The organism is Streptomyces sp. NBC_00996 (assembly GCF_045162675.1).
Classification (GTDB): Bacteria; Actinomycetota; Actinomycetes; order Streptomycetales; family Streptomycetaceae; genus Streptomyces.
Genome location: NZ_CP108723.1, coordinates 3,265,578 through 3,489,220, shown reverse-complemented (window position 1 = coordinate 3,489,220; position 223,643 = coordinate 3,265,578). Strand labels below are relative to the sequence as shown.

Here is a 223,643-nt window from a genome sequence, read left to right as displayed (position 1 = left end):
CCGGTCGACCCCGCCGAGGATCCGCTCGGTCCGTGGAAGACACTCAACGCGGTGCTGGCAGAGAACCCTCTGCCGAAGCACCACGATGTCCTGCTCCGGCAGTTCGCGGAGATCGGCATCGGCCCGGGGCTGGACGTCGAGGCACAGCCGGAGCCGGTGAAGGAGGGCCTGATCCGGGCCGCTGCCACCGCCGTGCCGATGCTCGAACAACAGCTGCTCAGCGGCCAGTGGGCCGAGCAGATCAACGGCTGGCGCTACCCTTCCCCGCAGATCGGGCACTACGGGGACGACTTCCTCAGGCGGGCCGCGGAGCAGTCCCTGGTGGACATCGCCATCAACGATCCCGAGGAAGCGGTCTACCTGGCGGCCTTCACCGACGGCGCCGGCGAGACGCTGACCACCGGCCGCTACGAGCTGCGCTTCGATGCGGGGACGCTGCCCCCGGTCGACGCGTTCTGGTCGCTGACCGCCTACGACGAGGACCGGAACCTGATCCCGAATCCGATCAACCGGTACTCCGTCGGAGACCGCACCCGGGGGCTGGTCAGAGACGATGACGGGGGTTTGACCCTCTACCTGCAGCCGGACTCGCCGGGGCCCGAGCGGGAGCCCAACTGGCTGCCCACGCCGCAGCAGGGCATCTGGTACGTCGCGCTGCGCATGTACCTCCCGCGCCCCGAGGTCATCGACGCGCGGTGGCACTGCCCGCCGATCAACCGCGTCGGTTGACGGAAGGCAGGCCACAGGGCCCGGAAGGCTGTGCCAGGTGCGCGCTCGCTGGGTCATACCGTTCCGCCCTCGTCCCCGAGGGTGCATCCTGGTCAGATGTGTACGGGGTGGCCGCTACGGAGGCGGCGGTGCCGTCAAGTGGCTTGATATGAAGCCTTGTTGACCTGCTGATTCGTTTCGCCGTGCGGGCGGCTGGGCAAGGATCGTGCAGCGTTTGCCCCGGTTCACCGGGCCGGGGGAGACCGGGGGAGGGGGAGCGCTGTGCGTGACCATGTACGGACGGCGGACGGGCGGTTGCTGCGCGTCGAAGTTTCGGGGGATCCGCGTGGTCGCCCGGTGTTCCTGCTGCACGGGATGCCCGGCAGCCGGGTGGGACCCCGGCCACGCTCCATGTTCCTGTACCAGCGCGGCACCCGGCTCATCAGCTACGACCGCCCGGGGTACGGCGGGTCCGACCGTATGCCCGGACGTCGCGTCGTCGATGTCGTCCACGATGTGGCGGCTGTGGCCGACGCCCTGGGCGTCGAGCGGTTCGCGGTGGCCGGGCGGTCCGGAGGCGCGCCGCACGCGCTGGCGTGTGCGGCGCTGATGCCGGAGCGGGTGACCCGGGCCGCCGCGCTGGTCGGGCTGGCGCCGCGGAACGCGGAGGGGCTCGACTGGTTCGCGGGGATGGCGCCGTCGAACGTCAACGAGTTCCGGACCGCGTTCACCGATCCCGAGCGGTTCGTCGCCCGGCTGATTCCGCGGTCGGCCGCGATTCGGCGCGACCCGGTGCGGCTCCTGCAGGAGTTGCGGCACGAACTCACCGACGACGACCGGCAGATCGTCTCGGACAACACCATTCGGTCGATGCTGCTCCGCAACTACCGGGAGGCGTTGCGGACTTCGCCGTACGGGTGGATCGACGACGCGTTGGCTCTGACCGGGCACTGGGGCTTCGAGCCGGCGCAGATCCAGGTGCCGGTGCTGTTGTGGCACGGCGTGAAGGACGTCTTCTCGCCGGCGTCGCACTCGTCCTGGCTCGCCGCCCGGATTCCGCGGGCCACGGCCGTCCTCGAACCGACCGCGGCGCACTTCGCCGCGTTGCGGGCCCTGCCGAAGGTACTGACGTGGCTGCTGGCGGACACACGGGTGCTCGCCCCCTCCGCCCCTGCCCGTCCCGTATCCGGGGGCTGCCGCCCCCAGGCCCCCGCTTAAGAGGTTGCGCAGTTCCCCGCTCCCCCTGAATGGGGCGCGGGGAACTGGGGGCGATCACACCGCCAGCGGCTCCAAGTCCCGGTAGATGCGGCGCTCGTCCGCCGCCACCCGGGTCATCCCGTTCTCGTCGCCCAGCAGCGTGCGCAGCTCGCCCAGGGCTTCGTCACGAAGGCGGCGGGCCTCGTCCTTGTGACCCAGCGCGGCGAGCGTCAGCGCGGAGTTGGTGACGATGGCGAGGGTTTCCGGGTGGTGGGCTCCGAGGACCGCGCGGAGTTTGACGACCGCGTTCTCCTCCAGCTTGCGGGCCTCGGCGAGGCGGCCCTGGTCGGCGAGGACGTTGGCGTAGTTGATGCCGGTGAAGAGGGTGTGGGGGTGTTGTTCGCCGAGCACCTCGCCCATGCGGCGCAGGACTTGGCGGAAGACGGTTTCGGCCTCCTCGGTGTCGCCGCAGCCCCAGTGGAAGATGCCGAGGTTGTTGAGGGCGGCCTGGGTGTAGGGGTGGGCCTCGCCCGGGACCTTCATGTACTCGGCCAGCGCCTCCCGGGCGACCTCGCGCGCGGCCTCCCGCTCATCCGCGGCGAACAGGTCGGCGGCCATGTTCAGATCGCAGGCGAGCGAGTCGGGGGTCGCCTTCGGATACTGCGCCCGGTACTGCGCACGCGTCGCCGTCGTCAGCCGACGGGCGTCCTCGAACTGGCCCGCCCTGCGCAGCGACACGGCGAGCGACTTGGCGCAGCTCAGGGTGCCCGGGAACTCCTTGCCGAGGATGCGCTTGTGTGCGTCGTAGGCGCGGGAGAGGAGGGAGACCGACTCCGTGTAGCGGCCGACCTCGCGCAGGTCGCGGCCCAGGCGCGCGGCCGACGCGAGGGTGTACGGGTGGTCGGGGCCGAGCACCTCGATCCGCCGGTCGTAGGTGTCCTGGTCGATGGCGCGTGCCTCGCCGTAGCGGCCGACCATACGCAGCGCGAGCGCGAGGTTGTTGGCGGCGCTGAGGGTGCGGCGGTGCGACTCGTGGAAGATCTGGCTGAAGCCCTCGTGCGCCTCGCGCGCGAACTCCACCGCCGACCCGTACACGCCCAGTGCCGCGAGGTCGCTGGCGAGGCCGGACATGGTCACGTATGTGTGGGGGTGTGACGGGCCGAGCACCCGCTTCTGGCGTGCGAGGAGTTCGGTGTTGATTTCCCGGGCCTCCACGTAACGCCCCTGGGAGCGCAGGATGTTGCCCAGCTGGCAGCGCAGATACAGATATTGCACGTCGTCCTCGCCGAGGATCGGCTTCCAGTGGTCGAGGAGGTTCTCGGCGAGCGCCTGGGCGCCGGGGAACTCACCGCGCTTCCACAGATAGCGGACGCGGTCGATGAGCAGCCTGCGGGTCTCCGCCTCGGTGCAGTTGCGGGCGTCGGAGGCGCTCAGGTGCGGCCAGATCACCGCGAACCGCGGCCAGGTCTCGGGGTCGTCGATCGGCTCGTCGCCGTCGGGCCGGCAGCCCGCGAGCACCGTGTGCACGACGTGCCGGGCCTGCCGCTGCTCCTCCTCGGTCAGCTGCGAGCGGATCACCGCCTGGACCAGGCGGTGCACCTGGATGCTGTTGCTGACCTGGTCGACCTTGGCCAGCGCGAACCGGCCGATCTCCCGGATGACCCGGCCGAGCAGCAGACTCTCCTGGAGGGCGGGGTCGTACGGCTTGAGGGCGTCGATCATCTCCTTGCTGTAGAGCAGATGGGAGGAGATCGGTTCGGCGGCCAGGAACGCACAGAGTTGCAACAGTCGTACGGAGGCCGGGGAGCGCTCGCGGAGCCTGGCGATGGAGATGTTCCAGGTCGCGGCCACCGTCTTGGGGTAGTCGGCGGGCTGGTTGAGGTCCAGCACTTCCGTCGTCTGCTCGGCCAGCTGCCGCAGGTACTCCTCGATGGGAGTGGCTGTCTCGGCGAGCCAGGCCGCCGCCTGCTCCACGGCCAGCGGAAGGTCGCCCACCGCGACCGCCACCTGGTCGGCCTCCTCGGCGGTGAGCCCCGAGGCGCGCCGGGTGAGGTGCTCGACGCTCTCCTCGCGCAGGAACACGTCGATGGGCAGGGAGGCGCCCTGCTGCGCCCAGGCCTGGTTGCGGGAGGTGACGAGGATGTGCCCGCCGCCTCCGGTCGGGAAGTAACGGGTGAGCTGGGTGGGGTCGTCGGCGTTGTCGAAGACCAGGATCCAGCGTTTGGTCGGTGCGCCGCGCCCGAGCATCTGCACGGCTTCCTGGCTGGCCAGGTTGATGTCCTCGCCGCCGGGCGCGCCGATGCGGGCGGCGAGTTCGGCGAGCGAGGAGACCACGTTGCCGGGGTCCTCGGCGGAGATCCACCACACGAGGTCGTAGTCCGCCATGAACCGGTGCACGTACTCCAGCGCCACCTGTGTCTTGCCGACGCCGCCGAGTCCGAACAGCGCCTGCGGCTGCGGCAGGACGACCGAGATGCCGCCGCCGAGCTGATCTCGGACCCGGTCCAGGATGACATTGCGGCCGGTGAAGGTGTTGTTGCGCTGGGGCGCGTTCCAGATCGCCGGGGTGCTGCCGGGGAAGCGGGGACCCGAGGGGCTGCCGTCGAGGGGCCGGCCCGGCAGCTCCAGCACGCCGAGCAGCGCGGCGATGCACTGGGACTCGTCGAGCCGGTGCAGATCGACCGGGTTGTGGTCGAGATACGACTCCGGCAGCCGGACCTCGTCGATCCGCAGCGGAATCAGCGCGGTGCCCGGGGCGTCCGTGCCGGACTCCGTGAGGGCACGCCACACGGCGTCGGAGTAGCGGGACTTGCGGAAGGCGTTCGACAGCAGGACGAGATTGTGTGTCGCCGTGTCCTGCTGCTCGAGGGGTCCGGTGGCGATGTCGTGCGGGATGACATTGCAGCCGGCGCGCTTGAGGAGCGCCTCGGCCCAGTCGGCCCACATGCGGTTCTCGGCCGCGTACGTGATGACGACGTCCGCCGCGGTGGTCATCGGCCGCCTTCGCAGGAACGCGTCGCGGCAGCGCAGCCGCACCGGCTCCGGCACCGGCGGCAGCGTGGTGACGTCGCCGTCCGAGATGACCGCGGTGAGCCGTTCGAAGGCGGACAGCAGCGAGTTGGCGATACCGCTCTCGTCGCCGACGGTGGCGAGCGTCTCCTCGTATGCGTAGTAGGGGCGGTAGGGGATCTCGACGGCGCCCCAGTACGCGGTCAGCTCCTCGCCGCCGAGTTCCTCGCCCCCGAGCCCCTTGGGCAGCCCGTCGAACTTGAGCCGCGCCAGCGCCCGTCCCGCGTCGACCTTCTCCTTCTCGCCCTCGTCGATCCTCATCGGCACGGGCAGCACCCGGATCTTGCGCTTGCGGTAACCGTCCTCCACGCTGCGGGCCACGGCCGCCGCGCCGTCGAGGGACTGGTCGCTGAGCGTGAAGCAGTCCACGAGCACATCGGGCATCTGCATGGTGCAGATGTCGGCGTTGTCGGACAGCCCGGTGCGCGAATCGATCAGGACGTAGTCGTACGAGGCCTTCATGTCGTCGCGCAGCGCGTCGAGGAACAGTCCGCCGCCGAGCCGCTCGTAGAAGTTGTCCCACTCGAAGGACGACACGGTCGCGGAGTACGAGCGGTCCTGACGCCCGGCGGAGAGGAAGTCGAGTGAACCGCCGTCCACGAAGCGCAGCCCGAGCCGCTCGGGGGTCAGCGAGATGGCGTGCTGCTCCACTCGCGCGTAGTCCAGGTGCCAGGCACCGGAGCGCTGGGTGCCGGTGGTCGCGGCCCAGGCGTACTCGTTGATGATGTCGATGACCCCCGTGGTGGCCGCGAGCGCGTTGGGGTCGAGAAAGGGGTGGAAGAAGCGGTGCAGACCAGGGGCCTCCAGGTCCCAGTCGACGGCCAGGACGCGTTTGCCGTTGGCGGCGAGGATCCACGCGGTGTTGGCCAGGGCCATCGTGCGGCCGGTGCCCCCTTTGTACGAGTAGAAGGTGATGATGCGTCCGTCCTGCGCGGCCGTCATGCTTCTTCTCCTCCGTGGTCGGATCCGCCTTCGGGCAGCGGCGGGTGGGTGGGGCCCGTGATGGGGCCCATCAGGCGGGGCCTGCGGATCGGCGGGCCGGCGGGCGGATGCGCCTCGGCGTGCTTGAGGTACTGCCGGGTCGCGTGCGCGACGACGGCCGGCAGGACGTCGGTGAAGGCCTTCAGGGTGGGCACGCCGTTGACGGCGACCCGGCAGTCGGTGCGTCGGCCACGGTCCAGGATCAGCGGCAGCGCCCGCTCCAGGTCCGCCGCGAGCTTGCGGCCCTCCTCGCCGTGGCACTGGATGTCGGCCCGGTTCCACGGGACGATCGCGCTGACCCAGGGGCGGGCGTTCGCGTCGAACGCCTTGAGTCTGCGGGTCCGTTCCTCGTCGGTCAGTGCCCACCGGTCGATGAGCAGAATGCCGGGGTGGCTCGGCGCCGCCTTGTCGGAGTCGTCCGTGACCAGGGTCTCGCCGGTGTCCTCGTCGTCGAAGGACGACACCGTGATCCGGTAGTCGAGCGAGCGGATCAACTCCTCGGCGATCGAGGGCAGCGGGCGGGTCGACTCCGAGTGGTACGGGTTCCAGTCCTGGGCGTCCTCGCCGTACGGGCGGGCGTCGCGGTGCTCGGGGATGCTGTGCCGACTGGGCGCCGCCACCGTCAGATGGATGCGCCGGGGACCCTCGCCGCGCGGCTTGAACGCGCTCGGCGTGCTCTCGTAGGGGCGGGGCCTGCTGGACGGCAGCGGCGACTCGTGGGCGACCCGCACGATCCGCTGGGCCAGCCCGAGGACGGTCTCCTCGTACTCGTCGTGCAGTCGGTTCAGCTTGATCAGACCGTATATCCCGTTGGCCGCGTACCGGTCGCCGAACGCCCCGTGGTCCACATGTATATGCCGGACGGAGTCGGGGAGTTGGGCGTAATCGATATGCGTCCACAGCGCGGGGACGATGGCCGGAACGGCACCGGAACCGGCCGCCCGCGCCCGCAGAATACGTTCATTGAACGCGAACCATTCCCGGCCGCAACTCTCACTCGTGAAGTACCGCGGCGAGAACAGCGGCACGAACACCCGGCATGTCGCCAGATTCTCACTGAGCTTTTCCGGCCATCCGTCTCCCGAGCGCATCTCCCGGTCCATGAAACCCGCCGGCGCGCCCGCCGGAAGATCTGTGAGCGCCATGATGTGGTCGCACAGATCCGTGAAGAGGACGTGCACCCAGTGATCCGGATCGCCGCCGCCGGGCCCCCAGGCCGGCGTGTGGGCGTAGCTCAGGAAGAAATAGGGCCGGTTGTCCGAAGCCGCCCGTTCAGGTATGTCCACGCGCCCCCCTGCCTGTGGATGTGCCCCTACGGGATGTTCGGTTCACCTGGCCGGAACCCACAATCTTCCCGATCGAGCGCCCGCACGGGTCGCCTCTTTCACGTCAAACCATGGCGATATCCAGACATCTGGACACCGGCCTGGTCGACGGCGTCCCGCATCCCGAGGAGCCGCACCGCTTTCCCCGCCATTTCCCGTTCCGTCACGAGATCACGCGGCAGCCGCGCCCCGATCGCCCCGAAGTCCCCCTCGTGGAGCACGATGTCCTCGTACGAGGTCCAGTGGCCCGTCTCGCCCCACACACAGTGGTATGCCCGTCGCGCGGGAGCGGGGTGCATCCGGTACCCGGCGCGAGGCAAGGCGCTGCACACCTCGAACCCCACCACCCGAACAGCAGGACCTGGGCGTCGGCGGCGTACAGCTTGGCCGGCGGGGAGCGCTCGCCGAGGTGACAGTGCGGATCGTGGTCGCCCAGCAGCTCCCCGGCCCGGGGGCCGAGCCCGGCCGGCGAGGTGTGCGGATGCCCGCTGCGGACGGCGCCGGGGGCGGTCCGTACGCACTCGGCGAGCACGCCCATCGTCGGGCAGGGCGTCGTATCCGGGTCCAACGGGGGCACCGTTGCCCGGAACCTCGCCTCCTCGTCCTCGGACATGCCGTCGGCGAGCGCCTTGTACGCCCGGGAGGTCAAGGAGTTCTCCGGCGAGAAGGCGGGAACGACGAGCGTGCCGTCGGGGCCGAGCGCGTCGAGCAGCGCGTCCCGCACGTCCGTGTCCCGCAGCCCCGCACCGCCGAGGGAGGCGTGGATCACGAGGATGCCGCCGGGCCGCACGCCCAGCTCGGTGAAAAAGTCGGCCAGTCGGGTGCGGTCAGGCACGGTGGCCCGCCCACTCGGTCCGCAGCTCCTCGGCCAACGCCGCACCGGTCTCGGTGAGTTCACCGTCCGGTCGGGCGGCCAGCTGCTTCAGGGCGCGGCCGGCCCGCCCCAGCGCGGCGGCGTGCGCGTCGTCGTGGCCCTTCCAGTACGTGGCGTCGCCGAGCTCCCGGCTCGCCTGGTCGAGCAGCCGCCCGGCCCCGTTGCCCGGCACGTTCAGATCCGCCGTCTCGCGCAGCGCCGTGAGCCGCGCCAGGCGTCCGGTGCGCGGCAGTTCACGCACGAACTCCTCCGGCTCGAAGTCGACGGCGACCCCCAGCGCGCCGAGTCCGTGCGCGCCGAGCCGCACTCCCGCGTCGGCGGCGAGCGGGGTGACCGTGGTGGCGAGCAGCGCGTTGACGTCGGCACGCCAGCCGGGCTCGCGCTCGTCCATCAACTCATAGGCCGCACCGAGCCGTTCGGTGAATGCCGCGAGCTCGCCGGGGTCGAGGGGCGGGGTGACACGGGCGGGGTAGCAGTCGCGCAGGGGGTCGGCGTCGTCGAGGAGCAACGCAGTGCCGTCCGCCAGGGTCATGCGGTGCAGGGGGCGCCACCTGGTGGTGTCGGCCTCGGTCGCGTACTCCGCGCCGTCCTCGGTGCGCACATGGAGGCGGCCCGCGGTCACCGCGACCTCGACGCGGCCGGGCTCGGGGAGGGTGAGGGTTCCCAGGGTGGGAAGGTGCAGGTCGGGCGTGGCGTGGTCCCAGCTGAGTTTTACGTCGACCTGAGCACGCAGGGCGGCAACGGCGACCGCCGCGGCGAGCGGATCAGGAGTGGTGACCCGGTCGTGCAGGCACTGCTTCAGTGCGGTGTGGAAGTAGGGGTGGGCGATGATCTCGTCGACGTGGCGTGTGGCACCCGCCGCACCGTCCAGGTACACGAAGGCCCGCCACATCTCGTCCCAGTCCGGCTCCCCGGCGTACCGGTAGGCCAGACGGGAGAGCAGTCTCCGATTCAACTCGCCCTGAGCGAACCAGAGTTCCTCTCTGTCGCCGACGGCCGGGCTGAGTGCGTGGTCGGTGATGCGTTCCGCCACACCGTCGACGAAGGCGCGCAGGTCGGAACAGAACACGGACGGATTGTCGAAGCCGCGGCCGCTGCTGTACCGGTGGGCGTAGAGCCCTCCGCCGCACGATTCGATCACGGGGCAGCGACGGCAGGTCGCGCTGACGCCCGCGAGGCCCAGCTGGCGCGCGCGAACCCCGGGATGCCGCGCGAACTCCGCGAAGCGGTGCTGAAAGACGTCGTAACCGGTAGCCGGGGCCCCGTCGTACGCCGTCTTCAGCGAGTCCGCCTGCTCGAAGCTGCCGTCGGTCTCCACCACCGCGAGATCGCTCGGCGCGAGCCCCATCGCCTCCGTCAGGCTCGGCCCGCCCCGCAGGGTGCTGAGAACCGACTCGAAGGTCCGTACGGAGACGGTGCGCCCCTGCTGGTCCCAGCGGTCGAAGATCTTGAGCAGCCAGTCGGCGTACGCGGTCGGCGAGTCGACCGGTCCGGGCGGTGGACTGTCCCAGGTGGAGTGCGGCAGCAGGTAGTCGATGCGGGGCGGATGCAGCGAGACGAGCGCGTCGTGCACGGCGACCGGATCATTGGCCACGTCCACGGTGCACAGCAGGCCGCTGTAGAGATGCCGGTACTCGGGTGTGCGCAGCAGACTGATCGCGCGCAGCACCCGGTCGTAGCTGCTCCTCCGCCGCCGGTCACGCCGGTGCCGGTCGTTGGCGGCGCGGTCGCCGTCGAGCGAGATACTGACCTTGACGCCGAATTCCTTGAACACATCGAGATGGCGTGTGTTGAGCTGCACGCCATTGGTGTGAATACGGAGATCGAGAGCGGTGACCGGGGCGATGGTACGCGTGAGTTCCGCACAGATGTTTCTCATGCGGACGGGACCCACAAGAAGAGGTTCGCCACCGTGAAGGATCACGGAAACGGACGGGAGTTTCTGTTCTTCCGTATAGTCCGCGAATCGCCGGGCCACTTTTCCGAGCGTTTCTTCGGAAATGAAGGTCGGGCGGCCTTTCCAGCTCTGATCGGCATGCTCGTACACATAACAATGATCACAGGCGAGGTCGCATCGACTGTGGATCTTGAGAACGAGCTGCTGCAGCTTCACGGGGTGAGGATAGTGCCGACGGGGGTCTGCTTGTACCGCCAACCCCTTGATCGGTCAAGGCGGTTGACGGCCCCGGCGCACGAGCGCGGGCGCACCGGGCGGTCGTCGTACCGCCGGATGCGCCCGCGCTGAAGTCTGCGTGATCTGCCGCGTCTACAGCGCCGAGTCGAACGTGATCGGCTTGGCCGGACGCCGTCCGGGGATGTCGGTCACTCGACCGGCGGACCTCACGGCAGCAGTCCCGAGCGGGTCGATGGCCGACAGGGGCGTGTGCGGTCGGCGCACGGGCCTGGGGGCGGCGGAGTGGTGCTTCGCCGGCGTCACCGAAAGGTTCATTTTTTGGGACTTTCGTTGGGTTGAGTGACTGTCGAGGCGGAGGCTATCAGTTGGATCTACGGTACGGGGTTGATTCTTGCTAGATTTCATGCTTAGCGCCGAGTCCGGGTTTTCGCAATTGGAGTGGGGCCGGCAGTGTGAATCCGATTTCCGGGTGACGCGAAGGCCCGGCCGGGGAGACGTCAGTTCGGCGGGTGCCGGTTGCGTGCAGCGGTGACGGCTCACGGTGGTGTGGGTTGCGTGCAGCGGTGGCGGCTCACGGTGGTGTGGGTTGCGTGCAGCGGTGGCGGCTCACGGTGGTGTGGGTTGCGTGCAGCGGTGGCGGCTCACGGTGGTGTGGGTTGCGTGCAGCGGTGGCGGCTCACGGTGGTGTGGGTTGCGTGCAGCGGTGGCGGCTCACGGTGGTGTGGGTTGCGTGCAGCGGTGGCGGCTCACGGTGGTGTGGGTTGCGTGCAGCGGTGGCGGCTCACGGTGGTGTGGGTTGCGTGCAGCGGTGGCGGCTCGCCGGGGTGACGGCTCACAGCGGTGACTGCCAGGTGAACGTGGTGCCCGCGCCGCCGTCACCCGTGGCGCCGTCGTCGTGGACCGTCAGGCGGACACCCGCGCGGCTGTCGGGCAGGGTCGCCGTCGCGTCGACCGTGACATCGATGCGGGATACCCCGGCGCGGCGGGACGCGACGGCCAGCGCGCGGCGCAGGCTCGCGAGCAGATGGCCGGCCGCGGACTCCGAGACCAGGCTCTCCACGGCGCCGGTGAATCGCGTGGACGGCCGGAAGCCGAGGACCGCCGCCGCGCCGGCCGTCTCGCGCAGCACCTTGCCGCGGAACGTCGTGGGGGCGTCCACCGGGGGCTGCTGCAGCGCGAAGATGGCCGTACGGACCTCCTGGACGGTGGACTGCAGCTCGTCGACAGCCTGGCCGATCGTTTCGTGCACGTCCTCGCCCGAGCCGCCGGTGTCCGTGTCACCGCCGGTGCCGACGCTCCTGCGCTGTGTGGATTCGAGCATCATGCCGGTCGCGAACAACCGCTGGACGACCAGATCGTGCAGATCGCGCGCGATACGGTCACGGTCCTCGTAGACCGCCAGGCGCTCGCGGCTGTGCTGGGCGTCGGCGAGGACCAGGGCCAGCGCGGCCTGCGAGGCGAACTGCGTGGCCAGCAGTCGTTCCACGGAGGTGTACGGCCGGTCGCCCCGCCGGCGCGGAAGCGCGAGTGTGCCGATGAGCCGGCCGCCCGACTGAAGGGGAAGCATCATGCTGGGCCCGAAGCGCGTCCGTACATGGGTCGTCATCCGGGGGTCGGTCGCGGAGTCGTCGATGAACACCGGCTCGCCGCCCAGGAGTTGTTCGAGAACCGGGCTGCCGGGCGCGATCGTGGTGCCCACGATGTCGCCGGCGTCCTCGAGCGTGGAGGCGGTCACGATCTCCATGCCGCCGTCCACCGTCGGCTGGAGGATGACGCCCGCCGAGGCGTCGGCGAGGATCCGGGCACGGTCGGCGACGGTCGTCAGCGCGTCGGCGGCGGCCTCACCGGAGAGCAGCGCGGTGGTGACGGCCGCGGCGCCCTCGATCCACCGCTCGCGCTGCCGGGCCGTCTCGTACAGCCGGGCGTTGGCGATCGCGATGCCCGCCTGAGCGGCGAGGACACGCAGCAGCTGTTCGTCCTGGTCGGTGAACGGGCCACCGGACTTCTCGGCGAGGCACAGGTTCCCGAACACCTCGTCATTGACGCGGATGGGGACGCCCAGGGAGTCGTCCGTGCGCCCCACGAAACTCCTTCGGCCGGACTCGGGCAGCCCCGCCGTACGGATCTCCCTCGGCCCGTCGTACCCCGGGTCGGCCATGCTCAGCGCCGCGTACCGGGCCCCCGTCAGCTCGGCGGCGCCGTCCACGATGCGCTGGAGCGTGGTCCGCAGTTCGAGGTCGGTACCGACGCTGAGGACGGCTTCCAGGAGGGCCGGGAGGCGGGGGACGGGGTCGGTCATACGGGGCCCCGGAACGCTGGGCTCTCAGCTCGCCAGCGGGTTGAGGATCAGCGGCTCGATCTTGCCCTCCAGCATGTAGCCGAGCCCCTGCACGGCACACACGTCGGGCCGCTCGGCAATGTGCACCGGCATGCCCGTCGCCTGCCGCAGCATCTGGTCAAGGCCCGGCAGCAGCGCGCTGCCGCCGACCATCATGATCCCGCGGTCCGCGAGGTCGGCCACCAGGTCCGGCGGGCAGGCGCGCAGCACCTTCCCGATCCCGTCGAGCACCGCGGTCAGCAGGGTCTGGATGGCATCGCGTACGGCGGCGGTGTCGACCTGCACGGAACGGGCCAGGCCGGTCGCCACGTCACGCCCGTGGATCTCCGTCGACGCAGGGCCGTGCGGGGTGAGCCCGTTGCCGGAGAGGGCGAGCTGCAGGGGCCGTACGGCCTGACTCGGCAGCATCAGCTCGTGCTGATGCCGCAGGTGCTGCACGATCGCGTGGTCGACGGCCTCACCGCCCACCGGGACGCGCCCGGCGGTGACGATCGAGCCCAGCGACAGCACGGCGAGCTGGGTCGCGGCGGCCCCGCACACCATCACCATGGTGGCCTCGGGCTGCTCGACGGGCAGACCGCACCCGACCGCGGCGGCGATCAGCGTGTCGACCAGCTCGACCCGGCGCGCCCCCAGCCCCACCAGCGTCTCGATCGCGGCGCGCTGCGCCAGCGGGTCGGCGTCGTGCGGGGTGCAGGCGGCGGCCCGCAGCCGCGGCTTGCGGCGCAGGGTTCGGCGCACCTTGTCGCCGAGCAGCTGACGCAGCATGCGCTGGGCCATCTCGATGTCGACGACCGTGCCACCGCTCACCGGCCGGACAACACGGATGTAGTCCGGTGTACGGCCCGTCATCTTCTCCGCGAACTCGCCGACCGCGATCAGCGCGCCCGTCTTCGTGTTGATCGCGGCGACGCTCGGCTGGTCGACGACCAGACCCGCGCCCTTCACGTACACACGGGTCCGCGCCGCGCCCAGGTCTACGGCGAAGTGACAGCGGCGCAGCTGCTCCAGACTGTCGGTCATGGCAGGTCCTCCCGAGAGCGCAGACCGTGGGGTCCCGCCGGGCGGCGGTCCTCTCTCGCATTGTGCGGTCCCCAAGGAGGTGTCGCCTTCTGTGGGGGGCCGGGCGGGGTGCGGCTGGATGGGTGGTCTTCGGACGGGATACGCGTCCAGGAGGTGCGCACCGCGTCGAGTATCGATTCCAGGGACGTGATGGTCTGCTCGCAGCCCGCCCGGGTCAGCCGCCGCTCGATCCCCGTCTGCCGGGTGAGTGTCCTGCCCGTCCCAGCCGCCGTGCGCGAGCACCTTCGCGTGGAGCGCGTCCTCGCCCTGCGCGAAGGAAACGTTCACCGCGTCCGTAGCGCTGCGCGCCACCACGTGCGCGCAGGTCAGCACGTGCCGCTCAGTGACGAGGAACCCCGCGCCCGTCTCCCGCCCGCAACTGATCCTGGCGTGGCAGGAGGCGCTCGTCATGGCCGCGTGGCGGTCCCGGGGGAGCCGGACCCGGACCCGTCGGACCGCGGCTCCGGCCGCTCGGGCGCCCAGGAGAGCTTGACCACCAGATGGCCCTCGACCGCGCTCTTGGCGATCAACGCGCCCGCCTCCGCAGTGAGTTTGACCCCGAAATCGATCTCCACGGAGTCGGGGCGCAGGCTGCCGTCGCGGAACACCCGCAACGCGGACTCCGCGGCGGCCCGTACACCCTCCAGGGAGCCCTCGAAGGTGCGGGTCGCCTGGACCGCGCCGTCGTCGCCCCGTGCGACGAGGCGAGAGCCGGACTCGTCCTCGATGCCCTCGACAACGATCACGGCGCCGTCGTCGGACTTGAACTCCACCAGGCCGTCCATGAAGCCGAGACCCCGTTGTGCGTGACGTCCACTCATCTTCATTGTCGGGGACGGTACTTCGCACTGTCCCGGTTTCCGCCGTTCGTACCCGCCCGTCCTGGCGGGAAGCCGCCAGGGCGCCTTCCCGCCAGGTTCCGTCAACTCCCCCGCAACACAAGCGCCCCGACACTCTTCGCAGCGCAGCAACACAGCAGAGCCCGGGCGCCGACGAAGAGAGGGCACACATGACCAGAGGAGCAGCGAGACACGGGACCGCGCTGTTGTCGGCCGGGCTCGTGCTCGCCCTGTTGCCGATGGGGCAGGCGGGCGCGCAAGAAGCCGGTTCTGTGTCGGCCCGGGCCGCCTCCGCAGCCCGCACCGTCACCCTCGTCACCGGCGACAAGGTGACCGTCACCGATCTCGGCGGCGGCAAGAAGACCGTCACCGTCGAGCGCCCCGAGGGGGCCACCGGCGCCGTGCGCACCCAGGTGGCGAACGGCGCCGTCAGCGTCGTACCGGACGAGGCGCTGCCGTATCTGCGGGCGGGCACCCTGGACCGGCGGCTGTTCGACGTGAGCGAGCTGATGCGTCAGGGGCTCACCGACCAGAAGACCGACGAGCTGCCGCTGATCGTGACGTACGGGAAGAAGAGCGGCACAGCCACGCCACGCGCGGCCGTAAGGACGCGCGCGCTGCCGAGCATCCGCGGTGCCGCCCTCGACGCGCACAAGGGGCGGACGTTCTGGAAGGCCATGACCCGCCAGGACGGGATCGGCAAGGTCTGGCTCGACGGGCGCGTCAAGGCCGACCTGGCCGAGAGCAACGCGCAGATCGGCACGCCGAAGGCCTGGGAGGCCGGGCTCACCGGGAAGGGGGTCACCGTCGCCGTCCTCGACACCGGTGTCGACACCGGCCACCCCGACCTGGCGGACAGGGTCTCGCAGACCAAGAGCTTCATCGACGGGCAGGAGGTCGCCGACCGCAACGGGCACGGCACCCACGTCACGTCGACCGTCGGCGGCAGCGGTGCCGCCTCCGGCGGTACGGAGAAGGGTGTCGCCCCCGGTGCCACGCTCGCCGTCGGCAAGGTGCTCAGCGACCAGGGCTCGGGCAGCGAGTCTCAGATCATCGCCGGTATGGAGTGGGCCGCGCGCGATGTGCACGCCAAGGTGATCTCCATGAGCCTCGGCTCGACCGAGGCCAGTGACGGCACCGATCCCATGGCCGAGGCGGTCGACACCCTGTCCGAGGAGACCGGCGCCCTCTTCGTCATAGCCGCCGGAAACACCGGCGCCCCCTCTTCCATAGGCTCGCCCGGCGCCGCCGACTCCGCGCTGACCGTCGGCGCGGTGGACTCCGAGGACCAGGCCGCCTACTTCACCAGCGCCGGACCGCGCTACGGGGACAACGCGCTCAAGCCCGACCTCTCCGCCCCCGGCGTCGACATCCTCGCCGCCCGCTCCCAACTGGTGAGCGGCAGCGGCTACTACACCTCCATGAGTGGTACGTCGATGGCGACGCCGCACGTCGCGGGCGTGGCCGCGCTGCTCGCCGAGAAGCACCCCGACTGGACCGGCGACCGGCTCAAGGACGCGCTGATGTCGACGTCGAAGCAACTCGACGCGTCCGCCTATGTGCTGGGCTCGGGGCGGGTGAGTGTTCCGGACGCGATCGACGCTGCCGTGACCGCCACCGGGAGCGCCGACCTCGGCTTCTACAGCTGGCCGTACGACGCGAACAAGCCCGTCACGAAGACGGTGACGTACAGCAACTCCTCCGACAGCGCGGTCGAGTTGAGCCTCGCCGTACGGGGTGCCACTGACGGCGTCGCGACCCTCGCCGACGCCACGCTCACCGTGCCCGCGCGCGGCACCGCGTCCACGACGGTGACGGGTGACGGCTCCAAGGCGCCCGTGGGCAACACCTCCGGGCAGATCGTCGCGTCCGTCGCCGGCACCCCCGTCGCGCACACCGCGTTCGGGCTGGTCAAGGAGGAGGAGCGGTACACGCTCACCGTCCATGTCAAGGACCGGGAGGGCGCCGCCACGGCAGCCGACGTCGTGGTCCAGCAGCTCGCCCAGGGTGTGGACCCGTACCCCGCGCCGGTCGGTGACTCCGGCACACTGAAGCTCCGGCTGAAGCCGGGCACGTACAGCCTCACGTCCTTCCTCGACGTGCACGGCAGCCACGGCGCGGACTCGCTCGGCCTCGGGTTCCTCGCGGCGCCCGAGATCACGCTGGACCGGGACCGCGAAGTCACGTTGGACGGGCGGCAGCTGAAGGAACTCAGGGCGAAGGCCGACCGGCGGACCGAGACCCGGCAACTGCTGATGGAGTACGACCGGAACGCGGGCGGTTCCGACCTGTTCGGAGCCGTACAGGTGCCCGTCAAGTACGACAGCGTCTTCGCCGCGCCGACCGCGAAGGTGACGCAGGGCAGCTTCGAGTACCGGACGGTGTGGCGGCTCGGAAAGCCGCTGCTGGAGGTCGACGGCATCGGCGAGGCGGTCGTCCAGTCGGGCGGCACGCTGATCGAGGGGCGGAGCAGGCTGCCGCTGGTCGATGCCGGTGACGGTGTCTTCTCGGGGAAGGACGTACGCGGCAAGGCCGTGCTCGCACGGCTCGCCGACGGCGTCGAACCGGCCGCGCTCGCCCAGGCCGCCCAGGACGCGGGCGCCAAGGCAATGTTCGTCACCGACGACACGGCCGGGCGGTTGAACGCCTGGTTCGGCACCGACGACAACACTGACCGGCCGCTGCAGATCGCCACGGTGAACGCGGCGGACGCGGCACGGCTGCGGGCGGCCGAGCAGGTCGAGATGACCGGAACGCGTAACACGCCGTACGTGTACGACCTCTCGCAGGGCCACCAGGGCGCCATCCCGCGCGGAGACCTCACCTATGAGCCCGGCAAGGGTGAACTTGCCGTGCTGGACGCCAGGTTCCACGCCGTGAAGCCCGTGTCGGGCGGCGAGTTCCGGTACTCGATCACCGGCGCCTTCCCCATCGGGATCGGCTTCCAGGAGCGGATCGACTACCCGGCCGAGCGGACCGACTACGTCTCCACGGGCGCCGGGCAGCTGTGGCACGAGTCCGTGAGCGTCGGGCCGGGCACGCTCGAGGAACGCGGCGGACTGATCGCCTACCGGGGTGGCACGCACCCGACGCTCAACTGGTTCAAGCCCGTCTGGCACCCCTGGCTCGGCACCGGACTCGGCTGGGGTCAGCAGCGCGCGGGCAACCGGATCCAGTTCAACACGCCAGGCTGGGGCGACTCCGGGCCCGACCACACCGGCTTCGGCGACGTGTGGAGCGACGACACCGGGATGACCCAGTTCACGGAGGTGTACCAGGACGGTTCCCTGGTCGACCGGCGGATGAGCTCGGGCGCGTACGTCTGGGACGCGCCCGCCGACGAGCACACGTACAAGGTCGTCACGGACACGGCTTTGGACGCGGACCGCTGGAAGCTGTGCACGAAGGGCCACACCGAGTGGACCGTCAGATCGGCGGCCACCCCCGAGGACCACTTCACGTTCCTGCCGCTCCTCAACCTCGGATACGACGTCGACACCGACCTCGCGGGCGATGTGCCCGGCGGCAGCCGGGTGCCGGTGGGCATCCACGCCGAGTATGTGAAGGGTGCGCCGGACACCGGGACCATCGGGGGCGGGAAGCTCGAGGTGTCGTACGACGACGGGAATACGTGGAAGGAGGTGCGGGCGGTCCAGCTCTCCGGTGGCAAGGCGTCCTGGACGGGGACGCTGAGCGTGCCGCGCGGTGCGGAGTTCCTCTCGCTGCGGGCCTCGGCCCGTGACGACCAGGGCGGCTCGGTGAGCCAGGAGATCATCCGGGCGGTGGGAGTGCGGTAGCCGGCCCGGGTGCCTTGTGCGGGTGGTGCCGGCTCCGCTTGGGAGGGGGGAGCCGGCACCACCGATCCGTTCATGTCCCGGGGATTTCCGTGATGCCCCGGATCACCCCCAGGTCCAGCAAGTCCTGGGGACGGATGCGGAGTTGGCCGGCCGTCGCTTCCACCTCCCCCGGGGTCCGCTTCAGGATCGCGGCCGCGAGCTCGGGTGCGATGACCGAGAAGTAACTGTCCGGCGCGGCCCACGTGTTGCCGGGTGCGGCCAGCGCGAGCGCGCCGCCCGAGCCGCCCTCGCCGATCACCAGCGTGGTGACCGGCGTACGGGCGGTGGCCACCGCGGCGAACAGGTCCGCGATCGCCGCGCCGGCGCCCTGGCGCTCCGCGTCGGCGTCGTTGGCGGCACCGGGCGTGTCGACCAACGTCAGTACGGGGATGCCGAGCCGGCCCGCGAGCCGGATCAGCCGGGCGGCGGTGCGGTATCCGGCGGGCCGGGTGGCGGTGCCGCACTGGGCGGCGTAGGCGAGGGGTCGTCCGTCCCGCGCGAGGCCGAAGCCGCACAGCATGCCGTCGTCGGTGCCGCCGCAGCGGTCGCCGCTGATGGCTGCCCGGTGGGTGAAGTACGCGTCCAAGTAGGTCTCGGCGCGTGGGCGTTCGGCGGAGCGGGCGCGCCGCACGGCGTCCCAGCCGGTGGCGGGGAGCTCGCGTGCGCCCAGGGCGGGCGGGACCCGCGCGGCCTCGGCCGACGGCTTGGTGAGCAGGCCCAGCCACCGCGCGAGCGCGCCCCGCAGCTCCTCGGTCCGTACGACGGCGTCCACCGCCCCCGCCGCCAGTTGGGCCTCCGCCGTGTACGCGGCCGGGTCCGCGTCGGGCGGGCGGACCCGGGAGCCCGCGAAGCCCACCTGGACGCCGGGCAACGCCAGGGTCACGTCGGCACCCGCGCCCAGCGTGGCCCAGCCGCCACCCGTCGTCGGGTCCCGCAGCACGGCGATCTGTGCGAGCCCGGCCTCGCGGGCGAGCGCCGACTGCCGGGCCACGCGCTGGAGCTGGGTGAGCGCGAGCATGCCCTCCTGCATCCGGCTGCCGCCCGTGGCGACGAGCGAGACGACGGGGAGGCGGTGCTCACGGGCGTGGGTGTACGCAGCTTCGAGGCGGTCGCCGGTGCGCTCGCCGAGCGAGCCGCCGAGGAAGCCGAACTCGAAGGCGATCAGCACGGCGGGGGTGTCGCCGATGACCGCGGTGCCGCAGACGACGGACTCGTCCTCACCGGTGCGAGCGGCGGCGCGGGCGCGCGAGTCGTCGTAACCCTGCCAGGAGAGTGGGCCGTTTGGTGGGAACTCCCTTATGGGAGAGGGGAGTTCCGTGAAGCGGTCGGTGACCAGGGCGATGGTCTCGCGCGCCGAGAACCGCTCAGTCACGCGGCAGCGCCCGCTTCAGGATCTTGCCCATGTCGTTGCGGGGCAGGGACTCCAGGAAGCGCACGGTACGTGGCCGTTTGTGCGGGGCGAGACGGCGGGCCACCTGATCGGACAACTCGTCGGCGGATGGCGGTGATTGGGGATCCGAGGGCACGATCCAGGCCACGATCCGCTCGCCCAGGTCGTCGTCGGGCTCACCGGTGACGGCGGCCTCGCGCACCGCCGGATGCTCGAGCAGCGCGTTCTCGATCTCCCCGGCGCCGATCTTGTAACCGCCGCTCTTGATCAGGTCGGTGGCCTTGCGGCCGACGATGCGTACCGAGCCGTCGGGGTCGAGGACCGCCATGTCGCCGGTGCGGAACCAGCCGTCCTCGGTGAACGCGGCGGCGGTGGCGTCGGGCCGGTTCAGGTACTCGGTGAAGAGGTTCGGCCCGCGCACCTGGATCTCGCCGACGCTCTCGCCGTCGTACGCGCCCGTGGGGGTGCCATCGGTGTCGTACCCGGCGATCGTCGTCCCGTCCTCCTCGACGAGCCGCAGGTCGACGCCGGGCAGCGGCACGCCCACGGTGCCGGGGCGCGCCGCACCGTCCACCCTCACGCTCGTGTTCATCAGCGTCTCGGTCATCCCGTACCGCTCGACGACCCGGCCCCCGGTCGCGGCCGTGATCCGCTCGTGGTCGTGCACCGGCAGCGCGGCGGAACCCGACACGAGGAGTCGCGCCCGGCCGAGCGCCTTGGCCAGCTCCACGTCCTCGCTGAGCGCCTCGGCGAGCCGGTGGTACATCGTCGGCACCCCGAACAGCATCGTCGCGCCGCCGTTCAGCTCGCGCGCCACACCCTCCGCGCTGAACCGCCCCAGATGCCGTACGGAGCCGCCGCGCCGCAGCGGCCCCAGCATGCCCAGGATCAGCCCGTGCACATGGAACAGCGGCAGCCCGTGCACCAGCACGTCGTCACCGGTCCACTGCCAGGCGTCGGCCAGCGCGTCCAGCGTCGAGGCGATCGAGCGACGCGGGATCACGGCGCCCTTGGGCGGGCCCGTGGTGCCGGAGGTGTAGACGATGAGGGCGGGGGCGGCGGGGTCCGCCTCGGCGGGCGGTACGGCCGTTCCGGCGCTGTGCGTCTGGATGTCGATCTGCTCCAACACCCGTACGGTTTCGGGAAGTTCGTCGCCGCGACCGGCGAGCAGCAGCGACGGCGCACTGTCGCCGAGAATGTGGCCCAACTCGCCCTCTCCCGACTTCGGGTTGAGCGGCACGGCGGGCACTCCGGCGAGCAGCGCGGCCACGACACCGACGGCCGTCTCCAGGGTCGGTGTCGCCCACACGGCGACCCTCCCGGCACCGACGAGCCGCCCGGCGAGTTCACCCGCCGAGGCGGCGAGCTGCGCGTACGTCAGGGACCGGTCACCGAACCGCAGCGCGGACCGCTCCGCGACCGAACCGCCCACCAGGGCCGGAAAGAGGGAGGACACGCGTACTCCTTGCCAGTAGGGAGCTTTCCATGGGGCACCGTCTCCACCGTTCCTACACCACCGCGAGGGAAACCGCCGGAGCACGAGAGGGCCGGCCCCGCGAGCTCCGCCCGGAGCCGATGGCACGCACTACCCGATGACGCTCCGGTAGTGGGTCGTCAGTCTCCCGTCCGCGTCCAGCACATGGAACGCGAGCGCGGGCGGGAGATCGAGGTGGACGTGGTCCTCCGCGTGGGCGCGGTGTTCCCACGGGAGGCGGAGGGACGAGACGACACCAGGGGCCACGAGGAGGGGACGGCCGGCGAAGGTGGAGGCGGCGGGAGTGTGGGCGTGGCCGGTGAGAAAGGCGGTGAGATGGGGGTGGCGGGCGGTCAGGTCGGCCAGGGGCTGCTCGTCCAGGAGGCGGATGCCGTCGACGTAGGGGGTGTTGAGGGTCACCGGGGGATGGTGGAACGCGACCAGGACCGGGGACGTGGCCCGCGTCAGGACCTCGTCCAGCCAGGCCAACGTCTCCTCGTCCAGGTGGCCGTGGTCCTTGCCCGGCACCGACGAGTCGCACAGGGCGAGGGTGAGGCCGGGCGCGTGGTGGACCTGATTCGGCACTCCATGGAGTACCGCGTTGGTGGCGAGTTCCGAGACGCACAGCCTTATGTCGTCATCGCGGTCAGTGATCCCCTATTCCGCAAGTGTGGAGAGAACGAACTCGCGTGCCACGCGGACAGAGCCGCGCGACCGGGGGAACCGCCGGTGCCGAAGAAGGGACACGATGAACCACCACCTTGATCCTGAGGGGTACGATCCCTGGCAAGTTACTGCTATTCGCGAAAAGCGGCAAGATTGCCCAAGGGTGGTTCTCGGTGCCAACTCGCTTACTGTGTAAAGCGGCAAGGCTGGTTGGGCGCGCAGAAGCGAGGGAGGAGGGGCCATGAGTGCCGGTGAATGGATCAGTACCTCCATGCCGTATCTGACGCCGCGTGAGCACGGGCAGTTGGACGCCTGGAGTGCGGAACTCGCGGCGCGAGGGCGGCGGGGAAGCCAGCGGGTGGTGTACGCGGGGGAGGTGCTGGCGCCTCCCGGAATCGCCGAGCTGCTGGGCGTGTCCGGAGGGGAGACCGTCGTCGTACGTCGGCGCATCATCCACCTTGGCGATGAACCGAGCGAGTTGACGGACACGTACTACCCCCTCGCCATCGCCAGAGGAACCCGGCTCGCATCGACGGCCAAGATCCGTGGCGGGGCGGTGACCCTCCTCGCCGAACTCGGCCATGCGGGGGCCCGGGTACAGGAGGATGTCGTGGCCCGAATGCCGACGGAGGACGAGCGGGGCGTGCTGCGGACCGCAGACGACGAACCGGTCTTGCAGTTGACCCGGCTCACCCTCGATCGCGACGACCGGCCGATCCAAGTCGACCGTATGGTGATGCCCGCCCATCGTCAGCGGCTTCGGTACGAGATCAGGATCGGTGACCGTGCCCAGAGCTGAGGACGACGATTTCGACCGCCGCTCGCTGCATGAGCGGATCGCCGCCGATCTGCGCGACGACATCATGAGCGGAGATCTGCCGCCCGGGGCCAAATTGCCGTCCACGGTGCAGCTCAAGGCCCGCTTCGACGCGTCGAACGCCACCGTGCAGAAGGCGCTGCAGCTCCTCAAGGATGAACGGCTCGTCATCGGGCGTGCGGGCGCCGCCGTGACCGTGCGGGAGCACCGGCAGCGGACGGTGCGACCCGCGGCGTACATGGCGCCCGCCGAACCCGGTGAGCCCTACCGGTGGCTCACCGAGTCGTCCAAGGGCGGGGCGAGGGCTCGGAGCGAGTTGCTTGAGGTGGCGGAGGTGGTCCCTCCGGCGGACATCGCCGAGGCGTTGCGTCTAACGCCGGGCGACTCCGCACTTCTGCGCAGCCAGCGCCTGCTGATCGACGACGAACCGGTGGAACTGGTCGAGTCTTACTACCCGTTGGAGATCAGTCGCGGCACCGCGATGACCAAACGCCACCGGATCAAGGGAGGGACCCCGGCGATCCTCGCGGACCTCGGACACCCGCCTCGGCTCAGTGTGGACCGGGTGTCCGCCCGCGTCCCCACGCAGGAGCAGTACCGAGCGCTGCAACTGCCGAGCGATCTCCCGGTGCTGCGTACCCTCCGCGTGGTGTACAGCGATGGCGATCGGCCCATCGAGGCATCGGTTCTGGTCAAGGCCGGGCACTTGTACGAACTGCGATACGAGTTCACAGCTGAGTGAAGGCGTCCAAGACTCCAGACCGAACGAGCCGTCCTCTGGGGTCCCAGCAGTCCGCTATCTCGATGCCCACTTCAGTCCCACAGCGCCCGCACAGCAGACTCGGACCGGCGGAGCTGTCGGGCCGACAGCAGCCGACCCGGCGTGCGGGGTTGGCATGCGGTCGAAGCAGCACACCGTCGAGGGGATTGATGACGGCGGTCAGGAACTCCCCCGAACCCGTCTCTCCACCCCCAATCCAAACGGCACGGGGTCGAACATGAACGCCCCACGAGGGGCGGTGGACGGCCCGTAGGTGTAGTGCTCCCTGCCGGAGACCCGCTGCAAGGGTTGCCACTCTGCCCGCCGAAGCACTGCCGACAGTGGCCCACCACAACTCCGACACCTGAAAGCCATGAGCATCCCCACCAGCGCGCCGATCGCTTCGCTTCCCGCACGCTACAGGCGCCCACGGAATCACGGCCCTGCCCACAGACAGCCGCCGCGATCGGAGACCGCTGACAGCCACGCCTGACCTGGTGGGGCCGGCGAGCCTGGAGACTGACCGGTGCAGAAAACTGTTGGCCGCCCAGATAGGCCCTGGCGATACTGCCGTCATGGATCCGGTGACTTTCGCGACCGCCCGCCTGCTGTTACGGCCCTTCACTCCCGCCGACGCAGAGGCGGTGTACGCAGCCTGCCAGGATTCCGACATCCAGTACTACACGCCGGCGCCCGCACCGTTCCGGCGCGAGGATGCCGAAAGATACGTCGAGGAGACCGCTCCCCAGGGCTGGGCCACGGACGGCGACCACATCCTCGGCGCCTTCCGCACGGACAACGGCGCGCTGGTTGGTTCCTTCTGTTTGACCAAACGTGACCAGGGAGTCTACGAACTCGGCTACTGGGCAGCCAAAGAGCAGCGCGGCCACGGATACTCCGCAGAGGCCGCGCGGGCGCTGTGCGACTGGGGCTTCAGCGTGCTCAATGCGCACCGAATCGAGTGGTGGGCGATGGTCGGGAACGTAGCCTCCCGCGCACTCGCGGAGAAGCTCGGCTTCACGCTTGAGGGAACCCTCCGCAATCGCGGCATGGTCAACGGCCAACCGCACGACTGGTGGGTGGGCGGACTCCTGAAGCCCTGACTCCACGACACCGGCAGCCGCCGAGCCCTCCCCTCCCCGTGAATCAATGCGAGCCGCCTTCATCCGTACGACGCCATGCGTTGTGCACGCGGCCACCCGGAGATTGCCGCAGGAGCCGCACACGAGGGACACGTCGGACTTGGCGAGGCTGCGGGTGCGCATCTGCTGTCAACGATCGTTCTTGAAGTGGGAACGATCGTTCGGAAAGTGTGGCGTGGGGCGAATCGGCCACGTAGTCTCGGCCATCGGTGCGACAACTTGACGAGTCAACTGCCGGGAGCCCCTTGGTGAGTGAGTCCCCGCCGCCTCTGACCGAGACGCTCGCACGCCTCGATGCGCAGATCGCCGAGAAGAGCCTGGACCGAGGCGAAGTCCTCGACGTGCGTGCCCTGTCGGGGCGGACCGCCGTCCCCGAGGAGGAGGTCCGTGCCCTGCTCGCGGGCGAGGCGCCGCGCGACGACAAGGTGGACGACCGGATCCGGGGGCGCGTGCGCGCGCTGTACGCGGCGTATCTCGCGGAGAGCGGGAAGCGGCCCGCCGACGTGTGCCGGGAGGTCGCCGCCCGGCTCGGCATCAGCGACAAGTGGGCTCGATCCCTGCTCAACGGCGACAAGATGCCGAACGTGCCGGACCTCACCCGGCTCGCCGAGTTCTTTCACCTTCACCAGGGCACGAAGTTCTTCACCGATCCGGCCGCCGTCGCCCTGAACGGCGCGCTTCAACGCACCCTTCAGGAACTTGAAGGCAGCGCGGAGGACGGGCCGCTGCTCAAGTTCACGATCAAGCACGGAGTGGTCACGCTGGCCCTGCGGGGCAAGAGGCTGACTCCCCGCAAGCAGGAGGCGCTCGCGCTCATGCTCGAATCCCTGCTGGGCGGCGAGGAGGCGGAACGATGAAGTTGGCCGCCACCGTCCGCAAGCTCGCCGCAGGCCTGCGCCCGCACCGAGCCGACTCCGGGATGCGGGCCCTCGCCGTCGAACTCAGCCGCGTCCTGCGGAAGCGGTTCGACACCCCGGTCGACGTACGGGAGTTGGCGGATGTCTTGTGCGCGGAGATGAGCAGGCGCCGCGACGGGCGCCCCGTCCAGCTCCGCTTCGAGCGCTTCCCCGACGAGATCGAGGTCACCGGTCTGTGGATGGAGTTCCACGACTTCGACCTCGTCATCATCGAGGAGCGTGCGGAGCCGGTGCAGAAACTCGTCATCCTGGGTCATGAGTTGTGGCACATGACACGGGGGCACCACGACCATCACCTCGAAAGACAGGGCGCGGCCGCCGCCGCCAGCGCCCTGACCGACAGTCCCGACTGGCAGGAGATCGCCCTCACCGTCGCCGCCCGCAACGGATCCCATGAAGCCGACGAGGCGGAGGCCGAGGACTTCGGTCTGCACCTCGCCAGCGTCTTCCGCTCCTGGGTGACCGGCCCCGGTACCCGGGGACCCGTCGACCCGGTGGGCCGCGCCATCCAGGCGTCGCTCGGCTACCGCGGACCCCAGGACTGAAGGACTGACGGGCGATGAATCCCTCCCGCTTCTTCGACGGCCTGTACATCTCCTTCTGGATACCGGCGGCGGTGCTGACCGTCGCTCTGGCGATCAAACTGCCCAGCATCATCAAGCTCTGGAAGGATCCGCTGCTCAGGGCGGTCGGCGGTCTGCTCGTCCTCGCTTGCGGCGTCTTCGTCTTCGCGGCGCCGCCGACCATCGGCTGGACCAACCGCGTCACCGGCGTACCGAACATCTCGGCACCGCTCGTCTACAGTCTCGTCACCGCGTTCGGCGGATCCTGCCTCCTGCTGATCACCGCCTGGCGCAACGGCATCTCCGACCGCTCGGAGACCACCCGGCGCGCCACGCGACGGGTGGTGAGCGTCTACTCGGGCGTGATCGTCGCACTGTGGGTGCTGTTCGCGCTCGCCGACGCCCATGTCGAGCGGGTGCGGGACCTCGACACCTACTACGCCACCACCCCCTTCATGCGCGAAGAGATCGTGCTCTACCTGCTCGCGCACACCGTCGCCTGCCTGATCACCTACCGGCTGATCCGGAACTGGATCCGCACCGACGGACTCGATGTATGGCTGCGCACCGGTCTGAAGCTCCTGGGCGTCGGCTACGCGATGAACCTGCTCTACGACGGCTCCAAGTTCACGGCCGTCTTCTCCCGCTGGACCGGCCACGACCTGGACTGGCTGAGCACCGACCTGTCGCCGCCCGTCGCCTGCGTCTCCGCCATCCTGATCGCGGTGGGGTTCATCCTGCCGAACGCCGGCCAGTACCTGCAGCGCCGTGCGCGCACCCGGCTCAGCCACTGGCGCCTGCGGCCCCTGTACCGGCTGACGCGCACGGCCACCGGCGGCCGCGTCCCCTTCAAACTGAGGGCCACCCCCGAACTGCGCCTGACCCGCCGCGAGACCTTCATCCGGGACGCGCTGCTCCACCTCGCCCGGTACATCGACGAGGACCTGGACCGACGCGCCTACGACGCGGCCCTCGTCCTGGACCGCGACGCCGGCCGGGCGAGGCCGCTCGCCCACGCCCTGACGATCCAGGACGCCATCGAGACCAAGCGCCGTTCCCGGGCGGACGACGCGACCGCCCCCCTGGGCAGCCCGGACATCGAGAACCTCCTGGCCGGCATCGAGGCCGTGTCCCAGGCCCTCCGCCACACCGACGACATCAAGACGGTCCGCGAGCGCGCGGCCGCGGCGGCTGAGAGCGTTCCCACGCCGTAGCCAATGGGACGTCAGCCGGTGGCGGGCTCCACCACATCCGCCACCACACAACTCACGTTGTCCGGCCCGCCGCAGTCGTTCGCCGCGCCGACGAGGGCCCGAACAGCCTCCTCCGGTACGGGACTCGAGGCCAGGATCCGTGAGATCTCCTCCTCCGGTACGACACCGGAGAGGCCGTCCGAGCAGAGCAGGTAACGGTCGCCCGGCCGGGCGTCGTGCAGCCGCAGGTCGGGTACGGGGGCGGGCGCCCCGCTCCCCAACGCCTTGAGGAGCAGGGCACGTTGGGGGTGGGCGGTGGCCTCCTCCGGTGTGAGCCGGCCCTCGTCGATCATCGACTGGACCACGGTGTGGTCGTGGGTGATCCGGGACAGCCCGCCGTCGCGCAGCAGATACGCGCGCGAGTCCCCTATGTGGACCAGCGCGAGCTGGGAGCCGGTCCACACCATCGCGGTGAGGGTGGTGCCGACGTCCTTCCGGTCGGGGGCGATGTCCTGAACGGCCCGGGTGGCGCCCTGAACGGCGTCCTCAAGGAGATTGAGCACACTCCCGGCCGGGAGCGGCTCGTCGTCCAGGAACTTGAGGGCCTCCACGGCCGCCGTACTGGCGGGCGCCCCGCCCGGCCCGCAGCCGTCGGCCACGGCGAGGACGCGGGCGCCCGCGTAGACCGTGTCCTGGTTGGCGCTGCGGACCAGACCGGTGTCGGAGAGGGCGGAGTAACGGAGCTCCAGCATGCTGGTGTCCTTTCTGGGGGACGGTGAGAGATGGTCCACGAGGAACGCCGCCAGATCCCGGCGCGCGGCCGTCTCGGCCTCGACCTGGGCCCAGTAAGCGCGGATCTCCCGCGCGGCCGGCCCCGGCGCCATGGCGCACACCCGCCGGATACGGGCGAGCGGCATCCCGAGCCGCCGCAGCCACGCCACCAGCCGCGCCTGCTCCAGCTGCTCGACCGCGTAGTACCGGTACCCGGTCCCCGGGTCGACCCGGGCGGGCCGCAGCAGCTCCAGCTCGTCGTAGAGCCGCAGCGCCTTGGGCGACAGCCGGCACGCCTTCGCGAAGGCCCCGATCGTCAGCATGTCCATGCGCCCACCCCGTGGTCCGGTCGTCGTTCCTCGTTCCGCCACCGATGCTGGGGCTTCACCAATGGTGAAGGTCAAATGGCTTGTCGTGGTCGCACGGATGGTTGTTAGCCTCCCCGGAGTCCAGTCGTACGAGGATGGAGTCCGCCGTGGCCCGCACAGCCGCCCGCGCCCGTATCGCGCTCGTCACCTACCGGCCGGGGGAGGAGGGGATCAGCGCGGACCGGGATCTGCCCGTGCTGAAGGGGGCTCTCGAGGACGCCGGGGCGGAGGCGGTCGTCGTGTACTGGGACGACGTCGAGGTCGACTGGGGGGCCTTCGACCTCGTCCTGATCCGGTCGACCTGGGACTACAGCTGGCGGGTGGCGGAGTTCGTGGCGTGGGCCGAGCGGTGCGGGGGGCTCACGCGGCTGGCGAATCCGGCGGGGGTCGTGCGGTGGAACACCGACAAGCGGTATGTCGGGGACCTGGCGGCGGCGGGGGTCCCGGTCGTGCCGACCCGGTATCTCGCGCCGGGGGACCCCGTCGAGCTGCCCGAGGACCAGGATTTCGTCGTGAAGCCCACCGCCGGTGCGGGGGCACGGTACGCCGCCCGGTACACACCCGGGGAGCGGGAGACGGCCGTACGGCAGCTCGCGCGGATGCACGACGAGGGGCTGACCGCGATGGTGCAGCCGTACGTGAAGAACATCGACGCCCGTGGTGAGCGGGCGTTGCAGTTCTTCGGCGGGCGGCTGCTGCACGCCAGCCGGAAGGGTGCCGTGCTGGAGCCGGGCACGCCGTTCGACGGGGACAAGGTTCCCCATCCGCGGCTGGAGGCCTGGGAGCCGACGCTCGCCGAACTGGCCGTGGCCGAGCGGGCGTTGGCCGCGGTGCCGGACGGTTCGGACGCCCTGCTCTACGCCCGAGTCGATCTCGTCGACGGCGACGACGGCCGGCCCCGGGTGATGGAGCTGGAGCTGGTCGAGCCGAATCTCTTCCTCTGGCTGCACCCGGAGTCGCTGCCCGCCGTCGTGGAGGGGATCCTCAAGGCTGCTGCCCTTTGACTCCCACTCGTTGCAGCAGCCCCCAGGTGAACTCCGCCGCGCATTCCCGTCGTACGCCCCACGCGTCCGGGGCCGTGAAGGCCAGACCCCAGCGCGTCGGGGCCGTGCCCTCCAGGGGGCGGGCGGGGGCGAAGGCGCGGGCGGCCTCGTCGACCGTGCAGGACCAGGGCGTGAGATCGTCCAGGGTTTCCAGCACCGGGCCGGGGGCGCCGGGGGCCCGCACCAGCCACTCGTTCCAGGCCACCCCGTTGGGTGCGACGAGGACCTCGAAGCGGAGGTCGGGCCAGAGGGGGACGGGCCACAGAAGCGCCTCGCAGGCGAGGTCGCCGATTTGGCGGGGAGTGACCGACTCCGGGGCACCGAGGATCGAGCGCACGCCCCGCGAGCGCGGGGCGTGCAGCATCGCCTGCCAGCGCCGGTTGGCCTCGCGCATGTCGGCGATGGAGACGCCCAGCTCGTGGCGGGCGTCCTCGACGAGGTCAGGGTTGTGGTCGGCCATGCGGCGCAGCAGGACCAGCTGGAAGTCGAGAGGGGTGAAGGGTGTGGTGGGGCGTTTGGCCGGCATGGGGTCCATGGTCGCGTACGCGGGCCTCGCCCGGTCGGCGCCCGTCGGGCAGGAACAGGACCGAGTTGACGTAACGGGGGCCGTGCGGCGGCAGCACCCGACGCAGCAGGCCCTGCGAGACGACGTGTGACGTCTGCGCCTGGTGGGCCTCCAGGGGGAAGGCGGCCAGAGGCAGCCAGGTCGCGCCGGGAAGCACCCAGCCGGCGTAGCCCTGCTCGGTGAGGTACTCGACGACCGGGGTGATCGGCTGGATACGGGACTCCAGTTCGATGAACAGGGCCGGGCGGTCGCGGGCGAGCAGGGTCCGCGCACCGCGCAGCACCGCCGGCTCGTTGCCGTCCACGTCGATCTTGATGAAGCCGACATCACGCAGGTCCAGGCTGTCGAGGGTCAGACACGGAACCTTCAGCGCGCGGGCGTGGATGTCCCTGCGGACGAGGGAGGACACACCTCGGTCGCCCGCGTCGTCCGGCGGCAGCCACAGGTGGGCCGTGCCCCGGTGGTCGGAGGCTGCCGCGCGGATGACACGGACGTTCCCGGGGCTGACGGCGGAGAGGAGTCCGGCCAGATGCGGGACCGGTTCGACGGTCACCACGCGGCGGGCTCGGCCGGCGAGGCGGCGGGTCCAGGGGCCGTACCAGCCGCCCACGTCCACCGCCGTGCCGCAGCCGGGCAGAGGTCGGCGAGCCGGGCCAGTTCGGGTTCGAAGCGCGGGTAGAGGAGCCGGGCGGTGGCGGCGACCAGACGGGTGGGGAGGAAGGGGGCTAGGCGGGCGGCCAGGGTCTTTTTCACACGAGCGGTCCTGGGGTCTGTCAAGGGGCCATCCGTTTGAGGAGCTCCTCGTGCTCGTCCTCCGTGACCTGCTCCCCGGAGGACGGCAGCAGCTGGGGGATGCCGTCGACGATCGGGTAACGGCGGTGCAGCCGTGGGTTGTAGAGGGCCTCCTCGGAGGTCAGGGCCTCATCCGGGACGAGCAGATGCAGCGGGCCCTTGTCGAGCGGGCAGGCCAGGATCTTCAGCAGCGGGTCGTCGGAGTTCATGGGGGCGTCAGCTCCTTGGCACCGATGGGGGGTCGGGGTGCTTCATCGTGCTTGGGCATGGCGAGCAGGACCGACACCGCGAGCGCGGTGCCTGCGAGGCGCAGGGCGAGCCGCACCGGTTCGTGCGGCAGCGCCTCGCCGAACGCGAGCGTGCCGAGCACCGCCGTGAACAGACAGGTCACCGTCGTGCAGACGGGCACGATCAGCGAGGCCCGGCAGCGCTGCAGCGCCGCCTGCGACATGACCAGGCCGAACGCGCCGGTGAAGACAAGGAGATAGGGGTACGGGGAGCGGAGTAGGTCGACCACCGCTCCGCCCAGGCCGCTCGTGGTCAAGTAGCTCGACACACCCTTGATGGCGAGCGAGCTCACGCCGTACAACAGACCCACCGCCACGCCGTACTCGACGCCCGTGGTCGGCATGCGGTGCCGGTGCCTGGAGCGGCGCTCGGCGGCTCCGTACAGCCACACGCCCAGCGAGAGCGACGGCAGACAGACGGTGAGGATCAGCGGCACCGGGGCGCTGCGGCTCACCGTGTCCGTGCCCTCGTGCAGGGACAGCACGACCATCAGCAGCGCGGCGAGGATCGCGCCGAGCGCGTACCGCTCGCGACCGGTCGTCTCCTCGCCGAGCAGCCGGGAGGAGAGCAGCACGAGCAGGACGAGCCCGGAGACGAAGATGCCCTGGGCCGCGGCGATCGGCAGGGTGCGGTAGACGGCGAGCTGGGCGCCGAAGCCCGCGGCGAGGGCCAGCGAGCCGCCGATCCACAGGGGGCTGCCGAGGACCAGTCGCAGCAGCCTGGCGGGACGGCGGATGTCCACCTCGGGCAGGGCCGCCAACGCCCGTTTCTCCAGGACGAATCCGGTGCTGTACAGGACGTTCGCCAGCAGGGCCGCGGCCACTCCCCACCACATGGGCTACGTCCTTCGCGCGTGCAGGAGCAGGATGGAGGACAGGGACGGCGCGGCGCAGGCCAGCCGGTCCAGGGGGCGCAGCGGGCGCGGTACGCCATGGAAGGGCGCACCCGCCAGGCGTACGACGTCGAAGCCCGACGCGGTCACGAACTCCCGCAGCGCCCGGGCCGTGTAGAGCCGCAGATGGCCCACGACCTCGCTTCCCGGGCGGCCATGGATGGCGCGCAGGCTCACCTCCGAGAAGACGGGCTGGACGCCGGCGAGCAGCAGGGCTCGGTTGTACCAGGCGGCCAGGTTCGGGGTGGAGAGCATCAAGTGGCCGCCGGGGCGTAGGACTCGGCGGATCTCGTCGAGTGCGCCGTCCGGGTCCACGAGGTGTTCGACGACCTCGCTGAAGAGCACCGCGTCGGCCGATGCCGTCCTGAATGGCAGCCCGCCGTCGGTGAGTTCGCCGCGGATCGCGTACGGCACATGGGCGTGGGCACGTCTGAGGGCGTCCTGCGACCAGTCGACGCCGATCAGGCGGTGGCCGGCGAGGAGGGGGGCGGCGGTCGCGGCCGCGGTGCCATCGCCGCAGCCGATGTCCAGGACGGTCTTCGCGCCCGCCGTGGCCGGGCCCAGCGCGGCGGCCAGCATGCGGGCCTGGCGCAGGCTGCGCGGGGTGCCGGAGGCGACGGGAACGGCGGGGTCCTCGTAGAACTCGCGAAGTCCGCGCCGCGCGGGCGCTGTCGTGGTCATGGGGTGTCCCCCTCCGTCGCGTGCAGATAGTGCTCGAAGAGGTCGCGCAGGTGGGCGCCGTCACCGTGGCTGAGCAGGGTCCGGGACCAGCGCAGGGCGAGGTGCAGGCGGCCCGCGGTGGACGCGGTCGTGACGGTCAGGCCGCGGGGCATGCGGGCGGGGGCCGAGAACCACACCGCGTGGGCGCGGCCCGCCGTCTCGCCGAAGTCCAGGGGGTACGGGATGCGGCCGATGTTGCTCAGCAGCGTGGTCGAGGTCCAGGGGCCGGCCGCTCTGCGCAGGCCTCTGGTGACGGCCGCGCGCCACGCCACGGGGACCACGGGGGCGGTCAACAGTGCGGCCCCGTAGCCGAGTTGGGGGCGGTCGAGGGACTTCAGTGCGCGCGTGCGGTGGGCCGTGCGGCGCAGCAGTTCGCTCATCCTGTGCGCGTCCACCTCCTCGGGGGTGAAGGTGACTTCCACGAGCCGCGTTCCGTTGCCGATCGGCATGTCCGCGTCGCGGGGGCGGTCGTCGACCGGCATCGTGATGCGCAGGGGGCGGGGGCGGGCGCCGTGTTCCCTGTTCCAGTGGGCGAGCATCAGGGCCGTGGTGGCCATGAGCTGGTCGTTCACCGTGTAGGGGGAGCCCTTGGGGCGGCGCGGGACGTTCAGCTCGGTGACGAGCAAGCCGTTGCCGGGGGAGGGTTCGGGGGCGCCGGGGGCGACCCTGGCGGGTGGGGTCCAGGTGGAGGGGGTGTCCACCTGGGGGGTGTCCGTCGCGTCGGGGGTACGCATCGGGGGCGCGGCGGGGGTGTTGTCCTTGCCTCCGTACAGCTCGGCTGCGGTGGCCAGGATGCGGAGGCAGGCGGGGCCGTCCAGGGCGGTGTGGTTGATGGTGAGGAAGAGGACTGTGCCCTTGGGGGCCGGGTGACCGGGGGTGGGGCCGGCGCCGGGGCGGGACGGCGAGCTCGCGCCTCGCGGGGTGTCGCTCTCTTCGGGACGGGCACTGCCCCCAGCGGCACGCAGGCCCACAGCTGGGTCGGTTGCGGCGGTGCCCGCTCCTGGCGCCGCCGAGCGTGGGGGGCCGCCCCTGGCGGCCTGCGGGCCCGTGGCTGAATCGGTGCGCCGGCCCACGGTGGCTTCGCCCACCGCGTCTGTCGCCTCGCTGCCCACCGCCCGGCCCGCCCCCTCGACCACCTCCAGGCGTATCGGTGGGGACAGGGACAGGGGCGGGGCCTCCAACAGGGCCCTGGTCCGGGCATTCCGGAGTGCGTCGGAGTCGGCGGAGGTGAACGACACCACCTCGACGTCCGGCCCCGACGTCAGCTCCCACTCGTAGCGGCGGCGGTACCAAGGGCCCGGGGCCTCGCGCATCAGGATGCGGGGGTGGCAGCGGAGCGCCTGTGTGAACGCCGTCCTCAGCCGGTCCGGGTCGAGGCGGCCAGGCAGATGGACCTCGATGTGGACCGTCTCCGGTTCCTCCTCCTGGAGGCAGTGCCGGGCGACCTCGTCCACCACCGGGAACGGGACGCGGACGGGGGGCCGGATCGGCCCGTCCGTGCCGTCCCGTGCCGGGTGCTCCACCGCTGTCATGTGGCCTCCCCCCTCCCCGTGTCCTCCTGGGTGCCGGGTTCCTCCGGTGGTGTCGCCCTGAACCTCGGCTTGTGGAACGTGAGGCGCGCGGTCGGGGGCTCGGGCTCGGGCTGGGCCGATCCGGGGCCGCGGGCGGAGACGGTCGGGCCGGAGGCGGCCCGTGCCCCGGACTCGGCCCCGGTTCCGCACGTGCCGGGCTTCTCCCCGGCCGGCTCGGCCCCCGGGCCGGTCCTTTCCCTGGTCGGCTCGGCCCCCGCGCCGGGCTTCTCCCCGGTCGGCTCGGCCCCCGGGCCGGTCCTTTCCCTGGTCGGCTCGGCCCCCGCGCCGGGCTTCTCCCCGGTCGGCTCGGCCCCCGGGCCGGTCCTTTCCCTGGTCGGCTCGGCCCCCGCGCCGGGCTTCTCCCCGGTCGGCTCGGCCCCCGGGCCGGTCCTTTCCCTGGTCGGCTCGGCCCCCGCGCCGGGCTTCTCCCCGGTCGGCTCGGCCCCCGGGCCGGTCCTTTCCCCGGCCGGCTGGGCCCCCGCGCCAGGCTTCTCCTCGAAGCCTCCGGGCAGCGCACCGGGCAGGACTCCCGGCCCCCCGCTCTCCCTCCGCACCCGTGGCGGCAGCGCTGCCGTGGGCGCCTCCGAGGAACCCGGTGACGCCTCCCACCGCGAGACCGCCGCCCCGGAGGCGTCCGGCTCCCGTACGCTCACCAGAGCGGCGAACAAGCCGATCAGCGCCAGCAGTTGGGCCGCGGGCCCGAACGCTCCCTCGTCCGCCGACACCGGCGACCCCGCGCCCGTCGCAGCGGCGATCCCCGCCCCGGCGAGCGCGAGGAACGCGATCGGTACGAGCAGGGCGTGCCGCCGCCGGGCGAGCAGGGCCAGCGCCGGGACCAGCAGGGCGAAGAAGCCCGCGATCACGACGCCGACCAGGGTCAGCGCGACCAGGCCCGGCCACAGCCCGGGCAGCGGCGGCACCGGCTGGGGCTCGTCGGGGTTGGGCGAGCGGCGGCGCCACAGGACGAGGCCCGCGAGGGCGGCCACGGCGACCCCGCCGCCGATCAACCCCGCCTCGTACGTCGTCGACGGCTCGTACGACAGCTTGACCGTGCCGCCCGCGCCGGACGGGATCCGCCAGCCCTGCTGCCAGCCGTCGAGCCGTACCGGCGTGAGTTCCTTGCCGCCCAGCGTGGCCTTCCAGCCGTCGTTGTAGTTCTCGTACGTCGTCAGGTACGAGGCCGCGCCCGAGCCGACCGACACCTCGCGGCGGTCGCCCAGCCAGTCACGTATCTTCAGATCGCGTCCGGCGGTGGCCGCGTCCGCCACGGTCCCGCGGGTCAGCGTCACGTCCGTGAGGGCCAGCGGGCCGGCGTCGCCCGCCTCGACGCGGTGCGAGCCGTCGGTGAGCTCCAGGGCTGTGTCCGTGCGCCCTTCCTGGCAGAGCGTCACATCAATGGCCCGGCGCTCCACCAGGTCCCGTACCGTCCCCTTCGCGCTCGTCCCGTACAGCTTCCCGTCGACCGCGACGACCGGACCCTTCCCGCAGGGGAGCGAGAACTTCCGGGTGCCGGACGGCTGCGGGGTGCGGTACTGGTCGAGGCCCGGGACGTAGGCCTCCGTCAGTCCGACCGGCAGCTGCAGGTCGTCGTCGGCGACCGGGTTGTGGACGGTCAGGGGTGTGGTCTCGGTGACGGTGATGTCGAGGTGGTCGGTGGTGATGGGGTCGAAGCGGGCCCAGCCGTTCTCGTCGACCCCGACGATCGCCGCCCCGTCCGGGGAACTGATGTTCACCTTCGTCGGGCGGGTCGACAGGCCGCCCGCCGGGGCCAGCACGATGGACGAGACCGGCTGTTTGTCGGGCCAGCTCAGATGGATCGTCGGGTTGTCGCCCGCGATCCACGCCGTCGTCAGGTCGCCGTCCGTGAGGTTGCGCGCGGACAGGCCGGCGCCCAGCTTCGCCGTCGATTCCGCCGTCGCGGTGATCCGGCTCTGCTGCTCGGGCGCGACCTCGTACAGCAGCTTGTCGAGGTCCTCGCCCGGGACCGGGACGGCGCTCGCTTTCATCGCGTACGTCCCCGCCGTCGAGGTCGAGAAGCTGCGGTGCAGGCCCGCCTCGGTGCCCGTCGGGGAGAGCCCGGTGGGGTCGGCGGTGCGGTGCAGGGAGACGACCTCGGCCGACGCTGAGGAGGCGTCCGAGCCGGAGGCGTCCGTCGGAAGCCGCAGCAGGCGCGTCACCTGGACATCCGGCAGGTCGATCTCGGAGAAGCCGGCACCGGTGAGACCGGCGTGCCGCTCTGTGGAGCCGACGATCGTGATCTTCAGCCAACTCGTCGACCCTGAGCGGACCTTGATCGACTGGGCCATGCCGTTGGGCTGCAGGTAGCTGGTGACGGAGCCCTTCTCCGTCTCCACCCGCACCCGCGTCGCCGCCGACCGCACCCCGTCCTGCGGCAGCGGAGTCACCTTGAACGACGACGGCACGTCCACGGACCCCTCGAAGCGGATCCGCAGCCACTGACCGTTCGCCGAGCCCGCCGCGCCCTCGGCCCACGCTGTGTCGGGGTTGCCGTCGAAGGCGTTCACGGGGTCGTACTGCGGGAGGTGGAAGAGCCAGTTGCCGGTCGACGACGCCGTCACCGAGCGGGCGCCGCGCAGCTCCGCCACCGTCTGGTGCCCGATGCCCTTCGTCGGCAGGATCTGGTGCGGCTTCCTGCCGGGGTCCTGCACACTGCCGCTGTCGTTGCGCTGGTCGCGCGTGTACGTGTACGAGGTGTTGGAGTCGACCAGGCCGAACCGGGTGTCGGCGCGGCGCAGGCCGTCGCCCACCACCTGTACGTCGGAGGTGCCCAGGCCCGGATGGTTGTCGCCGGTCAGCACGGCGGCACGGCCCCGCATCGACGGGTCGGCGGCCAGCGGGAGGAGCGACTCGGGGCCGCCGGACACGACGGCTGTGTCCGCGATCGGTTTCAGCCCGGCCTGTCCGGGCCTCGCCACGTCCTTGTCGGTCGGCTCGTAGATCTCGACGGCGCGCCGGCGCGGATACAGGCCCTCGACCTGCAAAGGGGTGTCGTTCGCGATCCGCCCGCCGGTCATGACCGGCCCGAAGCCGGTGACCCGCTGGTACCCGGACTGCTCCAGGGTTCGCTTCACGGTCGCCGTCGGGACGTAACCGAGCTGATCGGGGTCCAGGTCGTTGCGTACGACGACGTAGTAGAGGCCGGCCCGGCTCAGGTAGTCGGCCAGGCCCGGGACCGCGCCGCCGGTCATCAGCGACTGCTCGACCGCGTCCATGGCGCGCCGGTTGCCCGCGGTACCGAACGGGACGTAATCCCGTTCCGCCCAGCGGGAGTCGGCGAGCACGTCGAGAGGCTCGTCGATGGGGGAGCCCCAGGTGTAGATGCCGTGCGCGGTGGCGGGGACGACGAGGGCGCGGGAGTCGGGGGAGTACTTCTTCAGCCAGTCGGCGGTGGTCTGCCAGTACTTGGGGAGTTCCTGGAAGGAACCCGGTTGCAGAATCGACCCGTTGAGATACGGCCAGGCGAGCCCCGGCAGTATCAGCACGGCCGCCACGAGGGGCGCGAATCGACGGCCGCGTACCGGACGGGCGCCGCGCGTCTTGGAGGCGACACCGACCAGATGCGCGAGGCCGAGGACGAGGGCGAGCGCGAGCCCCGTCTGGAACTTGTAGATGTTGCGGAAGGGGACGAGCCCGCCGTTCAGCCAGTCCTGGACCACGCTGTGGAAGGGCGCGCCGAACGAACCACCGTACCCGGCCAGGGTGATGAGCGCGACCGACAGCACGGTCAGCGCGAGCCAGCGGCGCTCGGGCATGTCCCGTCTCGCCAGGCCCGCGAGACCCAGCCCGGCCGCCAGCGACGAACAGACGATCACGACGACCGAGGACGCGACGGTCCAGCCGGCGGGCAGCCAGGCCTCGCCGAAGTGCAGATACGCCACCCAGTTACCGGCGCCGCGCAGCGACTCGGTGGCCGACATCGTGGCGGTGGTGGTCTGCGAAGTCTCCACGTAGGGAAGAAAGTTCTCGCCGTAGATGCCGAGCATCAGCAGCGCGATCCACCACCAGGCCGTCGCCAGGATCACGCCCGGCACCCACCAGCCGATCAGTTTGCGCTGCCGGGGCCCGCGCGGGCGGGAGAGCAGATACAGCCCGACCGGGAGCAGGGATGCCAGGGTCGCGGCCGCGTTCACACCGCCCATGAAGGGGACGATCAGCGCCGAGCGCAGGGCCGCGATACGGGCGCTGTAGCGCTCGTCGGTGAGCGGCAGCAGGACCCAGGGGAGGAAAGCGCCGGGCAGCGCTGCGGCCGAGGTGGAGCCGACGACGACGGTGAAGACCGGCCACAACGCGTACGCGACGGCGGCGAGCAGTCTTGCGGAACCGCTCCCGACCCGCAGCCGCTCGGCCAGTCGCAGTGCGCCCCAGAAGGCGACGGAGACCACGATCGACAGCCACAGCCGCTCCGCCAGCCACACCGGCAGATGGATCAGCTTGCACAGGCCGTAGAACGGCAGCATCGGCCAGACGTAGCCGACGTACTGGTCCTGGATGCCGCCGAAGCCGCCCCGGTCGTGCCACAACTGGCCCAGATCGGAGAGGAACTGCCAGGGGTCGAGCGCGACACCGAGCTTGGTGTCGAAGGTCGTCCGCCCGGGGTGCACGGCCAGGAACAGCACGAACACCACGGCCCAGAAACCCAGCAGCCACCGCCGCGAGCGCGGCCCCTCGGGGGGTCCTGAGGCGGTCGCGGCGGGGCGGACGGCTGCTGGAGGAGGAGCCTGGACCGTGCTCGTCATGGTGGACACCGCCGGAGGATGAGGAGGAGGTTCCAAGTGGCGAACTCGCGCAGCACCGGTGTCTTGGTGACGGCGGAGGCGAGGAACGGCCAGTAGCGGGAGCGCGCCGCGACGACCGTGACGTCGTCGCGGGCGTGCACCTGCCGGAGGGTGGTGCCGATGTGCACGGCGAAGAGGTTCTCGCCGAGGGTGTGCTTGGCGGCCCTACCGGTACGGCGCCGGTAGCGGGCCCGTGCCCGCTCGGCGCCGAAGTAGTGCCAGGGCGCCCACTCGTGACCGCCCCACGGGGACAGCCAGTTGGTGAACGAGACGTAGATCAGCCCGTCCGGGCGGGTCACGCGCACCATTTCGCTCAGGAACGTCTGCGGATCGGCCACGTGCTCCAGGACGTTGGAGGAGAAGCAGACGTCGGCCACCCCGTCCGCCAGCGGCAGCAGATACCCGTCCGCGACGACCGCCGAGTCGGGTGGCTTCGGCCCCAACTCCCTTACGTCCGGCTCGAAGAGATACGCGTGGGCCCCGCGCCGCCGGAACTCCTGGGTGAAGTAGCCACTGCCGCCGCCGACGTCCACGACGGTACGGCCCTCGACGGCGCCGCCGTACGCCTCGACCTGGTCGGCGGCGTCCCGGGCGAGCAGCGAGTAGCAGGACCCGGGGTCGTCCTGCTCGTGCAGGAAGGCACGGAAGAGCGCCAGTGAGCGGCGTATGGAGGGGTCCTTGAGGCCGGTACCCGCACCCTCACCGGGGGCCCTCACGGCGTCCAGCCCCTCACCGCCTCCGCGGCCACCGCTCTGAACTGGCGGACCGTGTGGTTCCAGCGGTACCGGGCCGTGCGGTCGCGGGCGGCCTTGCCCATGAGGGTGCGGCGGTGGGTGGACAGGGCGAGCGTGCACCAGGCGGCCGCGAAGGAGGACTCGCCGCGGGCCAGCAGACCCGTCTCGCCGTCCACGACGGAGTCGCGCAGTCCGGGTACGTCGAAGGCGATCGCCGGGGTCTCGCGCGCGGCCGCCTCGGTGACGACCAGGCCCCAGCCCTCGACGGCGGACGGGTGCAGCAGCAGCCAGGCGGCGCACAGCAGACGGTGCTTCTCGGCTTCGGAGACATGGCCGGTGAACTCGACTCCGGGGCCCGCGAGTTGCTCCAGGCGCTCGCGCTCGGGGCCGTCTCCCACGATCACCAGCCGGCCGCCGGTGACCGGGCGGACCCGCTCCCACAGCCGCAGCAGCAGATCGATCCGCTTGTACTCGACGAGCCGCCCCATCGCCACGAACAGCGGCTCCGGCGAGCGAGAGGCCCGCGGCCCCGGCTCCTCGACTCCGTTGTGCACGACCCGGATGCGGTCCCGCTCGACCCCGATCGCGCGCAGGGCGTGTGCCGTCGACGGAGAGACGGCGACCAGCAGATTGCGGCGCTGCGCGCCGGCCAGCGCCCAGTGTTCGAGTCTTCGGCCGAGCCGGGCGGCAGGTGCCAGCGGTCCGCCGAACCGCATCTTCCAGAGGTCCGTGTGGACGTGGTTGACCAGACACAGGGTGGGGCCGTGGTGCCACAACGGCGCCAGGTACGGCAGTCCGTTGCACACCTCGACCAGGAGGTCGCAGTCACCGACCTGGCGGTGCAACGCGGGGCGGGCGCGCAGAAAGTGGCCGAGGTCGCCACCCGCCGAGACGACCCGGTAGTCGCGGTAGGCCGCGGGGCCGCCGCACAACAGGGTGACCTGGTGGCCGAGCTCGGTCAGCCCTTCGGCCAGACGGTCGACGAGCAGTTCGGAGCCGCCCGCCGCCGGGTTGCCGAGATCGCGGCGGGCGAGAAAAACGATACGGCGCGGCTGTGGGGGGAGCGCCGGGGGGTGCTGCGCGGGGCGGGGGAGCGCGGCGCGCAGCGAGGAAGGCACGTGCTGGGGCATGGGTGCTCCAACTCGTCTCAGGGTGCGGAACTCAGCGTGGGGGGTAGGGCGCGGTGCGGATCTCTGCACCGGTCGGTCGATGGGTGGCGTTTCGCGCGGGTCTCTTGCCCGTGGGGTGGCGCGTCTGCGGTCTTGCGGTGGGGTGGCGCGTCTGCGGTCTTGCGGTGGGGTGGCGCGTCTGCGGTCTTGCGGTGAGGCGGCGCCTCTCCGGTCTTTCGGTCGGGCTGCGCTTGTGCGGTCTTTCGTCGGACGGCGCTTCTCTGGTCTTTCGACGGGATGGGGCTGAGAATCTGCCCAGCTGTGGGGTTTTTGGGCATTCGCCGTGACGGGAATGTGGGCGGGCTGTGCTCGGGTGGGGTTGGACAGTTTTCGCCCAGCGGTTCGATGCGGCTACTCACCGAGGTGACAATTTCCGGGCTTTGTGGAGCTGACGGCACATCACATCGTGAGCGGAGGCTGGGACGACTCGGACGTATCGGGATCCGGTCGCCCGCGTACCACCAAAACGACCCCCACCGCGGCCAGGACGAAACCGAGCACACCGGCACCAATCGGCAACGTCTGTCCCACCATGCGCAGTTGCCCGCTCTCGGTCTTCGCCTGGTCCACCTGGTCCTGCTGCGTCGCGGCCGTGAAGGCCAGCTTCTGGCTGTCCAGGAGTACCGTCGCGTCCTTCTTGGCGCCCGGGGCGCGCAGCGTCCTGCGCGGCCCGACCTGCGCGTAGATCACCCGGCCCGTGCGCTGGTCGACGACGAGCTCGATCAGATGGTTGGCGTACCACTCCTCGGCGAGCACCTGGCTGCGCTTCGGTTCCCCGACGAGCGCGCCCGGTACCAGACGGGTCCCGGTCCTGGTGGCGGGGACGGACCCGGTGAACCGGTAGCCCTCGTACCCGCGGATCTTCTTGGTGCCCCGGTAGTTCAGGGTGACCGTCGCGCCGAGCGAGTTGTCCCACCAGCGGTACGCGCGTTTTTGCACGTCGAAGGGGAACTTGAGGTAGGCCTCGCCCTCGAAGTACGGCTTCTCCTGGCAGCAGTGCGCCGGAGTGTTGGTCTTCCGGTTGGTGACCCAGCGGCCCGGCACGAACTCCAGGGCGTCGTGCGGGTCGGCGGCCGGCAGCGACTTGTCCGTGTCGACCGTGGTCGTCACGTCCCAGACGGCCTTTCCGCTGCGCTCGCTGTCGGCGACGTCGCCGCGTACCTGCTGGGTGACGGTGATCTTCTGGTCGGACACGGTCGCGACCTTGTCGACGTCGAAGACGCTGCCGGTGCCGGTGTAGACGGCGGTCGTGTCGATGTCGATCGGGTTCACGGCGGCCCGCGGTTCCACGTACCACGCGAGCATCGGGGCCAGCACGAGCAGGAAGGTGCCGAGGCCGAGAAGGATCAGGGAGACGGGTGAGACTCTGCGACGCATCCGGGCACTCCAGGGGCGTGAGGAGGCTCGACGCACGGGTGATATCGGGTGGTACGAGGTGATACGGATGCGTCGACACCAGGAGGGAAAGTGCACGTGCGGTATGGGCCGGGAACCGTAGGCGCACCCTTGACGGGGTGTCAATGCATTGTCGAGACTGTGGACTTGCCGGACGGGACCGGTGAACCGTCATGGGTCGGGGCCGGTGGAGAGCCACCGGACACGACCGGTGAACGGGAACGGGCAGGGGCCGCGCAGCCGCATGACCACGGCCGCGCGGAGTGCCGGGGTGGGGACGACCTCCGACAGAGAGGCTGACCCTGCGATGCCCAGACTGCTCGCCGCCGTACTGACCGTCGCGGCCGCCGCCGCACTCGCCGTGGGCGCCGCGCTCGGTGTCGTCGCGCTGCTCGACGCGACGCCGGACCAGCCGAACACGCCGCTGATCACCTATGAGAATGCCGGTCAGGAGCGTTGACCGTGACCGCTCGTCCGGGAACCGTGGCACTGCACTCGGCCTGGCACGACGTTCCCCGCGTCCAGGTGCGGCAGTTCGCGGCGATCGCCATGGCCGAGGCGCCCGCGCTCGCCGAGGAGATCCTGCGCGAGATCCGCCGCGAGTACCCGCATCTGCCGGTCGTCCTCGACGACTCCGGAGAGCCGATGGCCCTGGTCGGCATACGCCGCGCGATCGAGGTCTTCGTGCAGCATCTGGAGACGGCGGAGGGTCGTCCGCGCGTCCACCCCGAGGTGTTCCAGGAGTTCGGCCGGGGCGAGGGGCTGCACGGCCGCAGTCTCGACTCGCTGCAGGCGATCTACCGGCTCGGGGTGCGGCTCGCCTGGCGGCGGTTCGCCGAGATCGGGCAGCGGGTCGACATCCCGCCCCCGGCGATGTACGAGCTTGTCGACGCCGGATACGAGTACCTGGACGGCCTGGTGGATCAGTCCGTACGGGGTTACGCCGAAGCCGCGGCGCGACAGGCCGGGGAGCGGCTGCGCCTCCAGCGGCGCCTGATGGAGTTACTGCTCTCCGAGCACCACCGGAGCGACCCCGCCGAGGCGCTCGTCGAACGCGCCGCCCGGATCGGCTGGCCGCTGCCCGACCGGGTCGCCGTCGGGGTGCTGCTGCGGCCGGCCCGGGAAGCCGTCGCGCCCGCCGTCGGACAGAGCGTCCTGCTCGACATGGAGTACGAGCAGCCCCGCATGGTCGTGCCCGAGCCGGACGCGGCCGGGCGCCCTGAGCTGCTGCACCGGGCGTTGACCGGGTGGGCCGGGGCGATCGGGCCGCCGGTGCCGCTGGCCGACGCGGCGAAGTCGCTGCGCTGGGCCGAGGCGGCGGTACGGCTCATGGAGCGGGGGCTGCTTCCCGCCGGTGAGGTTCTGCACTGCACGGAGCACACCGAGGCCCTGGTCCTGCTCCAGCCCGAGGAGCTGATCGACGATCTCGCGTTGCGCTGTCTGGCGCCGCTGGCCCACTGCGGGCCCACGCATGGGCGGCGGCTCGCGGAGACGTTGCTGGCGTGGCTGGAGACGCGGGGTGGCGCCCCCGAGGTAGCCGCACGTCTTGGGGTGCACCCCCAGACCGTCCGCTACCGCCTCCGGCAGATACGGGAGCTGTGGGGTGACGAGGTCGACGACCCCGACCGGCGGTTCGAGCTGGAGCTGGTGCTGCGGGCGCAGCGCCTCCGGGGCGAGCTGGGGGACCCGAGAGCCCGGCGCTGACCTCCCGTCGGGGCTTGTTCGAGTGCACCCGGTCCTTTGGGCGCTGGGAGCTGTCCTCGCGCCGGGCCCGGGGCGAGTGCACCCGGTCCCTCGGGCGCCGGGAGCTGTCCTCGCGCCGGGCTTGTTCGAGTGCACCCGGTCCTTTGGGTGCCGGGAGCTGTCCTCGCGCCGGGCCCGGGGCGAGTGCACCCGGTCCCTCGGGTGCCGGGAGCTGTCCTCGCGCCGGGCTTGTTCGAGTGCACCCGGTCCTTTGGGTGCCGGGAGCTGTCCTCGCGCCGGGCCCGGGGCGAGTGCACCCGGTCCCTCGGGCGCCGGGAGCTGCCCTCCCGCCGGCCCCGGGGCGAGTGCGCCCCCGCTCACCAGGCACCCGGCGCTCCCCTCCCGTCGGTTTTCCACCCGCCCACCCGTCTCGGCCCACCCACCGGTCCCCTCGATGAAAGGTGCCCCCGTCCCTGACCATTGCCCGCTCAAGACAGCCATGAGTAACCTGTGTTCGTCATGCCGATCGTCTGTTGAAATTTCGAACACAAGGGAGGGGGCCGGTTGTGGGACGCCTCGTACCTGCCGTGACCCGGGCTCTCGACATACTCGAGCTCTTCCTGGACGGGGACGGGACACTCTCCGCCCCCGACATCGTGCGCAAGCTGCAGCTGCCGCGCACGACAGTGCACGAGCTGGTCACCACGCTCGCCGCCCGGTCGTACATCGTCCAGGTGCCCGGCCAGCCGGGACGCTACCGGCTCGGCGTACGCCCGTACCAGCTCGGCAGCAGATACGCCGAGCAGCTGGACCTCGCTGCCGAGGGCCAGCAGGTCGCCCGCTCGGTGGCCGAGACCTGCGACGAGACCGTACACGTGGCCATCCTCGAAGGCACCGACGTCATCTACATCGCGAAGGTCGACTCCACGCACGCCGTGCGCATGGTGTCGGCGGCGGGCCGGCGCCTGCCCGCGCACTGCACCTCCGTCGGCAAGATGCTGCTCGCCTCGCTCCGCGATGTGGAGCTGACCTCGCGCATCCCCGACAACGCCGAGCTGGTCGCGATGACGCCCAACAGCATCACCGACCCGACCGCCCTGCGCGAGGCCCTCGCCGAGATCCGCCGCCGCGGGATCGCCGTGGAGAGCCGCGAGTCCAACCCGGACGTCAGCTGCGTCGCCGCCCCGGTGCGCGACCGTACGGGAGGGGTCGTCGCCGCGCTCTCCATCTCCGTGCCGATGATCCGCTGGAGTGACGAGCGCCGCGCCGAACTGGAGCAGCTGGCCGCGAAGGGCGCCGCCGAGCTGTCCGAACGGCTCGGCCACCGGAGCGTCGGATGACGGCCCCCGAGGTCGCCGTACGCGCGTACGCCACCCTCGGCGAGGGGCCGACCTGGGACCCGCACGGACAGCGGCTCATCTGGGTCGACATCCTCGGCTCCCGGGTGCACACCTACGACCCGGTCTCCGGACACCGCACGGTCATGGCCACCGAACAGCACGTGGGTGCCGCCAAGCCCCGCGCGGGGGGCGGCCTGGTCGTCAACCTCCGTGATGGCGTGGGCCTTTACGGGCCGAAGGGGCCGGAGGGATCCGGCGAGCCCTTCCGGTGGCTGCACCGCGAGCCCGTCCCGGGCTGCCGCGCGAACGACGCGGCGGTCGCCCCCGACGGTTCCCTCTGGTTCGGCACCATGCGCTACGACGAGGCACCGCGCGGCGGCACGCTGTCCCGGCTCGCCCCGGACGGAACCGTACGCACGGTCCTCGACGACGTCGCCGTCAGCAACGGCACGGGCTGGAGCCCGGACGGCCGGCAGATGTACTACATCGACTCCCCGACCCGACGGATCGACGTCTTCGACGTGGGAGACAATCAACTTCCAGTCAACAGAAGGCAGTTGGCGGCTGTGGAAGACGGTGCCGGCTTCCCCGACGGCCTCACCGTCGACGCTGACGGCTGCGTATGGGTGGCCCTGTGGGACGGCGGAGCGGTCCGTCGCTACACCCCGTCCGGCGATCTGGACCGGGTCGTGGAACTACCCGCGCAACGCCCCACGGCCTGCGCCTTCGGCGGCGCGGACCTGACCGACCTGTACATCACCACGGCCCGTACGGGCCTCGACGCACCGCACCCGATGTCGGGCTCGGTGCTGGTGCTTCCCGGCGCGGGGAAGGGGCTGCCGCAGCCCGCGTTCGCCGGTTAGCGACCCGCCGAAGTACCCGCCTGCTTCCGGGCGACGGGTACCGGCATGCGCTGGGCCGCAGACCTCACCGGCACCGCCAGGGCTTGTTCCTCGAGCCCTTGGGGCGGCCGGGGCCGACGGGGCGGGGTTTTGGCGGCCGGGTGATCGAGGGCAGTTTCGCGCGCAGGCGACGGCGGCGGCCGATGTACCGCTGGAGGGGCCGCCACTGCTTGTGCTCGGCGTTGGCGTGCTCCACGCAGATCCGCTCGGAGGACTGCTGCTTGCGTGCCTCCTCCCATGCCGCGGACTCCTCTGGCGACGCGTCCTTGCCGGGCTTCTTCGGCGGCGGCTGGACCTGGTCGGGAAACCGTTTGGCCAGGCCCGGGTATCCCGCATCGACCTTGGCCTTGACCTGCGGGTACTGCTCGAAGAGGTCCTCGATACCCTCGGCTTTGACCGCCGCCTGGTCGTGCATGCGGCCGGGCCGGACGGCGCCGGTCCACAGGGTCCGGCCCCGCTCGTCGGTGATGACGGTGGCCTTCTTGGTGTTCTGCCGCATCTTCCCGGAGACGAACGCGCGCCGTCCCGGCCTGCCCGCCCGCGGGCGCCGCACCCGCACCTCGGTGCCGTCCAGGCGCAGTTCAACGCCCTCCGCTCGGCGTAGGCGAAGACGTCGGCCAGCGTGTGAAGGCGTACCCCGGCTTCGCCGGGCACCGCGAAACCACGTGCCGCCAGCAGCGGACGGATCTCATGGACGGCGCGGGTGATAGTGGAACGGTCCACGCCGTAGAAGAGGGCCAGGGCGGCGTGCGGGAGCTGGAACCGCAGGATCACCAGCGTCGCGATCACTCGATCGGTGAAGACCAGCTGATGGTCCGGCCCGCCGCCCTCGGCTCGCAGACGCTCGTGACCTCGACGTTCCCGCAGCCGCGAGTCCTCCCGCGCCATCCACCCGGGCGCCAACTCCACGATGAGCGCACCGAGTCGACGACGCGAAATGCCTGTGCAGATACGATGCGAGAGAGCCGCACGGGCCAGGTATTGCGTCACAACAACACCAACCCGTGCGGATCACTCTGCGTTCCGGCTCAGACCGCGATCACTGCCGTACACCACGCCGTTACTGTCGTGCGCTTGTCGCCGCCCAGCTGCCCAGCAGCTTCAGTGCGGTCTCCGCGGTGCTGCAGGGAGCGGTGAAGATGACGAGTGACTGGCCCTCATCGCCGGGCAGGGCAAGGGTTTCGTAGGTGAGGTCGATGCGACCGACCACGGGGTGGTCGAAGCTCTTGGTGCCATGTGTCTTCTCCCGGACTTCCTGTGCCGCCCACAAGCCCCGGAACTCCGGGCTGAGGTCACTGAGTTCTGCGACGAGGTGTCCCAGACGTGAGTGGTGCGCATGACGTGCGGCTGAAAAGCGCAGGAACCCGACGGTCTGTCGGGCAACCTGTTCCCAATGCGGGTACAGGCTGCGAGCCGTGGTGTCCAGGAAAATGTGACGGGCGATGTTCAAAGTGCCCGCCGGGACACCGACAAAGCCGGGGACCAGGGCCAGGGCGAGGTCATTGGCGGCGAGTATGTCCATGCTGCTGTCGAGGACGTATGCAGGCACCGCGCCCACGGCATCCAGAAGCCGGCGGACATCCGGACGCACCAGCTGCGCCTCGGAGGACAAGGACTCAGCCGCCCGGTGCTGCGGCTGGCGAGCCAGAGCGTACAGATGAGCCCGCTCGGTCGCGTCCAGCCGCAGCACACGGGCCAGTGCCTCCAGCACGGAATCCGAGGGATTGGTGGCGCGGCCCTGCTCCAGACGCGTGTAGTAGACAGTGCTCACTCCGGCGAGTTCCGCCACCTCCTCGCGGCGGAGGCCGGGCACCCGCCGTCGGCCCAGAGCAGGAACGCCCGCGACCTGAGGCGACACGTGTGACCGCCGTGAATGAAGAAACCTGCCCAGCTCACGCGCCTGCTTCACGGCCACCCCCTGCATCGTCCTCCTCGGAGCGGGCCGCTCCCGCCCACGTCGCCCACGTCAGTATGCCCTCGGTGGAACGCGCCGTCCTGTCCCTGTCAGTACCACCCTCCACGCTGTGGACTGGTACTCACGGGGTAATGGCCGACAGGGCGTCGCCGGTCCACGGTTGAGCGCAGTGCGTACCGCACAGCCGTCGCCCCCTGCGGCCGACGGCTCGTTTCAGACTTCTTAGGAGCACCGGTCATGCGTGCAGTGGTCTTCTCCCGTTATGGCGACGAAAGCGTCCTGAAACTGACCGAGCAGCCGATACCGGCCCCCGGGGACGGGGAGATCCTGGTCAGGGTCCGGGCAGCCGGGGTGAACCCCGTCGACTGGAAGTTCCGTGAAGGCGCGGTCGGCACGGACCGCCCCTTCCCGCTGGGGATGGGCTGGGACGTGGCAGGGACGGTCGTCGCAACGACGACGGCCGACGGCCCGGCTGCTGGTGACGAGGTGTTCGGCATGCTGCCCCTGCCGTACGGCGGCGCCTACCAGGAGTTCGCCGTGCTGCCGACCTCAGCAGTGGCACTCAAGCCTGTCGGCCTGTCGTTTGCACAGGCCGCGGCCGTCCCACTGGCGGCCCTGACTGCCTGGCAGTCCCTCGACACCGCACAGGTGACCGCTGGGCAGCGGGTTCTGGTGCACGCCGGCGCGGGCGGTGTCGGCCACTTCGCCGTACAGCTCGCCAAGTACCGCGGGGCGCATGTCTCGGCCACCGCGTCACCGCGCAACCTCGACTTCCTGCGCCGGCTCGGCGTCGACGAACCCCTGGACCGCACCTCGGACAGCCTGCACACCATCGCACCGGTCGACGTCGTCATCGACACTGTCGGCGGACGGACCCAGCAGGAGTCGTGGCCGCTGCTGCGTCCGGGCGGGATGCTCGTCACACTGCCGGAACCGATCGACGCCGCCTACCGCGTACCGGGCATCACAGGGCGGCGCGTCATCGTCGCTCCTGACGGCCAGGCACTGCACCACATCGGGACGCTCATCGACACCGGAGTCGTCCACGTCGAAGTCCAGGACATTCTTCCCCTGGAGAAGGCGGCCGAGGCACAGCTGATCAGTAAGACCGGTCAGGTCCGCGGCAAGCTCGTGCTCGGCCTGTAACCGAACTCACAGGACGCCAACGAGTTGACCGGCCGGTCGTCGACGCGCCGCAAGCGGATCCCGACGGCGTACGAGACGGTGGCCGGGTGTGAATCGGCAGCGTGAAGACCAGTCTGCCGATGCCGGACTGGTGTCCCGGGCCCCTGTCATCGCCCTGTACTCGGCTACCGCGCAAGAGCACCACTCGCATCGCCGCCGAAGCCGGGGCCCCGGCGGGGGAGCCTCCTTGTGCGCGGGCCCAGGGTTCGGTGCAGCGGCTTGTGCAGCGCCTCCCTCCCTTACGCGTGGGCGGGCTCACGCCCTACTCTGGTCCGAAAACAAAGCTTGAGCCCAGGTCAGTGAGGCCGTGGTGACGGTGGTGTCATGCGGCTTCGATGGGGTCGAAGCGGACGGTGAAGCCGAGGGTGTTGGCCTGTCGGGCCAGGCGGCGCATGGCGCGTTCGGGGTCGCGCTTGGCGTAGTAGTCGCCGCCGAGGTCGGCGTACTCGGCGTCGTGGGTGAGCATGTGCCAGACCGCGGTCAGGATGGAGTGTTCGAGGGCGACCAGAGCCTTCTTCTTGCCGAGGCGGGGCACCAGGCGGCGGTAGCGGGCGCCGAGGTAGGTGGTGTCCTTGGTGCGGGAGGCGGCCACGGCGGCGGTGCCGAGTGCGGCACTCAGCCAGCGGTTGCCGTGGCGTCGGCGGCCGGATTTGTGTTTCCCGGCGGATTCGTGGTGGCCGGGGCAGACCCCGGCCCAGGAGGCCAGGTGGCCTGCGGTGCGGAAGCGAGTCATGTCACCTCCGGTCTCCGCGATGAGGGCCTCGGCGGTGGCCCGGCCGACCCCGGGGATGGTCTGCAGCAGCTCAATCTGCTGGGCGAAAGGGAGCATCTCGGCCTCGATTCGCACCGACAGTTCGCCGATGGCCGCGGTGAGGTGGTCGATGCGTTCCAGGTGCAGGCGGCAGAGGAAGGCGTGATGTTCGCCGAAGTTCCCGGTCAGTGCCTCCACCAGCGCGGGGATCTTGGGCCGCATCCGGGCCTTGGCCATCTGGGCCAGGGTGTGGACATCACGTTCGCCGTCGATGAGGGCGGCGAGCATGGCCCGGCCGGAGACGCCCATGATGTCGGTGGCCACGCTGGAGAGCTTGATGCCCGCGTCCTCCAACTCCTTCTCCAGGCGCTGGACTTCCCGGGACCGCTCCGCGGTCAGGCTGGTGCGGTAGCGAGTCAGATCCCGCAGGTGCCGGACCGGCTCGGGCGGCACGAACGACGCCTTGAGCAAGCCGCATTCGCCGAGCTGGCACAGCCAGGCGGCATCGGCGACGTCGGTCTTGCGGCCGGGCAGGCCCTTGGCATGCGCGGCGTCGACCAGGATCACGTTCAGGCAGTCCTCCAGTAGGTAGAACGCACTCCGCCAGTAGTCGCCCGTCGCTTCCAACACCACAAGGGTGACCTTCTCGGCGAGCAGCCAGTCCCGCAACTCGAGCAGGGAGTTGGTCACGGTGGCGAACGTACGGATCTCCTGCCGGCGCGAGCGCCTGCCAGAAGGATTCGGGGTGCGGACGCACACCTTGAGGTCCTTCTTGCCGATATCCAGCGCGGCACACCGCTCATGCAATACGTCCACGAACCCCTCCCAGGCAACGACGTGACAGGCCAACGGCACGCCGTCCGGAGGGACCACAGGGCTGAAGAGTCTGGTCCGCGTGCTGCCGCAACAATTGACGGTCCCTGTCAGCGATCCCCATCGCCATCCTGACGCGCGAGCTCACAGGCATCACAGTGAAACCGGCGTTCCGGACGGAGCCGACCCATTTTCCCGCCTCCACGGCAGCCCGCGCAGCGGCCTGGGTTCCTGAAGCGAAACTGACGGCCCGGACGGCCCTTCTCTTCATGCCGAACCCAAGCTTCGGCCGGAGCACGCTGGTGCCTGGAGCCACCGCACCGGCGGCCTCCGCCTCGTTGCCGTCCTGATCTCCCAGACGCTACGGCACCCGCTCGGCGATCACCGACTCGTCCCGCTCCGCCTCAACCACCTGAAACCGCTTGCCCGACTCCTCGGCGAGCATGCTCACCTGCCGATGCGAGCATGCCGCGGCGGAAGTCGGTTCCGAGGACCCCGTACATCATGGCGGCATACGGTACTGCCGTTTTGCGATTGTTCATGATGTTTTATCGCTCCGCCTACTAGCGTGCTGCTCTTCAGGAATCGACCGGACGGCCCACCTCTGGAAACGGCTGCGAGGTCTCACAGCGACTCTGTCCAGGGGGCGGCGTGAAGGCATCACGTCAGGTGTACGGCTCCGCGGCGGCGGACGTGGCGGACGCGGCGCGGGGAATGCTCGACCGGGCCGCCGACGTGGCACCGGAGCAGGTCACGGCGGAACGCCGGAGATGGTGTGCGCCGCGTTGCCGTCCTCCGAGCGGCTTTTCCGGCACTCGATCGGGCCTTGTCTTGCCCGAATTGACCCGGCGACCGCCTGGATCACCGAGCCGGGCCATCGTCTGAACACGCAGACCGCGATGGCCAACGCCTGCGAGCGGCCGTATCTCCTGCACGAACTCGGCTGGATCGCGACCGGGTTCACGGTCGAGCTTGCCGCCGCCCTCCTCATCTACGCGCTTCACCCCTGGTGGCCGCGGATCAGCCGACGGCCCGGCTCGTCCATCGGATCGGGCCAGTTGTGGTGGCCGACCGGGAGCGTGCGTCTGCCGCGGTGCTCCGGGAAGGTCCAGCTGGCCGGAGACGAGAACGCCGATGTCCTGAAGGCACTGGAAACGCTGTCCCGGGAGGCCGGCCTGTCCCGCTCCCCCGTCTGGCTGATCGACCCCTACGCCACCACGGCCGGCGGCCGCGCGTACGGCCTCCCGGGGCGCCCCCGGGTCTGTTTGGACATGGGACTGCTGATCGGGTACGACCTGGACCGGGAGGGCTTCCACACCGTCGTCAGACACGAACTGGCCCACCATCACCATCGAGACGTCGGACGCACCTATCTGACCGTCTCACTCTGGTGGGCGTTCGTCGCCACGGCACTTGTGCCCTGCGTACTGCTCTCCCTCTACCCCGGGTTTTGTCGAATGCCGGAACCGGACTGTGGGGTACCTCATTGCCGGAAGTCGACGGGAAGCCGGCGCAGCGGCTGGTCGCCCTGGCGGTGCTCAGCGTGATCACTTACCTCGCCAGGAACATGATCCTGCGCGCACGCGAACTGCACGCGGACACGGTCGCGCACACGTGGGACGCCACGGGAGTCGTCCTTCCCCGTGTGGTGCGCCGCCTCCCCTGGCCGCCCACGTATACGGCGGGGCAGTGGATTCCGGCCAGATGGCTGTGCTGGGCGGCTCGTGTCGGGACCCACCCCAGCCCTGAGCGGCGGGTGGCGGCGCTGAACGACTCCACGTGGCTGCTGCGTACCGGGGCCTGGGAGATGGCAGGCCTCGGTCTCCTGGCCGGCCTCGCCCTGCACAATCTCGCGCTGCTCGCGGGGAATGTCGCGGGACGCTACGTCACCGTCGGTCTGATGCTGCCGGCGCTGCCCTTCGGGATCGTCCTGGCCTTGACGCTCGCCTCAGCACTGGCCGCGGCGGGCGCTCACTGTCAAGACTCACCCACCCCGGGGAGAGCCCGGCCAGGGCGGGACGTCCTTGTCCTGCCGACCGCACTCACGGCAGGCCTGGTGGGGAGCCGGCAGTTCTCGCTGGTAGCGGCGGATATGGCGGCCGTCACCCCGAGCCGCGGGGAGTACGCCCTGATCGGTCTCGTCGAGATCCCCTCGCCGTTGTCCGGACCGGTCTCCACCAGTTCCACGATCCGCCGGTAGTCCACCGCGAGCGCCTGAACCGTCACCCCCGCATGCCAGCGCGACACGATGGAACCCGCGACCGGGGCCCTCGCCGTGTCCGCCACCGTCGCGGTCGTCGCCTCACTCACCGGGGCGGCCGGCTCCTTCAGCATCGCGTCCCGGCCGGCCAGGGTCTCGGCGAGCTCGGCCGTCGCGATCACCGGCCGCTCCAACAACGCCTCTGCCTCGGCGAGTTCAGCAAGAACTCGCTCAGCCTCGGCGCGAAGCTCCTCCGCCCGCCCCCGGGCAGCCGCTTCCCGCTCCTCCACCAGCGCCATCACTGACGTCACGCTCAACTCCGCATCGCCGAGACCGAACCAGACGCCCGAACTCTCCCGCAGCGGCGCCGACACCATGCCTGACCAGCGGAAGCTCAACGATCACATCCGGAAAGACAACGGCTTCTTACCGCAGCGGTGAGCATGGCTATGGCACCCGCCCGGGCAGTCCGGCGGACAGTGTTCTTCCTCAAGTTGTTTTCCCCTCCGCTTAGTTCAGCCGACCGTCATCCGGCGTTGGTCAGACGCCGACGGCTTCGGCCGTTCGGATGGCAATCAGGGTGACCGACGAGGCGCTGCCGTACGGCCAGGGCGGCGCATCCGGAGGCGCCCCGGCAGGCCGTATCCATGCCCGTTGCCTGAACAGGTCGCTCTGCCACTGACGCGCTGCCACCCCGCCCCGGTGGCAGGGGCCCTATGGCGGCCGTTTCGGGTCAGGGCCGCGCTCACAGATACCCGTCCCGTCGGCGGTACGGAAGACGTTGGAGGGCGGGGGTCCGTAAGCCCCGCCCCAGGTAGGCGTCGAGAAGCCTCACCGGTGCAGGGAAGACGCCCCGTCCGTACGGTGAGTAGTGGGGCCCCTGTCCGCCATCCCATACTCCGTCGAAAGTTCTGCGCAACCCATTGACGCGCAAGCGCTTCGATTTTACGGTCCCGTTCGAAGTGGCGAGCATCTGACGAAATCTCGAACGGCGAGGGCGGGGTATGGGGCGACCTGGCCTGAACCGCAGGCAAATTCTGGCTGGACTGGGTGGGGTGACAGTCGCAGGCAGCCTCGGCTTCGCCGCCCTCGGCACCGGCGCGGACGCGCTCGCGTCCCGGCCACGGACGTTATGCCTGCACCGGCGGCGAGTCGGTGTTCAAGGACCACGGCCATGACTGGCTCGCCTACCACTACTACGACGCCGAGAACAACGGCACGCCGAAGCTCGGCCTGAACAGGCTGAGTTGGACGTGTGACGGCTGGCCAACCGTCTTGAGAGGCACGGGGCTGTGTCAATATGCGGCTCAGCCGCGTGGGCGCGACCAGCCCAAAGTCAACCCGCACTCTCCGACGAACACAAGTCATCCCCAACCCACCGCGCCCCCGAAAGGAAACGATGCGCCCCGCCCGCTTCGCCCTCGACCCCGCCTTCGCCATCGGCGAGGTCAACCCCCGTCTCTTCGGATCCTTCGTCGAACACCTCGGCCGCTGCGTCTACACCGGCATCTACGAACCCGGCCACCCCTCGGCCGACGAGACGGGTCTGCGCACGGACGTGCTGGAACTGGTCCGCGAACTCGGCGTGACCACGATCCGCTACCCCGGCGGCAACTTCGTCTCCGGCTACAACTGGGAGGACTCGGTGGGCCCGGTGGAGAAGCGGCCCCGCCGACTCGACCTCGCCTGGCGCTCGACGGAGACCAACCGCTTCGGCCTCTGCGAGTACATCGCCTTTCTGAAGAAGATCGGTCCGCAGGCCGAGCCGATGATGGCGATCAACCTCGGCACGCGCGGCGTCGCCGAGGCCCTGGAGCTCCAGGAATACGCCAACCACCCTTCCGGGACCGCCCGTTCGGACCTGCGGGTGGCGCACGGCGACAAGGACCCGTTCGGCATCAAGCTGTGGTGTCTGGGCAACGAGATGGACGGGCCCTGGCAGACCGGCCACAAGACCGCCGAGGAGTACGGCCGACTCGCCGCCGAGACCGCCCGCGCGATGCGGCAGATCGAGCCGGACCTCGAACTCGTCGCGTGCGGCTCCTCCGGGCAGTCCATGCCCACCTTCGCGGAGTGGGAGGCGACGGTGCTGGCCGAGACGTACGACCTCGTCGACCATATCTCCCTGCACGCCTACTACGAGGAGACCGACGGCGACCGCGACTCCTTCCTCGCCTCCGCCGTCGACACGGAGTCGTTCATAGAGAACGTCGTGGCGACCTGTGACCACATCGGTGCCCGCCTCAAGTCCAAGAAGAAGATCAACCTCTCCTTCGACGAGTGGAACGTCTGGTACCAGAGCCGTCCGAACCCGCACCCCGTCGAGGACTGGCAGGAGGCCCCACGCATCCTGGAGGACGTCTACTCCGTCACGGACGCGGTCGTCTTCGGTTCCCTTCTCATCGCGCTGCTGCGGCACGCCGACCGCGTCACCGTCGCCTGCCTCGCCCAGCTCGTCAACGTCATCGCGCCGATCATGACGGAGCCGGGCGGCGCGGCCTGGCGGCAGACCACGTTCTTCCCCTTCGCGCAGGCCTCGAAGTACGGACGCGGTCAGGTCCTCGACGTACGCGTGGACTCGCCGACGTACGGGACGAAGAAGTACGGCGAGGCGGACCTGCTGCACGCCACCGCCGTGCGCGCCGAGGACGGCTCGGTCACCGTCTTCGCCGTCAACCGCAGCCAGAGCGAGCCGCTGCCGCTCGAAGTAGCCCTGAACCGCTTGGGGTTGACGACGATCGTCGAGCACAGCGCACTGGCCGACACCGACCCGGACGCCACCAACACCGCCGACGACCAGCAGCGGGTCACCCCGCACCCGGTCGAGGGCACCACCCTCCAGGACGGCACGCTGAGCGCCGTCCTGGAGCCGCTGTCGTGGAACGTGATCCGGTTGCGTTAGTGCTTGAGCGGGCCGCCGGGGGAGTCCACCGCCGTCACCGGTACTCCTCCGGCCGCGCTGCCCAACAGTGTCAGTGCTACCTTGCCCGGTCCTGCCGGTGTGGTCCCGTCGGACAGCACCGCGAGGGCCAGCGTGTTGAGCCCACGTGTGCGCAGCAGTCCGTTCGGCAGGACGAAGGTGTGTTGGGGGCCCACATCATTGATGTACTGGCCTGTGTTCCAGCCGTTCAGGAAGATCTGGACGCGGTAGGCGCGGGCCGGGTCGTCGGTGAGCGTCAGCCCGATCGAGGCGTCCACGCTCGCGTCGACGGCGAGCCGGAAGTCGGTGCGATACCAGGTGACGCCCTGGCGCCGCTCGTCGCGCGGGAAGTCGACGACCTTCCAGTCGGTGTCGTCGAACCCGGGCAGATGCCAGCCGTGCCGCTCCCCGAACAGACCCCCGTTGTTGACCGGCCCGCGGACCGGGTCCGGGGCCACCTCGCCCTGGATCCGCCAAGTGACGGCCGGAGAGGCACCTTTGAGGGTCACGCCCGTCAGTCCCCGGGCCACCTTGTGGGTGTCCTTCGCGGCCCCGTCCTCGTCGTGCTGCATACGACGCACGAGGACGGACAGCACACGCGGTCCCGTCTTCTCGGGGACGGGGAACGTCGCCGTCGCCGACCAAGTCCCCTGCCGGACCGTCTTCTTGTCCGGCACCGGCATCCGATGCGTCCCCAGCGGCTTTCCGTCCAGCCAGGCCATCAGCAGCCCCTGCGCGCCCGAGATGTAGGAGAGGGACACGGACTCCGCTTTGCCCGCGTCATTGAAGTGCCCCCGGTACCAGACATCGCCGTAGTGGTATCCGTAGTCGTCGGCGAACAGTACGGGCTGCCCGGCGGGTACAGGGGTGACGCTGTGCGAGGACTTCTTGTTCGCGACCTTCCAGCCGCTGTCGTCGAAGTCGGCGGCGGACTCCTGGTTCTCGGCGGCCCGGCGCCAGTTGGTCAGGGCCGGGAGCCGGACGCCGGGTGCGCCGGGCAGCCGCTGCTCGGCCCGCAGGCTGCCGGACTTGGTGGCCACTGCCTTCAACGTGCCTTGGTTCCAGACGACTTCACTCATCCCGCGCGGTCCCCAGACCTCCAGGTCCGCCGCCTTGATCGTGTCCCCGGTGAGATGGACGGTCGTGCCGCGCAGGACGGCGGTGCGCAGAAGTGCGGGGCCGCGTACCAGCACGGGGCCGGACGGGGTGTCGTAGCGCCACAGCCGTCCGGACATCTCGTCGGTGGCGAGCAACAGCAGGAGAGGCGTCGAGATGCCGTCGCCCTCCACCAGCACCCTGGTGAGCGAGTTCAGTTGAGCATCGATCCGCAGGACGCCGTCCGCGTACTCGTGTCCCGCGTTGCCCTCCAGCACGGTGACCGTCGGCTTGCTCGCGCACTCCAGCGCGGTCCGCGTCGACTCGCCCGCCCGGCCGGTGAACACGGCGATGTCCTGGCGCCCGGTGGCGAGCCACAGCATCGGCTGGGCGGTGGAGTAGCGCAACTTCCGGCGTCCCAGGGCGATTCCGGTGGCGAGCAGCCGGGCGTCGAGGCCGGGGACCGGTACGGAGGCGGTCGTTCCGGCGAGCGGGACGGAGGCGACGGACTCGGTGGCGGTGTCATTGCGCAGGACGTAGAAGTGCGCCTCCGTGTCCGGATTGACGAGGTGGTACGCCTTGATGCCGGTGTCGCCGACCGTGATGTCCCCGGCGCGGTCCAGTTTCGCCAGGTCGGGCACGCAGTGCAGGAGCTGCCCGATCTGGTGCATCGGGATCAGCTTCGCGGTGGGCTGCCGGGCCTCGTCGAGGGCGGCACCGTAGTCGTACGAGGTGTAGACGATCGGTGCCGGCAGCCATCCCCAGGAGGTACCGCCGAAGGTCATGTAGACGTTGTGGATCTTGATCCCGTTGGCGAGGTTGGTGAGGTAGAAGCGTCGCTCGTACGCCGCGTCCCGGGTCCGGCGCGACTCCGCGTATCCCTTGCCGTCGAACTCCGCCCCGCCCCACGGATCGAACCAGCCGCCCCCGAACTCGGCGATGAGCCCCGGTGTTTCGGGACTCGCGGTCGAGCCGCCCTTCGTCCCGCCGACGCCGAAGTAGCCCCAGTCGGGCGGGGTCGCGAACGGCGACGGATAGCCGTCGAAGCCGTACAGGTAACAGCCCTTCTCACCGCCCGTGTCGAAGGTTCCCGGGGCCCAGTGCCCGTTCCTGCCCTTGTCGTTGTGGAAGAGCGGCACGTCGATGCCGTCCGCGCGGACCTTCTTGTACAGGTGGGTCATGTAGTCGCGGCCCAGGGAGCTGCTGACGTTGTTCGCGTACTCGTTCTCCAGCTGGTAGAGGACGATCGTGCCGCCGCCCTTGGTGTAGAGGTGCTTCGCGGCGATCCGGTCGACAGCGGTCAGCCACTCGTCGACGTACTTCAGGTACGTCGGGTCGGAGGTGCGGGCCGTGCCCTTGGTGACGGTCAGCCAGCCGGGGAAGCCGCCTGCGTCGACCTCGGCGTTGATGTACGGGCCCGGCCGCAGGATGACGTACAGGCCGGTCTCGGCGGCCGTACGCAGGAACAGGTCGAGGTCGCGGACGCCGGTGAAGTCGTACTTCCCGGGCGCGGGGGAGTGGTAGTTCCACGACACGTAGATGCTGATCGTGTTGTAGCCGTGGGCGCGCAGCTTCTCCAGCACGTCCCGCCACAGCGAGGGGCTCGGCAGGCGGAAGGGGTGGACCTCGCCGGACCAGAGCACGAGGCGCTTGCCGTCGATCAGCATCGAGTAGCGGTCGAAGCCGACGGTGTGCTTCTTGCCGTCGGCCGCGGGCGGTCCGGGCGCGGGCCCGGTGGGAGCGACGGGCGCCCTTCCGGCGGCGCACGCCTCGTCGCTTCCGCTGCCGCTCAATGAGAGGCCGAGCGCGGCGGTGCCGGCGAGTGCGCTGAAGGTACGTCTGCTCAACACCATGCGGGGTCCTCCCGGGGACAGGCGCGGGTGCGGCCATTGTCCACAGCGAAACCTCCCACACCGGTCATATGAGGATCCCGGCGCGGGCGGATTACGCGGTACGGGCGGCACGGGAGCTCGCCTACGGGCAGTCCGGCGGTCCGGTGAAGGCGGAGGCCGACGCTGCAGCTCAGGGTATTCCGCACCAGCTGCCGGGGGGAATCCTCGGCGCCAGTTCCCGGGAGGGGGAATCCTCGGCGATCCCCGGCGTGGCGGACTCGTCGCCGACCGGCGTGGACTCCGGCGTGGCGGCGATCGCGCCTGGGCCGCGGGGTCCTATCCCGCCTGGCCGTACAGCATGGCGCCCACGGCCGGCCAGCCGGTGGGCTGCTGCGGCCGGGGCTGTGGTTCCGGCTGGGTGCGGCCCCGGACCTGGGCGGCGGTCAGGCCTCCGTGGGCTCCCTGCGAGGCGGCGTTCGTCATCCCGGGCATGGGAGCCTGGGCGACGGGCTGGAGACCTGGGGCCTGGGCCGCGGCGGGCATCCCCGGCGCGGGTGCCGAACCCGGGGCCAGGCCCGGCATCGCCCCGGGTGCCTGGGCCGCGGCCGGCGCCGGCCAGGCGGTGGGCTGCGGGGTGGCGGGCCCCGGAGCGGGGGACGGGTAGTTCGACACCGCCGCGGGCTGCTGCGGGGACGGGTAGTTCGACACGGCCGCCGGCTGTTGCGGGGCGGGGAAGTTCGACACCTGCGCGGGCTGCGCGGCGGGCAGGCTCGGCATCGGTCCGGGCTGTGCCGCCGCGGGCCCCGGCCACGCGTTCGCCTGCGCGGCCAGGCCCTGCATGCCCGCCCCGTTCGTGGCGCTGACCAGGCGGTCCACCGCCGCCGTACCCGAGCTGTAGCTGGTCCCTGTGCTCAGCTCGGGCACGGCGGCTCCCCTCCTGGTCCCGTAGAGCACCTGTTCCAGGCCGGACACCAGGCGACGCACGTCCACCTGGGGGCGCACCACGAGTCTCAGGAAGCGACTGGACGAACCGATCTTGTTGCCGCACTCGCGGACCAGGATCCGGTGCTCGGTCAGCAACCGGTCCCGGACCACGGTGCCTTCGGCACCCACGGGGAGGCGCACGAAGAGGAAGTTGCCTTGCGAGGGGTAGACCGTCAGACCGGGCAGCTGGGAGAGCTGTTGAGCCATGTCGAGCCGGTCGCGGCGGACCATGTGCAGGCTCTGCGTGTACTCCTGACCGTGTTCCTTGAGCATGAACACCACGGTCTCGGCGAAGGAGTTGAGGTTCCACTTGGGCAGCATGGAGCGGACCCTGCCGGCGAGGGCCGGGTTGGCGACGAGGTAGCCGAAGCGAATGCCGTGCAGGCCGAAGTTCTTGCCGAGGCTGCGCAGCACGATGACGTTGGGCCGCATCACCGCGTCCTCGACCACGCTCGGTTCGGACTCGGCGTCGGCGAACTCCATGAACGACTCGTCGATGACGATCAGGTCCAGGTCCGCCATCGCGTCCATGAACTGGATGACCGACTGGCGGGGGAGGAAGCCGCCGTCGGGGTTGTTCGGGTTGCAGATGACAGCGACACGTGTGCCGCGGGCGCGGATGAACTCGGCGTACTTGGCGAGGTCGAGCGCGAATCCGGTGGACTCCTGGAGCGGGAACATGTCGACCCGCTTGCCGGTCTCCATCGGCTGGTCGGTCCAGCGGCCGAAGGTGGGGACGGGTATCGCGAGGGACTCCCGGACCAGCAGGTGGTCGATCCAGGTGATGAGTTCGGTGGATCCGTTGCCCATCGCGAGGCACTGCGGCGGGAGCCGGAGCAGCGAGCACAGCTCGGCGGTGATGGTGTCGGCGCTGCTCGGGTAGTACGTGAGGATCTCGCGCAGGCGGCCCGCCAGCTCGTCGAACATCGCGGGCGTCGGAAAGTACGGATTGCACGGGATGCAGAAGTCCACCGGACCGGCCCCGTCACCCTCCCGCGTCAGTGCGGCCATGGATGGGCTGTGCGCCGCAGTGCCGCGAAAGAGCGAGGTGACATTGCCGGCCATGGAACCTCCGTATAGGGCGGGCCCGGTGGGGAGGACGGGCCCTCCGTCTGGGTGGCCCGTGCGGGGGAGCACGGGCCGCCCTCTCATACGGATACGGAGGTGGCGCTGTTCAACTCGTGTGAATTCAGTGTGGGTTCGCCACCCGGGGCAACCGGGGGCCCGGCAAGGCCGCCGAGGGCCTCAGGCGCTGAACGAGTGCACCGTCGTGCTGCGGTACGTCGTGCCGGGCCGCAGCACCGTCGAGGGGAACTTCGGCTGGTTCGGCGAGTCCGGGAAGTGCTGCGTCTCCAGGCACAGCGCGTCGCCCTGCCGGTAGATGTGGCCGCCGGTGCCGACGAGCGTGCCGTCGAGGAAGTTGCCGGAGTAGAACTGCAGGCCCGGCTGGTCGGTGGCGATCTTCAGGGTGCGGCCGGAGGACGGGTCGCGCAGGGTGGCGACGTGCTCGGGCTTCGCCGTGATGCCCTTGTCGAGCACCCAGTTGTGGTCGATGCCCTTGCCGTACAGCAGCTGCTGGTCGGCGACCCGGATGTCGGCGCCCACCGTCTTGGTGCGGCGGAAGTCGAAGGGCGTGCCCGCGACCTTGGCCAGCTCACCGGTGGGGATCAGTCCCGAGTCGACGGGCGTGTAGCGGGAGGCGGCGATCTTCAGCTCGTGGTCGTAGATCGAGCCGCTGCCCTCGCCCGCCAGGTTCCAGTAGACGTGGCTGGTGAGGTTGACGACGGTGGCCTTGTCGGTGGTGGCCGCGTAGTCGATGCGCCAGTCGCCGTGCCGGGTGAGGGTGTAGGTGACCTTCGCCTTGAGCGTGCCCGGGTAGCCCATCTCGCCGTCGACGCTGGTGTAGTGCAGCACGAGGCCGACGTCGGAGCCGGAGGTGAAGCCCTCCACGTCCCAGACGTGCTTGTCGAAGCCCTGGGTACCGCCGTGCAGGCTGTTCACGCCGTCGTTGACGGACAGCTGGTAGCTCTTGCCGTCGAGGGTGAACTGCCCCTTGGCGATGCGGTTGCCGTACCGGCCGATCAGCGCGCCGAAGTACGGGGTCTTCGCGACGTAGTCCTCGATGTTGTCGAAGCCCAGGGAGACGTTCTTGTGGCGACCGTGCCGGTCCGGGATCTCCAGGGACTGGACGACGCCGCCCCAGGACAGGACCTTCAGTCGCGTGCCGCCGTTCTCCAGCGACCAGCGGTAGACCTTCGTCCCGTCGGCGAGCTTGCCGAAGAGCTCCTTCACCGGCTTCCTGCCTCCCGTGGCGTGTGCCGTTCCCCCGAGCGTGGTCGCGGCGATGCCCGCGGCCGCGGCCCCTGCGATGACCGTGCGTCTGTTCAGTTCCATTTGCGGCTCCAGTAAATGGATGGGCCCCGTCGTTTCCGGCGGGGCCCGAGCTGACTTACGAACCGGACTTGCGCTTGTTCCACACGTCGAAGCCGACCGCCGCCAACAGGGCCAAGCCCTTGATGACCTGCTGCCAGTCGGTGCCGACGCTGAGGAGGTTCATGCCGTTGTTGAGCACACCGAGGACGAGACCACCGATGATCGCGCCGAGGACGGTACCGACACCGCCGCTCATGGACGCGCCACCGATGAACGACGAGGCGATCGCCTCGAGTTCGAAGTTGAGGCCCGCCTTCGGCGAGGCCGCGTTGAGGCGGGCGGCGACCACCAGACCCGCCAGGGCCGCGAGCACGCCCATGTTCAGGAAGACGTAGAAGGTGACCTTCTTGTCCTTGACGCCGGACAGCTTCGCCGCCGGCAGGTTGCCGCCGATCGCGTAGATGTGGCGGCCGAAGACGGCGTTGCGCATGACGTAGCCGTAACCGACCACCAGGACGCCGAGGATGATCAGCACGGTCGGCGCGCCCTTGTAGCTGGCGAGCAGCATCGTGACGACGAGGATCGCGGCGACGATGGCGACGAGCTTGAGCAGGAAGATGTTCCTCGGCAGCACGACCAGCGAGAACTCCTGCTGGCGCCCCCGGTCGCGGACCTCCTGCAGAACCGCGAAGACGATCAGCGCGAGGCCGAGGAGCAGCGTGATGTTGTGGTAGTTGGTGTTCGGGCCGACCGCCGGCAGGAAGCCGTTGCCCATCTTCTGCAGCCCGTCCGGGAACGGGCCGAGGGTCTGGCCCTTCAGCAGGATCTCCGTCAGGCCGCGGAAGAGCAGCATGCCGGCGAGGGTGACGATGAAGGACGGTATGCCGAGATACGCGATCAGGAATCCCTGCAAGGAGCCCGCCACCGCGCCCACCAGCAGGCACAGGACCAGTGCGACAGGCCACGCAATACTGTGCTGCACCATCAGCACGGCTGCGAACGCGCCCACGAACGCGGTCAGTGAACCGACCGACAGGTCGATGTGACCCGCGATGATCACCAGCATCATGCCGATCGCGAGGATCAGGATGTAGCTGTTCTGCAGCACCAGGTTGGAGACGTTGCGTGGCAGCAGCAGGTCGCCGTCGGTCCAGACCGCGAAGAGGGCGACGATCAGGCCGAGGGCGATCAGCATGCCGTACTGGCGCATGTTGCGGCGCAGGCCGTCCAGCATCAGCTGCAGCAGGCCGCCGCCGGTGGCCGAGCTCCCGCTCTTCCCGGGCGGCGCCGGGGCCGGGGTCTTGGCGGTTACGTCCGTGCTCATCGGGATACCTCTTTGTCCTTCGTCATCTGGCGCATCAGCACTTCCTGCGTGGCCTCGGCCCGCGGGACCTCGCCCGTGAGCCGCCCGGCGGCCATGGTGTAGATGCGGTCGCACATGCCGAGCAGTTCGGGCAGCTCGGAGGAGATGAAGACGACCGCCTTGCCCTCGGCGGCCAGCTGGTCGATGACCGTGTAGATCTCGTACTTGGCGCCGACGTCGATGCCGCGGGTGGGCTCGTCCAGGATCAGCACCTCCGGCCCCGCGAAGATCCACTTGCTGAGGACGACCTTCTGCTGGTTGCCGCCGGACAGCTTGCCCACCGGCTCGAAGACGGTCGGCGCCTTGATGTTCATGGACTTGCGGAAGCGCTCGGCGACCTGCCGCTCCTCGTGCTCGTCGACCACACCGCGCTTGGCCACCTTGTTCAGGGCGGTCAGCGAGATATTGCGGTTGATGGTGTCGATGAGGTTGAGGCCGTAGTGCTTGCGGTCCTCCGTGACGTACGCGATGCCGTGCCCGACCGTCTCGGCGACGGACTTCGTACGGATCTCCGTGCCGTCCTTGAGGACCGTGCCGCCCGCGTAGCGGCCGTAGGTGCGCCCGAAGACGCTCATCGCCAGCTCGGTGCGGCCGGCGCCCATGAGCCCCGCGATGCCGACGATCTCCCCGCGCCGCACGCTGATCGACACGTCGTCGACCACCTTGCGCTGCTGGTCGATCGGGTGGTGGACCGTCCAGTTGCGGATCTCCAGGGCCGGTGCCGCGCCCACCTCTCCCTCGTACGCGGTGCGTTCGGGGAAGCGGTGGTCGAGGTCACGGCCGACCATGCCGGAGATGATCCGGTCCTCGGTGGTCTCCGGCGCCTTCACGTCGAGGGTCTCGATGGACCGCCCGTCGCGCAGGATGGTCACCGAGTCGGCGACCCTGCGGATCTCGTTCAGCTTGTGGGAGATGATGATCGAGGTGATGCCCTGCTTCTTCAACTCCAGGATGAGATCGAGGAGTTTGCCGCTGTCCTCGTCGTTCAGGGCCGCGGTCGGCTCATCCAGGATGAGCAGCTTCACCTTCTTCGACAGCGCCTTCGCGATCTCCACGAGCTGCTGCTTGCCCACGCCGATGTCGGCGACACGGGTCTCGGGGTGATCGTCCAGACCGACCCGGCGCAGCAGCTCGGTGGCGTGCCGCAGGGTCTCGTTCCAGTTGATGAGCCCGCCCTTGGCGTGCTCGTTGCCGAGGAAGATGTTCTCCGCGAGGGAGAGGAACGGCACCAGCGCCAGCTCCTGGTGGATGATGACGATGCCGTGGTGCTCGCTCGCCCGGATGTCCTTGAAGCTGCAGACCTCCGACTCGAAGAGGATCTCACCCTCGTAACTGCCGTGCGGATGGACGCCGGAGAGCACCTTCATCAAGGTGGACTTTCCGGCGCCGTTCTCACCGCAGATGGCGTGGACCTCGCCCTGGCGGACGGTCAGTGTGACGTCCGACAGCGCCTTGACGCCGGGAAAGGTCTTGACGATCGAGCGCATTTCCAGGACGGGTCCCGCCATGGTCGTGCCTTCCAATCACTAGGAGCCGGCGGTTACTTGAGGTCGGACTCGGTGTAGTAGCCGCCGTCGACCAGCACCTGCTTGTAGTTGGTCTTGTCGACGCTCACCGGCTGCAGCAGGTAGGCGGGGACGACCTTGGCGCCGTTGTCGTACGTCTTGGTGTCGTTGGTCTGCGGCTTCTTGCCGTTGAGGACGTCGTCGACCATCGTCGAGGCGACCTTGGCCAGCTCACGGGTGTCCTTGTAGACGGTCTGCGTCTGCTCGCCCGCGATGATCGACTTCACCGAGGCCAGCTCGGCGTCCTGGCCGGTGACGACGGGCAGCGGCTTGTCCTTGGAGCCGTAGTCGTCCGACTTCAGCGCCGACAGGATGCCGATGGAGATGCCGTCGTACGGCGAGAGAACCGCGTTGACCTTCTTGCTCTGGTACGACTTGGTGAGGATGTCGTCCATGCGCTTCTGCGCGGTGGCGCCGTCCCAGCGCAGGGTGGTGACCTGGGTCAGACCGGTCTGGCCGGACTGGACGACCAGCTTCTTGCTGTCGATGTAGGGCTGCAGGACGCTCATGGCGCCGTTGAAGAAGTACTTGGTGTTGTTGTCGTCGTTGGAGCCGGCGAACAGCTCGATGTTGAACGGGCCCTTGCCGCTCTTCAGGCCGAGCTTGTCGACGATGTAGTTGGCCTGCAGCTCGCCGACCTTGGTGTTGTCGAAGGACGCGTAGTAGTCGACGTTCTTGGTGCCGAGGATCAGCCGGTCGTAGGCGATGACCGGGATGTCGGCGTCGGCGGCCTGCTGGAGGACGTTGTTCAGTGACTTGTTGTCGATCGCGGCGACGATGATGGCCTTCACGCCCTGCGTGATCAGGTTCTCGATCTGCGAGACCTGCTGGTCCGGGTCGTCCTCGCCGTAGACCAGCTTGGTCTTGTAGCCCTTGGACTCCAGGTTCTTGACCACGTTCTTGCCGTCGGCGATCCACCGCTCGGAGGACTTGGTCGGCATCGCGATGCCGATGGTGCCGCCCTTGCTGCTGCCCTTCTCCTCCTTGCTGCCGCCCTCGCTGTTCTGGCCGCAGGCGGTGAGGGTCAGGGCGAGGGAGGCGGCTCCGGCTATGGCGGCGAGGGCTGCTCTGCGGTTGCGCATGGTCATCAGTCCTTGTTCGTCTCGTCGTTGAGAGGGGTCACAGCGGTGGAAAAGCGGTGGAGCGGGCCGGGCAGCCGGGAGCCGAGCGGCGCCATGTCGCCGTCCGCGCCGTGCCGGGCGAGCAGGTCGAGAGCGAGCCGGCCGCGCCGCACCCGCTCCCGGGCGGTGTCCAGGGTCAGGTCCCGCATATGGGTGCCGTACGGGTAGATCCCGGGCGCCTTGGACAGACCGAACTTCAGATAGAGCGGTGCGCCGCGCCGGATCAGCTCGGCGACCTCGTACATCCGCACGTACCCGCCGAGGTCGTCGGGGGCCTCGATGTACATGTCCATGGGGGCGGCGGAGACCCGCCGTATCTCGGTGAGGTGGTCGAGCGTCAGATCGCTCGGTACGTTGACCGAGTCGGCGCCGAGGTTCTCGTACACGGCGTACGAGGCCGGGTTGACCGGGCCGATCAGCGCCGAGACCTTCAGGGTCGTGTCGGCCGGGATGATCCCGGCGACACGGGCCCGGTGCAGCGTCCACAGCACTCCCTCGTCGGCGACGAGCAGGCACTTGACGCCCAACTCCGTTGCCCGGACGGCGTCTTCGACGCAGCCGGCGACCGCGTCGTGGCCCCGGGCGCGGAGTCCGGCGCCGCGCGAGTCGGTGCGTACGGAGGCGCCGATGTCCCAGGTGCCGCGTGGTCCGGTGAAGAGGCAGAGCTCGATGTCGCGCTCACCGGTGGCCTCGACCATCTCGGTGATCTCGGCGTCGGTCAGCATCCAGACGCCGCTGCCCTGGCTGATCCGGTGGATCGGCACATCGAGCCGGGAGGACTCCTTGAGGACCACGGCAACGGCCTCGGGGCCCTCGACGGACGGAACCTCGGTGCGCCAGCGGCCGCCTCCCGGGAAGGTGTGCGGCGAGGCGTCGGCGGGGGAGAGGGCGGGCGCGCCCAGGCCGAGCGCGGCGAGCGCCTGCTCGCCGGGTCGACGGGCTGCCGTTGGGGAGGCGTCGGTCACAAGCAGTCCTTCGCGTTCGATATTTCGGACATGGTTCGTGTCGGTGGGTGTACGCCGGTACGGAGTGTCAGGTGTCTCCGTACCGGCGTACGGATCAGGGGCGCGGAAGAACCTGGCTCATGGACGGCTCATGGACGCAGAAGGACCTTTCCGACCTTGGGATCCCCGGATCCCACCAGCTCGATGGCCTGGGGGAACTCGGCGAGCGGCAGCTCGTGCGTGACCAGCGGCGACGGGTTCAGCAGCCCCGCGCCGAACACCCGCACCGTGTGCGCCCAGGCCTCCGGCGGCGCCCCGAACACGGTGTGCACCTCCAGCTGCCGTACGACGAGATCGGTGGGGTCGAGTCCCTCGGCGCCGGGCGCCGGGATTCCCGTCAGGACCAGGCGTCCGCCGCGCCTGAGCAGGGAGGCGGCGGTGCGCGCGGCGGACGCGGAGCCGGCGGTCTCGATGACGACGTCGAAGTCGTCGGGGAGTTTTTGGATGGGGGTCCCCCCGCTCGAGCGAAGCCGAGAGTGGGGGATGGTACGGAAGTCGGTGGCGCCGAAGTCCCTGGAGAGCATGTCGCGATCGAGCCTGGTGCCCACCACGAGCAGCTCGGCCGGGGAGCCCGCCTTCAGGAACTGCACGGCGAACATGCCGAGCGTCCCCGTCCCCACCACCGCGACCCGCTCACCGGGCCTGGCGTTCGCCTTGAGCGCGGCGGCCGCGATGCAGGCGGCAGGCTCCAGCAGGGCGGCGGCCGTCAGGTCGGCGTCGTCCGGCAGGACATGGAGCAGCCGGGCCGGGAGGGTGAGCGTGGTGGCCATCGCGCCCGGCTGGGTGAAGCCGGTCTCCTCGTACCCCGCCGTGCAGAGCGTGGTCTCGCCCGCGTGGCAGCGGTCGCAGACCTGGCAGTTGCGGAAGCCCTCACCGACGACCTTGCGGCCGACGAGGGACTCCGGCACTCCCGCGCCGACCCTCTCCACCGTCCCGGACCACTCGTGGCCGGGCGTGAGCGGGTAGCGCACGTATCCGTCGGGCCGGTTGCCTTGATAGACCTCGCGGTCGCTGCCGCAGATGCCGACGGCGTGGACGCGGACGAGTGCCTCGCCGGCCTCCGGCTCCCGGGGCTCGTGGGCGGTCAGCCGGTGCTCGCCCGGCGCATCGATGACGACCGCGGTGCTCACTGCGTCCCTTTCGGCTTGCGCTGCTCCCAGCCGTCCGCCCAGAGGTCGAACCGGGCCTGCTGTTGCGGGAATTCGGCCGCCGCGTCGACGTCCAGCTCGACGCCGAGACCGGGCTCGTGCGACAGCTGGAAGTAGCCGTCGACGACCTGCGGCGCGCCCTTCACGACCTTCTTGATCTCCGCGTCCGCGAAGTCGTTGAAGTGCTCCAGGATCTTGAAGTTCGGCGAGGTGAAGCCGACCTGGAGGGAGGCGGCGGTCAGGACGGGCCCGCCGACGTTGTGCGGGGCGACGAGCACGTAGTGCGTCTCGGCGGTGGCGGCCAGCTTCCGCGTCTCCCAGATACCGCCGATGTGACCGACGTCGGGCTGGATGATGTCGACGGTCTGGGCCTCGAACAGCTCGCGGAACTCGATGCGGTCGTGGATGCGCTCACCGGTGGCGACCGGGATGTCGACCTTGGCGGCGACCTTCTCCAGGGCCTTGAGGTTCTCCGGCGGAACCGGCTCCTCCAGCCAGGCGGGCTTGAAGGGCGCGAGCTCGCGGGCGAGCCGGATGGCGGTGGCCGGGGAGAAGCGGCCGTGCATCTCGAGCATCAGTTCGGCTTCGGGTCCGATGGCGTCGCGCACGGCCTCGATGAGCGAGACGGCGTACAGGCTCTGCTCGTGGTCGAGCTCGAAGTGACCGGTCCCGAAGGGGTCGATCTTGAGGGCCTTGTACCCGCGGGCGACGACCTCCTGGGCGGCCTTGTGGTAGGCCTCGGGAGTCCTCTCCGTGGTGTACCACCCATTGGCATACGCCTTGACCCTGTCGGTGACCTTGCCGCCGAGCAGCTGCCACACCGGTACTCCGAGGGCCTTGCCCTTGATGTCCCAGCAGGCCATCTCGATGACGGCGATGCCGGACATCACGACCTCACCGGCGCGCCCGTAGTCGCCGTACTTCATACGTCGTACGAGGTCCTCGACAGCGAACGGGTCGGAGCCGAGAATGTGATTGGCCTCCGCCTCCCGCAGATAGCCGATCAGTGCGTCGGTGTGGCCCAGCATGCGGGTCTCGCCGACTCCGGTGATGCCCTCGTCGGTGTGCACCTGGACGTATGTCAGGTTGCGCCAGGGCGTCCCGACCACGTGTGTGCTGATTCCCGTGATGCGCACGGCAGTTGCCCCCTGTGCTCTTCGGCTCTGTTCGAAATTTCGTCACACGTTCGAAATGCTGGCGTGACAGTAAGGACGTGGCCCCGAGGGTGTCAATGGGTCGAACGCATAACGGTTTAGACGCGATGGGATCGGGATGGCGGGGAATGTTCGGGGGTGTCTCGACTCGGCACGCCGGAACGGCCGGTTCCCCACACAATATTCACAGCTGCGCCTATGAACGTTACCCTTCAGGAACTTAGTCTTCCCGCGTCATGGACTACTGCCACCCGTGCCGACGGCACCTCAACGGCGCCCTTGCCTGCCCTGGGTGCGGCACCCCCGTCGAAGAGCTCCACGCGCATGCGGAGGAGCTCGACGCGCGCCCGGAGACGGGCGCGGACGCGGCCGACGCCGACGCGTACTACGACGAGGACGACGACGCGGACGCGCGGCCCGGGCGGGCCGCGCGGCGGCGGGGCCGGGGGCGTGGACGCGGGCGGGCCGCCGAGATCGCGGGTGGCCCGGAGGGTCCGGATGCCCCCGGTGGTGCGAGCCGGCGTGACCGCAAGGCTGCGGCGCACCGTCGACGGCGGCGCCGGACCTTGCTCATCGCGGCGGGGTTCGTGCTCGCCGCGGGTGGGCTCAGCCTCGCCGAACTCGGCATCGACGCGCCCGGGTTGAGCCCGAAGCCGGCGGCGGCCGGGGGTGAGTCGGCCGACGGCTCGACGTCCTCGGACGCCAAGGAGACGGCGCAGCCACTGGGTGAGACCTCGGGGGCGGGCGGCGCCTCGCCGACCGGCTCGCCCGACGCTTCCGCGTCGCCCTCCGACTCCGGGTCTCCGTCCGCGTCCGCCTCCGGCAAGGACAAGAAGACCCAGGACGAAGAGTCCGCGACCACCGGCACGACCCCGGGCCGCCCGACCTCGGCCCCCACCCACACCGCGGCCCCCGCGACGACCGCACCCGCCACATCCGCTCCGACGGCGTCCGCGCCGACCCCGGATCCCGCCCCGTCGGAGACGTGCAACCGGTTCTTGTGGTGGTGCACGTAGGGGTGCTTTTCGCCCCCGCCGCCCCCGCCCGTCCCGTGCGGGTTTGCTGCACAGTTCCCCGCGCCCCTATTCAGGGGCGCGGGGAACTGCGCGAACGGGGTCCGGGGCGGAGCCCCGGGTCGGGACGGGCAGGGGCGGAGGGGGCGAGAAAACTACGCCGTCAGCATCCGTCGCAGTAGATCCCGCAGCGCCAGCCGCTCCTCCTCGGACAGCCCCGCGAGCGGCTCCCGCGCGAAGTTGAGGGAGTCGCGCAGCCCTCGGGCGACCTTCCGGCCCTCGGCCGTCGCCGCGGCGAGCTTGACACGCCGGTCCGCCGGATCCGGGCGCCGCTCGACCAGGCCCCGCGCCTCCAGCCGGTCCACGATCCCGGTGACATTGGACGGCTCGCACTTCAGCTGCTGCGCCAGTCGCCGCATCGGCAGCGGCTCGAGCGACAGCAGGCCCAGCAGCCGCGCCTGCGCACCGGTCAGCGCGTGCTCGGCCGCCGCGTCCTCGTACTCCTCGTGGTAGCGGGCCACGACCGTGCCGATCAGTTCGACGACCTCCATGGTCAGGGGGTCGATTCGGGGTGTCTTCTGCGTGGCCATGGCCTCCAGGGTAGCCGGTTACTTGACATCATGAAATATTCAGGCGCATTGTTGTTTCAGGTACTGAAGTATTAGCCCTCGCGGAGCCGCACGCGGGAACCTCCGGGAACCCGCACGAAACCGCGGAAAACAGGAAAGGCGCACCCTCATGACCGACACCCCCCAGCTCCCCGCCGTCAGCCGCGAATGGCACCTGGCCGCCCGCCCGGTCGGCTGGCCCAAGCCGGAGGACTTCGCTCTGGTCGAGGCCGAGGTCCGGCAGCCGGGGGAGGGCGAGGTCCTGGTGCGGAACGAGTACGTGTCCGTGGACCCGTACATGCGCGGCCGCATGAGCGCCGCCAAGTCGTACGCCGCCCCCTATGAGCTGGGCAAGGCCATGCTGGGCGGCGCGGTCGGTGAGGTCGTCGCCTCGAACGCCGAGGGAATCGAGGTCGGTGACCACATCCTGCACTTCCTCGGCTGGCGCGAGTACGCCGTCGTCGACGCCAAGCAGGCCGTCAAGGTGGACCCGGAGGCCGCGCCGCTGTCGACGTACCTCGGCGTCCTCGGGATGACCGGGCTCACCGCGTACGCGGGCCTCCTGCGCACTGCCTCCTTCAAGGAGGGCGACTCCGTCTTCGTGTCCGGCGCCGCCGGTGCCGTCGGCAGCCAGGTCGGGCAGATCGCCAAGCTCAAGGGCGCCTCGCGCGTCATCGGCTCCGCCGGCTCGGACGAGAAGGTCAAGCTGCTCGTCGAGGAGTACGGCTTCGACGCCGCCTTCAACTACAAGAACGGCCCGGTCGGCGAGCAGCTGCAGGAGGCCGCCCCCGACGGCGTCGACGTCTACTTCGACAACGTGGGCGGCGACCACCTGGAGGCCGCCATCGGCTCGCTGAACCGGGACGGCCGCATCGCCGTCTGCGGCATGATCTCCGTCTACAACAGCACCGAGCCGGTCCCCGGCCCGAAGAACCTGGCCCGGCTGATCCAGACCCGCGGCCGCATCGAGGGCTTCCTGGTAGGCGACCACTACGACCTGCAGCAGCAGTTCGTCCAGGAGGTCGGTGGCTGGGTCCGCTCCGGCGAGCTCAAGTACAACGAGACGGTCGTCGAGGGCATCGAGAACAACCTGGAGGCGTTCTTCGGTGTCCTGCGCGGCGACAACGTCGGAAAGATGATCGTCAAGCTCTGAGCTCACGACGACTCCCAGAGGGCCTGTCGCTGGACTTCCGACATACGGTAACTTCTTTCCGAAGTCGTCGCGATCGTGGGCGCGAGTCGCGACGGACCAAGGAGGAACGCACCGTATGTCCATCCAGCAGACCGACGTTCTGTACACCGCCGTCGCCACCGCCGAGAACGGTCGCGACGGCCGGGTCGCCACCGACGACGGCGAGCTCGACGTCGTCGTGAACCCGCCCAAGGAGATGGGCGGCAGCGGCGCGGGCACCAACCCGGAGCAGCTGTTCGCCGCCGGGTACAGCGCCTGCTTCCAGGGCGCCCTCGGTGTCGTCGCCCGTCAGGAGAACGCCGACATCTCCGGCTCGACCGTCACCGCGAAGGTCGGCATCGGCAAGAACGAGGACGGTTTCGGGATCATCGTCGAGATCTCCGCCGACATCCCGAACGTCGATGCCGCCACCGCCCGCGCTCTCGTCGAGAAGGCCCACCAGGTGTGCCCGTACTCGAAGGCGACTCGCGGAAACATCACCGTGACGCTTGCCTGACGGCATTCGTTGCTCATGGCGGAGGCCGCACCCTAGGACGTGGGGTGCGGCCTCCGCTGTGTCACCGGGATCGGGACACCGTCAGCAGTGCCCTCCCCACCTGCGGGAATTCCCCCTTCGGATGGTCGCGGAAGAGCGGCTCGGTGCCGAACAGCACCGCGTGCGGTCCACTGACCACCGACGCCCGGCCTCCCGCCGCCGTGGGCCCGCCCTCCCCCATAGCCTTAAGGGCGTGGGAGGTGCCCCCATCGTCGCCCAGCGGCCGCCAGTGCCCGGAGACGAGCGGATCACCCGTCGCGTACGACTGCTCGACGCGGACCCCGGGCCCCAGATCGGTGAACCAGACAGGGGCGTACACGAAGCTGTGATCGGGCGCGCCCACCGTGACCGGGCCGCCCGAATTCACCACTCTCACCACGCCGTTGGCGTCCCCGTTGCCCTCGACCGGCTGCACGGCGAGCAGTCCGGCGGCGGCGTTGAGCGCGGCGCCCGTGGCTCCGCGGCCGACGAGGCCGTGCGTGCCCAGGAAGGCGTCCAGGGCCGTCCGCGCCGACGCGGTCAGGGCCGAGTGGTCCAGTCCCGACGATACGAACAGCACATCCGCCGAGGACCAGTCGAAGCCGGCGTTGAGGATCGCCGTCGACACCGGGACCACGTCGAAGTTCATCTCCCGGAGGGCGAAGAGCTCACCGGCGGTGACGGCGGCGGCGACGCGGGTGGGGTGCAGGAGGGTGCCGCCGGTCGTTCTCGTCGCATCGAAGACGACGTCGTACGCGCGGGCGAGGGCATCGGCCTTCGTACGGGCCGACGACGGCACGAGCGCACTGCCGTCGGCGCTCAGGCGTACGGAAACGCCCTGCCGGAGAAGGGAGTTGAGCGCCGCGATCTCCTGCGGGGTGTCGAGCCGCAGACGGAGGTCGCCGCGCGGAGCGACGTATCCGACGTGCGCGGCGGCGCCGACCGCGCGCAGCGGGACGGCGGACAGACTTCCGCTGTGCACGCGCTCGACCGTCGCGCCCCACAGGCGGCCCAGGCTCCAGCCCGAGATGTCGTACATCGTCGACACCTTGTCGCTGATGTCCCGGCCGTCCGCGAGCATCACATTGGCGAGACCGCGTTTGGGCTGGTGCAGGTCGACGACGTACGAGCCCTTGACGTACGACCGTCCCGCGAGCCGGAAGTCACGGGTCGCGCGCGAGACCCGTACGTCATTGGCGAGGAGGTGGTCGACGAGGCGGGCGGCGGCCGTGGCCGAGCGCTGTGCGGGGCCGGCCGGAAGGACGTACGCGCGCGGGAAGTCGGTCGTGTAGACGTCCTCGGGGCCGATGCCCGGGACGCCCGGGACCGTTTCGGCGGAGACCGGCACCTGGGCGGCGCCCGTCGCACCGCGCCGGAATTCCTCGATCTGGTCGGCGATCAGCGAAGTCCGGTGGGACTGGGCGAAGTCGAGGGTCGCGCGCATGGCCGCACCCGCGACGTCGACGTTGATGGCCGAGCGACGCCTGAGCTCGTTCACCGGCAGGGTGTCGTACGCCGAGTTGTTCACCGTCAGCGGGATCTCGACGGTGTGCGCGGCGACCGTGCCGTGGAACGCCGCGTACTGGGGTGTGAAGATCGGCGGCCAGTCGTCCCAGCCCTCCCGCTGATCGCGGAAGGGGATCTGAGCCGGTTCCACGCCGTCCTTGGCGGGGGTGTAGCCGAGGCCGTTGACGGCGGCCTCCATGCCGAAGGCGTTGGCGTAGGTGTTCTTGAGGAAGAGGTCGTACTCGTAGTTCTCGCCGTGCGGCGGGGTGGTCGGTTCGATGAGGGTGCCGTTGACGTAGCCGTGCAGGTCGAGCATGACGGCCGGCTGCTTGTCGATCTCGATCTGCCGCATCGCGCGCGCCTCGGGCTGCGAGGCGGTGATGAAGTCGCGGTTCAGGTCGAAGCCGTTGGCGTTGGCGCGGGTGCCCGCGATACGGCCGTCCGGGTTCGCGGTGATGTTGAAGTAGAGGCGGCTGTGAGCGAGGAGATCGGTGGTCTTCGCGTCGTGCGCGGTCGCGAGCCGCTGGATCAGCTCGAGGGCGGCGTCCGTGCCCTCCCACTCGTTGCCGTGGATGTTGTTGTTGAAGAAGACGGGAGTTTTGTAGGTCTTCTTGACGGCCGGGTCCTTGGCGGCCGGCTGGGGCGCGTTCTCGATGAGCTCGCGCATACGTTCCTGGGCGCGGGTCTCGCGGGCGCTCTCCGGGGCGGTGACGGTGACGAGGTAGAGCCGGTGGCCGCCGGCCGAGCGGCCCGCGACCTCGACGCTGACACGGTCGCCGAGCCGCTGCAGGGCGTTGAGCTTCGGGGCGATGCCGTGGTACGGGGTCAGGCCCAGTTTGATGGACTTGTCGGCGGGGTTCTCCGGGTCCGGGGTGAGGACCTGCTCGCGGGGGTAGCCACCGGTGCCGGCGCTTGCGGACAGGTCGGTGACGGGGGCGGTGAGGGCGTTGCGGGCGGCGCTCGCGGGGGCCCCGGCGGCGCCGTTCGCCGGAGCGGATCCCTCGCGGACCGGCGGTTTGCGGTCCGCCGTGGCGCTGGGCGGGACGAACAGCAGCGAGCCGGCGGCGGTGGCGGTGACGGTGGCGATCAGGACGGGTCTGCGAAGACGCGTCGGAAGGGGCTTCGGCAGGCGCACGCGTCGTACCTCCTGAGGGGGGTCCTGTGAGCGGTACGGCGAGGTGTACCTGTTCGACTCTTGCGCAACAAGGGGGCGTTGCCGTCACGGCGGTGGTCACGGATGCCCCGGATGGCGCATCCCCACAGGGCCGGAAGGGGCATGCTGGGTGCGGGCGCCGGCGCGAGGCAGGGCCGGGCCGCAGGTTCGGCCGAGCGGTTGCAGCGCGTGGCGAGGAGGGCCCATGTCCCCGGTTCCGTCGATCCCGTTGATCCCCAGCAGGGAGGACGTGGTGCGCATGGCGCGCAACACGACCGACATCACCGGCCAACTGCTCGACACGGCGGGGAACATCACCAGAATCGCCGTCAACACGTTCGATCCCCGGGACGGGTCGGGGGCGGAGGTGCTGCGCGTCCTGCGCGAGACGACGGCCGAGCTGGCCGAGGCGAGCGCGTCCCCGCAGGCGCAGGAGGCGTTCTACCGGATCGTGGACACGCTGACGCGGCTGGGCACGAGTGGGGCGCCGCTGGCGGTGCATCCCGTGAGCGAACCGGCGCAGGCGTTGCTCGCCGCGCTGGGCGACAGTCTGCTGCCCATCCTCGACGCGGTGGAACCCGCCGTGGAGGAGGCGGCCGTCGCGCTGGGGGAGCTGGTGGAGGCGACCTCGCCGCTGCTGCCCGCGGCGGCGGGGGTCGCGGCGGGGGCGGTGCTCGCGCTGACTCCGGTGGTACGGGCCGCCGCGGACGTCCTGCGGAGTTCGTCGCCCGAACTCCGGCGCATCGCTGACGCGTTGACCGCCGCGCTGGCTCCATTGCTGCCGTTGCAGGTGGCGCTGGCGGAGCGGGCGGCCGCGGCCGGGGCGGGGGTCGTGCGGGCCGGGCTGCCTCCCCTCGCCGATCTCACGGAGGCGGCGGCCGCCGCGATGACAGCGGCTCGCCCGCTCCTCATCGCGAGCGAGGAGCTCCTGGTCTCCGGTCTCGAACAACTCCAGCCGGTCCTCCTCGCCGGAGCCTCCCGCGCGGGGCGAGTCGCCCGGGCGGCGGCCGTCCGTGTCTCGGCAGCGGTGTCGCCCGCGGCGGAACGGGGCGTGGTGGTCGCGGTCACACCCGTGTAGTCCGCCCCCTCCGCCCCTGCACATTCCCGTCCCTGGGGGATGCGCCCCTGAAGGGGCGCGGGGAACTGCGCGACAAGCCCCCACCCACCCACCCGCAGCCGAAGGCCGGTACGGTACGGGCAGGGGCGGAGGGGGCGAAAAACCCACCCACCCGCACCCCCACCGACCGCCCGCTAAAGTTCCCCCATGCGCGATCTTGGGGTGGGCTTCAGCTACTTGGTGCAGGGCCAGCGATGGGTGGCCCGGCACGGGAAGCAGTACGGGTTCGGACTGGTCCCGGGGCTCATCACCCTCGTGCTGTACGGCGAGGACTTCGTCACCTGGGCCACCCCCTTCGCGGACGACTGGACCAGCCCCTGGGCGGGTCTCTTCCGCGGCTTCCTCACCGCCGTACTCTTCGCCCTCGCCCTCCTCCTCGCCGTCCTCACCTTCACCGCGGTCACCCTCCTCATAGGGCAGCCCTTCTACGAGAACCTCTCCGAGAAGGTCGACCGCGACGTCTCCCCGGACGGCACGGCCCCCGAGTCGGGCCTCCCGCTCTGGCGGGAGCTGTGGATCTCGGCGCGGGACAGCCTGCGTATCGTCGCAAGGGCGGCCCTGTGGGGCGTGCTCCTCTTCGGCCTCGGCTTCGTCCCGTTCGTCGGCCAGACGGTCGTCCCGGTGATCGGCTTCTTCGTCACCGGCTTCTTCCTCACCGAGGAGCTCACCGCCGTGGCCCTCCAGCGCCGCGGTGTCGACCTCCGTGCCCGCCTCTCACTGCTCCGCTCCCGCAAGATGCTCGTCTGGGGCTTCGGCACCCCCCTGGGCCTTGCTTTCCTGGTTCCGTTCGTCGCGGTGTTCCTGATGCCCGGTGCCGTCGCGGGCGCCACCCTCATGGCCCGCGATCTGCGGGGCGAGGAGACGGGGACGACCGAGGACGACATCAGGTCCCCGCCCGCCGGACCCCGGCCCTGCGCCCGGTCGACGGCCCGCCGCCACAGTCGCGCGCCCTGCTGTACGACGACATGCCGGGCCTGCTCGTAGGAGTCCGCCCTGCCCAGCGCCCGCGCGAACGCCGGTGCCACGGTGTCGAATCCGGAGCGCCGCAGGATCTCCTGGGGTGCCGTCCCGTCGAGCCGCTGCTCCTCGACGGTGGAGGTATCGGCGGCCGACGCGCTGGGCGTGGCCGTCAGACCCGCGAGCAGGGCCAGTCCGAGTACGCCGATCCGAACGCGTAGGTGAGTCAAGGGAGTTCGGGCCTTCCGTCGCAGTGGGGTGCTTCCGGACGGCGGAAGTATCCCGTGATGGCTGGGCGTACGCCATGGTGCGTGACGGGTGCGGCACCGGGGCGGCCTGATGAAGTCCCCCTGGTCCCGGTGCCCTTGGTGTCCGGATCAAGTCGCCCTGGTGCCGGGAATCCTGGCGGCCGAGTCCCGCAGCGCGGCCAGGAACGCCTCGGCCGCCGGTGCCAGGGACCGCCCGCGCACCGTCGCCGCGTACACCGCCCGGGCCGGCGCGTCCTCGTCGAGCACCGGGAGCAGCGCGATGTCGGGCCGTACGGACTCCGCGGCGAGCGCCGGGATCAGCGTCACCCCGAGACCGGCGGCGACGTACCCCTGCTTGGCGGTCCACTCGGCCACGACATGTGTGACGCGTGGGCGGAACCCGTGCCGCAGCGCCGCGTCGAGCAGGGTGCCCTCGGGGCGGGACCCGCCGGATATCCAGTCGGCGTCGGCGAGTTGGGGAAGCCGTACGGAGGGCTCGGCGGAGAGCGGATGGCCGGCGGGGACGGCGACGTACAGGGACTCGTCGAGCAGGTGGTGCAGGGTATAGGCGTCCAGCGGGGCGCGGCCCGTCGTCGAGACGACCGCCAGGTCGAGGTGGTCGGCCGTCAGCCGGTCCAGGAGTGCGCGGGTGAAGCCCTCCTCGCGGGTGAGCCGGACCCCGGGGTGGCGGGCCTGGAACGCCGCCATGGCCCGCGGTACGAGGGCCGCGTCCGCCGTGGCGAAGGCGCCCACCCTCAGCCGCCCGCCTGCCACCTTCCGCAGCGCGGCGAGCTCCCGCCCCGCGCCGTGCAGCCGCTCGACCACCGACTCGGCGTGCGGTACGAGGACCCGCCCGGCCTCCGTCAGCCGTACACCCCGGGCCAGCCGGTCGAAGAGCGGGGCCCCACCGAGCGACGCCTCCAGCGAGGAGATCTGCCGCGACACCGCGGACTGCGTCCACCCGAGCGTCCGCGCGGCCACGGTGAACGAACCGTGCCGGGCGACTTCGAGGAAGACCCGCAGCCAGACGGTCGAGAGATCGGGTACGTCGTGCTGCCGACCCCTGGCCTCGACGCCTCCGACCACCCGAGTGTCATGCGAGCTCTGCATGACACACATGCTAGACATTCGCTTGTCGCATCACCTGTGGGTGCCTAGCGTCGAAGACATGGAAAAGATCGCTTTTCTCGGACTCGGCCACATGGGCGCCGCGATGGCACGTCAACTGCTCAATACCGGACACCCGTTGACGGTCTGGAACCGCACCGCCGCGAAGGCGGAGCCGTTCGTCGCCGAGGGGGCCGCCCTCGCCGCCTCCCCGGCCGAGGCGGCACGGGACGCGGACGTGGTCATCACGATGCTCGCCGACCCGGCCGCGCTCGACGCGGTCGCGGACGCGATCGTGCCGCAGCTGCGCCCGGGCGCGTACTGGGTGGAGATGTCCACGGTCGGTCCGGACGTGATCAAGGAGCTGGCCGCCCGGCTCGGGGAGGGCGTGACGCTCATCGACGCGCCCGTGGCGGGCAGCACCGACAAGGCCGCGGCAGGCCGACTCGGCATCCTGGCGGGCGGTGATGCGGCCCCTGTCGAGCATGTGCTGGCGCACTTCGGCACCGTCACCCGCACCGGACCGCTCGGCTCCGGCGCCGCGCTCAAGCTCCTCGTGAACGCCGCCGTACTCGGCGGAGTCGCCCTCGTCGCCGAGATCATGGTCCTCGCGGACGCGCTGGGCATCGACGAGGGCACCGCCCGCACCGCCCTCGCGAACGGCCCGCTCGGCGGCGCCGCCGCCCGCGCCTTCGCCGAGGGTGTGCATTTCGACACCTCGCTCGCTGTCAAGGACGCCGGCCTGGCGGCCAAGGAGGCCCGACTCCCGCTCATGGAAGCGACGTTGGAGCACTTCGGGCGAGCCGCCGCGGACCCGGACATCGCCCGCGCGGACATCGCCGAGGCCGTCACCCACATCCGTCGATCGAGCTGAAGGAACGCCGTGCAGATCACGTTGGACAACCCGGCCTTCGCGCCCCAGCCCGCCAACGCCTACTACTCCCAGGTCGCCCGCGTCGAACTCCTGGGCGGCGGTGTGCTGTTGTATCTCTCCGGCCAGGTGGCGGACGGCGCGGACCTGGCCACTCAGAGCCGCGGCGTCTTCGAGGCCATCGACGCTCTGCTCAAGGCGCACGGCGCGACCCTCGACGACATCATCAACATCCGTACGTACCTGACCGACATCGACAAGCTCGCCGAATACGGCGCCGTGCGCCGGGAGTTCCTCACCGGCACCGCACCCACCAGCATGACCTTCGAGGCCTCGCGCCTCTTCAAGCCGGACGCCCTGGTCGAGGTCGAGGTGGTGGCCGCGGTGACCGGGACGGAGTGATCCGTTCCGGGGTCGGAGTGATCCACTCCGGGTGATACTGCCGCGCATGAAGGCAGCGAACCTGGGCGTGCTCTTCCTCATCGAACTCGGCGCCCTCGCGGCCGCCGGGTACTGGGGGTTCACTCGCGACGTGGCCACGCCGCTCGGCTGGCTCCTCGGCCTCGGCGCACCGGCCGTGCTGATCGCGCTGTGGGCGCTGTTCGGCTCGCCGAAGGCGAGGTACAAGACGCGCGGCGGGGGCCGCGTCGGCTTCGAGCTGCTCTGGTTCGGGGCCGGCGTGGTCGCCCTGGTGCTCGCCGGGGCATTCGTCTGGGCGGTCGTCTTCGCCGCCGTCTGCGCCGTGAGCAAGATGCTCGCCGTCATCTGGCGTCAGTGAGGCCGTTCAGCAAGATGCTCGCCGCCATCTGGCGTCGATGAGGCCGTGGGCAAGAGTCGTCATCTGGCATCAGTTACGCCGTGAGCACGACGCTCACCGTCATCTGGCGTCAATGAGACGGCAGTCGGTGCTTCAGGTCTCGCCCAGCAGTGCGAGAAAGTCCCGGAACGCCCCCGGCATGTCCACCGACTCCGGATCCAGCAGCCACTGGTACTGCAGTCCGTCCATCACCGCCACGAGCAGGGGGGCGGTGCGCTCGGGCGTGAGTCCGTTCGGCAGCCGCTCCCCGTACTCGGCGCGCAGCACGGCCGCCATGCTTGCGCGCACCCGCGCGTATCGCTCGGTGAAGTACTCGCGCGCCGGATGCCCCTCCGTGACGCTCTCGCCGAGCAGCGCCGAGAAGGTCTGGATGATCCCGGGCCGCATGGCGTTGTACTCGACCAGTGAGGCGAGCAGATCGACCCGCCACTGGGTGTCCGGCACGGCGTCCCACTGGTCGCGCTCCTCGAGGACCGCGACGAGCAGGGCGTCCTTCGTCGGGTAGTAGTGCAGCAGCCCCTGCTGGGTCAGCCCTACGCGCTCCGCGACCGCGGCCAGGCTCGCGCCCCGGTAGCCACGCTCGGCGATCACCTCCAGGGCCGCCCGGACGATCTCCGCGCGCCGCTCCTCGCTTCTGGCCCTGGTGCTCATGGCGTCACCGTACGGCATCCGATCTCCGTGAATATAACGGCAAGATTACGAAACCTACCGCACTACAGGTAACGGGTGCAGGATGAAGGCGTCCAAGGACTTCAACGAGGAGGTGCCGCCGTGGCGGAAACAGCGGAGAACGCGGGGATCAAGACCGGGGACGCGGCCGATCAGGCCCGCGAAGCGGTCGTCGCGGCCGACCGGGCCCGCGAGGCCATCGTCGAGGCGGCCCTCGGCAAGCTCGACCTGGACGCGAAGGCGCGGCTGCTGTCCGGCCAGGGCATGTGGACGCTGCCCGCGCTCCCCGAGATCGGGCTGAAGTCCCTGGTCGTGTCCGACGGTCCGATCGGCGTCCGCGGAGTCCACTGGACGGCGGACGACCCGTCCATCGCGCTCCCGTCCCCGACCGCGCTCGCCGCCACCTGGGACCCGGCCCTCGCCCGCCGCGCAGGCGCCCTGCTCGCCCAGGAGGCCCGCCGCAAGAAGGTCCACGTCCTGCTCGCCCCGACCGTCAACCTGCACCGCTCCCCGCTCGGTGGGCGTCACTTCGAGGCGTACAGCGAGGACCCGTATCTGACCGGCCGGATCGGCAGCGGTTACGTGCAAGGCGTGCAGTCCGGCGGCGTCGGCACCACCGTCAAGCACTTCGTCGCGAACGACGCCGAGACCGACCGCTTCACGGTCGACAACGTGGTCTCCGAACGCGCCCTGCGCGAGCTCTACCTGGCCCCCTTCGAGGCCATCGTCGAGAACGCCCACCCCTGGGGCATCATGACCGCCTACAACTCCGTCAACGGCACCACGATGACCGAGCACCGCTACCTCGTGAACGAGATCCTGCGCGGTGAATGGGGCTTCGACGGCTTCAACGTCTCCGACTGGATGGCCGCCCGCTCGACCACCGCCGACATCGAGGGCGGCCTCGACGTCGCCATGCCCGGCCCGCAGACCGTGTACGGCGCACCGCTCGCCGCCGCCGTGCGCGCCGGCGAGGTCGAGGAGGCCAAGGTCGACGAGGCCGTCCGCAACGTGCTCCGGCTGGCCGCCCGCGTCGGCATCCTGGAGGGTGCCGAGCCGGTCGTGACCGAGCCGCCCGCCCCCGTCGACGGCGAGGCGCTGGCCCGCGAGATCGCCCGCCGCGCCTTCGTCCTCGTACGGAACGAACGGCGGGCCCTCCCGCTGAAGCCCGGCACCGTCGCCCTCATCGGTGCCGCAGCCCGCGACGCCCGCGTCCTCGGCGGCGGTTCCGCCACCGTCTTCCCCGCCCGGATCGTCTCGCCCCTCGACGGCCTCACCGCCGCCCTCCCCGAGGGCAGCCTGACGTACGCCGTCGGCGCCGACCCGACCGAGGAACTCGCCGTCGCCGACAAGGGGTTCGAGCTGCGCGCCGTCTGCCGCGACGCGAACGGCGAGATCATCGGCTCCGGTTCCGCGCCCAACGGCCAGATCCAGTGGATGGGTGACGACCTCCCCGAGGGCGTCACCCACGACACCCTGCACACCGTCGAGCTGACCGGCACCTTCACCCCGCGCGACGGCGGCCCGCACACCTTCGGCATCAAGGGCCTGGGCGCCTTCACCCTCACCGTCGACGGCACGACGTACTTCGACGACGCCCAGCGCACTGACAAGGACGACCCCTTCGAGGCGTTCTTCGGCGCCCCGGTGCCCCGCGCCCAGGCCGAACTGACCGCGGGTGAGCCGGTCGAGGTCTCTCTCACCCACGTGGTCACCCTCCCCGAGGGCATCCCGATGAAGGTCGTCGGCTTTGCGCTCGCCCACCAGGAGCCGCAGCGCGACGCGGACGAGCTGATCGCCGAGGCCGTCGAGGCCGCCCGCGCCGCCGACAGCGCGGTCGTCGTGGTCGCCACCACCGACCGCGTCGAGTCCGAGGGCTTCGACCGCAAGGACCTCCGGCTCCCGGGCCGCCAGGACGAGCTGGTGCACGCCGTCGCCGCCGCCAACCCGAACACCGTCGTGGTCGTCAACTCCGGCTCCCCGGTGGAACTGCCGTGGCGCGACGAGGTCGCCGCCGTGCTGTTGAGCTGGTTCCCCGGCCAGGAGGGCGGCGCCGCGCTCGCGGACGTCCTCACCGGCGCGCACGAGCCGGGCGGCCGGCTGCCCAGCACCTGGGGCTCCTTCGCGGACGCCCCGGTCACCCAGGTGGTCCCGGCCGACGGCCGGCTCCCCTACACCGAAGGCGTGTTCATCGGCTACCGCGCCTGGGAGAAAGAGGGGAAGACCCCCTCGTACCCCTTCGGACACGGCCTCGGCTACACCGAGTGGACGTACGAGTCCCTCGAGATCAGCGGGACGACCGTCACGATCCGTGTGCGGAACTCCGGTGAGCGCGCCGGGCGCGAGGTCGTCCAGGTCTACCTGGCCCCGGTGGCGGCCGACGTCGAGCGGCCCGCCCGCTGGCTCGCCGGATTCGCGGGCGTCGAGGCCGTAGTGGGCGAGAGCGTCGAGGCCGTCGTGGAACTCCCGCGCCGCGCGTTCGAGATCTGGGACGAGAACGCCAGAGCGTGGGCGTTTGTGAAGGGTTCGTACGAGGTTCAGGCGGGCCGCTCGATCAACGACCGCCGGGTCGCGGCGGCGATTAACGTCTGATCCGGGACAAGCTCCCCACCGAGCAGCCCCGGTCCGGAACCTGACCTCCGGGCCGGGGCTCGTGGCTTTTCGGACACCTGTGGCAGACTCGCGGGCCGACACACGCCGGTTCGGGGGAGAAGCGCATGTACCCAGGTCAGCAGCAAGGTCCGTACCCGCCTCAACAGGGCTATCCGCAGCAGCCGTATCCGCCGCAGCAGGGCTACCCGCAGCAGCCGTATCCGCCTCAACAGGGCCACTCGCAGCAGCCGTATCCGCCCCAGCAAGGCCACTCGCAGCAGCCGTATCCGCCCCAGCAGGGTTATCCGCAGCAGCCGTATCCGCCCCAGCAAGGCCCCCCGCAACAGCCGTACCCCCCGCAGCAGCCGTACCCTCCGCAGCAGGGATACCCCCAACAGCCGTCCCAGCCCTACCCGCCTCAGCCGGGGCCCCAGCAGCCGATGGCCCCTCAGCAGAACCTGGGCGACGCCCGGATGACGCTGGACCCGAACCTGAGCGCCGGTCAGCGCGAGCTGGTGCTGAAGATCCAGCAGACCAGCAAGGTGTACGCGTTCGGCTTCGTCCTGGGCATCCCGCTGACCTTCGGCGGCGCCCACTACGGCATCACCGAGAAGCCGATCGGCTTCGCCGGGACCGCGCTCGGCCTCGTCGGCCTGGTCGTCGGCGTGCTGGCCCTGCTGAAGGCGCGGGGCCTCAAGGAGCAGCTGCGCCGGCTCACCCCGGACGCCTGGCGCTCCCCGGCCGCGCACCTGCCGAGCGCCCGCAAGGCCGCCACGCAGGCCGCGTACGTCAACGGCGTCCTGGTCCTGCTGTCCCTGAGCGCCGCCGGTTATCTGCTCGTCAAGGGTGCCGACTGGGGCGCGTACGGGAACTCGTTCGGCTTCGGCGGGCTGATGCTCGCCGTGTTCATGCCGCTCGGCATGGGGATCGCCGCCGCGACGACCATCCCGCAGCTGCTCCAGGTCGTTCCGGCCGGTGCCCGGGTCGGCCAGAGCCTGTACTCCATCATCATGGCGCTGGGGGCGCTGATCCTCTTCAACGGGATCAAGGGCTTCGACCCGCTCCCCATCGCCGTCGGCGGCACCGTCACCGCGATCTGCCTGGGCGCCATGTCGATCCTCGGCAAGGCGACCAAGCGGATGCGCGGCGAAAGCTCCTAGCCGCGGGAACGCCCAGCCGCCGGAGCGCCTAGTCGCGCACGCCGAATCCGAAGCGGGTCCGCGACCTGTACACCCCGCCCGGCCGCAGCTCCGTGCTCGGGAACTCCGGCCGGTTCGGGGAGTCGGGGAAGTGCTGCGCCTCCAGGGCGATGCCGTCGCCCGGCGCGAAGGGGTCGCCCAGGTGGTCCGCGGTGTAGAGCTGCAGCCCCGGTTCGGTGGTCGCCACGGTCAGCACGCGCCCGGAGGTGGGGTCGTGCAGCTCCGCGACCTCGGCGGCCGCCGCCGTGACCCCTTTGTCGAGCACGAAGTTGTGGTCGTACCCGGCGCCGACCCTCCGCGTCTGCCGGAAGTCGAAGCGTGTGCCCTCGACGGGGGCGAGCTCCCCGGTCGGGATGAGCTCGGCGTCCACCGGCGTCAACCGCGAGGCGGCTAGGCGGAGTTCGTGCCCGCTCGCGCTTCCCGAACCGCTCAGGTTCCAGTAGGTGTGGTTCGTCAGGTTCACCACGGTCGGCGCGTCGGTGACCGCCTCGTAGGCGATCTGCAGCGTGCCGTCCTCGTCGAGGCTGTACGTCGCCGAGACCTCCAGACGGCCCGGGAAGCCCTCCTCGCCGTGCGGGCTGACCCGCGTCAGCCGCACTCCGTGCTCGACCGGATCGGCGTCCCACACACGCTTGTCGAAGCCGAGTTCGCCGCCGTGCAGGGAGTTGGGCCCGTTGTTCCGGGCGAGGTGGCAGGTCTGACCGTCGAGCGGGAAGCGGCCGCCCGCGATGCGGTTGGCGTACCGCCCGACCAGCGCTCCGAGGTACGGCTCCGGATGGGCGAGGTAGCCCGCCAGGTCCGGGAACCCCAGCACCACGTCCACGGCCCGCCTTTCCCCACTCTCGGCTTCTCCCCCATTCTCGGCTTCTCCCCCATTCTCGGCTTCGCTCGAGCGGGGGGACCCCCATGAGCGGGGGGACCCCCATCGGTCGGGAACCTCGAGCGACTGCACGATCCCGCCGTACGTCAGGACCCGCACCCGCACGCCGGACCGCTCCAGTGTCCAGCGATGGACCGGGGTGCCGTCGGAAAGGGTGCCGAAGAGTTCGCTGTGCATGATCGAAAGCCTAGGCCAATGATCTGTGCGGGAGCGGTCAGGCCACCGGCTTCTCCGCCGTCACCATGCGGTAAGCGATCTCCGCCAGCCGGGCCTGGCCGTCCTTGCTCGGGTGGAACCAGTCCCAGTGGCTCAACTGGTCCGTGCCGAAGCGGTAGTCGAAGACCGCGCCCCCGTCGAAGCGACAGTGCCGGTCCTTGGCACAGACCTCCCGAAGGACCTCGTTGTACGCCTCCACGCGATCCTGCACCCGGGCGCGCCGCAGGGTCGCCGCCGAGTCCAGGATGTCAGCGTCGTCCAGCATCGAGGGGCAGATGCCCAGCTTCCACACCTGCTTGCCCACCGGGTTGGTGCGGCCCTGGGACCACAGCCGCTTCAGGTCCGGCACGCTCGACACGTATACCTGAGTCTTGGGCAGGGCGCTGCGCAGTGTCTGCATCGCGTCCTCGAACTCGGTGCGGAAGTCGGTGACGGAGGTCATCGCCGAGGCGGAGGAGCGGCAGGCGTCATTGGCGCCCGCCATCACCGTGACCAGCTCCGGCTTCTTGGTCGCGGCCTGCGCCATCTGGCCGGGCAGGTCCTCCATCCGTGCACCGGTCACCGCGTAGTTCCAACTGCGCTCGGCGGCCCCGGCCGTGCCGAGCAGCCGTACGGCGAGACTGCGGACCTTCGGGTCGCTGCCCGTCGCCCACGACGCCTCCGGGCAGTCCGTCAGCACGGCGCACGCGTCGAAGCCGCGGGTGATGGAGTCCCCGACCGCGGCCACCGACTGCGGGCTGCGGTCCCAGCTGGGCGTGGGCTTCGGGGAGGGCAGCGCGTTGGCCGTCGTACCTCTTGGCGCCGGGGAGTTGCCACCGGAGGCGTCGCACCCGGCGACACCCAGCAGAGCCGCCGCCGCGACGGCGAGGACGGCCCGTGAACGGTGACTGCGGTTCCGCATCCCCTGGTCCCCTCGTTCGATGTGCAGGGTCGAGCGCCACACCTTGGACACGGTCGGTCAGCACGCGCGTCCCGTTGGGTGAAACCTCGGTGTTTCCAGGCGTCGGGACCGACGGTACGTCACACTCCTTGCGCCGCCGCACGGTAGCCTCGCCCCGTGGCCGCCCTGCCACTGCCGTTCCGCTAAGTTACAAGATGTCTCGCTCTGTCCGGAGGCCCCAGTGACGACACGTGGAGTTCTCTACGTGCACTCCGCGCCCCGAGCGCTGTGCCCACACGTCGAGTGGGCGGTCGCGGGGGTGCTCTGTACGCGTGTGAACCTCGACTGGATCCGGCAGCCCGCCTCACCGGGCACCTGGAGATCCGAGTTCTCCTGGAAGGGCGAGGTCGGCACCGCCTCCAAGCTCGCCTCCGCGCTGCGCGGCTGGCAGATGCTGCGCTTCGAGGTCACCGCCGAGCCGTGCCCCACGGCCGAGGGCGAGCGCTACAGCTGCACCCCCGAGCTCGGCATCTTCCACGCGGTCACCGGAATCCACGGCGACATCCTGATCCCCGAGGACCGCCTGCGCGCCGCCCTCCTCCGCTCCCAGCGAGGCGAAACCGACCTCGAGGCCGAACTCGCCAAGCTCCTCGGCAAGCCCTGGGACGACGAGTTGGAACCCTTCCGATACGCGGGCGAGGGCGCCCCGGTCCGCTGGCTCCACCAGGTGGTCTGACCGGCGAACGTCCTGGGGGGGGAAGCGCGCCCAAGGGGCGCGGGGAACTGCGCGACCAGCCCCATGCGATCCGCACTCGGGGGACGACCGAACAGCGAACGGCGTGTGGCCCGTACTCCCGGCAAGGAGTACGGGCCACACGCCGTTCAGCAGAGGGAACCCGGCGTCAGACGCTACGGAACGCCAGCACCACGTTGTGCCCACCGAACCCGAACGAGTCGTTGAGGGCAGCGATCCGTCCCTCGACGGGGAGCTTGCGCGCCTCACCGCGGACGATGTCGGCGGCAGCCTCCGCCTCGGGGTCGAGGTTGTCGACGTTGATGGTCGGCGGCGCGATCCGGTGGTACAGGGCGAGCACGGACGCGACCGACTCCACGCCGCCCGCGCCACCGAGCAGGTGACCCGTCATCGACTTGGTGGCGGACACCGCCATGTGGTCGGCGTCGTCGCCGAACACCTTGCGCAGGGCCTTCAGTTCGGCCACGTCACCGGCCGGCGTCGAGGTCGCGTGCGCGTTGACGTGCACGATCTCGGCCGGGTCCAGGTCGGTGTTGTCGAGCAGGTTCTGCAGGGCGTGCGAGATGCCGCGGCCCTCGGGCTCCGGCTGCACGATGTCGTGGGCGTCTGCCGAGATGCCCTGGCCGACCGCCTCCGCGTAGACCCGGGCGCCGCGCTTGGCGGCGTGCTCGGCCGACTCCAGGACGAGGACGCCGGCGCCCTCACCGAGGACGAAGCCGTCACGGGCGACGTCGTAGGGGCGCGAGGCACCCTGCGGGTCGTCGTTGTTCTTGGACATCGCCATCATGTTGCCGAAGGCGGCGATGGGCAGCGGGTGGATGGCCGCCTCGGTGCCACCGGCGACGACGACGTCGGCACGGCCGGTGCGGATCATCTCGATGGCATAGCCGATGGCCTCGGCGCCCGAGGCGCAGGCGGAGACCGGGGTGTGCACACCGGCGCGGGCGCCGACGGAGAGGCCCACATTGGCGGACGGGCCGTTCGGCATCAGCATCGGCACGGTGTGCGGGGAGACACGGCGTACGCCCTTCTCCTTCAGCACGTCGTACTGGTCGAGCAGGGTCGTCACGCCGCCGATGCCGGAGGCGATGACCGCGCCGAGCCGGTCGGGGTCGACGTTCGGGTCCTCGCCCGCCTTGTCGGTGTAACCGGCGTCCGCCCAGGCCTCCTTGGCCGCGATCAGCGCGAACTGCGCCGAGCGGTCCAGGCGGCGGGCCTGCGGGCGGGGAATGACCTCGCCCGGCTCCACGGCGATCTGCGCCGCGATGCGGACCGCCTGATCGGCGGCCCACTCCTGCTCCAGGGCGCGGACACCGGAACGTCCGGCGACCAGGCCCTCCCAGGTAGAGGCTGCGTCGCCACCCAGCGGTGTGGTTGCGCCGATACCGGTGACGACCACGGTGCGATTGGTCGGGCTCACGGGAATTCTTTCTCCAACGGATACGAGGATTCAGCGGCGCCACCGCCGGGTGGCGGGGCATACAGCCCAGGCGAACCAAGGGCTGTCAGCCCGGGTGAACCGGGCCTTCAGCCCAGGTGATCGGAAGATCAGGCCTGGTGCTTGAGGATGTAGTTCGTCGCGTCGCCGACGGTCTTGAGGTTCTTGACGTCGTCGTCCGGGATCTTGACGTCGAAGCGCTCTTCGGCGGCGACGACGACCTCGACCATGGACAGCGAGTCGACGTCCAGGTCGTCGGTGAAGGACTTGTCCAGCTGGACGTCCTCGGTGGGGATCCCGGCGATCTCGTTCACGATCTCGGCGAGACCTTCGACGATCTCTTCCTGAGTGGCGGCCATGTCAGGCGCTCCTTCGGTATGTATCCAGAGGGTGTGGCGGTACTCCGGCCGGAGATGATCCGGACGGTGTGCCTAGGGGAGGGTAACGACCGTGGCGGCGTACACGAGACCCGCCCCGAAGCCGATGACGAGCGCGGTGTCGCCGCTCTTCGCCTCACCGGTCGCCAGGAGCCGCTCCATCGCGAGCGGGATCGAGGCGGCCGAGGTGTTGCCGGTGGTGCGTACGTCGCGGGCGACCGTGACATGCGCCGGCAGTTTCAGCGTCTTCACCATCGAGTCGATGATCCGCTCGTTGGCCTGGTGGGGAATGAAGACATCCAGGTCGTCCGGGGTGATTCCGGCCGCGTCCAGCGCCTGCTGAGCGACCTTCGCCATCTCGAACACGGCCCAGCGGAACACCGCTTGGCCCTCCTGCGTGATCGCAGGGAACTTGATCTCGCCCTTGGAGTCGAGCGGAAGCTCCGAGACGTCGCCGGTGGGGGTCTCTCCGCTCGAGCGAAGTCGAGAGGAGGGGAGGAAACGGTCCCACGGCACCGTCTGCTTGATCGTGCCCGCCTTGTCGCCCTCGGAGCCCCACACGGTGGGACCGATGTGCGGCTCCTCGGAGGGGCCCACGACGACGGCGCCCGCACCGTCACCGAACAGGAAGGCCGTCGCGCGGTCCTCCAGGTCGGTGAGGTCCGACAGCCGCTCCACGCCGATGACGAGGACGTACTCCGCCGAACCCTCGACGATCATGCCCTTGGCGAGGGTGAGGCCGTAGCCGAAGCCCGCGCAGCCGGCGGAGATGTCGAAGGCGGCGGCCTTGTTCGTGCCGAGTTTGTCGGCGATCTCGGTGGCGACGGCCGGGGTCTGGCTGAAGTGCGACACGGTGGAGACGACCACGGCGCCGATCTGGTCGGCGTTGATCCCGGCGTCGGCGATGGCCTTGCCGGACGCCTCGATCGACATCGCGGCGACGGTCTCCTCGTCGTTCGCCCAGTGCCGGGTCTCGATGCCGGAGCGCGAGCGGATCCACTCGTCGGACGAGTCGATCGTCTCCAGGATCACTTCGTTGGGCACGACCCGGACGGGGCGGTAGCCGCCGACGCCGAGGATGCGGGCAAAGGGAGCGCCCTTGGGTGCCTTGATCTTCGACATGCTCTGGGGCTCCTTCTCAGGCACTGTGCTCTGCGATGAGCTCGCGAGCCGCGTCGAGGTCGTCGGGGGTCTTCAGCGCCAGCGTGGCGACGCCGGGCAGCGCGCGCTTGGCCAGTCCGGTCAGGGTGCCGCCGGGGCACACCTCGACCAGCGCGGTCACGCCGAGCTCCTTGAAGGTCTCCATGCACAGGTCCCAGCGGACCGGGTTGGCGACCTGGCCGATCAGACGCGCCAGAACGTCGGAGCCGGCCGTCACGGCCTGGCCGTCCTTGTTCGACACATAGGTGATCAGCGGGTCCGCCGGGTCCAGGCCCGCGGCGGCCTCGGCCAGCACGTCGACCGCCGGAGTCATGTGGTGAGTGTGGAACGCGCCCGCCACCTTCAGGGGCACGACACGGCGTACGCCCTCGGGCTTGTCCGCCTCCAGGGCGGCCAGCTCCTCCAGCGTGCCGGCGGCCACGATCTGGCCCGCGCCGTTCACGTTCGCCGGGGTCAGGCCGAGCTTCTCCAGGTGCGGGACCGTCGTCTCGGGGTCCCCGCCGAGCAGCGCCGACATACCGGTCTGCGTGACGGCGGCGGCGTCGGCCATCGCCAGGCCCCGCTTGCGTACGAGCTGCAGCGCGTCGGTGTCGTCGAGCACTCCTGCGAAGGCGGCGGCGGTGATCTCTCCGACGCTGTGGCCCGCGACGGCACCGGGGTTGATGTCACCGAGTGCCGAGGCCGACAGGAGGCCGGCGGCGACGAGGAGCGGCTGCGCGACAGCCGTGTCCCGGATCGCGTCCGCGTCGGCCTGCGTGCCGTAGTGGGTGAGGTCGAGCCCGATGGCGTCCGACCACGCGGCGAGGCGGTCGGCGGCCCCGGGAAGGTCGAGCCAAGGAGTCAGGAAGCCGGGCGTCTGAGCGCCCTGGCCGGGAGCGACGAGTACGAGCACTCTCACACTCTCTCTTGTGGACGGCCACGGCCGCCCGTGGGGACAGGGACGAAGAACACGAGGGGGAATTGTAGGTCCCCGACAAAAGGCTAGGTTTGGGGATCTCCATCGGCCAGACGTCCCAGGATCAGCGCGATCCGTAGCGTGAACGCGGAGCGTACATCCGAAGGCGACCAGCCGGTGACGTCAGTCACACGTCGGAGCCGGTAGCGCACGGTGTTGGGATGGACGAAGAGCATCCGGGCCGCGCCTTCGAGGCTGCTCGCCTGTTCCAGATAGACGCTGAGCGTCTCCAGGAGCGCGGAGCCGGCCTCCTCCAGCGGTCTGTAGATCTCCTCCACCAGCTGCTCGCGGGCGGACGGGTCTCCGGCGATCGCGCGCTCCGGCAGCAGATCGTCCGCCAGAACCGGCCTCGGGGCGTCCTGCCAGGCGAAACATGCCTTGAGTCCGGCGGCGGCGGCCTGCGCGGACCGGGTCGCGGCGAGCAGATCGGGCACGATCGGCCCGGCGACGACGGGCCCGGCGGCGTACGGCCCGATCAGCGACTTGGCGACGGCGAGCGGGTTGTCGTTGCCGCCCGCGATGACGACGAGCCGATCGCCGAGCACACCGGTCAGTACCTGCAGCTTGGCGTGCCGGGCGGCCCGCCGGATCGCCTCGACCGTCAGCTCGCTGTCACCGTCGGGCGCCGTACCCAGCACCACGCAGACATGTTCGGGAGAATTCCAGCCGAGGGCCGCGGCCCGGGAGACGGCACCCTCATCGGCCTCACCGGAGAGCACCGCGTTCACGACGAGCGATTCGAGCCGGGCGTCCCAGGCACCCCGTGCCTCCGCCGCCTGCGCGTACACCTGGGCGGTGGCGAAGGCGATCTCGCGGGCGTACACGAGCAGGGCCTCGCGCAGCACCGACTCGTCACCGGGAGCGGCGACCTCGTCGATCGCGCTCTCCATGACCTCGATGGTGGTGCGCACCATCTCGACGGTCTGGCGCAGGGTGATGGCCCTGGTCAGCTCGCGGGGAGCGGTCCCGAACACATCGGTGGAGATGGCCTGCGGGGCGTCGGGGTGCCGGAACCACTCGGTGAAGGCCGCGATACCGGCCTGGGCGACGAGACCGATCCAGGAACGGTTCTCCGGGGGCATGGCCCGGTACCACGGCAGCGTCTCGTCCATCCGCGCGATGGCCTGGGCGGCGAGACTGCCGGACGACTTCTCCAGCCGCTTCAGGGTCGCGGAGTGCGCGTGGATGGCATGCGCTGGGCGTTCGGTGTTGCTGGATTCGGGTTCGGGCACGGGACAAGACTGCCTTATCAGGACGGAGGTGTGCGGCGGCGGGTCGCAAGTAAGCGCGGGGAGGGCGCCCGGCCGGGGCTACGGTGGTGGACGTGATGGACGTCCGCCGCGCCGACGAGCGCTACCGCGGAGGGGACCCGGCGGCCGGGATCTCCTCGCTCCACGCCTTTTCCTTCGGCCCGCACTACGACCCGGACAACCTCCGCTTCGGCGCGGTGATCGCCTGCAACGAGGAGTGGCTCGCGCCGGGCGCGGGCTTCGACGAGCATCCGCACAGCCACACCGAGATCATCACGTGGGTGGTGGAGGGTGAGCTGACCCACCGGGACTCGGCCGGCCACGAGTCGGTGGTCCGCCCCGGCGACGTCCAGCGCCTCAGCTCGGCGAACGGCGTCCGCCACGTGGAGCGCAACGACGGCTCGGAACCACTCGCCTTCGTGCAGATGTGGCTGGCCCCGCTGGAGCCGGGCGGCGACCCGTCGTACGAGATCGTCCACGGCATCGCGGACTCCACTCCGTACGCGGTCCCCGAGGCGGGCGCCATGCTCCACGTACGCCGTCTGACGGCGGGGGAGCGGACGGCGGTGCCCGACGCGCCCTTCGTGTACGTCCATTGCGTCCGCGGTGAAGTCCGCCTGGACGGCGAGGAGCTGGGACCGGGCGACGCGGCCCGCATCACGGAGGCGAAGGATCTGGAGGCGCTGGCGGGTTCACCGGCGGAGCTGCTGCTGTGGGAGATGACGACGGGCTGACGCGACGTCACCTCTGCGGTCCCGTCCGGTGTCTCATCACCCCAGGCTGTCGAGTTCGCGCGTGAGGCGGGCTCCCTCGCGGGCCATGATCTCCGGGTCGCGCAGGGCGTTGGAGAGCAACGACATGCCCTGGTAGGCGCCGACGAGCGCCAGCGCGTGGCCCTCGGGGTCGGCCACGCCGATCCGGCGGTACTGCGCTTCCACCCACTCCAGCAGCAGGCGGATGACCCGGCCGGCCGTGAGGTCGAGGCCGCCCTCGGCCCGTTTGTCGAGCTCCGCGGCGAGGGTGCCGGTGGGGCAGCCGTAGCGGGCCGCGGTGTCCCGCTGGGAGACCCATGCGTCGACGAGTCCCTTGAGGCGTTCGCGCGGGTCGGCGAGCTGATCGAGCCGGCCGGTGAGGGTCTCGAGGTGGGAGGCGTGCTCGGAGAGGGCGGCCTCGACCAGCTCGTCCTTGGTCTTGAAGTAGTAGTACACGTTGCCCGCCGGGACCTCGGCGGCGCGGGCGATGTCGGCGATGGTCGTGCGCTCCACGCCCTGCTCGTGCAGGACCCGGGCGGCGGCCGCCGTCAGCTGCCGCCGCTTGCCGGCCGCCTTCGCCCGAGGGCCCCCGGGCTCTTTTGAGTCAGTCACCCGACTGACTATAGACAACGGAGGGCCGGACCGTGCTAGCGTCCTGTCCACGGAATTAGTCAGTCAACTGACTCACTAGGGAACCGGGGAGATCGACATGTTCGTAGTGACAGGGGCGACGGGGAACGTCGGGCAGGCGCTGGTACGGATGCTCACCGAGGCCCTGCTGCCGGTGACGGCGGTGGCCCGGCACATCACCGGGGCCGATGTACCGCCGGGAGTCCGCGCGGTGGCCGCCGACCTGGCCGAGCCGACCGGCCTCGGGGCCGCCTTCGAAGGCGGTGAGGCACTGTTCCTCCTGGTGGCGGGGGAGGACCCGCACGGCATCCTGGACGCGGCCAAGACCGCCGGGATCCGCAAGGTGGTGCTGCTGTCCTCACAGGGCGCGGCGACCCGCCCGGAGGCGTACCGGCACCCGGCCCGGTTCGAGGAGGCGGTACAGGAGTCCGGGCTGGACTGGACGGTCCTGAGGTCGGGCGGGATGGACACCAACGCCTTCGCGTGGGCCGAGTCGATCCGCACCGGGCGGGTGGCCGCGGCCCCGTTCGGCGAGGTCGGCCTGCCTTTCGTCGACCCCGACGACGTGGCCGCGGTCGCCGCCGCGGCCCTGCGGCAGGACGCTCATCTCGGGGCCACGTACACCCTGACCGGTCCCGCGGCGACCACACCGCGCGAGCGGGCGGCCGCGATCGCGACGGCCCTGGGCGAACCGGTGCGCTTCACCGAGCAGACCCGCGAGGAGGCCCACGCGCTGATGGCACGCTTCATGCCGCTGCCCGTGGTCGAGGGCACCCTCGCCATCCTGGGCCAGCCGACCGAGGACGAGCGGGGGGTCAGCTCCGACGTCGAGCGCGTCCTGGGCCGGGAGCCGGGCAGCTTCGCGGCATGGGCGGCGCGCAACGCCGGGGCTTTTCGGTGACGGTGCGGGGCGTCGTTGCCGTGGCTGAACCGATGTTCTTCGCCCCCTCCGCCCCTGCCCGTCCCGTTCCTGGGGGCTGCGCCCCCAGACCCCCCTAAAAGGTGCGCAGTTCCCCGCGCCCCTGGATCTCAGCCCCGCAGCTCCGTCAGTACGGCATCCGTGAACGGGGTCCACGCCTCCACCGCCCAGGGCCCGAAGGCCCGATCGGTCAGCGCGACACACGCGGCGCCCGCGTCCGGGTCGATCCACAGGAACGTGCCGGACTGCCCGAAGTGCCCGAAGGTCCGTGGTGAGGACGAACTCCCCGTCCAGTGGGGCGATTTGGAGTCGCGGATCTCGAAGCCGAGGCCCCAGTCGTTGGGGTTCTGGTGCCCGTACCCCGGCAGGACACCCTTCGTGCCGGGGTATTGAACGGTCATCGCCTCGGCGACCGTACGCGGGTCCAGGAGCCGCGGCGCCTGCACCTCGGCGGCGAACCGTACGAGGTCGTCGGCCGTCGAGACGCCGTCCTTGGCGGGCGAGCCGTCGAGCGTGGTGGAGGCCATGCCGAGCGGCCGCAGCACCGCCTGGCGCAGGTACTCCGCGAAGGGAATGTCCGTCGCCTTGGCGATGTGGTCCCCGAGCACCTCGAACCCGGCGTTCGAGTACAGCCGCCGCTCCCCGGGCGCGGACGTCACCCGGTGCTCGTCGAAGGCGAGCCCGGAGGTGTGCGCGAGGAGATGACGGACCGTCGAACCGGCAGGACCCGCCGGCTCGTCGAGCTCGATCGCTCCCTCCTCGTACGCGACGAGCGCGGCGTACGCGGCGAGCGGCTTGGTGACGGAGGCGAGCGGGAAGCGATGTGTCACGGGCCCATGGGTCCCGAGCACCGTGCCGTCCGCGCGGACGACGGCCGCCGCGGCCGTGGGAACGGGCCAGCTCTCGATCAGCGTCATGCTGTGCAAGGACATGCGTACGAGCCTAAGCGGCTCAGAGGTTCAGTCGCATCGAGGGGTCGGGCTTGCGCACGAATCCGAGGGAGGCGTAGAGCGGCTCGGCCTCGGCGGACGCGTTCAGGTCGACCTGGGCCACGCCCCGCTCGCGGAACCAGTCGAGGAGTGTCTCCATACAGGCGCGGGCGTAGCCGCGGCGCCGCGCGTCCGGATCGGTGGCGACGCTGAAGACGTGGCCCACCGCGCCGTGCGGATTGCCCGCCCGCCCGATCCGGTACTCCAGGGTCCCGGCGACGAGGGCCGCGAGCGCGTCCGGCCGGTCGGGGTGGTCGACGACGAAGGCCGCGAAGTTCCCGTCGGGTTCGGCGAGCTTGCCGCGTGTGGTCGGCAGTGACTCCGCGTGCCACTCGGCGGAGCCGTCCGCGGCGAAGACCGAATCGATCATCACCTGACGCAGCCGCAGCACTTCCTCGGCGTCCTCGGGCACGGCACGGCGTACGAGACTCATGATCCGCACGGTAGCCACCGCGGCCGGGCGGCGTCTCCGGAATTTCCCCGGATTCTGCTTGCTTGGAGTGCACTCCAAGGTTTTAGCGTGGGGGTCATGACGGTGATGGAGACCACGGCCGAGGCCACCGAGACCGGCACCAGGACCAGGGCCGACCTCTGCGCGGCGCCGCCCGACCGGCACCGGCGCCCGGACGGCCAGGACAACTACACGATCAGCGAGGTCGTCGCCTTCACCGGCCTCACCGCGCACACCCTGCGCTGGTACGAGCGCATCGGCCTGATGCCGCACATCGACCGCTCGCACACCGGCCAGCGCCGCTACAGCAACCGTGACCTGGACTGGCTGAGCCTCGTCGGCAAGCTCCGGCTGACCGGGATGCCGGTCGCCGACATGGTGCGGTACGCGGAACTGGTGCGCGAGGGCGACCAGACCTACGCCGCGCGCTACGAACTCCTGGAGGCGACCCGCCGGGACGTCAAGGCCCGGATCGCCGAGCTCCAGGACACGCTCGCGGTGCTCGACCACAAGATCAGCTTCTATGCGGACGCCGGGCGGGCCCTGGCGTCGGAAAGGCCGTGATGACGGACAGCGAGATCTCGACGGTGCGGCTCGGCGCAGGGGGCCCCGAGGTCGGCGTGCAGGGACTCGGCTGCATGGGCATGAGCTGGGCGTACGGCCCCTCGGACGCGGACGAGTCCCGGGCCACCCTGGAGCGGGCGCTCGAGCTGGGCGTCACGCTCTAACGACACCGCGGAGGGCTACGGCGGCGGCGAGAACGAGAAGTTCCTGTCGCCGTTCTTCAAGGCGCACCGGGACGAGGTCGTGATCGCGACGAAGTACGGCCTCAGGATCCCGGCGGACGACCGGACCAAGCGGATCATCCGCAACGACCCGCCGTACATCCGCCAGGCCGTCGAGGGCAGCCTCCAGCGGCTGGACGTCGACGTGATCGACCTCTACTACATGCACCGGCGCGATGTGAACGTGCCGATCGAGGAGAGCGTTTCGAACTTCGCCAGTTCGCGCAGCACGCGGTCCGCGCCGTCCGGCTCGCGTCAGCGCCGGGGCGGTGGCTCCTCTGGGGCCGACGGGCCGGGCGGCAGGGCGAGCTGCGGCCTGGGTCACAACTCCGCCAGCAGCTCTGCCTTCTTGGACGTGAACTCCTCGTCCGTCACCAGCCCCGCCTCGTGCAACTCCCCGAGATGCCGGATCCGTTCGGCGATGTCCGCCGGATCGCGGCGCGGCGCGGCTGCCGTAGGCAGCGCCCCGGAGCCGGAGACGCGCACCGCGGAGAGAACGGCGGCCGCGAACGGCAGCGACTCGTGCACCGGCCCGTAGCCGAGCCCGAAGACGACCGCCGCCGGATCCTGATCGGCCTGGGCGGGCTGCGCCGGCGCCGACTCACGGCGCAGCAGCCGCAGATGGCCCTCGAAGACCTCGGGAGAGCGCCACTCGACCCCGCTCAGATCGGCGACCGGGAAACTCTGGTCGCCGGCCTTCCACTTCGCGGAGGAGGCACCCGTCCAGAACCACCGGAAGGATACCGACTTGCCGTCGAAGGACGCCTTCCCGTCGTACGCCTTGAACTGCAGCGGTGCCTCGGGCGGGCTCACCAGGTAGCGCTCGGCGGGCTCGTCGTCCTCGGTGAGCTGCCCGCGCAGCTCGTCCGCGTAATACTCGGCGAGCGTCTCGCGCTCGGCGGGCAGCACGAGCCGATACGGATCGCACCCCTCCTTGAGCTGCCCCGCGGCCGCCTCCATCAGCGGATCGGCACCCGCTCGGGGCAGGGCACGCAGAACGACCGTGCCACGCTTCCCGGGCGTCAGCGTCACCGCCGCGATCGCCTCCAGGGGGATGCGGCGTTCGCCGAGCGCCTGGAACAGCTTCGGTGTCCGGATCCCCCGTTCGAAGCGGATGAGCACGGAGTCGGACTCGAACTCCCAGGCGGCATGAAATCCGGCCAGTACGTCACCCATGCGGGCCATCGTATGCGGCACGCAAGCCTCCGTCGCCTCCCTGGGCGGACCGCAGTTTTTCGCTCTCTACGCGCGTCAGCCCGACACGGTGCCGGACAAACCCGTCCGGCACGCGTCATCGTCGTGCGCGCACGTCACCGCGCGGTACGCACCAATGCCGATCTCCGCGAAGTTGCGGAGACTCTCCGTACCCGGCTCGAAATAGCCGGTGTGACCCTTCGAGTCCTTCGCCGACAGGACCCGCGCCCCGAATGCCTTCGACACCGGGTCGGCGCCGTGGCCGAGCCCTCCGACCTCCAGATTCGGTACGTCCGCGATCCAGTCGTCGGAGTCCCGCATCGCCCAGACCTGGGCCGAGGTGTGCAGGCCCGACGCCTTGTCGGCACGCATGCCGGGGCTGCCCGCCACCGCTATGTCGGAGACCCGGGAAGGCAGCGCATGGGCGGCGACCCCGCACAGGACCGAGCCGTAGCTGTGGCAGTACAGGGCCACCGGCGAGCTCCCCGGAAGCGCCCGCAGCAGCGCGTTCAGCCGGACCCCGCCCTCCTGGGCGCGCATGGCGGTGGCCGCGTCCATGCCGAGCCCGCTGGGTGCCGTGTAGTCGGCCCACGCGATCACGGCCGTACGCGTGCTCGGATCCGCCGCGCGTTCCGCCGCGTACAGCGAACGCGCCATGCCGACGGGCGCCGAGTACGGCTTGTTGGTGCGCTGGAAGTTGAGCAGATCGGTGTCGACGCCGGGCACCACGACCGAGATCCGCCGGGCCTTGTCGAGGCTGCCGAAGACCTCGGCGATCCGCCCCGTCCCCATGGGGTCGAAGGCGAGAATCTTGCGGCCCTTGTGCAGCAGCGCCTCGTAGCGGTGCATGCGTCGGCCCGCCTCGTTCTGACCGAGGGCCGAGAGCCGGTTGTCGTGCATGCGTTTGCGCTCGACCTTGCGCTGTTGGTCCAGGGCGATGCGGTTCGCCTTGTAGCGCAGGGTCACGGGCGCGCCGTTCATGTTGCCGACCGCGAGCGGGTAGCGGTGGGCGAGCCGGGAGCGCTGGTGGGCGTCGAGCGTGGCGAAGAAGCGGGCCAGTCGGCCGGGCGCGGAGTCCACGTCCGGGAGCCGGTGTCCGGCGAGGCTGCCGTGCTCCCACGCCGAGCGTGACGCTTGGAGCGGCGTCGCTGCCCGATGGCTGTTCAGCGCGGTCCAGCCACCGGTGGCCAGCATCACGAACACCACGGCCAGCGCGAGCAATGCGCGCCAAACGCTGAGTTGGGGGGATGGGTCGAAGGAAGTCACTGAGAGGACACCCTAGGAGAAGTGAGGTGCCTCCCGTTAAACGAGTGAGCGGTATCACGTTTCTGGTGGGGTAATTGGGTCAAAGCGGGTTCAGTTTGAGTTAAATGGTGACGCTCCGTGTGCGTCAACAGTCATTCGGTGCGCCGCTTTTCCCTGTCCGCATTCCCCTGTCCGCTCGGTGGTCGCCGCTCCCGACGGTGGTCACTCCGTACGCCACTTCTCCGCCAGTGCGGGCCCCACATGATCGAGATACGAGGCGGTCAGCTCGCGTATCGCCTCGACGCTGCTGTCCTCGCCCGCGCCCCACAGCCGGCCCGTGACGCGCATCACCCCGCCGAACACGGCCACCGCGACACGCGGTCGCGGGTCCGCGTCCACGTCGAGGCCCTCCCGCTCGACGATCACCAGGCTTCCCGCAACATCCGCCGGCGTGCGGAAGAGTTGTGGCGACGCGGGGCGCAGTCAACCGCCCCAGACCCACCCCCGACATTCGAGGGCGGGACCGGACGCAAGCGCAGCACCACAGCCAGTGGCGCCCGCTGTGCAAGCCCGCGACTTTAGTCCCGGGTCGCTGACGAGTTGATGATGGCGGGCTTCGGACACGGCACGCGCAGGTACCCCCGTTCACGTGGCCGTATGAGGTCACGGACCGGGCCGGATCGCGCGACCCTGGGCATCATCGGCCTCGTCTGCGCGATCGCCGGTTTCTTCACGCTGAGCATCATCCTCGGCCCACTGGCGATCGTCTGCGGCTGGCTGTCAATGGGCCGCCGCTGGACGGGCTCCCGCCCGTTGCCGGCCCTCATCGCCCTGATTCTGGGCGCGCTGGACACCCTCCTGGCCATCATGTGGCTGGCCGGCTCGACAGGCGCGGGCAACGGCTGGCTCTGACCGCGGCCATGTACACGGCCGTGGCCGCGTGCAGCCGCTACCGCTGTTCCCACCCGTCCCGCGGGCGGGACGGGTGGGAACAGCCACCAGCGCGGGTGCCGTTGCACCACACGTCCCCGGCACGGGGGCTGGGCTCGCGGGTAGGTCGCGCAGCCCGGCGCTGTACGGGGTGCCGCTGTGCCCACCCGTGCCGCCCCTGGCGGCACGCATGCCCACAGTTACGACGGCTGAGACGGCACCGGCGACCACAGCTACGACGACGGCTGGGACGACACCGGCGACCACAGCTACGACGACGGCTGGGACGGCACCGGCGACCACAGCTACGACGACGGCTGGGACGGCACCGGCGACCACAGCTACGACGACGGCCGGGACCGTGCCCGGCGCCCACAGCTACGACGAGGACGGCGCCCGGCTGCGACGGCTGGGATGGTGCCCAGCGCCCGCGGCTAGCGGGAGTGTTCCTCCGCAGCCCCCGGTACCGGGAGTGGCACTCCTGGAGGCGCCCCGCCGGACAGCGCGGCGACCTCCGCGCGCAGTGCGCGTACCTCCTCCGTGAGGGCCTCGATCGCGGCGGTCTGCCGGCGTTCCTCCACGTCGTCCTTGTCGAACCGGGAGATGAACCAGGCGGCGATGTTCGCGGTGACGACACCGAGAAGGGCGATGCCGGAGAGCATGAGCCCGACCGCGAGCATGCGGCCCAGGCCGGTCGTCGGCGCGTGATCCCCGTACCCCACCGTCGTCATCGTCGTGAACGACCACCACACCGCGTCGCCCAGCGTCTTGATGTTCCCGTTCGGCGAGTCCCGCTCCACGGACAGCACCGCCAGCGAGCCGAACATCAGCAGCCCGATCACCGCGCCCCCGACATACGTCGTCAGCCGGATCTGCGAGGCCATCCGTGCCCGCCGTCCCACCAGCATCAGCGTGGAGACCAGACGCAGCAGCCGCAGCGGCTGCAGGATCGGCAGGATCACCGCGCACAGGTCCAGCCAGTGGGTGCGGACGAAGTCCCGCCGCTGCCGGGCCAGCGTGAGCCGTACGAGATAGTCGGTGGCGAACGACCCCCACACCGTCCACTCCACGACCGTGCACGTGAGCGTCAGCGAACGGCTCGCGTCGCTGTCCACGATCGGCACGGCGTACGCGAGGGTGAAGGCCACCGCGAGCGCGAGCAGCGGCCGCTGGGTGTGCAGCTCCCAACGGGCCTGTGCCGATTCATCCTTCATGCCCGCATCGTAGAAAGAAAGCGGAGTGCCCGGAGACCCGACGACGGAGGGGCGGCGGGGCCTCATGACCCCGCCGCCCCTCACCCGTCGTACGTATGTCTACGCGTCGCCGCCCGCCGCGCCCGGGTCGGCCGCCGCCACCTCGAGCAGCTGGTAGCGGTCGATCGCCTGCTTCAGCACCGACCGGTCGACCTTGCCCTCGCGCGCGAGCTCGGTGAGCACCGCGACCACGATCGACTGCGCGTCGATGTGGAAGAAGCGCCGGGCCGCGCCGCGCGTGTCCGCGAAGCCGAAGCCGTCCGCGCCGAGGGACTGGTAAGTCCCCGGCACCCATCGCGAGATCTGGTCCGGAACCGATCGCATCCAGTCGGAGACGGCCACGAACGGGCCCTGGACCGCGGACAGCTTCTGCGTCACGTACGGGACGCGCTGCTCCTCCTCGGGGTGCAGCAGATTGTGCCGCTCCACCTCGACGGCCTCGCGCCGCAGCTCGTTCCAGGAGGTCGCCGACCAGACGTCCGCCCTGACGTTCCACTCCTCCGCGAGGATCTTCTGCGCCTCGATCGCCCACGGGACGGCGACACCGGACGCCATGATCTGCGCCGGGATCGATCCCGACGTGCCCTCGCTGAAGCGGTGGAGGCCCTTCAGGATGCCGTCCACGTCGACGTCCGACGGTTCGGCCGGGTGCTGGATCGGCTCGTTGTAGACGGTGAGGTAGTAGAAGACGTCTTCCGAGTCCGGACCGTACATCCGGCGCAGACCGTCCTGCACGATGTGCGCGATCTCGAAGCCGAACGCCGGGTCGTACGCGACACAGCCCGGGTTCGTCGAGGCGAGCAGCTGCGAGTGCCCGTCCGCGTGCTGGAGGCCCTCACCGGTCAGCGTCGTACGGCCGGCGGTCGCGCCGAGCACGAAACCGCGCGCCAGCTGGTCGGCCATCTGCCAGAACTGGTCGCCGGTGCGCTGGAAACCGAACATCGAGTAGAAGACGTAGACCGGGATCAGCGGCTCGCCGTGGGTGGCGTACGCCGAACCCGCGGCGATCAGCGAGGCCGTGCAGCCCGCCTCCGAGATGCCGTCGTGCAGCATCTGGCCGGTCGGCGACTCCTTGTAGGCGAGGAGCAGTTCGCGGTCCACCGACTCGTACTGCTGGCCGAGCGGGTTGTAGATCTTCGCGCTCGGGAAGAACGAGTCCATGCCGAAGGTGCGGTACTCGTCGGGCGCGATCAGCACGAAGCGCTTGCCGATCTCCTTGTCCCGCATGAGGTCCTTGAGGAGACGCACAAAGGCCATGGTCGTGGCGATGGACTGCTGACCCGAGCCCTTCTTCACGCTCGCGTACGTCTTGTCGTCCGGGAGGGCGAGCGGCTTCGACCGCACGACGCGCGTCGGGACGTACCCGCCGCACCCCTTGCGGCGGTCGTGCATGTACTGGATCTCCTCCGAGTCGCGGCCCGGGTGGTAGTACGGCGGCAGGCCGTCTTCCAGCTGCTTGTCCGTGATCGGCAGGTGCAGGCGGTCGCGGAAGCCCTTGAGGTCGGCGACCGTCAGCTTCTTCATCTGGTGCGTGGCGTTGCGGCCCTCGAAGTTCGGGCCGAGGGTCCAGCCCTTGACCGTCTGCGCCAGGATCACCGTCGGCTGGCCCCTGTGTTCCTTGGCCGCCGAGAACGCCGCGTAGATCTTCTTGTGGTCGTGACCGCCGCGGCCCAGGTGCAGGATCTGGTCGTCGGTCATGTTCTCGACCATGGCGCGCAGCCGGTGGTCGTCACCGAAGAAGTGCTGGCGGATGTACGCACCGGTCTCGGTGGCGTACGTCTGGAACTGTCCGTCGGGCGTGATGTTCAGCTTGTTGACGAGGATGCCGTCGCGGTCCTGGGCGAGCAGCGGGTCCCAACTGCGGTCCCAGACCAGCTTGATGACGTTCCATCCGGCACCCCGGAACTGCGACTCCAGCTCTTGGATGATCTTGCCGTTGCCGCGCACCGGGCCGTCGAGGCGCTGGAGGTTGCAGTTGACCACGAAGGTCAGGTTGTCCAGGCCTTCGCGCGCCGCGATCGACAGCTGGCCGAGCGACTCCGGCTCGTCCATCTCGCCGTCGCCGAGGAAGGCCCACACGTGGGACTTGGAGGTGTCCGCGATGCCACGCGCCTCCATGTACCGGTTCATCCGTGCCTGGAAGATCGCGCCGAGCGGGCCGAGGCCCATCGAGACGGTCGGGAACTCCCAGAAGTCCGGCATCGATCGCGGGTGCGGGTACGAGGACAGGCCGTACGGCGCCTTCGACTTCTCCTGGCGGAACGCGTCGAGCTGCTGCTCGGAGAGCCGGTCGAGGAGGAACGCGCGGGCGTAGATACCGGGCGACGCGTGTCCCTGGAAGAAGATCTGGTCGCCGCCGTCGCCCTCGTCCTTGCCCCGGAAGAAGTGGTTGAAGCCCACGTCGTAGAGCGAGGCGGAGGACGCGAAGGTCGCGATGTGGCCGCCGACCCCGATGCCGGGGCGCTGGGCCCTGGACACCATCACGGCCGCGTTCCAGCGGGTCGCGTTGAGGATCTTGCGCTCGATCTCCTCGTTGCCCGGGAAGAACGGCTCGTCCTTGGTGGCGATCGTGTTGACGTAGTCGGTGCTGCGCATCTCCGGCACGGCCACGCGCTTCTCGCGGGCCCGCTCGATGAGCCGCAGCATCAGATAGCGGGCCCGCTCACGGCCGCGCTGGTCGACGGCGGCGTCGAGGGAGTCGAGCCACTCCTGAGTCTCCTCAGGGTCGAAGTCCGGGACCTGGCTGGGAAGGCCGCCAATGATGATCGGGTTGCGATCGGATCCGGAAGCCACGCTGTTCCTTCGCTGTCAGAGGGCCACTTTGCTTTATGTCTGCACCGTTCCCCATCGTGTACCTAGGGGGCGGAATCGTCATCTCTACTACGGGGTAACCGAGACATTTCTGCAGACCGTTGGGACGGGCCCGACCAAAACGTAACGATACGCTGCACTCCATGACGCGTTCCGCAAAGTCGTTCGGGTCTCGTACGCTCCAAGGGTTCCGAAATTCACAAATCGGGCAGAAAGGTGTGGTGTGCGTCACGAAGCGTCGCGATTCCATGCCTGGAGTTGCGGCGACACCGCCGGGATCGTCACCGTTTCGGCGGTCTCGACGGCCGGGTACTTGCGCGATCCGTCCCGCCCGTGTGGACTACGGCCAATGCTTCGCGCACGCGCGTGGCTGGACATCTACCGAAACACAATCAGGAGGCAAGCCGTGAGCGCGACCGCGGACCACGCGGAGGAGCGGACCAACCCGGCCGCCAGGCTGGGGTTCGAGCCCGGACAGGTGGTCCAGGAGATCGGCTTCGACGACGACGTTGACCACGAGCTCCGTGAAAGCATCGAATCGCAGATCGGCCAGGATCTGGTCGACGAGGACTACGACGACGTCGCCGACGTCGTGCTGCTGTGGTTCCGCGACGAGGACGGCGATCTCACGGACTCCCTGGTGGACGCCATCGGTCTCCTTGAGGACGGCGGCAATGTCTGGCTGCTGACCCCGAAGACCGGCCGGGACGGTTACGTCGAGCCCAGCGACATCAGCGATGCCGCACAGACCGCCGGACTCTCCCAGACGAAGAGCATCTCCGTGGGCAAGGAGTGGTCGGGCACGCGCCTGGCCACGCCGAAGTCGAAGCGCTGACGCTCCGCTGGGTCGGCCTGGGGATCTCCGGGGGCTCGCGCCCCCGACCCCCCGGGCAGTCGGCCTGAAGGGCCTCGTCCTCGAACGCCGGGCGGGCTGAGTTTTCTCAGCCCGCCCGGCGTTTCTGCGTCGGCCTCCCGCAGGGGGCGCGGTGATCGCTGCGTAGGCTGGTCTCACCCGAACAGCCCCCTGGAAGGGAAGCGTGTGACTATGGCGATCGAGGTCGGCACCAAGGCCCCGGACTTCGAGCTCAAGGACAACCACGGAGCCACCGTGAAGCTGTCCGACTTCCGCGGTGAGAAGAACGTGGTGCTGCTCTTCTACCCCTTCGCTTTCACCGGCGTGTGCACGGGCGAGCTGTGCTCCCTGCGCGACAACCTGCCGCAGTTCACCGACCGGGACACCCAGCTGCTGGCCGTCTCCAACGACTCCATCCACACGCTGCGCGTCTTCGCCGAGCAGGAGGACCTGGAGTACCCGCTGCTGTCCGACTTCTGGCCGCACGGCAACATTTCGCGCGCGTACGGCGTCTTCGACGAGGACAAGGGCTGCGCGGTGCGTGGCACGTTCATCATCGACAAGGAGGGCGTGGTCCGCTGGACCGTCGTCAACGGTCTGCCGGACGCTCGTGACCTGAATGAGTACGTCAAGGCGCTCGACACCCTGTGATTGTTCGGTTCCAAGCCCTGCGGGGTGCGGGAACCCGTCACTAGGATCGACACGTTGATCCGATACCAACGCACTACGGGGCTTCCCGCCCCCGGACACTATTGGGAGGACTCGTGGGAGTCAGCCTCAGCAAGGGCGGCAACGTTTCGCTGTCGAAGGAGGCCCCGGGACTGACCGCGGTCATCGTCGGTCTGGGATGGGACGCCCGAACCACCACCGGCGTGGACTTCGACCTCGACGCAAGCGCCATCCTCACGAACGCGGACGGCAAGGTCAGCACCGACCAGAACTTCGTGTTCTTCAACAATCTGAAGAGCCCGGACGGTTCGGTCGAGCACACCGGGGACAACATCACTGGTGAGGGCGAGGGCGACGACGAGCAGATCAAGGTCAACCTCGCCGCCGTTCCCGCCGACGTCCAGAAGATCGTGTTCCCGGTCTCCATCTACGACGCCGAGAACCGCCAGCAGTCCTTCGGGCAGGTCCGCAACGCGTTCATCCGCGTGGTGAACCAGGCCGGAGAGGCGGAGATCGCGCGCTACGACCTCTCCGAGGACGCCTCGACGGAGACCGCGATGGTCTTCGGCGAGCTCTATCGCAACGGCGCGGAGTGGAAGTTCCGCGCCATCGGCCAGGGCTACGCCTCGGGCCTGCGCGGCATCGCGCAGGACTTCGGCGTGAACGTCTGAGTCAGCGGCCTTCGGCCCACCTGTCCGGCGCCGCACCCTTCACGTGCGGCGCCGGACGTGCTCGACAACTGAAAGCATGACCTCGGGGAGGACCAGCATCATGGGCGTCACGCTCGCCAAGGGGGGCAATGTCTCCCTCTCGAAGGCCGCACCGAACCTCACGCAGGTGATGATCGGGCTCGGCTGGGACGCACGCTCGACCACCGGAGCCGACTTCGACCTCGACGCCAGCGCGCTGCTGTGCAACGGGGGCCGGGTGCTCGGGGACGAGTGGTTCATCTTCTACAACCAGCTCAAGAGCCCGGACGGCTCGGTGGAGCACACCGGTGACAATCTCACGGGTGAGGGCGAGGGCGACGACGAGTCGATCCTGATCGACCTCGCCAAGGTGCCGGCCAACGTGGACAAGATCGTCTTCCCGGTCTCCATCCACGACGCCGACAACCGCGGCCAGACCTTCGGCCAGGTCAGCAACGCCTTCATCCGCGTCGTCAATCAGGCCGACGGCCAGGAGCTGGCCCGCTACGACCTCTCCGAGGACGCCTCCACGGAAACGGCGATGATCTTCGGCGAGGTCTACCGCTACAACACCGAGTGGAAGTTCCGCGCGGTCGGTCAGGGGTACGCGTCCGGTCTGCGGGGCATCGCCCTCGACTTCGGGGTCAATGTTTCCTAGGCCCACCCACGCCAGCTGAAGAGGCGGCCCTCTAGACTTCGTGGTCAACAGTAGGTAAAGCCGAGTACGGCGCGGGGGAGACCCGTACATACACGATGATTGGGTAGCCAGTGCTTCTGAAAACCTTCGGCTGGTCGTTTGCGGTCACCGCGCTCGGCTTGGTCGCAGCGGCGTTCTACGGGGGGTGGACCGCCTTTGGCATCGTGGCGATCCTGGCCGTCCTGGAGATCTCGCTGTCCTTCGACAACGCGGTGGTCAACGCCGGAATCCTGAAGAAGATGAGTGCCTTCTGGCAGAAGATCTTCCTCACGGTCGGTGTCCTGATCGCCGTCTTCGGTATGCGGCTGGTGTTCCCCGTCGTGATCGTTGCCATCACCGCCAAGATCGGCCCGATCGACGCGGTCGATCTCGCGCTGAACAACAAGGACCACTACCAGGAACTCGTCACCGACGCCCACCCGGCGATCGCCGCCTTCGGTGGCATGTTCCTGCTGATGATCTTCCTCGACTTCATCTTCGAGGACCGGGACATCCAGTGGCTGCGCTGGATCGAGCGGCCGCTGGCCAAGCTCGGCAAGGTCGACATGCTGGCGGTCTGCATCGCCCTGGTCGTCCTGCTGATCACCTCGTTCACCTTCGCGGCCCACGCCCACCAGCACGGCGGCGCGCACGTCGACAAGGCGCAGACGGTGCTGATCGCCGGCATCGCGGGTCTGATCACGTACATGGTCGTCGGCGGACTCTCCGGCTACTTCGAGGACAAGCTCGAGGAAGAGGAAGAGCGGGAGCACGAGGAAGAGGAGGAGGCCGAGCGGACCGGCAAGAAGAAGCCGGCCATCGTCCTCGCCGGCCAGGCCGCGTTCTTCATGTTCCTCTACCTGGAAGTGCTGGACGCGTCCTTCTCCTTCGACGGCGTCATCGGTGCCTTCGCCATCACCAACGACATCGTGCTGATGGCGCTCGGCCTCGGCATCGGTGCCATGTACGTCCGGTCGCTCACGGTCTACCTGGTCCGCCAGGGCACCCTGGACGACTACGTGTACCTGGAGCACGGCGCGCACTACGCGATCGGCGCCCTCGCCGTGATCCTCATGGTCACCATCCAGTACCAGATCCACGAGGTCATCACCGGCCTCGTCGGCGTGGTCCTGATCGCCTGGTCCTTCTGGTCGTCCGTGCGCCGCAACAGGGCGCTCGCGGCGGCCGAGGGAAAAGGTGAGGGCTCGGACGAGAAGGCCGAGGTCTCGTCCGGGGTGTGACAGCCCCCTCTCCTGAGGCTCGGTTCACCGGCGTGTGAACCGGGCCCCGTTGAGGAACGCTCTGAGCGGGGCGGCCGTCGAGGACGAATCCTCACGGCCGCCCCGCCGCACATCGAGAACGTGGGGGCGGAATGGGCATCTGGCAGGACCTGTGGCGCGGACGCTCGGCGGACTTCGACTCCGGCAGCGCGGCCACCAACTCCATCGAGCTGACCAAGCGGAACCACACGGTCTCGCTCACCAAACAGGGCGCGGCCACCGGCAATCTGCGTATCAACCTGTCCTGGCGGATGCGGACCTCCGACATCGGCGGCCCGCAGCGCGGCAGCCTGCTGCGCCACCCCTTCCGCGCTTTCAAGCCGGAAGTGGTCCAGGCGCACACCCAGAGCATGGTCAACGTCGACCTCGACCTGGGCGTCATGTACGAGCTGACGGACGGCACCAAGGGCGTGGTCCAGCCACTCGGCAGCTTCTTCGGCGAACTCAACGCCCCGCCGTATGTGAAGCTCAGCGGCGACGACCGCTTCGGCTCAGGGTCGGGCGAGACGGCCTTCGTCAACCTGGATCACCGCGACGACATCAAACGGCTGCTGGTCTTCGTCTACATCTATGACCAGACCCCCGCCTTCGACCGTACGCACGCCATCATCACGCTCTACCCGAGCAACGGCCCGCGCATCGAGATCGGCCTAGAGGAGCGCCATCCGCAGGCCCGGTCCTGCGCGGTCGTGATGATCCAGAACAACAAGGGCGAGCTGACCGTGCGCCGCGAGGTGAGGTTCGTGTACGGCTTCCAGGCCGAACTCGACCGCCTCTACGGGTGGGGGCTGCAGTGGGGCCGGGGCTACAAGTCGAAGGTGGACCGCTGAACCGCCTGGCCGCGGGCACTCGTGCCGTGGGGACGGCGCCTGTCCCCACGAGAGCGGCATCCTGGGGGAGCCGGAAAGCGCCCCGCCCCACAACGCGCAGGACGGCGCCGGAGCTAACGCCCGATGAACTGCGGCCCCTGCGGCGGCAGCCGGAAGTCCGGGTCGGGACCGGCGCCCACAGCCTGCGGGAAGCCGTACGCGGGCTGGGTGGCCGGCGCGGTCTGGGGCCCCGGGTAGCCGTAGGCCGGCTGACTGGTGGGCTGGGGATAACCGTACGCCGGCTGAGCGGCAGCCGCGGCCGCCGGAGACGTCTGCGGCTGCGGATACCCGTACGCGGGCTGCTGCGGCACCGGCGCGGGCTGCTCGGGCGGCAGCGGCACCGACGTCTCGGGGGCGGCGACGGGCGCGGCCCACGCGGCGGCGTCGGGTGCGGATCCGGTCACGGGCGCGACGGCGGCCTCCGTCTCGTCGACCGAGATCCCGAAGTCGGTCGCGAGCCCCACCAGACCGTCGGAGTAGCCCTCCCCGAGCGCCCGGAACTTCCAGCCCTCACCGCGCCGGTACAGCTCCCCGCAGATCAGCGCGGTCTCCGCGCCGGTCTCCGGCTTGATGTCGAAGTACGCCAGCGGTTCGCCGTCCGCGACCGTGGCGTCGTACAGCAGGATGCGCAGGGCCCGTACGCGGTCGAAGGTGACGTCGTCCGCCGATGCGACCAGGAGAATCTGTCCGACACCGGACTCGACACCGGCCAAATCCGTCTGGATCGTGTCGGTCAGGCCCTCGGTGACACGTTTCTTGCCGAGCCGCCAGACCTTGCCGGAGGGGTGGCGGGGCTGGTTGTAGAAGACGAAGTCCTCGTCGGATCGCACACGACCGTCGGGGCCGAGGAGCAGCGCCGAGGCATCGACATCGGGGACATCCTGCCCGGGCGTCCAGCGCAGCACCGCGCGCACCGCTGTGGCGTCCAGCGGGACGTTCGACCCCTTCAGCATCGCGTGCGTCATGCGGTCATCCTGCCCTCTCGGTCCTGGTCACGACAACGCGGGGTCTCCCCGGAACCGGCGAGTGTTGGACACGGCCGAGTTACTTGAACTTCATGCCAGGTGGGAACCCCTGACATGGATCCATACGTACTATTACCGGCCACATTGAATCGGGCCGACTAGCCGCCACGGGGGAGTTCTATGCGTCATTTCGGTCACATCGCCCCGGAAGAGCGGCAGCGCCTCTTCTTCCGGGAGCCCAGCGTCTTCACCGCCGACTCGCCGGCCCGGGTGCTCGCAGCGGCCCTCGGGGCCACGCTGTACAGCCCGGCGACCCGGCCGCAGCTGGCCGACGACATCATCAAGCAGGCCGGGCGCGGTGTGGTCTCGATGGTCCTGTGCCTGGAGGACTCGATCCACGACTCGGAGGTCGTGGACGCCGAGGAGAACCTGGTCCGGCAGTTCACCGACCTCGCCGCACGCCAGGAGGCCGGTGAGGTCCCGCTGCTGTTCGTCCGGGTCCGCTTCCCCGAGCAGATCCCCGACCTCGTCCAGCGCCTCGGTCCCGCCGTCCGGCTGCTGTCCGGATTCGTGATGCCGAAGTTCACCGAGGAGCGCGGCATGCCGTTCCTGGAGGCGCTCGCCGGTGCCGAGGTGGCGAGCGGGCGGCGCCTGTTCGCCATGCCGGTGCTGGAATCGCCCGAGCTGCTGTACCGGGAGTCGCGCGTCGACACCCTCGAGGGCATCTCCCGCGCCGTCGACAAGTACCGCGACCGGGTGCTCGCGCTGCGTCTGGGCGTGACGGACTTCTGCTCCTCGTACGCGCTGCGCAGGGCCCCCGACATGACGGCGTACGACGTCCAGGTCGTCGCCTCCGTGATCGCCGACGTGGTGAACATGCTGGGGCGGGCCGACGGCACCGGCTTCACGGTGACCGGGCCGGTGTGGGAGTACTTCCGGGTCCAGGAGCGCATGTTCAAGCCGCAGCTGCGCCGCAGCCCCTTCCTGGAAGGACAGGCGGAGGAGCTGCGCGAGGCGCTGCTCGAGCACGCCATGGACGGCCTGCTCCGTGAGATCACCCTCGACCAGGCCAACGGACTGCTCGGCAAGACCTGCATCCACCCCTCGCACGTCCTGCCCGTGCACGCGCTGTCCGTCGTCAGCCACGAGGAGTACAGCGACGCGCAGGACATTCTGAAGCCCGAGCGCGGCGGCGGGGGTGTGCTGCGGTCGGCGTATACGAACAAAATGAATGAGGTGAAGCCGCATCGCGCCTGGGCCGAGCGCACCCTCCAGCGCGCCGAGGTCTTCGGCGTCGCCCACGAGGACATCGGCTTCGTGGACCTGCTCGCCGCCGGGCTCCCCGCGTGAGCCGGCGCGAATCGGCGATGCGGAACCCGAACAACAAGGAATTGATGAACGACGCAGTGAAGGACGCAGTGAACGACGCGGTGTGGACCGGGACGTGGGTCGCCGAGCGGCTCGGCGTCGAACTCGTCGGTGACGAGACGCTGAGCGACCTGCTGGGGCTCGCGCTGCGTCGTAACCCCAAGCGCGCGCATCTGCTCGTGTCGAACGTCCTCGGCAAGCACGTGCCGCAGTCGCCGTCCGCGGTGTACGGATACGGGTTCGCGCTCGGCCGGCGGGTACGGGACCTGCTGGGCACCGAGGACGCCCGCGCGGCCGTGGTCCTCGGGTACGCCGAGACGGCCACCGGTCTCGGTCACTCGGTGGCGGACGGTGTCGGCCTCGCGCCCTACCTGCACTCCACCCGCCGGCCGGTCCAGGGCGTCACCCGGGCAGGCGGCTTCGAGGAGTCCCACTCGCACGCCACCTCGCATCTGCTCCTCCCCGAGGACCCCGGTCTGCTGGCGGGCTCCGGCCCGCTGGTCCTCGTCGACGACGAGTTCTCCACCGGCAACACCGTCCTCAACACGATCCGTGACCTGCACGAGCGCTATCCGCGCGAGCGCTATGTGGTCGTGGCGCTGGTCGACATGCGGTCCGCCGCCGACCTGGGCCGCCTGGAGGAATTCGCCCAGGAGATCGGCGCACGGGTCGACCTGGTGTCCGCGGCGTCGGGGACCGTGAAGCTCCCGGAGGGCGTCCTGGAGAAGGGGCAGGCGCTGGTCGCCGCCCACGAGTCGGCAGCGCCCGGCCCGGCGGCGCACGGGCCTGCCGGGCGGCGGGCCACCCGCGTCGAGCTCGGCTGGCCCCGCGGCGTCCCCGACGGCGGGCGGCACGGGTTCACGCCCAGGCATCGAATACGGCTGGAGGACGCCCTGCCCGCCATGGCCGCGCGGATCGCCGACGCGCTGCCGGACGGCGCCCGGCGCGTGCTCGTGCTCGGCTTCGAGGAGCTGATGTACGCCCCGCTCAGGCTGGCCCGGGAGCTGGAGCAGGTGGTGACCGCCGACGTGCGCTACTCCACGACCACCCGCTCGCCCGTTCTCGCCCTCGACGACCCCGGTTACGCGATTCGCACCCGTCTCGTCTTCCGTGCCCACGACAACCCGGACGACGGCCCGGGCGAGCGCTACGCCTACAACGTCGCGGGCGCCGGCTTCGACGCCGTCGTCGCTGTCGTCGACTCGGCGGCCGACACCCCCGAACTGCACTCCTCCGACGGCCTGTTGGCCCAGCTGGCGGCGCACACCCCGAGCGTCCTGCTCGCCGTCGTCCCGTCGTACGTCCCCGCACGGCCGTTGACCGAAAGGCCCTCCATGCTGCCCGAGCCCCTCCGCGGCCCCGCCTTCTCCTCGTACGCGGCCGACGAGGTCGGCTGGCTGCTCCAGGACCTCTCGGACGTGGGCCTGGAGGCGCCGACCGAGGAGCGCGAGGAGGCGATCCAGAGCGGCGGCGCGCACTACGCGGAGTCGCTGCCGGTCGAGTACCAGCCGACCACCCAGTACCAGGAGCTGTTCCACGCGGCCCTCGACGCCTCGGCCGCCCGCATCGCCCAGGCCGTCGGCGCCGTCACCGAACTGGTGCTGGCGGAAAGGTCACCGCGACCGGTCCTTGTGTCACTGGCCCGCGCGGGCACGCCCATCGGTGTCCTGATGCGCCGCTGGGCCAAGCACCGCCACGACCTCGACCTGCCGCACTACGCCGTTTCCATCGTCCGCGGCCGCGGCATCGACGCCAACGCGCTGCGCTGGCTCGCCGCCCACCACGACCCGGCCGACGTCGTCTTCGTCGACGGCTGGACGGGCAAAGGCGCGATCACCCGCGAACTGACCGATGCGATACGGGAGTTCGAGGCATCCGACGGCATCACCGGCTTCGACCCGGAGATCGCGGTGCTCGCCGACCCGGGCTCGTGCGTGCGGACGTACGGCACCCGCGAGGACTTCCTCATCCCCTCCGCCTGCCTCAACTCGACGGTCTCCGGGCTGATTTCGCGCACGGTTCTGCGAGCCGACCTGGTCGGCGAGCACGACTTCCACGGCGCGAAGTTCTACCGCGAACTCGCCGGCTCCGATGTCTCCGTCGCCTTCCTGGACGCCGTTGCCGCGCACTTCTGCGACGTCACCGACGCGGCCTGCGCCCAGGCCAAGGAGCTTCTCGCCGCCGACCGCACCCCCAGCTGGGAGGGCTGGGCGGCGGTCGAGCGGATCAGCGAGGAGTACGAGATCCACGACGTGAACCTCGTCAAGCCGGGCGTCGGCGAGACCACCCGGGTGCTGCTGCGCCGCGTCCCGTGGAAGATCCTCGCGCGCGCCGGAGCGGGCGCCGACCTCGACCACGTACGCCTGCTCGCCGAGCAGCGCGGAGTGCCCGTCGAGGAGGTCGCCGAACTCCCCTACACCTGCGTGGGGTTGATCCACCCGAAGTACACGCGCGGTGCGACCGGCGCCGACGGCAAGGCGGTGACGGTCTGATGTCCGCGCCCAAGACGCTCGTCGCCAGCGACCTCGACCGTACGCTGATCTACTCCTCCGCGGCCCTGGCGCTGACCATGCCGGACGCCCGCGCACCCCGGCTGCTCTGTGTCGAGGTGCACGAGAGCAAGCCGCTGTCGTACATGACGGAGACGGCAGCCGCCCTGCTCACCGAACTCGGCGACACGGCGGTCTTCGTACCCACCACCACCCGCACCCGCAAGCAGTACCAGCGCATCAACCTGCCGGGCCCCGCCCCGAAGTACGCGATCTGCGCCAATGGCGGGCACCTGCTCGTCGACGGCGTCTCCGATCCCGACTGGCACGGGAGCGTGACGGCGCGGCTCGCCACCGAGTGCGCGCCGCTGGACGAGGTACGGGAGCATCTGGCGGCCACCGCCGATCCCGCCTGGGTCCGCAAGCACCGGGTGGCCGAGGACCTGTTCGCCTATCTCGTGGTGGAGCGCGAGCTGCTCCCCGAGGAGTGGGTGAAGGAACTGGCCGTGTGGGCGGAGAACCGCGGCTGGACGGTGTCCCTGCAGGGCCGCAAGATCTACGCCGTACCCAAGCCGCTCACCAAGAGCGCGGCCTTGCACGAGCTCGCCCGCCGTACCGGCGCGCCCCTGACCCTCGCCGCCGGTGACTCCCTCCTCGACGCCGACCTGCTGCTGGCCGCCGACCGGGGCTGGCGCCCCGGCCACGGCGAACTGGCCGAGGCGGACTGGACGGCGCCCGCGATCACGGCTCTCGCGGAGCGGGGGGTCGCCGCGGGGGAGCGGATCCTGCGGGAGTTCATGAACGCCTGCGACGGACAGGCGTCGGTCTGAGCCCGAGAGTTACCGTGGGCGGGGGACCCGACGTGAGGAGAGCCACGTGGCCAAGGGCAACAGCACTCGACTGACGGACGAGCTCTACGCGTACATGCTCGGCCACAACCCGCCGCTGGACCCCGTGCAGCGCATGCTGGTCGAGGTCACCCACGTCCAACTCCCGCTGGTGGCGGGCAAGCAGGTCGCCGAGGAGCAGGGGGCGCTGCTCGCGTTCCTCGTGCGGCTGACGGGGGCGCGCCGGATCGTCGAGGTCGGTACGTTCACGGGGCTGTCGGCGCTGTCCATGGCTCAGGCGCTGCCGCCCGACGGGACGCTGCTGACCTGCGACATCTCCGAGGAGTGGACGGAGCACGCGCGGGAGGCCTGGGCGAAGGCGGGCGTCGCCGACCGGATCGAGCTGCGGATCGCGCCCGCGCGGGAGACATTGCGCGCGCTGCCGGACGAGCCGCACATCGACATGGCGTTCATCGACGCGGACAAGGACAACTACATCGCGTACTGGGACGAGTTGGTGCCCCGGATGCGCCCCGGCGGACTGCTCGCCGTCGACAACGTCTTCCTGCACGGCGGCGTGACCGACCCCGAGGCGACCGGCCTCGCCGCGGCGATCAAGGAGTTCAACGAGCACGTGAAGGCGGACGACCGCGTGGACAGCGTGATGCTGGCGGTGGCGGACGGGATGACGTTGGCGCGGCGGCGCTGAGCGGCCTCGGGGAAGCGGGGTGCGTTTCCGCGTCGTCCGGTGCGGTGCATCGGCGTGCTGCCGCGTCGCCCTCGTCCTGGATGTACCTGGGTGATGTGGCAGTGCGGCGAGGTGCCGTGCCGGGCGGCGTGGGGGCGTGCCTCACTTCCCCGAGGCCGCTCAGCGGGGCGAGTGCCCCGGGATCCGGGAATCAGCCGCAGCAGCCCCCGCCGCAGCAGCCGCCACCGCCACCCGCGCGGGGCGCCGGTGCGGGCGCGGCGGACGACGATCCGCCCACCGAGACCGTCGACAGCAGCTTCACGGTGTCGTCGTGGCCGGCGGGGCAGTCCGCGGGGGCGGAGGACTCCGCCATCGGACGGCTCAGTTCGAAGGTGTCGCCGCAGGTCCGGCAGCGGTACTCATAGCGAGGCATGAGGCCAGATTAGCGGGCGCCCCGCACCGCCGACGAGGGTTGCCCGGGCAGCTCGCGCTCTCTGGCCCGCTGGAGGGCCAGCGCGTGGGCCTTGGCGCGCAGCCGCTGCTCCTGCTCGATCCGCTCGGGATGGCGGGCCTTCCAGTACGGGTTGTCGTGGGGCAGGGCCGAGCCGACCCTCCCGTACATGCCGAAGAACATCAGCAGGACGCCCACGACAAAGCTGAAGAGCACGTTCTGGATGTGGAAGGCGAGGAAGTTGTAGCCGCTGTCGAGCAGTGCCAGGTTCACGAAGCCGCTGAGGATGAAGGTGACGCCGAGGGCCATGTTGAGCGTGGAGGCGAAGTTCCCGCCGATCACCATGCCGATGAACAGGAGCAGCCCGACGCAGATCGACAGCACGCTGAGCGCGCCGTTGGTGTTCAGCCCTCCGACCGTGTCCCCACGGGTGTCGAAGAACCCGACCTTGTTGACCAGGCCCAGGATGCCGAAGGCAAGCAGCACCAGACCCATGAGGCCCGCGCCGATCCGGTAGAAGGTGCTGAGACGATGATCGACGGGCAGATGCTCGTCGAAGGAGATACGTCGCTTCGAAGCCCGTCGGGAACCCGGGCGAAGTGAGTGTGTGGCCATGTCCGCCTCCTCACGCAGCCGGCGGAGGCCGTCGTTCTTCCGGCCGGCGGGGGCCGTGCGTTCTCTCAGCATCCGCCCGGGGGTCCCGGTCCGCCAGCACCGGAGCGCGGGAGGCTTCGGGCTTGCGGCACGGAGGCCTGGGGGCATCGGGCTTCCGACACGGGAGCCTGGGAGCCTTCGGGCCATCAACGGCGGGGCGCGGAGACTTCGGGTTCCGTCGTTTCGGTGGTAGCGGATTTTTCGGGCTTCGCCGTCCCGCTGGTTGCGAATCCTTCAGGCTCCGCCGCCCCGCTCTTCACGGATCTGGGAGACCACCCGCGCCACCGTCTGCCGTACCGCCTCGGTCTCGGTCAGGAAGTGCCAGTAGTCGGGGTGGCGCCCCTCCAGCGTGGCGATGGCACGGTCGAGACGGGCGACGGAGTCGTCGAGCGGCCGGGCGTGTCGCGGGTCGGGGGTGTTGCGGCCCGCCATGGCCAGCCGCTGGGCGTCACGGATGGCGAACCGGGTGCGGTCGATCTCCTGCTGAGGGTCCTTCGCCACCGCGTTCAGCCGCCGCAGCCGGTCGCCGGCCGCCGAGACGGCTTCGTCGGTGTTGTTCAGCAGCGCCCGCACGGTGGACAGCATCGAGGTCGCGTCCGGCCAGCGCTGCGCCTCGCGCGCGGCCTGCGCCTCCTTCAGCTTGAGCTCGGCCTGCCGTACGTTCTCCGCGGCCTGCTCCGGCACATGCTGCAGGTCCTGCCAGCACGCGGCCGAGAAGCGCCGCCGCAGCTCGCTCAGGACCGGCTCCACCTGCCCGGACCGGGTGGTCAGAGCCTGCGCGCGGGTGCGCAGCGAGACCAGCCGGTGGTCGATCTCGGCGGCTCGCTCGGGCAGCCGCTCCGCCTCCGCGCGCACCGCTCCGGCCTCCCGCGAGACCCGCTCGGCGCGCTCCAGCGTCTCCGGTACGCCGTGTTGTCCGGCTCCCTGGTTCAGCTTGGTCAGCTCGGGCCCGAGGGCGGCGAGCCGGGCGGCGAGGTCATCGGCCTTGAGCCCCGAGCCCCGCACGCCGTCCAACGCGTTCGAGGCGGCGAGCAGGGCTTGGCGGGCGCGCTCGACGGCAGGGGCGAGCCGGGCGAGCTGTGTCTCGGCCTTGCCGAGCAGCGGCCCGAGCCCCCGCTCGAACCGGTCGAGATCCCCCTTGACCCGGCCCAGCTCGTCCTTGGCGGCGATCAGCTCGGTGCGGGCTCGCGCGGCGACCGACGCCTCCAGGTCGTCGCGGTCGAGATCGTGGGCGTCGACGGCGGTGATGTACTGATGACTGGCCTCGTCGATGCGCCGCCCGAGCGCCTCGAAGTCCAAGACCGCGCGGCGGGCCGCGGGCGAGGCGTCGACGGCCGTGATCGTCTCGATGGAGATCCGCAGATCGCGCTGCGCGGTGTCGAGTTCGTAGAAGGCGGCCGCGGCGGCGTCCTTGGCGGCCTGAGCCTCGGCCCGCTGACTCTCGGAGCGACCGCCGAACCACCGCCGGGTGCCGCCACCGGCGAAGGCGGCGGGCAGCACGAGCGCGGCGAGCAGCGGCACGGTGATGAGGGTCAGCGCGTCACGGGTGGCGCGCGAGATGCCGAGGGCGCGGCGGGCCCGGTACCGCCGAGCGGTCGCGGGGCGACGAGGCGCTTGCTGTGCGCATGGCACAAACGGCGAATACGGCTGCGAAGGTGTCGCCGTCACATCCCTCTCCCGTGCTGTCATCCGCCTTGCCCGGCTGTCATTCTCCCACCGGTTAAGGACGAACACACGGGCCGGTTAGTTCGCGGTTCGTACCGTGATCTTCCCGTCGTTCGTGTGGGCGGACACCACATGGGAGCTGCCCGGGTCTCGGGGTACGGACACATGCACCGAGCCGTCATCACTCCCGGTCGTCACGCGGTAGCTGTCCCGCGGCAGCGCGATGGTCACGGAGCCGTCCTGCGTGCGGGAGTCCACCAGGTCGGGTACGGCGCCGAGTTCGAGCTGTACGGAACCGTCCTGCGTACGGGCACGCACCTGGCGCGAGTCGACGCCGAGCGCACGGATGGACCCGTCGCTGCTGCGCAGGTCGAGTGGCCCCGAGGAGTCCGTCACCCGCACGGAACCGTCCGACGTACGAATGCTCAGCGCCTCCTCGAAGCCCTGCGCGCGCACGCTTCCGTCCCCGTCCTTCACGGTGACGGCGATGCCGCGCGGCACCACGATCCGATGCCTGGCCGAACAGTCGGCCACCACTCCCGAACACTTCATCCGCAGCACGAGCCGATCGCCGTCCTCCATCGCCCAGGTCACCCTGGGATCCCCACCCACGACGACACGCCCACGGAACCACCGGGTGACCTCGACCCTGTCGGCCTTCGCCGAGTCCGAGACCACGACATCGAGCGCGGAGTCGTCCGAGTCGACGGTGAGCGTGCGCCCGTGCAGCGCGAAGGACCGGTGATCGGGATCCTTGTCGTCCCCGGCGGACGCGCCACAGGCGGTGGCGCCCGCGACGAGGACCACGACGACGCCGGCGACGGCGGCCACGCGGGCAGGAACGGTACGGGCCATGGTGTTTCCCCCTGAGACGGACTGGCTGCGAAGGCTCTTCGACCGTACGGATCCGAGGCCCGCAGGGGGATCCGGGCGGCTCCCGGATCGAAGGTGGGGATAACCCCCCGCCCCGGCCCGTCGGCCCGCACTCCCCGGATACGGAGTTGCGGTGCATCCCCTCGGATACGGGTTTGCAGGACACCTCCCGGATACGGGTTTGCAGGGCATCCCCTCGGGCAATGTAGGCTGTCGACTCGTCCTGGGCGCGTAGCTCAGCGGTAGAGCGCCGCCCTTACAAGGCGGATGTCGGCGGTTCGAAACCGTCCGCGCCCACCAGTCTCAGGACACAACAAAGGCCCAGGTCAACCGGTGCGAAGCCGGAGACCTGGGCCTTGATCTTTCTCAGCCGCTCAGGGCCGTCGTGCCACTTACGTGCCAGATGGGCCGTGCGGGGGCCGCTTCACCTTCCTGATCTGACCGTCGACGTAGTCGGCGATCTGGTGGTCACGGCCGTTCACTAGGTGCTGATAGACCAGTGCGGCCCGCACGGACGAGTGGCCCATCCGGTGCATCAGCTCGCGGGTGGTTGCTCCACCGGTCGCGGCGAGGGTGTTCCCGGTGTGCCGGAGATCGTGGAAGTGCACGTCTCCGAGGCCGGTCGCGTCGAGGGCACGGAGCCAGATCCGCCGGAAGTTGTTCCGCCGCAGGGTGCCGCCGCGGGCGCCGACGAAGACGAGCCCGGTTCGGCCGGCACTCGCGTACTCGGCCAGGTGATGCGCCAGCTCGGGGACGAGCGAGGCCGGGAACGCCACCGTGCGGACGCCAGCCGCGCTCTTGGGCGCCTTGACCGTGAGCCCTTCCGTTCGGGTCTCGGCGTAGGAGCGGCGGACGGAGACAGTTCGGGCTTCGAGGTCGATGTCCCGGCGCTGGAGGGCGGCCAGCTCACCGAAGCGGAGTGTGGCGAACGCGGCCAGGAGCACCAAAGCACGGCAGTGCGGTGGGACCGCGTCGGCGAGCCGGTACACCTCGGGCACGGAGAGGAACGGCCGCTCGGTGTGGGTGACCGTTCCCGCACTCTTGACCCGGCACGGATTGCGCTCGATCAGCCCGTCGTCCACGGCCGTGTTCATAATGGCCCGGAGGACTTGGTAGGCCTTGGAGACGGTGGCTGGGCCGACGCCCGCGTCGAGGAGGTCGGTACGCCAGCGCCGTACCTGGGGTGTGGTGATCTCCCGCAGGGCGACCGCGCGGAACGTCGGCAGGATGTGCCGGTTGAGCACGCCAGTATTGCGCTCCCGTGTGGTGGCCGCGTAGTCACGATCTTTGAGCCAGGACTCCGCGAAGTCGCCGAACACGATCTTGACGTCAGGGTTCGTCCAGTCGTCGTCGAGGATTTTGGCCTCTTGCTTGACGAGCCATCGGTCCGCATCGGTCTGCGTTGCGAAGGTCGTGTCAGCCGTGCGCATCAGACCGTCCGGACCGCGGTAGCGGGCCTGGAAGCGTCCAGAGGGCAGCTTGCGCACGGATCCGAAGCGGCGACGGCGCCCCTTGGTGTTCGCCATCAGGCCACCGCCTTCAGGCGCGAGGCACGGCCGGTGATCGGCTCCACAGTGTGCTCCGTGATGTACGCGTCCACCGCACTCTCCGGGATGCGGACGTGACGGCCGACCTTCACGAAGGTGATGCGCCGCTCGGCTATCAGCCGCCGGGGGAAGCGCGCCGAGGTGCCGAGCACTTCGGCCACCTGGTCGACGCTGAGGTATCGGTCCTTCATGCTGCGGCTCCTTCCATGGCGAGCTGGTCGCGTAGGGCTTCGCGGGCGGTTTCGCGGTTGGTCTGGAGGTCTCGGGCGATGGTGGCGGCAAGGGCGGATTCGCCGGGGGTGTGGCCGTGTCCGGCGTATTGCCAGTCGGCGAGGACGAGGACGGTGTCCGGTTCGCGGTCGTCCAGGCCGAGGGCTTCCCGCTCTTGTGCGGCGCGGAAGTCGGCCCGGGCCTGACGGAGTTCGCCGAGCGTGGTCGAGTAGCGGCGGGACTTGGAGGAGAAGTGGCCGCGGAAGCCGAGCATGTGGGCCCAGGCCCACAGGCGCCGTTCGGGGTAGAGCGGATCGAGCTGCTTGCAGGCTTCGATGAGTCGGCGGGTGTGGTCGGGGATCTGGTGGCGGTCGAGTTCGGCGAGTTCGCCGATGCGGCGGTCCAACGTGCCGGTGTTCTCAGCTGCCTTGGTGGCGTACTTGGCGACGTAGGAGGCCACGGCCTGTTCGGTGATGTCGGAGCCATCGCCGAAGGCCTTCACGGGCCTGACGTCGAGCTGGGTGCCCCAACGGAAGGTGCGGGCGGGTTGGTCCTCGGCGGCCGGGACGGAGACCGAGGTGTAGGAGTGGGCTGCGGCGGCGTGGATCGCGTCGGTGAGGAGGTCGACGGTTGCCCAGGACGGGGGCGGTGTGTCGGGTCCCTCGGGGCCGTCGAGGCGGATCACGGCGTGGAAGTGCAGGGCGCCGCGCTTTTGGAACTCGGCGACCTTGCCGTACGACAGGCGTACGTGATCGGGCAGTTCGCGGCGTGTGAGTCCGGCACGGGCGGCGATCTCGCGGCGGAGGCGGGTTGCGAATCTCATCCACAGGTCGCCCGCGTGGTTGTTGAAGAGGACGGCGGCGGCGTAGTCGTAGGTGTTCGGGTCGAGGGCGGTGCCGAGCGCGGGATCGTCGGCGGTGTGGCGAGTGCCGCAGCGGCAGACGCCTCGGTCAGGGCGGTTGTGGACGGGGCCGAAGGACGGGGCGGTGAGGGTGGCGAAGACGCGAGGGTGATCGCGGACCGTGGACGGGATGCCGCGGCGGTTGTCTCCGGCCAGGCCCGCGCGGATGAGCTGGTAGGTGTCTCCGGCGTAGGTCCAGGCGCAGGAGGGGCAGCGGGAGGCGCGGCGGTTGCCGCAGGCGAGGCGGAGGCGTCCGCCCGGCTCGTTCTCGGTGGAGTAGTGGTGCAGGGTCTCGCCGGTCGTCTTGTCCTTGCTCAGGGTCCAGCCGGTGAGGTGGATGGGGTCGGCGCAGCCGCCGGTGCGGCGGATCTGGTCCTGCCAGCGGTCGAAGTCGGGGGCCGAGGCCACCCTCAGCAGGTCGCCGAGGGTGGTCGGGTCGAGTCGAACAGGGTGTCAGGCACGGGCGCCCTCCCGCATGCGTGCCGGGCGGTGGGCGGTGCCGGTGCCGTGGCAGGCCGGGCAGCGCGCGGTGATGGTGCGCAGGTGGCCGTGCCGGTCGCGCCCGCCGAGGGTGATGGCGGCGGAGGCGAAGCCGTCGCAGTTCGGGCAGATACGGGACGACGGTCGGGTGCGGTGGGTCATGCTGGGACTTCCTTCCGGATCTCTGGTTCGGACAGGGGCACGGCTCCCGGGCGGCGGATGCTTGGCGGTATCAGGGCCGCCCGGGAGCCGGTCAGCGGTGCTTGCTCTCGGAGCCGATCAGGGAGCGGATCACCAGGGCGCAGATGGCGAGCGAGGCGCCGGTGATGGCGACCGCGAGGAGCATGGAGACCAGGACGGCGCCGACGACCAGGACCACGGCGGTGCCGCTGCCGACGAGGGCGATGACGGCGCCCGGGGTGAGTTGCACGGTCGGCCGAGCCGTGGCCGTGGCCGGGGCGGGCGCGGGGGCCGCCGGGGTGTGCTGGACCACGGTGGTCGGTTCGACGACGACGGCGGGCGGGGTGACCAGGCCGGTCGGCTGCGGCATGGTCGGGACCTTGGGCCGGAACATGGTGGATCTCCTTTCGTGGGTGGTTACTTGACGGCAGTGTTGATGGCGGGGGCGAGCAGGCTGTCGGCGAGGAGGTAGCCGCCGAGGAGGAGCACGGCGACGAGCCACCAGGGCGGGCGGATGAGCTTGACGCCGAGCCAGCCGACGATGATCAGGGCGAACCAGAGGGGAACCTGCACGGGGCGTCTCCTCAGCGGACGGTGCAGCGGTGGGTGCGGGCGGCGAGCTGGGCGGCACTCTGGCTGGAGTAGTCGGCGGACCAGCCGCAGCGGTCGTTGGTGCACACGGCGGCGTGCTTGGTGTGGCCGTGGCGGTCGCGGTGGGTGCCGATCTGCACGGGGCCGATGTTCATCACGGAGTGGAAGTGGTCACGAGCAGGCATGACGGCGGTGTCCTTTCCGGTCAGGTGAGTTGGGCGGCGATGGCGTCGGCGAGCTGGGGCGGGACGCCGAGGCGGGCGCGCAGGGTGTCGGTGTCGATGCGGGTTCCGGTGCGGGCGTGGTGGTCGTCGGCGACCTTGCGAGCGTGGTCGACCAGAGCCGCCGGAACGGGCGTAGCGGCCGGAGCCGACGCCGCCGGGGCGAGTGCTGGGGTGTCCTCGGCAGCGGCGACGGGAGCTGGCTTCGGCAGCGAGTCGGGGGCGGATTCCCGTTCGACTTCCGGCGTGGGGGCGGGGGCTGCGGGTGCCGGCGGAACCGGCTCCCGGTCTCCGGCGGAGTGGGCGAGGAGCGTGCCGCCGAGGAAGGCGAGGGCAGGCCATCCGGCGATGCCGAAGCGGAGCCAGGCCGGGGGGTGGGCGAGGTCGAGGAATCCGGCGGTGGCGACGTTGGCGCCGAGGGATGCGAACAGCGCGATCAGGAACCAGGACCAGGCCAGCCGGGACGGGCCGTCACTGCGGAGTCGTCGCCAGGCGGCGACCAGGAGCAGGTCAACCGAGATCGGGTAGGCCCAGGCCTTCCAGCCGGTCTGTCCGGCCGCGGAAGCGAGGTCATGCAGGTGGGCGAAGGACAAGGCCCCGGCAATCACGGCCTGTACGAGGACGGCGTCCGGGCGGATCGATCGGGTCATGGTCTTCACCTCCTTCGTGGGTTGGAGCCGGGTCCGGGCGGGGCGCATCGGTCCATCCGCCCGGCACCGGGTGCGGGGGCATCAGGCCGCGTCAGGGCGGCCGTTGGCGGTGGCGATGGCATGCAGGAGTAGGCTGAGGTTGGTGGCGTCCAGGCCGGTGACCGCGTCGCCGAGGCGGACCGAGACGCGGTCACAGGCAAGGGCGGCGGCGAAGCCGAGGATGCGCAGTTCGCTGCCGGAACCGATCAAGGTCAGTTCGTTGACGGCATCGGCGATGGTGGGCCAGTCGAGGTCGTAGACCTCGCCGGTCTCATCGGTGACCATCAGGTCCTCGCGTCCGGCGATGCGGGGCAGCCAGATGCCGTGCGTGGCGAGCAGGTCGACGGCGGCCGTCATCGTGGGGTTGCCGTCTGCGGTCTGCCGCAGCACCCCTTCCAGTTCCTCGGCCGTCCAGCTGTCGTCGGCGTACCAGGGGCAGTCGCGTTCGTCGTGGTCGACGCCGGTCTCATTGCCGTCGGTGTCGCCGCAGTGCTCGCAGAACATCAGAAGCGTCCTTCCTGATCGGGGTAGTCGGGGCCGTCGCTCGGGTCGTAGCCGGGCGGGAACGTGCCCGGCGGGGGCTCGGGCAGGGATGCGGCCAGGGACGGGCCGATCGCGTCGATGAACGTCTGGTCGGCGTCGGGGATGTCGGCGTACAGGGCCAGGGCGCCGAGCATGAGCACGGTGCGGTGGAAGTCCTCGATGTGCTCGCACATGGGAGGCGTTCTCCTCTGTTTCGGGCATGGCTCGGGTAGGGACTTGGCGCGATGCGGTCGCGCCGACCGATGGAGGGGGAGAGATCAGGCCGTAGCGGGAGCGGCCTTGGACAGCGGGGCGGAGGCCGGGGTGAGGGAACCGACGACGGGCCGGAAGGGTGCGAGGGCGGGCAGGTCCGGGGTGCGGTCGGCGTGCTTGTTGCAGAGGTTCACGGCCTGGCGCAGCGTGGTGTGCGGGGCGCGGATGCGGGCCCAGCCGCCGGAGGCGTCGCCGGTGACAGCGATGCCGGGGGTCTCGGTGGGGATCTGGACCGCGGCGAGGACGGCGTCCGGGCCGATGTCGCCGAAGGCCATGTTCGCGGAGGACTCGTCGTTGACGCGGTGGGCGGTGCGGCCGGTGAGCTGGGCGCGGAGCATGGTGATGCCCTTGCCGAGTTCGGAGCCGAAGCGCTGCCCGCAGATCTCCAGGTAGATCCCTGAGGCGCGGCCCAGCTGGGCGAGCCGGACGAGAGCGGTGATGATCCGGTCCCGGCGCTTCTCCTCCTCCTTGCTCGCGTAGAGGGCGAGTTCGGCGACCTCGTCGACCAGGACCACGATGGGCACCGGCCGCAAGTGGTCGGGCAGGTCCCAGATGTCGGCGGCGATCTCCGCGTCCGGGACGTTCACCGTAATGCGTTGTTCGGCGCGGATGAGTTGGTAGACGTTCTCCATGTGCGTGACGAGTGCTTCGAGGAGGTCGAGGGCGTCGTCGGGGTTGTCGGCGAGCGCGGAGAACCGGCGGGCGAGCGGGAAGAGTTCCACCCCCTGTTTGCAGTCGATGCCGACGAGCGCGACGTCCATCGGGGCGAGACCGGCGACCAGGTTCCGCTGGTAGACGGACTTGCCGGACTCGGTGGCGCCGAGGGTGAGCCCGTGGGGGACGGTCCGGTAGTCGCGGTAGTGGACCGAGCCGTCCTCGCGCAGGGCGACCGGGACCCGCATCGGGGCCGGGTCGGTCCTGGCGGGCATCTGGACCCGCTTGAGCACGTCGTAGCCGGTCATCCGCAACTCGACCACACCGGAGCGCAGTTCACGGGAGGTCACCCCGTACAGGCCGAAGGAGTGGCGCAGCCGGTCGGGGGCCGCAGCGATGTCGAAGGCGTCCTGGCCGGGGCGGAGCTTGAGCCGTAAGACCAGGCCGGTACGCGTCGGACGCAGACGCAGGATGCGAGGCGCCCGGGACTCCGGAACCGGCCGGTTGGCGATCCGGGCGAGGCGCCAGCGCGAGGGCGGGACCGTCAGTCCGCACGCATCCATGACCGAGACATAGCGGACCAGGACCCGCAGCGCGGCGAAGGTGACCCCAAAGGTCATCCAGTACCAGGCGGGGCGCCGCCACCGCAGAAGACCTGCGATGACGACGACCAGCAGCAGCGCGACCGTGAACCAGGTCATGATCAGGCCGCCTTGGGCTTCGAGGCACCGGCGGCGAGCGAGGTGAGGGCGACCGCGCGGAAGCTGATGCCGTGCTTCTTCTGGCCCTTGAACTCGTTCTCCCACGGCCGGGCGACCAGGCCGGTCAGCGCGACCGGGGTACCCATGGCCAGCTCACCGGAGATGTCCGGCTCGGCCACCGTGACGGTCACGACCTCGGCGTTGCCGTTCATCACGAACAGCACGTCGACCGTGACGAGCGTGTGGCCGGTGTCGATGTCGGTGGCGATCTCGCCGGTACGGCGGTCCTTCACCTTGGGCTGCGGGGGCTGGGCAACCATCAAGGTTGCACCGTTCGTGTCGACGGGAATCTGACGCACAGCAGATCACTCCTCTATAGAGGCTGGACTCCATCACTCATGTATATGAGTGACATGAAGAAGAGTGCATGACTCCTGTATATGAGTCAACCCGCCGCGAAGAAGAACTCGCGACGGGCCGAGGGGAGTTGAGAGAGCGTCAGTCGGCGGCGGGGATCCTGTACTCGAATACGAACTGGTCAGCAGCCATGAGCGTGTCGCAGACCTCGACCACGCGGCCCTCGGTCGTACGCGCCTCACGGATCAGGTGGATCACCGGGGCGCCAGGACTGAGCGCCAGCTCGGACGACTCAGCCTTGGAGGCCGGGCGCCCCTGGAGCGTCTCAACGAACTCCGCGAACTCGTGCCCGTGGTCTTCGAGTCGGGCGTAGATGCCGCCACCGCCGGGGTTCTCGGCGAACAGCTCGGGGATGTCCTTCACCACGTCCCATGGAAGGTACGACGTCGCGGTCTCAACGGGCGTGCCGTTGCGGAAGTAGAGGCGTCGCCGGGCCAGCACCTGAGTGCCGGCGGGGACGCCCAACCGCTGGGCCGCATCCTCCGGGGCCTCCATGGGCCCGATGTACAGAACGCTCACCTTGGCCGTGGCATCGGATTGCTCGGACTCGGCGAGATACGCGGCCTTACCGCCCTGCCGAAGCGAGCGCCGGAAGCGATCCGACGACCGATGCCCCACAGGTGGCCGATCCTTCACGATCGAGCCCTTGCCGTGCCGGGTCTCAACGAGCCCACTCGCCCGCACCTCGACCATGGCCTTACGAATCGTCCCGCCCGAGACGCCGTAGCGCTCGACCAGCTCGGACTCACTCGGCACCATGTCGCCAGGCTTGAGGACGCCCGCCCGGATCTGCTGCACGATCTCGTCGGCGATCTGTACGTACCGAGGTGCGGACCTCTCTGCTCCTACCGCGGTTCCCATAGTCTTCTCTGCCTCCTATGCTCCTGTACATGAGTAGATCACAGGAAGCAACCTCGATGCCGCTGCACTCCGTATCTGTGGCCGGAGTAGTGGTGCGCGAGGACGGACGCCTCCTGGCGATTCGCCGCGCCGACAATGGCACTTGGGAGCTCCCTGGCGGCGTACTCGAACTCGACGAGGCCCCCGAGACCGGTGTAGCCCGCGAGGTCCTGGAGGAGACAGGCATCCACGTTGAGGTGGACCAGCTCACCGGGGTCTACAAGAACACGACGAGGGGTATCGTCGCCCTGGTCTTCCGGTGCAAGCCGTCAGGCGGCACCGAGCGCACGTCCAGCGAGTCAACCGCGGTCGACTGGCTCACGCCCGAAGAGGTCTCCGAGCGGATGGCCGAGGTCTTCGCGATCCGGCTCCTAGACGCCTTGGACGGCAACGGCCCTCACGTACGAAGCCACGACGGCAAGCGCCTCATCCCAGCGGGATAGAACTTTCTCTACTTCATCAAGGCCCGCGCACGGCGCGGGCGCGCGCCGCCTCTGCGGCGCGGCCTGCCTCCTGTCTTCGCCCCGGCTGGCCGCGCCCGGCGGCGCGCTACGTGCAAGCGGGCAAGGGCGGGGACATCATCCGCGGGCACAAGATGATGCCTCCGGCGGGGGATCGGCCGGCACCGGGATGGGGGGCGCCGTTCCCGACTGCGGGCCCGTAGTGGCGTGCGGAGTAATCGTCAAGACCTGTGGACTGGGGAGTTAGAAGAAGCCGATCGTGTCCTTGAGGAGACGAAGGGCTTTTGCGCGGTATGTGGCGCTGTCGCGCCAGGTCTTCTCTGCCTGCACGCTGGTGATCGTGACGCCTGCCCTCCCGGCCGAGTTCTTTGCGGGCGCCAGGTGGCCGCAGGCGATGAGTGCGCCGATGCGAAAGAGAGCGATGCCCAGTTGGCGGGCGGCCTCGGGCTGGGACAGCCAGACATCGTCTGCCACCTGGGGAACCCGCAGGAGCTTGGGGTAGCGGCGCTCGTTGCTCGGTGTCATCAGGCGGCCCCCGCTTCGGAGCGTTCGACGAGGTGACCGTTCTCGAAGCGGGCGCCGTTGCGGACGAGGGCAACGAGGTGAGGTGCGGTAATCGCGCGCCAGCGGGCCTGGGCGGACTCGACGAGCTTGAACACCATCGCCAGGGCCGCGACCGGGCTGCCGGCCCCGCGGGTGACCTTGGTCCGCAGCTTCACGGTGCTGAAAGTGCTCTCGATGGGGTTTGTCGTGCGCAGGTGCACCCAGTGCTCGGCGGGGAAGTCGTAGAACGCGAGGAGCTCGTCGGTCTCGTCGGCGACCTTCTTGGCCGCCTTCGGCCATTTGACGCCGTAAGCGTGCTCGAAGTCCTTGACCGCCTTCTCGGCATGGTCGCGGTCCTCGGCGTTGTAGATCTCCTGCAAGGCCTTCTTCGCGCCGGGCTGGGCCGACTTCGGCAGCGCGTTCATGACATTGCGGACCTTGTGAACCCAGCATCTCTGGTGCCTGGCCTGCGGAAATACCTCCGCCAGGGCCCGCCATAGGCCCATCGCACCATCCCCGACGACGAGTTCGGGATCGCGCATGCCGCGCCGGCGGCAGTCGCGTAGCAGATCCGCCCACGACTCGGTCGATTCACGCAGCCCCTCGGCCAGCGCGATGAGTTCCTTGCGGCCGTCGGGGCGCACGCCCATCAAGACCAGGACACAGGAGTGGGCCTGGCCGAGGCGGACCTTGGGGTGGACGCCGTCGGCCCACACGTAGACGTAGTCGGAATCCGACAGGTCGCGGGCCTGGAAGGCGGTGTGGTCCTCGGCCCACTGCTTCGTCAGCCGGGTCACCGTCGCCGGCGAGAGGCCGGCCGAAGAGCCCAGGAACTGCTCCATCGCGGGCACGAAATCCCCGGAGGACAGTCCGTGAAGGTAGAGCAGGGGCAGGACCTCGCTGACCTTCGGAGACTTCCGGCACCACGGCGCAAGGATCTTCGACGAGAACCGCTTGCGCTCACCCGTCTCCACGTCGACACGCTTGTCATTCACGCGAGGCACCTTCACAGCGACCGACCCGGCCGCGGTGGTCACCTTCCGTTCAGGGTGATGACCGTTGCGGACCACCAGACGACGACCGGCCTCGTCCCGCTCACCGGCCAACTCGGCTATGTACTGGTTGACTTCGGCCTCCAGGGCCGCGGCGAGCATCCGCCGGGCACCCTCACGGACAATGTCGTCCATCAGGGATCCGGTCTCGGTGGTTCCCTCGTCGTTGACTACGCTGAGCACGGGCGTGCCTTCCCGACCCGCGGTGCAACGCGGGTCTACTCGGTGACCATCAATCGATCACTCGGGAAGGTACGCCCTCCGCATTCCGCGAGGCACCCCTCCCGAGGCCGATCCACAGGTCTCGAGCATTGCTCTGGCGTGCGTGGGGAGCTCCCATCCCGTCCACCGTCGACCCAGGCAGAGCCGAGCAGACGCGGCCCCTGGCGTCCAGGTCGTTCGTACAGTGGCGCGCTCCACCTGGACGCCAGGAACCACGCCCGCTCCACGGTGTGTGGGTCGACGGCGGACGGGATGGGAGCTGGGCGAAGTGGTGGGTGGAGGTCAGCTGAGAGCGTCTGAGGGTTTCCCATCGGAGCACGGCCTGCGAGCATGTACGTTCTCGGTCTCCGACAGGAGACCGACCGTGGAGGAGGCCCGTGAAGCGGCGGCTTGCCCAGTTCGGAGTCATCTTTCTGGGCATCGAGGCGTGGGTAGCCCTTCGCGACACAACTTCAGTTGTTTCGTTGGTGATCGGCTGCGTGTGCATCGCAATACTTGCTTGTTGCTTCGCTCTCCGTGTCTGGAGAGAGATCCAGACCATCAAGGACGACAACAAGCAGGCCCGGGACCGCCAGGAAGCGCGCAGGCGCGAGCAACAGTGGTGATTCGCTGACCGGCCTGCGACGATCGTCAAGCCCGCGTGAGACTCCACCAACCTCAGCGCCATCTGGACGGGGGTCTGCGGACACTCGCGATCCGACCTAGCGGTGCGGGAAGGTGGCCACGCCCCGCAGGACAGTTCCAATCGAGAAGAGGACGATCCCCACTAGGAGCAGATCCAGCGAGACGCCTTCCAACAGCGAGGCACCGTCCGACGCCATGAGGAAGAACACGCAGATACAGAAGAAGCCACTCCCCGAAAGGATGTGGCCGAGCCCGTGGGCCACAGGGCGCAGGACCCGGCCTCGCTCCCATGGGTGGATCCAGCCGGTGGCGAGCCCCGCCACGCCACACCCCACCACGCCCAGAGCGCTGGCCATCAACACCAATAGGACCACGTAGTTCATCGCCCCTCCCGGCGGCATCGTGGCACACGAACATCGCCTCCGGTGACCTCACCGCCTAGGAAAGCGCCGACGGCTCATTCAGGCCCCAGGAGCGGCTCCGGATCGCTACAAGCGCGGGAGGAGGGTACATGTGCCCCCCGCGTGCCCCGATCAGGCAGCGACCAGCAGGGAACAACGGGGAACGTCGGCGAGCGCCCCAAGAACGCGCAGGTCACCGTCTGGCGAGGTCAGGCCAGTCGCGGTTACGCGATCTTCCAAACTAGCTACGCGGGTTCTATTCCTGTCGCCCGCTCCATATGGCGTGGGGCCAGGCCAGAGATTCGATCTTCTGCCTGGCCCTACCACGTGTCTGGGGGCGCGTGCACGCCAGTGAGCGACGGGAGCATCCGCACCATCGCCCGATCTCTCTCGCTCAGCCGATGTCGAAGGAGGCGATGACGCGGGCGGGGGCGCGGAGGGTGGTTCCGGCGGGGGCGCGTTCGATCAGGATGTTGGCACTCGGGCCGGGGCCCCTGCCGTGGTAGCTCCAGACAGGTCCCATGAGAGCTGGGCCGCACAGCCCGTCGGGCATCTCGCGGCCGCCCTCACCCAGCGCGTATGCGCTGCCGTAGTTCTCGTCGAACAGGGACTCCCCGTCCGGGACGAGTCCTGCGCGGTGCAGATAGTCCGGCATCTGGTCGCTCAGGAAGGAGACCTCAGCGAAGCCATTCTTCGTGATGTAGTGGACGTCTGTGGCGTCGGCGGGGATCGGTACGCCCCCGAGCGCGATCTTCCCTGTCAACGCGGCGTCGCTGCCCTCACAGGCGCGGGCGTCCCCGAACGGGTGGGACAAATCGTCCTGGAATAGCCAGAACACGCCTCCTGCCACCACGGCGAGGAAGGCGAGGCCGGCGACCATGACCGCCGGACTCGGCAGTCTCCGTCGCCGTATGAAGCCCTCGCGATCCAAGTCGCCCGCGCCCTCCGGGTACGCAGTTTCGTTCATCTCGTCCGAAACGACGCTCCCGGCGCCCGCTTCTGCATCACCCATGAAAGCCCCCTCAGTCTGCCCGCACGTGATCACCGGCAGCATAGGTGACACCAACAACGCGAATGCCCAGCATTCCCAGGTGACTTCAGCCGCAGGTGGCAAGCCCGCCTGCATTGCTTCGGGACGAGGCGGTCGCGTGCCACAGCCGTGCCACTTCGTGCGGTGAGTCACGGTCAACGACGGCTCCCCGCAGTCGAGATGCATCGTTGAGCTGGGCTGGCTCTACAGCCGGAGTGACCTGCGCATCACTGCTGCCGATCACACCCACCCTTACAAGGCGGATGTCGGCGGTTCGAAACCGTCCGCGCCCACCAGGGAAAAGGCCCCCAGCCGATCATGGCTGGGGGTCTTTGACATCCAGAAGACAACTCAGCAGCAGCTCAGTGTGCGGACGGTGCTGACGCGGACGATGCCCTCCGATACGGTCCCGGGCCTATGGCGAATGACAACGGTGTGCCGGAGAAGGTGGCGTGGGTCCTGGTTCGGGACGACCGGGTGTTGGTGACGCGTAGTCACGGCAGAGATCGCTTCTACTTCCCGGGCGGTCATCGTGAGCCGGGCGAGTCGGACAGCGAGACCCTGGTGCGGGAGATCGACGAGGAACTGCAGGCAGCGATCGACCCTGATTCCATGGTGCGCTTCGGCACTTTCGAGATCGGCGAGGGCCATCCGGAGCACGGCCCCTTCCGGATGATCTGTTACACCGCCGATCACCGCGGTGAGCTGATCCCATCGCGGGAGATCGCTGAGAAGGCGTGGTTCCGCTACGCCGATCGGGACCGGGTCTCGGCCGTGGACGAGATGGTCTTCGATGCGCTTCACGAGGCCGGGCGGCTTTCCTGATCCCGTGACCGCTGTACAGCAGCGAAGTACAGCAACCACCGTGAGCGCAGCCGACCACAGCCGGCCTCAGATGTCTGTCTGCCGGACGAGCAGACCTCATCGACCGTCCTGCCGGTAGTTCGCATCGAGGGGACACCTGTCGTTCACATTCGCGTCTGCCCCGCTGCGCGGCCTACGGTCCTCGCCCGGCGGCCCGGCCGGGTGAGGCCAGGACCCCAAAAGCCTTCGCACCTGCTCGCCTCGCCCGGTACGGTCTCGAGCGTGTTCCCACTGCGGGGAGCCCAAGAGCTCCGCGCGCGGCCGCCCCGGCAGTTCCCACGCTGAGAGTAGGTTTCGTCAATGGCATGTCGTATCAGTGAGCTCGTGCTCGGTTGCCGCGACCCCGAGGTGCTGGCGCGGTTCTGGTGCGAGGTCCTGGACTTCGTCGTGCTCGATCGCGAAGAGGACGGCAGCCTCGAGATCGGGCCGCGCGAAGGGTTCGGCGGCCCGCAGCCGACAATCTTCCTCAGCCGCAGGGACGAGCCGGAGCCGGGGAAGTCCCGGCTGCACATCGACGTCAACGCCACCGACCGCGATCAGGACGCCGAGCTCGAACGCCTCCTGAAGCTCGGGGCGCGTCCAGCCGACATCGGCCAGACCGGCGAGGAGCAGTGGCACGTTCTTGCCGACCCCGAGGGCAATGAGTTCTGCCTGCTCAAGGCCCGCCTCAACCCGCTCTGACGGCGCTTTTTCCCCGGTGCGGCCCCAGTACGCTGTGTCGGGTTTGTCAAGAGCGCCCCTGTTCGCTGACACCAGCACCTGACACCAACAGGGCCGGACAACGGCGGACACCGCCGAACTTCGACGGACAGGCAGTCGAGGCGGGAGACGAGTTGGCCGACGTTCCAGGGGCCCCAGGATCGACCTGGTCGAGATGAGGCCGGACTGCAAAGCCGGCGTGGAGCCGTCACCAGTCGACGGACGGCACTACGCCGACCACGCCAGGGTCGTGGGTAGGGCGGACCTCGATCGGACGGCCACCATGATGCGGCGGCTCTATCCGGGCTGGGAGAGGTGCTCCGGGAGCTGGGAGGGGAAGTCGATCATCACCCTCTGATCACCGATGGCGCCCCCAAGCCCGGCCAACCGGCTGCGTACGCCGTCCCCTTCGGGGGGACACGCCGTCCCAGAGATTCGAGCCCTCGCACTCCTCGATCTCAGTGGCAGTCGAAGCGCCAGTCCCACGGGAGGCCGGGGCACTGGCGGCTATGGAAGAAGTGGACGCCACCACAGTCGCCCAACTGAATGTCGCCGGTGATGGTCAGAAGGTGCTCCATGCGGTGTCCGCTCTCGCAGTTCGGCCAGTCGGCAGGCTGCGTCCAGGCGGGCCAGCTGCCGACCTTCGTCCCGATGACGTTGGAGTCGGGTGGCCACATGGAACCGCCCGTCGGCAAGCCCCGAAACCACTGCGCCTGCCGGGGCACTGGCCGCGAATGCGCGCAGCTTCCCAAGCAGAGAGGGCCCGGCGCTGTTGGGTCAGGGCAGCGCTGAGCCGTTCGTCGGCGAGTCGGCGCCTGGGCTCGCCCGGTGTCGTTGGTCGGCCCACTGGCGGAGCTCCTCGTCACCAACATTCTCGATTGCCGCCAGCAGATCTTGCCTGGATTCCTCACCTCGGTCGGCGGCTGGGAGCAACTGATAGCGGTTAATGGCTTTCCGTAGGCCCTCTCGTGACTGGGCCGCCAACACATAGCGTGGCCCATGAGCAAACACCTGCCGGAAACCGGTGAAGAACAACGCTCCGCCGGCGATCAGAGCTGTCATCCACGCCGGAGCGTGGAGTCCCGCTGCCACCACGGTGGACGAGGAGGTGGCGAGGGCACCCAGCTCGGTCAGGCGGTGCCACCTTCGAGCCGAGTTGCGCACCTGCTCATAGAAGGCCAGTTCATCCTGGGCCAGCGCAAGCAACGGATCTGGGGCAGTTGCCCAGGGGGCGGCGTCTGGTGTCTGTCGGCGCATGGCCCAATGGTGTCCTCACGACGCACGACACGGAGCGGGTTGCCCGGAATCGGGCTTACAAGATTCTTGGCCACACCGCGGTGCCGACACCGGAGGCCGCATCCGACCCGGACCAGGACACCTCGCAAGTGGCGGAGCCACACGGGACGGAGCGGCCGCCGGAGGACGTGCTGGCCGCACTGGCCGTCCTGGGCAGGCGGCCGAGAGACTGGGCGGACACTCGGGTGGACCTGGGACGCGCCTGTCTACGGGGAGTCGGCCTGCGGGGCGGGAACTTCCGGGGGGCGGATCTCAGAAACGCCGACCTTCGGCAAGCCAACCTCCAAGATATGGACCTTCAGGGCGCGGACCTCTCGGACGCGAACCTCGAGGGCGCGCAGTTGTCCGGTGCGGGGCTTCAGGGCGCGGATCTCCGGGACGCCAGTCTCTGGGGCGTGGACCTACGGCGGGCGAACCTCCGCGGAGCGGACCTCCGACGAGCCGGCCTCCGGGGGGCGGACCTGGGAATGCGGACCTCCAAGACACGCAATTCTGGAAGGCGGATCTCCGGAACGCACAGTTCCGTGGGGCAAGGCTCCGGGGAGCGATTCTCCAACGCGCGAACCTGCGGAACGCCCATCTCCGGGGCGCCGACCTGTCCGAAGCCGAGCTTGTGGCTGCAGATCTCAAGCACGCGGACCTCCGCGGAGCGAATCTCAGGCACCGGGAACTTCCTGAAGCGAGCCTCTTGGACGCAGACCTCTCTCGCGCGCATCTCGGGTACGCGAATCTCTGGCACGCGGACCTTCGGGGCGCGAGCCTTCACAAAGCGGACCTCCAGCATGCGGACGCCCAAGGCGCGGATCTTCGAGGCGCGGACCTCACAGGTGCCTGTCTCCAGCACGCGGACCTCTCGGGCGCGGGATTCCGGAACGCCCGGCTCCAGGACGCGGATCTTCGGCACGCGAACCTTGCGGAAGCGGACATGCGTCGGGTCGAGGGACTGGAGGCCGCTCAGGTTGCTTGCGCACTGCTGGACGGCAGAACCGGCCTACCGGCGGACGTCGCAGCGGATCCCCGTGTCAAGGAACGCATTCGGGCATCCGAAGAACGCCCACCACAGTGACCTACCTGCCGAACGGCGGTGGATCGCGTGTGCCCGACGCGGGTGGTGATCGCTGCGGGCGGAGTTCGGGGCGTGCATGGCGTCACGGGCCTTCGGCCTCGCTGTTCTGCGACGGAGAGGCACAGCGTCGGGGTTCTCGGGGGACGAGTCCCGCGGCGCGAGACCGATGGCGGCACTGGAAGCGCGAGGCCGGGGGAGCGGCGGTGGAGCCAGAAGCAGGAAGGCGGGGGAGCAGCGGTGGACTCCTGTCGGCAGCCGGCCCGAGCTCTCGCCCCTCGGCGGATCGGCGCCACATTCCGATGGGCTCCCTTCCCAGGGGAGCGCATTCGGCTTCACGACGGACTCTCCTGCGCGTGCTTCAGCTTCATGCGGGCGTCGACCGTCTCCGGGGGTGCGATCTCCGACCAGAAGCGGTGGCAGGTCACGAACACGGCGAGCTCGCGCTCGCGCTGTCGGAGCTTCTCCACCTCGGCCTGTTCGTCGGCGGTCCAGCCGGGGGAGGCGGGGCGCTCCACCTTGCGCCAGCCGCCCGAGTCGCTGAAGCCCTCCAGCGGCTCTACGGACCAGGGGAGTCGTTTCAGCAGGGCCAGCAGCTCGGCCCGGACCTGATGCAGCTCCTCCTGACCGGCCAGGAGGTCACTCGGAAAGTCATAGGTCGCAGCCACGCGGCAATGCTACGCCTGTTCGATTTTGGGATGCGAGTTCCTTCCGGGACTTCACGCGAACGGGTGGGCTGGGCGGGCGGCCCCGCAGGTGAGGGCGTTCGTCCCTGGCTGCCCCGGCATACACAGTCCAGGCTGCGCAGTTGAAACTGGACTGAAGGATTTACCGTGATGCGATGGACGAGAACCGTGGTGCCAGGGACGAGAACAACGGGGACGCCGCAGGTGTCTCCGAGTCCGCCGCCCGTGCCGCCCGCGATCTGCGGGTCGCGTTCAGCCGGCTGCGGCGGCGCATCAGGGAAGTCTCCGAGACGGAGGACCTCACGCCCTCCCAGTTGTCCGCACTGACACTGCTCAGCAAGAGCGGGCCCGCCACGACCAGCGGGCTGGCCGCGACCGAGGGGGTCCGGCCGCAGTCCATGGCCGCCACGCTCGCAGCGTTCGACCAGCACGGCCTGATCGCGCGCAGCCCGGACCCGAGTGACGGCCGGCGGCAACTCGTCACGCTGACCGAAGTCGGCCGCGAGCGTGTCGAGGGCACCCGGCAGGCCCGTCAGGAGTGGCTGGCCCAGGCTCTGCACGACCGCTGCACGGAGGCCGAGCGGCAGACCGTCATCGAGGCGATGGCCGTACTGGAACGGCTCACCCGGCCGTGACGCCGAAACCGAAGCTCACCCGCGCTACCCGGCCGTCGCGCCCGCGTGCTACCCGGCCGTCGCGCCCGCGCGCCACCCGGCCGTCGCGCACCCCCGCGCGGACTGCTTCGACCGGCGGCTGATCGCCCCGATGGTCCTCGGCTCCGTCCTGAACCCGGTCAACTCCTCCGTGATCGCGGTGGCGTTGGTGCCGATCGGCACCGCCTTCGGGGCCCCGCCCGGGGAGACGGCCTGGCTGGTCTCCGCGCTCTACCCGGCCACCGCCGTCGGCCAGCCCGTCATCGGGCGGCTGGTCGACATGTACGGACCCCGGCGCTTCTACCTCATCGGTACGGGACTGGTGGGGATCGCCGGGATCCTCGGCGCCCTCGCCCCCACCCTGGGCGCCCTGATCGCCGGCCGGGTGCTGCTCGGATTCGGCACCTCGGCCGCGTATCCCGCAGCGATGCACCTCACCCGGAGCGAGGCCGAGCGCACCGGGCGGGCGTCGAGCGGATCTTCCCCCCGGCTCGGCGAGACCGGGACCACCGCGGAGATCGTCGAGCTGCTGGCCAAGACCCGCATCCGACGTGGGGGTCCCGGGCCGCCCCCGATAGTTTTGGGCCTCGTGACCCTGGATGATCTGCGTGTTTTCGTCGCCGTCTGCCGGGCCGGCAGTCTCAGTGCCGTGGCCCGGGAGCTCGGCTGTACCCAGTCGGCGGTGAGCCAGCATGTACGGCGGCTGGAGCGGGAGGTCGGGGTCGGGCTCGTGGAGCGGCAGGCCCGGGGTGTTGTGCCGACGCGCGCCGGGCGGGTGCTGGAGCGGGCCGCCGCCGAGGGCATATCCGGGCTCGACCTCGCGCTGCGGCGGCTCGACGAGATGGTGCGCGGGGGTGGTGGGGTGGTGCGGATCGCCACCGGCGGAGCCACCGTTCGGCACTTCATGGCCGACGCCGTGGTCGACTTCCGGCGGCGGTATCCGCAGGTGAGCCTGGAGTTCCAGACCGAGAGTTCGAGTCGCGGTTGTTTCGAGGCGCTCGGGGATCATGGGCTCGACCTCGCGTGGGCGACCCTCGGGCCGCCGGTGCGCGGGGTCGAGCAGCGGGCCGTCGTCGAACTGCCCTGGGTGCTTGCCGTGCGCGCCGACGACGAGCTCGCGGGGCGTGAGCGCGTCGAGGGGGTGGAGTTGGCCGGGATGCGGCTCATCGGGCTGCCCGAGAACTCCACCTCGCGGGCCCACCTCGACGCCGCCTACCGGGAGTTGGGGGTGCCGGCTGTCGCCTCCGACACCAGTGTCGCCGACTGGGACACCGCGATCCTGCTTGCCGAACTCGGGCTCGGTCACGCCGTCGTGCCCGCGCTGCCCGGTTGGCTCGGTCCCGGCCACCGCGGCCTCCGCTTCATCCCGGTCCCGGCCCTGCCGCCTCTTACGGCCGGCTGGGCCGTGCGCCAGTGGGACGCGCTGTCGCCCCCGGCCCGCGCCTTCGCGGACACGGTCACGCGGCACTGCGGAGCCGGCATCGACATCGACATCGACAGCGGCGGCGCCATCGACAGCGCCATCGACAGTGGCGGCGTACGGGGCTGAGGACCGCGTGGTCGCCCCCGCCGCCCCTTCCCATTCCCGTCCTCTGGGGCTCCGCCCCAGACCCCGGGGTGGGGTTCTTCGGCTGTGGGTGGGTGGGGGCTGGTTGCGCTGTTCCCCGCGCCCCTGACGGGGCTGGTCGCGCTGTTCCCCGCGCCCCTGGTGAGAGGCCGTGTCCCCGTCCCGGCGCCGCTCAGGCGACGGGCGGGCCGGGCGGTGCCAGTTCGGTCACCAGCCTTGTCGCCACCGGGACGGGCACCCCGCCGCGCGCGGCCGCGCGCAGCAGGGCGCCGCCGATCGCGTCCAGTTCGAGTGCGCGGCCGGCTTCGGCGTCCCGCTGCATGGAGGACTTCATCGCGGCGGGGAAGGCGTCGTATTGGGCGAGGGCGGTCGCGGGGTCGACGGGGGCGCCGTTCGCCCGGCTGACGGTCGCGATCTCCTCGATCAGGGCCACCAACTCCTCGCGGTGGAGCGTGCGTACGTCGCCCAGGGGCACCCCGTAGCGAGTCGTCAGCAGCGCGAGCGGCGCGAGGAACGACATCTTCGCCCACAGCGTCGCCGCCTCGTCGTCCTGGATGCGCACGCGCGCACCGGCCCACTCCAGGGCGCCGGCGAGCGCGTCGAGCCGGGCGCGCGGCACGGTGTCGCCGGTCAGGTCGATGTCCGCGAAGGGGCTGCCGTGCTCGATCAGGCCCGGCGCGAGGCGAGTCGATTCGACGCGGATCACCGCGGGTGCCACCTGCTCGGGGCGGTAGCGGGCGCGGAGGGCCGCGGGGTGTTCGACGCCGTTCAGGAGCGGCACGACCAGGCCGGTGTCGCCCAACGCCTTCGCTGGGACGCGCTCCAGGGCCGCGTCGAGCGCCGTGGCCTTGACCGCGATCAGGCACGCGTCGACGGGCTCGCGCAGCTCGGTGTCCGCCTCCACACGCGCCGTGAAGTCGCCGAAGTGCGCGCTGCGTACGCGGATTCCGTCCGCGCCCAGCAGCTGTGCGGTCTCGTCCCCGGCCAGGCAGATCACCCGGTGCTCCGCGCGCGCCAGAAGCGCGGCGAGCAGACCGCCGACCCCGCCCGGGCCCAGTACCGCCACTGTGAGCCGGTCATTCGCCATGAGACCTCGCCTCTCTTCGCCGGGGCCCCGAGTGAGGCCCCGGCGATGATCACAAGCGCTGGACGTCCGAGTCAATCCTCGGGGAAGCTTGCCCAATCCCCAGGCAATGCTTGGGTGTTGTCAGGGGAGTCGTACGGAAGCCCCCGGCTCCAGCAGATGCAGCCGGTCCGTGAGTCCGGCCTCCGCGAATGCCTTCGTCAGTGTGCCGCCGTCCTGTGTGAAATGGCCCCAGTGTTCGAAGTGCAGCGGTACGACATGGCGGGCGCCGAGGATCTCGGCGGCCCGCGCCGCGTCCTGGCTCGTCAGGGTCAGCGGGGCGTCCGGCACCAGCGGGGTGCGCGCCGCGCCCGCGAACAGCACGGCCACGTCGAACGGGCCCTCGCGGCCGGCGATGTCCCGTACGACGTCCAGGGACGCGTTGTCGCCGCTCACGTACACCTTGGGCAGCCCGTCTCCGGACAGCACGAAGCCGGTGACCTCGCCCACGATCGGCTCCGAGCCGTCGGGGCCGTGCTGCGCGGGCACGGCGGTCACCCGCAGCAGACCGCCGTCGGGACGCGGGAGTTCGACGTGCTCCCAGGGCGGCACGGCCCGCACGGGCGCGCCGATACGGCCGTACGCCGATGCCGTCGACAGGGTCAGCGGGGCGCTCGCGAGATATGTGCGCCCGGACGCGTCGAGGTTGTCCGGGTGCTGGTCGTGCGAGAGCAGTACGGCGTCGACCGCGCCGACCTCCGCGGCCTGGAGCGCGGGTCCGGCCGTCTTCACCAGCTTGCGCGCGCCGATGGGGTACTCGCCTGGAGCGTCGAAGGTGGGGTCGGAGAGCAGGCGTACGCCGCCGAGCGCGATGACGGCCGTGGGGCCGCCGATGTAGGTGATCTCCACAGGGGTCATGCTCTGCACAATCCGGGGAGCCCTCGACGGTATTCCCCGGCCGGTGATCGGGGCCATATCCGCGAGGGGTGACCGTGAACGCGGCGTACGCGCGAGACTGGACGTATGTGCCGCAGCATCAAGACCCTTCGCCCGCCCACGCTCCCCGAAGAGGCCACCGAGGAGGAGATCCGCGCCGCCGCCCTCCAGTTCGTCCGCAAGGTGTCCGGCTTCCGCGCCCCGGCCGCCCACAACCGTGAGGTCTTCGACCACGCGGTCGAGGCCATCGCCGCGGCGACGGCCGAGTTGCTGGGTGGGCTGGAGGTACGCGGGGCTCCGCAGCGCGCCCAGGCCGTGTCGTCGTAGGTCCTGTCGTCACGTTCCCGTGGTCCGCCCGGAGAGAGGCGAACGGGAAGGGGGTGGCGGGACCTAGGCGCCGGTGCCCGACTCCTGTGGTGCGGGGCGGCGCATCAGGTACGCCGCTCCGGCGCCGGCGACGAACAGCGCCGCGAAGGACACCCCCGTGGCGAGCCAGGTCGCGCCCAGCCACTGGCCGCCGAAGTAGCCGAGGGCGACGCTGTATCCGGCCCAGGTCAGGCCCGCGAGTATGGACCAGGGCAGGAACTCGCGGACCCGGCGGTGAGCCGCGCCGGCGCCGAGCGAGACGACCGAGCGGCCGGCCGGCGCGAAGCGGGCGATGACGACAAGGGCGCCGCCGCCGCGCGAGAGGGCCACGCCGAGACGTTCCTGCGCGCTGGTCAGGCGGCGGGAGCGGGCGATGGCACGGTCCAGGCGTGCGCCGCCGCGCCAGGCCAGGCGGAACGCCACCAGGTCGCCGAGGACGGAGGCCGTGGCCGCGCAGAGGGTGAGCATCAGGATGTCCGGCACGGCGTGCGGGACGGCGCCGGTGGCCGAGCCCGCCGCGGCCGTGGCCGCGGTGATCACCAGCACGCCGCTCGGCAGGACCGGCAGGAACACATCAAGTAGAACGGACACGGCGACCGCCGCGTAGATCCATGGGCTGCCCGTCAGCGACCCCATACTCTCCAGCACCGAAACACTCCCCCCGAAATCCCCCGTAGGCACGACCACGCCGCGACGTCGCGGGGAGCGGCAGGGCGGCCTGTAACAGCCATACAGCGTACGCCGGGGGTGTGACAGGAGGTCCACGGGGGGCTCATGTGTCTGTCACATCACGTTCACTGACTGCAGTCGACGCGATGGTGCCCGCCTCCGGTACGAGGAGGCGGGCACCGTCGTACGCAGGGGGTCAGGCCGCGACCGGATCCGAGGCCCGCTTGTCCTCGGTGGCCGAGGCCGGGCGGCCCGCGAGCAGCTGGTCGAGGCCGAGCGCGCCGGATCCGGTGAAGACGAGCAGGAGCATGGTCCAGCAGAACAGCACGGAGAGCTCGCCGCCGTTCTGGATCGGCCACAGGGCGGCCGACTGGTGCACGTCGAAGTACGCGTACGCCATCGAGCCCGACGAGATGAACGCGGCGGCACGGGTGCTGAGGCCGAGCAGCACCAGGGCGCCGCCGACCAGCTGGATCACGGCCGCGTACCAGCCGGGCCAGGTGCCGGCGTCGATGGTGCCGCCGTTGGTGCCCGCGGCGCCGCCGAGCACGCCGAAGAGGGAAGCGGCGCCGTGCACGGCGAAGAGCAGGCCGACGACGATGCGGAACAGGCCGATGGCGTAGGGCTGGGCGCTGTTGAGGCGTCCGGTCATGTGGGGGAACTCCTTCGGTCTGGTCCGGTCCATGGGGACCGGATCTTGGGGACGGAACCGAGTGAGTCATCCACGTTAGGTGAACCTAATCAATGCTTGCAAGTTCAACATTTGGCCATGCATCCACCTCCGCTTCCGGTTCCGCTTGCGTCATCGCCGCACGTAGCACGGCCCGTGCCACCGCGTCGGCATCCGAAAGCGTGACCGAATCCACACCTGGCCTGGCCCCGGCCGCGGTCACCCAGTGCACGCCCTCCGTGGGCACGCCGAACGCGAACCGCCGCGCGTGCGCATGGCCTTGACGGTTGATCAGACGGTAGGGGCGCGGTGTTACGTCCAGTCCTCCGGTTTCGTAACCGCCCACGGTGTGCGGGCGGCACTGCCCCGTCTTCAGCAGCAGGGCGAGCAACCCGTCCGCCGTCCGCCGCAGATCCGGTTCCGGTAGCCGCGCCTCCACGAGGGTCGTCGCCCGTACGGCCGAACCCGGCACGTCGGGAGAGTGCGCGACCCACGCCCCGTCCTCGGCCCGCACGTCGAGGCGCGGGCCGAGGACGTCCAGGACGCCCGCCTCGATCAGCGCGGCCATCTCCTCGACGCGCCGCCGGGGCGGCCCGATGGAGAGGAAGGCGTTGAGCGGCGTATACCAACGGTCCAGGTGCGCCCGGCGCGAATCGCCCGACAGCCCGCCGTGGTCCACGATTTGGCGCAGTTCGTTGCGCAGATCGCGCAGTACGTCGAGGGCGGCCTTGAGAGGCCCTTCGACATTGCCGAGCGCGGCCTGCCGGGCGTCCTCGCGCAGATGGCCGAGGAGCCACTCCCGCCAGGCCTCGGGGCCGGTGAAGGAGTGTCCGGCGTACGGGCGTGACAGGCGGTCCCAGGACCAGCGCTCGGCGGCGGAGATGCCGAACGCGTCGAGGAGATCGGCCTCTTGGGGACTCCGGTACGGGACGGCGAGGGAGCGCTCCCGGAAGTCCAGGCCCCTCGACTTGCCCAACAACCCCTCGTAATAGACCGTTTCCACCTCCTTGGCGACCAACGGCCATATCTCGCGCAGAAAGTCCGGCGCATCACCGGAGTCCGCGCGTTTGCGGAAGCGGGAGATCACCTCGTCGGTGAGGACGAGCGGGGTGTGGCGGCCGTACGGGCCCTTCGCGTTGTCGCCGCGCGCCTGGTACGGGATGCCGCGCCGCGAGCCGGCGTACAGCCGGGGTTCGTCGCCCGAGGGCAGATAGCGCAGGCCCGCGCGCGTCCGGACGAAGCGGCCGCCGCGGCCCGTGGTGAGCAGGGCCATGTGGTCGAAGAAGTTGAGGCCCAGGCCGCGCAGCAGCACCGGTTCGCCGGGGGAGAGGGGCGAGAGGTCGACGTCGGCCGGGTTGGCGGGCGGGACATGACGCAGGCCGTGCCGCTCGGCGTGCGCGGCCAGTCGCTGCTGCGCGTGGTCCGCGAGCACGGGCAGATGGCCCTGTGCGAGGACCACGGCTGCGAGGTCCGGCAGGGCGCGGCCGGTGGAGAGGGCGAGTGTCTGGCGGCCGTCGGGCGCGTCGGCGAGCCGTATCGCGCGGGCGGTGTGCACCTCGACCCGCACCGTGGCGGGCGCCCCGTCCACCACCTCGCCGAAGACCCACTCGAGGTAGCGGCCGTACTCGGCGCGGGTCGGATAGTCGTCGGGGCCCAACTCGCCCTCCGCCCAGGCGTGCAGGCTCGGTCCCGGACATATCGGCCCCGAGCAGTCCACGCTCTCGTCGGTGAAGAGGGTCACCTGCGAGGCCACGGTGTTCATCAGCAGATGCGGGGACTGTTCGGTGCGCCAGACGCGGCCGGACCCGGGCGGGGCCGGATCGACGACATGCACCGTCAGCCGCGTGCCCGGCGCGAGGAGCTCGGGCGCGGAGGCGCACAGGCGCTCCAGAACACTGGTGCCGCGCGGACCCGCGCCGACAAGGGCGACGGAGACACGGGTGGTCCCGGAGGGCGACGGGGGTCCCCCCTGTTCGAGCGCAGCGGAGAACTCGGGGGAAGGTGCTGCAGACAAAGGGGTGACTCCCGGGCGTGTGGGGCGCGTGGGCGGCAGACCGTCCGCCGGAAGCGGACGGTCAGAGCAGCAAGCCGCCCGCTGGAAGCGGACGGTCCGCCTCATCATGCCGTCGTACGGTGCGCGAGCCGAGCCCGGGAGCGGATGATCGGCGCCGGGTGTGGGATGCGTCACGAGCATCAGGGACAACGCATGCAACAACCGTGCGCAATGGGCTTATTGCGGCGTGAGTGCCGACTCCTCCACCGTCCTCAGCCGCGAACCCCCGCCCCGTACGGCCCGCGCTTGTTCGAGCCGCAGCGAAGCGGAACGCCCGCGCAGGGTGAGGGTCATCAACTGGTTGCCGAACCAGGGCCCACCGGTCCTGCGCCAGTCGACCTGCGGGTGCGCGCAGCCGCCATGCCGGGCGAACCGGTGGCCGAGGGCCCGCCCCGGTCCGCTCCACCCGAAGCGGAAGCCGAGTCGTATGGAGAGCGGGATGGAGTTGTGGACGGGGGAGCAGGTCAGTTGGAGAACCCGGGCGTCGGGCCCGGCGTCGGGCCATGAGGGCTCGGCGACATACGCGTGATGCACATCGCCGGACAGGACGCACACCGTCGCCGGCGCGTCCGTCCCCGACCCTGCCTCGGCGATCAGAGCCGTCAGTGCTTGGAACGACTCCGGGAACGCGGCCCAGTGCTCCAGGTCGGCCCGCCGACGCAGATACTCGCCGAACCGCGCCCAGCGCGCGCCTCGTTCGCCCCGGCACAACGCGGCGTTCCACGCCTCGGCGTGGTGGACGAGCGGCGGCAGCAGCCAGGGGAGGGAGGTGCCGATGAGGAGGTGGTCGTACGAGCCGGGGGCGTCCAGTGCCTGCTCCCGCAGCCACTCGGCCTCACCCGGATCGAGCATCGCGCGGTTCTGCTCCTCCAGCACACGGGCCCCGCGTGTGTCGAGCATGAGGACGCGGGTGCGGCCGAAGTCGCGGCGGTAGCTCCAGCGCACGGAGGCCGGGTCGGTGTCGGCCTGGGCGGCGAAGGCGCGGAGCACGTCGGTGCCGTCGGGGGTTTCGCGTACGGCGGCGTACAGCAGGTCGTCGGAGAGCTCGCGCGGGGAGAGGTTGCCGAGGTGCTGATGGACCCAGTACGACATCAGGCCGCTCAGCACCCGCTCGCGCCACCACGGGGTGGCGCGCATGTCGGCGAGCCAGGCGGCGCTGGTGTTCCAGTCGTCTATGACGTCGTGGTCGTCGAAGATCATGCAGCTCGGGACGGTGGAGAGGAGCCAGCGGATCTCGGGATCGAGCCACGATTCGTAGTAGAGCCGGGTGTACTCCTCGTAGTCCGCGACCTGGTTGCCCGGAGGATCGGCGAGACCGCGTCGTGCGGCGATCCACTGCCGAGTGGCCTTGGAGACCTCGTCCGCGTACACCTGGTCACCCAACAGCAGCAGCACGTCCGGGCGTTCGCCGTCGGGGTCCGCGGCGATGCGGGCGGCCAGGCTGTCCAGCGCGTCCGGGCCCACCGGGTCCTTCTCGTCGGCGGGCGGCGCGGCCCAGCGACAGGAGCCGAAGGTGACGCGGACGGCGGCGTCCTCGCCCGGGGCGCGGACCACCGAGGGCGGGAAGGGGGAGTCGGGCAGCGGCCAGACGGTGTTTCCGTCCAGCAGTACCTCGTACGACGAGACCGTGCCCGGAGTCAGTCCCGTCACCGGTACCAACGCGTAGTGGTGGCCCGCGACTTGGAAGGTACGGGCCGCGCCGCGGGCGCCGTCGGAGCACCGCACCTCGGCGGTGCACGGACGGCTCGCCTCGACCCAGAAGGTCGCGGACGAGCCGTCGACGTACCTCAGCAGCGGTCCCAGGCGCAGCTCCGCCATGGTGATCACCCTCCTCCGTCGCCCCGTACGGTACGGAACGACTGAGGAGAGCGGGGAGGTTCCGGCACCTTCGAATGCGTCAGCAGCCGGAGAGGTAGCTCGTGAGCGCGCTCCTCTCGGCGGAGTCGACGGAGAGGTCGTAGTAGTACTTCACCTGGACCCAGGCGCGGACGTACGTGCAGCGGTAAGCGGTGCGCGAAGGCATCCAGGTGGCCGGGTCCTGGTCGCCCTTGGCCTGGTTCACGTTGTCCGTGACGGCGAGGAGCTGCGGGCGGGTCACGTCGTTGGCGAAGGCCCGGCGCTGGGCCGTGGTCCAGTTCCGGGCGCCGGAGTCCCAGGCCTCGGCCAGCGGGACGAGGTGGTCGATGTCCACGTCGGAGGCGGCGGTCCAGGTGGCGCCGTCATAGGGGGAGTACCAACTGCCGCTGGTGGCGACGCAGGCGGAGTCGGTGACGACGTTCGTACCGTCGCGCTTGAGGATGTACTCACGGGTGTTGCACGTGCCGGAGATGGTGATCCATGTGGGGAACAGATCACGGCTGTAGCCGGTCCTGACCTCCGTCGCGGTGGTGAGCGAGGCGAGGTAGGTGCGGGCGGTGGCGGCGCTGACCGGTGTGGGCAGCGCCGCGGAGGCGGTCGGGCCGTTGAATATCCCGACGGTGGCTATCAGACCGGTGAGGGCTGCGAGTATGCTCAGCCGTCGACGCGCGTAGACTTTTGGCATGCGAACTCCCTTGGAGTGGGGGGCCGTTGGGGGCGAGCGAGCACATGCTTGCGGCGGCGTATTTCTGGAAGGTGTGGGTCAGGTGAGAAGCTAGTGACGTGTTCATGTCATAGCAATGCTCACGACAAGAACGTTCGGTCGGGTGCGGAATCCTGTGCGGGGTGAGCGGGCTGCTGAGCCGGGCGGGACCGGCGGTGTGGGCGGGCTGCTGAGCTCCGGCGGGACCAAAGGCCCTACAGCGCCCTTCCGGGCATCCCGTACGATGGACGGCGCAGAAGGGGAGTAGCTCTTCGCCGGACCGTCGACATACTGCTCAGCTCGTCTGAGCCGGCGCCCGGAGGCAGGCCTCGTTCGAGGGGTCGGCCAGCGAGACCTTCGGCAAGCAGTGCACTGCCCGTGCCGTGTATCGGCATGGGCGCTCCTGCCCGCGCCTCCCGGTGCGGGTGCCGCTGTGTGCTGCCGTGCCGAGGTGTCGCAGCGCAGTCACAGCACTCTCGGTGGGGCGGCCCGACCGACTGAGGAATTTTGATCAGCTTCACCGTCATGGCGCTCGTCTTCGGCGTCGTCTTCCTTGCCGAGCTGCCGGACAAGACCGCGCTCGCCGGCCTCGTCCTCGGTACGCGCTACCGCGCCTCGTACGTCTTCGCCGGGGTCGCCGCCGCCTTCGCCCTCCATGTCGCGCTCGCCGTCGCGGCGGGCAGCGTGCTGACCCTGCTGCCGCAGCAGATCGTGCACGCGCTGACCGGTGTCCTCTTCCTGGGTGGCGCGGCGGTCCTGCTGATGAGGAAGGACGAGGACGAGGGGGAGATCCGCAAGCCCGAGAACCAGAGCTTCTGGAAGGTCTCGGGGGCGGGCTTCATGCTCATCCTCATCGCCGAGTTCGGCGACCTCACCCAGATCATGACGGCGAACCTCGCGGCACGGTACGACGCCCCGCTCTCCGTCGGCCTCGGCGCGGTCCTCGCGCTGTGGGCGGTCGCCGGGCTCGGCATCGTCGGGGGCAAGGCGCTGATGAAGCGGGTGCCGCTGGAGCTGATCACCAAGGTGGCGGCGGTGCTGATGCTGGGGCTGGGTGTGTGGAGTCTGTATGAGGCCGTGGCGGTCTGAGGTCTGCGGGGGCGTCGTGTGTTGACGCCGTCCGCCGGTGGGTGGGTCGGGGCCGTGCCGGTACATCCGCCCGTCGCCGGTGGATCAGAAGTCGGCCTACCAGGAGCCGCTTCCAGATCCGAACGTAAGCGACGGGCATTCGATGTACCGGCACGGCCCCTCCCGTGCGCGGGTGCTGGTGGGGGGCCGTGAGGCCTGGCCGCCCCTGTGCCCGTGCGGGGGTGCGTCGACACGGCATCCTCTGTCGTGCGGTGGTGGGGGCTCGGCCGTCTCGGTGTCCGTACGGGGGCGGCGTGGCGTCCTGGTGGTGTCGTGAGGGTGGCTGTCGGGGTCGGCTCGGCTGAAGCGCAGGTCAGGAGTGGTGGCGCCGCGCGGCCTTGTTTTGTATCGTAGAGGAACAAAGTGGCTCCCGCCCGCACTCCCTGACCGGCGGGCGGGGCCGCCTTGTCCCGGGGGCCACGCCTCGGCCCCTTTCCCGCGCCTTGGAGCATGCCGATGACGGCCACCACCGTTCTGACCGCCCGCGCCCTCCTGCTCGACATGGACGGCACCCTCGTCAACTCCGACGTCGTCGTCGAGCGCTGCTGGCGTCGCTGGGCCGACCGGCACGGACTGGACGGGGACGAGGTCATGAAGGTCGTCCACGGCAGGCAGGGATACGCCTCGATGGCGGTGCTGCTGCCGGATCGGCCGATGGAACAGAACCACGCCGACAACGCGCGGATGCTCGCCGAGGAGACGGCCGACATGGACGGCGTCGTCGCGATTCCGGGTGCGGCGGAGTTCCTGACCTCCCTTGCCCGGGTGCCGCACGCTCTGGTGACGTCCGCGGATGTGGCCCTGTCCAGCGCGCGGATGGCCGCCGCCGGGCTCGGACTTCCCGACGTGCGCGTCACCGCCGAGTCCGTCGGCGCGAGCAAGCCGGATCCCGAGGGTTTCCTCAAGGGGGCCGCCGAGCTGGGTGTCCCTCCCGAGGAGTGTGTCGTCTTCGAGGATTCCGGGGCGGGGATCGCGGCGGGGAAGGCTGCCGGGATGCGGGTCGTCGGGGTCGGGCCTCGAGCGGGCTTCCACCGGCCGGACGTCCTCGTCCGCGACCTTACGCAGGTGCGGGTGGAGTCCGCCGGGGGCGGCTTGATCCGGCTCCACATCGAAGACTGAAGTCTTCTGGGGGGGGCAGTGAGTTTTCTCGCCTCCTCCGCCCCTACCCGTCCCGTACCTGGGGGCTGCCACCCCCAGACCCCATCGGCCTGAACGGCCTCGTCCTCAAACGCCGGACGGGCGGAAGGATCAAGCCCCGGCCGGGAGGATGGGAGCCGGCGGGGTGGGTGGGACCGGGCCGTGGGGTGAGTTGGTCGAAGCGTGCCAGCCGCCGCGGAAGGGGCACGCAGGGTGGGTGGAACGCACCCGCAGTCGCCGACGCACGGGAGGGGCCGTGCCGGTACATCACATGCCCCGTCGCTTACGTGGTTGCCGACAGGCCGAGCTGTGAAGCCCAAGCGATCTGCCGCCGGCGACGGGGCGGATGTACCGGCACAGCCCCGACCCGCCCACCGGGCGCGGGCGAAGCGGCGCGGCCATCGCTCACGGCTCCGTCGTCTCCGACTCCAGGCTTGTCCGGGTGGCCGCGCCGTACACGCCCTGCTCGTCGTCCGTGATGCCCCGCGCCCACTGGTAGCGGCGTACGACGTTCTCGACCTGGTTGTCGTAATTACCGTCGTCGCTGCCCATGTAGAGGGACAACTGACGCAGGCGCAGCTGGAGCTCGGTGACCTCGGGGCCCCTGTCGCCGCGCTGCAGGGTCTGCACGCGGCGTTCGTCCGAACCGTCGCGCGTGGGCTCCACCGAACCCGTCGCGCTCGCGGTCGTCGGCGTCTGCGTCGGCGTGGCCGACGGCGACGGCGTCGCCGACGCGCTCGACCGGGACGCCGAGGGCGACGGGCTCGCGCTGTGCGACGGAGCCGGGGCGGCCGGTGCGGACGCCGTGGCGCTCTCCGACGGCGCCACCGAGGCCGTGGCGGACGACACCTCCGGCACGCTCGCCCGTACATCCTCCGGCAGCGCCCCGTCCCGCACGGGAGTGTCGTACGAGAACAGCCCGCTCGCGATCCCCGCCGCCGCGACGACGGCCACGACGGCTCCCGCGACGCCCAGCACAGCGGTACGCCGCCGATGCCGGGGCCGGGACCTCTCGTCCGGGACGGCCGGCGGGCCGGGCTCCGGGGACCGCTCCTGGAACAGGTGCACATCGGCCGCACGCGGCTCGGACGACACCGCGCCGAGCCGCACGGTCGCGTCGGACGGCACGGCAGCGAGCCGCATCGTGGACGCGGAGTCGGAGTCGGAGTCGGACCCGGACGCGGACGCGGACCCGGACCCGGACCCGGGCCCAATGTCGGGCCCGGCCCCGGTCCCGAGGCATCCCTCGGCGTCTTCCGGCGCTACGGCTCCCCCCGGAGCGACGGCTCCCACCGCTCCGGCCCCCGGAACTCCGGCCCCCGGAACTCCGGTCCCCGGAACTCCGGTCCCCGGAACTCCGGTCCCCGGAACTCCGGTCCCCGGAACTCCGGTCCCCGGAACTCCGGTCCCCGGAACTCCGGTCCCCGGAACTCCGGTCCCCGGAACTCCGGTCCCCGGAACTCCGGTCCCCGGAACTCCGGTCCCCGGAACTCCGGTCCCCGGAACTCCGGTCCCCGGAACTCCGGCCCCTGGAACTCCGCTCTCGCCCGACGCGGCGGGCGCCCCGCTCGCCGCGGAGCCCCGCGCCCCCAGCTCCACATAGGGCCGAATCCGCAACGGATCGAAGTCCTCTGCCGCGGCTGCCTCCGCCGTGCGCGCGTCGCGCAGTGCGTCGGACGCCCGCTGGGTGCAGGCGCAGGACGGAGTGCCGTCCGGCGTACGGGGTGCCGTGCATTCGGGGCAGACATGCCCGTTCGGTTCAACCACGCGTGGGTCCCTCCCCCCTGAGAACTCCAGAGATTATCCGGATGTCCCTCACACAATCTCCAGGAGTCCCCCGGAATCCCGGCCTCCGGGGGGACTCAACAGGCCATAACCGGTCACACCGATCAGGATGGAGGTGACCGAGACCCTCGGGGCTCAGGGAGGCCGCATGACCGGGGATGGGCACGGCGCGGACACGCCGGCCGAAACGCAGGACGCGGACGGCCCGCCCGGCGTGAACGAGTCGGCCGTGCGGCGGCGCGCGGCGGCCGCCGCCGACGCCCGGGACACCGTGCACGGCAGCGTCTTCGTCTCGATCGGTGCGCTGCTGATGGGCATGCTGCTCGCCGCGCTGGACCAGACGATCGTGTCGACCGCGCTGCCGACCATCGTCAGCGACCTCGGTGGCCTGGAGCACCTGTCCTGGGTGGTCACCGCGTACCTGCTCGCGTCGACCGCGGCGACTCCGCTGTGGGGCAAGCTCGGCGATCAGTACGGCCGGAAGAAGCTGTTCCAGACGGCGATCGTGATCTTTTTGATCGGCTCCGCGCTGTGCGGCATGGCGCAGAACATGCCCCAGCTGATCGGCTTCCGGGCGTTGCAAGGCCTCGGCGGTGGTGGGCTGATGGTGCTGTCGATGGCGATCGTCGGCGACCTCGTCCCGCCGCGTGAACGGGGGAAGTACCAGGGGCTGTTCGGCGCCGTCTTCGGCACGACCAGCGTGCTCGGGCCGCTGCTCGGAGGGCTCTTCACCGAGCATCTCAGCTGGCGCTGGGTGTTCTACATCAACCTGCCCGTCGGCATCGTCGCGCTCGCGGTGATCGCGGCGGTCCTGCACATCCCCAGGAAGTCCGCGCGGCACGTCATCGACTACCTCGGCACCTTCCTCATCGCCGCGGTTGCCACCTGCCTGATCCTGGTGGCCTCGCTCGGCGGCACCACCTGGGGCTGGGGATCGGCCCAGACCATCGGCCTTGTCGTGCTGGGCGTGGTCCTGGCCGTGGTGTTCGTCACGGTGGAGCGGCGGGCGGCCGAACCCGTCCTGCCGCTCAAACTCTTCCGCATCCGCACCTTCACGCTTTCCGCCGTCATCAGCTTCATCGTCGGCTTCGCGATGTTCGGCGCGATGACCTATCTGCCGACCTTCCTCCAGGTCGTCCAGCGTGTGTCGCCCACCCTGTCCGGTGTGCACATGCTGCCGATGGTGTTCGGTCTGCTGCTGTCGTCCACGGTCTCCGGACAGATCGTCAGCCGTACGGGCCGGTGGAAGGTGTTCCCCATCGCGGGCACCGGGATCACGGCCATCGGTCTGCTGCTGCTCCACCAGCTCGACGAGAACAGCGGCACCGGCGAGATGAGTTCGTACTTCTTCGTCTTCGGTCTGGGGCTCGGCCTGGTCATGCAGGTGCTGGTGCTGATCGTGCAGAACGCGGTGTCGTACGAGGATCTGGGCGTGGCCACCTCGGGCGCGACCTTCTTCCGCTCGATCGGCGCCTCGTTCGGCGTCGCCATCTTCGGCACGGTCTTCGCGAGCCGCCTGGCCGACAAGCTGACGGTCGCACTGAGCGGGCAGCAGCTCCCCGCGGGCATCTCCCCGAACTCCCTCAAGGCCGACCCGAAGGGCATCGGCGACCTGCCGCCCGCGCTGCGGCAGCCGGTGCTGCACGCGTACGCGTCGTCCATCACGGACGTCTTCCTGTACGCCGCCCCGGTTGCCGTGCTCGGCTTCGTACTGGCCTGGTTCCTGCGCGAGGACACGCTGCGGGGGTCCGTCAGGGCGCCGGACGTCACCGAGACGCTCGCCACCAATCCGGTGGAGCGGTCGTCGTACGACGAGGTGTGCCGGGCGCTGTCCGTGCTCGGCACCCGGGAGGGGCGGCGCGAGATCTACGAGAAGATCACCGCGCGGGCGGGCCTGGACCTGCTGCCCGCGGCGAGCTGGCTGCTGCTGCGGATCAAGAAGTACGGGTGGGCCGAGCCCGCGGAGCTGGCCGAGCGCAGCACCGTACCGCTGAGCGTCGTCCTCGCCGCAGCCCGCCAGGTCGAGGAGCGCCGGCTCGCGCTGCGCGAAGGACTCGACCTCGTGCTGACCGAGCAGGGCCGCGAGGCCGCCGAGAAACTCGCCAAGGCCCGCGAGGAGTCCCTGGCCGAGCGGCTCGGCGACTGGTGGAGCCCGGACCGTCCGACCGACCTGACCAAGCTGGTCGAGGAGCTGAACGCCGAGATGTGCGGATCCGACGCGGAACAGCCGCACGACAGGGCGGTGCCACGCCCGCAGGGGAAGCCGGTCTGAGTCCGCGAACTCCCTGAGTCAGCCGGTCAGTTCCTTCGTCAACTACCCGTCGCTAAAGCCGACGGGCTTGCACAACGGGCGCCACTGGCTGTGGTGCTGCGCTTGCGTCCTGTCCCACGCCCCGGTTCGGGAAGTGGGTCTGGGGCGGTTGACTGCGCCCCGCGTCGCCACAACTCCCACGCTCTGGCGCGGATGTTGCGGGAGCCGTTCCGATCCGCATGATCAACGAATCCGCAGGACCGGCACACGAAGCGGGCCTGCGAGACCCGGTTCGCCCTGTCCACATGCCCGCACTCGGCGCAGGTGCGCGAGGTGTACGCCGGATCGACGTACACCACCGGCACCCCCGCCCGGCGGGCCTTGTACGCGATGAAGGCCCCCAGCTGGGCGAACGACCAGCTGGAGAGGGTGGCCCGTTGGGGCTTTGCAAGCCGTACCCGCTCACGGATGCCCGTCAGGTCCTCCAGGGCGATCCCGCGACCGGTGCGTTCCGCCTCGGCCACCACATGCTTCGCGATCTTGTGGTTGATGTCCTTCGCCCGCCGTGCCTCCTTACACCGCCGCTTCTTCAACCGGCGCTTGGCGGACGGAGTGTTCTTCTTCTGCAGCTTGCTGCGGAGCTTTCGTTCTCTGACGCGGATACGGTTCAGTTCCCGTCCGGCCAGGATCTCGCCGTCGGACGTGGTGGCGATGTTCACGATGCCCAGGTCGATGCCGAGGAAGTCCACCGGATCCGTGTTCGCCGGTGCTTCGGGGACCTCGCAGGTGGCCAGCAAGAACCACATGCCGTCCCGGTACACGAGATCGGACTCGCCCTTGCGGTGCAGGGACAGGGTGGCCAACTGCTGGGGGCTCGCGGCGAACGCCACGTCCTTGATCCGCCCCGAAACCGTCCAGATCGACACCCGGCGTTCGGTGATCTGCCAGGACAGCATCCGGTCGTCGTAGGGCTGCGCCCCCTCCGCGCGGAAGGCGATCGGCCCTTCGATGGCCCTGCGGTACCGCTGGGAGCCAGGTTTCCCGAGGTTCCCGGCCCTCAGGTTCGCCTTCAGCGTCGCATAGGCGTCACAGGTCTTCTTGATCACGTGCTGGGCGGCCTGCGCCCCCAGGTTCCACCGCACCTTCGCTTCGCCGTAGGTGAGCCTGCGCAGCGCGAAGTTGTTCTTCACATCCTTTTCGAAGGCCACCTCACTGGCCCAGGTGGCCGCCTCGTTGCACGCGCGCAGAGTCGCCTCAAGTGCCGTCGCCTGCACGGGCGTCGGCACCAGTTTGACCTGCACAACCAGCTTCACACCCGTGACGCTAACCGGAATTCCCAGGCCTCGCATTCGAACACGGGACAATCCCACGCCATCCCGGCGCTTCGCGCCGGACGCCACCGCGGTGCTCCGCACCGCTCACCTCAGGATGATCGGGTAGGGAGGCCGGTTCTCCCGGCCCCCCTCCCACACCACCGGACATGCGGGCCTCGCATCCGGCGGTTCGTTCAGTTGATCTCAGGCGGTTCTGAGACGCTGCCACAATCCGGTAAAGGACTTGTAGCCCTGGGCGTCCCAGTAGGCGTTGTCCAGGGCGCGGTTCATTTCAACGGAGAGAGATGCTTTCCACTTCCGGTGTCCGGCGACCAACCGCACGTCATCGGGCACCTCCTGGCCGAGCCTTCGCACCATGCGGACTCGGTTGGTGGCGTTCTTCCATTCGATCCATCGCACCTGGCGAAGTCTCCGGCGGGTCCACTCATCGAGCTGCTTGAACGTCCAAGAGGAGTCCGCAAGCTTGAAGTAGGCCACCCATCCGGTCATGAACCTCCGCAGCTTCTCCGGGCGGTGTTTCATGGACACTCCCCGGGACCTAGAAGTGATCGTCCGAACCGTCTTCTTCAGGCGGTGGACCGCCTTCCGGTCGATCCGGATCTTCACCGGCCCTTTCCCACCGGGTCGGTAGTAGCCGAATCCGAGGAGGGAGACCTTGAACGCTGGAGCCGCTTTGGATTTCTCCCGGTTCACTTTCAGCTTCAACCGCATCTCGATGAAGGTCGTGACCGACCCGAGCACGCGGTTGGCCGCCCGCTCCGAACGGACGAAGATCATGACATCGTCCGCGTAGCGTACGAAGCGGAGGCTGCGCTTGAAGAGTTCGCGGTCTAGGTCGTCCAACATGATGTTGGAGAGCAACGGGGAAAGCGGGGAGCCTTGCGGCGTTCCCTCATCCGATGCCACGACCGCCCCGTCAGCCATGATCCCGGCCTCCAAGTATCGGCGAATCAGCTTCAGGACCTTCTTGTCCTCCACCCGGCGGGCCACCCGCGCCATGAGCGCGTCGCGGTTCACACGGTCGAAGAACTTGTCCAGGTCCACCGCCCAGCAGTTCCCGTCCTCAATCGCCCGCTTTCCGACCTTCACGGCCTGGTGGGCGGAGCGTCCCGGACGGAACCCGAACGACGCCCCGGAGAAATGGGGGTCGAAGACGGGCACGAGGGCCTGCGCAATAGCCTGCTGGATCAGTCGATCCAGCACACGTGGGACACCCAGCATCCGTTCGCCACCGTTCGGCTTAGGGATGGTCACCCGACGGACGGGAGCGGGCCGATATGTCCCCGCGTCAAGCTCGGCCCATACAGAGGGCCAGTTTGGGGCGATCCACGGCCGCAGTTCCTCCGTGGTCATCCCGTCGACTCCGGGGGCTCCCCGGTTTGCTTCGACGCGCCTGAGCGCCGCGAGCAGATTCTCCTTCGAGAACACCGCCTCCCCCAGGGACGCGGTCTCGCGGTGATTGTTGTCCCGGTGAAGCGCCGTCCGGTCACTGCGCTCCCCAAACGGGTCGGCTGTATGCACCGGCCTTACCGCTTGGGGACCTGCCGAGGCAGTCTTGCAGCGGTCAACGTGACCCGATCGAGCAGACACCCTTCTTCCAATCCACTAAACGTTCGGTCCTTCCCGAGCCCTTGTCGGCCTGCTGCCTACCCGTCTCGGTACTACGACCTCTGCTGACTTCTGTCCGGCAAACCCGGGCCATTGCTGGCCCAGGTCGTCGCAATCTCCGCCATCACACGGTTACAGGTGACACCCGGACAGACCTCCCCAGATAAGAACGACAGCTTTCCCCGGACCGCCGCCGCGTCTACGTGGTGGCCTTCTTGGCAAGAACGGGCTTCGGCGCAATCGGCCGCCTTACCCAGTCCACCCCGCCTCTACACGGTTCTTGTACATCGGTGCCCGGTTTCGCCTCCGGCTTCCTCCGGACCCCACCTCACGGTGACGCCCTTGCCTTTGGCTAGCGAGTTAGTCTCACCTCTCCTCGTCGGGACTTTCACCCTTTAGCTGTCGCCCATGCTGGGCGTACCGATTCCTCCCGGGCGTGAACGACTCCGTTGGCAAAAGGACAGGGCGGGCATCCCGGCTCGCACTCTAGCTGGGAGTGGATCACTTGACCTGCGGGTCCGTGAGCCAAAGTGACCACCACGGCCTGCGGTTCGTCCCTTTCCCAACGGAGTCGTGAACGCCCGGGGTTCCTCGCAAGAATCACGCTGAACCAGTGCTCGGCGTAGATGTCGTCGTTGTGCGCCTCGGTCTCCTCGTAGCCGTGCCGGGCGTACAGTGCGCGCGCCTCCACGAGGTCGTCGCGGGTGTCGAGGATCAGCCGCTCGGCGCCCAGGCCGCGGGCCGCCTCCTCGGCCGCCGCGAGCAGCACGGGGCCGCCGCCCTTGCCCCGCAGCTCCTCACGGACGAACACGCGGCTCAGCTCGCCCGTCGTGGCGTCGAGCATCCGCACCCCCGCCGTGCCCCCGGGCTCGCCGTCGTACCGCGCGACCAGCAGCACCCCGGTGGGCGCCGCGAACTCGGCCCCCGTCCGTGCGGCGACCTCCCGCTCCAGCTCGTCGGGATCCGTCGTACGCCCTTCGTGCAGCAGATACCAGCGGTCGCTGACCTCCGTGTAGTACGCCCGCCAGAGCGCGGCGGCGACGGGGGAGTCGAAGGGCTCGGGGGTGACGGTCCAGGAAGTCGTCGTACGCGTACGGGTCATGACGGTCATTGTCCAAAGGCGCGGCACCCGGTCCGCAAGCGGATTACGGCGGGCTGTCAGTGGCAGTGGAGAGACTGGAGGCCATGAACCGCACCAACTGGCCCTACTGGCTGGAATCGCCGCACTCGCCGCACTCGTCGCACTCGTCGCACTCGTCGCACTGGCTGGGCCGGCTGGGCCGGCCGGGATGGACGGGCTGGCCGGGCTGGAGGACCGGCTGACGTGAACCGCACCGACCGGCTGTACGCCCTCGTCGAGGAGTTGCGTGCCGCCACACCCCGCCCGCGCAGCGCCCGTACGCTCGCGCGGCGCTTCGAGGTCAGCGTCCGCACGATCGAGCGGGATCTCGCCGCGCTGCAGCAGTCCGGTGTGCCCATCCACGCCGAGCCCGGCCGGACCGGTGGCTATGTCCTGGACAGCGAGCGGACCCTGCCGCCGCTGACCATCACACCGGCCGAGGCGACCGCGCTCGCCGTCGGGCTGCGCGCGCTCACGGGCACGCCGTTCGTGGCTGACGCGCGCAGTGCGCTGCACAAGGTGCTCGCGGTGATGCCTGGGCACGAGCGGGCGGCCGCGGCCGATCTCGCCGCGCGGGTCCGGCTGCTGGTCCCCGCGTCGGCGGAGCGGCGGCCGCCCGTGCCGACGGTGCCGGGGCCCGTGCGCGAGGCGCTGACCGCCGGGCGGACACTGCGACTTGAGTACGCGGACGTCGCGGGCGCGGTGACCGGTCGCACCGTCGAACCGCTCGGGTTCCTCGGCGGTGACGACCACTGGTATCTGCTGGCCTGGTGCCGGCTGCGGTCCGGGGTGCGGTGCTTCCGCCTGGACCGGATACGGGAGGCCGTGGTGCTCGACGAGCGGCCGCCGCGGCGCTCCCTCGACCCGGCCGAACTCGACACGCTGGGCTGGGACTTGGTGCCGCTGGGAGAGCTCGGAATGTGACGGCAATCACCGACAGGGGGGTGTCGCGCACCCGTACGAGGCTGATGCCACGAACTCCGCACCGAAGGACAGGACGGCGACAGCCATGACAGCGACGACCACGACCGACGACACCACGACCGACGACACCACGACCGACAACCCCACGCCCGGCACCACCACGCCCGGCACCACCGCACCCGGCTCACCCCTCACCCCCGCGACTGGCATCGCGCTCTTCGAACGCTGGACGGCCCTGTGGAACGGCGACTTCGCCGACCCCGAACGCTTCCTCGCCCCGAACGTCCGGATCCGCTTCGGCAACGACCCCGACAACGCGGACACCGACACCCTCCACGGACCGCAGGCCCTCGTCGACTTCATCGCCGCCTTCCGTGCGTCGCTGCCCGGACAGCGCTACGCCGTCGAAGGCACCCCGCTCGTCGATGCCGGGCAGGGCGGCGTGGCGTCCCGCTGGTACATGACTCGGCAGGACGACTCGAGGGTCGCCGTGGCCAAGAGCGGCATCGATCTGTTCCAGGTGGAGGAGGGACGCATCGTGACCGTGTGGTCGGTGACGGGGCTGCGGCGCTTCGCTCCGTGACGGACCCCGTTTGAGGGGCGCCTTCCGGGCAACCCGGCCCGGGAACCGGCCCGTCGGGTCGAGAACCCCGGAAGGCACCCATGTCCACAGGCGTGATCATCGCTCTGATCGTGATCGTGGCGGCCGTCGTTGTCGCGGCCGCCCTGACCCTCCTCGCCCGACGGCCGCAGGGCGGGCGCAGCCTGCGGCGGCGCTTCGGGCCCGAGTACGACCGGACCGTCGCCCGGCACGACGGCGACGCCAGGGCCGCCGAACGCGACCTGGCCGAGCGGGTGAAGAGGCACGGTGAGCTGCGCGAGCGGCCGCTGGAGCCCGCGGCCCGCGAACAGTACGCGGCCCGCTGGACGGCCGCCCAGGAACGCTTCGTCGACTCCCCGCGCGAGGCGGTGGCCGAGGCCGACCGGTTGCTCGGTGAGCTGGCCGGTGCGCGCGGCTTCCCCGACGGCGGCCGCTACGAGGAGCAGGTCGCCGCGCTCTCCGTCCATCACGGACACCACGTCCACGGCTACCGCCGCGTGCACCGCGTCGCGCAGGCCCGCACCGACGGGGCCCCGGAGGGCCGTGCCGGTACGGAGGAGATGCGCGAGGCCATGATCGAGGCCCGGGCCCTCTTCGAGGACCTGGTGACCCCGGTCCGCCGGGACGACGCTCCGCGCCACCGCGCGGACGACGCCGCGAAGCCGGCCACCCGCCCCGAGGGCTCCGCATCCGACGGCCGGGGCGGCCACCTGCCGTGGGCGTTCACCAGGCGCCACGCAAAGGGGAGTTGAGGACTGTGAAGGACAGGACATCGAGTGACGCCACCGAAGACCCCCGAAGCTCAGAAGGCAGCGAAAGCGTGGAAGGCACCGAAAGCACGGAAGGCACCGAACGAACACCGCGCCGCGAGGCCATGAAAGGCCGCGTGGGCGGCCCGGAGGCGTCCGGAGCGGTCCCGCCGTCCGCCAAGGCCATGAAGGGCGAGGGCGCGGCGGGCGAGGGCGCGGCGGCCGGCGGGCGGGAGCCGGGCGGCACCGGCATTCCGCCCGAGGAGGGCGTCGACACCCCCGCCCGCCGGACGCCCACCCGCGAGACCCCCGTCCGTGAGACCCCCGCCCGCGAGCCCCTGAGCGGCGAGCGAGGACCGGACCGCCCGGGCGCCGTCGCCGCGGCGCGCGCCGGTGAGTCCGCCGACACCCCTCGCCGGGGCGGCGACGCGAAGGCCGCCGAGCGCGCGGGCGCCCCCGGTCGGCCCGCCGCGCACGGCTCCGGTCTGTTGCCCCAGGACGAGTGCGACAAGTTCTCGCTGCGACTGCGGCACGCGGTCGGCGGTTTCGTCGACGGCCCGCGGGACGCCGTGGAGGAGGCCGACCACCTGTTGGAGGAGCTGGCGGCGCGCTTCACGGAGGCCGTGACCCGCCGCCGCCGGACGCTGCGTACGTCGTGGCAGCCGGGCGACAGGGCCACCGCGACCACCGAGGACCTCCGGCTGGCCCTGCGGGACTACCGCGAGATGACGGAACGGCTGCTCCGCCTCTGAGACGACTTCTCGGCGTCGGAGACGACTTTTCGGCACATCTCCGCGCACGCGTAAGGCGCACACCCCAGAACCGGCGGTGCCAGCAGTGCGGGCCGCGTCCCGGACCATGTCCGGGACGCGGCCCGCACTCGCCGATGGGTCACCCCTCCCGGCGCTCGTGCCACTCCCGGACGATCTCCTCCACGTCGTACGGCTTGAGGCCGAGGGGAGGGCCGGGCGGGGGTTTGAACATCATCTCGCGGATCTTGGTGTTGATGCCCTCGACGATCCGGCGTACGGCCCGCTCCGAGGGGGCGGCGGACGCCGCGGCGAGCGCGTCCTCGGCCTCCTTGCGCAGCGCGAGTGACGGCGGGAGCACGGACAGCCCCTCGCGGGCCATCTTCTGCTTGATCCACCACAGTTCGTCGTACGACGTGTCGGTGACCTGCGGCAGCGGCTTGCCCGCGCCGGGGAGTTCCGCGAACTCGCCGCGCGCCTCCGCGTCACGGATCTGCTTGTCGACCCAGGACTCGAAGCTGACACCAGGTGGCTTGCGCTCGGTCATGAGTCCATTGTGCCGGAGGGCGCACGGCGGGGCGATCGGTCGAATTATCATGCGGCGGCGGTGCGCCAACGGTGCTCCGCGCGAGCACAATTGGACCGGTACGACACGAAGGAGCGCACGTGCTCGAACTCACCATGGCCTCGGTAGCCGGGGCGGACGCGGGTGCGACGGCCGGGATGCTGATGGCCGACGCACCGAGCGACCCGGGTGCCATGCTGCGGGTGGGCCGGGACCGGGCCGTGTGCCGTCTCGCGACCCCCGACGACTGGCTGTTCGTGTCCCGGGTCCACCTGGAGTTCCTGTGCGGCCCGGACGGCTCCTGGCAGGTCACCTGGCTGCGCGGTTCCCACCCCGAGCCGTCCTCGGAGGTACGGCTGACGCTGGCCGGGCAGCCGCTCCAGACGTTCCCGTACGGCGGGACGGCCAAGCTCCCCGCGGGCAGTTCCGGAGAACTCGTCATCCAGGACCGCACCGGCCCGCGCGCCGTGAACGTGGGCTTCTATCACGAGGCCTAGGAGGGCCTAGTGCCGCGTCAGCCAAAGTTCGCCCCGTCGCGACGCCCGGCACGCTCCCCCACTGCCTCAAGGGCGTGGGAGGTGCCCCCACTCGCCGCACCGGCCGAAAGCCCAAGTACGTCCAGTACGAGGACTTCCGGCCGGCACTCCCCCAGCCTTCGGCCGGGGGGGACCCCCAGAGCACGCACCGGACGCCGCTCCTTGACGGGCAAACCTTGGCTGACGCGGCACTAGGAGCTGTCTTCGGATCACCTCTGGGCCGAGATCCCGGCAGCGTTCACGCCAGCACGCGCGCCAGCGCGAAACCGTCGTACCCCTTGCTTCCCACCGTCTGGATCGCGGTAGCGCTCAACTTGGGGTGGGAAGCCATCAGTTCGAGGGCGGCCCGGGTGCCCCGCACGCTCGGGTCGGTGCTGCCCGCGTCGGTGACCGCGCCACTGCGGACGACGTTGTCGAGGACGATGAGGCTGCCGGGGCGGGTGAGCTTGAGGGCCCATTCGACGTAGTGCGGGTTGTTCACCTTGTCCGCGTCGATGAAGACGAGGTCGAAGGGCTCCGGGTTCTCGTCGGCCAGTTTCGGCAGCGACTCCAGGGCGGACCCCACCCGCACCTCGGCGATCTTGTCCAGGCCGGCGCGGGCGAGGTTGCCGCGGGCGACCTCGGCGTGCTTGGGGTCGTACTCGAAGGTGATCAGACGGCCGTCGGCCGGGAGGGCGCGGCCGAGCCAGATCGTGCTGTAGCCGCCGAGTGTGCCGATCTCCAGGATGCGGCGGGCGCCCTGGATCTGGGCGAGGAGCTGGAGCAGCTTGCCCTGGTTGGGGGCGACGCCGATGGGCGGCAGTCCGGCCGCGTCGCTGTCGCGCAGCGCCGCGGTGAGCGTGTCGTCGGCGGGGGCGAGGAGGGTGGTGAAGTAGTCGTCGACGTTGTTCCAGAGCTGCGACTCGCTCATACACCATGCCTTTCGTATGTCTAGTTAGATGCCCTAACTAGTTCCTCCGGTGAATCTAGTCGGGGGTGTGCGGGCTCGCCAGCGGGTTTTCCGTTGTTCACCCGAGAGGTCAGCCGATCGGCGGCGGTGCCTGCACGGGAGGGGGCGGCAGCACCGGGCGGCGCCTGCGGGCCCGTACGCCGATCACCAGGGCCACGACCGCCAGCGCCGCCACGCCGCCCACCGTCAGCAGCCATGCCGGTACGCCGCCCACCGTCAGGAGTTCGTCGTCGTAGATCACCCGGCGGTAGGCCGCGTCGGTCGTCATCCGGTGCAGTTGGTAGTCGCCGGAGATCCGTGAAGGCTGCGGGAACTCCTGCTCGATGGCGGTGAGGAAGTCCGTGCCGCCGTCGGCGAGCCGGTCCAGCGCGCCCCATGTCCCGGTGAGGCGGCCCGCGAAGGAGACCTCGGGCCGGTCCCCGCCGATGGCCGAGGCCGGTTCCATGCGGTGCGCGGCGAGGACGTACAGGCCGAGGGACTGCGGCGTCTGTGCGAGGCGGGACAGCCGCATCGGGTAGACCAGCCTGTCGCTGGCGAAGGTGAGGTGGAGCGGGTCGAGGGTGCCGCCGAGCGGGGCGCCGGTGCTCTTGGTGTCCTGCGGGGCCAGCCGGATCGCCACGTACTCCCAGCCCTGGTCGACGTACGGGCGCAGCGCCTCGTTGAGACGGTCCGGGAGCCGGAAGCCGTTGTCGGCGAGCCAGTCGCCGAGCGCGTCGGAGTCGGTGGCGGTGAGACGGGCGACGTCGAAGGGGCCGAGGTGCTCGCGGCCGACGACGCCGACGGAGGGTGCCGTGGCGCCGGCGCGCGGGGCGTCGGCGGCGTCGCCCTCGCTGGTGAAGGGCCAGTCACCGCCGCGCGGCCAGAAGTAGTGCCGGGTGCGGTACTCGGGCTCGGTCGCCTCGCTGAGCTGGGTGAAGATCTGCTGGTCGCCGAGCTCGACCGTCGCGCGATGCGGCACCGGCATGATCCACGCGGCCTTGTGGGCGTCCCCGGAGACGGTCAGGCTCATCACGATCTGTTCCTGGCGGCCGTCCCAGCGGACGACGGACGTCTCGCGGTTCACGGTGACGTGCCGGGTGCTGTCCGGCACCATCGCGCCGCACCCACAGGCGTATGCCGGGGCCACCAGCGATCCGAGCTGGATCCCCAACAGCGCCAGTACGACGCCCAGTACACGTCCCCGTGCGAAAGCCGACCAACGCGTCCGTATATCGCGCAACATCCCCCGTAGCCTTCCGTCGTGCCGTCGGACAGGGTCTCAGACGACACGACGGAAGCCACGGTTCCAGGTCAGCGCACCGAAGGCTCGACGGACGGCGCCGAGCCCGGCAGCGGCCGCCCCGCCGACTCCGTCATGAACCACACCGCCACGCCGCCGATCACGGCGGCGGCCATCATGTAGTAGGCGGGCATCATCATGTTCCCGGTCGCCCCGACGAGTGCCGTGACCACCAGCGGGGTCGTGCCGCCGAAGAGCGAGACGGAGACGTTGAAGCCGATGGAGAGCGAGCCGTAGCGGACCTTCGTCGGGAAGAGTGCGGGGAGCGCGGCGGGCATCGCGGCGGTGAAGCAGACAAGGAGCAGACCGAGAGCGCCCATGCCCAGCGCGACCGTGAGCAGGCTGCCCTGGCGGATCAGCAGGATGGCCGGGACGGACAGGGCGAGGAAGCCGACGCAGCCCGCGGCGATCACCGGGCGGCGGCCGATCCGGTCGGTCAGGGCGCCCGCGAAGGGCTGCACGATCATCATCAGCGCCATCACGCCGAGGACCACGAGCAGACCGTGCGTCTCGTCGTACTTGAGCTCGCTGGTCAGATAGCTCGGCATGTAGGAGAGCAGCATGTAGTCGGTGACGTTGAAGACCAGCACCAGGCCCATGCACAGGAGCAGCGCGCGCCACTGGCCGGTGATCATCTCGCGCAGCGGCACCTTGGGACGGTCGGCCTCGGCCTTCTCGAGCTCCGCCGCGAACGCCGGGGTCTCCTCGAGACGCATCCGCAGATAGAGACCGATGATGCCCATCGGGCCCGCGATCAGGAACGGGATCCGCCAGCCCCAGGACAGCAGGTCGTCGGTGGAGAGCAGCGCGGTCATCAGGGTGACCAGGCCCGCGCCGCCGATGTAGCCGACGAGCGTGCCGAACTCCAGCCAGCTCCCGAAGAAGCCGCGCTTCTTGTCCGGCGCGTACTCGGCGATGAAGGTGGAGGCGCCCGCGTACTCGCCGCCGGTCGAGAAGCCCTGCACCAGGCGGGCGGCGAGGAGCAGGATCGGGGCGCCGACGCCGATCGTGGCGTACGACGGGATCAGACCGATCGCGAAGGTGCCCACCGCCATCATGATCATGGTGAGCGCGAGGACCTTCTGGCGGCCGATGCGGTCGCCGAGCGGTCCGAAGACCATCCCGCCGAGCGGGCGGACCAGGAAGGCCGCGGCGAAGGCGCCGAAGGTGGAGAGCAGCTGCGCGGTCGGGTTGCCCGACGGGAAGAAGACCTTGCCCAGGGTCACCGCGATGTAGCTGTAGACGCCGAAGTCGAACCACTCCATCGCGTTGCCCAGTGCGGCGGCCTTCACGGCGCGTTTCACCAGGGCGGGGTCGGTGACGGTGACCTCCGGCGGAGCGGGGGTCCGGGGTCGGGGGACGACGGGCGCGACAGCTGTGGCGGACGGCAAGGGCATGCCTTTCGTCGGGGACAGGGACGGGGCCCACCCTCGGGGCCGGGGACGTGGCCCACCCGAGGGGCGGGGACGCGGCCCACCCGAGGAGTGGGGACCTTGGCCCACCGGGAAGTAGGCCGAAAAGCGACCATAGGGGCACTCATCCGCATTACGTACCGTACGCGACCCGGCGCGCAGTGCGTACGAATGCGGCGTACGCAGGTGCGATGCGAAGGCCGGGAGCCCCATCTTCCGGGCCTGTCTGTGATCCATGTCGCGGAGCGAGAGGGGAACCGAACCGCCCCCGCACTGTCGTCATCCGGACAAAAGGTGGGGGGACGTCAGGTGAAGAGGGGGTTGCCTGCGTCTCTCGACGAGGGCAGTGCGAGCCTCATAGGGTCCCGAGGGGGGCCGACGAACGGGGCACGTGGGACACGCAGGACGAATGGGGCGGGAGGGGCGACCGGGCGTGGCGAATGTGGAGCACGGCGGACGAGCGGGTAATGCCTTCGGGGCGGGGGCTGTCGATACGGCGAGAGAACGGCTGCGCGCCGTCCGCATCGGGCTGTGGGTGATAGCCGCCGTCCTGGCGATACGGCAGGTGGCCGTCGTCCTCAGCACGCCCAAGACGGAGCGGCTGACGGACCTGGAGACCTGGGTCGGCACGGACGGCGTGCTGCATGTGAAGGGGTCGCTGTACGACTCGACGCAGTTCACCGGCACCCCCTTCGGCGGGCTCGTCCTCAAGCCCCTGACCCGCGCGGCCGAGCAGGCCCTCGGCTGGGCCTGGACCTTCGGCACCCTGTCGCTGGTCGTCGCGCTCGGCCTGGTCGCGGCGCGCGCCCTGCCGCAGCCCGTGAGCCGGCGTAGCTCGCTGCTCGCCGCGCCCGTCGCGATCAGCCTGCTGATGCTGTCGCTGCCGGTGCGCAACACTCTCTACCTCGGCCAGACCAGCATCATCCCGGTGCTGCTCGTCCTGCTCGGCTGCTTCACCGTACGCGGAGAGCGCGCCGGCGGCGCACTGATCGGCCTCGCGGCGGCGCTCCAGCCGACCGTGCTGCTCTTCGCGCCGCTGCTCTGGTTCACCGGGCGGCGCCGCGCCGCCGAGTCCACTGGGGTCACCTTCGCCGCCCTCACCGCACTCGCCTGGGCCGCGTTGCCGCACGACTCGTCCACGTACTGGGTGCACCACCTGGCGGGCGTCGGCCTCGGCAAGGAGGCGGACGACCTCGCCAACCAGTCACTGCACGGGGCGCTGCTGCGGCTCGGCCTCACCGGCCCGCTGGAGATCGGCCTGTTCCTGCTGTTCGGCACGGCTGTCGCGGTCCTCGGGCTGCGCCGCGCCGTGCGCTACGCGAAGGACGGCCAGCTGCTGCTCGCCGTCGCGCTCACCGGCTGTGTCGCGGTCGCCGTCTCGCCCACGACCTGGCAGCACCAGCTGCTGTGGGTGCTGCTCGCGGTGGTCGGCAGGGTCGGCAGGAAGACCTCCGACCGCTACATGTGGCCCGTCGCCGTCATCCTCGTCATGACGCTGCCGGCGAAGATGATGCTGCCGAACATGGCGGCGGTCTATCCGCTGCGCGACAACGTGGTGCTGCTCGCCGCGCTCGCCGCGGCCACCGTCGTGCCGTTCCTGTCCCGCACCTCGGAGCATTACCGCAAGCCCATCCCCGCCGAGTTCGCGCAGCCCGTCCCCACCCGCTTCCGGCACGTCCCGCTGCTCCCCTTCCTCGGCCGCGTCCTCACCCGCCCGAACCTGCTGCTCGAACTGCTCCTGATCCGCGTCGGCTACGCCGCCTACCAACAGGTCAGGCTCGCCGCGACGGGCGGCACCAACGCGGGCGGCCGGGCCACCGCCGAGCACCACGGCGACCGGATACTCGCCATCGAGCGCTTCCTGCACCTCGACATCGAGCACTGGGCCAACCATGCCGTGGTCAAGGTCGGCTGGCTGCGGGACTTCTTCGACTTCTACTACGAGTCGTTCCACTTCGTCGTCCCGCTGACCGTCCTCGGCGTGCTGTACGCCCGCCGCCCGGCCGACTACCGCTGGGCGCGTTCGGCGCTCGGCTTCGCCACCCTGCTCGCGCTCGTCGGCTTCTGGCTCTATCCGCTCGCCCCGCCGCGCCTGTTGCCGGGTCTCGGTGTCATCGACACCGTGCACGGCGTCCAGGACTTCTCCAAGCCGGACTACGGCACGCTGACGGCGCTCACCAACCAGTACGCGGCGATGCCCTCGCTGCACTTCGGCTGGTCCCTGTGGTGCGGCCTCGTGATAGCGATCATGGCGCCCAAGTGGTGGATGAAGGCGCTCGGACTGCTGCACCCCTTCTTCACGGTCTCCGCGATCGTGGCGACCGGCAACCACTGGGTGCTGGACGCGGTGGGCGGCGCGGCCGTCGTCGGCGCGGGCTTCGGCCTGACCCATCTGCTCCAGGGCCCGCGGCCCCGGACCCTGATGAAACCCGTGAAAGGGGGCGCGGTCAGCACGAAGGAGCCGGTCCCGGCGACGGGCCGTACTCCGAGCTGATCCGGTACTCGCCCGGCTCGGCCACCGTCAGCCGTGTGAACTCCCCGCTCTTCTCCAGGCAGCCGCCCTCGGCGCGCAGCCACGGCGAGTACGCGACGCGCACGGTCACCGAGCCGGCCCTCGGCATCCGCACATCGATCTCGGCGTTGGTGGTCCGGACGACGGAGGCGGGCGCCGACACCAGCGGCACCGCGTCACGCACCCGGAACACCTGCCAGTGCGCGTCGTTCCACACCGGCTCCAGCCAGGCGGGCCGGGTCTCCACCAGGCGTGCCTCGTCCTCCGCGTATCCGTCCGGTTTGCCCGACGGCAGCACGACGTAGCCGACCGCCCACCGGCCCAGCCAGGCCCGGTAGGTCGCCGCCGAGAAGGTGCCGTCGTAGAAGAGCCGGCCGCGCTCCATGTCCAGCTGGCGGTTCCAGCCGCGCGCCAGGTTCACATGCGGGGCGAGCGCGGTGGCCTCGCGGTGGTTGCGGGCGGGGACGACTTCGACCCGGCCGCGGTCGGCGCCGAGCCGCTCCAGTTCCGAGACAACGCCGTGGGTGTGGGCGGCCCAGGCCGGCACGGCGGTGGAGACCTCCAGGTCGTCGGCGGTCTTCTGGCCGACCCAGGCGACGGAGAGCAGCAGCGCCGCGGCCAGCGCGCCGCGCCGCAACCGGTGCAGTCCCGGCGCGCCGAGCAGCACCGCGAGCAGCACGGCCGGCGCGAACAGCTCCGCGAACCGCTCGACGTTCGTGCCGACCGGCGAGGGGATCAGATACGTCAGAACGGTTCCGGCCGCGTAGACGACACCGCTCCACCGCGCCACCCGCCAGCCCCGCGGGGCCAGTACGGCCACGGTCAGCCCGAGCAGGACCGGCGGCCAGACGCGGGCCGGCGGCATCAACTGTTCGCCGGTGAAGGGGAACAGCAGCGTCGTCACCCCGACCACGACGGCCGGCGGCACCAGCAGCGCGCAGCCCCGCACCTGGTCCCGTGCCGCGAGATACGCCGCCCCCACCACCGCCAGGAACAGCCCGGCCACCGGGCTCGCCATCGTGGCAAGGGCCGCGTACGCCACCGCCAGCAGGACGCGCCGCTCGCGCGCCAGCGGCACACAGGCGGCGAGCCCGAGGGCGACGCCGAGCGCGAAGGTCGTACGCCCCGACGCGACGTTGCACCACAGCGCGAGGGAGGCGAGCAGCGCAGGGCCCACCGGCCGGCGCAGCCCCGTGCGCTCGATCAGCACGGCGGCCAGCCAGGAGGCGGCGAGCCCGGAGAGCACCGTCACCGTGCGCACACCGAGGGCGGCCATCAGGTACGGGGAGATCAGGCTGTAGTCGGCGGTGTGCATCCCGCCGTACCAGAACAGGTTGTACGCCGATCCACCGTGCCGGGACACGAAGCCGGCCCACGCCTCCTGGGCCGCGAGGTCGCCGCCGCCGGTGGCGAGGAACGCCCACCACACCGCGTACAGCGGCAGCATCGGCGCGGTGGCCAGGAGCGGGAGACGGTGGCGGCGGCAGAACGAGCGGACGGGACGGTTCCGGGACGGCGGCGCTCGGTCCGGCCGGACGGGGCTCAGGTCGGTCAGGTCGGCAGAGACCACGGCTCGGCGTTTCCGTTCGACGTCTTCGAAAATGTGGGTTGGCTGTGCCACGTGTGAAGACGTGAAACCGACCGGAAACGTTCAGTACACGGTGGAGCGACTTGTCGCGGGGGAGGCAGGGGCGGGGCGTAGGGGGGATGCCCCTGCCTCCCACGGGACGGGCCGACGGATACCGGGAGGCCGTCGGCCCGAGCACCTCATCCCGCGCTGACCTGAAGTTCCTTGACGCCGTTCAGCCACGCTGAGCGCAGCCGGCGCGGGTCGCCGACGAGGCGCAGGTTCGGCATCGCGTCGGCGATCGCGTGGAAGATGAGGTCGATCTCCAGGGTGGCCAGGGACTTGCCGAGGCAGAAGTGCGGGCCTCCGCCGCCGAAGCCGAGATGCGGGTTGGGGTCGCGGGTGATGTCGAAGGCCTCGGGGCTCTCGAAGACCTCGGGGTCGTTGTTGGCGGAGGAGTAGAAGATGCCGACGCGGTCGCCCTTCTTGATCTGCCGGCCGCCCAGTTCGGTGTCCTGGGTCGCGGTGCGCTGGAAGGAGACGACGGGGGTCGCCCAGCGGACGATCTCCTCGGCGGCGGTCTTCGGGCGCTCCCGCTTGTAGAGGTCCCACTGTTCGGGGTGGGTGAGGAAGGCGTGCATGCCGTGCGTGATGGCGTTGCGGGTCGTCTCGTTGCCCGCGACGGCGAGCAGCAGCACGAAGAAGCCGAACTCGTCGGAGGCCAGGTTCCCCTCGTCCTCGGCCGCCACCAGGGTGCTGACGATGTCCTTGGCGGGGCACTGCTTGCGGTCGGCGGCCATGTTCATCGCGTACGAGATGAGTTCGGTGGCCGATTCGGCTCCGACCTCCTCGGTGATCGCGTACTCCGGGTCGTCGTACGCCACCATCTTGTTGGACCAGTCGAAGATCTTGGCGCGGTCGTCCTGCGGGACGCCGATGAGCTCGGCTATCGCCTGCAGGGGCAGTTCACAGGCGACCTGGGTGACGAAGTCGAAGGCGCCGTCCGGGCCCGCGTGCGCGAGCGCGTTCTCGACGATCGAGCCGGCGCGGGCGCGCAGGGCGTCCTCCAGGGAGCGGATGGCCCGCGGGGTGAAGCCGCGCTGCACGATCTGGCGGACCCGGGTGTGCTCGGGCGGGTCCATGTTGAGCATGATCAGCCGCTGGACTTCGATCTGTTCGCGCTGGATGTGCTCGTTGAAGCGGATGACCGCGGTGTTGAGGAACGAGGAGAAGAGCTCGGGGTGCGTGGAGACGTACCTGACGTCCGCGTGCCGCGTGACGGCCCAGTAGCCGTCGTCCTCGAAGCCCGCGATCCCCGGCTGTTGCGGAATCCAGTGGACCGGTTCGGCCCGGCGCAGCTCGGCGAACTCCGGGAGGGGAACGCGGTGGTGCAGCAGATCGGGATCGGTGAAATCGAACCCGTCGGGCAGCGCTGGACAGGGCATCGGCAACTCCAGGTCTCGCACCTACGGTTCTGGCGATCGGGTTCTGGCGGTCGGTTCCGACCACCGGTTCTGACGGTCCATCAGGAACGCGGAATTGTCGTGAAGGTAGTAACGGGTTCTACAAGTGGCAAGGGGTGCGGGGCCTCGAATTGCGTGCGGGATTCGTGCAGATCGCAACTTCGGAGGCTGCAAGACCCTTGCGGTGGTGGACATGCTGTCAGCAGACTGCAGTCAGAACTAGAACGCGTACTAGTTCTGCGCGGTGGGTGGGCCGGGACGCCCCGCGCTGCGCGGGTCAGCGAGGAGAGGACGAGCCCCCATGGCCGCGGAACCCGTGATCGTCGAAGCCGTACGCACCCCGATCGGCAAGCGCGGCGGCGCGCTCGCCAACCTCCACCCCGCCTATCTCCTGGGCGAGACCTACCGTGAACTCCTCGGCCGCACCGGCATCCACGCCGACTGCGTCGAGCAGATCGTCGGCGGCACGGTGACCCACGCCGGCGAGCAGTCCATGAACCCCGCGCGCACCGCCTGGCTCACCATGGGCCTGCCGTACGAGACGGCGGCCACGACGGTGGACTGCCAGTGCGGCTCGTCGCAGCAGGCGTCGCACATGGTGGCCAACATGGTCGCGGCGGGCATCATCGACGTGGGCATCTCCTGCGGTGTCGAGGCGATGTCCCGGGTGCCGCTTGGCTCCGGGTCCAAGCACGGGCCGGGCAAGCCGTTCCCCGACGAGTGGAACGTGGATCTGCCCAACCAGTTCGAGGCGGCGGAACGGATCGCGCGCCACCGCGGGCTGACCCGGGAGAACGTGGACTCCCTCGGGCTCGTCTCCCAGGAGCGGGCGGCCACCGCCTGGTCCGAGGAGCGCTTCAAACGCGAGACCTTCGCCGTCCAGGTGCCCACGACGGAGGACGAACAGCGGGCCGGACAGGGCATGTGGCGGCTCGTCGACCGGGACGAGGGGCTGCGCGACACGTCCATGGAGGCGCTGGCGAAGCTGAAGCCGGTGATGCCGACGGCGGTGCACACGGCGGGCAACTCCTCGCAGATCTCGGACGGCGCGTCCGCGATCATGTGGGCGTCGAAGCGGATGGCGCGGGCCCTGAAGCTGCGGCCCCGCGCGCGGATCGTGGCCCAGGCGCTGGTCGGCGCGGACCCGCACTTCCACCTGGACGGGCCGATCGACGCGACGCGCGCGGTGCTGGGCAAGGCCGGGATGTCGCTGAAGGACATCGACCTCGTCGAGATCAACGAGGCCTTCGCGTCCGTGGTGTTGAGCTGGGCGCAGGTCTTCGAGCAGGACCTGGAGAAGGTGAACGTGAACGGGGGCGCGATCGCGCTCGGGCACCCGGTGGGGGCGACGGGAGCACGGCTCATCACCACTGCCCTGCACGAACTGGAGCGCCGGGACAGGGAGTTCGCGCTGATCACGATGTGCGCGGGTGGCGGGCTGGCCACCGGCACGATCATCCAGCGGTTGTAGTCGTCCGGTCGACGAACGTCGTGATCGCGGCGGGCCGAAAGGGCGCGGGGCTGACGGCGTGTTCGTCAGCCCCAGCCCTGGCGTGTGCTACTTGCGCCCCGCGAAGCGCATCAGGTCCCGCTCGTCCCCCTGCTTGATCTTCCCCGTCTCGTTGATGACCTGGAGCTTCCAACGCCCGTCGACCCGGAGCGCCTTGGCCACGGCGCAGCCGTTGTCGTTGGTGAGCAGGCTCGGCCATATGTCGGCGACCTGCTGGGTGCTGCCCCCGGTCGCGTCGTAGACCTTGAAACTGATGTTGCGGGCCTTCTGGAAGGCGCTGCCCTTCTTGTACGCGGCGGCGACGAACACGATCGACGTGATGTTCGGCGGTATCCGGGCGAACTCGACGGTCACCGTCTCGTCGTCGCCCTCACCTCGTCCGGTCTGGTTGTCGCCGCTGTGCGTCAGCGAGCCATTGCCCATCGGGTCCAGGGAGTCGAGGCCCGCCAGTCGTACCGGGTCCGAGTTCTGCATCGCGATGGCGATCAGGTCGAGGTCGGTGCCGACGTTGCGGCGGATCTTCCCCATCAGGCCGCCGCTGCTCCCGGCGGTGGGGTCCCAGGACACCCCGATGGACAGATGGGTCACCCCGTCCAGATCTGCCGGACCGTCTTCCTTCGTGAGCGTGATCATGCGTGATCCTCTTGGTGGTGGACAGCAACGAATGAAGTGTGCCTGAGCCGCCTGTGCCCGGCATACCGGGTATGGGAATGGCTGTTCGGTGTCGCGTACGCGCTCGTACTCGCGGCGGTTCTCATCGGCGGCCCGCAATGGTCGTGCTACTCCGTTCCGGACGCCGTCACCGCCAGCACCCCCGCCGCCCCCGCCGCGATCACCAGCGGGATGCCCAGCCCTTGATGCAGCACCAGCCACGCGCCGAGCAGCGCGCCCGCCAGCATGGCGAACACCGACGCCGTGCGGCGTGGGGAGCGTTTGCCCGCGCCGCCGCCCAGGCGGGAGTCGGCGGCCAGGCCGGTCAGAGTCATCGTCAGGACGGTGGTGGTCAGGTCGGGGACGCCCAGCTTGCGGACGGTCGCGTTGCGCAGACCCATGGCGAAGGCGGTCAGCGCGATCAGGGCGTAGAGGGTGCCGGGGGCGGCGAAGGCGACCAGCGACGCCGCGCCGACCATGACCGCCTCCGCGCCGAGCGTGGCGCGGACCCAGGTGCGGCGCGAGCCCCCGCCCATCCACCGTCCGACGCGTCCGCCCGCCACCGCGCCCGCCAGGAACGACACCAGCGACACCAGCGCATGCCGGGTCGAGAAGCCCGGCGCGCCCGCCGCGGCGAAGCCGAGTACCACCACATTGCCGGTCATGTTCGCCGTGAAGACATGCCCGAGGCCCAGATAACTCACCGCGTCGATGAGCCCGCTGACCACGGTCATCCCCAACAGCACCGCCACCAGCCGCACTCCGCGCTCCTCCGGGGCGCGCGTCTTCTCCGTCGGCGTGGTCAATGGGTGCCTCCGGTCAGCAGGACGTCCGCGGTGGACTCAGGTCCACCGCGGACGCGGGGGACTCTCGGATGTCGACGCGAACCGTGCTTCCGTAGCGTCGAGGACATGAGCGATAACACACAAAAGACCGTCAAATCCATGGAAACACGCCGCATTTGGCGTACGCGCAGAGGAGGCGCCCTTCTAGCGGCTGCGCTCCTGGCGGGTCTCGCCGGGGCCCCGGCGGCTACGGCGGCCGCGTCCGCGTCCGTCCATCGGCCGGAATCGCGCGGCACCCTCGTCTCCGTCACACCCGTCGCCTCACACGACGCGGGGGGGGGCGTGAAGCAGTTCCTCGCCGAACGGGACATGGCCACGGATTCCGTGCGGTACGGCGTACGGGCGTACCGGCTGACGTACCGGACCGTCGACCCGTACGGGAAGTCCACCACCGCCACCGGGCTGCTCACCCTCCCCGTCGGCGGCCGGCACCGTCTCGACATCGTCTCGGACACGCACGGCACGATGGTGAACCGCGACTACGCGCCCTCCGTCGGCGAGGACTTCGGGCGTATCCCCTCCTATCTGCACGCCACGGCCGGACGCGCCGTCGTAGCGCCCGACTGTCTGGGCCTCGGGAAGGGGCCCGGCCGCCATCCCTACATGGACACCCGCTCATCCGTGACCGCCTCCGTCGACATGCTGCGGGCGGCCCGGACGGCGGCGGATCGGCTGGGCAGGCCGCTGAGTGGCGATGTGTACGCGACCGGCTTCTCGCAGGGCGGGCAGGTGGCCATGGCGCTCGGGCGGGCGCTGGAGGGCGGAGCGGACCGGCACTTCCGGCTGAAGGCGCTGGCTCCGATCAGCGGGCCGTACGACTTGGCGGGCGAGGAGATTCCGGCGCTGTTCGACGGGCGGGTCAACGACGCGAGCGGGCTCCTCTACAGCTCGTACTTGCCGGTCGCGCAGAGCAGGCTGCATCCGATCTACAAGGGCCCGGCCGAGGCCTTCCGCGCGCCGTACGCGAGCCGCGTCGAGGGACTGTACGACGGGACGCACGAGGAGGAGGACATCCTGAAGGCGCTGCCGCAGACGGTGCGGGAGATGCTCACCCCGGCCTTCGTCGAGAAGATGCGGCATCCCGGCGGGGGGCTGCTCGACGCGATGCGCGCGGCCGATCACACCTGCGACTGGAAGCCGGCCGTGCCGGTGCGGCTGTACGCGGGGGCGGCCGACACCGACGTACCGATCGGGAACGTTCGTAGCTGTGCGCGGCAGCTGGCCGAGCAGGGGAAGACGGTGAAGGTGGTCGACCAGGGGGACGTGGACCACCTCGGGTCGTTCCAGGTGTCGGCGCCTCAGGTGGTGCGGTGGTTCGACGCCCTGAGTGACTAGGGCATGGCGAAGGCGGCGGCCCCGGGGATGGGGGCCGCCGCCTTCGTGCAAAGGAACGCTCTGCGACGAGCGGGGAGACCTGTGCTCGCACTGCCGTCCTGGCCGGCGCTTCAGCCGATGCGAGCTCCCGCGCCGCTGACACGGACACGCGGGTCGCCCGGCCGCAGCGTCACCGTGAGCTCGCCGGGGCGGCCCAGGTCCTCGCCCTGATGCAGGGTCAGGACGGCATCCTCCGGGACCAGGACGAGCTCACGGGCGTATGCACCGAACGCGGCGGCCGCGGCGCCGGTCGCCGGGTCCTCGACGACGCCGCCGACGGGGAACGGGTCACGGACATGGAAGACGGTGGCCGACTCCCGCCACACCAACTGGATCGTGGTCAGGTCCAAGCGGTGCATGAGGGCTTCGAGGCGCGCGAAGTCGTACGCGAGATCTGCGAGGCGAGCGCGCGTCGCCGCCCCGAGAACGAGATGGCGGGCGCCGGCGAACGCGATACGGGGCGGGAAGGCCGCGTCGAGATCGGCGGCCGGCCAGCCGAGCGCGGCGAGCGCCTCCGCCAGGTCGGCGTCGGCGATCTCCTCGATGTGCGGCTGGACACTGGTGAGTGTGGCCCTGACCGTCCCGCCCTCCTCGGCCACCTCCACCGGCACAGTGCCGGCGCGCGTCGCGAACACCAGCTCCCCGGGGCCTGTCCGCTCGGCGAGCGCGACGGCGGTCGCGACGGTGGCGTGCCCGCAGAACGGCACCTCGGCCTTAGGGCTGAAGTAACGGATGCTGTACGCCCGCCCCTCTTGCCCGCCGAGGCCCTCCGGGGGCGCGGTCAGGAACGCGGACTCCGAGTATCCGAGGTCGGCGGCGATGGCCAGCATGTCGCTGTCGTTCAGGGCGGTGGCGTCCAGAACGACGCCGGCGGGGTTTCCGCCGTCGGGGGAGCTGGAGAAGGCCGTGTATCGCAGGACCTCGGGCCGCGGCGCATTCGTCGTCATGCTCGCGGCAACGCGGGGCGCTCGCACGGCTATTCCTGGACGCGGGCGAAGGCGGCGGCCCCGGGGATCGGGGGGGCCGCCGCCTTCGGGTACGGGGGTGTGGCTCGGCTGATCAGTACCAGCCGTTGGCCTGCCAGAAGTTCCAGGCGGCGGTGGGGCTGCCGTAGCGGGAGTTCATGTAGTCCAGGCCCCACTTGATCTGGGTGGCGGGGTTGGTCTTCCAGTCGCTGCCGGCGGTGGCCATCTTGGAGGCGGGCAGGGCCTGGACGAGGCCGTAGGCGCCGGAGGAGGCGTTGGTGGCGCTGGGGTTCCAGCCGCTCTCGTGCTCGACGATCTTGCTGAAGGCGTTGTACTGCGCGGCGTCGGGGATCATCTGGTGCGCGATTGCCTGGGCGGAGGAGGCCGAGGTGGTGGTGGCGGGGGCGGCCTGTGCGGGGGCCGCGGCCAGGACCATGCCGGTGGTGGCGGCGGCCACGGCGGCACCGGCGAGGGCCTTCTTCGGGGAGGCAACGACGCGGCGGATGACGGAGACGGTCACGCGGGGCACCTTTTCTTCGGGGGCAAGGGAGTCGCTGTGTGCCGTGGCCACGTGGTGCGTGGTGTCGGTATACGTCGGCGCCGGGGGCCCGGGTGGGTCCGTCGGCGCCTGGCGACGAGCTCAAGAGAAACAGGCTCGGACCGTGTCCGCAATGACCCCTTTTACTAGTGGTGGTCGCATGGGCGAAGAAAGTCCCTCGTGTGACCTGGCTCTCAAAGCGCAGGTCAGGGCCCCTTATGACGCGGACATGGCGTCCTATTTGTCCTACTGTCGTCGTTAGTATGTGACGTAGGCCCTGTGGGGTGCTTCACCCCGGAACTGGCGCAGGGTGCGCGACCGCCCACACGGCGCTGTCGCGGAGTGTGACCTGGGCCGCAGATCACCAGGGCTCGAAGGTGACCGGGGTCGCTCAGCCCGCGGCTGTAGCCGTCCAGTCGACGAACGTGGTGAACGCGGCGGGGGCGAGGGTGAGGATCGGTCCCGCCGGGTTCTTCGAGTCGCGGACGGCGATGGTGGTGTGGGGGGCTTCGGCGATCTCTACGCACGAACCGCCCTGGTCGCTGCTGTACGAGGACTTGCGCCATGCGGCTCACGGTCGGCGCGCACTCGGCGTGGCACATCAGGCGCATCGTCCGCTCGCTGCTGGACGATTGGGGCTTGACGGAGCTGGCCGGCGCCGTGGAACTGGGTGTGACCGAGCTGGTCGCCAACGTCGTACGGCATGTCCCGGACCGGCGCTGCTCGCTGCTGATGCTGCGAAAGGCGGCGGGAGTCCGTATCGAGGTGGCGGACGGCTCCGAGCAACTCCCGTGCAGCCCTCCCGAGTTGCTTGCGGAGCCAGGGGCAGAGGCGGAGGGCGGCCGTGGGCTGGTCCTGCTGGACGCCGTGGTCGACAAGTGGGGTGTGGACCCTGGACCTGGGGGAGGCAAGACAGTGTGGTTCGAGTGCCGGGGCGGCTGTGACGGTTGACCCGCGTCACGGGGAGCGAACCCGCTTCGGGTTCCTGTCGTCCGCGCCGATGCCGAGCACGCCGTACAGGACGAGTGCCAAGTGCCCCCTTCGTCCGTGCTGTTGACTACGAGTGGGCGGAATGGTGAGAACCCGCTGCGCCGCTGCCCGGCTGCGTGTCTCACCTGTGCGACGAGGGAGGTTTGGTTGTGGAGACGGTGCCGGAGGTGCGGAAGGCGTCAGGGCTCTGGTCGGCGGGGTTCCGCATGGGCGCGCTTCTCGGGATTCCGACATCGCTGATCGCGATTTTCGTCGTCGGCCGGATATGGACGTCGTGCGATGTCGGGGTGAACGCCTCGGCCAATTCACTGTTCCTGCTTTTCGTCGCACCGTTCATCTGGATCGCCGGCACGGTTGCCTGGGTGCTTCTTTACGGTGCGATCGGAAGGTTCCGCCGGGGCGCCGCCGTCGCCGTCGGAACCGTCTTCAACCTGTGGTTGCTCTGGTTCGTCGTGACGGGAGTGGGCGCGATGGGTTCATATCCTTATGCCGTGTGTCCGGGAAATGTCCCGCCGTGGTGGCCGGGGTTCATTCCGTCCTGAGAGAACCGCTCGGCCAAAGCGATGGTCATCATCGATCATCGCTTCCGGGTGGCCGGCTGCGCGACAGCGCGAGGTCAGCTGTCGAAGTGGTGGCCGCTGTCGAGGTCGTGGAGCAGCCCGGGATGGGTCGGCTGCCAGCCCAGCAGTTCGCGGGTCAGCGTGCTCGAGGCCGACATGTCGAGCCCGAGGATGCGGGCCAGGAAGCCGAAGTGGGCGCCGGCGTCCTCGGCGGCGACGGGGGTCACCGGCGCGTTCAGGTGGCGGCCGATGACCTCGGCGATGGCGCGGAGGGGCACGCCCTCCTCGCCGACGGCGTGCAGCACGGATCCCGCCGGGGCCTTCTCCAACGCCAGCCTGAACAGGGGCGCGGCATCGAGCCGGTGCACCGAGGGCCAGTGGTTGGTCCCGTCACCGAGGTAGCCGGAGACGCCCTTCTCGCGCGCGATGCCGGCCAGCGTCGCGACCATGCCGCACGTGCTGTGGTCGTGGACCGTTGGCGCGAGCCGCACGATGGACGAGCGCACGCCGCGCTCCGCGAGCGCGAGTGCCGCCCGTGCGCCGGCGTTCCGGGGGCTCGGCGAGGCGAGGGACGCGTCCTGTTCACCCCCCACAGGCCCCCCGGAGGCGATGACCAGCGGCCGGTCCGATGCCTCAAGGGCCTCGCCGAACGTTTCGATGGCGCGCAGCTCGGCGCGCGCCGCGGCCTCGTGCTGTGTGAAGTCGTGGTGGAACGCCAGGTGGACGACACCATCGGACTCGGCGGCTCCGGCGCGCAGGCCGTCGAGGTCCTCCACCGTGCCGCGGCGCACCTCGGCGCCGGCGCCGGTCAGGGCGGCCGCCGAGGCGTCCGAGCGGGCGAGCCCGACGACTTGATGCCCGGCGGCGATGAGATCGGGCACGAGAGCGGAACCGATGAACCCGGACGCGCCGGTGACGAACACACGCATGGCGGTGCACTCCTTGGACGAAAGGAAATCGAGGACCGGCCCGATGGGGCGCTCGGACGGCGCCCGGCCGGTGATCCCACTCTGCGGCGACAGAGCACGGCAGGTCCATTGAATGTTTCGTAAGGGGCGATACGCCGCGTGTATCGCCGTGCTCACGGCGGCCACGGCGGCGGTGACGGACCGCGCGAGGGCTACGCTGGAACGGTGCCCGACTCGTCACCGCCTCCGGCAGCCTTCGATCTGCGGTTGGTGTGGTGCTTCACCGTCGTGGCCGAGTACCGGCATTTCGGCCGTGCCGCCGAAGCCCTGCACACCACCCAGCCGTCCCTGAGCCGGCAGATCCACCGCCTCGAACAGCAACTGGGTGCGCGCCTGTTCGAGCGCACGCCCCATGGCAATCACCTCACGGAGGCCGGCCAGGTCTTCCTGCCACTCGCCACGGAGTTGCTGCGCTCCGCCGACCATGCCGCGGCGCGCACCCGGGTCGCCGCCCGACCCAGCCGCATCACCGTCGGCTACACGTCAGGCCTCATCATCACCCCGGTCGTACGCGAGCTGCGCCACCGGTACCCCGACGCCGAGGTGCGAACCCTGCATCTCGCCCCGGACGAACCGCGCCCGGCGCTGCTGGACCGTCGGGTGGACGCCGTGGTCGCCCGGCTGCCGTTCCCGACCGACGGCCTGGACGTGACGGCCCTGTACGACGAGCCCCGGGTGCTGGTGGTGTCCCGGGACCATCGGCTGGCCGGCAAGGAATCGGTCACCTTGGACGACATCGCCGACGAACCCCTGCCCCAGGTGCGGGGGTCCGACCCGCTCTTGAGCGCCTTCTGGCGCATCGACCCCCGGCCCGACGGACGCCCGGCGCCCGACGGCCCGCTGATCGAGGCCGTCGAGGACAAGTTCGAACTCATCGCCGCAGGGCAGGCCGTGGCCATCTCCGTCCACGTCCACACCCACACCCTGCGCCCGGACCTCACCACGGTCCCGCTCGAGGGCGTCGAGCCCAGCCACGTCGTGCTGGCGACTCGCGCCCGCGACCGCAACGGCCTCGTGGAGGCCTTCCGCGCCTATACCCGAGCCCACCTCACGGGTCTCGATCCGGCCGGCCCGGCGAGCGCCCCGCCATCACGATCCGTGGAGTGATCGCACCGGCGACCGGCGACCTCATCAGCGCAAGCCGCGGGTTGTGCCGCCGAAGCGGTGGCGGGCATGACGAAGGCGGCGGCCCGGGGATCGGGGGCCGCCGCCTTCGTTCGGGGGGCTGCTGTGTGCAGGCTTTGGGGGAGCCTGTTGTGGGGGCAGCCCTGGTTGGTGGGGGCAGCCCTGGTTGCTCTGGGGGCAGCCCAGGTTGGCTGATCAGTACCAGCCGTTGGCCTGCCAGAAGTTCCAGGCGGCGGTGGGGCTGCCGTAGCGGGAGTTCATGTAGTCCAGGCCCCACTTGATCTGGGTGGCGGGGTTGGTCTTCCAGTCGCTGCCGGCGGTGGCCATCTTGGAGGCGGGCAGGGCCTGGACGAGGCCGTAGGCGCCGGAGGAGGCGTTGGTGGCGCTGGGGTTCCAGCCGCTCTCGTGCTCGACGATCTTGCTGAAGGCGTTGTACTGCGCGGCGTCGGGGATCATCTGGTGCGCGATTGCCTGGGCGGAGGAGGCCGAGGTGGTGGTGGCGGGGGCGGCCTGTGCGGGGGCCGCGGCCAGGACCATGCCGGTGGTGGCGGCGGCCACGGCGGCACCGGCGAGGGCCTTCTTCGGGGAGGCAACGACGCGGCGGATGACGGAGACGGTCACGCGGGGCACCTTTTCTTCGGGGACAGGGGGGCGCTGTGTACCGGTGCCACGCGGTGCGTGGTGTCGGTATACGTCGGCGCCGGGGGCCCGGGTGGGTCCGTCGGCGCCTGGCGACGAGCTCAAGAGAAACAGGCTCGGACCCTGTCCGCAATGCCCCCTTTTACTAGTGGTGGCCGAATCGAGGGGAAACGTCTCCCGTGTGAACTGGCTCTCAAAGCGCAGGTCAGAGGGGATGCGTCCGCGGACATATCGGACAAGGTGGACTACGATTCCGCTTCGTAGGTGACGTGGGTCATGTGGGGTGCTTCACCGGTCGCGCAACGATCCGTGCGCGCGGGATCACGCAGCGGGTGCGTCGAATGTGACCGCGGTCTCGAAAGCGGCCCTGCGGGTCGCCCGGCGCAGCGCCTTGAGGAGGGCCGGGCCGAGCGTGAGGGTCAGGACGACGGTGACCACCGCCCGGCCCAGGTCCCAGCCGAGTGAAGTGGCCAGGCAGTACGCGAGGAAGCGGGTCAGGTTGGCCGGGACGGTGTCGTGCGGGTCAAAGGCGACGGTCGAGGCCAGCGCGTCCATGAAGGGCCAGCCGGACAGGTTCATGACCGTGCCGTACGCGAAGGCGGCGAGGAAGCCGTACGCGGCGAGCATCACCAGTTCGACCCGCCCGCGCAGCCGGTCGGGGCCCGGCAGCAGCCCGGCGCCCATGGTGAACCACCCCATGGCGAGCATCTGGAACGGCATCCACGGCCCGACCCCGCCGGTGAGCAGCGCCGAAGCGAACATCGTCACCGACCCCAGCACGAACCCGAACCCCGGCCCGAGCACCCGCCCGCTCAGCACCATCAGGAAGAACATCGGCTCGATCCCGGCGGTCCCGGCCCCGATCGGCCGCAGCGCGGCGCCGGTCGCGGCCAGCACGCCCAGCATCGCCACTGCCTTCGGCCCGAGCCCCGACTCGGAGATCGTCGCCGCGACGACCGCGACGAGCAGCACAAGAAGCCCCGCGAACAGCCAGGGGGCATCCTGCGCGTGTGCGCTGACCTGCGAGCCGGGCCCCGCGAAGAGCGGCCAGGCGAACCCCGCGACGCCGGTGACGCTGACGAGGGCGAGCGCGGCTATGGAGCGGGGCCCCAGGTGGATGGCTTTGGCCTGGGCCTGGGCCTGGGTCTGGGTTTGAGGACGGGTCTGGGTTTGAGGCTGGGCTTCCGGCGACGTCATGAGAGTGCGTTTCTGACCTGGGCCACGGTCAGCCATGGCTGTGGGGCCAACACCTTGCTGACCTGTGGGGCGAAGGAGGGGGACGCGACGACCACCTCGGCGGTGGGCCCGTCGGCGACGATCTCGCCGTCCGCGAGGATCACCACCCGGTGGGCCAGGTCGGCGGCGAGCTCCACGTCGTGGGTGGCCAGGACGATGGCGTGGCCCTCGGCGGCCAGCCCGCGCAGCACGGTGACCAGCCGGGCCTTCGCCGCGTAGTCGAGGCCGCGGGTCGGCTCGTCGAGGAGCAGCAGCGGGGGGCGGGCCGTCAGCACCACGGCCAGGGCGAGTGCCAGCCGCTGGCCCTCCGACAGATCCCGGGGATGGGTGTCGTCCGCGATCCCCGGCAGCAGCTCCGACACCAGAGCACGGCAGGTGCCCGGCTCGGCTCCCGCGTCATGGTCGGCGGCCGCGCACTCGGCGGCGACCGTGTCGGCGTACAGCAGATCCCGCGGTTCCTGCGGTACGAGGCCCACGCGTCGTATGAGCTCGCGCGGCGCCGTGCGGTGCGGCACCGCGTCGCCGACCCGGACGGATCCGGCGGCGGGCTCGACCAGCCCGACCAGAGCTCCGAGGAGGGTGGATTTCCCGGCGCCGTTCCGGCCCATCAGTGCGATGGTCTCGCCGGGGGCGGCCGTGAGGTCGACGCGCCGGAGTGCTTCGATGCGACCGCGGTGGACGGCGAGGGATTCGACCACGACTGTTGGTGTGGGCGCGGGAGCGGTGGGGGTGGCCCTGCGGAGGAGCCGGGACAAGCCGGGCTTGGAGCGGGGGCGCGAGGGGGAACGGGGAGCGGGGACGGCATGGGTGTCACGGTCGCCCGTCGCGCCCGTCGCGCCCGTCGCGCCCGTCGCGCCCGTCGCGCCCGTCGCGCCGGCCGCGCCGTCGGCCCCCGGCGCCGTAGCACCCGCGACCTCGGCCAACCGCTCCCGCAGCGCCCCCGCCCGCCGCCGTGCGTCGCGCACCGTCAGGGGGAGGGGGGACCAGCCGGCGAGGCGCCCCAGATCCACCACCGGCGGGTACACCGGGGAGACGGCCATCACCTCGGAGGGAGTGCCGAGGAGCGGTGTGGCGCCCGGGGACGGGAGGAGGACGACCTGGTCGGCGTACTGGATGACGCGTTCCAGGCGGTGCTCTGCCATGAGGACGGTGGTGCCGAGGTCGTGGACGAGGCGTTGGAGGACGGCGAGGACCTCCTCCGCGGCGCCGGGGTCCAGGGCGGACGTGGGCTCGTCGAGGACCAGGACCTTCGGGTGCGGGGTGAGGACCGAGCCGATGGCGACCCGCTGCTGCTGCCCGCCGGAGAGCGTGGCGATCGGTCGGTCGCGCAGTGCCGCCAGGCCCAGCAGATCGAGGGTTTCCTCCACCCGGCGGCGCATCACGTCCGGCGCGAGGCCCAACGACTCCATGCCGTAAGCGAGTTCGTCCTCCACGGTGTCGGTCACGAAGTGGGACAGCGGATCCTGGCCCACCGTGCCCACCACGTCCGCGAGTTCGCGTGGCTTGTGGGTGCGGGTGTCCCGTCCGGCGACCGTGACCCGGCCGCGCAGCGTTCCGCCCGTGAAGTGCGGGACGAGACCGCTCACCGCGCCCAGTACCGTCGACTTGCCGACCCCGGAGGGCCCCACGAGCAGCACCAGTTCGCCCTCGGGCACCTCGAAGTCCACGCCCCGGACGGTGGGTTCGGCCGCACCGTCGTACGTCACGGAGACATCCTGGAAGCGGATCACGACGACTCCTTGGGGATCGGGGCGACGAAGGCCGGCAGGAGACCGAGGAGGATCGCCGCCGCGGGCCAGAGCGGGAGAGTGGGGGCCACGAGGGGGACGACACCGGGGCGCAGCGCCACGGGATCGTAGGAGGCAGCGATGATCATCAGCGCGGCCACAGCCACGCCCGACGCCGCGACCAGCCATGCCCGTGCGCCCCACACGTCCGGCCGGTACCGCGTCCGCAGCGAGCGGCGGCCGCCCAGCCACAGGCCGCCGAGCGCCGCGGCCAGCCCGGTCAGCAGCACCGGCAGGCCGTAGCCGGCGCCCTCGGCGGTCAGCAGTCCGTACGTGCCCGCGCAGACGCCGAGCAGACCGCCCAGTGTCAGTACGGCGGTGGTGCGGCGGACGGCGGGCGGGACCTGGGCGGTGCGGCCGTAACCCCGCGCGTCCATCGCCGCCGCGAGGGCGACCGAGCGCTCCAACGCGCCTTCCAGGACCGGAAGCCCTACGTGCAGCAGGCCGCGCAGGCCCCGGTCGGGGCGGCCGCGCAGCCTGCGCGCGGCGCGCAGTCGCTGTGCGTCGGCGATCAGGTTCGGGGCGAAGGTCAGGGCGACGACCACCGCGACGCCCGCCTCGTACAGCGCTCCCGGCAGCGACTTCAGCAGACGCGCCGGGTTGGCGAGGGCGTTCGCCGCGCCCACGCAGATGAGGAGCGTGGCCAGTTTCAGGCCGTCGTACAGCGCGAAGACCAGGCCCTCGGCGGTGATGCGGCCACCGATGCGGATGCCTTGGGCCCAGTGGGGGAGGGGGACTTCGGGGAGCGTGACGATGACGTGGGTTCCCGGGATCGGGGAGCCCAGGAACACGGCGAAGCCGAGCCGGATACCGAGGACGGCGGCCGCCAGCTTCACGAATGCGCCGTAGGAGCGGGCCCAGGGTGCCTCGGTCCGGCGCGCCGCCACGACGTATCCGGCTACGCCGACGAGGAGGGCCAGGAGGAGGGGGTTCGTGGTGCGGGAGGCGGCGGTTCCCAGGCTCAGGGCCCAGATCCACCAGGCGCCCGGGTGGAGGGCGTTGCTGCGGTTCGCCTGCGGCGTGCGGCTACGCAGGCGCAGTGGGCGCCTGGCCGGGACGGCACCCGGCGCTGCAGGTGCCCACCTTCCCCCAAGCTCTCGGCTTCGCTTGAGCAGGGGGAACCCCCAACGCCCTGCGGGACGACTGCCCACAGTGGTAGCGGCAGCGGGAGCGGCGGAGGCGCGCTCCTGCCGCGCGAGTCGTTCGTCGGCAGGGGCAGGGGCAGGGGCAGGGGCAGGGGCAGGGGCAGGGGCAGGGGCAGGGGCAGGGGCAGCGTTGGCGGCAGCGGGAGTGGCGGAGGTGCGCTCCTGGTGGGCGAGTAGTTCGGCGGCAGCCTCGGCGGGAGCGGGAGTGGTGGAGGCGCGCTCGTGCCGGGCGAGTCGTTGCTCGGCGGCAGCAGCTGCGGCAGCCTCCGCAGCAGCGGTGGGCGCCTCGGCCCGTGCGTCGTCGTCCGTCGTCATCGTTCCCACCCCCGCCTCAGCCCCGGCGGCGGCGTGCCTGCCAGATGGCGGCCGTGCCCAGCAGGGCCACCGCGGCGGCGCCCGCGAGCAGGCCGACCGATGGGCCGTGGTGGGTGGCCGTCGCCCGGGGGCGGGCGGCGGCCGTCGGCTTCGTGGCGGAGACCTGTTCGCCGCAGCCGGTGCGCGGGTAGCCCGCGATGGCGCACAGAAGGGCGCTTGTGTCGTAGCGGAGGGGTTTCGCGACCGACGCGAGGGCGTCGGCCGTCGTGGCGTCGGAGGGGACGCGGGCGCACGCCGTACGCGCGGCCGGTGGCGTCTCGCCGGACGGCGCGTCCGCTGTCGTGCCGAAGTCGATGACCAGGGCCACGCGCTTCTTGCCCTGCTGGGCGGGTGTCTTCGCGCATATGGACGCGAAGTCCGCCGTCCCGCGCGGCTTCGTGGCGTCCTGCGAGTCCTCGCTCACCGCGAAGCGGAACCCCTCGACGTCGCCGTCGGACGGCCGCGCGGTCGACGGCCCCTGTGTCGCGTACGTCCACTTCCCGCCGGTCAGGTCCCAGAAGGACCAGTAGCGGTAGCCGACGGCACGGGCCTGCCCCGCGCCGCCGAGCATGAGGAGCAGCAGGGCCAGGGTCAGGGCGAGGACGGGCGCGGACGTCCGACGGCGGCTCACAGCTGCTGCTTCTTGTTGCGGCCGCTGATCAGGAAGCCGATGCCGATACCGGCGACGAGACCGACGCCGACGATCCACCAGACACCGAGCCCCTTGTCGTCGTCCTTCTTCTTCTCGTCGCTCGGGGCGGCCGAGTGGTCGGAGGCGTCCGCCGCCGGACCGGTCGCGCCGAGCTGCTTGACGAGGTCCGCGCCGCCGAAGTCACGCGGATCCGTGCCGGTCGCACGGGCGGCGAAGATCAGCTGGGCGTACGCGGCCGGACCGGCCTTCGCCGCCCAGGCGCCGGAGTTCTTCTCCAGCCAGGCGAGGGGTTCCTTCGCCAACGACGTCGCTCCGGCGGCGGACAGCGCCACGACCGCGTCCGCCGTGTTGCCGTAGTCCGGCTGGTCCTTGGCACCGGCGAGCGCGGACCTCAGGTAAGGGGTCTTCTCCAGCGACTTGGCCAGATAGTCGGCGCCGTTCTGCGCCGCGTCCTGCGGTCCGGGGGAGTCGGTAGTGGCGCACTGCGTACGGTCGTACGCCGCGCCGGCCTTCGCCGCGAACCCCTTGCCCAGACCGCCGAGTACGCCCGCCGCCGTCGCGTCCGCGTTCGCCGCGAGCTTGCCCTTCTTGTCGGGCTGGTAGGCGAACGCGCCGCCACCGTCCGAGCCGCACGCGAGAGACAGAGCCACGAGGGCGTCGTACGGCGACTTGCCGCCCTTGGCGACATCGGCGGGCTTCTCGCCCACGGCCGTCAACGCCCCGATCACCACGGACGTCGAGTTGGCGTCACTCGCCCCGCCCGCGGTGTACCCCCAGCCGCCGTCCTTGTTCTGTACGGACTTCAGCCAGGCGACGGCCTTGCCCGTCTCGGCGTCGTGCCCGCCGAGCGCGGCGAGGGCCTGTACGGCTGCGGCCGTGCTGTTCGTGTCGACCATCGTCTTGGCATCGCACTTGGCGGTGGCGTCGGCGCGGTACGGAGCGAACGCCCCGTTCGCGCACTGCTGTCCGGTCAGCCAGTCGACGGCCTTGGCAGCGGGCTTGACGCCCACGGTGTGCTGGGCGAGCAGCGCGAGCGACTGCCGCCAGACACCGTCGTAGGTGGGGTCGGTGGAGCCGTACAGCCCGGACGGGATCGCCTGGGAGGGAGAGGGGGACGCGTCGGCGGCGAGGGCTGCCGGTGCGACGGCCGTACCGATGACGACGGTGGCGGCCAGTACCGCGGTGCTGCGGCGAACAATCATGACTCTCCCTGCGGGGAGCCGGGCAGCACCGGGCGCACGCTGGAGCATCCGGGCGGCTCCGGCTCCGTATCCCTCGACGGTGCCGGCCAGCGGCGGGTTGCCGGTGGCACGAGCCGGTCACGTCCCGTGCGCGGCGATCCGGCTCACCGTCCCTGGTGGGCGGCTCACGGTTGCGGGTCAGCGCCGGAATTGCACCGGCTTCCCCCCGTACGGGTGTGATGACGACGCGCTCACTCTACCGGGCCGTAGCAAAGCGCCTGAGGGCCGCCTGTGAGCCCGGGCGGATGCCGGGCCAATCCGGGGGACAGGCCCTAAAGTCGGCCCATGCGAACGGGGAGACTGCTCGGCTCGGGGCGTTCGGCGGACGTCTACGAGATCGACGAGGCGTGGGTACTGCGGCGGGACCGGGAGGGGTGGGGCGACGCCACCGCCGAGGCCGTGGTGATGGAGCATGTGCGCGGGCACGGGTATCCGGTGCCGGGGGTGCGGGCGGCGACCCGCAGCGATCTGGTGATGGAGCGGCTGTCCGGGCCGACCATGCTGGAGGCGTTCGGCGCCGGTGTGCTCTCCCCGCGGGAGGCGGGCGTCACCCTCGCCCGGCTGTTGCGCGGGTTGCACGCGCTGCCCGCCCGGGTCTCGGCGGACCCGGCGCTCCGCGTCCTGCACCTGGACCTGCACCCGGACAACGTGATGCTCACCCCGGACGGCCCGAAGGTCATCGACTGGGCCAACTCCGAGGAGGGCGCGCCCGGCCTGGACTGGGGCATGTCCGCCGTGATCCTCGCCCAGGTCGCCGTCGGCGGTGAGCCGCACGCGGAGGTGGCGCGCGAGACGCTGGCCGCGATGCTCCGGGAGGGCGTGCACGGCGTGACGCAGGACGGTCTCGCCGAGGCGCGACGGCGCCGGGCGGCCAATCCGACGATGAGCGTGCGCGAGGTCCAGCTCCTGGGCGACGCGGAGGAATTGATCCGGACGCTGCTTCACTGAGCGGTATGCCGCCAGAAGTCCCGCATCAGCGGGGTGGGCGTCGGGTTCTCCATGGCGACCTGGGTGAGCAGGACGGCGACGGTGCCGGTCGACGGGACGATGTGGGCCGTGGTGCCGGTGCCGCCGGTCCAGCCGTAGCGGCCCGGGACGTTCCAGGGGTCGGTGGGTTCGATGTCGACCTGGGCGCCGTAGCCCCAGCCCTGGCCCTCCATGAACAGTGCCCCGATCTGGCGCTGGGCGGAGGTGAGGTGGTTGGTGGTCATCTGCCGTACCGAGCCGGGGGAGAGCAGGCGTCGGTCGCCCGCCGTGCCGTCGGCGAGCAGCACGCCGGGGCGACCGCACTGCGCCGGGCGCATGACTTCACGGCACACGCGCGGGGACCGTCGCCTCCATGGGCTGGCACAGGACCAGGGCGAGATCGTCGGTGAGGGCCGAGCCGGTGTGGGCGATCAGGCGGGCGTACAGGGCGTGCAGGGCCTCGTCGGGGAGCGGCTCGCGCAGGGCGAGCGCGGCCTCGCCGAGAAGGGGGAAGGGGGCACCCTCCGGGTCGCGGGCCTCGGTCAGGCCATCGGTGTAGAGGAGGAGCCGGTCACCGGGCTGGAGCCGTACACGGTACTGGCGCGGGTCGGGGCACAGTCCCAATGGCGGGGCGGTGACGAGGGGTTCGAGGAGTTCGATGCGATGGCCGGCGCGCAGGGGCGCCGGGTGACCGCAGTTGACCAGTCGCACCTCGCCGGGCGCGAACTCGGCGAGCACGGCGGTGACGAAGTCCTCGAGGCCCAGCTCCGGAGCGAGCCGTGCGTCGAGGCCGGCGGTGAGGGCCGTCAAGTCGGGTGCCGTGTAGGCGAGTTCGCGGAAGCCCGCGATCGTGTCGGCGGTCAGCCGGAGGGCGTCGAGCCCGTGGCCACGGACGTCGCCGACGAGGACACGCAGTCCGAACGGGGTCACCGCGACGTCGTACAGGTCGCCGCCGACGGTCGACTCGAGGGCGGCGCTGTGGTAGCGGGTGCACACCTGAGTGCCACCCAGGGTGCGGGAGATGGGCCGCAGGACCGCCTCCTGGGTGATCCGGGCGACCTCGCGGGCCCGGTCGAGCGTCGCGACGAGCCGCTCGCGCTGCCGGGCCGCGTACACGGTGAGCGCGCAGCCGAACAGCAGGCCGCTCCAGTGGACGGCGAACGCGAAAGTCTGCACGGTGCGGTCGTCGATCCCCATCGCGAGGCCCAGCACCGCGGACCAGCAGCAGGCCAACACGGTGTGCCGGACGCCCAGCCGGACGCAGGCCAGCAGCGGGCCGATGAGCAGCAGCACGATGAGCGGCGGCACCCGGTCGAAGAACAGATCCGGCACGGCGATCGCCAGACAGGCGGCCAGCGGCACCAGCACCAGCCACCGCACCTGCCGCCCGACACCCGCGGTCACGTCCCCGTCCCCCACACCGGCGTCCGCGGTCGGCTGGCCGCTCCTGACGCCGACGTCCGCGGTCACGTCGACGTCTCCGATATTGGCGTCCGCGGTCGGCTGGCCGTCCTTGACACTGACGTCCGGGGTCACGTCGACGTCTCCGATATCGGCGTCCGCGGTCGGCTGGCCGTCCTTGACACTGACGTCCGGGGTCACGTCGACGTCTCCGATATCGGCGTCCGCGGTCGGCTGGCCGTCCCTGACGCCGACGTCCGCGCTCAGGTCGTCGCTCCGGCCCTTGGCACCTGTGACCGGGGCGCCGTCTCCGAGGCCGGCGCCCGCGGCCGAGCCGCGGCTCCCGAAACCCCTTCCCGCGGTCGAGTTGCCGTCTCCGACGCCGGCGTCCGTGGCCGAGTTGCCGCTTCCGGTGCCGTTGCCCGCGGTTGGGTTGCTGTCTCCGAGGCCCGTGCTCGCGGTGGCGTTGTAGCTTCCGATGCCGGCACCTGCGGTCGAGTTGCCGTCTCCGACGCCGGCGCCCGCGGTCGAGCTGTAGCCCCCGACACCGGCCCCCGCGGCCGAGCTGCCGCCCCCGGCACCCGCGCCCTCAGCCGAGTCGGCGCCCCCGCTCTCGCCACCCGTGGTCATGTCGCCCCCACCGCCTCCGCCCCTGGCGGCCATCCGTCCTCCCTGGTCACTCTCGCCCATCACCTGACAATCTCCGAATATCACCCTTCCCGCCCTCATCGACGAGAAATTGATCGCATCTCGTCGGAAGGTGCACGGAAGTGATGAGGGTTGCGGCCTCTCTGTTCGAGTTGCCGGAGCGGGACATCGCGGGGGTGCGACGCGGACAGACTGGTCCACGTGTCTGACAAGACGACCGGTGGACGGTCCGGCAATCTGCCCCCGGAAACGCGGAGCTTCGTCGGGCGGCGGGACGAACTCGACTGGCTGGACGACGAGTTGGATCCCGGGATCGGGATCGACCGGCTGGTGAGTCTCGTCGGGGTCGGCGGCGTCGGCAAGACCCGGCTCGCGCTGCGGGCCGCGGGCCGGGTCCGGGACGCGTACCCCGACGGCGTGTGGCTGGTGGAGCTCTCCCCGCTGCACACGGCGGGCCTGGTGGGCCTGGCCGTCGTGGAGGCGCTGCGGCTCGCGGACCGGTCGACGGGCCCGGTCACCGAGGTGGTCGCCGAATGGGCCGAGGGCAAACGGCTGTTGCTGGTCCTCGACTCCTGCGAGCACGTCCTCGCGGACTGCGTGGCGTTCGCCGAGGCGCTGCTGCCGGTCCTGCCGGGGCTGCGCATCCTCGTCACCAGCCGCGAGCCACTCGGCCTGCCCGGCGAACGCGTGCTGTACCTGGACCCGTTGCCGGTCGCCGACGACGCGGTGGCCTTGTTCGCCGAACGAGCGGCCGCCACCGGATTCGCTCTCGACGACACCAACCGCGCCGCGGTCGAAGCCGTCTGCCGCCGTCTCGACGGCATCCCGCTCGCCATCGAACTCGCCGCCGTCCGGCTCTCCGAGCTCTCCCTGGCCCAGCTGCACGACCGCCTCGGCGAACGCCTGCCGTCCCGGCTCGATCTGCTCGTCGCGCGTGACGGCGAGGGGCCGCCGCGCCACCAGACGCTGCGTACGGCCATCGGCTGGAGCCACGAACTGTGCGCACCGCTGGAACGGCTGCTGTGGGCCCGCCTCTCGGTGTTCGCGGGCGGCTTCTGCGTACGCGCCGCCGAGGAGGTCTGCGTGGGCGGTCCGCTGCCCGCCGGGCGGATCGCCGGCCTGCTCGCCCGGCTCGTCGAGAAGTCCATCGTGCGCCGTCACCGCGCCGACCCGGACCGCTTCCGACTCCTCGACACCGTACGGGAGTTCGGCGCCGACTGGCTGCGCGCGCTCGGCGAGGAGCGAGCCGTACGGCTGCGCCACCGTGACCACTACCGGCGCCTGGCCCGCGAGGGCTGCGCCGAGTGGAACACCGGACGACAGGTGGCGTGGTGCGAGCGCACGCTGACCGAACATGCCAACCTCCGCGCCGCCATGGACTACGCGCTCACCGAAACCGACGGACGCGTCGCCCTGGAGATGGCGGCCGACATCGGCTTCCTGTGGCGGCACTGCGGCTATCTGCGCGATGCCCAGCACTGCCTCGACCTGGCGCTCGCCACCGACCCGCCGCCGGGCCCCGACCGCATCCGAGCCGTGTGGGCGCGCGGCGCGGTGGCGCTGCTCCAGGGCGACCTGGAGGTCGCCGCCGAGTGGGCGGTGCGGTGCGCCGACGCGGCGCGGGACCAGTGCGATCCGGCAGCGGTGGTGGCCGCCGCGTACCTCATCGGCGGTCAACTGGCCCTGAGCGGCAAGCTGTCCGAGGCGATCGACGTGCTGTCCGCCACGCCCCGGCTGCCCATCCGGCAGGACGGGTTCGGGGCCGCCCAGATCCAGGTCCGCGTGGCGCTCTCCTTCTCGTACATGTTGCGGGGCGACCACGAGCGGGCGCGTACGGTGGCCGAGGAGGTGCGCGCGGCCAGCGTGGCGTGCGGCGAGTCGTGGGCGGGAGCCTTCGCCGACGGGATCGTGGCCCAGGCGGACCTGGCCCGCGGCGATGTCCGCGCCGCGGTCGGCAACGCACGCACCGCCCTGGCCGGGCACGGGCTGCTGCACAACACCGTCGGCGCGGCCACGGCCCTCGACGTGCTCGCCGCCGGTGTCGTCGCGGCCGGCGACGGCCACCGCGCGGCCCGCCTCCTCGGCATCGGCGAACGCGTCTGGGAACTCACCGGCCGCGCCCAGATGGACTCACCCGACCTCATCGCCACCCGCCGCTCACACGAACTGCGCGTCCGCGAGGAGATCGGTGACACGGAGTACGAGAAGGCGTACGAGGAGGGCCTCGCCATGCCGTACGAGGAGGGGCTGGACTACGCGAAGCACGGTTGCTGACGGACCCTCTCCAGCCGTCTGCCGCCCGAGGCCACGGACTTTCGTCCTCTCCGCCCCCGCCCGTCCCGACCTGGTGCTGCGCCCCAGGCCCCGCTCCTCACATGTCGGAGGGGCTGAAGGGTCAGCCCGTCCGGCGTTTGAGGACGAGCGGAGCGCGATCTCGGGGGGTCTGGGGGCGGAGCCCCCAGGTACGGGACGGGTAGGGGCGGAGGGGGCGAAACGAGCTCCCGGTCACTGGCGGGGCGTCGGTCCGCCGAACGGCAGGAAGAGCGTCCGGGATGCGAGCAGCCAGCGGTCGCCGACCTTGCGGAAGACGTCCTCGTAGTGCCCGATCTGGACAGGAGGCCCGGCCGGGACCATGCCACCGGTGTGGCCGTCGATGCGATAGGTCGTGAAGTACGAGGTGGCGGTGGCCGTCGTCGGCGAGCCCACGGTGACGAGGATGTTCGTCATCACGCGGCGCGACAGCCGGTCGGCGGGACGGGAGCCGAAGTACTCCCGCAGTGCGTCACGCCCCTGCACGATCCGGTCGCCCTCCGGCCACTGCCAGCAGCCGTCCTCGGTGAACAGTTCGGCCACCGAGCCGGGTTCACCGAGGTCCAGACGGCGGACGAAGTCGAGAACGAGCCGCTCACAGGCGCGCTCGGCGAGGAGTTGCGCGAGGTCATCCATGACGCCGTTGCTATCAGCCGCGCGCCCGCCGCGGCCAACGCATTACCCCGGCCGACGCGCCCGCCGGGGCCGACGCGCCCGCCGGGGCCGACGCGCCCGCCGGGGCCGACGCGCCCGCCGGGGCCGACGCGCCCGCCGGGGTCGGCGCGCCCGCCGGGGTCGGCGCATTACCCCGGCCGACGCGCCCGCCGCGGCCAACGCATTACCGCGGCCGACGCGTCAGCGCGGCCGACGCATCACACAGCCACGTACGTCACCGGATCGCTCCCCGTCACTGCCTCCGCCCGTCCCAGCTTCACCAGCCGCCGCACATGGGCCTCGGCCTCCGAGACCGCGATGGTGCGTGATCCGAACGGGATCTGGTCCCAGGGCCGGTTCCACTCCATGCGCTCGGCGAGCTGCCAGGGGGTGAGCGGTGTCGAGAGGAGGGTCAGCAGTCCGGTCAGGCGTTCTTCGTGGTGGACGAGCAACTCCCGTACGCGGGACGGGGCGTCGGCGAAGGCGTGCTGGTGGGCCGGGAGTACCTCGGCGGGGTCGAGGCGGCCGACGCGCTCCAGGGAGTCGAGGTAGTCGCCGAGCGGATCGGTGACGGTGACGTCGTCCGGATCCTCGTACAGGCCGATGTGCGGGGTGATCCTCGGCAGGAGGTGGTCGCCGGAGAACAGGCGGCCGTGGCCCGGAAGGCGGGCGGGATGGTCCTCCTCCAGGTGGAGGCAGACATGGCCGGGCGTGTGGCCGGGGGTCCAGATCGCGCGCAGGCGGCGGCCCGGCAGGGCGAGGAGTTCGCCGGGGACGATCTCGCGGTCGGGCAGGGCGGGGGAGAAGCCGGGGAGGGTGCTCGGGCGGGCCGATGTCCTGGCGCCGCGCAGCGGCGCCAGGTGCTCCTCGGGCGCGCCGGAGGCCGTCAGTTTGGCCGCCATGTAGGCGAACCAGCGCTCGGGCCGGTTCTCCCGCGTCCGCCGGACGATCGAGGCGTCCGCCGCGTGCATCGCGATCCAGGCCCCGGACGCCTCGCGCACCTGGCCCGACAGGCCGTGATGGTCCGGGTGGTGGTGGGTGATGACCACACCGTGGATCTCGGCGACGGTGGTGCCGCAGGCGGTGAGGCCCTCGGCGAGGGTCTCCCAGGAGGCGGGGTCGTCCCAGCCCGTGTCGATCAGGACGGGACCGCGGTCGGTGTCCACGACGTACACCAGGGTGTGGCCCAGGGGGTTGTCCGGGATGGGGACACGGATCGACCGTACGCCCCCGCCGTGATCGGTCACCTGCGCCATGGGCTCCCACCAATCGCCGTGTTCCGGTCACTGTCCGGTCTGCCCGGCCACTATAACTAGAACAGATTCCATTGGGTGCCCAAGTCGACCGTCATCTCTTCGCGTCGGGCGTCCGGCCCGTGGACTCCGCTGACTGGAACTGGTATCAGTTCTCGTATCTGATGAAGCGTCAGAGAAGCGTCAGGGAACGGTCCCCCGGGAGGCAGTCAGCCATGACGGAGCTCGTGGAACACGGACAGCTGTTCATAGGCGGGGAGTTGACGGACCCCCTGGGCAAGGACGTCATCGAGGTGATCTCGCCCCACACCGAAGAGGTCATCGGGCGGGTGCCGCACGCTTCGACGGGTGACGTCGACCGGGCCGTCGCCGCCGCGCGCAAGGCGTTCGACGAGGGCCCCTGGCCGCGCATGAGCCTCGACGAGCGGATCGAGGTCGTCACCCGGATCAAGGACGCGATCGCGGTGCGCCACGAGGAGATCGCCCGCGTCATCTCCTGCGAGAACGGTTCCCCGTACTCCTGGAGCGTCCTCGCGCAGGCCCTCGGCGCGATGATGGTGTGGGACGCGGCGATCACGGTCGCGCGCACCTACACCTACGAGGAGACGCGCGACGGAGTCCTCGGGAAGATCCTCGTCCGGCGCGAGCCGGTGGGGGTCGTCGCGGCCGTCGTCCCGTGGAACGTCCCGCAGTTCGTGGCGGCGGCCAAACTCGCGCCCGCGCTGCTGACCGGCTGCACGGTCGTACTGAAGCCGTCGCCCGAGTCGCCGCTCGACGCCTATCTGCTGGGCGAGATCGCCAAGGAGGCAGGTCTGCCCGAGGGCGTGCTGTCGATCCTCCCGGCGGACCGTGAGGTCAGCGAATACCTGGTCGGACACCCGGACATCGACAAGGTCTCGTTCACCGGGTCGGTCGCGGCCGGCAAGCGCGTCATGGAGGTCGCGTCGCGCAATCTCACCCGCGTGACCCTGGAACTGGGCGGCAAGTCCGCGGCGGTGGTGCTCCCGGACGCCGACATCGGGACATCCGTCCCCGGCATCGTCTCGGCGGCCTGGATGAACAACGGCCAGGCCTGTGTCGCCCAGACCCGCATCCTTGTGCCGCGCTCGCGCTACGACGAGTTCGCGGACGCCTTCGCGGCGGCGGCCGGCGCGCTGGTGGTCGGCGACCCGCTCGACCCGGCGACCCAGGTGGGCCCGCTGGTCGCGAGGCGCCAGCAGCAGCGCAACCTCGACTACATCCGCATCGGCCAGGAGGAAGGGGCCAAGATCCTCACCGGCGGCGGCCGTCCGCCGGGCCTCGACCGCGGCTGGTATGTCGAGCCGACCCTCTTCGGCGACGTCCACAACTCCATGCGGATCGCGCGCGAGGAGATCTTCGGCCCGGTGATCTGCCTGCTCCCGTACGGCGACGAATCCGAGGCTGTGAAGATCGCGAACGACTCGGACTACGGGCTGAGCGGCAGCGTCTGGACGGCCGACGTGGCCCACGGCATCGACGTCGCCCGCCAGGTCCGCACCGGCACCTACTCCGTCAACACCTTCAGCCTCGACATGCTCGGCCCCTTCGGCGGCTACAAGAACTCGGGCCTGGGGCGGGAGTTCGGCCCCGAGGGGTACGGCGAGTTCCTGGAGCACAAGATGATCCATCTGCCGGCCGGCTGGGAGGCGTGAGCATGGGCGACCGCTGGCAGGTGGAGGTCGACCGCTCGGTGTGCATCGGCTCCGCCCAGTGCGTCCACCACGCCCCGGACGCCTTCCGCCTGGACACCGGTATGCAGTCCCACCCGGTCGAGCCGGAGGCCGATGCCAACGAGAAGATCCTCGCGGCGGCGGAGGGCTGCCCGGTGGAGGCGATCATGATCACGCTGCTGGGGAGCGGGGAGCCGGTGTTCCCGCCAGAAAACTGAAGAAAAAAAAATCCCTTTCGGGGGGTTCTATCCAGCCTTGGAGGTTCTATCCTGGTATTGGCCTACGAGGCGAGTGAGGGAGTTCAACCGGAGTAGCCGACTTTGGCGAGACGCTTAGGCATCCGCTGAGGCCGACGTCGACGGTCGGGCTGAGAGGCCGGAAGGTAGCAGTTGGACCGGAAGGCGACCTCCACTACCTGATCCGGGTAATACCGGCGAAGGGAACCCGTCTCGTAGGTTTTCCGCGTGCCTGCGTGCCTGCGTGCCCGCGTGCCCGCGGCCCTAGTCGTCCGCAGCCGGGTCCGTCAGGTCGATCAAGCGGCACACCGTCTCGATGTCGATCTTGACCTGGGCGATCGAGGCCCGGCCCGAGAGCCAGGTGATCAGGGCCGAGTGCCAGGTGTGCTCGATGACGCGGACGGCGGAGAGCTGGGCGGGGGTGGGGTCGTCGAGTCCCATGGCGTCGAGGATGATCACCGTGGTCTGCCGGGAGACCTGGTCGACCTCGGGGCTGACGCTGCGGTCCGCGAAGGTGAGTGCGCGGACCATGGCGTCGGCGAGATGCGGCTCGCGCTGCAGGGCGCGGAACGCCCGCATCAGCGTCTCCGCCACCCGCTCGGCCGCCGTGTCCCCGGCCGGCGGCTTCTTGCGCAGCGTGCCGTGCATGTGCTCCAGCTGGTCCTGCATCGTGGCCACCAGCAGATGGACCTTCGAGGGGAAGTAGCGGTACAGCGTGCCCAGGGCGACCTGCGACGACTCCGCGACCTCGCGCATCTGTACGGCGTCGAAGCCGCCCCGGCTGGCCAGCTGCGCGCTCGCGTGCAGGATCCGTCGGCGGCGCGCCTCCTGCCGCTCGGTGAGTGGGGCAGTGGCGGGGTGCGGGGTGGAGTGGTGCGCGGAGGAGGGCGTGGACGGCTGCGACGCCGACCGCGCGTTCTTCGAGTCCGCCTTGGCTTCCGCAGGCATGGGTCCGTTCCGTGACATCAGCGAGAGGGAGCGATGAGTCAGCATGGCAGGGCTCCGGCTGCCGTGCGAATCATCGGACTCCGCCATTCCGTCGTGGCGTGAATCACCTGATCCACCGCTCACAGCAGCGCTACCTGCCGGTAGATTCAGTGCTCCTTGAACGATCAAGTCTGAAACTTGTTCTAGATTAGCGTCCCGGCGTAATCTCGCGGGAAAGTGCAGGGAGAAGGGGGCCGTAAGTGACCGCTGAGGCCATGGAGGCGGGCCCCGGGGAGGGTGCGGCCGCCGACGGGGACCGACCTCTGCGCATCGCGCTCCTCACGTACAAGGGGAACCCGTTCTGCGGCGGCCAGGGTGTCTACGTACGACACCTCTCGCGCGAGCTCGCCCGCCTCGGCCACCGGGTCGAGGTCATCGGCTCCCAGCCCTATCCGGTGCTGGACGAAGGCCTCCCCGAGCTGAGCCTCACCGAGCTGCCCAGCCTCGACCTCTACCGCCAGCCCGACCCCTTTCGCACCCCGAAGCGCGAGGAGTTCCGGGACTGGATCGACGCGCTCGAGGTCGGCACGATGTGGACCGGAGGCTTTCCCGAGCCGCTGACCTTCTCGCTGCGCGCGCGGCGTCATCTGCGTGCCCGCCGAGGCGAGTTCGACGTCGTCCACGACAACCAGACCCTCGGCTACGGCCTGCTGGGCGACGTGGGCGCGCCGCTCGTCACCACCATCCATCACCCCATCACCGTCGACCGGCAGCTGGAGCTGGACGCCGCCGAGGGATGGAAGCGCCGCGCGTCCGTACGCCGCTGGTACGCCTTCACACGCATGCAGAAGCGCGTCGCGCGCCGCCTGCCGTCCGTGCTCACTGTCTCCGGTACGTCACGCCAGGAGATCGTCGACCACCTGGGTGTGGCTCAGGACCGTATACACGTGGTGCACATCGGCGCGGACACCGACCTTTTCTCGCCGGATCCGGCGGTACGGCAGGTGCCGGGCCGCATCGTGACGACATCCAGCGCGGACGTGCCGCTCAAGGGCCTGGTCTTCCTCGTCGAGGCGCTCGCGAAGGTGCGCACCGAGCACCCCGGCGCCCACCTCGTCGTCGTCGGCAAGCGCGCCGAGGACGGGCCCGTCGCCCAGGCCATCGAGCGGTACGGGCTCGAAGGCGCCGTCGAGTTCGTCAAGGGGATCTCCGACGCGGAACTGGTCGACCTGGTGCGCTCGGCGCAGGTCGCCTGCGTGCCGTCGCTGTACGAGGGCTTCTCGCTCCCGGCGGCGGAGGCCATGGCGACCGGCACGCCGCTGGTGGCCACGACCGGCGGGGCGATCCCGGAGGTCGCCGGGCCCGACGGCGAGACCTGCCTCGCGGTGCCGCCCGGCGACTCGGGCGCGCTGGCCGCCGCTCTGAGCCGACTGCTCGGCGACCCGGAGCTGCGGGTGCGCCTGGGCGTCGCCGGCCGTGCGCGGGTACTGCAGCGCTTCACCTGGGCCCGAGCCGCCGAGGGCACGGTGGCCCACTACCGCGAGGCCATGGCCGGCTCCGCGGGCCGGGCCCCCCGCCGCTCCGCGGACGACGACTCCCGCCGCTCCGCGGACGACGACTCCCGCCGCTCCGCGGACGACGACTCCCGCCGCTCCGCGGACGACGACTCCCGCCGCTCCGCGGACGACGACTCCCGCCGCTCCGCGGCAGGCCTCGACCTCCCCATCGCGCCCCCGCCTCCCGACCGCTCCGCGGCCACCGAGGGGGCCGAAGCCCCCGCCCAGGACGCCGCCGAAGAACTAGTTGTAGCCAACCGCGAAAGCAGGGCCACGTGCTGACCGTCGACTTCTCCCGGTTCCCGCTCGCCCCGGGCGACCGCGTCCTGGACCTCGGCTGCGGTGCCGGCCGGCACGCGTTCGAGTGCTACCGGCGCGGCGCCCAGGTCGTCGCGCTGGACCAGAACGGCGAGGAGATCCGCGAGGTCGCCAAGTGGTTCGCGGCGATGAAGGAGGCGGGCGAGGCGCCCGCCGGAGCCACCGCGACGGCCATGGAGGGCGACGCGCTGGCGCTGCCCTTCCCCGACGAGTCCTTCGACGTCGTGATCATCTCCGAGGTCATGGAGCACATCCCGGACGACAAGGGCGTCCTCGCGGAGATGGTCCGCGTGCTGAAGCCGGGCGGCCGCATCGCGATCACCGTTCCGCGCTACGGCCCCGAGAAGGTCTGCTGGGCGCTGTCCGACGCGTACCACGAGGTCGAGGGCGGCCACATCCGCATCTACAAGGCGGATGAACTGCTGGCCAAGATCCGCGAGGCCGGCCTCAAGCCCTACGGCTCCCACCACGCGCACGCCCTCCACTCCCCGTACTGGTGGCTGAAGTGCGCGTTCGGCGTCGACAACGACAAGGCGCTGCCCGTGCGGGCGTACCACAAGCTCCTGGTCTGGGACATCATGAAGAAACCCCTGGCCACACGGGTCGCCGAGCAGGCGCTGAACCCGCTGATCGGCAAGAGTTTCGTGGCGTACGCGACCAAGCCCCACCTCCCCCTGGTGGACGCCAAGTGACCACCCCCCGGACAGAACACCTCGTCCTGCCCGGGGTCCTCACCGCCGAGCAGGCTGCCGCCACGGTGCGCGGGATCCTCGGGGTGCAGCGCCCGGACGGCGCCATACCGTGGTTCCGCGGGCACCACCTCGACCCGTGGGACCACACCGAGGCGGCCATGGCGCTCGACGCGGCGGGGGAGCACGAGGCGGCTGAGCGCGCGTACGAGTGGCTGGTCAGGCACCAGAACACGGACGGCTCCTGGTACGCGGCGTACGCCGACGGGGACTTCGAGGACGTCACCGACCGCGGCCGCGAGACGAACTTCTGCGCGTACATCGCCGTCGGCGTCTGGCACCACTACCTGGCCACCGGCGACGACACGTTCCTGGACCGCATGTGGCCGGCCGTCTACGCGGCCGTGGAGTTCGTGCTCGGACTCCAGCAGCCCGGTGGGCAGATCGGCTGGAAGCGCGAGGACGACGGCACGGCGGTGAACGACGCGCTGTTGACCGGGAGTTCGTCGATCCACCATGCGCTGCGCTGTGCGCTGGCCATCGCCGAGCAGCGAGAAGAGCCGCAGCCCGACTGGGAGCTGGCGGTCGGCGCGCTGCGCCACGCGATCCGGCTCCACCCCGAGCGGTTCCTCGACAAGGACCGCTACTCGATGGACTGGTACTACCCGGTGCTCGGCGGCGCGTTGACGGGCGCCGAGGCCAAGTCCCGTATCGACGAGGGATGGGACCGTTTCGTGGTCCCGGGATTCGGTGTCCGCTGCGTAGTCCCCAACCCGTGGGTGACCGGTGGCGAATCGGCCGAACTCGCCCTTGCCCTGTGGGCGGTGGGCGAGTCCGACCGTGCCCTGGAGATTCTCCAGTCCATCCAGCACCTGCGCGACCCCGAGACCGGCCTGTACTGGACGGGCTACGTCTTCGAGGACCAGGCCATCTGGCCCGAGGAACTCACCACCTGGACCGCCGGTTCACTCCTGCTGGCCGTCGCCGCGCTGGGCGGCGACGAGCCCACCTGCGCGGTCTTCGGCGGCGAACGCCTCCCGTGGGGCCTGGACCCCGACTGCTGCGCGTAGGTGAGTCTGCGGACTGTCCGCAGGCTCAGTGCCGGTGCATACGGTTGGCGATCGCGTGGCCCACGAAGAGGTACACGACGGCCGCCAGGCCGTAGCCCGCGACGACGCGCGCCCACGCCTCGTCGAAGGTGAACAGGTCACGCGACCAGCCGGCGAGCCAGGCGGCCGCGTCATGGACGAACTGCACCAGGTCGTTGGCGCGGTTGGCGTCCAGCAGGTACATCAGGATCCACAGACCGAGGATGACGGCCATCACGTCCGCGACGATCGCGATGACCGTCCCCGCCTGATTCGAGCCGTTGCGATATCGAGGGGACATACCCGCCGGGTAGCCAGCGCATCGTGAGTGAAACCCGAACGGGTTCGCTCAAGTGGCGCAGTCGCCGCGACGGGGTGAGGCTCACGGGAGAGCCGTGTTCTCCCGTGACCAGGGAGAACCATGTCCCTGTCCAGGGAGAACTCTGTCCCTGATCAGGGGAACCGTTCCCCTCCCGGAGGACCCCGTGCCCGTACCGATACGGCGCCCGATCGTGGCGCTCACCCTGTCCTGCGCCCTGCTCGCCGGCGCCACCGCCTGCGGTAGTGACAGCACTACGAAGGACACCGCCGCCGTGGCCGCGACCGCCCCTTCAAGTCCATCGACCTCCGCGGAGAAACAGAAGTTCGCCAAGACCCGCTTCGTGGCGAACGCGGGGCTCGCGGCCGGAGCCACCTACCAGTGGATCGTCAAGCCGTGGAAGGCCGGCAAGTTCAAGAAGGGCGCGAACGGGCGCAAGCTCGCCCTGGTCAAGGCGGGCCTCGCGGGCACGTTCGCGTACAACCGCCTCAAGGCGGCCGCGAAGAACGCCGAGGGCGACCCGGCGCTTTCCAAGGCCATCGCCCCGCTCACCGCGGGCATCGAAACGCTCAAGGGCCTGCCCTCCAAGCTGCGCAAGGGTGACGGGACCGACGGTGCCGTGAGTTCCTTCGACGACGTCATCAACAACGTGAAGGACGCCGGCAAGAGCGCGGGCGCCGAGGTCAAGGACCAGGTGCCGTCGGCGTCGCAGCTCACCGGTGGTTGACCGACTACGAGTTGAGTTCGGCGAGCACCCGTAGCGTGCGCGGGTCCGGGGACAGGACCAGCAGGTCGGTCACCGGACCCTTGCGCCACAACTCCAGCCGCTCGGCGATGCGTTCGCGCGGTCCGACGAGCGAGATCTCGTCGGCGAAGGCGTCCGGGACGGCGAGGACGGCTTCCTCGCGACGCCCGGCGAGGAACAGCTCCTGGATGTGGCGCGCCTCCTCTTCGTACCCCATGCGCGCCATCAGATCGGCATGGAAGTTGCGCGCCGCGTGCCCCATCCCGCCGATGTAGAAGCCGAGCATCGCCTTGACGGGCAGCAGCCCTTCGGCGAGGTCGTCGCAGACGTGGGCGCGGGCCATGGGGGCGACGAGGAAGTGACATTTGCTCGATCCCTCGCGGGCTTCGCGCAGGTCGGCGAGCGAGGCCTCGTACGCCTGGGGGCGGGTCGGCGACCAGTACAGGGGCAGCCAGCCGTCCGCGATCCGGGTCGTCTGCGCGACGTTCTTCGGGCCCTCGGCGCCCAGCAGGACGGGCAGTTCGGCGCGCAGGGGGTGCGTGATCGGCTTCAACGCCTTGCCGAGGCCCGTGCCGTCGGCTCCCCGGTACGGGTGGGAGTGGAAGCGCCCGTCCAGTTCAACGGGGGCCTCGCGCCGGAGGACTTGGCGTACGACATCCACGTACTCCCTGGTCGCGGTCAGCGGCGACTTCGGGAACGGCCGCCCGTACCAGCCCTCGACGACCTGCGGACCCGAAAGCCCGAGGCCGAGCATCATGCGCCCGCCGGAGAGGTGGTCGAGGGTGAGCGCGTGCATCGCGGTGGTGGTGGGGGAGCGGGCGGCCATCTGGGCGACGGCCGTGCCGAGTTGGATACGGGACGTCCGCGCGGCGATCCAGGTGAGCGGGGTGAAGGCGTCCGAGCCCCAGGACTCGGCGGTCCACACGGAGTGGTATCCGAGCCGTTCCGCCTCCTGGGCGAGCGGCACCTGGTCCGCGGAGGGGCCGCGCCCCCAGTAGCCGAGTGCGAGACCGAGCCGCATGTCCCCTCCAGGCGTCGATGTCTGATGGTCTGTCAGCTGTACGTCCGGCTGGCGACTGTACGACAACGGCCCCCCGCCCGGAAGGGCGAGGGGCCGCATGTGCGGGAAGCGGACGTCAGCCGCGCTGGATCCCCGTCGTGTCCTGCAGGACGCCACGACGGCCGTCCTGGGTCTGCGCCACCAGGGTGGCACCGCGCTGCTCGACGGCCAGGTACCACGTGCCCGGCGCCAGTTCGGCGATCGGCGCCTGCGAACCGTCCTCCGCGAACAGCGGCCGCGGCACCGGCACGGCGAACCAGAACGGCGAGAAGTCCTGGGCGGCGGGCTGCTGCGCCTGCGGGGCCGGCTGCTGCGGCTGGGGCTGTGACGGACCACCGAACGGCTGCTGCTGCGGCTGAGCGCCGTAGGGCTGGCCCGGCTGCTGGGCGCCGGGGTAGCCGTAACCGCCCTGCGGCTGGGCGCCGTAGGGCTGGGGGGTGGGGGGCTTGGGCGCGCCGACGAGAGCGGCGCTGAGCGCCGGGACCAGCGGGGTGGCGATCGCGGCGGCGGCCAGGACCAGGGCGGCGATCAGGCCGAGGATGAGGCCCGAGCCCGCGCCGACGTCCGAGGTGCCGAAGGTGTCGCTGAACGCGCCCAGCGGGTCGATGATGGTCCAGAACGAGGTCCACAGGGCGAAGAGCGTCAGGGCCACCCCGAGCTGGCCGAGGTCGAGCCCGATGACCTTCCGCGGCTGCGGGAGCGCGCGGGCGACAACGATCAGGGCCGCACCGGCGATGCCCCCGATGTACATGCTCATCACGAGGCCCAGGTTGTCCCAGGCATTGAGCGAGTTGCTGCCGGCCGAGTCGTACGTGCTGAGGAACGACGCGATGAACAGCAATACCGCTGCTCCGATCACCACGCCGTCGCCTCGAGTGAGGGAGCGGATATTCACTTCAGGTCCTTCGTCAGTCGTCTCGTCATCGGTGGAGGCATCGCTGTCACCATGGCGCCGTCAGGCCCTGGTGTGAAGCGCGGGGGTGGCCCCTCATCGTACGGACGACACTATCGCCCGTCCGATCAGGGTGTACGCCGGGTGCAACCTCGTGATCGCTACCCGCGCAGGAAACTCACGATTCCCTCAGAGATCCCACGCGCCGCCTTCTGCCGCCACGCGCCGCTGGTGAGCAACGCAGCGTCCTTGCTATCGCGCATGTTGCCGCACTCGATGAACACCTTCGGAACCGTTGACAGATTGAGACCGCCGAGATCCTTTCGGACCACGAGACCGGTGCCGTCACCGACGTAGTTGGAGGGTGCGCTGCCCGTCTCGCGGACGAACAGGCCCGCGATGCGCTTGCCCAGATCGCGGGACGGGGCGACGACGGGGCGGGTGTCGGCGGCGCCGGCGTGGACGGACGCGGGCAGGATCACATGGAAGCCGCGGTTGCCGGCCGCCGAGCCGTCCGCGTGGATCGAGACGACCGCGTCGGCGTGAGCCTTGTCACCGATCTCGGCCCGCTCGTCCACGCACGGGCCCCACGAGCGGTCACCGTCCTGTGTGAACTTCACCGTGGCGCCCTGCTGTTGCAGGATCGTCCGCATCCGGCGCGCGACGTCGAGCGTGAACTGGGCTTCCGTGTAACCCGCGTTGGTCGACGTGCCCGTCGTGTCGCACTCCTTCCAGTTCGTGCCGATGTTCACTTTGCGGTTGATCTCGGCGGCGTGCTGGAAGTTGCCCGGGTTGTGCCCCGGGTCGATGACGACGACCTTGTCCTTGAGGGGGCCGGAGGCGGCGGGTGCGGACGCGGAGGGCGTCGAGGTCGACTTCGAGGGCGGTGACGTACTCGGCTTGCTGTCGTCCGTGCCGGAAGCGGACGCCGTGGGGGAGGCGGGCGCGGAGGACGACGGTGCGACCCCTGCCTTGTCGGACCCGCCCCCCGAGTCGTCGCCCACCGCCTGCCACACCAGCCACCCGGCCAGCGCACCGGGCACGAGCGCGGCGACCGCGACGGTGAGTGGTCCGCGCCGGGAACGGCGCGGCTGGGGCGGATCGAAGTCAGGGCCTACGTACGACACGTCAGCCACCTTACGGGGCGTCCACCGGGTCCGCAGGGTTCCCGAGGCGTCCATGTCTTCCCGGTCAGCGGCTCCGAGTCCGCCCTCTCACGCATGGTCTGTGAGACATGTGTGAGACGGCGGCGGCCCCGGACCGGTGACCCAATCACCAGCATGGGGCCTTGATCCAGCACCTTCGCGATCAAGGAGCCGAACCCATGCAGAACCTACCCGGGCACGCGCCTGCGCCCGATCCTCTCGCCGTCGATCCCACGCGTACGTGGCTGCGGCGCCTGTCCCTCGCCTCCGGTATCGCCTTCACCGCGACCGCCGAGTACGAGCTGGCCCGCCGCCTCGGCGCCCGCGCGCCGATCGCGGTCATGCTGCCGCTGTCGTTGGACTGCTACGTCATCGCCGCCCTGCGGTGGTTCAAGGCGCTGGACGTCTGCCTGTCGCTCGCCCTCATGAGCGCCGCGCAGGTGGCCGCACACGCCCTTGAGGCGGGCGTGATCGCGGTCACCTTCAACCTGGTGGTGGTCGTTTCGCTGCTCGTTCCGGTGGCGCTGTGGCGAACCCACGCCCTCGCCCGGAGCGAGGCGACGGTGACCACTCCCGAGGCACCGCGCACCCCCGCGCCGGTGGTCACCGAGGTGACCGCCGTACCCGACCCGCTGCCCTGCGCGTGGGACGCCTACGCGACCACCCGCGCTACCAACAAGGTGACCACTTCCCTGCCCGCTTCCACCCCCCCCGGCAGGTGGTCACCCTCACCCCTGCTGAGCTGCGGAGAAGGGCACTGAAGCTGAACCGGGAGGTGGTCACCGAGACCGGTCGGCCGGTGACCATCGAGCGACTTCGCACGGAGTTCGATCTGTCGCGCCGTGACGCGGCCGATCTGCGCCGCGAGATCGAGGGGAAGCGGTCATGAACGACGACCTGTCGAAGGCGGACCGCGAGGCGGTCGAGGCAGCCGCGAACGCCAAGCAGCTGGAGCTGATCACGGCCGTGCTCCAGGCGCAGCAGCTGGTAACCCAGCAGCAGGCACCGGCCTGCCATCACGCCGCGCCGAAGGCCTCGCTGAAGACCGGCCAGTGGGCGGGGATCGCGGTGGCCGGGTCGGTCGCCGCCATCTCCCTGGCCCTGTCCGCCATCGCCATCGCCGTCGGCGCGGTGGCCGTGACCGGACGCCTGCTCGTCCTGCGCTCGATGTGGCGCGACTACCAGCGCAACAGCTGACCCGAGGAGACACCGTGAACCGTCAGACGTACCTGACCCGCGCCGAGGCCGCTGTCGAGAGGGCCGCCAGCCTCGCCCGCGACGCCGAGAAGTACGCCCGGAGCGAGGACTACCGAAGCAAGGCCGTGCCTTACGCGGCAGCTGGCGCCCTGTGGGCGGACATGACCCGTAGCCACGCCGCGATCGCCCAGGCCATGCCCGCGACCGACGACACCATCCCGGAGGACTGACATGGCGCTCACCAACAAGGACCCGCACAACGCCCGCGAGATGGCGGCCGTGCTGCTGCTCGGCGCGCGCATCGCCCGCCGCGAGGCTCGCGGCAAGTCCACCAAGCGCCTGGAGAACCGCGTCGACCGCATCCGCGAGAAGGCGGAGGAGCGCGAGAACGGCAAGTAGCCACACCCGGGGACGGCATCCACCGCCAAGCAGATTGCCGTCCCCGGGTCCCGGACCGCCCAACAGAACGACCGGAGAGACCAGCATGACCGAGACCGCACCCGAGCAAGTCAACGGGCACGCCGAACCGAAGGTGTCCATCCTCAAGTTGGCGCCCGAGCAGGAGCCAGGGCCCCCGCCGCCCGTCACCCCACCCACCAGCAAGGACGCGCCTGTCAGGCAGCGCAGGGTGCGTATCGATTCGCTGCGCCGGGTCGTCGTCGAGACCCGCTCCAATCCCGTGTACCGGTTCACCGTCCGGCACGGCTGTACATCGTTGGCGGGACCCGCATCCTCACCCGCCGCGCCTGGGACTCGAGGACGACCGCCCGGCACGATGAGGGAGGCGAGGGAGGCAGATCTCTGCGACCGCGGGAAACAGGAAACGAGCCTCTCAGCGTCCCCACTGCCGCCTCCCTCCCCGGCGTGAGGGCGGCGGGTTTGCGCCCTGCCGCAGGCGGCGGCCGACGGCCAGGATGTGCAACAACCGGCTACGAGAGGATCGTCCATGGACGACGTGGAAGTGCCTTACCGGACCTTCGAGTACTTGCTGACAGGCTTCGTCCACGGTGAGGCGGAGGACCTTGCTCGCTTCTACAAAGACGGAAAGGTGGCCCACCCCGGCGATCCCTTCGGCAACGTATTCGCCTGGCTCTGGGACAACCGGCGCGACACGGCGGTGTCCGCGTTTGCGCAACTCCTGGCTACAGCGCGGGACAACACACCGGATGGCGTGGAGCTGCAGATGAACGAGCTGATCAAGGGCCTGCGATTCGCGCTGCACAGGACGCGCTTGTCGGATGCCGGAGAGTTCGACGATGTGGAGCGAACCCTTCGCGCGAAGATGCCGGAGCACTTCGGCGGCCGGACCGACCTGTAAGCGAACCAGGAGAGACAGCCGGTGAGCGAGGAACCAGCCTTGGCGATGGGCGTAGTTGTCGACCGCGGCCAGCTCCTGCTGATCTGCCGCGCCGTTCCCGAGGGCGACCTCGTGTGGGCGTTGCCCGGCGGCACCGTCGAGCCGGGCGAGACCCCCGGACAGGCCGCCGTGCGGGAGGTGCTGGAAGAGACCGGACTGTCCGTGGAAGCCGCCGAGGAACTCGGGGAGCGCGTACACCCCGACACCGGCCGGCTCATCGTCTACGTGGCGTGCACGGTTCTCGAAGGCGTCGCACGCGCCGCATCTCCCCGTGAGGTGTCAGCGGTCGCATGGGCTTCGCCCGACGAGATCCACCGGTACGTGCCGCGGGGCCTGTTCCCGCCCGTACAGACGTACCTCGACCGCCGCGGATAGCCGAGGCCCCCTGCGTGGTCCACTGGACCGCGCGGGGGCGCTTCGGCTGTCTCAGCGTCGCCTCTGCTGTGGTGGAAAAGACCCACTACGGGGCGGCGGTACACGCTGCCAGCCGAGGTTCTCGCCGTGCTTACTAAGGTATGCCTCGACCACTTCGGGCCGTTTACGCATGGCTGCTCTGAGCTGGACGGCCTGGAAGCCCTCCCGCCCCTCTTCTACGACCTTCTCCCAGTTGGGGTGGCCCTTGGCGAGACGCTCGGTGATGAGGAACTCGATGACGTCTTCCAGGCACGGCCGGAAGCGTCGGCCACCTACCGGGAAGTGCAGCTTGGCCAGGGTGTCATCTTCGCGGGGCGCGGCGTTGCAGATCTTGGTGAGAGCTGCTGACGTGGGGCCGTGGATCTGCAGGTGCGCTTCGGGGTAGCCGTCGCCCTTGTCACGCTCGTAATCGAAGTGGCATAGCTGTGTCGCACCCGCTTGATCCGCTGCGATGGCTATGTAGGAGGAGCGCACCATGAGGTACTCGCCCTGGTCGTCCATGCACATCTTGAAGATCAGATCCAGCCAGGCGGTAGGCATCTCGTTCCGCAGATGCAAGGGAATCAGCGTGGCGACGAGGCTGAGCTTGGTTAACCCCTGACCAACAGGGATGAGGCTGCCGTCGGATCCGTCCGGGACGACAGCCTTGATCTTCGCGTTGTTCGTGATCGTCCGGTTGAGGGTCTTCTCGATCTGGTCCGCGAAGGCGTTGGCCAGGTTCCTGAGGTCAGCTTTGCTCACCGAAGTGCCCCACGGCCGCCCACAGTGCGCGGGCGTCACGCGAAGAGAAATCCCCGCGCCGGGCTTGGGCCTGCAACTGTTCCCAGGTGAGTTCGAGATGTTTAAGCGCGCGATCAATCGCCTCGTGATACTCGTCTGCGGTGACCTCAATCACGTGTGACTCTTCGTGTTCTAAGGTCCGCTGCTCGTTCGCTGTCACACTCATCGTCTACCCCCCAGCCTCTGCCGCCAGTGTGCGGCATCGGTGTGACACTCTGACGCACTATCAACATCAGTTCTAGCCCTCGAACTTCCTGCTGTGAGGATTCCCTCAATCGGGTCAAGGACACCACCATCCGCCCGCCTTCCTCTGGAGAGCGGGGCGTTTCGTCGTGTCTGGGGTCAGCCGTCCAGGGGCTCGGCGCCATGCACAGTCAAGCCGTTCGCTCCGTGCCGGAAGTGCGCGGGCACGGGCGAGATCGAGCGGTTCCGGAAGGTGCGGACGTGCCCGCGCTGCCGTGGTCACAAGCTGCGGCTGCGGGTCGGCCGCCGTGCTCACAACGCGTGGCGCCGCACCTATCAAGCTGGTAGCCGCTGATACCGCATGGAAGGCATGCGGCATGAGGTGCGGCGCGCGACCTGCGTCTTTACCAATCCCTCACATGCCGCATGATGTCCCTCAAGCACAACATCCCAGGGGGGATCATGCACACACAGCTCACTGCCGAAGAGGCACAGCGCCGCCGCAGCCGCAACAAAAAGATCTTCGGCGTCCTCTTCGCGATGTTCATCCTTGGCGGCATCCTCAATGCCTGCGACGGCGACGACTCCAGCAACACCGAGCCCAAGGCTGCCGCTAGCGCCAAGCCCGCCAAGCCCACGCCGTCCGCGACGCCGAGCAAGATCAGCCAGGCCGACCGCGATAAGGCACGCGAGGCAGCCGGCCTCCCGCCCGAGCCCAAGGCCGCCCAACGCCAGGCCTTCCTCAACGGCCTGAACGCCATCGACACCGACATCGTCCACGGCAAGGAAGACAAGGCGGTAAGCCGCGGCATCGACACGTGCGGCATCCTCAAGAGCTTCCCCGGTGACGAGACCAAGCAGATCGATCAGACCAACAAGCGGTGGAGCAGCCCCACCCACCCGGACGGCCACGGCCTCGCCAAGGCCGCAAAGATCCTCGACGTGGCGCACAAGAACATCTGCCCCGACTTCTGACCCACCCGCTCATCGGCCCGGTCGTGCACAGCGCGGCCGGGCCCGCGCGCGGGGAGGCGAGCATGGCAGGAAGCGACGAGCTCACCAACTACGTCTACCGCCAAGTGCGCGCCCGCATGCTCGCCGAGTCCGACGCGTGCATCGTGCTCCGGCTGCGGGTCGGCCGGCGGGCGCACAACGAGTGGCGCCGCACTCACGACGCTGGCACCCGGTGAGCAAGCTGGTAACGCCAGAGGCCGGGCCTCGGCGGCGGCCCGCAGACCGCTCAGGTCAGCGTGAACCGCCGGGCGCGATCCTCCGTGTAGACGCTGTACTCGTCAGAGCTCAGGATGCGGACAGGAAGCCTCTTGACGATCGGTGTGATGCCGTCAGCCACGATCGTTACGACGAGCGCGGTCGCACCGGGCAGCAACTCCTGGACGTCGTCGAAGTTCAGGGACGGCAGGGTGCGGGACCACTGGCCGTGGATGATGCTGTCCGTGCCGCCGTCCCACTGAATCTGTGTCATCCCGACGGTGGTGACGAAAGCGATCGGTTCCCAGCCCTGCTGCTCCCCCAGGCCGCCGAGGCCCTCGAGTTCGATCCGCACGCCCGGGTTCTTCGCCGCGTAGGTACTCGAATTCGTCAGCGTCACGGTAGCGAGACTCTGTTTGAAGTTGGCGATCCTGCGCTGCTCGCCGCTGCTCGCTTCGTCATCGTCGCCCGACGCCGCTACGAAGACGGGCTCGTTCGGGAAGCTGAAGTTGAAGGTGATCGCGATATCCAGAGAGGGAAGGCCGGTGGCCGCCCTGTAGGCCAGCAGCGCCAGGAATGCGGCCACAGCGGTCAGAATGCAGGTGTCGATCACCAGCGCGGTGTTCACGATGATCGCTCGGTCGTCGGTGTGCAGCCCCAGCTTCCAGCCGCCGAGAGTGGCTCCAAGGACAATGACCGCGCCGACTGCGACCGTCGCGAGAGTCGTGACAGTCGTCAAGAGACGGTAGTTACGCAGGAGTTTCACGGCTGGAGTGTTCCACGCCAGGGCGTTGACTGCGTCATGATCCGCTGAGTCGACCCTGCCTCCCTCCCGCCGCGCATGACGCCCCGTTGTTCCCGCCCCGCAGGGGGCTACGGTGCGCCCGCAGTTCACCCACAACGAAGAGACCACGCCATGGCCAGCCAGGGGGCGCAGCGCCTCCGCTGACCCTGCCGCGCGGGCGGCCTAGGGAGCGGCTTGCAGGCCGCCGGCGTCGTCGCGGATCCACTTGTTGCCAGCGGCGTCCGTGAAGCTGACATGGACCGTTCCGCGCTCATTGGTCATCACGTGGAACCACGCCTCTCGGCCTACGCCCAGTCGTTCTACGTGAACCTCGCTCGTACCGCGGATGAGGTCGGCGAGGATGCCGGTTCCAACACCTTCACCGGGTGCCACCTCGATAGCGTGGAAGGCTGGCATACCCCGCGTCACGCAGTGCACTTCGGTGATCGGATCGTCGCTCCCATTGATGACCTGGACGTACTCCGGATCCTGCGCGGCCAGTTGGATCTTGCGCGCCTGAGCCTCACGACGGTCCCGGGCCGCGGCCAACAACTCGTGGCGTTCCAGGGCGAGGGTGGCCGACTGCTCTCCGATGAACACCCGCTGTTCGTCGAGCTGATCCCGCTGGCTCTTCAGCGTCCACACTGCAGCGCCAGCCGCGGCCGCCGCGAACATAGTCCCCAACCACGTTGGCGCATCGCCCCAGTTGATCGGGCTCATGACCGCAGCCTACGGGGGGCCATGCGAGCGACCGCAGCATGACAAACCCAGCGATGGAGTGGAGCAGCAGCTGAACGGCCGGGCAGACATCTCATGTCTACATGCAGCCCGGACTGAAGGCGAAACTGATGGCAACCAAGCGCGAGCGCCGCGTCACCCTCCCGGCCGGACTCGTCCCCCTGCTCACCCAGCGCGAGCTCGAGACGTATTACGGCGTCTCGGACTGGCAGATCATGCGGTGGCGCGAGAAGGGCATGCCCGATGTGGCGTTTGCCGGACGGGGCCGTCGCTACGACCTCGCGGAGTGCCAGGCGTGGCACGAGGCGAACGCGACGGAGGCGCGGTCGTGGAATGCTGGGACATGACCCGCGAGGAGCGCCGCCGCATCCTCGGCGACGAGGTCATCGCCAAACTTCACGCACGCGTGGAGCTCGCCCCGGACCCCAGCCCCGAGCTGGTCGAGAAACTCCGGCGGCTCTGGATGAGCCCCGCCGACACGGCCCCGGCTCCCCGGCCCGCGAACAACACCGTGAAACCGAAGGCGCGGACGGAGCATGGATCGCCGCGAACCTGCGACGGCTCTCGCTTCTGAAGGGGGCGGCGCGTTCGTACGGCCGCGCGCCCCCCTTGAGTACCAATTGTGGTCAAACCTGATGACCCGACCGCCTGTTTCCCCGACACTCGCTCCACCTCATCAAGGCAAGGAGCGCCCCATGGCCAGCAACCCGTACTTCAACCAGCCACTCACCCCAGCCCGGCCCCGCATGTTCGACACCGCACGTGCCAAGGTGATTTGGATCCTCGTCCCCGTCATCAGCGCCGGCCTGGCCGCCGCCGTCCCGTTCGTCGTCGCCGCGGTGAAAGGAGTCGTGAAGCCATGGCTCGCCGTCGCATACGCCGCGGGAGAGATCGCGATCTTCTCGATCGCTTTCGCCATCAGCCCCGACCCGAAAGACACGAGCCCGGTGCCCGGGTTTCTGCTGGTGCTGCTGATGGTCACAGCGGCGACGCACACGGCCCTGCTCGACAACGACAAGGTCAACATCGGGAAGTAGCAGCGGGGCGGACACCCCAGGCACACAGCGCACCTCGCACCCTGTGGAGGGGCGCCGCTGGACGTACGGCATGGGATCGATAAGGTGAAACGGGCGGAGGGGCGCCGCTGGATGCGACACCCCTCCTCGGGACTCAAGAGGTCACTTCTTGCCGGAACGCCTCTTCGGAGTCTCTACCACCGTGGTACGCGGGTGAGCTTTCGCGTAGCTCTTCGTCACGTACTTGCCGGTTATGGCGCTCCGGGCTTGTCCCCCGGAGTTGCCCCGGCTATTGCTGGCCTTGTTGGCCATGAGGAATCACCTCCTTCCCCTCTCGACGCGGTGCTGTCGGGGGCGAGTGTACGGGCGAGCACTGACAACGGACGGGCCGTCAAGTCGGCCCCGGGACCAGCGGGTCACAGCTTGGGTACATTCACCCGAAGCGGACGCGCCCCGGCGGATGATGCCCCTTCAGCTCGCACGTCCAGGGGGGACCATGCGCATCGGCACCACCACCGTCACCGCTACGCTGCTACTCGCCACCGCCTGCAGCAGCGGCGGCGAACCGAAGACGATCCACGTCACCGTCACACAGACGGTCACCGCCACGCCGAGCGCCGAGGCTGCCACGGACGCGAACGCCGGCGTTCTGAAGATGGGCGCCACGAAGACCATCATCGACGCCGAGACTGACGTCCACGCCACCGTGCAGGCCCTGAGCTACCAGCAGCCCTACAAGGGGCCCCAGCCGCAACCCCCGGAGGACTTCCAAGGCGGCGACACCTGGGCAACCGCCGACGTGAAGGTCTGCAACATCAAGGGCACCGAGTTCACCATCGATCAGTTCCCGTGGTCACTGGCCTATGAGGACGGCACCAGCACGGAGGTGACCGGCTCGTCCGGCGGTGACATGCCCAAGCCGGAGTACCCGATGGACAAGACCCTCACGCCCGGGCGCTGCGCCCGGGGCCTCGTCGCGTTCCCGGTTCCCAGCAGCAAGCGGCCTGTGCGGCTGGTGTACCAGCCCGGGGAGGGGGAGCCCACCGAGTGGGCGGTCCCGAAGGCGTGATCCGCCGCCCCTCGTGTGCCATACGAGTGCCATCACCTCGCATATTCGCAGGTCAAGAGCCGGGTACCGTATCCACTATGCGGTTGGGGGCTTCTCGGGCAGTCGCCCGAAATCGGCGGCATCGCCCAGGCCTGCCGCCGTACGATGCCCGCCATGACTACGGACGCCGCTCCCCGGCAGCGGGACCCTTCCTCGAAGCCGTTGGGCGGGTGACCCTCGCGGGTGCGGAACTCGACATCAGCCTGAAGGGCCTGCTCGGTGCGATCACACATGAGCCGACACTGATCATGTACGCCAACAGCCAGAACACCAGCAAGCTCATCGAGTTCTGCAAGCTGGCCCTTGACGTAGGACACCTCGCACCGGCGGACGTCACCGAGGTCTCCGCCTGCCTTGCCGCGCGGAGAAGTGCCGTGATCGCCGGAACACCATCGTGCACGCCATCTACGGGCCTGCCGAGTCCGGTGTCGGCATCGAGGCGATGAACCCCGTGAGGAAGAGGCTGGGCTATCGCGTCTCCGCCATATCCGTTGAGGAGATGGAGGCGCTGGCGGACGAGGTCACCGTGTTGCGGGACGACATGTTCAGTGCGGGCTGGAACGCGCGTGCCGCCAAACTGCCCGGCATGCGTCCCATCCCGCCCCGTGCCCCTGGTGAGAAGGTCAACGGCGTATCGCCTGACTGACGTGTCGGCCGCGCGCTGCATCAGTGCGGACGGGTGGCACTGGGCTGTACCCGTCGATGGCGGGGCCGTCTACCTCGAGCGCCTCCGCCACGGGCGCTCGCTGTTCTGCGGGGTTTGCCCGCCCGACTGCTGCCGGCGCGCGGCGTTGGTCACCATGACGCCGATCAGCACCGCCCCGCACAGCCACGCGAGCACCGTCCATCCCTGTGCCACGCTCACGAACAGCAGCACAAGCGCCGCCACGAACACACCGGCACCCACCGCGCCGTTACTCATCAGACCCCCCTGAGCCGAGTGCGGACGCCGTACTGCCGCCCACGGCATTGCGGGCCGATACGTCACCCGCGCTGTGCCGCCACCTCACCCGTGTACGTCTCCCGTGTCAGGTCCTCCGGGCCGATGCCGAGCTCGGCGAGCACCGCGCGGATGTCGTCCAGGGCCGCGGCCACCTCGTCCTCGTCGACGAGCGTCTCGACTTCCAGGAACGTCCCATCGATCTCAGGCACCCGCACGAGGGTGGCGAGCATCTGCCGGCCGCGGGCCTCGAAGTCGTAGTTCCGGCAACGCTTCTCGAAGGCGATCGCCGGTACATAGCCGAGGCCTTGCAGGATGGCGTGCGCCTCGTGCGAGTCCTCGACCCTGGTCTCGTGCTCGGGCTTTGAGCCGGAGGCTTCGTCGACCGTGGCGTCCTTGAACGTCAGGACCGTCCGCACGCTGTCCCGACCGTGGACGGTCCGCACCCGCAGCTCCTGGTCCCGCTTCTCGAGGGAGCCATCCGGCCGGTCGTAGTAGGTGTCCTGGTAGATCTCGATGCGTGCCTCGGCGCGCTCGTCGAGCTGCCGCATGACCGCCTCGGGCGCATGCACCCGCGCCTTCAACTCCGCTTCGATCACCTGCGGTTCCCCTCTCAGACTGTGCGGTGCGCGCCGTCGATGATGGCCTCGAACATCCTGCAGAAGCCCCGGTACAGGGGGCCGTGCGGTGTCTCCATCACCTTGTACGTGGCGCTCTCGTGACCTTCCCACCCTGCGTCGAAGGCGCTGACGAACATGGTGGAGTCCGTGCGGATGAGCCGCCAAGTGGGCAGCATCCGGTACCGGTACACCTGGATGTCGGACGAGTCGGCGAGCTCCCGGAGCCGGGCCTCGGCCAGCCGGACACCGCCGGCGAGGGACTCGGCGGACTCCCCGATCTCGGCCGCCCGCTGGGTCAGGGCGTCGCTGTCAGGGTCGAGGAGCAGCACTCGGACGCGGAGCCCCTTGCCGCCCTGCTCGCGCGGCAGGCAGGCGCGCAGAAGGCTGTCGTTAAGCCCGATCAGGCCGAGGCCGCGCACGGCCAGGACGTCCAACTCCGTTGCCTCGCGGGCTTGCTGCTGGATCTCCTCGCCCGCGGAGTTCTGCGCGGCGTACACGCGGACCACTTCGGGGAACGCGGCCAGGTCGAACGCTGCGCCACCGGAGCGCTTCTCCCTGCTGGCCGCGAGCCCGAGCAGGTGGCGGGCGTCGTCGGGCATGCGGAGGCCGTCAGCGATCCGCTCGTACACGTCGAGGCGGGACACCTCGCGACGGCCGTTGATGATTTCGTTGACGCGGGCCTGCGTCATCCCGGCCGCCGTGGCGATGCGGGACTGGCTAGCACCGGCGTACTGCTGCACGTACCGGAACACGGCGCCAACGTCCCGCGCGCGCAGGGCCTGACGCACCTCGGCGCGCTCCCATGCCCAGTCGGGTAGTTCGATCGGCCCGAGCGTCGTCGTCATGGCGCAGCCCCCGGTATCCACAAACGGGATGGGAAGTTATCCCACCGTGAGATTACCGGCCGGGTATCGAGTCGGCACGGCCCGTCACCCGATGGTGACTGCATGGTGAAAACGTCCTCACTGGAAGTGCCGTCCGCTGGCCGCTCGCTGGAATGGATGCCCGTTGGCCGCACGGTGTCGCTGCGCCCGGCCGGGCAGTGGTGGGATGCCGTGCGGGTCCCGCGAGAAATCGCACTTGTGGCGCTCGGCGGCCTCAGCAGGAACACCGGGGCCGTCATCGAGGACCCGGGCGGCGGCACCCTGTACTGGCTCGTACCGGCCGGGCAGGCGGCGGACTGGCAGATGCCCGAGGGGGCGAGGATCGCAGTCCTCAGCGAGGCCGCGCACCTCGCCGTGCCGGGTCCCCAGCGCACGGCGGGCCCGCACTGGCGTATCCCGCCGACCCGCAGCAACGCTCTGATGGATCCTGGGCAGCTCCATGATGCGCTGGCGCGTGCCGCCGCGGTCGTGGCCAAGGAGCCGCCTGACGAGGCGTACAAGGCGCTCTGCGCCCACTACGACGAGTGCCCCGGCTGCGCCCATGACACTGCCCCGTGTACGCACGGGCGGCAGCTGCGGCAGGCCTGGGTGGCGGTGCGCTGGTCATGACGACGACCATGGACGAGCCCGTCGACCTGCCGCTGCCCCTGGATCGGCCGGAGCCGAGTCCACGGTGTGGGGTGTGCGCAGCGCTGGCCCGGCAACGGGCCGAGGCGGAAGCCGAAGGGGACTACTCGAAAGTCAGCGACTGCAACATCGAGATCCGTGAGCACCGTTCACCCCACCGCGGGCGGCGGTCGTCGTGAGTAGCCGCTTCGAGTTCGTCGACACCGGGATCGGCTACGGCCACGTGCAGCGGGTCGCGGCGAGCGGCCAGTTCACCAGAGTGCAGCGCGCGTACCGGGCGTACACAGACCACGGCCGCGGGTGCGCGACATGCGCGGTGGACAGTTCGACGTGCGCGACGGCCGAGGTGTTGTGGGAGACGTACCAGACCGCGAACAAGGCGTGAGCTCTCGCCGCCGGCTCCCCTGTCTGGCTGCGAGCAGGCGGCCGTCCTGACGCCCTCGTATGGGGCGGCCGCCATACGAACGCCCGCCCGTCCTCTGCACCCCAGGCTCAACAAGAGGGCGGGCGGGTCAGCAAGAGCACGACGGCGCGGAGACCGCCTCTCCGTGAACAGATCACCAGATTTCTGGAGGTCAGTTGTGACCACACCCAACCTGTACGAACTGCCTGCAGCTGCCGACGCCTCGGCCAAGAAGTGGTGCGGCGGCAACCTCGGCGGCGACAACGAGACCTGCGTGACCACCGTTGCCCTCGCCGACGCGGACGCATTCATCGTCGGAGACTCCAAGCCCGAGGGCGCCGGCCGCCAGCTCCGTATGACCGGCGCGGAACTCGACTCGTTCGCAATCAAGTGGGCCAACTCCCGAGGGCTGGCGCTCTAATCTGAGCGCTCGTCCACCTCGATACAGCGGGCCGTCTCCGGCCGTCGGAGGCGGCCCGTGTCACCCCGGAGGAATCCGTGACTGCCGCAGCAACCCTGGGCCGCCCTGCGCAACCGGCGGTCCACAACTGGAACGGCCACTGGCACGGTTACGGGCCATGGACCGGGAGCCCGGCCGTATACCACCAAGAGGGAAACCGTCGGCCTGCCCATCCCAACGGCCCACCCGTGCCCATGTCCTCCGAGGACAAGGTCGCGCACCGGGTCCTTGAGCGCTACCGCGAAGGCGCCGCAGTTTTCGCCGGCTCCGACCTGCCGCCCCTGATGACCGGCCACTGGCTGCAGAAGTCGGGACAGGCCTCGGTCGACCGCACGTGGACCGACGTCACCGACGCGGTCGAGTGGCTGAAGAAGTGCTACACGGACAACCCGCCCTTCGAGCGGACAGACGGCCTCCAGGCCTACGTGGGCGTGGACGTGAAGGTTGCATACGCCTATGACGTCCTCCCCGGTGGAGTCGACGTCACCTGGGTCCACTACACCCAGGCCAAGAACCTGTTCTCCCTCTCCGTCGTGTGCTGCCCCAACCGCTTCCACCCCACGCTCGCCTGCCCGCTGTCGCCGTCATGACGCTCCCGCCAAGGAGACCCCCCCCATGTCGCTCAGCCTGTTACTCCCCGAGGCCGGTGTCGCCGACCTCTTGACCATCTGGCCCGACCAGCCGCGCGTGTACGAGCGCGGCCGGACTGCAGTGGACGACGCCATGAGCCTGGACGCCTTCACCGAACTAGTCGACACCGGCTGTGCGCCGCCCGAGGAAATCGCCGTCATCAAGGCCGGCCCGTCCAACAGGACTGCTTTCCTGACCAACGGCCGCGCCGACCCGATCAAACTGCGCCGGCTGCGCGCTCAGGGCTATACCGTCCGCTTCGGCAACATGCAGCGTTGGTTGCCCGTCTTCCACCGCATCTCGCAGGACATCCAACGAGAGACCGGCTACTCCAACTACATGCACGCTTTCCTTACCCCCGGAGGTGAGCAAGGGCTCCTGCACCACTGGGACCAGCAGATGGCCGTCATCGTGCAGGTGGCCGGCACCAAGACGTGGCAGTTGTGGAAGCCGCCCGTCGAGGCACCGATGCGCGAGTACAACGAGTCCTTCCGCGTGTGGCGCGAGGACTTCATCCCCTCTTGGGAGGCCACCGGGCCGGACATGACGATCGACCTCACGGCCGGGCAGACGCTGGTGATGCCCCGTGGATGGGTGCACAATCCACACGCTCTGGACTACGGGGAGACGAGCCTCCACCTGACCTTCGCCATCCGGGAGCGCACTCCGCTGTGGCTCGCCGAGAAGCTACTCAACCGCGCCATCGAGGAGCCTGAGTTCCGGCGCATCATCACGCCTCACGACCTCGATGGATCGGCGCTCGTCGACCGGCTGAGCGAGACGAGGCAGGCGCTCGTCGAGTTCCTCGGCGGCCTGAACTTGGATGAGGTGGCCGGCTTGGTTCGGGAGGCGGCCGTGACGGAGCTGGAATACACCACCTGAGCCTCCCGCCCAAGGTCTGACGCGGAGAGAGCCCCGGCCGGACCGGAATCCCGGCCGGGGCCGCTCGCGCCCGGCGTACCAGGCGCCGCCTCAGTAGGCGCCAAGCGCGGCCTGGACGTTCCCGCCACGGTGCCGAATCGACTGACGCAGCGGGTCAATGAGCACTTCGCCGAGGTCGCGGCCGCCGAGCCGCAGCTGCACGACGATCGGCCGGCCCTCCCAACCGCCGCCGCCCTGCCCGCCGACCACCGGGGTCGCGGTCCGCCGTACACCGCCACCGCGCGGCGTGTTCAGCATCGACGCCCACGGCGGCGCGGCCTTACGCCGCGAGTCCGGGTTTGACCACACCCGCGACCCCGCCGGCAGATCCAACAGCTCGGCCCCCTGCTCGCCCACCCACGTCAGGTTGGAGCGCACCCCACCGGATGCGGCCGCGCCGACGATGCCGCCCGCGGCCTTCTTCCCGATCGCCTTGGAGATGGCCTGCTCCATGACCTTCGCCAGGTGGGCCATGGGCCCGGCCGAGGTGGCTGGCCTCCGGTGGGCCGAGGACGTCGACTTCGGCGCGGCCACGCTGGACGTCGCCAACACGCGAACTATGCTGCGGAACGCCAAGGTCATCGAGAAGGACACCAAGAGCGAGGCAGGGGAGCGCACGCTCCCGCTTCCCGAACCGGTCCGTCTCGCCTTGATGAACTTCCGCGTCCTGCAGGAAGCGGAGAAGGCGGCGATGGGTGAGGACTATGCCGACTCGGGCTACGTGTTCGTGGACGAGATCGGCCAGCCGCTCACGACCCGGCACCTGCGCGAGGCCGCGTACCGACTCAGGGCGGACCTAGACCTACGACGGGTGCGGCTGTACGACGCCTGGCACTCCTGCCTGACGTTCCTCGCCGTGAACGGTGTCCCTGACGTCGTCCTCGCAGCGTGGGCCGGCCACACGAACGCCGCTTTCACCAAGCGGAAGTACGTCCACACGACGGCCGCCGACATGGGCGCGGCCGTGACCCACCTGAACGAACTTCTTGGGATCTCCGAGGGCCCGTCAGAGCCTGCGATGTGAGAGAAAGTGAGATATCCGTGATCCCGTAGCCCCAGAAACCGCAACTGAACAGGGCGGATGGGGGAGGCGGTAGAGCACGTCAGCGACTCTAACCGTGCCCTCAGATCCCCGCTCCCGTTCGCCGCAGGACGCGCAACGAGTCGGTCACCGAGATCTCGGTGAACGCGCCGGACTCCAGGGCCCTGAGGTAGACGCGGTACGGGGCCTGGCCGGTGAACTCGTCGGCCGGGTCGGGGAAGACGTCGTGGATCACGAGGAGGCCGCCTTCGGCCACGTGCGGTGCCCAGCCCTCGTAGTCGCGGTTGGCGTGCTCGTCGGTGTGGCCGCCGTCGACGAAGACGAAACCGAGCGGCGTCCGCCAGAACGCGGCGATCTGCGGCGAGCGGCCGACGATCGCGACCACGTGGTCCTCCAGGCCCGCCTTGTGCAGGGTGCGGCGGAAGGTGGGGAGCGTGTCCATCCGGCCGATCTCGGGGTCGACGGTGGACGGGTCGTGGTACTCCCACCCCGGCTGCTGCTCCTCGCTGCCCCGGTGGTGGTCGACCGTGATCGCCGTCACCCCGGCCTCGCGCGCGGCGTCGGCGAGCAGGATCGTGGAGCGCCCGCAGTAGGTGCCGACCTCCAGCAGCGGCAGCCCGAGCCGCCCGGCCTCGACGGCGGCCTCGTACAGCGCGAGCCCCTCGCCGAGCGGCATGAACCCCTTCGCGGCCTCGAAGGCGGCGAGGATCTCGGGCTTGGGTGCCGCGGGCATGGGGTTCCTCCTGCGTGTACGGGACTTCGTGCGGGGCTGCGGGACACATGGTGGCACGGCCTCTCGTACACCCGTGCCGGCGTCTTGACCTCAACCAAGGTTGATGTCAGAGGCTTCTCGCCATGACCGACGAGATCGTTCAGTGGATCAGAGACCGAGCCCGCCCGACCCACCTCCTCCCGTTGGCCGACCTCGTCGGCGACGCCCAGGTCGTGGCGCTCGGCGCGTCGAGCCGCCAGTCCCACGAGCTGGCCACTGCCTCGTACGGCGTCATCCGGCAGCTCGTCGAGGAGCTGGGCTTCCGCTCCGTCGCGCTGGAGGGGGACGACCCGTCGAGGCTCGGACTCGACGAGTACCTCCGCACCGGTGAGGGCGACGCCCGCGCGCTGCTCGCCGAGGCGCGGCCGTTCCTGCGGACCGAGGAGATCCTCGGCACCGTCCTGTGGATGCGCGCGTACAACCGCGGTCACCCGGACGACCAGGTGCGCTTCGCCGGTACCGCCCTGCGGCCGCTGCGGAAGCCCTCCGGGCTCGACGGTCTCGCCGAGATCGAGCTGGGCATGGCCGAGGACATGATCGAGTGGCACGCACGGACAGGAGACAGGATCGTCTACTGGGGAGGCATGGCGCACACCGCCAAGGGCGATCCGCGGACCATCTCCCCCTCGGCCACGCCGACGACCCACCGGAACGCGGGCGGCCATCTGCGCGAGCACTTCGGAGCGGGGTTCGTGTCCATCGGCCAGATGTTCCAGCACGGCAAGGTCCCGTACCCGGTCCCCGCCCCGCCGCCGGAGTTCGCCGAAGCGGTCCTGGGAAGCGTCGGGCTGCCCGCCTACCTCCTGGATCTGCGGGGCGAGGCGCCGGAGCCGGTGAGGAACTGGCTGAGCGCGCCGGCCAGGACACGGCTGATCGGGCCCGCTTTCGATGCCGCGGCCAATGCCGACCACTACATGGCCGGCGGATCGCTCGGAGAGTGGTTCGACGCGATCATCCATGTGCGGGAGGTCACTCCGGCCCTGTTCTTCTGAGCAGGGTGGGTACGCGAACACCCCCGCCGCGTGAGCGACGGGGGCGGGGACGCGACAAGGAGCAGGTGAAGGAGCGAGCAGGCGACCGGTTACGCGGGGACCGTCTCGGCCGGCAGCGCCAGGTCCACCTCGACCGGACGCTCGTCGCCCGCGTGCGTCGCCGAGGAGGCGAGCGGGCCGTGGCCGGTGGCCTTGGCGGCCAGGACGTAGGGGCCCTCGGCGGGCACGGCCAGCACGTAGCTGCCGTCCTCGGCGGAGAGGGTGGCGCCCGCCTGGCGGCCGCGCCGGTCGATCAGGGTGACCTTGGCGCGGGCGACCGGGTCGCCCTCGGCGTTCAGGACGCGGCCGCGGAAGCCGCGGAGCACCTCGGTCGCCCGCTCCAGGGCGGCGTCCTCCTCGCTGCTGGCGCGCAGCTGGGGCTTGGTCGCCTGGCGTCGGCCGGGCAGGAACAGGGCCATGAGCAGGCCGA

216 protein-coding genes, 1 tRNA gene, 9 pseudogenes and 2 riboswitches (2 of these 228 cut by a window edge) are annotated in these 223,643 nt (G+C 70.5%); of the genes and pseudogenes, 101 read left to right on the top strand and 125 right to left on the bottom strand.

The genetic code is table 11. The features are described 5' to 3' along the window. Both OG390_RS16465 and OG390_RS16460 read left to right on the top strand, forming a co-directional pair. Window positions 1-729 carry the 3' portion of a DUF1254 domain-containing protein gene (locus tag OG390_RS16465; protein ID WP_406168668.1) on the top strand. The gene continues 318 nt to the left of window position 1, outside the view, so only the last 729 of its 1,047 coding nucleotides appear in the window; its start codon lies beyond the left edge, outside the window; its stop codon occupies window positions 727-729. 261 nt (window positions 730-990) lie between these two features. Then, on the top strand, window positions 991-1,926 hold the full coding sequence (locus OG390_RS16460; protein WP_406168666.1) for an alpha/beta fold hydrolase: 936 nt from the start codon (window positions 991-993) through the stop codon (window positions 1,924-1,926). A gap of 54 nt (window positions 1,927-1,980) precedes the next feature. Here OG390_RS16460 and fxsT read toward each other — a convergent pair whose 3' ends face one another. The 7 genes from fxsT to OG390_RS16425 form a co-directional block, all read right to left on the bottom strand. Next, window positions 1,981-5,916: an FxSxx-COOH system tetratricopeptide repeat protein gene (fxsT, locus tag OG390_RS16455; RefSeq protein ID WP_406168664.1), complete on the bottom strand. Its 3,936-nt coding sequence runs from the start codon at window positions 5,914-5,916 to the stop codon at window positions 1,981-1,983. Beyond that, the gene (locus OG390_RS16450; protein WP_406168662.1) at window positions 5,913-7,241 is read right to left on the bottom strand and encodes a TIR-like protein FxsC; all 1,329 of its coding nucleotides are present in this window, start codon (window positions 7,239-7,241) and stop codon (window positions 5,913-5,915) included. The genes fxsT and OG390_RS16450 overlap by 4 nt, the downstream gene beginning before the upstream one ends. Before the next feature lie 202 nt (window positions 7,242-7,443). Next, window positions 7,444-8,115 carry an AAC(3) family N-acetyltransferase gene (locus tag OG390_RS16445; RefSeq protein WP_406168660.1) on the bottom strand — a complete coding sequence of 224 codons (672 nt, stop codon included), beginning with the start codon at window positions 8,113-8,115 and terminating at the stop codon, window positions 7,444-7,446. Then, the gene (fxsBH, locus tag OG390_RS16440) at window positions 8,108-10,267 is read right to left on the bottom strand and encodes a radical SAM/SPASM protein FxsBH, inactivated beta-hydroxylase extension form (protein WP_406168658.1); all 2,160 of its coding nucleotides are present in this window, start codon (window positions 10,265-10,267) and stop codon (window positions 8,108-8,110) included. The genes OG390_RS16445 and fxsBH overlap by 8 nt, the downstream gene beginning before the upstream one ends. A gap of 853 nt (window positions 10,268-11,120) precedes the next feature. Further along, complete coding sequence (locus OG390_RS16435; protein WP_406168656.1) at window positions 11,121-12,587, bottom strand: GAF domain-containing sensor histidine kinase; 1,467 nt, start codon at window positions 12,585-12,587, stop codon at window positions 11,121-11,123. 24 nt (window positions 12,588-12,611) lie between these two features. After that, window positions 12,612-13,649 carry a rod shape-determining protein gene (locus OG390_RS16430; protein WP_406168654.1) on the bottom strand — a complete coding sequence of 346 codons (1,038 nt, stop codon included), beginning with the start codon at window positions 13,647-13,649 and terminating at the stop codon, window positions 12,612-12,614. Between the two features lie 446 nt (window positions 13,650-14,095). After that, window positions 14,096-14,473, bottom strand: coding sequence for a CU044_2847 family protein (locus OG390_RS16425; protein WP_406177699.1), 378 nt, complete (start codon window positions 14,471-14,473; stop codon window positions 14,096-14,098). A 224-nt stretch (window positions 14,474-14,697) separates the two neighbouring features. Here OG390_RS16425 and OG390_RS16420 point away from each other — a divergent pair, with 224 nt between their 5' ends. Next, on the top strand, window positions 14,698-18,324 hold the full coding sequence (locus OG390_RS16420; RefSeq protein WP_406168652.1) for a S8 family serine peptidase: 3,627 nt from the start codon (window positions 14,698-14,700) through the stop codon (window positions 18,322-18,324). A gap of 70 nt (window positions 18,325-18,394) precedes the next feature. Here OG390_RS16420 and OG390_RS16415 read toward each other — a convergent pair whose 3' ends face one another. The 3 genes from OG390_RS16415 to OG390_RS16405 form a co-directional block, all read right to left on the bottom strand. Continuing rightward, window positions 18,395-19,735 carry a carboxyl transferase domain-containing protein gene (locus OG390_RS16415; RefSeq protein WP_406168650.1) on the bottom strand — a complete coding sequence of 447 codons (1,341 nt, stop codon included), beginning with the start codon at window positions 19,733-19,735 and terminating at the stop codon, window positions 18,395-18,397. Continuing rightward, window positions 19,728-21,209, bottom strand: coding sequence for an acyl-CoA synthetase (locus OG390_RS16410; protein ID WP_406168648.1), 1,482 nt, complete (start codon window positions 21,207-21,209; stop codon window positions 19,728-19,730). Before OG390_RS16410 ends, OG390_RS16415 begins: the two co-directional genes overlap by 8 nt. A gap of 129 nt (window positions 21,210-21,338) precedes the next feature. Then, window positions 21,339-21,812, bottom strand: coding sequence for a hypothetical protein (locus OG390_RS16405; protein WP_406168646.1), 474 nt, complete (start codon window positions 21,810-21,812; stop codon window positions 21,339-21,341). A 322-nt stretch (window positions 21,813-22,134) separates the two neighbouring features. Here OG390_RS16405 and OG390_RS16400 point away from each other — a divergent pair, with 322 nt between their 5' ends. The 6 genes from OG390_RS16400 to OG390_RS16375 all read left to right on the top strand — a co-directional run bounded on the left by OG390_RS16400 (window position 22,135) and on the right by OG390_RS16375 (window position 27,306). After that, window positions 22,135-22,692, top strand: a complete 558-nt coding sequence (locus OG390_RS16400) for a GntR family transcriptional regulator (protein ID WP_406168644.1) — start codon at window positions 22,135-22,137, stop codon at window positions 22,690-22,692. Continuing rightward, window positions 22,673-23,452, top strand: coding sequence for a GntR family transcriptional regulator (locus tag OG390_RS16395; protein ID WP_406168642.1), 780 nt, complete (start codon window positions 22,673-22,675; stop codon window positions 23,450-23,452). Before OG390_RS16400 ends, OG390_RS16395 begins: the two co-directional genes overlap by 20 nt. A 593-nt stretch (window positions 23,453-24,045) precedes the next feature. Beyond that, complete coding sequence (locus OG390_RS16390; RefSeq protein WP_406168640.1) at window positions 24,046-24,573, top strand: GNAT family N-acetyltransferase; 528 nt, start codon at window positions 24,046-24,048, stop codon at window positions 24,571-24,573. A gap of 287 nt (window positions 24,574-24,860) precedes the next feature. Next, entirely contained in the window at window positions 24,861-25,469 is a 609-nt protein-coding gene (locus OG390_RS16385) for a transcriptional regulator (protein WP_406168638.1), read from the top strand. After that, window positions 25,466-26,074 carry a toxin-antitoxin system, toxin component family protein gene (locus OG390_RS16380; protein WP_406168637.1) on the top strand — a complete coding sequence of 203 codons (609 nt, stop codon included), beginning with the start codon at window positions 25,466-25,468 and terminating at the stop codon, window positions 26,072-26,074. Before OG390_RS16385 ends, OG390_RS16380 begins: the two co-directional genes overlap by 4 nt. 14 nt (window positions 26,075-26,088) lie before the next feature. Next, window positions 26,089-27,306, top strand: a complete 1,218-nt coding sequence (locus OG390_RS16375) for an MAB_1171c family putative transporter (protein WP_406168635.1) — start codon at window positions 26,089-26,091, stop codon at window positions 27,304-27,306. An 11-nt stretch (window positions 27,307-27,317) separates the two neighbouring features. Here the strand turns inward: OG390_RS16375 and OG390_RS16370 are convergent, their stop codons facing one another. Further along, window positions 27,318-28,385 carry a MerR family transcriptional regulator gene (locus OG390_RS16370; RefSeq protein WP_406168633.1) on the bottom strand — a complete coding sequence of 356 codons (1,068 nt, stop codon included), beginning with the start codon at window positions 28,383-28,385 and terminating at the stop codon, window positions 27,318-27,320. 134 nt (window positions 28,386-28,519) lie between these two features. Between OG390_RS16370 and OG390_RS16365 the strand changes: the two genes are divergently transcribed. After that, entirely contained in the window at window positions 28,520-29,428 is a 909-nt protein-coding gene (locus OG390_RS16365; protein ID WP_406168631.1) for a RimK family alpha-L-glutamate ligase, read from the top strand. On the opposite strand, the gene OG390_RS16360 is transcribed toward OG390_RS16365, so the two are convergent. The 10 genes and pseudogenes from OG390_RS16360 to OG390_RS16315 form a co-directional block, all read right to left on the bottom strand. Continuing rightward, window positions 29,409-30,002 (bottom strand): hypothetical protein, encoded by a 594-nt coding sequence (locus OG390_RS16360; protein WP_406168629.1) that lies wholly within the window; start codon window positions 30,000-30,002, stop codon window positions 29,409-29,411. The genes OG390_RS16365 and OG390_RS16360 overlap by 20 nt on opposite strands. Beyond that, window positions 29,908-30,785 (bottom strand): annotated as a pseudogene (locus OG390_RS16355) (FkbM family methyltransferase). Before OG390_RS16355 ends, OG390_RS16360 begins: the two are co-directional and overlap by 95 nt. A gap of 20 nt (window positions 30,786-30,805) precedes the next feature. Then, window positions 30,806-31,033 carry a Trm112 family protein gene (locus OG390_RS16350; protein ID WP_406168628.1) on the bottom strand — a complete coding sequence of 76 codons (228 nt, stop codon included), beginning with the start codon at window positions 31,031-31,033 and terminating at the stop codon, window positions 30,806-30,808. Beyond that, complete coding sequence (locus OG390_RS16345) at window positions 31,030-31,935, bottom strand: hypothetical protein (protein WP_406177697.1); 906 nt, start codon at window positions 31,933-31,935, stop codon at window positions 31,030-31,032. Before OG390_RS16345 ends, OG390_RS16350 begins: the two co-directional genes overlap by 4 nt. 15 nt (window positions 31,936-31,950) lie before the next feature. Further along, a complete protein-coding gene (locus tag OG390_RS16340; protein ID WP_406168626.1) occupies window positions 31,951-32,685 on the bottom strand; it encodes a class I SAM-dependent methyltransferase in 735 nt (244 codons plus the stop codon). Next, window positions 32,682-34,256, bottom strand: coding sequence for a condensation protein (locus tag OG390_RS16335; protein WP_406168624.1), 1,575 nt, complete (start codon window positions 34,254-34,256; stop codon window positions 32,682-32,684). Before OG390_RS16335 ends, OG390_RS16340 begins: the two co-directional genes overlap by 4 nt. Further along, entirely contained in the window at window positions 34,253-39,052 is a 4,800-nt protein-coding gene (locus OG390_RS16330; RefSeq protein WP_406177695.1) for an alpha-(1->3)-arabinofuranosyltransferase family protein, read from the bottom strand. Before OG390_RS16330 ends, OG390_RS16335 begins: the two co-directional genes overlap by 4 nt. Beyond that, a complete protein-coding gene (locus OG390_RS16325) occupies window positions 39,049-39,807 on the bottom strand; it encodes a class I SAM-dependent methyltransferase (RefSeq protein ID WP_406168622.1) in 759 nt (252 codons plus the stop codon). Before OG390_RS16325 ends, OG390_RS16330 begins: the two co-directional genes overlap by 4 nt. Continuing rightward, the gene (locus OG390_RS16320; protein ID WP_406168620.1) at window positions 39,804-40,955 is read right to left on the bottom strand and encodes a glycosyltransferase family 4 protein; all 1,152 of its coding nucleotides are present in this window, start codon (window positions 40,953-40,955) and stop codon (window positions 39,804-39,806) included. Before OG390_RS16320 ends, OG390_RS16325 begins: the two co-directional genes overlap by 4 nt. 438 nt (window positions 40,956-41,393) lie before the next feature. Further along, window positions 41,394-42,371 carry a DUF3068 domain-containing protein gene (locus OG390_RS16315; protein WP_406168618.1) on the bottom strand — a complete coding sequence of 326 codons (978 nt, stop codon included), beginning with the start codon at window positions 42,369-42,371 and terminating at the stop codon, window positions 41,394-41,396. A gap of 325 nt (window positions 42,372-42,696) precedes the next feature. Between OG390_RS16315 and OG390_RS16310 the strand changes: the two genes are divergently transcribed. The 4 genes from OG390_RS16310 to OG390_RS16295 all read left to right on the top strand — a co-directional run bounded on the left by OG390_RS16310 (window position 42,697) and on the right by OG390_RS16295 (window position 46,275). Next, window positions 42,697-42,849, top strand: a complete 153-nt coding sequence (locus OG390_RS16310) for a hypothetical protein (RefSeq protein ID WP_406168616.1) — start codon at window positions 42,697-42,699, stop codon at window positions 42,847-42,849. Between the two features lie 2 nt (window positions 42,850-42,851). Continuing rightward, the gene (locus tag OG390_RS16305) at window positions 42,852-44,093 is read left to right on the top strand and encodes a PucR family transcriptional regulator (protein WP_406168614.1); all 1,242 of its coding nucleotides are present in this window, start codon (window positions 42,852-42,854) and stop codon (window positions 44,091-44,093) included. 545 nt (window positions 44,094-44,638) lie between these two features. Continuing rightward, window positions 44,639-45,412, top strand: coding sequence for an IclR family transcriptional regulator (locus OG390_RS16300; RefSeq protein ID WP_406168612.1), 774 nt, complete (start codon window positions 44,639-44,641; stop codon window positions 45,410-45,412). Next, entirely contained in the window at window positions 45,409-46,275 is an 867-nt protein-coding gene (locus OG390_RS16295) for an SMP-30/gluconolactonase/LRE family protein (RefSeq protein ID WP_406168610.1), read from the top strand. The genes OG390_RS16300 and OG390_RS16295 overlap by 4 nt, the downstream gene beginning before the upstream one ends. Window positions 46,276-46,339: 64 nt before the next feature. On the opposite strand, the pseudogene OG390_RS16290 reads toward OG390_RS16295, so the two are convergent. Together OG390_RS16290 and OG390_RS16285 are read right to left on the bottom strand one after the other, a co-directional pair. Next, window positions 46,340-47,304 (bottom strand): annotated as a pseudogene (locus tag OG390_RS16290) (transposase family protein). Between the two features lie 70 nt (window positions 47,305-47,374). Continuing rightward, entirely contained in the window at window positions 47,375-48,223 is an 849-nt protein-coding gene (locus OG390_RS16285; protein ID WP_406177693.1) for a helix-turn-helix transcriptional regulator, read from the bottom strand. A 243-nt stretch (window positions 48,224-48,466) separates the two neighbouring features. On the opposite strand from OG390_RS16285, the gene OG390_RS16280 reads away from it, so the two are divergent. Beyond that, window positions 48,467-49,375, top strand: a complete 909-nt coding sequence (locus OG390_RS16280) for an NADP-dependent oxidoreductase (RefSeq protein WP_406168609.1) — start codon at window positions 48,467-48,469, stop codon at window positions 49,373-49,375. 361 nt (window positions 49,376-49,736) lie between these two features. On the opposite strand, the gene OG390_RS16275 is transcribed toward OG390_RS16280, so the two are convergent. Further along, window positions 49,737-50,981: an IS110 family transposase gene (locus OG390_RS16275; RefSeq protein WP_406168607.1), complete on the bottom strand. Its 1,245-nt coding sequence runs from the start codon at window positions 50,979-50,981 to the stop codon at window positions 49,737-49,739. A gap of 896 nt (window positions 50,982-51,877) precedes the next feature. Here OG390_RS16275 and OG390_RS16270 point away from each other — a divergent pair. From OG390_RS16270 to OG390_RS16255, 4 genes and pseudogenes are all read left to right on the top strand, one after another. Then, window positions 51,878-52,525: a hypothetical protein gene (locus OG390_RS16270; RefSeq protein WP_406168605.1), complete on the top strand. Its 648-nt coding sequence runs from the start codon at window positions 51,878-51,880 to the stop codon at window positions 52,523-52,525. After that, entirely contained in the window at window positions 52,522-53,178 is a 657-nt protein-coding gene (locus OG390_RS16265) for a hypothetical protein (RefSeq protein ID WP_406168603.1), read from the top strand. The genes OG390_RS16270 and OG390_RS16265 overlap by 4 nt, the downstream gene beginning before the upstream one ends. Window positions 53,179-54,297: 1,119 nt before the next feature. Beyond that, a pseudogene (locus OG390_RS16260) lies at window positions 54,298-54,453 on the top strand (arabinan endo-1,5-alpha-L-arabinosidase); the annotation flags it as partial. 124 nt (window positions 54,454-54,577) lie between these two features. Beyond that, window positions 54,578-56,080 carry an alpha-N-arabinofuranosidase gene (locus tag OG390_RS16255; RefSeq protein WP_406168601.1) on the top strand — a complete coding sequence of 501 codons (1,503 nt, stop codon included), beginning with the start codon at window positions 54,578-54,580 and terminating at the stop codon, window positions 56,078-56,080. Here OG390_RS16255 and OG390_RS16250 read toward each other — a convergent pair. The 9 genes from OG390_RS16250 to OG390_RS16210 form a co-directional block, all read right to left on the bottom strand. After that, entirely contained in the window at window positions 56,077-59,046 is a 2,970-nt protein-coding gene (locus OG390_RS16250) for a beta-galactosidase (RefSeq protein ID WP_406168600.1), read from the bottom strand. The two genes, OG390_RS16255 and OG390_RS16250, sit on opposite strands and share 4 nt — an antisense overlap. A gap of 315 nt (window positions 59,047-59,361) precedes the next feature. After that, window positions 59,362-61,074 (bottom strand): aminotransferase class I/II-fold pyridoxal phosphate-dependent enzyme, encoded by a 1,713-nt coding sequence (locus tag OG390_RS16245; RefSeq protein WP_406168598.1) that lies wholly within the window; start codon window positions 61,072-61,074, stop codon window positions 59,362-59,364. Window positions 61,075-61,254: 180 nt separating this feature from the next. Continuing rightward, a complete protein-coding gene (locus OG390_RS16240) occupies window positions 61,255-62,403 on the bottom strand; it encodes an aldose epimerase family protein (RefSeq protein ID WP_406168596.1) in 1,149 nt (382 codons plus the stop codon). A 55-nt stretch (window positions 62,404-62,458) separates the two neighbouring features. Next, window positions 62,459-63,706, bottom strand: coding sequence for a multiple monosaccharide ABC transporter permease (mmsB, locus tag OG390_RS16235; protein WP_406168594.1), 1,248 nt, complete (start codon window positions 63,704-63,706; stop codon window positions 62,459-62,461). Continuing rightward, window positions 63,703-65,253: a multiple monosaccharide ABC transporter ATP-binding protein gene (mmsA, locus tag OG390_RS16230; protein ID WP_406168592.1), complete on the bottom strand. Its 1,551-nt coding sequence runs from the start codon at window positions 65,251-65,253 to the stop codon at window positions 63,703-63,705. The genes mmsB and mmsA overlap by 4 nt, the downstream gene beginning before the upstream one ends. A 32-nt stretch (window positions 65,254-65,285) precedes the next feature. Beyond that, a complete protein-coding gene (gene chvE, locus OG390_RS16225) occupies window positions 65,286-66,392 on the bottom strand; it encodes a multiple monosaccharide ABC transporter substrate-binding protein (protein ID WP_406168590.1) in 1,107 nt (368 codons plus the stop codon). 5 nt (window positions 66,393-66,397) lie between these two features. After that, window positions 66,398-67,396: a hypothetical protein gene (locus OG390_RS16220; protein ID WP_406168588.1), complete on the bottom strand. Its 999-nt coding sequence runs from the start codon at window positions 67,394-67,396 to the stop codon at window positions 66,398-66,400. Between the two features lie 128 nt (window positions 67,397-67,524). After that, the gene (locus OG390_RS16215; protein ID WP_406168586.1) at window positions 67,525-68,565 is read right to left on the bottom strand and encodes a zinc-binding dehydrogenase; all 1,041 of its coding nucleotides are present in this window, start codon (window positions 68,563-68,565) and stop codon (window positions 67,525-67,527) included. Beyond that, the gene (locus OG390_RS16210) at window positions 68,562-69,719 is read right to left on the bottom strand and encodes a mandelate racemase/muconate lactonizing enzyme family protein (RefSeq protein ID WP_406168585.1); all 1,158 of its coding nucleotides are present in this window, start codon (window positions 69,717-69,719) and stop codon (window positions 68,562-68,564) included. Before OG390_RS16210 ends, OG390_RS16215 begins: the two co-directional genes overlap by 4 nt. A gap of 254 nt (window positions 69,720-69,973) precedes the next feature. Between OG390_RS16210 and OG390_RS16205 the strand changes: the two genes are divergently transcribed. Continuing rightward, window positions 69,974-70,753 (top strand): hypothetical protein, encoded by a 780-nt coding sequence (locus OG390_RS16205; protein WP_406168583.1) that lies wholly within the window; start codon window positions 69,974-69,976, stop codon window positions 70,751-70,753. A 152-nt stretch (window positions 70,754-70,905) separates the two neighbouring features. On the opposite strand, the gene OG390_RS16200 is transcribed toward OG390_RS16205, so the two are convergent. Beyond that, a complete protein-coding gene (locus tag OG390_RS16200; protein ID WP_406168581.1) occupies window positions 70,906-71,340 on the bottom strand; it encodes a MarR family winged helix-turn-helix transcriptional regulator in 435 nt (144 codons plus the stop codon). A 148-nt stretch (window positions 71,341-71,488) separates the two neighbouring features. On the opposite strand from OG390_RS16200, the gene OG390_RS16195 reads away from it, so the two are divergent. Both OG390_RS16195 and OG390_RS16190 read left to right on the top strand, forming a co-directional pair. After that, window positions 71,489-72,511 carry an NADP-dependent oxidoreductase gene (locus OG390_RS16195; protein ID WP_406168579.1) on the top strand — a complete coding sequence of 341 codons (1,023 nt, stop codon included), beginning with the start codon at window positions 71,489-71,491 and terminating at the stop codon, window positions 72,509-72,511. Window positions 72,512-72,626: 115 nt separating this feature from the next. Further along, entirely contained in the window at window positions 72,627-73,046 is a 420-nt protein-coding gene (locus OG390_RS16190; protein WP_406168577.1) for an organic hydroperoxide resistance protein, read from the top strand. A gap of 61 nt (window positions 73,047-73,107) precedes the next feature. Here the strand turns inward: OG390_RS16190 and OG390_RS16185 are convergent, their stop codons facing one another. Next, the gene (locus OG390_RS16185) at window positions 73,108-75,705 is read right to left on the bottom strand and encodes a M14 family zinc carboxypeptidase (RefSeq protein WP_406168575.1); all 2,598 of its coding nucleotides are present in this window, start codon (window positions 75,703-75,705) and stop codon (window positions 73,108-73,110) included. Window positions 75,706-75,928: 223 nt separating this feature from the next. On the opposite strand from OG390_RS16185, the gene OG390_RS16180 reads away from it, so the two are divergent. Together OG390_RS16180 and OG390_RS16175 are read left to right on the top strand one after the other, a co-directional pair. Next, window positions 75,929-76,801, top strand: coding sequence for a hypothetical protein (locus tag OG390_RS16180; RefSeq protein ID WP_406168573.1), 873 nt, complete (start codon window positions 75,929-75,931; stop codon window positions 76,799-76,801). Between the two features lie 186 nt (window positions 76,802-76,987). Then, window positions 76,988-77,824, top strand: a complete 837-nt coding sequence (locus tag OG390_RS16175; RefSeq protein WP_406168571.1) for an EI24 domain-containing protein — start codon at window positions 76,988-76,990, stop codon at window positions 77,822-77,824. A gap of 350 nt (window positions 77,825-78,174) precedes the next feature. Here OG390_RS16175 and OG390_RS16170 read toward each other — a convergent pair whose 3' ends face one another. Continuing rightward, window positions 78,175-79,155, bottom strand: coding sequence for a LysR family transcriptional regulator (locus OG390_RS16170; protein ID WP_406168569.1), 981 nt, complete (start codon window positions 79,153-79,155; stop codon window positions 78,175-78,177). A gap of 58 nt (window positions 79,156-79,213) precedes the next feature. Here OG390_RS16170 and OG390_RS16165 point away from each other — a divergent pair, with 58 nt between their 5' ends. Genes OG390_RS16165 through OG390_RS16155 form a run of 3 tightly spaced genes read left to right on the top strand, consistent with a single transcriptional unit; the run spans window position 79,214 to window position 80,801 of the window. Continuing rightward, a complete protein-coding gene (locus OG390_RS16165; protein ID WP_406168567.1) occupies window positions 79,214-80,026 on the top strand; it encodes an NAD(P)-dependent oxidoreductase in 813 nt (270 codons plus the stop codon). Between the two features lie 9 nt (window positions 80,027-80,035). Further along, window positions 80,036-80,425 (top strand): RidA family protein, encoded by a 390-nt coding sequence (locus OG390_RS16160; RefSeq protein WP_406168565.1) that lies wholly within the window; start codon window positions 80,036-80,038, stop codon window positions 80,423-80,425. A 46-nt stretch (window positions 80,426-80,471) separates the two neighbouring features. Further along, the gene (locus tag OG390_RS16155; RefSeq protein ID WP_406168563.1) at window positions 80,472-80,801 is read left to right on the top strand and encodes a YrdB family protein; all 330 of its coding nucleotides are present in this window, start codon (window positions 80,472-80,474) and stop codon (window positions 80,799-80,801) included. 132 nt (window positions 80,802-80,933) lie between these two features. Here the strand turns inward: OG390_RS16155 and OG390_RS16150 are convergent, their stop codons facing one another. Beyond that, entirely contained in the window at window positions 80,934-81,509 is a 576-nt protein-coding gene (locus tag OG390_RS16150; RefSeq protein WP_406168561.1) for a TetR/AcrR family transcriptional regulator, read from the bottom strand. Between the two features lie 129 nt (window positions 81,510-81,638). Here OG390_RS16150 and OG390_RS16145 point away from each other — a divergent pair, with 129 nt between their 5' ends. Together OG390_RS16145 and OG390_RS16140 are read left to right on the top strand one after the other, a co-directional pair. Beyond that, a complete protein-coding gene (locus tag OG390_RS16145) occupies window positions 81,639-84,101 on the top strand; it encodes a beta-glucosidase (protein WP_406177691.1) in 2,463 nt (820 codons plus the stop codon). Window positions 84,102-84,226: 125 nt separating this feature from the next. Continuing rightward, window positions 84,227-85,261: a hypothetical protein gene (locus tag OG390_RS16140; protein ID WP_406168559.1), complete on the top strand. Its 1,035-nt coding sequence runs from the start codon at window positions 84,227-84,229 to the stop codon at window positions 85,259-85,261. Between the two features lie 28 nt (window positions 85,262-85,289). On the opposite strand, the gene OG390_RS16135 is transcribed toward OG390_RS16140, so the two are convergent. Both OG390_RS16135 and OG390_RS16130 read right to left on the bottom strand, forming a co-directional pair. Next, complete coding sequence (locus tag OG390_RS16135) at window positions 85,290-86,357, bottom strand: aldose epimerase family protein (RefSeq protein ID WP_406168557.1); 1,068 nt, start codon at window positions 86,355-86,357, stop codon at window positions 85,290-85,292. A 37-nt stretch (window positions 86,358-86,394) separates the two neighbouring features. Continuing rightward, window positions 86,395-87,297, bottom strand: coding sequence for an SGNH/GDSL hydrolase family protein (locus OG390_RS16130; protein WP_406168555.1), 903 nt, complete (start codon window positions 87,295-87,297; stop codon window positions 86,395-86,397). Window positions 87,298-87,517: 220 nt separating this feature from the next. On the opposite strand from OG390_RS16130, the gene OG390_RS16125 reads away from it, so the two are divergent. After that, on the top strand, window positions 87,518-88,012 hold the full coding sequence (locus OG390_RS16125; protein WP_406168553.1) for a DUF3145 domain-containing protein: 495 nt from the start codon (window positions 87,518-87,520) through the stop codon (window positions 88,010-88,012). 166 nt (window positions 88,013-88,178) lie between these two features. Here OG390_RS16125 and fabF read toward each other — a convergent pair whose 3' ends face one another. The 5 genes from fabF to fasR form a co-directional block, all read right to left on the bottom strand. Then, window positions 88,179-89,450 carry a beta-ketoacyl-ACP synthase II gene (gene fabF / locus OG390_RS16120; protein ID WP_399074191.1) on the bottom strand — a complete coding sequence of 424 codons (1,272 nt, stop codon included), beginning with the start codon at window positions 89,448-89,450 and terminating at the stop codon, window positions 88,179-88,181. Between the two features lie 128 nt (window positions 89,451-89,578). Continuing rightward, entirely contained in the window at window positions 89,579-89,827 is a 249-nt protein-coding gene (locus OG390_RS16115; protein ID WP_189185313.1) for an acyl carrier protein, read from the bottom strand. Between the two features lie 72 nt (window positions 89,828-89,899). Continuing rightward, a complete protein-coding gene (locus tag OG390_RS16110) occupies window positions 89,900-90,967 on the bottom strand; it encodes a ketoacyl-ACP synthase III (protein ID WP_399074189.1) in 1,068 nt (355 codons plus the stop codon). 16 nt (window positions 90,968-90,983) lie between these two features. Beyond that, window positions 90,984-91,898 carry an ACP S-malonyltransferase gene (locus tag OG390_RS16105; protein ID WP_406168551.1) on the bottom strand — a complete coding sequence of 305 codons (915 nt, stop codon included), beginning with the start codon at window positions 91,896-91,898 and terminating at the stop codon, window positions 90,984-90,986. Window positions 91,899-91,987: 89 nt separating this feature from the next. Continuing rightward, a complete protein-coding gene (fasR, locus tag OG390_RS16100; RefSeq protein WP_399074185.1) occupies window positions 91,988-93,193 on the bottom strand; it encodes a fatty acid biosynthesis transcriptional regulator FasR in 1,206 nt (401 codons plus the stop codon). Window positions 93,194-93,288: 95 nt separating this feature from the next. Here fasR and OG390_RS16095 point away from each other — a divergent pair, with 95 nt between their 5' ends. Further along, a complete protein-coding gene (locus OG390_RS16095) occupies window positions 93,289-93,945 on the top strand; it encodes a pirin family protein (protein WP_406177689.1) in 657 nt (218 codons plus the stop codon). Window positions 93,946-93,981: 36 nt separating this feature from the next. Here OG390_RS16095 and OG390_RS16090 read toward each other — a convergent pair whose 3' ends face one another. Then, window positions 93,982-94,575 carry a TetR/AcrR family transcriptional regulator gene (locus OG390_RS16090; RefSeq protein WP_406168549.1) on the bottom strand — a complete coding sequence of 198 codons (594 nt, stop codon included), beginning with the start codon at window positions 94,573-94,575 and terminating at the stop codon, window positions 93,982-93,984. Between the two features lie 97 nt (window positions 94,576-94,672). Here OG390_RS16090 and OG390_RS16085 point away from each other — a divergent pair, with 97 nt between their 5' ends. Next, entirely contained in the window at window positions 94,673-95,494 is an 822-nt protein-coding gene (locus OG390_RS16085; protein ID WP_406168547.1) for an NAD(P)H-binding protein, read from the top strand. Between the two features lie 128 nt (window positions 95,495-95,622). Here OG390_RS16085 and OG390_RS16080 read toward each other — a convergent pair whose 3' ends face one another. Then, window positions 95,623-96,444 carry a serine hydrolase domain-containing protein gene (locus OG390_RS16080; RefSeq protein ID WP_406168545.1) on the bottom strand — a complete coding sequence of 274 codons (822 nt, stop codon included), beginning with the start codon at window positions 96,442-96,444 and terminating at the stop codon, window positions 95,623-95,625. 19 nt (window positions 96,445-96,463) lie between these two features. Beyond that, window positions 96,464-96,934, bottom strand: coding sequence for a GNAT family N-acetyltransferase (locus tag OG390_RS16075; RefSeq protein WP_406168543.1), 471 nt, complete (start codon window positions 96,932-96,934; stop codon window positions 96,464-96,466). A 96-nt stretch (window positions 96,935-97,030) separates the two neighbouring features. On the opposite strand from OG390_RS16075, the gene OG390_RS16070 reads away from it, so the two are divergent. Further along, entirely contained in the window at window positions 97,031-97,516 is a 486-nt protein-coding gene (locus tag OG390_RS16070; RefSeq protein ID WP_406168541.1) for a MerR family transcriptional regulator, read from the top strand. Further along, a pseudogene (locus tag OG390_RS16065) lies at window positions 97,516-97,954 on the top strand (aldo/keto reductase); the annotation flags it as partial. The gene OG390_RS16070 and the pseudogene OG390_RS16065, both read left to right, overlap by 1 nt. A gap of 104 nt (window positions 97,955-98,058) precedes the next feature. Here OG390_RS16065 and OG390_RS16060 read toward each other — a convergent pair. The 3 genes and pseudogenes from OG390_RS16060 to OG390_RS16050 form a co-directional block, all read right to left on the bottom strand. Then, window positions 98,059-98,922, bottom strand: a complete 864-nt coding sequence (locus OG390_RS16060; protein WP_406177688.1) for a DUF4429 domain-containing protein — start codon at window positions 98,920-98,922, stop codon at window positions 98,059-98,061. Window positions 98,923-98,988: 66 nt separating this feature from the next. Then, window positions 98,989-100,197 carry an alpha/beta hydrolase gene (locus OG390_RS16055; protein ID WP_406168539.1) on the bottom strand — a complete coding sequence of 403 codons (1,209 nt, stop codon included), beginning with the start codon at window positions 100,195-100,197 and terminating at the stop codon, window positions 98,989-98,991. 201 nt (window positions 100,198-100,398) lie between these two features. Continuing rightward, window positions 100,399-100,602: pseudogene (locus OG390_RS16050) on the bottom strand (TetR family transcriptional regulator); the annotation flags it as partial. Between the two features lie 177 nt (window positions 100,603-100,779). Between OG390_RS16050 and OG390_RS16045 the strand changes: the two are divergent. Then, a complete protein-coding gene (locus tag OG390_RS16045) occupies window positions 100,780-101,088 on the top strand; it encodes a small hydrophobic protein (RefSeq protein ID WP_406168537.1) in 309 nt (102 codons plus the stop codon). 452 nt (window positions 101,089-101,540) lie between these two features. Here the strand turns inward: OG390_RS16045 and OG390_RS16040 are convergent, their stop codons facing one another. After that, complete coding sequence (locus OG390_RS16040) at window positions 101,541-102,320, bottom strand: potassium channel family protein (protein WP_406168535.1); 780 nt, start codon at window positions 102,318-102,320, stop codon at window positions 101,541-101,543. A 99-nt stretch (window positions 102,321-102,419) separates the two neighbouring features. Beyond that, the gene (aceE, locus tag OG390_RS16035) at window positions 102,420-105,152 is read right to left on the bottom strand and encodes a pyruvate dehydrogenase (acetyl-transferring), homodimeric type (protein ID WP_406168533.1); all 2,733 of its coding nucleotides are present in this window, start codon (window positions 105,150-105,152) and stop codon (window positions 102,420-102,422) included. Between the two features lie 424 nt (window positions 105,153-105,576). On the opposite strand from aceE, the gene OG390_RS16030 reads away from it, so the two are divergent. The 6 genes from OG390_RS16030 to OG390_RS16005 all read left to right on the top strand — a co-directional run bounded on the left by OG390_RS16030 (window position 105,577) and on the right by OG390_RS16005 (window position 110,167). Then, entirely contained in the window at window positions 105,577-106,005 is a 429-nt protein-coding gene (locus OG390_RS16030) for a DUF3052 domain-containing protein (protein ID WP_399074162.1), read from the top strand. A 210-nt stretch (window positions 106,006-106,215) separates the two neighbouring features. After that, window positions 106,216-106,674, top strand: a complete 459-nt coding sequence (locus OG390_RS16025) for a peroxiredoxin (protein ID WP_189185454.1) — start codon at window positions 106,216-106,218, stop codon at window positions 106,672-106,674. 113 nt (window positions 106,675-106,787) lie between these two features. Further along, window positions 106,788-107,363, top strand: a complete 576-nt coding sequence (locus tag OG390_RS16020; RefSeq protein ID WP_189185330.1) for a TerD family protein — start codon at window positions 106,788-106,790, stop codon at window positions 107,361-107,363. Between the two features lie 100 nt (window positions 107,364-107,463). After that, entirely contained in the window at window positions 107,464-108,039 is a 576-nt protein-coding gene (locus tag OG390_RS16015) for a TerD family protein (protein ID WP_399075081.1), read from the top strand. Between the two features lie 110 nt (window positions 108,040-108,149). Then, entirely contained in the window at window positions 108,150-109,298 is a 1,149-nt protein-coding gene (locus OG390_RS16010) for a DUF475 domain-containing protein (RefSeq protein ID WP_406168530.1), read from the top strand. 131 nt (window positions 109,299-109,429) lie between these two features. Then, window positions 109,430-110,167, top strand: a complete 738-nt coding sequence (locus OG390_RS16005) for a Tellurium resistance (RefSeq protein ID WP_406168528.1) — start codon at window positions 109,430-109,432, stop codon at window positions 110,165-110,167. 113 nt (window positions 110,168-110,280) lie between these two features. Here the strand turns inward: OG390_RS16005 and OG390_RS16000 are convergent, their stop codons facing one another. Further along, window positions 110,281-111,171 carry a TerD family protein gene (locus OG390_RS16000; RefSeq protein WP_406168526.1) on the bottom strand — a complete coding sequence of 297 codons (891 nt, stop codon included), beginning with the start codon at window positions 111,169-111,171 and terminating at the stop codon, window positions 110,281-110,283. A 180-nt stretch (window positions 111,172-111,351) separates the two neighbouring features. Here OG390_RS16000 and OG390_RS15995 point away from each other — a divergent pair, with 180 nt between their 5' ends. Genes OG390_RS15995 through OG390_RS15980 form a run of 4 tightly spaced genes read left to right on the top strand, consistent with a single transcriptional unit; the run spans window position 111,352 to window position 116,564 of the window. Then, on the top strand, window positions 111,352-112,521 hold the full coding sequence (locus tag OG390_RS15995) for an HpcH/HpaI aldolase/citrate lyase family protein (protein ID WP_406168524.1): 1,170 nt from the start codon (window positions 111,352-111,354) through the stop codon (window positions 112,519-112,521). Window positions 112,522-112,565: 44 nt separating this feature from the next. Then, the gene (locus tag OG390_RS15990) at window positions 112,566-115,031 is read left to right on the top strand and encodes a phosphoribosyltransferase (RefSeq protein ID WP_406168522.1); all 2,466 of its coding nucleotides are present in this window, start codon (window positions 112,566-112,568) and stop codon (window positions 115,029-115,031) included. After that, window positions 115,031-115,858, top strand: coding sequence for an HAD family hydrolase (locus OG390_RS15985; RefSeq protein ID WP_406168520.1), 828 nt, complete (start codon window positions 115,031-115,033; stop codon window positions 115,856-115,858). Before OG390_RS15990 ends, OG390_RS15985 begins: the two co-directional genes overlap by 1 nt. 46 nt (window positions 115,859-115,904) lie before the next feature. After that, window positions 115,905-116,564, top strand: coding sequence for an O-methyltransferase (locus tag OG390_RS15980; protein WP_406168518.1), 660 nt, complete (start codon window positions 115,905-115,907; stop codon window positions 116,562-116,564). Window positions 116,565-116,754: 190 nt separating this feature from the next. Here the strand turns inward: OG390_RS15980 and OG390_RS15975 are convergent, their stop codons facing one another. The 4 genes from OG390_RS15975 to OG390_RS15960 all read right to left on the bottom strand — a co-directional run bounded on the left by OG390_RS15975 (window position 116,755) and on the right by OG390_RS15960 (window position 120,168). Further along, window positions 116,755-116,976 (bottom strand): zinc ribbon domain-containing protein, encoded by a 222-nt coding sequence (locus tag OG390_RS15975; RefSeq protein WP_189185339.1) that lies wholly within the window; start codon window positions 116,974-116,976, stop codon window positions 116,755-116,757. A gap of 9 nt (window positions 116,977-116,985) precedes the next feature. Next, window positions 116,986-117,609: a DUF4383 domain-containing protein gene (locus OG390_RS15970; RefSeq protein ID WP_406168516.1), complete on the bottom strand. Its 624-nt coding sequence runs from the start codon at window positions 117,607-117,609 to the stop codon at window positions 116,986-116,988. Between the two features lie 273 nt (window positions 117,610-117,882). Next, entirely contained in the window at window positions 117,883-119,316 is a 1,434-nt protein-coding gene (locus OG390_RS15965; RefSeq protein ID WP_406168514.1) for a hypothetical protein, read from the bottom strand. A 75-nt stretch (window positions 119,317-119,391) separates the two neighbouring features. Continuing rightward, a complete protein-coding gene (locus OG390_RS15960) occupies window positions 119,392-120,168 on the bottom strand; it encodes a DUF4097 family beta strand repeat-containing protein (RefSeq protein WP_406168512.1) in 777 nt (258 codons plus the stop codon). Window positions 120,169-120,411: 243 nt separating this feature from the next. Here OG390_RS15960 and OG390_RS15955 point away from each other — a divergent pair. Then, window positions 120,412-120,486, top strand: a tRNA-Val gene (locus OG390_RS15955). Window positions 120,487-120,578: 92 nt separating this feature from the next. Here the strand turns inward: OG390_RS15955 and OG390_RS15950 are convergent. The 13 genes from OG390_RS15950 to OG390_RS15890 form a co-directional block, all read right to left on the bottom strand. After that, the gene (locus OG390_RS15950; protein WP_406168510.1) at window positions 120,579-121,712 is read right to left on the bottom strand and encodes a tyrosine-type recombinase/integrase; all 1,134 of its coding nucleotides are present in this window, start codon (window positions 121,710-121,712) and stop codon (window positions 120,579-120,581) included. Beyond that, complete coding sequence (locus OG390_RS15945; protein WP_406168508.1) at window positions 121,712-121,924, bottom strand: helix-turn-helix domain-containing protein; 213 nt, start codon at window positions 121,922-121,924, stop codon at window positions 121,712-121,714. Before OG390_RS15945 ends, OG390_RS15950 begins: the two co-directional genes overlap by 1 nt. Further along, window positions 121,921-123,261: a replication initiator protein RepSA gene (gene repSA, locus OG390_RS15940; RefSeq protein ID WP_406177687.1), complete on the bottom strand. Its 1,341-nt coding sequence runs from the start codon at window positions 123,259-123,261 to the stop codon at window positions 121,921-121,923. The genes OG390_RS15945 and repSA overlap by 4 nt, the downstream gene beginning before the upstream one ends. A gap of 36 nt (window positions 123,262-123,297) precedes the next feature. Beyond that, window positions 123,298-123,486, bottom strand: a complete 189-nt coding sequence (locus OG390_RS15935) for a hypothetical protein (protein WP_406168506.1) — start codon at window positions 123,484-123,486, stop codon at window positions 123,298-123,300. Between the two features lie 91 nt (window positions 123,487-123,577). Continuing rightward, the gene (locus OG390_RS15930) at window positions 123,578-123,898 is read right to left on the bottom strand and encodes a SpdD-like protein (RefSeq protein ID WP_406168504.1); all 321 of its coding nucleotides are present in this window, start codon (window positions 123,896-123,898) and stop codon (window positions 123,578-123,580) included. Window positions 123,899-123,921: 23 nt separating this feature from the next. After that, the gene (locus tag OG390_RS15925) at window positions 123,922-124,077 is read right to left on the bottom strand and encodes a hypothetical protein (protein WP_406168503.1); all 156 of its coding nucleotides are present in this window, start codon (window positions 124,075-124,077) and stop codon (window positions 123,922-123,924) included. Window positions 124,078-124,088: 11 nt separating this feature from the next. Further along, complete coding sequence (locus OG390_RS15920) at window positions 124,089-124,280, bottom strand: mobile element transfer protein (protein WP_406168501.1); 192 nt, start codon at window positions 124,278-124,280, stop codon at window positions 124,089-124,091. Window positions 124,281-124,300: 20 nt separating this feature from the next. Next, entirely contained in the window at window positions 124,301-124,966 is a 666-nt protein-coding gene (locus OG390_RS15915) for a DUF2637 domain-containing protein (RefSeq protein ID WP_406168499.1), read from the bottom strand. Window positions 124,967-125,047: 81 nt separating this feature from the next. Beyond that, window positions 125,048-125,509 carry a hypothetical protein gene (locus OG390_RS15910; RefSeq protein ID WP_406168497.1) on the bottom strand — a complete coding sequence of 154 codons (462 nt, stop codon included), beginning with the start codon at window positions 125,507-125,509 and terminating at the stop codon, window positions 125,048-125,050. Then, window positions 125,509-125,721 carry a hypothetical protein gene (locus OG390_RS15905; protein ID WP_406168495.1) on the bottom strand — a complete coding sequence of 71 codons (213 nt, stop codon included), beginning with the start codon at window positions 125,719-125,721 and terminating at the stop codon, window positions 125,509-125,511. The genes OG390_RS15910 and OG390_RS15905 overlap by 1 nt, the downstream gene beginning before the upstream one ends. A gap of 84 nt (window positions 125,722-125,805) precedes the next feature. After that, the gene (locus OG390_RS15900; protein WP_406168493.1) at window positions 125,806-127,155 is read right to left on the bottom strand and encodes an FtsK/SpoIIIE domain-containing protein; all 1,350 of its coding nucleotides are present in this window, start codon (window positions 127,153-127,155) and stop codon (window positions 125,806-125,808) included. A gap of 2 nt (window positions 127,156-127,157) precedes the next feature. Beyond that, complete coding sequence (locus OG390_RS15895) at window positions 127,158-127,514, bottom strand: hypothetical protein (RefSeq protein WP_406168491.1); 357 nt, start codon at window positions 127,512-127,514, stop codon at window positions 127,158-127,160. A 139-nt stretch (window positions 127,515-127,653) separates the two neighbouring features. Then, window positions 127,654-128,433, bottom strand: coding sequence for a GntR family transcriptional regulator (locus OG390_RS15890; protein ID WP_406168490.1), 780 nt, complete (start codon window positions 128,431-128,433; stop codon window positions 127,654-127,656). 17 nt (window positions 128,434-128,450) lie between these two features. On the opposite strand from OG390_RS15890, the gene OG390_RS15885 reads away from it, so the two are divergent. Further along, entirely contained in the window at window positions 128,451-128,915 is a 465-nt protein-coding gene (locus tag OG390_RS15885) for an NUDIX hydrolase (protein WP_406168488.1), read from the top strand. Between the two features lie 261 nt (window positions 128,916-129,176). Here OG390_RS15885 and OG390_RS15880 read toward each other — a convergent pair whose 3' ends face one another. Then, window positions 129,177-129,458: a DNA-binding protein gene (locus tag OG390_RS15880; protein ID WP_406168486.1), complete on the bottom strand. Its 282-nt coding sequence runs from the start codon at window positions 129,456-129,458 to the stop codon at window positions 129,177-129,179. Next, window positions 129,458-130,711 (bottom strand): IS256 family transposase, encoded by a 1,254-nt coding sequence (locus OG390_RS15875; RefSeq protein ID WP_406168485.1) that lies wholly within the window; start codon window positions 130,709-130,711, stop codon window positions 129,458-129,460. The genes OG390_RS15880 and OG390_RS15875 overlap by 1 nt, the downstream gene beginning before the upstream one ends. A 416-nt stretch (window positions 130,712-131,127) precedes the next feature. Here OG390_RS15875 and OG390_RS15870 point away from each other — a divergent pair, with 416 nt between their 5' ends. Beyond that, entirely contained in the window at window positions 131,128-131,355 is a 228-nt protein-coding gene (locus OG390_RS15870; protein ID WP_406168483.1) for a hypothetical protein, read from the top strand. Between the two features lie 96 nt (window positions 131,356-131,451). On the opposite strand, the gene OG390_RS15865 is transcribed toward OG390_RS15870, so the two are convergent. Both OG390_RS15865 and OG390_RS15860 read right to left on the bottom strand, forming a co-directional pair. Then, window positions 131,452-131,757: a hypothetical protein gene (locus OG390_RS15865; protein ID WP_406168481.1), complete on the bottom strand. Its 306-nt coding sequence runs from the start codon at window positions 131,755-131,757 to the stop codon at window positions 131,452-131,454. A 412-nt stretch (window positions 131,758-132,169) separates the two neighbouring features. Next, entirely contained in the window at window positions 132,170-132,787 is a 618-nt protein-coding gene (locus OG390_RS15860; protein WP_406168479.1) for a hypothetical protein, read from the bottom strand. A gap of 435 nt (window positions 132,788-133,222) precedes the next feature. Between OG390_RS15860 and OG390_RS15855 the strand changes: the two genes are divergently transcribed. Then, window positions 133,223-133,630 carry an NUDIX domain-containing protein gene (locus OG390_RS15855; protein WP_406168477.1) on the top strand — a complete coding sequence of 136 codons (408 nt, stop codon included), beginning with the start codon at window positions 133,223-133,225 and terminating at the stop codon, window positions 133,628-133,630. 339 nt (window positions 133,631-133,969) lie between these two features. After that, a complete protein-coding gene (locus OG390_RS15850; protein WP_399074119.1) occupies window positions 133,970-134,350 on the top strand; it encodes a VOC family protein in 381 nt (126 codons plus the stop codon). A gap of 476 nt (window positions 134,351-134,826) precedes the next feature. On the opposite strand, the gene OG390_RS15845 is transcribed toward OG390_RS15850, so the two are convergent. Beyond that, entirely contained in the window at window positions 134,827-135,045 is a 219-nt protein-coding gene (locus OG390_RS15845; RefSeq protein WP_406168475.1) for a hypothetical protein, read from the bottom strand. A 100-nt stretch (window positions 135,046-135,145) separates the two neighbouring features. Further along, window positions 135,146-135,625, bottom strand: coding sequence for an SLATT domain-containing protein (locus OG390_RS15840; RefSeq protein ID WP_406168474.1), 480 nt, complete (start codon window positions 135,623-135,625; stop codon window positions 135,146-135,148). Between OG390_RS15840 and OG390_RS15835 the strand changes: the two are divergent. Both OG390_RS15835 and OG390_RS15830 read left to right on the top strand, forming a co-directional pair. Further along, window positions 135,610-136,116 (top strand): annotated as a pseudogene (locus OG390_RS15835) (pentapeptide repeat-containing protein); the annotation flags it as partial. The gene OG390_RS15840 and the pseudogene OG390_RS15835 sit on opposite strands and share 16 nt — an antisense overlap. After that, entirely contained in the window at window positions 136,053-136,730 is a 678-nt protein-coding gene (locus OG390_RS15830) for a pentapeptide repeat-containing protein (RefSeq protein WP_406177686.1), read from the top strand. The pseudogene OG390_RS15835 and the gene OG390_RS15830, both read left to right, overlap by 64 nt. Window positions 136,731-137,062: 332 nt before the next feature. On the opposite strand, the gene OG390_RS15825 is transcribed toward OG390_RS15830, so the two are convergent. After that, window positions 137,063-137,395, bottom strand: coding sequence for a hypothetical protein (locus OG390_RS15825; protein ID WP_406168472.1), 333 nt, complete (start codon window positions 137,393-137,395; stop codon window positions 137,063-137,065). A 173-nt stretch (window positions 137,396-137,568) separates the two neighbouring features. Here OG390_RS15825 and OG390_RS15820 point away from each other — a divergent pair, with 173 nt between their 5' ends. The 3 genes and pseudogenes from OG390_RS15820 (at window position 137,569) to OG390_RS15810 (ending at window position 139,615) form a co-directional block, all read left to right on the top strand. Then, on the top strand, window positions 137,569-138,048 hold the full coding sequence (locus tag OG390_RS15820; protein ID WP_406168470.1) for a MarR family winged helix-turn-helix transcriptional regulator: 480 nt from the start codon (window positions 137,569-137,571) through the stop codon (window positions 138,046-138,048). A 130-nt stretch (window positions 138,049-138,178) separates the two neighbouring features. After that, window positions 138,179-138,451 (top strand): annotated as a pseudogene (locus OG390_RS15815) (MFS transporter); the annotation flags it as partial. Between the two features lie 204 nt (window positions 138,452-138,655). Further along, window positions 138,656-139,615 carry a LysR family transcriptional regulator gene (locus tag OG390_RS15810; RefSeq protein ID WP_406177685.1) on the top strand — a complete coding sequence of 320 codons (960 nt, stop codon included), beginning with the start codon at window positions 138,656-138,658 and terminating at the stop codon, window positions 139,613-139,615. A 190-nt stretch (window positions 139,616-139,805) separates the two neighbouring features. Here the strand turns inward: OG390_RS15810 and OG390_RS15805 are convergent, their stop codons facing one another. After that, window positions 139,806-140,720 carry a ketopantoate reductase family protein gene (locus OG390_RS15805; RefSeq protein WP_406168468.1) on the bottom strand — a complete coding sequence of 305 codons (915 nt, stop codon included), beginning with the start codon at window positions 140,718-140,720 and terminating at the stop codon, window positions 139,806-139,808. Between the two features lie 120 nt (window positions 140,721-140,840). Further along, window positions 140,841-141,614 carry an MBL fold metallo-hydrolase gene (locus OG390_RS15800; protein WP_406168466.1) on the bottom strand — a complete coding sequence of 258 codons (774 nt, stop codon included), beginning with the start codon at window positions 141,612-141,614 and terminating at the stop codon, window positions 140,841-140,843. Between the two features lie 105 nt (window positions 141,615-141,719). Here OG390_RS15800 and OG390_RS15795 point away from each other — a divergent pair, with 105 nt between their 5' ends. Beyond that, window positions 141,720-141,959, top strand: coding sequence for a DUF2277 domain-containing protein (locus OG390_RS15795; protein WP_406168464.1), 240 nt, complete (start codon window positions 141,720-141,722; stop codon window positions 141,957-141,959). 63 nt (window positions 141,960-142,022) lie between these two features. Here OG390_RS15795 and OG390_RS15790 read toward each other — a convergent pair whose 3' ends face one another. From OG390_RS15790 to OG390_RS15770, 5 genes are all read right to left on the bottom strand, one after another. Next, a complete protein-coding gene (locus OG390_RS15790) occupies window positions 142,023-142,646 on the bottom strand; it encodes a DedA family protein (protein WP_406168462.1) in 624 nt (207 codons plus the stop codon). Window positions 142,647-142,863: 217 nt separating this feature from the next. Next, the gene (locus OG390_RS15785) at window positions 142,864-143,319 is read right to left on the bottom strand and encodes a DoxX family protein (RefSeq protein WP_406168461.1); all 456 of its coding nucleotides are present in this window, start codon (window positions 143,317-143,319) and stop codon (window positions 142,864-142,866) included. A gap of 85 nt (window positions 143,320-143,404) precedes the next feature. Next, entirely contained in the window at window positions 143,405-145,351 is a 1,947-nt protein-coding gene (locus tag OG390_RS15780) for an FAD/NAD(P)-binding protein (RefSeq protein WP_406168459.1), read from the bottom strand. Between the two features lie 216 nt (window positions 145,352-145,567). Beyond that, window positions 145,568-147,208 (bottom strand): alkaline phosphatase D family protein, encoded by a 1,641-nt coding sequence (locus tag OG390_RS15775; protein WP_406168457.1) that lies wholly within the window; start codon window positions 147,206-147,208, stop codon window positions 145,568-145,570. A 79-nt stretch (window positions 147,209-147,287) separates the two neighbouring features. Further along, the gene (locus OG390_RS15770; RefSeq protein ID WP_406168455.1) at window positions 147,288-147,932 is read right to left on the bottom strand and encodes an HNH endonuclease family protein; all 645 of its coding nucleotides are present in this window, start codon (window positions 147,930-147,932) and stop codon (window positions 147,288-147,290) included. A 525-nt stretch (window positions 147,933-148,457) separates the two neighbouring features. Here OG390_RS15770 and OG390_RS15765 point away from each other — a divergent pair. Both OG390_RS15765 and OG390_RS15760 read left to right on the top strand, forming a co-directional pair. Then, the gene (locus tag OG390_RS15765) at window positions 148,458-149,039 is read left to right on the top strand and encodes a TMEM165/GDT1 family protein (protein WP_406168453.1); all 582 of its coding nucleotides are present in this window, start codon (window positions 148,458-148,460) and stop codon (window positions 149,037-149,039) included. Window positions 149,040-149,528: 489 nt separating this feature from the next. Next, window positions 149,529-150,197, top strand: a complete 669-nt coding sequence (locus tag OG390_RS15760) for an HAD-IA family hydrolase (protein WP_406168451.1) — start codon at window positions 149,529-149,531, stop codon at window positions 150,195-150,197. Between the two features lie 423 nt (window positions 150,198-150,620). On the opposite strand, the gene OG390_RS15755 is transcribed toward OG390_RS15760, so the two are convergent. After that, the gene (locus tag OG390_RS15755) at window positions 150,621-151,358 is read right to left on the bottom strand and encodes a peptidoglycan-binding protein (RefSeq protein ID WP_406168449.1); all 738 of its coding nucleotides are present in this window, start codon (window positions 151,356-151,358) and stop codon (window positions 150,621-150,623) included. Between the two features lie 790 nt (window positions 151,359-152,148). On the opposite strand from OG390_RS15755, the gene OG390_RS15750 reads away from it, so the two are divergent. Then, window positions 152,149-154,272: a DHA2 family efflux MFS transporter permease subunit gene (locus tag OG390_RS15750; protein WP_406168448.1), complete on the top strand. Its 2,124-nt coding sequence runs from the start codon at window positions 152,149-152,151 to the stop codon at window positions 154,270-154,272. Window positions 154,273-154,310: 38 nt separating this feature from the next. On the opposite strand, the gene OG390_RS15745 is transcribed toward OG390_RS15750, so the two are convergent. The 3 genes and pseudogenes from OG390_RS15745 to OG390_RS15735 form a co-directional block, all read right to left on the bottom strand. Further along, entirely contained in the window at window positions 154,311-155,564 is a 1,254-nt protein-coding gene (locus OG390_RS15745) for an RNA-guided endonuclease InsQ/TnpB family protein (protein ID WP_406168446.1), read from the bottom strand. A 204-nt stretch (window positions 155,565-155,768) separates the two neighbouring features. Further along, entirely contained in the window at window positions 155,769-157,106 is a 1,338-nt protein-coding gene (gene ltrA, locus OG390_RS15740) for a group II intron reverse transcriptase/maturase (protein WP_406168444.1), read from the bottom strand. Window positions 157,107-157,797: 691 nt separating this feature from the next. After that, window positions 157,798-158,295, bottom strand: a pseudogene (locus OG390_RS15735) (GNAT family N-acetyltransferase); the annotation flags it as partial. An 83-nt stretch (window positions 158,296-158,378) separates the two neighbouring features. Between OG390_RS15735 and OG390_RS15730 the strand changes: the two are divergent. The 5 genes from OG390_RS15730 to OG390_RS15710 all read left to right on the top strand — a co-directional run bounded on the left by OG390_RS15730 (window position 158,379) and on the right by OG390_RS15710 (window position 161,339). Then, window positions 158,379-158,516 carry a hypothetical protein gene (locus OG390_RS15730; RefSeq protein WP_406168442.1) on the top strand — a complete coding sequence of 46 codons (138 nt, stop codon included), beginning with the start codon at window positions 158,379-158,381 and terminating at the stop codon, window positions 158,514-158,516. A 1-nt stretch (window position 158,517) separates the two neighbouring features. Further along, entirely contained in the window at window positions 158,518-159,237 is a 720-nt protein-coding gene (locus OG390_RS15725) for a helix-turn-helix transcriptional regulator (RefSeq protein WP_406168440.1), read from the top strand. A gap of 85 nt (window positions 159,238-159,322) precedes the next feature. Beyond that, window positions 159,323-159,820 carry a nuclear transport factor 2 family protein gene (locus tag OG390_RS15720; protein ID WP_406168438.1) on the top strand — a complete coding sequence of 166 codons (498 nt, stop codon included), beginning with the start codon at window positions 159,323-159,325 and terminating at the stop codon, window positions 159,818-159,820. A gap of 80 nt (window positions 159,821-159,900) precedes the next feature. Next, a complete protein-coding gene (locus OG390_RS15715; protein WP_406168437.1) occupies window positions 159,901-160,590 on the top strand; it encodes a hypothetical protein in 690 nt (229 codons plus the stop codon). Window positions 160,591-160,658: 68 nt separating this feature from the next. Beyond that, on the top strand, window positions 160,659-161,339 hold the full coding sequence (locus tag OG390_RS15710; RefSeq protein WP_406168435.1) for a hypothetical protein: 681 nt from the start codon (window positions 160,659-160,661) through the stop codon (window positions 161,337-161,339). Between the two features lie 139 nt (window positions 161,340-161,478). Here OG390_RS15710 and OG390_RS15705 read toward each other — a convergent pair whose 3' ends face one another. Then, window positions 161,479-161,883, bottom strand: a complete 405-nt coding sequence (locus OG390_RS15705; protein ID WP_406168433.1) for a DUF1992 domain-containing protein — start codon at window positions 161,881-161,883, stop codon at window positions 161,479-161,481. Window positions 161,884-162,002: 119 nt separating this feature from the next. On the opposite strand from OG390_RS15705, the gene OG390_RS15700 reads away from it, so the two are divergent. Further along, a complete protein-coding gene (locus OG390_RS15700; RefSeq protein ID WP_406168431.1) occupies window positions 162,003-162,398 on the top strand; it encodes a hypothetical protein in 396 nt (131 codons plus the stop codon). A 277-nt stretch (window positions 162,399-162,675) separates the two neighbouring features. Here OG390_RS15700 and OG390_RS15695 read toward each other — a convergent pair whose 3' ends face one another. From OG390_RS15695 to proP, 3 genes are all read right to left on the bottom strand, one after another. Next, entirely contained in the window at window positions 162,676-163,347 is a 672-nt protein-coding gene (locus OG390_RS15695) for an O-methyltransferase (protein WP_406168429.1), read from the bottom strand. Window positions 163,348-163,456: 109 nt separating this feature from the next. Continuing rightward, window positions 163,457-164,608, bottom strand: a complete 1,152-nt coding sequence (locus OG390_RS15690) for a DUF2330 domain-containing protein (RefSeq protein WP_406168427.1) — start codon at window positions 164,606-164,608, stop codon at window positions 163,457-163,459. A gap of 68 nt (window positions 164,609-164,676) precedes the next feature. Beyond that, window positions 164,677-166,062 (bottom strand): glycine betaine/L-proline transporter ProP, encoded by a 1,386-nt coding sequence (gene proP / locus OG390_RS15685; RefSeq protein ID WP_406168425.1) that lies wholly within the window; start codon window positions 166,060-166,062, stop codon window positions 164,677-164,679. A 448-nt stretch (window positions 166,063-166,510) separates the two neighbouring features. Between proP and OG390_RS15680 the strand changes: the two genes are divergently transcribed. Beyond that, on the top strand, window positions 166,511-168,571 hold the full coding sequence (locus OG390_RS15680; protein WP_406168423.1) for a bifunctional glycosyltransferase 87/phosphatase PAP2 family protein: 2,061 nt from the start codon (window positions 166,511-166,513) through the stop codon (window positions 168,569-168,571). On the opposite strand, the gene OG390_RS15675 is transcribed toward OG390_RS15680, so the two are convergent. After that, the gene (locus OG390_RS15675) at window positions 168,525-170,159 is read right to left on the bottom strand and encodes a hypothetical protein (protein ID WP_406168421.1); all 1,635 of its coding nucleotides are present in this window, start codon (window positions 170,157-170,159) and stop codon (window positions 168,525-168,527) included. The genes OG390_RS15680 and OG390_RS15675 overlap by 47 nt on opposite strands. Before the next feature lie 197 nt (window positions 170,160-170,356). Then, window positions 170,357-171,601 carry a cytochrome P450 gene (locus OG390_RS15670; protein WP_406168419.1) on the bottom strand — a complete coding sequence of 415 codons (1,245 nt, stop codon included), beginning with the start codon at window positions 171,599-171,601 and terminating at the stop codon, window positions 170,357-170,359. A gap of 319 nt (window positions 171,602-171,920) precedes the next feature. On the opposite strand from OG390_RS15670, the gene OG390_RS15665 reads away from it, so the two are divergent. After that, window positions 171,921-173,090, top strand: coding sequence for a steroid 3-ketoacyl-CoA thiolase (locus OG390_RS15665; protein WP_406168417.1), 1,170 nt, complete (start codon window positions 171,921-171,923; stop codon window positions 173,088-173,090). Window positions 173,091-173,177: 87 nt separating this feature from the next. Here OG390_RS15665 and OG390_RS15660 read toward each other — a convergent pair whose 3' ends face one another. Together OG390_RS15660 and OG390_RS15655 are read right to left on the bottom strand one after the other, a co-directional pair. Continuing rightward, entirely contained in the window at window positions 173,178-173,762 is a 585-nt protein-coding gene (locus OG390_RS15660) for a TerD family protein (protein ID WP_406168416.1), read from the bottom strand. 146 nt (window positions 173,763-173,908) lie between these two features. Then, window positions 173,909-174,586 (bottom strand): YoaK family protein, encoded by a 678-nt coding sequence (locus tag OG390_RS15655; protein WP_406168414.1) that lies wholly within the window; start codon window positions 174,584-174,586, stop codon window positions 173,909-173,911. Window positions 174,587-174,691: 105 nt separating this feature from the next. Here OG390_RS15655 and OG390_RS15650 point away from each other — a divergent pair, with 105 nt between their 5' ends. Beyond that, the gene (locus tag OG390_RS15650; RefSeq protein WP_406168413.1) at window positions 174,692-175,960 is read left to right on the top strand and encodes an alpha/beta hydrolase; all 1,269 of its coding nucleotides are present in this window, start codon (window positions 174,692-174,694) and stop codon (window positions 175,958-175,960) included. Window positions 175,961-176,070: 110 nt separating this feature from the next. On the opposite strand, the gene OG390_RS15645 is transcribed toward OG390_RS15650, so the two are convergent. The 3 genes from OG390_RS15645 to OG390_RS15635 form a co-directional block, all read right to left on the bottom strand. Beyond that, window positions 176,071-176,946, bottom strand: a complete 876-nt coding sequence (locus OG390_RS15645; protein WP_406168411.1) for a PhzF family phenazine biosynthesis protein — start codon at window positions 176,944-176,946, stop codon at window positions 176,071-176,073. Window positions 176,947-177,058: 112 nt separating this feature from the next. Further along, on the bottom strand, window positions 177,059-177,484 hold the full coding sequence (locus tag OG390_RS15640; RefSeq protein ID WP_406168402.1) for a transglycosylase SLT domain-containing protein: 426 nt from the start codon (window positions 177,482-177,484) through the stop codon (window positions 177,059-177,061). Window positions 177,485-177,893: 409 nt separating this feature from the next. Continuing rightward, the gene (locus OG390_RS15635; protein ID WP_406177683.1) at window positions 177,894-178,019 is read right to left on the bottom strand and encodes a DUF397 domain-containing protein; all 126 of its coding nucleotides are present in this window, start codon (window positions 178,017-178,019) and stop codon (window positions 177,894-177,896) included. Between the two features lie 47 nt (window positions 178,020-178,066). On the opposite strand from OG390_RS15635, the gene OG390_RS15630 reads away from it, so the two are divergent. Then, window positions 178,067-178,453: an ATP-binding protein gene (locus tag OG390_RS15630; protein ID WP_406168410.1), complete on the top strand. Its 387-nt coding sequence runs from the start codon at window positions 178,067-178,069 to the stop codon at window positions 178,451-178,453. A gap of 188 nt (window positions 178,454-178,641) precedes the next feature. Then, the gene (locus OG390_RS15625; RefSeq protein ID WP_406168408.1) at window positions 178,642-179,034 is read left to right on the top strand and encodes a hypothetical protein; all 393 of its coding nucleotides are present in this window, start codon (window positions 178,642-178,644) and stop codon (window positions 179,032-179,034) included. Window positions 179,035-179,108: 74 nt separating this feature from the next. Here the strand turns inward: OG390_RS15625 and OG390_RS15620 are convergent, their stop codons facing one another. Further along, window positions 179,109-179,981 (bottom strand): SDR family oxidoreductase, encoded by an 873-nt coding sequence (locus tag OG390_RS15620; RefSeq protein ID WP_406168406.1) that lies wholly within the window; start codon window positions 179,979-179,981, stop codon window positions 179,109-179,111. A gap of 204 nt (window positions 179,982-180,185) precedes the next feature. On the opposite strand from OG390_RS15620, the gene OG390_RS15615 reads away from it, so the two are divergent. Further along, on the top strand, window positions 180,186-181,127 hold the full coding sequence (locus OG390_RS15615; RefSeq protein WP_406168404.1) for a LysR family transcriptional regulator: 942 nt from the start codon (window positions 180,186-180,188) through the stop codon (window positions 181,125-181,127). Between the two features lie 213 nt (window positions 181,128-181,340). On the opposite strand, the gene OG390_RS15610 is transcribed toward OG390_RS15615, so the two are convergent. The 6 genes from OG390_RS15610 to OG390_RS15585 form a co-directional block, all read right to left on the bottom strand. Further along, entirely contained in the window at window positions 181,341-181,766 is a 426-nt protein-coding gene (locus OG390_RS15610) for a transglycosylase SLT domain-containing protein (RefSeq protein WP_406168402.1), read from the bottom strand. 339 nt (window positions 181,767-182,105) lie between these two features. Beyond that, window positions 182,106-182,981, bottom strand: a complete 876-nt coding sequence (locus OG390_RS15605; RefSeq protein WP_406168400.1) for an ECF transporter S component — start codon at window positions 182,979-182,981, stop codon at window positions 182,106-182,108. Further along, a complete protein-coding gene (locus tag OG390_RS15600) occupies window positions 182,978-184,750 on the bottom strand; it encodes an ABC transporter ATP-binding protein (RefSeq protein ID WP_406168398.1) in 1,773 nt (590 codons plus the stop codon). The genes OG390_RS15605 and OG390_RS15600 overlap by 4 nt, the downstream gene beginning before the upstream one ends. Next, window positions 184,747-185,847: a CbiQ family ECF transporter T component gene (locus OG390_RS15595; RefSeq protein WP_406177682.1), complete on the bottom strand. Its 1,101-nt coding sequence runs from the start codon at window positions 185,845-185,847 to the stop codon at window positions 184,747-184,749. Before OG390_RS15595 ends, OG390_RS15600 begins: the two co-directional genes overlap by 4 nt. A 436-nt stretch (window positions 185,848-186,283) precedes the next feature. Then, window positions 186,284-186,877: an SCO2322 family protein gene (locus tag OG390_RS15590; RefSeq protein ID WP_406177681.1), complete on the bottom strand. Its 594-nt coding sequence runs from the start codon at window positions 186,875-186,877 to the stop codon at window positions 186,284-186,286. Between the two features lie 56 nt (window positions 186,878-186,933). Then, window positions 186,934-188,160: a prenyltransferase/squalene oxidase repeat-containing protein gene (locus tag OG390_RS15585; RefSeq protein ID WP_406168396.1), complete on the bottom strand. Its 1,227-nt coding sequence runs from the start codon at window positions 188,158-188,160 to the stop codon at window positions 186,934-186,936. A gap of 111 nt (window positions 188,161-188,271) precedes the next feature. Beyond that, a riboswitch (cobalamin riboswitch) is annotated at window positions 188,272-188,405 on the bottom strand. Window positions 188,406-188,484: 79 nt separating this feature from the next. Between OG390_RS15585 and OG390_RS15580 the strand changes: the two genes are divergently transcribed. Then, entirely contained in the window at window positions 188,485-189,147 is a 663-nt protein-coding gene (locus OG390_RS15580) for a phosphotransferase (protein WP_406168394.1), read from the top strand. On the opposite strand, the pseudogene OG390_RS15575 reads toward OG390_RS15580, so the two are convergent. Continuing rightward, a pseudogene (locus OG390_RS15575) lies at window positions 189,141-189,473 on the bottom strand (serine hydrolase); the annotation flags it as partial. The gene OG390_RS15580 and the pseudogene OG390_RS15575 sit on opposite strands and share 7 nt — an antisense overlap. 34 nt (window positions 189,474-189,507) lie before the next feature. Beyond that, window positions 189,508-191,229: a PP2C family protein-serine/threonine phosphatase gene (locus OG390_RS15570; protein WP_406168392.1), complete on the bottom strand. Its 1,722-nt coding sequence runs from the start codon at window positions 191,227-191,229 to the stop codon at window positions 189,508-189,510. 186 nt (window positions 191,230-191,415) lie between these two features. Here OG390_RS15570 and OG390_RS15565 point away from each other — a divergent pair, with 186 nt between their 5' ends. After that, window positions 191,416-193,488 (top strand): ATP-binding protein, encoded by a 2,073-nt coding sequence (locus OG390_RS15565; RefSeq protein WP_406168390.1) that lies wholly within the window; start codon window positions 191,416-191,418, stop codon window positions 193,486-193,488. A gap of 231 nt (window positions 193,489-193,719) precedes the next feature. Here OG390_RS15565 and OG390_RS15560 read toward each other — a convergent pair whose 3' ends face one another. Next, complete coding sequence (locus tag OG390_RS15560) at window positions 193,720-194,160, bottom strand: nuclear transport factor 2 family protein (protein ID WP_406168388.1); 441 nt, start codon at window positions 194,158-194,160, stop codon at window positions 193,720-193,722. Window positions 194,161-194,396: 236 nt separating this feature from the next. Continuing rightward, window positions 194,397-195,434 carry an MBL fold metallo-hydrolase gene (locus OG390_RS15555; RefSeq protein WP_406168387.1) on the bottom strand — a complete coding sequence of 346 codons (1,038 nt, stop codon included), beginning with the start codon at window positions 195,432-195,434 and terminating at the stop codon, window positions 194,397-194,399. A gap of 212 nt (window positions 195,435-195,646) precedes the next feature. On the opposite strand from OG390_RS15555, the gene OG390_RS15550 reads away from it, so the two are divergent. Together OG390_RS15550 and OG390_RS15545 are read left to right on the top strand one after the other, a co-directional pair. Beyond that, complete coding sequence (locus tag OG390_RS15550) at window positions 195,647-197,104, top strand: aldehyde dehydrogenase (protein WP_406168385.1); 1,458 nt, start codon at window positions 195,647-195,649, stop codon at window positions 197,102-197,104. 2 nt (window positions 197,105-197,106) lie between these two features. Beyond that, window positions 197,107-197,340 (top strand): ferredoxin, encoded by a 234-nt coding sequence (locus OG390_RS15545; RefSeq protein WP_406168383.1) that lies wholly within the window; start codon window positions 197,107-197,109, stop codon window positions 197,338-197,340. Between the two features lie 65 nt (window positions 197,341-197,405). After that, window positions 197,406-197,581, top strand: a riboswitch (TPP riboswitch). A 41-nt stretch (window positions 197,582-197,622) separates the two neighbouring features. On the opposite strand, the gene OG390_RS15540 is transcribed toward OG390_RS15545, so the two are convergent. Further along, complete coding sequence (locus OG390_RS15540) at window positions 197,623-198,306, bottom strand: TetR family transcriptional regulator (protein WP_399074003.1); 684 nt, start codon at window positions 198,304-198,306, stop codon at window positions 197,623-197,625. 239 nt (window positions 198,307-198,545) lie between these two features. Here OG390_RS15540 and OG390_RS15535 point away from each other — a divergent pair, with 239 nt between their 5' ends. From OG390_RS15535 to OG390_RS15525, 3 genes are read left to right on the top strand one after another with little or no spacing between them, the layout of a single operon-like run. Beyond that, the gene (locus tag OG390_RS15535; protein ID WP_406168380.1) at window positions 198,546-200,123 is read left to right on the top strand and encodes a glycosyltransferase family 4 protein; all 1,578 of its coding nucleotides are present in this window, start codon (window positions 198,546-198,548) and stop codon (window positions 200,121-200,123) included. Beyond that, entirely contained in the window at window positions 200,117-200,851 is a 735-nt protein-coding gene (locus tag OG390_RS15530; RefSeq protein WP_399073999.1) for a class I SAM-dependent methyltransferase, read from the top strand. Before OG390_RS15535 ends, OG390_RS15530 begins: the two co-directional genes overlap by 7 nt. Continuing rightward, window positions 200,848-201,918: a prenyltransferase gene (locus OG390_RS15525; protein WP_406168378.1), complete on the top strand. Its 1,071-nt coding sequence runs from the start codon at window positions 200,848-200,850 to the stop codon at window positions 201,916-201,918. Before OG390_RS15530 ends, OG390_RS15525 begins: the two co-directional genes overlap by 4 nt. Window positions 201,919-201,943: 25 nt before the next feature. Here the strand turns inward: OG390_RS15525 and OG390_RS15520 are convergent, their stop codons facing one another. Then, complete coding sequence (locus OG390_RS15520) at window positions 201,944-202,237, bottom strand: hypothetical protein (RefSeq protein WP_399073995.1); 294 nt, start codon at window positions 202,235-202,237, stop codon at window positions 201,944-201,946. A 184-nt stretch (window positions 202,238-202,421) separates the two neighbouring features. Here OG390_RS15520 and OG390_RS15515 point away from each other — a divergent pair, with 184 nt between their 5' ends. Then, the gene (locus OG390_RS15515; protein ID WP_406168376.1) at window positions 202,422-202,982 is read left to right on the top strand and encodes a hypothetical protein; all 561 of its coding nucleotides are present in this window, start codon (window positions 202,422-202,424) and stop codon (window positions 202,980-202,982) included. Between the two features lie 4 nt (window positions 202,983-202,986). Here OG390_RS15515 and OG390_RS15510 read toward each other — a convergent pair whose 3' ends face one another. The 3 genes from OG390_RS15510 to OG390_RS15500 form a co-directional block, all read right to left on the bottom strand. After that, the gene (locus OG390_RS15510) at window positions 202,987-204,021 is read right to left on the bottom strand and encodes an LLM class F420-dependent oxidoreductase (RefSeq protein ID WP_406168374.1); all 1,035 of its coding nucleotides are present in this window, start codon (window positions 204,019-204,021) and stop codon (window positions 202,987-202,989) included. Between the two features lie 115 nt (window positions 204,022-204,136). Then, window positions 204,137-204,955, bottom strand: a complete 819-nt coding sequence (locus OG390_RS15505; protein ID WP_406168372.1) for a hypothetical protein — start codon at window positions 204,953-204,955, stop codon at window positions 204,137-204,139. Window positions 204,956-205,113: 158 nt separating this feature from the next. Then, the gene (locus tag OG390_RS15500; RefSeq protein ID WP_406168370.1) at window positions 205,114-206,079 is read right to left on the bottom strand and encodes an N-acetylmuramoyl-L-alanine amidase; all 966 of its coding nucleotides are present in this window, start codon (window positions 206,077-206,079) and stop codon (window positions 205,114-205,116) included. 197 nt (window positions 206,080-206,276) lie between these two features. Here OG390_RS15500 and OG390_RS15495 point away from each other — a divergent pair, with 197 nt between their 5' ends. The 6 genes from OG390_RS15495 (at window position 206,277) to OG390_RS15470 (ending at window position 209,026) form a co-directional block, all read left to right on the top strand. After that, the gene (locus OG390_RS15495) at window positions 206,277-206,858 is read left to right on the top strand and encodes a hypothetical protein (protein ID WP_406168368.1); all 582 of its coding nucleotides are present in this window, start codon (window positions 206,277-206,279) and stop codon (window positions 206,856-206,858) included. A 124-nt stretch (window positions 206,859-206,982) separates the two neighbouring features. After that, a complete protein-coding gene (locus tag OG390_RS15490; protein WP_406168366.1) occupies window positions 206,983-207,294 on the top strand; it encodes a hypothetical protein in 312 nt (103 codons plus the stop codon). 14 nt (window positions 207,295-207,308) lie between these two features. Next, window positions 207,309-207,524 carry a hypothetical protein gene (locus OG390_RS15485; protein WP_406168364.1) on the top strand — a complete coding sequence of 72 codons (216 nt, stop codon included), beginning with the start codon at window positions 207,309-207,311 and terminating at the stop codon, window positions 207,522-207,524. 1 nt (window position 207,525) lies between these two features. Next, window positions 207,526-207,693 carry a hypothetical protein gene (locus OG390_RS15480; RefSeq protein WP_406168362.1) on the top strand — a complete coding sequence of 56 codons (168 nt, stop codon included), beginning with the start codon at window positions 207,526-207,528 and terminating at the stop codon, window positions 207,691-207,693. 547 nt (window positions 207,694-208,240) lie between these two features. Next, window positions 208,241-208,612 carry a hypothetical protein gene (locus tag OG390_RS15475; RefSeq protein WP_406168360.1) on the top strand — a complete coding sequence of 124 codons (372 nt, stop codon included), beginning with the start codon at window positions 208,241-208,243 and terminating at the stop codon, window positions 208,610-208,612. A gap of 21 nt (window positions 208,613-208,633) precedes the next feature. After that, on the top strand, window positions 208,634-209,026 hold the full coding sequence (locus OG390_RS15470) for an NUDIX hydrolase (protein WP_406168358.1): 393 nt from the start codon (window positions 208,634-208,636) through the stop codon (window positions 209,024-209,026). A gap of 51 nt (window positions 209,027-209,077) precedes the next feature. Here the strand turns inward: OG390_RS15470 and OG390_RS15465 are convergent, their stop codons facing one another. Beyond that, entirely contained in the window at window positions 209,078-209,806 is a 729-nt protein-coding gene (locus tag OG390_RS15465) for a hypothetical protein (RefSeq protein WP_406168356.1), read from the bottom strand. Next, window positions 209,793-209,960, bottom strand: a complete 168-nt coding sequence (locus OG390_RS15460; protein WP_406168354.1) for a hypothetical protein — start codon at window positions 209,958-209,960, stop codon at window positions 209,793-209,795. Before OG390_RS15460 ends, OG390_RS15465 begins: the two co-directional genes overlap by 14 nt. A gap of 530 nt (window positions 209,961-210,490) precedes the next feature. On the opposite strand from OG390_RS15460, the gene OG390_RS15455 reads away from it, so the two are divergent. Both OG390_RS15455 and OG390_RS15450 read left to right on the top strand, forming a co-directional pair. Continuing rightward, complete coding sequence (locus OG390_RS15455; RefSeq protein WP_406168353.1) at window positions 210,491-211,003, top strand: hypothetical protein; 513 nt, start codon at window positions 210,491-210,493, stop codon at window positions 211,001-211,003. Between the two features lie 62 nt (window positions 211,004-211,065). Further along, window positions 211,066-211,218 (top strand): hypothetical protein, encoded by a 153-nt coding sequence (locus OG390_RS15450; RefSeq protein ID WP_406168351.1) that lies wholly within the window; start codon window positions 211,066-211,068, stop codon window positions 211,216-211,218. A gap of 50 nt (window positions 211,219-211,268) precedes the next feature. Here OG390_RS15450 and OG390_RS15445 read toward each other — a convergent pair whose 3' ends face one another. After that, a complete protein-coding gene (locus tag OG390_RS15445) occupies window positions 211,269-211,865 on the bottom strand; it encodes a hypothetical protein (protein ID WP_406168350.1) in 597 nt (198 codons plus the stop codon). A 339-nt stretch (window positions 211,866-212,204) separates the two neighbouring features. Next, on the bottom strand, window positions 212,205-212,741 hold the full coding sequence (locus OG390_RS15440) for a hypothetical protein (RefSeq protein WP_406168348.1): 537 nt from the start codon (window positions 212,739-212,741) through the stop codon (window positions 212,205-212,207). Window positions 212,742-212,869: 128 nt separating this feature from the next. Here OG390_RS15440 and OG390_RS15435 point away from each other — a divergent pair, with 128 nt between their 5' ends. The 6 genes from OG390_RS15435 (at window position 212,870) to OG390_RS15410 (ending at window position 215,529) form a co-directional block, all read left to right on the top strand. Continuing rightward, window positions 212,870-213,106: a hypothetical protein gene (locus tag OG390_RS15435; protein ID WP_406168346.1), complete on the top strand. Its 237-nt coding sequence runs from the start codon at window positions 212,870-212,872 to the stop codon at window positions 213,104-213,106. After that, window positions 213,103-213,333, top strand: a complete 231-nt coding sequence (locus OG390_RS15430) for a hypothetical protein (protein WP_406168344.1) — start codon at window positions 213,103-213,105, stop codon at window positions 213,331-213,333. Before OG390_RS15435 ends, OG390_RS15430 begins: the two co-directional genes overlap by 4 nt. A gap of 121 nt (window positions 213,334-213,454) precedes the next feature. After that, window positions 213,455-213,796 carry a hypothetical protein gene (locus tag OG390_RS15425; RefSeq protein ID WP_406168342.1) on the top strand — a complete coding sequence of 114 codons (342 nt, stop codon included), beginning with the start codon at window positions 213,455-213,457 and terminating at the stop codon, window positions 213,794-213,796. A 475-nt stretch (window positions 213,797-214,271) separates the two neighbouring features. Beyond that, window positions 214,272-214,844, top strand: coding sequence for a DUF4352 domain-containing protein (locus OG390_RS15420; protein WP_406168340.1), 573 nt, complete (start codon window positions 214,272-214,274; stop codon window positions 214,842-214,844). Between the two features lie 209 nt (window positions 214,845-215,053). Continuing rightward, complete coding sequence (locus OG390_RS15415) at window positions 215,054-215,329, top strand: hypothetical protein (RefSeq protein WP_406168338.1); 276 nt, start codon at window positions 215,054-215,056, stop codon at window positions 215,327-215,329. 5 nt (window positions 215,330-215,334) lie between these two features. Further along, window positions 215,335-215,529, top strand: coding sequence for a hypothetical protein (locus OG390_RS15410; protein ID WP_406168336.1), 195 nt, complete (start codon window positions 215,335-215,337; stop codon window positions 215,527-215,529). A gap of 69 nt (window positions 215,530-215,598) precedes the next feature. On the opposite strand, the gene OG390_RS15405 is transcribed toward OG390_RS15410, so the two are convergent. From OG390_RS15405 to OG390_RS15395, 3 genes are all read right to left on the bottom strand, one after another. Then, complete coding sequence (locus OG390_RS15405; protein WP_406168335.1) at window positions 215,599-215,805, bottom strand: hypothetical protein; 207 nt, start codon at window positions 215,803-215,805, stop codon at window positions 215,599-215,601. Between the two features lie 62 nt (window positions 215,806-215,867). After that, window positions 215,868-216,422: a class IV adenylate cyclase gene (gene cyaB, locus OG390_RS15400; RefSeq protein WP_406168333.1), complete on the bottom strand. Its 555-nt coding sequence runs from the start codon at window positions 216,420-216,422 to the stop codon at window positions 215,868-215,870. Between the two features lie 14 nt (window positions 216,423-216,436). Next, on the bottom strand, window positions 216,437-217,288 hold the full coding sequence (locus tag OG390_RS15395; protein ID WP_406168331.1) for a helix-turn-helix domain-containing protein: 852 nt from the start codon (window positions 217,286-217,288) through the stop codon (window positions 216,437-216,439). Window positions 217,289-217,390: 102 nt separating this feature from the next. On the opposite strand from OG390_RS15395, the gene OG390_RS15390 reads away from it, so the two are divergent. From OG390_RS15390 to OG390_RS15365, 6 genes are all read left to right on the top strand, one after another. Then, on the top strand, window positions 217,391-217,936 hold the full coding sequence (locus OG390_RS15390) for a hypothetical protein (protein ID WP_406168329.1): 546 nt from the start codon (window positions 217,391-217,393) through the stop codon (window positions 217,934-217,936). Then, entirely contained in the window at window positions 217,933-218,133 is a 201-nt protein-coding gene (locus OG390_RS15385) for a hypothetical protein (protein WP_406168327.1), read from the top strand. The genes OG390_RS15390 and OG390_RS15385 overlap by 4 nt, the downstream gene beginning before the upstream one ends. Continuing rightward, a complete protein-coding gene (locus OG390_RS15380; RefSeq protein WP_406168326.1) occupies window positions 218,130-218,339 on the top strand; it encodes a hypothetical protein in 210 nt (69 codons plus the stop codon). The genes OG390_RS15385 and OG390_RS15380 overlap by 4 nt, the downstream gene beginning before the upstream one ends. A 196-nt stretch (window positions 218,340-218,535) precedes the next feature. Continuing rightward, window positions 218,536-218,778, top strand: coding sequence for a DUF397 domain-containing protein (locus tag OG390_RS15375; protein WP_406168325.1), 243 nt, complete (start codon window positions 218,536-218,538; stop codon window positions 218,776-218,778). Between the two features lie 233 nt (window positions 218,779-219,011). Beyond that, window positions 219,012-219,407, top strand: coding sequence for a hypothetical protein (locus OG390_RS15370; protein ID WP_406168323.1), 396 nt, complete (start codon window positions 219,012-219,014; stop codon window positions 219,405-219,407). A gap of 25 nt (window positions 219,408-219,432) precedes the next feature. After that, the gene (locus OG390_RS15365) at window positions 219,433-220,329 is read left to right on the top strand and encodes a JmjC domain-containing protein (RefSeq protein ID WP_406168321.1); all 897 of its coding nucleotides are present in this window, start codon (window positions 219,433-219,435) and stop codon (window positions 220,327-220,329) included. Between the two features lie 90 nt (window positions 220,330-220,419). Here the strand turns inward: OG390_RS15365 and OG390_RS15360 are convergent, their stop codons facing one another. Beyond that, window positions 220,420-220,821: a hypothetical protein gene (locus OG390_RS15360; RefSeq protein WP_406168319.1), complete on the bottom strand. Its 402-nt coding sequence runs from the start codon at window positions 220,819-220,821 to the stop codon at window positions 220,420-220,422. Between OG390_RS15360 and OG390_RS15355 the strand changes: the two genes are divergently transcribed. Then, window positions 220,820-221,392, top strand: a complete 573-nt coding sequence (locus tag OG390_RS15355) for a site-specific integrase (RefSeq protein ID WP_406168317.1) — start codon at window positions 220,820-220,822, stop codon at window positions 221,390-221,392. The genes OG390_RS15360 and OG390_RS15355 overlap by 2 nt on opposite strands. 100 nt (window positions 221,393-221,492) lie before the next feature. Here OG390_RS15355 and OG390_RS15350 read toward each other — a convergent pair whose 3' ends face one another. Continuing rightward, on the bottom strand, window positions 221,493-222,143 hold the full coding sequence (locus tag OG390_RS15350; RefSeq protein ID WP_406168315.1) for a class I SAM-dependent methyltransferase: 651 nt from the start codon (window positions 222,141-222,143) through the stop codon (window positions 221,493-221,495). Between the two features lie 122 nt (window positions 222,144-222,265). Between OG390_RS15350 and OG390_RS15345 the strand changes: the two genes are divergently transcribed. Next, window positions 222,266-223,174, top strand: a complete 909-nt coding sequence (locus OG390_RS15345; RefSeq protein ID WP_406168313.1) for an erythromycin esterase family protein — start codon at window positions 222,266-222,268, stop codon at window positions 223,172-223,174. 89 nt (window positions 223,175-223,263) lie between these two features. Here the strand turns inward: OG390_RS15345 and OG390_RS15340 are convergent, their stop codons facing one another. Then, on the bottom strand, window positions 223,264-223,643 hold the end of the coding sequence (locus OG390_RS15340; protein ID WP_406168311.1) for an MFS transporter. The gene runs 1,360 nt beyond the window's last position; the window shows 380 of its 1,740 coding nt (coding positions 1,361-1,740); the start codon falls outside the window, past its right edge; it ends in the stop codon at window positions 223,264-223,266.

What these genes read in the sequence shown, in the direction of transcription:
- fxsT (WP_406168664.1), bottom strand. Translation starts at nt 5,916, where the DNA reads ATGACGGCCGCGCAGGACGGACGCATCATCACCTTCTACTCGTACAAA.
- OG390_RS16435 (WP_406168656.1), bottom strand. Translation starts at nt 12,587, where the DNA reads ATGACCGACCCCGTCCCCCGCCTCCCGGCCCTCCTGGAAGCCGTCCTC.
- OG390_RS16430 (WP_406168654.1), bottom strand. Translation starts at nt 13,649, where the DNA reads ATGACCGACAGTCTGGAGCAGCTGCGCCGCTGTCACTTCGCCGTAGAC.
- OG390_RS16425 (WP_406177699.1), bottom strand. Translation starts at nt 14,473, where the DNA reads ATGGACGGCCTGGTGGAGTTCAAGTCCGACGACGGCGCCGTGATCGTT.
- OG390_RS16420 (WP_406168652.1), top strand. Translation starts at nt 14,698, where the DNA reads ATGACCAGAGGAGCAGCGAGACACGGGACCGCGCTGTTGTCGGCCGGG.
- OG390_RS16400 (WP_406168644.1), top strand. Translation starts at nt 22,135, where the DNA reads ATGAGTGCCGGTGAATGGATCAGTACCTCCATGCCGTATCTGACGCCG.
- OG390_RS16390 (WP_406168640.1), top strand. Translation starts at nt 24,046, where the DNA reads ATGGATCCGGTGACTTTCGCGACCGCCCGCCTGCTGTTACGGCCCTTC.
- OG390_RS16380 (WP_406168637.1), top strand. Translation starts at nt 25,466, where the DNA reads ATGAAGTTGGCCGCCACCGTCCGCAAGCTCGCCGCAGGCCTGCGCCCG.
- OG390_RS16375 (WP_406168635.1), top strand. Translation starts at nt 26,089, where the DNA reads ATGAATCCCTCCCGCTTCTTCGACGGCCTGTACATCTCCTTCTGGATA.
- OG390_RS16370 (WP_406168633.1), bottom strand. Translation starts at nt 28,385, where the DNA reads ATGGACATGCTGACGATCGGGGCCTTCGCGAAGGCGTGCCGGCTGTCG.
- OG390_RS16365 (WP_406168631.1), top strand. Translation starts at nt 28,520, where the DNA reads ATGGAGTCCGCCGTGGCCCGCACAGCCGCCCGCGCCCGTATCGCGCTC.
- OG390_RS16360 (WP_406168629.1), bottom strand. Translation starts at nt 30,002, where the DNA reads ATGGACCCCATGCCGGCCAAACGCCCCACCACACCCTTCACCCCTCTC.
- OG390_RS16350 (WP_406168628.1), bottom strand. Translation starts at nt 31,033, where the DNA reads ATGAACTCCGACGACCCGCTGCTGAAGATCCTGGCCTGCCCGCTCGAC.
- OG390_RS16340 (WP_406168626.1), bottom strand. Translation starts at nt 32,685, where the DNA reads ATGACCACGACAGCGCCCGCGCGGCGCGGACTTCGCGAGTTCTACGAG.
- OG390_RS16335 (WP_406168624.1), bottom strand. Translation starts at nt 34,256, where the DNA reads ATGACAGCGGTGGAGCACCCGGCACGGGACGGCACGGACGGGCCGATC.
- OG390_RS16330 (WP_406177695.1), bottom strand. Translation starts at nt 39,052, where the DNA reads ATGACGAGCACGGTCCAGGCTCCTCCTCCAGCAGCCGTCCGCCCCGCC.
- OG390_RS16320 (WP_406168620.1), bottom strand. Translation starts at nt 40,955, where the DNA reads ATGCCCCAGCACGTGCCTTCCTCGCTGCGCGCCGCGCTCCCCCGCCCC.
- OG390_RS16315 (WP_406168618.1), bottom strand. Translation starts at nt 42,371, where the DNA reads ATGCGTCGCAGAGTCTCACCCGTCTCCCTGATCCTTCTCGGCCTCGGC.
- OG390_RS16310 (WP_406168616.1), top strand. Translation starts at nt 42,697, where the DNA reads ATGCCCAGACTGCTCGCCGCCGTACTGACCGTCGCGGCCGCCGCCGCA.
- OG390_RS16295 (WP_406168610.1), top strand. Translation starts at nt 45,409, where the DNA reads ATGACGGCCCCCGAGGTCGCCGTACGCGCGTACGCCACCCTCGGCGAG.
- OG390_RS16280 (WP_406168609.1), top strand. Translation starts at nt 48,467, where the DNA reads ATGCGTGCAGTGGTCTTCTCCCGTTATGGCGACGAAAGCGTCCTGAAA.
- OG390_RS16270 (WP_406168605.1), top strand. Translation starts at nt 51,878, where the DNA reads ATGGCCAACGCCTGCGAGCGGCCGTATCTCCTGCACGAACTCGGCTGG.
- OG390_RS16255 (WP_406168601.1), top strand. Translation starts at nt 54,578, where the DNA reads ATGCGCCCCGCCCGCTTCGCCCTCGACCCCGCCTTCGCCATCGGCGAG.
- OG390_RS16250 (WP_406168600.1), bottom strand. Translation starts at nt 59,046, where the DNA reads ATGGTGTTGAGCAGACGTACCTTCAGCGCACTCGCCGGCACCGCCGCG.
- OG390_RS16245 (WP_406168598.1), bottom strand. Translation starts at nt 61,074, where the DNA reads ATGGCCGGCAATGTCACCTCGCTCTTTCGCGGCACTGCGGCGCACAGC.
- OG390_RS16240 (WP_406168596.1), bottom strand. Translation starts at nt 62,403, where the DNA reads ATGGAACTGAACAGACGCACGGTCATCGCAGGGGCCGCGGCCGCGGGC.
- mmsB (WP_406168594.1), bottom strand. Translation starts at nt 63,706, where the DNA reads ATGAGCACGGACGTAACCGCCAAGACCCCGGCCCCGGCGCCGCCCGGG.
- mmsA (WP_406168592.1), bottom strand. Translation starts at nt 65,253, where the DNA reads ATGGCGGGACCCGTCCTGGAAATGCGCTCGATCGTCAAGACCTTTCCC.
- chvE (WP_406168590.1), bottom strand. Translation starts at nt 66,392, where the DNA reads ATGCGCAACCGCAGAGCAGCCCTCGCCGCCATAGCCGGAGCCGCCTCC.
- OG390_RS16205 (WP_406168583.1), top strand. Translation starts at nt 69,974, where the DNA reads ATGGACTACTGCCACCCGTGCCGACGGCACCTCAACGGCGCCCTTGCC.
- OG390_RS16200 (WP_406168581.1), bottom strand. Translation starts at nt 71,340, where the DNA reads ATGGCCACGCAGAAGACACCCCGAATCGACCCCCTGACCATGGAGGTC.
- OG390_RS16195 (WP_406168579.1), top strand. Translation starts at nt 71,489, where the DNA reads ATGACCGACACCCCCCAGCTCCCCGCCGTCAGCCGCGAATGGCACCTG.
- OG390_RS16190 (WP_406168577.1), top strand. Translation starts at nt 72,627, where the DNA reads ATGTCCATCCAGCAGACCGACGTTCTGTACACCGCCGTCGCCACCGCC.
- OG390_RS16180 (WP_406168573.1), top strand. Translation starts at nt 75,929, where the DNA reads ATGTCCCCGGTTCCGTCGATCCCGTTGATCCCCAGCAGGGAGGACGTG.
- OG390_RS16175 (WP_406168571.1), top strand. Translation starts at nt 76,988, where the DNA reads ATGCGCGATCTTGGGGTGGGCTTCAGCTACTTGGTGCAGGGCCAGCGA.
- OG390_RS16170 (WP_406168569.1), bottom strand. Translation starts at nt 79,155, where the DNA reads ATGCAGAGCTCGCATGACACTCGGGTGGTCGGAGGCGTCGAGGCCAGG.
- OG390_RS16165 (WP_406168567.1), top strand. Translation starts at nt 79,214, where the DNA reads ATGGAAAAGATCGCTTTTCTCGGACTCGGCCACATGGGCGCCGCGATG.
- OG390_RS16155 (WP_406168563.1), top strand. Translation starts at nt 80,472, where the DNA reads ATGAAGGCAGCGAACCTGGGCGTGCTCTTCCTCATCGAACTCGGCGCC.
- OG390_RS16150 (WP_406168561.1), bottom strand. Translation starts at nt 81,509, where the DNA reads ATGCCGTACGGTGACGCCATGAGCACCAGGGCCAGAAGCGAGGAGCGG.
- OG390_RS16140 (WP_406168559.1), top strand. Translation starts at nt 84,227, where the DNA reads ATGTACCCAGGTCAGCAGCAAGGTCCGTACCCGCCTCAACAGGGCTAT.
- OG390_RS16135 (WP_406168557.1), bottom strand. Translation starts at nt 86,357, where the DNA reads ATGCACAGCGAACTCTTCGGCACCCTTTCCGACGGCACCCCGGTCCAT.
- OG390_RS16130 (WP_406168555.1), bottom strand. Translation starts at nt 87,297, where the DNA reads ATGCGGAACCGCAGTCACCGTTCACGGGCCGTCCTCGCCGTCGCGGCG.
- OG390_RS16115 (WP_189185313.1), bottom strand. Translation starts at nt 89,827, where the DNA reads ATGGCCGCCACTCAGGAAGAGATCGTCGAAGGTCTCGCCGAGATCGTG.
- OG390_RS16110 (WP_399074189.1), bottom strand. Translation starts at nt 90,967, where the DNA reads ATGTCGAAGATCAAGGCACCCAAGGGCGCTCCCTTTGCCCGCATCCTC.
- OG390_RS16095 (WP_406177689.1), top strand. Translation starts at nt 93,289, where the DNA reads ATGGACGTCCGCCGCGCCGACGAGCGCTACCGCGGAGGGGACCCGGCG.
- OG390_RS16085 (WP_406168547.1), top strand. Translation starts at nt 94,673, where the DNA reads ATGTTCGTAGTGACAGGGGCGACGGGGAACGTCGGGCAGGCGCTGGTA.
- OG390_RS16080 (WP_406168545.1), bottom strand. Translation starts at nt 96,444, where the DNA reads ATGTCCTTGCACAGCATGACGCTGATCGAGAGCTGGCCCGTTCCCACG.
- OG390_RS16075 (WP_406168543.1), bottom strand. Translation starts at nt 96,934, where the DNA reads ATGAGTCTCGTACGCCGTGCCGTGCCCGAGGACGCCGAGGAAGTGCTG.
- OG390_RS16070 (WP_406168541.1), top strand. Translation starts at nt 97,031, where the DNA reads ATGACGGTGATGGAGACCACGGCCGAGGCCACCGAGACCGGCACCAGG.
- OG390_RS16060 (WP_406177688.1), bottom strand. Translation starts at nt 98,922, where the DNA reads ATGGCCCGCATGGGTGACGTACTGGCCGGATTTCATGCCGCCTGGGAG.
- OG390_RS16045 (WP_406168537.1), top strand. Translation starts at nt 100,780, where the DNA reads ATGATGGCGGGCTTCGGACACGGCACGCGCAGGTACCCCCGTTCACGT.
- OG390_RS16040 (WP_406168535.1), bottom strand. Translation starts at nt 102,320, where the DNA reads ATGAAGGATGAATCGGCACAGGCCCGTTGGGAGCTGCACACCCAGCGG.
- OG390_RS16025 (WP_189185454.1), top strand. Translation starts at nt 106,216, where the DNA reads ATGGCGATCGAGGTCGGCACCAAGGCCCCGGACTTCGAGCTCAAGGAC.
- OG390_RS16015 (WP_399075081.1), top strand. Translation starts at nt 107,464, where the DNA reads ATGGGCGTCACGCTCGCCAAGGGGGGCAATGTCTCCCTCTCGAAGGCC.
- OG390_RS16005 (WP_406168528.1), top strand. Translation starts at nt 109,430, where the DNA reads ATGGGCATCTGGCAGGACCTGTGGCGCGGACGCTCGGCGGACTTCGAC.
- OG390_RS16000 (WP_406168526.1), bottom strand. Translation starts at nt 111,171, where the DNA reads ATGACGCACGCGATGCTGAAGGGGTCGAACGTCCCGCTGGACGCCACA.
- OG390_RS15995 (WP_406168524.1), top strand. Translation starts at nt 111,352, where the DNA reads ATGCGTCATTTCGGTCACATCGCCCCGGAAGAGCGGCAGCGCCTCTTC.
- OG390_RS15990 (WP_406168522.1), top strand. Translation starts at nt 112,566, where the DNA reads ATGAACGACGCAGTGAAGGACGCAGTGAACGACGCGGTGTGGACCGGG.
- OG390_RS15985 (WP_406168520.1), top strand. Translation starts at nt 115,031, where the DNA reads ATGTCCGCGCCCAAGACGCTCGTCGCCAGCGACCTCGACCGTACGCTG.
- OG390_RS15975 (WP_189185339.1), bottom strand. Translation starts at nt 116,976, where the DNA reads ATGCCTCGCTATGAGTACCGCTGCCGGACCTGCGGCGACACCTTCGAA.
- OG390_RS15970 (WP_406168516.1), bottom strand. Translation starts at nt 117,609, where the DNA reads ATGGCCACACACTCACTTCGCCCGGGTTCCCGACGGGCTTCGAAGCGA.
- OG390_RS15960 (WP_406168512.1), bottom strand. Translation starts at nt 120,168, where the DNA reads ATGGCCCGTACCGTTCCTGCCCGCGTGGCCGCCGTCGCCGGCGTCGTC.
- OG390_RS15950 (WP_406168510.1), bottom strand. Translation starts at nt 121,712, where the DNA reads ATGGCGAACACCAAGGGGCGCCGTCGCCGCTTCGGATCCGTGCGCAAG.
- OG390_RS15945 (WP_406168508.1), bottom strand. Translation starts at nt 121,924, where the DNA reads ATGAAGGACCGATACCTCAGCGTCGACCAGGTGGCCGAAGTGCTCGGC.
- OG390_RS15935 (WP_406168506.1), bottom strand. Translation starts at nt 123,486, where the DNA reads ATGACCCACCGCACCCGACCGTCGTCCCGTATCTGCCCGAACTGCGAC.
- OG390_RS15930 (WP_406168504.1), bottom strand. Translation starts at nt 123,898, where the DNA reads ATGTTCCGGCCCAAGGTCCCGACCATGCCGCAGCCGACCGGCCTGGTC.
- OG390_RS15920 (WP_406168501.1), bottom strand. Translation starts at nt 124,280, where the DNA reads ATGCCTGCTCGTGACCACTTCCACTCCGTGATGAACATCGGCCCCGTG.
- OG390_RS15915 (WP_406168499.1), bottom strand. Translation starts at nt 124,966, where the DNA reads ATGACCCGATCGATCCGCCCGGACGCCGTCCTCGTACAGGCCGTGATT.
- OG390_RS15910 (WP_406168497.1), bottom strand. Translation starts at nt 125,509, where the DNA reads ATGTTCTGCGAGCACTGCGGCGACACCGACGGCAATGAGACCGGCGTC.
- OG390_RS15905 (WP_406168495.1), bottom strand. Translation starts at nt 125,721, where the DNA reads ATGTGCGAGCACATCGAGGACTTCCACCGCACCGTGCTCATGCTCGGC.
- OG390_RS15900 (WP_406168493.1), bottom strand. Translation starts at nt 127,155, where the DNA reads ATGACCTGGTTCACGGTCGCGCTGCTGCTGGTCGTCGTCATCGCAGGT.
- OG390_RS15890 (WP_406168490.1), bottom strand. Translation starts at nt 128,433, where the DNA reads ATGGGAACCGCGGTAGGAGCAGAGAGGTCCGCACCTCGGTACGTACAG.
- OG390_RS15885 (WP_406168488.1), top strand. Translation starts at nt 128,451, where the DNA reads ATGCTCCTGTACATGAGTAGATCACAGGAAGCAACCTCGATGCCGCTG.
- OG390_RS15880 (WP_406168486.1), bottom strand. Translation starts at nt 129,458, where the DNA reads ATGACACCGAGCAACGAGCGCCGCTACCCCAAGCTCCTGCGGGTTCCC.
- OG390_RS15865 (WP_406168481.1), bottom strand. Translation starts at nt 131,757, where the DNA reads ATGAACTACGTGGTCCTATTGGTGTTGATGGCCAGCGCTCTGGGCGTG.
- OG390_RS15860 (WP_406168479.1), bottom strand. Translation starts at nt 132,787, where the DNA reads ATGGGTGATGCAGAAGCGGGCGCCGGGAGCGTCGTTTCGGACGAGATG.
- OG390_RS15855 (WP_406168477.1), top strand. Translation starts at nt 133,223, where the DNA reads ATGGCGAATGACAACGGTGTGCCGGAGAAGGTGGCGTGGGTCCTGGTT.
- OG390_RS15850 (WP_399074119.1), top strand. Translation starts at nt 133,970, where the DNA reads ATGGCATGTCGTATCAGTGAGCTCGTGCTCGGTTGCCGCGACCCCGAG.
- OG390_RS15845 (WP_406168475.1), bottom strand. Translation starts at nt 135,045, where the DNA reads ATGTGGCCACCCGACTCCAACGTCATCGGGACGAAGGTCGGCAGCTGG.
- OG390_RS15840 (WP_406168474.1), bottom strand. Translation starts at nt 135,625, where the DNA reads ATGCGCCGACAGACACCAGACGCCGCCCCCTGGGCAACTGCCCCAGAT.
- OG390_RS15820 (WP_406168470.1), top strand. Translation starts at nt 137,569, where the DNA reads ATGGACGAGAACCGTGGTGCCAGGGACGAGAACAACGGGGACGCCGCA.
- OG390_RS15805 (WP_406168468.1), bottom strand. Translation starts at nt 140,720, where the DNA reads ATGGCGAATGACCGGCTCACAGTGGCGGTACTGGGCCCGGGCGGGGTC.
- OG390_RS15800 (WP_406168466.1), bottom strand. Translation starts at nt 141,614, where the DNA reads ATGACCCCTGTGGAGATCACCTACATCGGCGGCCCCACGGCCGTCATC.
- OG390_RS15795 (WP_406168464.1), top strand. Translation starts at nt 141,720, where the DNA reads ATGTGCCGCAGCATCAAGACCCTTCGCCCGCCCACGCTCCCCGAAGAG.
- OG390_RS15785 (WP_406168461.1), bottom strand. Translation starts at nt 143,319, where the DNA reads ATGACCGGACGCCTCAACAGCGCCCAGCCCTACGCCATCGGCCTGTTC.
- OG390_RS15775 (WP_406168457.1), bottom strand. Translation starts at nt 147,208, where the DNA reads ATGGCGGAGCTGCGCCTGGGACCGCTGCTGAGGTACGTCGACGGCTCG.
- OG390_RS15770 (WP_406168455.1), bottom strand. Translation starts at nt 147,932, where the DNA reads ATGCCAAAAGTCTACGCGCGTCGACGGCTGAGCATACTCGCAGCCCTC.
- OG390_RS15760 (WP_406168451.1), top strand. Translation starts at nt 149,529, where the DNA reads ATGCCGATGACGGCCACCACCGTTCTGACCGCCCGCGCCCTCCTGCTC.
- OG390_RS15755 (WP_406168449.1), bottom strand. Translation starts at nt 151,358, where the DNA reads ATGCGGCTCGCTGCCGTGCCGTCCGACGCGACCGTGCGGCTCGGCGCG.
- OG390_RS15750 (WP_406168448.1), top strand. Translation starts at nt 152,149, where the DNA reads ATGACCGGGGATGGGCACGGCGCGGACACGCCGGCCGAAACGCAGGAC.
- OG390_RS15730 (WP_406168442.1), top strand. Translation starts at nt 158,379, where the DNA reads ATGAACCGCACCAACTGGCCCTACTGGCTGGAATCGCCGCACTCGCCG.
- OG390_RS15720 (WP_406168438.1), top strand. Translation starts at nt 159,323, where the DNA reads ATGACAGCGACGACCACGACCGACGACACCACGACCGACGACACCACG.
- OG390_RS15715 (WP_406168437.1), top strand. Translation starts at nt 159,901, where the DNA reads ATGTCCACAGGCGTGATCATCGCTCTGATCGTGATCGTGGCGGCCGTC.
- OG390_RS15705 (WP_406168433.1), bottom strand. Translation starts at nt 161,883, where the DNA reads ATGACCGAGCGCAAGCCACCTGGTGTCAGCTTCGAGTCCTGGGTCGAC.
- OG390_RS15695 (WP_406168429.1), bottom strand. Translation starts at nt 163,347, where the DNA reads ATGAGCGAGTCGCAGCTCTGGAACAACGTCGACGACTACTTCACCACC.
- OG390_RS15690 (WP_406168427.1), bottom strand. Translation starts at nt 164,608, where the DNA reads ATGTTGCGCGATATACGGACGCGTTGGTCGGCTTTCGCACGGGGACGT.
- proP (WP_406168425.1), bottom strand. Translation starts at nt 166,062, where the DNA reads ATGCCCTTGCCGTCCGCCACAGCTGTCGCGCCCGTCGTCCCCCGACCC.
- OG390_RS15670 (WP_406168419.1), bottom strand. Translation starts at nt 171,601, where the DNA reads ATGCCCTGTCCAGCGCTGCCCGACGGGTTCGATTTCACCGATCCCGAT.
- OG390_RS15665 (WP_406168417.1), top strand. Translation starts at nt 171,921, where the DNA reads ATGGCCGCGGAACCCGTGATCGTCGAAGCCGTACGCACCCCGATCGGC.
- OG390_RS15660 (WP_406168416.1), bottom strand. Translation starts at nt 173,762, where the DNA reads ATGATCACGCTCACGAAGGAAGACGGTCCGGCAGATCTGGACGGGGTG.
- OG390_RS15650 (WP_406168413.1), top strand. Translation starts at nt 174,692, where the DNA reads ATGAGCGATAACACACAAAAGACCGTCAAATCCATGGAAACACGCCGC.
- OG390_RS15645 (WP_406168411.1), bottom strand. Translation starts at nt 176,946, where the DNA reads ATGACGACGAATGCGCCGCGGCCCGAGGTCCTGCGATACACGGCCTTC.
- OG390_RS15630 (WP_406168410.1), top strand. Translation starts at nt 178,067, where the DNA reads ATGCGGCTCACGGTCGGCGCGCACTCGGCGTGGCACATCAGGCGCATC.
- OG390_RS15620 (WP_406168406.1), bottom strand. Translation starts at nt 179,981, where the DNA reads ATGCGTGTGTTCGTCACCGGCGCGTCCGGGTTCATCGGTTCCGCTCTC.
- OG390_RS15605 (WP_406168400.1), bottom strand. Translation starts at nt 182,981, where the DNA reads ATGACGTCGCCGGAAGCCCAGCCTCAAACCCAGACCCGTCCTCAAACC.
- OG390_RS15590 (WP_406177681.1), bottom strand. Translation starts at nt 186,877, where the DNA reads ATGCTCGGCGGCGCGGGGCAGGCCCGTGCCGTCGGCTACCGCTACTGG.
- OG390_RS15585 (WP_406168396.1), bottom strand. Translation starts at nt 188,160, where the DNA reads ATGATTGTTCGCCGCAGCACCGCGGTACTGGCCGCCACCGTCGTCATC.
- OG390_RS15580 (WP_406168394.1), top strand. Translation starts at nt 188,485, where the DNA reads ATGCGAACGGGGAGACTGCTCGGCTCGGGGCGTTCGGCGGACGTCTAC.
- OG390_RS15570 (WP_406168392.1), bottom strand. Translation starts at nt 191,229, where the DNA reads ATGGCCGCCAGGGGCGGAGGCGGTGGGGGCGACATGACCACGGGTGGC.
- OG390_RS15560 (WP_406168388.1), bottom strand. Translation starts at nt 194,160, where the DNA reads ATGGATGACCTCGCGCAACTCCTCGCCGAGCGCGCCTGTGAGCGGCTC.
- OG390_RS15555 (WP_406168387.1), bottom strand. Translation starts at nt 195,434, where the DNA reads ATGGCGCAGGTGACCGATCACGGCGGGGGCGTACGGTCGATCCGTGTC.
- OG390_RS15550 (WP_406168385.1), top strand. Translation starts at nt 195,647, where the DNA reads ATGACGGAGCTCGTGGAACACGGACAGCTGTTCATAGGCGGGGAGTTG.
- OG390_RS15545 (WP_406168383.1), top strand. Translation starts at nt 197,107, where the DNA reads ATGGGCGACCGCTGGCAGGTGGAGGTCGACCGCTCGGTGTGCATCGGC.
- OG390_RS15540 (WP_399074003.1), bottom strand. Translation starts at nt 198,306, where the DNA reads ATGCCTGCGGAAGCCAAGGCGGACTCGAAGAACGCGCGGTCGGCGTCG.
- OG390_RS15520 (WP_399073995.1), bottom strand. Translation starts at nt 202,237, where the DNA reads ATGTCCCCTCGATATCGCAACGGCTCGAATCAGGCGGGGACGGTCATC.
- OG390_RS15510 (WP_406168374.1), bottom strand. Translation starts at nt 204,021, where the DNA reads ATGCGGCTCGGTCTCGCACTCGGCTACTGGGGGCGCGGCCCCTCCGCG.
- OG390_RS15495 (WP_406168368.1), top strand. Translation starts at nt 206,277, where the DNA reads ATGCAGAACCTACCCGGGCACGCGCCTGCGCCCGATCCTCTCGCCGTC.
- OG390_RS15490 (WP_406168366.1), top strand. Translation starts at nt 206,983, where the DNA reads ATGAACGACGACCTGTCGAAGGCGGACCGCGAGGCGGTCGAGGCAGCC.
- OG390_RS15480 (WP_406168362.1), top strand. Translation starts at nt 207,526, where the DNA reads ATGGCGCTCACCAACAAGGACCCGCACAACGCCCGCGAGATGGCGGCC.
- OG390_RS15475 (WP_406168360.1), top strand. Translation starts at nt 208,241, where the DNA reads ATGGACGACGTGGAAGTGCCTTACCGGACCTTCGAGTACTTGCTGACA.
- OG390_RS15455 (WP_406168353.1), top strand. Translation starts at nt 210,491, where the DNA reads ATGCACACACAGCTCACTGCCGAAGAGGCACAGCGCCGCCGCAGCCGC.
- OG390_RS15450 (WP_406168351.1), top strand. Translation starts at nt 211,066, where the DNA reads ATGGCAGGAAGCGACGAGCTCACCAACTACGTCTACCGCCAAGTGCGC.
- OG390_RS15440 (WP_406168348.1), bottom strand. Translation starts at nt 212,741, where the DNA reads ATGAGCCCGATCAACTGGGGCGATGCGCCAACGTGGTTGGGGACTATG.
- OG390_RS15435 (WP_406168346.1), top strand. Translation starts at nt 212,870, where the DNA reads ATGGCAACCAAGCGCGAGCGCCGCGTCACCCTCCCGGCCGGACTCGTC.
- OG390_RS15430 (WP_406168344.1), top strand. Translation starts at nt 213,103, where the DNA reads ATGACCCGCGAGGAGCGCCGCCGCATCCTCGGCGACGAGGTCATCGCC.
- OG390_RS15425 (WP_406168342.1), top strand. Translation starts at nt 213,455, where the DNA reads ATGGCCAGCAACCCGTACTTCAACCAGCCACTCACCCCAGCCCGGCCC.
- OG390_RS15420 (WP_406168340.1), top strand. Translation starts at nt 214,272, where the DNA reads ATGCGCATCGGCACCACCACCGTCACCGCTACGCTGCTACTCGCCACC.
- OG390_RS15405 (WP_406168335.1), bottom strand. Translation starts at nt 215,805, where the DNA reads ATGAGTAACGGCGCGGTGGGTGCCGGTGTGTTCGTGGCGGCGCTTGTG.
- OG390_RS15395 (WP_406168331.1), bottom strand. Translation starts at nt 217,288, where the DNA reads ATGACGACGACGCTCGGGCCGATCGAACTACCCGACTGGGCATGGGAG.
- OG390_RS15390 (WP_406168329.1), top strand. Translation starts at nt 217,391, where the DNA reads ATGGTGAAAACGTCCTCACTGGAAGTGCCGTCCGCTGGCCGCTCGCTG.
- OG390_RS15385 (WP_406168327.1), top strand. Translation starts at nt 217,933, where the DNA reads ATGACGACGACCATGGACGAGCCCGTCGACCTGCCGCTGCCCCTGGAT.
- OG390_RS15370 (WP_406168323.1), top strand. Translation starts at nt 219,012, where the DNA reads ATGTCCTCCGAGGACAAGGTCGCGCACCGGGTCCTTGAGCGCTACCGC.
- OG390_RS15365 (WP_406168321.1), top strand. Translation starts at nt 219,433, where the DNA reads ATGTCGCTCAGCCTGTTACTCCCCGAGGCCGGTGTCGCCGACCTCTTG.
- OG390_RS15355 (WP_406168317.1), top strand. Translation starts at nt 220,820, where the DNA reads ATGACCTTCGCCAGGTGGGCCATGGGCCCGGCCGAGGTGGCTGGCCTC.
- OG390_RS15360 (WP_406168319.1), bottom strand. Translation starts at nt 220,821, where the DNA reads ATGGAGCAGGCCATCTCCAAGGCGATCGGGAAGAAGGCCGCGGGCGGC.
- OG390_RS15350 (WP_406168315.1), bottom strand. Translation starts at nt 222,143, where the DNA reads ATGCCCGCGGCACCCAAGCCCGAGATCCTCGCCGCCTTCGAGGCCGCG.
- OG390_RS15345 (WP_406168313.1), top strand. Translation starts at nt 222,266, where the DNA reads ATGACCGACGAGATCGTTCAGTGGATCAGAGACCGAGCCCGCCCGACC.